The organism is Ichthyobacterium seriolicida (genome assembly GCF_002369955.1).
Classification (GTDB): domain Bacteria; phylum Bacteroidota; class Bacteroidia; order Flavobacteriales; family Ichthyobacteriaceae; genus Ichthyobacterium; species Ichthyobacterium seriolicida.
The window spans coordinates 896,484-1,127,169 of sequence record NZ_AP014564.1 but is presented as its reverse complement, the minus strand read 5'-3'; the positions used below and the strand labels follow the sequence as shown (position 1 = coordinate 1,127,169).

Below are 230,686 nucleotides of genomic sequence, written 5' to 3'. Positions count from 1 at the left end.
GGAACGATGGCCTGATAATCCGTAATGTGATATAGCTTTTATTATTACTTCTTCTAAAAATCTCAAATACTTGTGTAAATCTGTAAAGAAATAATCTAAGTTCAGTATGGGATATCCAACTATTTGACCAGGTCCGTGATAGGTAATATCTCCTCCTCTATCTGTCTTGTATAGAGTGATCCCCTCTCTCTCTAAAAGGTTTTCTCTTAAAAGGAGATTATCCATATTACCAGTTTTACCTATGGTGTATACATGGGGATGCTCCACAAAGAGCAAGTGATTTTGTGTTATTATCTGTTTGTCTTCAGGCAGTTTTCTATTTGATAATTTTTGATTTAATATTTCATCGAAAATATTTTTTTGAATCTCAAGGGCTTTTTGGTATTCTAAATAACCTAAGTCTTCTAGTATAACTTTTCTATTATTCACAATATCGTCTTATGCTTTTTCAACTAAAAAAATCTGAATAAAAACATGTATTAAATATTCTTATAAACTATTCAAATTGATTTTGAAAATCAAATTCAGGGTTTTAAAATAGTTCTTCAAAAGCAAAAGTCCCTTTTTTTTCTACTCCTTTCTCTCCTCTTTGTAGAGTGCAAAGTTCGTTTACTGCATCGTGTTGTAAAAACAATACATAGTCGTTTTCCACTGCTTTGTCTAAGAATATCTTTTTTTCCTCCATGCTCAAAAGAGGTCTTGTGTCGTAACTCATTACGTATGGTATACCTATGTGTCCCACTGTAGGAATTAAGTCTCCACAAAAGACTATTGTCTTGCCCTTGTAGTTTATCTGCGGTAATATCTGAGACTCTGTATGACCATTAACCACCCAAAGAGAAACGTTATCTATTGGAGTTTTTTCCACAAATATATCAGAGGTATCTGGAAAAAAATTGAGTTGTCCACTATCTTTTATAGGACTTATATTTTCTTTTAAAAAAGATGCTTTTTCTCTAGAATTAGGATTGGTAGCCCATTCCCAATGTCTGGCATTACTCCATATTTTAGCGTTTCTGAAAGCAGGCTCCAAAAATGTCTTATCTCTGTTCCACTTTATGACTCCTCCACAATGGTCAAAGTGTAAATGGGTCAATATCACGTCTGTGATATCATCTTTATCAAAACCTAGACTCTTTAATGATTCGTCTAAAACACTATTTCCATGAAAAAAGGAATAATGACCAAAAAATTTATCAGATTGCTTATCTCCCATTCCCGTATCTACGAGAATCAACCTATTTCCATCTTCTATAAGCATACATCTCATAGAGAGATCTATCATATTATTTTTGTCAGAGGAGAATATATTTCTCCATATCACTTTTGGCACGACTCCAAACATAGCGCCTCCATCTAGTTTGAATATCCCAGCATTTACAGAATAAACCCTCATTATTTATTTATTGACAGATAAACTTTTGGGACAAACTTAAATAAAAATACTAGTCTGAGTTAAATTAGTATTTATATAAAACTCATATAAGTCCTTAAATGAGAAAATTATAAACCTGAGTTTGACAAATATTTATCCTAAAAAAAGAGACTGCTTTTATTTTAACCCAGATTATTCATGGCTATATTCCAATATTTGATATGAGGTGTTAATTTTAAAGGGGTTTAACTAAATCTAGACCACTTTAGATATTCCCCAAAAATGAGGAATAAAAATACATTATTTATAACCTGAGTTAGATTGATAATTACTCAGAAATACTGGATAAAAATAATAGATTTAACCTGAAAAAGTCATATGACTATGAATAATCCAGATTAAGACGAAGGGTTCTAGATAAAGCTAAGAGACACTTAAACGCTTCAAATATAACAGATTTAGTTTTTGATTATATACTATCAAATGTGGAAGAGAAGAAAGGTAACTGGATTCGATATTGATATTCATAAAACTGAAAACAGCTAGGAAGAAAAAAAAATATTCTGAAAGAGACATCTTTAAGATGTATACTTCCTGCAAGTATCATTATTACTCTCAAAGAGAAATATGGGTTTACTGATAAATAATTAAAATCACATAAAGAATTACTCAAAAAAGTTCACAAACTATACGATGTAATACACTACCTAAAAGTGCTAGATGATAAAATTATAACAACTAATAACCCAAAAGGTTACATTATTGGTATACTAAAAAAACTTGCAGAAAATTGAAAAAAAATATAATTATACAACTTTTGTATTAGAGTATTTATCGCAATAAAAAAAACCTTTAGTGCCTAAGAAAAATATCGATAATATCCTTCCTAATTGTCTCTTACAAGACTCTTTAAAAGTTATCTCTTTGTTTTGGGAATTTACTGTCTTTAGACCAGTTATATATTTGCCTATGGTTTTACCAAAAATATATTCCGAAAATGTGTAGTATAAGCAAAAAAGTGTTATTCCAGTTAAAAAAGATTTAGATATTTCTAATTCACTTACTCCTATAAATAATATCTGTGATATTAGTAGATTATCTATAGCTATAGATATGTAACGCTTTTTATTTAGTTCCCTTTTAATAAGAATTTGATTTGATAATTTCATATTATAAATATTTTGATTACAGTTGGTTGCAATATATAAATTTAACTTGATAAAAAAAATAGTGCATCTAGAAATTATATACGTTCTAATCATACCTTTAACTATAATAGTAACCTGAGTTAGATTTATAATTTGTTTAATTAAAACAATCAAAAGCCTTGAGTTAACTGGGATTAAAGAGACTCGCATTTGTGATAAATCGAGTGTTTTTTTTCGCAAAAATTGTTAAATTTCCATAAATCGTCTCATAAACACACAAAAGAGCCAAAAACTAAAGAGGCATTTCCTTAAATCCTAGTAAAATCAAAGGGTTCGAGTGATTTATTAATCAAACTCAGGTTAATAAGTAGTCTTGTCTATGAAGTGTTTTTGTTACTCAAACAGAAGATAGAGAAAACAAGTTTTGAATTAGATAAAAATGAACAACCTTGGGATATTTACGTTCTGTCGTTAAAAAAAACATGCAAAAACACCAAAAAAGAGCATTTACACGCTAAAAAATGATGCAAAAAAAATGACAAAGAAGAAGGATTATTTTCGATTAACAAAAAAAATTAAGGAAAAATATCACGTCTAATCTATTTTAATATGACTATGAATAATCTGGGTTAAATGAAGAAATTATAAACCTGAATTTGGCAAATATTTATCCTAAAAAAAGAGACTGCTTTTATTTTAACCCAGATTATTCATGGTTATATTCCAATATTTGATATGAGGTGTTAATTTTAAAGGGGTTTAACTAAATCTAGACCACTTTAGATATTCCCCAAAAATGAGAAATAAAAATACATTATTTATAACCTGAGTTAGATTGATAATTACTCAGAAATACTGGATAAAACAATATTTTTAACTAAAATAATATTTTTAACTTGAGAAATTCATATCACTATGAATAATCCAGATTAAAAGAAGTGATTTAAGTGAAAATAGAATTAAAGAAGTTAAAAATATGTGTTTCTCTGACCATTTGTCAAATCATAGTTTTTTTGCTAATTTTTTTTGGACTTATAATAATAAGTAGTCTTATCTATGAAGTGTTTTTGTTACTCAAACAGAAGATAGAGAAAACAAGTTTTGAATTAGATAAAAATGAACAACCTTGGGATATTTACGTTCTGTCGTTAAAAAAACATGTAAAAACACCAAAAAAGAGCATTTACATGCTAAAAAATGATGCAAAAAAAAATGACAAAGAAGAAGGATTATTTTCGATTAACAAAAAAAATTAAGGAAAAATATCACGTCTAATCTATTTTAATATGACTATGAATAATCTAGGTTTGACGTGAAAATTTTGAGTTTTGCGAAAAAAAATGTCATGAAGGGAGTGAATATTATACTTTAATTATAACCTAAAACGCATTTTAAGGGATAATTCTTAACACTTTAGAATAAAATAATAATAGCCGCTACTTTTGAGAAAAAATAGTTTAAATAAACCATAGATCATTATAACCTATGTAGATATATCAAAGATCTAGTTTGAACGTCATCAATTCTAAAAATCTTACCTATATCTTCTGGATTTTCGTTAAAGTAATCCCTTAAATTTTTACCTGAATTTCTCCATACTTTACCATCAAGATAAATCTTATTACTCATTCCTTCCATTTCAAATATTTCTGTTTCTAAATACTCTATTTTCTTTTCTAAGTTTTTTTCTGTTTTTACTGTAAAGTTTTTATCGAAAATAACAAAAGAATCATTTTTAAATACTTTTAGATTAAAGGTTCTTTTAACACCCCTTAATTTTCGGTTCTCCTTTCCTTTATATCCATCATAAAAATCCCAATTTGGATCGTCATATTTACTATTATAGCTGTTATTATTATTCGTAAACACCCCCCATAAAAGACGGCCAATTTCATTATTTACCTCAATAAATTTACCTTTTACTATAGTGTTTGTATTTTCTATAAAATTATCGTTATCTTTTTTTGATGAAAAATTATTATGAGGTAGAAACATTATGTGTAGTCTATTTTTGTAACATGTGCCCACATTATTACTTAAATAAAGAAAAGATCCAATTGTTTTTATTTCATCCACAGCTTTTATCTCTACTCTCAAAATATCGTCTTTATTGAAATCCAGGTTTAGTAGTATAAAATCTAAATCATAAAAATATTGTGGCTGCCTTACACCTTCTCCTATTGGCCTTTCATCATTACTATTCGCGCAACTTTTTATAAAAATGATAATCATAAAAATTGTGAATAAAATACATGTAAATTTTGTAAAGTCTTTCATTTTATATACATTTGGGAAACGCTAATATCTACTATCTTCGTTTAATGTATTAAAAACATAATCATGTGGAACTACAAAAATAACTTAATTTTTTATTTTGTCCTTTTTATTTTCTTCAGTTGTAATAAAGACCATTTAGACACTCCTGACTTATCGAATAAAAATATTCAGGATATAAACAAAGTATCCGATGCTTTAAAATATTTAAATAATACTACTTTCTTACAATATAGTTCTGAGAATTCAAATACTGCAACCTATTCCCGTAATTCTAATGTGTTAAGTAATACTCTTAGGATGTCTGATATTGATACTATTTACGACTTTAGATTAACTGAACACGAACCGTTATTAAAGCTAGTTTGTCTCAAAAAAAATGGTTATTTCCTAACTAGTTATTTGGATTTGAATATAAATAAAGTACCTCCTGTTTTATTTTATTCTGAAAATAAATTTAACCCCAATAACGTAAACCCTGGTCTTATTAATTACATAAACTCTTTTGCAGAAGGCAAAATAGCTCAGGATAAGTATTTAAAATCCAATCCTTACAAACAAAAAAAAATGCTTGATATACACTCTGCTAAAGATCCTGTAAACAGAGGCAGAGTAAATCCTTTACTAAAAACTTATTGGAGTCAAAATAAATTTCTAGATTTTTACGTTATGATAAATAATCGAGAAATGACAGTTGGGTGTGTTCCCATAGCTATAGGACAAGTAATTTTCTATTATTATCATAATAATCCTAATGCTCCTAAAACAATTTACACAAAGAGAAATCATTTGGCTCATTACCCTAATTTCAGTGCAATGAAACTTGGACGAGGAACTGAAGCTACTCGTAAGTTTCTACATATGATAGGTTACTATATAGGTGCTAACTATGGTTTTAACGAAACTGGAGGTCATCCAGAAAAATCCGTAGAACTATTTGGAGATATGGAAATTGATGTTGAATCTTACGACTATAATAGTAATAACTATGCTAGACATACTGACAATATTATAACTTCTCTTGACAGAAGACGTCCTGTCATTGTATATGCATATGGTACAAGGAAAATTAAGCGTTCTTCTTGGCAGAATCCTGCTAGTTGGTTTACTCGTTATACCTATGGAGATGGACACGCTTGGGTTTGTGACGGTTACTCTCATAATAATGGCGGAGAACTTTTTTTTCACATGAATTGGGGATGGGGATATAGATCAAGAAGTTGGACTCATTTTACTGATTGGAAAATAGGTAATGCAAGGTTTAATTATTTAAGAAAAACATTAATAACAAAACCTAGATTCCCTTTTTAAAAAGGGAATTAAAAACACCACTAATTTTGCTTTTCTATACATCTCCCCAATCTACAGTGAAGTCATATTTTCCTCCATCATAAATATGTAATACTATTGGTTTATCTGCACTTAAATTCCATTTGGAGATAAACTTTTTTAGATTGTAACTAGGTGTTTCATAACGTAACTTCTTGATCTTTATCACAAGAAGTAAATAAAGGAGAGATACTCACAAAGAGTAACAATACTCTTTGTTATAAAAGATTTGTATTTCATAATTTTATTTTTTTTAAAATTTCACTTAAACCAAATCGAATAAAAACCTGCTGAAATAGCAAATCTTTATTTTGGGATTTAGAAGGTAATAAAAATTACTAATTAAAATCGTTCAAATACTCTTGATTTAAACAATTTGCCCAAATTATTAATCCAACACAGGTTATCACTTATTATCATAATTTTGTGCTTTCATTACTTTTTAATTGAGCGATATTTTCACACAAAACAATGAGATATTCGCAGTAATGATTTTTTATTCTATATGCCAAAACAAGAGTTACAACAAAAGCAAGGCCTGACACAAAAGATCTCCAAGAAACAGATTCAACTCATGAATATGTTAGAAATGGACAGCCTATCTTTTATGCATTCTCTTGAAAAAGAAATAGAGGAAAATCCTGTTTTAGAGTTAAATGATAGGGAAGATGATCTAGAAATAGATAAATATTTAGAAGATGATACTCCCAGATATAAATACAAGATTAACAACAACCGTGATTCTGACAATAAACAATTGCCTTATATATCCAAAGAGAGCTTTATAGAAGGTTTAAAAAAACAGATACACACCTTTAAAATAGATGATCAAACCAGGTTAATTGCAGATTTCTTAATAGGAAACATAGGAAGTAACGGATATATACGCAGAGACTTATTAGACATAATAGACGATATAGAGTTTTCAGAAAATATTGTCTTAACTGAAAAAAAAATAAGAGAAGTATTGAAATTGGTTCAACAATTGGACCCTCCAGGTGTAGGAGCCACTTCTCTCAGAGAGTGCCTTTTAATTCAATTAAAAAGGAAAAATAGAAATGACAGTATAGATCTAGCTATAGCATTATTAGAGAAACACTATGACGCATTTGTAAAGAAACACTACGATAAGATTTTAGACAGAGAAAATATCTCCAAAGAAGATCTTAAAAACTCCATATCGGAAATAGAAAAACTAAATCCCAAACCCAGTGGAGAGTACGCCTCAGATATGGATTTTAACGAAGATATAACCCCTGATTTTATCATAGATATAGAAGATAACAACATAGAGGTAAAATTAAATATGAAATATCCAGAATTGATAATATCTCCATCTTATATAGATGTATTACAGACTTACAAAGAAACTGGATCGAAGAAATATACCAAAGCAGCACAGTTTATCAAGCACAAGCTAAATACTGCCAAGCACTTTATAGATAATATAAAACAACGTCAGCAAACACTCATGAAGGTAATGAATACAATAGTAGAATACCAAAAAGACTATTTGCTCACAGGGGATTATTCACATCTAAAACCCATGAGACAAAAGGATATAGCAGATGAGATAGGAATGAATATATCTACTGTCTCTCGTGTTGTTCGCAGCAAATACGCCATGACTCCATATGGAATTATTCTATTGAGTAGATTTTTCACCGATGGGATTAAAAATACCGAAGGCAAAGACATTTCTGTCAAACAAGTAAAAGACATACTCTCAAACATAATAGACCAGGAAGATAAAAAAAAGCCTATCACAGATGACAAATTAGCCTTACTCCTAAAAGAAAAAGGTATAAATATCGCTAGAAGAACCATCGCAAAATACAGAGAACAATTAGAAATTCCCATAGCTCGTCTGAGAAAAACTATTTAAAACGATGGAATATTTTGTGCTGTTTTTAAGTTGCTTGCTGGCGGGGTCGGTATTTCCATTTTCCTCTGAAATTATATTAAGTGCCTTTTTAATTAAAAATCCAGATGATTTTTTTATCCCTTTGATAATATCATCTATAGCAAATACCATGGGAGGAATGACAGGTTATACACTTGGCTATTTTGCAAAGTGGGAATGGATAAATAAATGGTTTAGAATATCTGAAAATAGAATAATTTCGTTCGTCAATAAATACAGAGGAATATTGACTCTGATGGCATTTATATCTTGGCTGCCAATTATAGGAAGTATTATATGTGTAAGTTTGGGATTTCTAAAAATTTCTGTTAAAAAAACTGCTTTATATATGTTTATAGGTAAATTTTTACGTTATCTGCTATGGGCATTTTTAACTGTAAAAGTCGAGCAGATGTATACATCTGATATTATAGGTTAATGTCATAATCTCTTAGATATCTAATAATTATTAAATGAGTAGGGTCTTAGCTATCGATTACGGAAAAAAAAGAGTAGGAATAGCAATTACAGATAATCTTCAAATGATTGCATCGGCGTTGACAACAGTCGATACAAATCAAGTGTTTAGCTTCATAAAAAAGTACTTGACACATGAAAAGGTCTGTCTGTTTGTGGTCGGCAATCCAGTTCATTTAGATTATTCTAATTCTATTATGAGTAAATCAGTAGATGAGTTTTGCCTTAAATTAAAATCTTATTTCCCCGACATCCCCATAGAGAAGATAGATGAGAGATTTACCTCTAAAATGGCCTTTGACACCATCATAGAATGCGGAGTAAAGAAAATGAAAAGAAGAAACAAATCTTTAATAGATAAAATCAGTGCTACTTTGATATTACAATCATATTTAAATAGAAAGAACAGCTTATGATACTCCCTATTGTCGCATATGGAAATTCTGTTTTAAGAGAAAAAGCCAAGGAGGTAGAACTGGATTTAGTATATATAAAAAAGCTAGTTGAAGATATGTTCGACACTTTGTCTTGCGCACAAGGTGTAGGATTGGCTGCCCCACAAATAGGCAAATCAGAAAGAGTGTTTATAGTGGATTCATCCCTCTTTGCTCAAGAGGGAGATAAAGATTACGATTTACTAAAAAACTTCAAAGAAATATTTATAAATCCAGTTATTACAAAGGAGTACGGAGATGAATGGGCCTTTGATGAAGGGTGTTTAAGCATTCCCGATATAGTTGAAAAAGTATACAGAAAAGACAGTCTAGAAATAGAGTATTACAATTTAAATTTAGAAAAACAAAAAAAAGTATATACTGGATTATTAGCTAGGATTATCCAACACGAATACGATCATATAGAAGGAATATTATTTATAGATAAATTATCTCCGTTGAAGAGACGACTGCTAAAAGGCAGTCTAAATAGAATAATGAATGGAAAAATAAGCCCTCCCTATAAGATGACCTTTCATAAAAAGTAAAAAGGACTCCTTAAATTTGGTGCCATCAAATTTGATGGCAGAGATCTTTTCTTATTTTTAGCTTCCATCTCTAAATTGACTTTCAGTACTTTTAAACTGTCTAATACCTTTTTGTAAATATTTTTGTACAGTTCTAAGTCTTTGCTGTAAAAAGATATAGTTTCCTTTATGATACTATCTGTAACCTTGTGTTTTTTATAAACCAGATCCATATATTCATAATCTTTTATAAATAACTTAGAAAGTTCCTCAGTATCATTATTCTGTGGTTTATTTGCTAAGTTCAGCCCTGTGACACCTTCTAATAGAGACATGTCTAATAAAAATGACACAAATTGATCTTCTGATAAGATATTATTAGAAACAGGTGTATTTTCATCTTCACAAGAGATGAAACAACTCATCAAAAGCAGGATAATTATATTTTTCATCTGTTAAAAATTAACCGCATAGGAGACTTGTTCTCTTCGTGAAAAACCCCATTGGCATAAACAATTTTTCCATTGACTATAGTGCTATAAATACTAGATCTAAAAGTATCTCCTTCAAGGGGAGACCAACCGCACTTATATAGAATATTACTCTTATCCACTGTATACAAAGAGTCTAAATCTACTAACACCAAATCCGCAAAATAACCCTCCCTTATAAAACCTCTTTTTTCTATTTTATAAAGTATAGCGGGATTATGGCACATTTTTTCTACGACCTTCTCCAAAGTTATTTCCTTTTTTAAACAAGCCTCTAACATTATTTGTAATGCATGTTGAATTAAAGGGCCTCCTGAAGGAGCTTTCAAATAACTATTATTTTTTTCTTCTAGAGTATGTGGAGCGTGATCAGTGGCTATAATATCTATTTTATCCTCTAAGAGAGCTCTCCACAATGCCTCTTGATCTCTTTTAGTTTTTATGGCAGGATTCCACTTTATGTGTGTTCCTCTTTTTTCATAGTCATTTTCATTGAAATACAAATGATGCACACATACTTCAGAGGTTATATTTTTGTCCTTTAGAGGAATATCGTTTCTAAATAAATCTGTTTCTCTTGCAGTAGAGATATGGAAAATGTGTAATCTAGCCCCAGTTTCTTTTGCTATCTCTATGGCTTTTGATGAAGATATATAGCAAGATTCTTCGCTCCTTATATGCGGATGAAAACTTATAGGGATGTCCTCTCCATATTTTTCTACATATTTTTTGGTATTCTCTTTTATGGTTTGTTCGTCTTCACAGTGTACGACTATAAGACATTTTGCCTTTGAGAAAATGTTTTTTAGAATGGAGTAATCATCAACTAACATATTACCAGTTGAGGAACCCATGAATATCTTTAGCCCAGGTATTTTATTCGGATCTATTTTTTCTATTTCCTCTATATTGAAATTGGTAGCTCCCAACATAAAAGAATAATTACTCCAAGAATTCCTCTGTGCGATACCGACTTTTTCCTCTATGAGATCTATAGTGGTAGTCTGAGGGATAGTGTTTGGCATTTCTATAAAAGAGGTGACACCTCCAGCTATTCCCGCCTTAGATTCGGTATATATATCTGCTTTGTGAGTCAATCCAGGATCTCTAAAATGTACCTGATCATCTATGACTCCAGGCAATAAATACTTGCCCTTGGCGTCTAATATATCAGTGTCGTCACCAACGACAATATCTCTTCCAATTTTTTCTATATGAGATCCCTCTATTAATATTTCTTTTATAGATATGGTACCTTCATTTACTACATAGGCGTTTTTAATTAATAATCTCATTTTCTTCTAAATAGACTTTTTATCTTCAATAAGACGATTCCAAAAATAGCCTCATTTATTATTGAAGTGCTCATTTTAGAGCTTCCTCTTTCTCTGTCTGTAAATATTATAGATTTCTCCTCTATTTTAAATTTCTCTAACCACACCTTGAATTTCATCTCTATTTGAAAGGCATAACCTATGAACTTTACTCTATCTAAATCTATTTTTTCTAAAGCCGCCCTTCTATAACAGACAAAACCAGATGTGGGATCTTTTATTGGCATTCTCATAATGAACTGTACATACATAGAAGCAAAATAAGATAATAGTACCCTTCTAAGAGGCCAATTAACTACGTTTATACCTCTAACATACCTAGACCCTATGGCTAAATCTGCTCCACATAGACAAGCATTATATAATTTATCTAAGTCTTTAGGATTGTGAGAAAAATCTGCATCCATCTCGAAAATATAATCATATTCTCTGTTGAGAGCCCATTTAAATCCTTCTATATAGGCTGTGCCAAGTCCCATTTTTTCTCTGCGAATTTTTAGAAACAGTCTCTCATGATGTGTGTGTTGGATATCTCTTACAATATCTATAGTTCCATCTTTTGAATTATCATCTACCACTAGTATGTGATAACTCTTATCCAAAGAGAACACAGCCTCGATTATATAAGCTATATTTTCTCTTTCATTATAGGTGGGTATGATTACAAGCGCTAGGCTCATCTAATTTTCAATTCTATTCTTCTGTTTTGTTTTCTACCTCTTTCTGTTTGATTGTCAGAGATAGGCTTTTGGGCACCAAAGCCTTTATGAGTTAATCTAACTTTATCTATGCCTTTTTTTATCAGTTCTAGATAAACGCTTTCTGCTCTTCTCTCTGACAGTAATAAGTTATCTCGATCATTACCTACACTATCTGTATGCCCTATTATCTCTACTTTTATCTCAGGATTTATATTCAAAAAATGTGTTGCCTTGTTTAGTTCTGTAATAGAACTCTCTTTCAAATCCCATTTATTAGTGTCGAAATAAATATTATTCAACAAAATGCTATTGCCCTTCTCTAATAATTTTAATTCGATATTTTTCTCTACCTCTACAATTGTGTCAAGCATAAAATCAAAGGTCTCAGAATGTATTAGATGATCTTTAGCCATAACCTGTAATCCGTATCTTTTATCAGAAGGCAGAATTGCTAGATAGTTTCCATCATCCTCAGCAAATGAAATATTATTTACAGGATTATTATCATCTAGATTAGAGATAGATATCTGCACATCCTCTAATGTATGCATATTTTCACTTGATATAGTACCTTTTAGGTATCCCATTTTTTTGGCTGTATACTCTTGTGGAAGAGTAAATTCATATATATCCATCTCTCCTTTATTGTTTGATAAAAAATCAGAGGAGAGATAACCAGTGACTCCATCATTTCCTATTACCAGGCTGTACTCGTCATAAGGGGAATTTATAGAAAAACCTAAATTTTTGGGTGTTTTAAACACATTATCATCGTCTTTTTTAGACATAAAAAAATCACTTCTTCCCATGCCTACCCAACCGTCTGAAGAAAAATATAAAGTCTGATCATCTATGTGAATAAATGGAGCCGTCTCATCTCCAGAAGAATTCAATTCCTTTATATTCTTAGGTTCTGCCCAACTATTTCCATCAAAGACACTTGACCAAATATCTCTTTGCCCTTGTCCACCAGGTCTGCTCGATGAGAAATAAAGAGTCTTTCCATCGGAAGAAATACTAGGATGTCCTTCCCAATACTTAGTATTTATGACCATTCCCAAATTACTGGGTTTAGACCATCCGCCTTTAGTTTTAACACTGAGGTATAAATCACAGCTTCCATATCCATCTATTTTATTGCATCCAGTAAAAAATAGATACTTCCCATCTGCTGAAATACAATGAGCCCCTTCATTATTTAAAGTGTTTAAATTTTTTGATAGAGGAACACCCACCTGCCATTTATCATCTATCTTTTTACTCATATAGAAATCTTCTTGAAAAATTCCATTTTTCTTTTTGGCTATGGTATATATGAGTTGTTTATTATCTATTGAAATAACTGGATGATATTCAGAGTGTTGAGTATTAATATCTTCTAAATTTCTAAGCTTAAAATCCTTTTGATTATTTTTTTCTTCTATAGCAAAATCACAGGATTTCAAATAGTTATCTACCTTATTTCTGATCTTTACATTGTTGGGAGCTACACTCAAATATTTTTCAAAAGTATCCTTAGCTTGGATGTATTGGGAAGAGTCAAAAAATGCCAGTGCTAATTTGTAATATACATCATGAGAATCTTTGATTTTTAAGGCATCTTGATAATCTTCTATAGCCTTTTGTGATTGTTTTACACCTCTGAATATATCACCTCTTAATATATAAGCCCCTCTGTCATTTTTATCTGCTTTTATAACTTTAGTCACATAGTAAATAGCTGCTTTATCATTCTTTGATTTAAAACTACTCAACGCTTTTGATTTGAGTTCATTTGCAGTTTGAGCAAGACAAATAGTAATACAAGAAAACAATACAAATACACGAGCCAGTACTCTTGGCATTTTCAAACTAATATTTAGAGAGAAGAAAATAACTAAAATATTGTGGAGTCGGGGAGATTCGAACTCCCGTGCGAATAAGTGTTCATACTGCTTTCTACACGCTTATTTTGTTTTAAATTTTCGATTGTAAAAAGAGATACAAACATCTAAAATTACAACTTAGCTTTTAAAATTCGGACTAAACACCAAAGCAATTATTTATTCCTAGTTCAAACTATATGGTGCCTCTATATGAAATACTGTCGAACAAAGTTTTTCAGAGACATCTCGCCTTTTACAACTTGTAAAATGAGCTTTACCGTACTATAATTCAGGTATTAAGCAGCAAGAGCGTAATTAGTTTCGCCATTTAAAAAATATGAAACATAGTATTAACGAGCCACATTACAAAGCTCGACGTGCTTACAATATCAATCATCCTACCGTCAAATCCAGTCGACCCCAAAATAAAAGTCATACCTATTCAAGTAAGTCAGACAAAGTTAATCGTTTTTTATTAAATTCGTCGAATTTCTCTTACTAGAAATATTAAAATTTAATAACCCTGAATTCAAAATATGTATAAAAAAATAATACTGCCCATTTTTTTTATCTTTTCACCAGAATCTATACATCGCATTGTCTTTTTTATCATCAAAGTATCTTTTAAATTCTCATTTATTAGGTATATCTTCAAAAAGAGGTATTTGTCGGAAAACTATAATTCCGAATCTGAGGTTTTTGGGTTGAAATTCAAAAATAAGGTCGGACTCGCTGCGGGATTCGATAAAGATGCTGAACTCTTTGAAGAACTATCTCTTTTAGGATTTGGATTTATAGAAGTGGGAACTATCACCCCTAGACCGCAAAAAGGCAATGATAAACCTAGGATCTTTCGTCTGAAAAAAGACAAGGGAATAATAAATAGAATGGGCTTTAACAACAAAGGAATTGAAAATGCCATAAAAAGATTAAAAAAAAGAAATAATAACATTATAATAGGCGGAAACATAGGCAAGAATAAAGACACCCCAAATGAAGAAGCTGTAAATGATTATATCTTAGCTTTTAAGAGTTTGGAAGATGTAGTAGATTACTTCACCATAAATATAAGTTCGCCTAATACTCCTAATCTGAGATTATTACAAGACAAGGAACCGTTAAAAAAAATACTTACATCCCTTCAAGAGATAAACATTAAAAAGAGGCCTATACTTTTAAAAATATCACCAGATTTGACAAAAGAGCAATTAGACGATATTGTAGAGATAGTTACAGACACAAAAATTTCTGGCATTATAGCTACCAATACTACCATTTCTAGGGATTCTTTAAAAGAAGATAAAGACGTTATAGATGAAATAGGCCCAGGCGGCTTGAGCGGTATACCACTGAGAGATAGATCTACGGAAGTTATAAAATATCTACATTCTAAATCTGATAATAGATTCTACATTATAGGCGTTGGAGGAATTCACTCTCCCAAAGATGCTCTTGAAAAGATAAAAGCTGGAGCCAGCCTCGTCCAGATATATACTGGACTTATATACAATGGCATTTCTCTTGTAAAAGAAATAAAAAAAGAGATACATAAAAATAGACTCTAAAAGGTTTTAAAAAAAGTATTAATTTGTCTTAGATTGATTTATAAGCAAAATATTATGAATAGGTTTTTATTTCTGGTATTTCTTTCATTATCGGTAACTATTAATGTTTTTTCTCAAAAATTAACCCAAAGTATTCGAGGTAAAGTAGTAGACAACGATGTTAAAATCCCATTACAAGGGGTGAATATACTCATAGAAAGTGACGGCGAAAGATATGGAGGTATAACTGATGAAAACGGATATTTTGCAGTTGATAATGTTTTAATAGGCAGGGTAGATATTAGTTTTAGTTATTTGGGATATAAATCATACGTGTTGAATAATCTGTACTTATATTCAGCTAAAGAATTGGTTTTGGATGTAGAGATGAAAGAAGATCTCACAATTTTAGATGAGATAGTCTTAGAGACAAAAAGAGGTGAAGAGATGGAAGTAGACAAGTTAAAGGCTGTTAATCCTAAAGAGATATCATACAAAAAAAGCAATCTATTCGCAGGTTCTGTAGGCGATCCAGCCAGGATGGTTTCTAATTACGCAGGCGTTAATCAAAGTAGTGATGAAAGGAATGATATAATAGTTAGAGGCAATTCTCCTTTGGGAATAGCGTGGAGGGTAGAAGATATAGAAATACACAGTCCTAATCACTTTTCTTCGATGGGGACTACAGGAGGAGCTGTCCCCATGTTGAATAACAATATGTTAGACAAATCTAATTTTTACTCTAGCGCTTTTCCCTCTAATTACGGCAACGCTTTTGCGGGATTATTCGACATACAATTACGTCATGGAAATAACACTAAAAGAGAATGGACTGGTCAAATATCTATGTCTGGGCTAGAACTAGGAGCAGAAGGTCCGTATCACGAAGATTATAATGGTTCTTATATAGCTAGTGCTCGCTATGCAGATTTTTCTGGCATTGAATACATAGTCGATTTTGGATATTCTGGCACTCCCAGGTATACTGACGCTATGTTTAAAACAGATCTCCCTATAGGAGAAAACTCCAAGATAGAGACATGGGGACTTTATGGATATTCAAAAATGAAAACTAAAGGAGACCCAAACAATAGAGAAATATCAAAAAAATACGATATAGATTTTAATTCAGAATTAGGAGTAGGAGCTATAACATACAAATACTTCTTCAACGATGCCATAAGACATAAACTATCATATGCTCTATCCTACAAAAAAGTTGGTGAAAACAAAGAAAAACAAAAAGTTAAAATAAAAACTAGTAACTCTAAAGAATATCTAAATATCATTAACTATCAGCTAATATATAAGTATTCTAAATGGCATTTGTTAAAACTAGGTTCAGGAGTTAACTTTATAAATGTAAACTATCACAGTAAAAGTTTAGAGGAAGCAATAGGCAAAAAACACCTAAAAAATGATGAACTCCATATAAAAAAAATAGATGATTTTAGAAAAATCAGCTCATATGTAGAATATAAAAATAGAAGTATTCCAAATACGGTAGTAAATTCTGGTATACATTTTCAGTATTTTGAATTAAATGATAGTTATAGCTTAGAACCTCGTGTTAATGTAGTTTTTGAAATCGTAAACGATCAAACCTTAAATATCGGATATGGTAAACACAGTCAATTGGTAGCTCTCAACTTTTTATATGAAACAAATAATGAGGAAAATAAATCATTGGATTTAGTTAAAGCCAATCACTTTATTGTAGGCTATTCAAATAAATTCTATGAAAATTGGATTTTTTCTTCTGAAATATACTTTCAAGATTTATACAATATTCCTGTTACTAAATTTCCCTCCTCTTATTCTTACTTGAATTCAGGCAGTGATTTTTCATCCTTTGTACCCAGTGAAAAATTAAAAAATTTGGGCACTGGAACTAATTATGGCCTAGAGGTTACAATTGAGAAAACTCTTACAGGTGAAGCCTTAGATTATTATATGCTGTTTACAGGAAGTTTATATGATTCTAAATATGCAGGATCAGACAAAGTGTATAGGCGCACCAAATGGGCTGGCGTATTCATGCTAAATACTATATCTGGAATAGAGTGGACCTTTGGAGATAATAATCAACATGTATTGGGGTTTAATATGAAAGTGAAATACGCAGGTGGCAATAGACACAATGTATTAGAAAAAAGAGATAAAGAAGTGATACTGCATCCACTTTTTGACAAAAATCCAGATTACAAAAGATTAGACCTCAAATTTTTGTACAAACTAAATACTCAAAATACTTCTCATGAACTTGGCATAGATATTCAAAATGTGTTTAACATAAGAAATGTCCGAGAAGTCCATTACTACATAGACGAACTAAATAATATAAATAAAACAAATTTCTTACAGTTAGGACTTATCCCTATTCTGAGTTACAAAATCTATTTTTAATATTTAATACAAAGGCACTGCAGAACAAATCTCTCCGTACATTATTTTAGTTGTAACAGTTCTCAACTTTTGTACGAGATGTAAATATGCATTCTCTGGAATCATTACCTTACTACATCGATTTATAATTACCCTTTTATTCTTAAAGGGATTTAAATCTATATTATCTATAATATTTTGATATATGACATTTTCTAAATCGACCAAATCCCCTTTAACCACTTTTAAGGCCATAGGAGAGAGCTTAGCACATATCAACATCATAGTCCAAGAAGGCAGTATAGTATCTGAAGAACAATGAATAGCTACATATTTATTTTTGAATATTTCCCAATTATATTTTTCTAATTCTATTCTGAATAATTTTTCTTTCAATAGAATTTCCTCCTGCAAAAAACACTTGATATCCAAAGTAACCCTTTCACCTTTAGGATAGAAATCACCTAAATCTATAGTTAGAGTTTTGATATTGCTCACCTTGTTTATCATCTATTTTTAACCTCTGATGAAATTATAAATTATTTGAAAATAGACTAATTATTTAAATAAAAATCTATAAGTCCCCCTGGACATTTGACCATTATTTGTCTTTTTACATAATCCACATCTTTTACTATATCCTCATGAACTGGGATCAATATGTCTTTTCCATTAAAATCTACATCTAAAAACATTTGTGGACTAGAATCATTTACCTCTTTTAAAACACCTATATCACCAAAAACCTCATCTATAACTCTAAATTCTATAAGGTCTTTATAACTAACTGTTTCTTCTCTTAAAGATGGCAACAGACTCAAGGGCAAGTACACATCTGATTTTAGTATTTCCAACACACTTACATCATCGTTTATATCTGTGAATTTTACACGTATTAGAGAATCAGATATAATGCGATAATACTCAATAAAAAAAGGAATCAGCATTCGGGACTTAGAAACGAATACTGATTCTATATCTTTTAATTTTTTGGGATTTACACTATTTAAAGAAATGATGACCTCGCCTTTGAAGCTATACTTTTTTATTATACAGCCCAAGACGAAGCATTCTTCAGGTCGAAAAGAATTATTTATAAAGTTTCTTTGCACTAGCAAATATTACTTATAATCTTACCCTTCTTTATTTTCTTCTTCTTTTGAGTCTTCAGAAGTCTCTTGTGAGTTTTGAGAGTCTTGTTCAGAATTAGGCTCTTGTGACTCTGCTGTCTCCTCTTGAGGAGCAGCATTTCTCTTAGCCTTTTGTTCCTCTGCTTTTTCTTTCTCTTTGGCTATCCTATCTTCTCTTTCTTTATCTCTTGCCTTTAGTAATTCATCCTTTTTATTAGAACTCTTTAGCTCTTTTTCATCCACCCACGCTTGGAATTTGACTTCTGCTTGCTCTTGTGTTAGAGCCCCTTTTAGTACCCCTCCATTTAGATGCTTCTTTAAAAGAACACCTTTGCGTGAAAGTATGGACCTTGCAGTATCTGTAGGTTGAGCGCCATTTTCTAACCATTTAACAGAATTTTCAACACTCAAAGTGATGCTGGCTGGATTAGTGTTTGGATCATAAGTCCCTAACTTTTCTATAAAACGACCATCTCTCTTTGATCTAGAATCCATAGCGACTATGTAATAGAACGGCTTCCCTTTTTTACCGTGTCTCTGCAATCTTATTTTTACTGGCATAAACAATATTTATTAGGATTCTCGATCCCGTATCAATATAAAACAACTCCCCAGATTTTCATCATTGAAAATCTCATTGGGGAGCCCAAAATTAGTGCTTTTTTTAAAATATACAATTGAAACTTTATCAACTACAAAAAATATTTATACTGTATTTGCAAGGACTTTACTTTTGTGCTGTGATTAATTGATTATAAGTTATAATTCATACCAAATATGAAGTTAATAGCAATGATTCCAGCTCGTTATGAATCAAGTCGTTTTCCTGGAAAATTAATGGAAGACCTCCAAGGCAAAACAGTTATAACTAGAACCTGTGAGGCTGTACACAAAGCCAATATATTCGATGAAGTAATAGTAGTCACAGATAGTGAAATAATATTTGATGAAATAAAAAAAAATGGCTGGAGTGCTCATATCAGCAATAACATACATAAATGTGGAACAGATAGAATAGCAGAAGCCGCAAAAGATATAGATGCAGACATAATAGTAAATGTGCAAGGAGATGAGCCCTTTATAGATAGAGAGTCACTCAAAAAAGTGGTAAGTGTTTTAAAAAAAGATATTACAGAGGAAATAGACTTATCATCTCTTATGAAAAAAATGTCTTGCACAGAGGATATAAATAATCCTAATAATGTTAAAGTGATTACAGATAAAGATGATTTTGCAATATATTTTTCAAGACATCCCATCCCTTATGCTAAGGGAGATTACAATGCTAATTATTACAAACACATAGGTGTATATGCTTTTAGAAAAAAAGCTCTCCTAGATTTTGCCAAACTACCTATTAGAGATAATGAGGCGTCCGAAGAAATAGAAGCTATTCGTTATATAGAACACAAAAGAAAAATAAAGATGATAGAAGTCTCAAATATAGGATTAGGAATAGATACTCCCGAACAATTACAAAGAGCTAGAGAATTTCTAAAAAAGAAATAACAGATGTTATTCGAATACTAAAATTACCTTCCAAGCTCTAGTGTGAAGAGACTCTATAGGGTCTGTCCAAGGGCTTCTTCCCTTCTGAGGATTGTCTTTAACTAAACTGTCAAAAATTCCAAAAATTCCCTTTGTAATAAGGGAAAATTTAAAATATGGCATATAAAAATCTACTCCAAAACCAAATTCGTACTTGAGGTCTTTAGCTTTCACTCTAAATACATTGTCAAAATTATCGTGTAGTGAATTTTCACCAGATATAAAATTATGAGTATATGAAATTCCACAAGTGATATAAGGTCTAAAATTATTTATTCTAAAACTGCTAAATTTTAATATTAATGGAATATTTAAAAAAACTAAACCTACTTGTCTAGAAGTGTCATCTGTACTTTTCACATTAGTATTTAACTTTGCGTATTTTATCAATATCTCTTTATCGTATTTAAATCCTTTTTGCGTGTAAGAGACCCCAGGCTCCAACCTCAGGTTTAAAAATTCATGTAGACGATAATCTATAAGTAGCCCTATATCAAACCCTATAGTCGGATCTGTTTCTATCTGTATACGTCCACTTTCACTTAGATCATCTTCACTTGGAACTATCTTAAAATCGTAATAATTTAATCCTAAATAATACCCAAAATGATATGTTTGAAAATCAAAATAAGGCATATTCTGAGGAGTCTTTCTCTGTGCCACAGATGTGAAAAATCCACTCAGTATTAATAGGACTAAATACAGATATTTTTTCACGATTAAATTATCTAACAGCCGTGTATATAGAGGCTATCCCAAGACTTAAGGGTTTGATTTTTATATTTTGGAATAAACATTCCGATAAGATATTAACATATTTATTTCCATGGGAAAAAGCTTCTACCGATTCTGGCAAATACTGATATGCCGAATTGTCCTTTGAAACAATTTTTCCTATGAAAGGCAAAATATATTTAAAATAAAAATTATATATCTGCCTTACAGGAAATCTACTAGGTTGAGATAACTCTAATACTACTAGTAATCCCTTTGGTTTTAATACTCTGTATATCTCTTGCATTCCCTTTTGGATATTCTCAAAATTACGAACTCCAAAAGCCACTGTTATAACGTCGAAAGTATTATCACCAAAAGGCAATTGCTCAGAATCGCCTTGTATAAAACTTATTTTTTTTTCAAGTTTTTTTTTAGAGACTTTGTCTCTTGCTATTTTCAGCATTCCCTTAGATATGTCTAATCCTATGATTTCTTGGGCACTTGTAGATGAAAGAGATATCGCTAAATCACCCGTTCCAGTGGCTATATCTAAAATATTTTTAGGGTTATGAGTTTTTACTATGTCCACTACTTTATCTCTCCATCTCCTATCTATTCCAGCTGAAAGAAAATGATTCAAAAAATCATATCGATGAGATATGTTGTCAAACATAATCTCTATCTGTTTTTTCTTGGAAGAAGTATTATCGTAAGGTTTTATCTCTTTACACACTTTACTATTTGTTTAATATTGTTTTTAGCCCACAGAATACCAAGAGGGCACCAAAAATAATTTTTACAGTTCTCTGATTTAAAGACAAAGCTATTTTAGACCCTAAAAAAGCTCCTATTACAAATGCAATAGATATTACTACGGCAAATTTTACCTCTACCATCCCTTGTTTGTAATAATTTATAACTGCCATAATACCTATGGGAGGTAACATGGCTGCAAGAGAAATTCCCTGTGCCTTAAACTGAGAAACACCGAAAAACAAAATTAGTAACGGTATCATTATGATTCCTCCACCTACTCCTGTCAAACCACTTAATACTCCGGCACAAATACCTACAAATACTAATAACAAAACAGTGATCATATCCATTGCTCAAAACATAAAATAGTAATCATATTATTTTTTTTAAAAGTCAAAGTTTAAAGAAAAATGAAGTCGTCTGTTTTCTTCATATGTATCTACTCCGATAGCATAGTCTATTCTTAAAAAATATCCAAATATTTGTGTTCGTATACCTATGCCGTATGCGTACACTATAGGTGACAATAGTCTGTTCATTTTTATTGTTGTTAATTTACGTTTAACCGTCTCGTATTTAAGTTCTTCATCCTGAAGAGGTAATAGTCCATTCCAAGCACTACCAATATCAAAAAAAGGTACTATTTGAAAGTGTTTTACAATCTGCCAAGAGATAGGTGATTTATAGAAATATTGAAAGATAGGCCATCTAAATTCAGTGTTAAATAACATCACGTTATTACCGTTTCTGACATTTTGTTTAAAGCCTCTCATGTTAGTCATCAGAGTTTGAAAGGCGTAATTCTCTTTTTTAGATACAGGAATATTGCGATTGTAATCAGGACTAAATTCATTGTCAGTACCTCCCAAATAATGTATGAGCCTCAATTTGGTCAAAGAAGATCCAAAAGCTAATCTATTTGCCCATATTAGATTTCTGTGTATTTTATGATAATATCTAGCATCTAGACCTACATTGACCATAAAACCGCCAGATTCATCCATATTAAAATTAGCAGTTATAAATACCTTATACTTTAAGCCGTCCTCTAAGTTCAATCCTATTTTTCTAGAATTATCATAAACATACGACACGGTCGAAGAAATGTAATTTTTGTATTTTATTTTTTCCTTTAAAGTCCTTCTTTCAGTTGATAATAGAACCAGTTTATCATTCCTATAACCTAACTCCATACTAATTTTCCTAATAGGATCAAAAGGGTATGTCAATCCATATTTTACTCCTTTAGTAATTATATTCGTATGAATCACATCATTGACATTGTATGCTCCTGTCCTGTATATTGTGTAACTTTTATTCCATCTTCCATTTCTATCATCTAATTGCAATTTAACTTGATTGTTAGGCAATATTGAAAAACCTGGGACCCAAGAGGGTTGTACTTTAAATCTTCCCGAAAGTATATAGTCTTCAAAAATATCTTTTAATTCTATATTGAACAATACATTTGATCCAGATCTCAATGTGACTGGCCCTCCTGTATAAATCTGATAATCTATATTCTCAAAGGGATCTAACTTTAATTTTATGCCTGTAGGGAAAAATAAGATGTCATAAAACCTTCTGTTTATCATATGTCGTTCACTCCTTAATATAATATCATTTCCACTCTTCTCTTCTACCATTATTTTATGATCGTAATTTTTAATTCCAAAACTCTCCAAGACATCATTTTCAAAGGTGTAATTGTATATATCTACAGGATATTTTTTTGTTTCTACATTGGGAGATAGGTCCTCATTTGAAGTGTCAACTTCCTCATCGGTTTGTTCTATTATATCTAAATCATTATTTTTATTTATTACATAATCCTTTGTTATTTGTACTTTATATTCGTTATCATCTATAATAACCTGAGATAGAGTATTGTTTTTTGCATCTATCTGCAGTGTGCTGTTAGTATTGTCGTTATCTATATGGTCAACATTCTGTTGCTTGAATTGAAGTTTATAGTGTATAACTGTATCTATATGACTTATTACATTGTCTATTTCAACTCGTTTTCTGATTATACTATCTGATTCTACACGACTATATATGAAGTCTTTCCCTATACTCTGCAAAGTTTTATCTTCAGTATCTCGATCATGAGTTATCTTTTTTAATACTGGAGACTTGTTCTCATAATCGTATAAAAATAATTTATACTTATCTCCTCCTAGTCTGTATTCATTGGAAAATTTTATAGTATCTGTGAGTCTGTTAGATGAAAACACAATGTATTTATCTCCATTAACAAAAATGGGATTATGATCTTCATAGCTGTCTTTTGTTATTTTTTCGACTACGTTAAGGCTAGGAGTATATACGTATATATCTGAATACCCTTCTACCGTAGCTGACAATACAATCTTATCGCCTTTACCATTATAAGAGATGTCATTTATTTTTTCGAATTGCGCTATATTCTTTTGGAATATCTCATCTGACTCTATATCGTATATGTTTATGTATAACATATTTTCCCTCTCGGTATAAAAACAAAGTTGAGTTCCTTGTGGATTCAATGAGATAATAGGAAAACTAGTGTCTTCGTTTCGAGATATCTTATATCCCCCTTCAAATGTTTTTATTTTTTTCTTGGTTTCTAAATCTAATATATTTATGCTGTATTCACCCCTATCATGAGTGGTGTATGCTATTGTATTGGAAATACTAGAATAACTAATATTAAATATCTTATCTTCTACACCGCTGTCTACAATTATATCTCGTAGTTTCTCTTTTTCTTCTTCTATGCTCTTTATGTCAAATTTTTCTAAATAGAAATTTCTCCATTCTTTTAAGAAGTTTTCATAGGTAATTCCCAAAGCTATCTCAAATCCTTTTCTTGTGTCTTTTGAAATAGTACATAGATATATTAAATCAGATATTATTTCATGGCCATATTTTTCACTTACGTATTTCCAAATTGAATAACCAAAAGAAATATTTACATCATCATTGTGATAACTCAAACTTTGTAGATAATCGTATTTAATCCCATCTCTTATTTTATCGTTAAAATCTGGAGAATCTCGATTAGCTATAAATGCACTTAATCCATCAATAAACCAAGGAGTGATCTTACCGAATGCATCATCAGTATTTTTAATGTTTGTCATCAGCTTATTGCCGTTGAGAAGATAGGTTATATACATCCTGGCCATGATTTGCCTAAACTGTATATCTAAACCTTTTTTATCACCGACTCCATAAACAAAAAGTTTATCGTAATCTACACTCAATGTGCCTGATGTATCAAAACTGTCTTGAGCATTATCATTTAGATTGCTCTGCTTTAAATCTTCCATAGATTTAAAGCATATAATTTTTATTCGTTGGTCAAATTCTATATCGAAGATACTGTCTAACCTCTTCATCTCTCTTGGAAGAGAATGTAGTATATATTCAGCAATCTTTTTAGATTTGATATAGTAATACACATCATATGGATCATATCTATAAAAATTCCATTCGAAACCCTTGTAGACTACTACACTTTTGCCATATTGCTGCTGATTGCCGTAATAAAACTGAGCTCTTACACTTAAATTGCTAAGTATTAAAAAAAATGTAAAATAAAATAGGTATTTTTTTTGTTTCATTCTTTCCTAAATTCCTAAACATAGCATAAAGAACGATTATTTCCTCATATAAAAAGAACTGGACCAAAAAAAAGATATTCTATAGGTTTATAGCAAATAGAAATGAAAATTAATTAACTAATCTCTATACTAAAATGAGATATTGAAAATCAATCATAAATTTATTTTTTCTAACTTGACACTTCTACCTAATATAACTTGGGATGTTTTATAAAAATACTGTGTGTAATCAGATACAAATACCTCTATCTCACACTCTGCCAAAGATGAATTGATAATACCCTTAGCTATTAAATCAGACTTTAGATCACGTGATAAATATTCAGCTGAATCTATAGTAGCAACACTGAAATTATAATACTTATTTATTTGATCACGTATGAGTGGGTAATGAGTACAGCCTAAGATTAGGCTATCTATACCTTGTAATTTATAGTTAGATAAATATTCCGATATAATAGAATAACTAACAGAATTTTTATAAAACCCCTCCTCTATCATAGGAGCTAAAAGAGGCGTAGCTAATTCTCTTACTTCTATCCCCTTGCTATTAAGACTAGAATAGTATATGTGAGAATCTACAGTTGCCCTGGTGGCTATAACCCCTACTCTTTTAAATTTGCTTTCAAGAACCTGTTTAACAGCTGGAATTATCACATTAAAAACCAATACATTATCTCCCTTAACCAAAGAAGATATATGGCTATAGGCTATGGAAGAAGCTGAATTACAAGCAATGACAATAGCCTTACAATTCTTTTCAATTAAAAAATTAACTATCCTGTCTGAGTATTCTATTATAGACTCAGGAGACTTCTCTCCATAAGGAAGGTTTTTTGTATCACCAAAATATATGAACCTCTCATTGGGGAGCAGGTCTAACATCACCTTAGCTACAGTTAGACCGCCTATACCAGAGTCAAATATGCCTATTGGTCGATTCCCCACACTTGAATAAAAATAAAAAAAGACAAAAAAATAACAACTCAGACAAAGCACCTGCTTTTAAAGCACTTACCCTCGCTCGAAATATTAGATCTCTTTTATTTACTTTTTCTAAACTTTTAACTTGTTTTTAACTTACTTTTTACATCAGAGGTCACATCCTTTGAAGGGTCAAAAGCTACTATTCCTCCTGATATTACATCGAGTATATAATCTAATTTCTTAGCCTTTCTTACAGCCTCTATGGCAACTCTAATCCTATCTCTGATAGGCTCCATTAACTTGATCTGTTTTTGTTGTAACTCTGTAGCAGCAGTTTCTCTAAATTTTTCAATTCTAATTTGCATCTCTTGCAAACTTTTCATCCTCTGTTCATTTATAGCATCTCCCTTACCTGTAGCCTCCTTTTGATATTTTTTATTTTTTTCCTCTAACTCCTTTACCATTACCATGAGCTCGTCTTCATAAGTCTTTCTTATAGATTCTAATTCAGTCTCTATCTTTTTGGTCTCTGGCATAACAGTTAATATTTCGGCACTATTTACATGCCCAATCTGAGCATGAGACGCCTGGACAAAAAACAAACTAAACACCAAAACAGAAATACTCTTGACACAATTCGTTAAAGTCATTTTTATTTTAAAAGTTCCACTCATAATTTTTATTGTTATTTATTTATTATTTTCAATACATCCTCGCTATAATCAAGCTTTTTGTTAGCATACAATACCGACAAACCACTCGACGATATATCCAACACAAAATCTAATCTCCTCTTTTTAGCTATCTCCTGAACTGCATTCCACACCTCATCTTGTATAGGTCTTACAAATAATTGTCTCTTTATAATAAGATCTCCATCGGGCCCAAATCTCTTATACCTCAACCCTTCTAGATCTTTCTCTAATAAACCTATCTCACTTTCCTTTTCTCTAATCATATCCTCGGTAAACAATGCCTTGTTAGCAAGAAATTCATTCTGAACCTTTTTGATTTCCTTGTTCTTAAGATCTATTTCCGATTGCCACTCCTTAGACAATTGATCTATCTGCCCCTGTGCCTCCTTATAAGAAGGAAAGTTTTCTAAGATGTACTTCACATCTACATATCCAATCCTCTGAGCCGCTGAAAACAAAGATGAAAAAGAAAATACAGTTAGAAATATTGTACTTTTAACACTCATAAAGAGACAAATTGCGCGCTAATTTAATTATTTTTTGTAATTAAACTGCGCTAATCTTAAAATTGTTGACCAATTACAAAATGTGTCTGCCATCCAGATTTATTATTATTTCCTAAGGTTCCATCAAAACCATACCCCAAATCAATTCCTAACATTCCAAACATCGGCATAAATATTCTAGCTCCAAAACCAGCTGATCTCTTTAACAAAAAGGGATCGTAGTCTTTAAAATTTAAAAAAGAATTACCAGCTTCTACAAAGCTGAGTAAGTAAATACTAGCAGTAGGACTTAAAACTACTGGATATCTCAATTCAATGTTGTATTTATTATAAATAGTCGCCCCCTCCTGTGTGGATAAACTATTATTGGCATATCCCCTCAAACCTATGTTTTCTCTACCGTCGGGATATTGATTCAACCCATCTCCTCCCAAATAAAAACGTTCGAAAGGAGATAAAATCTCGTTGTCATATGCATTTATAAAACCCATCTCCGAACCTACTCTAAAAACTAAATCCTCTAAGAATACTTGAGAATACCAAATGTTTTTAATCTTCACCTTGTAGTACTCCACCCACTTGTGTATTTTCCTATCGTAGTCTTCTAATTCCTCTGTAGTAGCATCGTCTCCTGGACGCACATTCTCATTTTTCATAAACAAAGAATACGGAGGAGTCAGCTCTATAGAAACACTTACATCTGAACCTGTTCTAGGATAAATAGGACTAGGCCCTGATGAATTTCTACCTAAAGAGACAGAATATGTAATTCCATTTGAATTTCCATTTGAGAAACTCAATAGATTTAACCTGTAGTTCTCAAGAGAATATCTCTTAAAATTTAAACTTTGATACAAAACAAAATAGTCATCTGGAAATTCTAACCTCTTTCCTAAACCTACAGTCACACCAGTGATTCCCATACTACTATTGCTATCCCTTCCACGTCTCCTGCTATCAAAGGGAACTTGAACTGTATGATGAGCAGAAAATGATAAATTAGTAGGAGTTTCTCCTCCCAACCAAGGTTCAGTAAATGAAAAACTATATGTCTGATGAGAAACACTAGCCTGCACTCTCAAAGATATTTTTTGACCGTCACCCATAGGGATAGGATTCCACTCATCGGGATCAAATAAACTGCCAGCTGATAAATTATTAAGAGAGAGTCCTAGACTACCTATAAATTGATTCCTGCCCCAACCTCCTTGTAATTCTATTTGACTGCTGGACTTTTCGACCAAAGAATACTCTATGTCAACAGTATTAGTCAAAGGATCTGGTTTGGGAACTATACCTATTTTTTCTGGATCGAAAAAAGACAATTGGCTTATCTCCCTAAATGAACGCTGTAAATCTGTTTTGCTAAACAACTGACCTGGCCTAGTTCTTATCTCACGCAAGATAACGTGATCCTTGGTTCTAGTATTTCCCTTGACTATAACTCTGTTTATAGTAACTGGCTCTCCTTCGAAAATTCTTATTTCGACATCAACAGAATCTTTTTTCACACTAACCTCCACAGGAGTAACCCTCGCAAATAAATGTCCCTGATCTAAATATAAGGTCTTAATATCATCGCCATCTGGAGACCCAGAAGTCATTTTATTCAACAGTGATGTATCGTAAACATCATCTTTCTCTATTTTTAGAATACTCTGTAATTGCTCATCGGTGTATTTTGAGTTTCCAACAAATTTTATGTCTCTATAAAAATATTTTTTTCCTTCGTCTACCTCTATCTCTATATTGATATTGTAATCGTCAAACTTATAAACTCTTTCACTTGATATGCGAGCATCCCTATAACCATTTTTCTTATAATAGTCTATTACCTTGTTTAAATCTTCACGATAATCCTTGTCTACAAACTTAGATGTCTTAAACCAATTCCAAAAACTCTTTTCAAATGTCTTTTCCATCTCCCCCTTTAAATGACGAGAATGTATGGAATTATTACCCTTAAAAGTTATGTCATTTATCTTTATAGCATTCTGTAAATTCACATCTACTTTTAAAATCGACCCCTTCTTATCAGATAAATCCTCCTCTTTGAATACTCTCACCTCAGTGTTTAAATATCCATCGTTTATGTATTTATTCCTGATATAGTTTTCTGTCTCAGTTATCAAATTTTTGGTGATCATCCTGCCCTTATTCAGTTTTAGCTCTTTAACTATATCATCTGCTTCGGATTCGCTTATTCCCGATATCTCATACTCTGATAATTGCGTCAACTCTTTTAGTGATATTTCTATATCCACACTGTCCTTTGTGACTTTCGAAGCGTATACTGAAATATCCTCAAACTGCGATTGCTTCCAAAGTTTTTTTATAATATTAGATATATCATCGCCTGGAATACTTATTTCCTGTCCTTTTTTTAAACCCAAAAAAACTATTATAGGATCAGAATCAAAACGATTATTGCCTACAATTTTTATGTCTCTTATGATGTAACTTACTGGATTTCTAAAAGATGAAGTACTTATGTATTCTTGAGCTTTTATATTTGTACTAACAGATATAAATAATACAAAACCTGCTAATAGTACCTTTGATAGTTTTTTTGTCATTTTTAAATTTATTCTTCTGAAAGTTTACCAAACCTCCTATTTCTATTGCTATAAACTTGCAAAGCTTTTAAAAGATGTGTCTTTTTAAAATCAGGCCATAAAACACTAGTGAAATACAATTCTGCATAGGATATCTGCCATAATAAAAAATTGCTAACGCGTTGTTCTCCACTAGTTCTTATTAAAAGATCAACATCTGGCAAATCTTTGGTGTATAATCTCTTGCCAAAAAGCACATCATCTATATCTTCAACTTTTATCTTACCAGAACTGACATCCGAAGCAATAGTCTTTGCAGCATCGACGATCTCCATTCTAGAACTATAACTGACAGCTATGGTCAAAATCATCCTATCATAGGAAGATGTCTTTTCGACAACCATTTTCAAATCCTCTGATACATCGGCTGGTAACCTATCTAAATTTCCTATTACATTTAGTTTGACATTATTCTCTTGGAATGTTTGTAATTCTTTTTTAGTCCAAGATCTCAACATATCCATCAATTTAGACACTTCACTTTTAGGTCTATTCCAATTTTCTAAAGAAAAAGCATACAAACTAACGTATTTTATTCCTAATTCACAACAGACTTCTACAATATGTCTTACAGTTTTTACTCCATTTTTATGACCCAATACTCTGAACAAACCCCTCTTTTCTGCCCAACGTCCATTACCATCCATAATAATAGCCAAATGCCTAGGCATATTATCATTAGATATAGTGTCGTTTTTTTCCATCAATACTTAAAATAATTCAATATTTCTATGCCTAACCCTTAACAATCACACTTCAATTCAAAAGTGTAAACCAACGACAAACTTATAATATTAAACCAATCAAAATTACTTGTATCACCAAATACATTTTTATTATACAACTTGATAGATTCACCCTTAGCATAATCTTCTGTAACAGAGTTGTCTATTATGATCTGTTTGTCTATATATCTAGATTTATTAGGATTACTAGAATCTATATTATCCGAAAAAATACAGTTAAACATAATCCTGCCTTTCAAGGCCCAATCTCTAGAAAACAAATACTTATAGCCTATGCCAAAAGGAATAAAAGCCACAGGCTCAATAACTTTTTTTTTCTGCTGTACAAACTTATCCACACCACTAAAAATCAAATAACTATACTCTGACATATACATCTTAATACCTACACCTACAAAGACAAAAGGGGTATGAAAAAGATTTTTTCCTCCATCTAAAGGAAAAAAATTAAACTCTAATACTTCATACAACATAATTGTATTAAGATCTATATTTTTATTCCTATTTTTTCTGTAAGCTTCAGTAGCTCTAGTGTCTGTCTCATTTATCCAATTGTACTTTAAATTTGTTAATAAGTTAAATCTATCATTTATCACCCAGCCAAATCCAAAACCAAATCCAAATCCCGATGGATTTATAAAATGTGTATTTCCTACATCACTAACTAAATTATTAGTACTAAATACAGTTGTGATCTCACACTTTTGCTTTTCACCGTATTGAGCGAATAAAACCGTACTCCAAAAGAAAAAAAAAATAGTATAATTGTTCATGTCCTAGAACTCCTTACATCTATGCCCCAAAATAATTTTTCGTGTAAAGCTGATGAAAAACTCTGATCTTTAAAAATTAGAGTCTTAACACTAAAATCCGATTTCTTAATAATTATTTCTTCCTTATCTATATCAACCTTAATCCTAGAATCTAAAGACATGTAACACTTAGAAGTACTCCTGACTACATTTACTTTTATAACATCATCCCCGGAAACTATAATCGGTCTCAAATTCAAATTATGAGGAGCTACTGGAGTAATGATAAAATTATTTGTATCGGGCATTATAATGGCTCCTCCACAACTCAAAGAATATCCAGTAGATCCAGTTGGAGTAGCTACTATAAGACCATCTGACCAATAAGAATTCAAGTATATATCATTGACCGATACCACCGTGTTGATAATAGAAGTGTTGTTTTCACCATAAATATAAACCTCGTTGAGAGCTACATTGGCACACCTATGACTTTTATCGAAACTAGTAGATAGTAATATTCTATCTAAAACATTGTAATCTCCCTTTATTATTTGTCTTATTCTATGAGATATCTCCTCCTGTTTTATACTTGCCAAAAACCCTAATCTTCCCATATTTATTCCAACTATTGGAATACCTGAATCTCTTATATAATCTACGGTTTTTAGAATAGTTCCATCTCCTCCTACTGTGATGAGTAAATCTATTTGTGATTTTAAATCTTCAAAAGAAGAAAAACTAGCTGTGTTTTGAGAAAATATTTTTTTGCCTTTTAGATTGTCTAATACGACATATTCAACATTGAGCTCATCCAAGGCAATTTTTAATTTTAAAATACAGCCATACACCTGATCTGTTTCTATTATACTAAAAATCCCTACTTTCATATGATTCTATATTCTTAGAAAAAGATATTAACTACAATACTCCAGTACTTCCAAAGCCTCCTCCTCCCCTTTGCGTTTCACTAATTACTTCTACCTTATCCCAAGATACTTTTTCATATTTTGCAATGACCATTTGTGCTATCCTATCTCCGTTTTTTATCTCAAAAACATCTGAAGATAGATTGATCAGCACAACACATATCTCACCTCTATAATCAGAATCGATAGTTCCTGGAGAATTGAGTACTGTGATTCCACTTTTTATAGCCAGACCACTACGAGGCCTAATCTGAGCCTCTAAACCCTGAGGCAATTCTATAGATAATCCCGTCTTAACTATAAGCCTCTCTAAAGGCCTTAAAGTTAAATTAGTATCTATATTAGCCCTCAAATCCATACCTGCAGAACCCTCTGTCTGATAACTGGGCATGCCATGGGTAGACCTATCAATTATTTTTACTCTCATAAAGATAATAACATGTTTAATAAATAAACTTATAATCAAAAAAAAACCCTATAGTAAATCCATAGGGCGAGCATGCAGGAGACAGTAAAAAAATACCTCACCTGCTTTTTTCATAATAATAAAAAGAATAAATCAACCTCTATTTATCATCCTCTTTATTATTCTCAATATTATTTTTATCATCTACCACGGATTTATCACTAGCCTCAACTTCCATAGTATTAACAATATCTACATCTTTCTTATTAGCTTCCTGTTTTGGCTCTTTGTCAGACTTACTCTTTCCTCTACTCCTTCTAGTAGTCTTGGTTTTAACATCTTTAGCCGTGTATATATCATTGTAGTCTACTAACTCCATCATACACATTTGAGCATTATCTCCCAAACGAGTTCCTGTCTTTATAATTCTAGTATAACCACCTGGCCTACTAGCTATCTTGACAGATATATTTCTAAATAACTCATTAATAGCTTCCTTACTCTTAAGATAACTAAAAACCACTCTTCTAGAATTAGTAGTATCATTCTTAGACTTAGTCATAAGAGGTTCTAAATACTTACGCAACTCCCTAGCCTTAGCAACAGTAGTGTTTATTCTCTTATGTTCAATGAGTGAACAAGCCATGTTAGCTAACATTGCTTTTCTATGTGATGCCGTCCTACTTAAATGATTAAATCTCTTTGCGTGTCTCATATTTTTTTACTAAATGAAGTAATAAACTTTTTATTTTAAACCGTATATGCTCAAATCCATTCCAAAACTCAAGCCCTTAACATCCAAAATAGACTGTAATTCAACTAATGTTTTTCTACCAAAATTTCTGAATTTCATAAGGTCGTCCTCTCTAAAACCTACTAGCTGTTCAAGTGTATCTATTTCAGCGGTTCTAAGACAGTTCAATGCTCTTACCGACAAATCTAAATCTGTTAGATTAGTCTTGAGTAATTTACGCATACGAAGTACAGTATCATCATATACATCTGATTCTCTTTTGCCGTCTGCCTCAGTAGATATTTTTTCATCCGAAAACAAAGCAAAATGATGAATGAGTATCTTAGATGCCTCTTTTAAAGCATCCTTTGGAGTAATAGAACCATCTGTCTTGATATCCATAAGTAATTTTTCATAGTCAGTCTTTTGCTCTACCCTAAAGTTCTCTATACTGTATTTTACATTTTTTATAGGAGTAAAAACTGAATCCATGACTATTACACCTTCAGATACAGGTACCCTCTTATTCTCTTCCGAAGACACGAAGCCTCTACCTTTCTCTATGGTTATCTGAAATTCTAACTTTACACTTGGATCTAGATTACATATCAATAGATCTTTGTTTATAACTTCAAAATTAGATAAAAATGAACCTATATCTTCAGATAAAATCTTTTCCTTTCCAGAGATAGATATATTTACTTGTTCAGTATCTATATCAACTATTTGCTTTAATCTAATCTGTTTGAGATTTAAAACTATCTCGGTCACATCCTCCATAACACCTTTTATAGAAGAAAACTCATGAGCTATTCCAGACATCTTCAAAGAAGTGATAGCATATCCTTCCAACGAAGACAACAATACCCTTCTAATAGCATTACCTACGGTTAAACCATAACCAGGCTCCAAAGGTTTAAACTCAAAACGACCCTGAAACTCATCAGAATCAATCATTAAAACCTCATCTGGTTTTTGAAAATTTAAAATTCCCATCTTTTATTTCTTATCTATTTAAAGTAACACTATTATTTAGAATACAACTCTACTACTAACTGCTCCTTGATATTCTCTGGAATTTGTGACCTTTCAGGAACAGAAACAAAAGACCCTACTCTACTTTCTTCATCCCAAGTAAGCCAATCATAACTCACTCTACTAGATAAAGAATCCTCTATAACTTGCATGTACTTAGATTTTTCTCTGATCCCAATCTTATCTCCAGGCTTTAAAGTGTACGAAGGTATGCTAACTGTATTACCATTTACTGTGATATGCCTATGAGAAACTAATTGACGAGAAGAAGCCCTAGTAGGTGATATACCCAACCTGTATACTACGTTGTCTAACCTAGACTCACATAGCTGAAGCAATACTTCACCAGTAATACCCTTTATTCTAGAAGCTTTCCTAAACATATTAGAGAACTGTTTTTCCAATATACCATAGGTGTACTTGGCTTTCTGCTTCTGTTCTAACTGAACAGAATATTCAGACTTTTTTCCTCTCCGCTTAGAAAAACCGTGCTCTCCAGAAGGATATTTCCTCTTCTCAAAATACTTATCTTCACCCAGAATTGGATCGCCGAATTTACGAGCTATTTTTGTTTTAGGACCTATATATCTAGCCATACTCTAATATCTTTATTTTTCTTACACATAATTTAAATATTATACACGTCTGCGCTTTGGAGGTCTACAACCATTATGAGGTATAGGAGTTATATCCATTATTTCTATAACCTCTATTCCAGAATTATGTATAGATCTGATAGCAGATTCTCTACCATTACCAGGCCCTTTGACAAAAACTTTAACTTTCTTCATCCCAGCTTCTAAAGCCACCTTCACACAATCATCAGCTGCCAGCTGAGCAGCATAAGGAGTATTCTTCTTAGATCCTCTAAAGCCCATTTTACCTGCAGAAGACCAAGATACAACCTCTCCTAATTTGTTTGTCAGAGATATTATAATATTATTAAAAGAAGCATTTATATGTGCCTCACCTACTGCATCTACCTTTACTTTCCTATTTTTATTTGTGGTTTTCTTAGCCATAATAATCAACAATCATATAATTACTTAGTCGCCTTCTTTTTGTTTGCAACAGTCTTTTTCTTACCCTTTCTAGTTCTAGAGTTATTCTTAGTTCTCTGACCTCTCAAAGGTAAGCCCATCCTATGTCTGATACCCCTATAACAACCTATATCCATTAATCTCTTGATGTCTAACTGAGTACGAGAACGTAACTCTCCCTCTATAGTATAAGAAGAAACGACCTTTCTAATGGAAGTGACATCTTGATCAGACCAATCCGATACTCTAATATCCTCACTAATCTTAGCTTCACTTAATATCTTAGCAGCAGTACTACGACCTATTCCATAAATATAGGTCAACCCTACTACGCCTCTTTTATTTTTGGGTAAATCTACCCCTGAAATTCTAGCCATAAAATAATAGAATATTAATTATCCTTGTCTCTGTTTAAATCTAGGATTCTTTTTATTGATAACATATAATCTCCCTTTTCTCTTAACAATTTTACACTCTTCGCTTCTTTTCTTTATCGATGCTCTAGTCTTCATATATCATTTTTTTTAATATCTATAAGTAATTCTACCCTTGGTCAAATCATAAGGAGTCATATCTAACTTTACTCTATCCCCAGGCAAAATACGTATATAATGCATACGCATCTTTCCTGAAATATGTGCGGTAACCACATGACCATTCTCCAACTCTACCCTAAACATAGCATTAGACAAAGCCTCAATTATCGTCCCATCTTGTTCTATTGCTGATTGTTTGGCCATAAAATTATAAATTAATGTCTGTTATACGTCCTTTGAGTCTACCACTTCTCATTAAACCATCGTAATGATGATTTAGCAAATATGAATTTACTTGCTGCAAAGTATCTAACACAACACCAACCATAATAAGTAATGAAGTACCTCCATAAAACATGGCAAAACTCTGAGTTATGCCAATATTAACTACTATAGAAGGCAATATAGCTATAAAAGCCAAAAATAAAGCTCCAGGCAAAGTAATTCTAGACATAACCTTATCTAAAAATTGAGAAGTATCCATTCCTGGTTTTATCCCAGGAATAAAACCACCATTTCTCTTCATATCATCACTCATTTGAGTGGCAGGAACCGTTATGGCCGTATAAAAGTAGGTAAACATAATTATCAAAAAAGCAAATAATAAACTATACCACAGACCGTGTATATCTCTAAAAACAATAGACAATTTTTGCATTATATCATTAGAAGACAATGAAAACAACTGCATAGGTAGAAACATAATAGCTTGAGCAAATATAATAGGCATAACCCCAGAAGAATTAACTTTTAACGGTATATACTGCCTAACACCTCCAGTTGCCACAGCTCCAGAAACACTCCTTTTAGCATATTGCACTGGAACCCTTCTAACTGCCTGAACAAGCATAATAGAAAACGCTATAACTACAAGCCAAATAGCAAGCTCTAATAGCAATATGACCAAACCTCCATTAGAATGTTCCATCTTAGATACAAACTCTTGCATAAAAGCCTGGGGCAGATGAGCTATAATCCCAACTGTAATCAATAAAGATATACCATTACCTATACCCTTATCAGTGATCTTCTCCCCTAACCACATAGCAAATACTGTTCCAGTTACCAATATTACTATAGATAGAACCCAAAACATTGTGTCAGACAATAAAATAGCTTCCTCGGGAAGCATAATTTTTATAGTTGTTATATAAGTAGGGCCTTGTATAAGACATATGAGTATAGTTAAAAATCTCGTTATCTGATTAATTCTTTTTCTACCGCTCTCTCCCTCTCTTTGCATTTTTTGAAAAGAAGGGATAATTATACCAGATAACTGCACCACAATAGATGCAGATATGTAAGGCATAATACCCAAAGCTAAGATAGATGCTTTAGCAAAAGCCCCTCCAGTAAAGGCATTCAACAAACCTAATAAACCAGATGCTGCTCTATCCTCTAGAGCAGATAACTGCGAAATATCAATTCCAGGCAAAGGAATATAAGACCCAAATCTGTATATCAATAAGAATGATAGAGTAACTAAAATCCTATTCTTAAGATCCTCTATTTTAGAAATATTTTTTATGGTAGTTATAAAATTCCCCATTACATAAAATTATAATTCTTTTGCTTGCCCTCCACTACTTATGATAGCTTGCTTAGCTTTAGCAGAAAACTTGTGAACTGACACCTTCAAAGGAGACTTCAACTCTCCCCTAGCTAAAATTTTAATTAATTCTCTATTACTAGCTATACCATTGCTCACCAATATGTCTGGAGTAACCTCATCTTTTATTTTTTTAGAATCTACTAAAGATTGCAAAACATCCAAGTTAACCCCTCTATACTCCTTTCTGTTTATGTTAGAAAAACCAAATTTAGGAACCCTTCTCTGAAGTGGCATCTGACCTCCCTCAAAACCTATCTTTTTAGAAAAACCAGACCTAGATTTTGCTCCTTTATGTCCTCTAGTAGATGTTCCTCCCCTACCTGAACCTTCGCCTCTAGCTATTCTCTTATTATTCTTGACAGATCCCTCAGCAGGTTTTAAAGTACTTAAATCCATATCGTATTATTTATATATTACTTAACTTCCTCTAAGGAAACCAAATGCTTTACTTTTCTCACCATACCTAGTATCTGAGGTGTATCATTGTGTTGCACAGTACTATTCATCTTTTTAAGTCCCAAAGCTATTAAAGTTCTCTTCTGATTACTAGGACGGTTTATAGAACTTTTAACCTTAGTTATTTTAATCTTTGCCATAACTTTTTAACCGTTAAATACCTTTTTTAATGGAATCCCTCGCTCTATAGCCACTTGATTAGCACTCTTCAACGATAAAAGACCATTTATTGTAGCTTTTACAACATTATGTGGGTTAGAAGAACCTTTTGACTTTGACAATATATCCTTTACCCCTACCGTTTCCAAAACAGCTCTAACCGCACCACCTGCTATAAGTCCAGTACCATGAGAGGCTGGACGCATAAATATCTTAGCCCCAGAAAACTTAGATTCTTGTTCATGCGGCAATGTGCCATTTACCAGTGGTATTTTCACTAAATTCTTCTTGCCGTACTCAATAGCCTTTGCTATAGCATCAGACACATCTTTAGACTTACCAAGACCATAACCAACAACACCATTTTCATTTCCAACAACCACTATAGCAGAAAACCTGAAAGCTCTACCTCCCTTAGTTACCTTAGTAACACGCTGAACACTAACTAGACGATCTACTAATTCTAAGCCCTTAGGTTTTACCCTATTAGCATTTTTAATTTTCAACATAAATTTAAAATTTTAAACCTTGTTCTCTAGCTCCATCTGCTAAAGCTTTAACTCTACCGTGATACAAATATCCATTTCTGTCAAAATAACAAGTTCCAATACCAATCTCTACAGCTTTTTCAGCTATACTTTTACCCACTAAGGTAGCTATCTCAGTTTTAGTGCCAGTATTTTTAGCAAAATCCTTCTCTCTAGAAGAACTAGAAACCAAGGTCTTACCAGATACATCATCTATAATCTGAGCGTAAATACTCTTATTACTTCTAAAAACAGAAAGCCTAGGCCTCTGGGGTGTCCCAGAAATTATCTTTCTAATCCTAAGCTTTATTCTATTCCTTCTAGCCCTTTTAGTCAATACTGCCATAATGTCTTACTACTAAGCTGTTTTACCTTGTTTTGTTCTAATTTTCTCACCCAAATATCTTATTCCCTTGCCTTTGTAAGGCTCAACTTTCTTCAAACTCTTTATTTTATTCGCTACTAATCCTAATAACTGTTTATCATAAGATGTAAGCTTTACTATAGGATTTTTACCTTTCTCAGTAATAGTTTCAACTTGTACATTAGGCACAATTTCCAATGATATAGAATGAGAAAAACCTAATGTTAAATCCAATACCTGACCTTCACTAGAAGCTCTATACCCTACTCCAACTAACTCTAGTTGTTTAACAAATCCATTTGAAACCCCCTCGACCATATTATTTATAAGCGCACGATACAAACCGTGAAAAGCTTTGTGCTCCTTCTTATTAGAAGACAACTCTACATGTAGAATATCTTCCTCCCTCCTCAAAGTCACTTCCTTTATCTCTTGGGTAAGTTCACCTAACTTCCCCTTGACTGTCACGATATTCCCTTCAAGTTCAACAGTGACATCTTTTGGGATCTTAATGGGGCTCTTTCCTATTCTTGACATTATAAATTTATTTTACGAAATGTAACACAAAACTTCACCTCCCACATTTTCTTTCTTTGCTTGTTTGCCAGTCATCACACCATTAGAGGTCGAAACAATAGCCAAACCTAAACCGTTTAAAACTCTAGGTATCTCTTTAGAAGAACAGTACTTTCTCAATCCAGGTTTACTCACACGCACGAGTTTTTTCAAAACACTTTCATTAGTAGTTTTATCGTATTTAAGAGCTATTTTTATCACACTCTTAGCAGGACCTAAATCATCAAATTTATAACTCAATATAAACCCTTGATCATACAAAATTTTCGTCAACTCTCTTTTTATCTTAGTCGAAGGAATTTCAACAACCTTATTTCTAGCAAGGGCTGAATTCCTTATTCTAGTCAGATAATCTGCTATAGGATCTGTTAACATATATTACTTTTTATTTTCTATTACAAACCAAACACCCAAAGATCTACGCTTTTTAGATAAAAAAAAACATAAACACCACAAAAACTACCAGCTAGCTTTCTTTACACCAGGAATAAGTCCAAAACTAGCCATTTCTCTAAATGTTACACGAGAAATACCAAACTGACGCATATAACCCCTAGGTCTACCAGTTATTTTACATCTATTGTGAACCCTTGTAGGACAAGAATTCTTAGGCAATTTCTGCAATCCAACATAATCACCAGCCTCTTTCAACATTCTTCTCTTCTCAGCATATTTGAGGACTAACTTAGCTCTTTTAACCTCACGAGCTTTCATAGATTCTTTAGCCATTTATCTTCTTTTTAAAAGGAAAGCCAATAGCTTTCAACAATTCATACCCTTCCTCATCAGTATTAGCCGAAGTTACAAAGGTAATATCCATACCGCTAATTCTAGTAACTTTATCAATATTTATTTCAGGAAAAATAATCTGTTCTATAATTCCAAAGTTATAATTACCCCTGCCATCAAAACTGTTGTAATTCAGACCTCTAAAATCCCTGACTCTAGGAAGAGCTACAGATAATAATCTGTCTAAAAACTCATACATTTTATCCCTGCGCAAAGTGACCTTCGCCCCTATATTCATACCCTTACGAAGCTTGAATGAAGACACATCTTTCTTAGAAGCCACAGCAACTGCCTTTTGTCCAGATATCAAAGCCAACTCATCTAAAGCAGATTCCAAAATCTTTTTATTTGAAATAGCTAAACCCAAACCCTGACTTATAACAATCTTCTGCAATTTAGGCACTTGCATAACATTTTTATAGCTAAATCGCTCAACTAACGAAGTTATTACCTCGCTTTTATATTTCTCTTTTAACCTAGGTGTATATTTCATTATATTGCTTCTCCTGATTTTTTAGAATATCTAATCTTATTTTCTCCATCAAACCTATACCCAACTCTAGTTGGTTTGTCGCTTTTAGGGTCGAGCAAAGATACGTTAGAAATATGAATAGGAGACTCTAATTTATCTATCTTACCCTGAGGGTTATTTGAAGTAGGTTTCAAATGTTTAGAAACTAAATTCACATTATCAACCACAACCCTATCCTTACCGTACAAAACAGATTTTACCACCCCCCTTTTCCCTTTTGAGGATCCAGAAATAACCTCTACAGTATCTCCTTTCTTTATCTTTATTTTTTTCATATGAAATGCTTTATAATACTTCAGGTGCTAATGATATAACTTTCATAAATTTCTTATCCCTTAGCTCTCTAGCAACAGGTCCAAAAACACGAGTCCCCATCATCTCTCCACTAGCATTTAACAAAACACAAGCATTATCGTCAAACCTTATGTAAGAACCATCCTTTCTTCTAATCTCCTTTTTAGTTCTAACTACAACAGCCGTAGCTACATCACCTTTTTTAATACTCCCATTAGGGGAAGATGCCTTAACAGTTATAACTATCTTGTCGCCTATGGAAGCATACCTTCTCTTAGTCCCTCCCAAGACACGAATTACCAAAACCTCTTTAGCTCCTGTATTATCAGCTACTTTTAATCTAGATTCTTGTTGCAACATAATTCAATTACTTTGCTCTTTCAATTATTTCAACCAACCTCCATCTCTTCCTTTTACTCAAAGGACGAGTCTCCATTATACGAACCTTATCCCCCTCTCTACATGAATTATCTTCATCATGAGCCGTGTATTTTTTAGTCTTCAATACGAATTTACCATACATACTATGTTTAATTCTCTTAACCTCAGATACAACTATAGACTTATCCATTTTCTGACTACTAACTACTCCTATCCTCTCTTTTCTCAAATTTCTTTCTAACATAACATCTATAATAAAATTACTCTTGTATCTTTTTAGTCAACTCAGTATTAATTCTAGAAATATCCCTTCTAGTAGACCTTAACTCCATAGGATTAGGCAAAGGAGTTACCGCATGCTCCATCTTCAATTTGAGATATAGAGCCTTTTTCTCTGATATCTTCTCTTTTAACTGATCAACAGAAAGACCATTAACTTCTGATTGCTTCATAATTCTAGTTATATTATCCTACAAAATCCCTCGCTACAACAAACTTAGTCACAACAGGCATCTTTTGAGCAGCTAATCTCAAAGCCTCCTTAGCTACAGCTAAAGGAACTCCACTAACTTCAAACATTATTCTGCCAGATTTAACTACAGACACAAAATACTCTGGAGAACCTTTTCCCTTACCCATCCTAACCTCAGCTGGTTTTTTGGTAACTGGCTTATCTGGAAAAATATTTATCCATAACTGCCCCTCCCTCTTCATATAACGCGTAGCAGCTATACGAGCAGCCTCTATCTGCCTGGAAGTTATCCAGCAAGATTCCAAACTTTTCATTCCGAAAAGCCCATTGGAAAGAGAACACCCCCTTGCGGCATTACCCTTCATCCTGCCTTTTTGCATCTTACGAAATTTCGTTCTCTTAGGCTGTAACATTATCTTCTATTATTTTCTATTGTTAAATCTATTATCACTTGCTCCTCCTTTTAATCTAGACTTTTTAGAATCTAAGCCAACTAAAGGAGATAACTCTCTCTTACCGTAAACTTCATTTTTCATAATCCAAACCTTAACACCTATTCTACCATAAGTAGTATGCGCTTCGGCCAAGGCGTAATCTATATCGGCTCTGAAAGTAGAAAGAGGTATTCTTCCATCCTTATAAGTCTCTACCCTAGCCATCTCAACACCATTTAATCGGCCTGCAACCTGAACTTTTATACCCTCTGCATTTATCCTCATAGTAGCTTGAATAGCCATTTTTATAGCTCTCTTGTAAGATATCCTATTTTCTATTTGACGAGCAATACTATCGGCTACTAATAAAGCGTCTAACTCAGGTTTTCTTATCTCTACAATATTAATCTGAACCTCTTTACCAGTGAGAATTTTCAATTTGTCTTTTAACCTATCTACATCCTGCCCTCCTTTACCTATCACATAGCCAGGACGAGAAGTAGTTATAGTAACGGTGATAAACTTTAAAGTTCTCTCTATAATAATACGAGAAACATTAGCTCTAGAAAGAGAAGCCTTGATGAATTTTCTTATCTTATTATCTTCTACTATCTTATTCCCGTAATCATTGCCCCCGTACCAATTAGATTCCCAACCTCTAATAATACCTAATCTATTACTTATTGGATTTGTTTTTTGGCCCATCTATTTAACAGTATTTTTCGTGTTTTTTTCCTCCTTATTTCCAATCGTTATAATAACGTGATTAGAACGCTTTCTTATTCTATGTCCTCTACCCTGTGGAGCAGGCCTCATCCTTTTAATAGAAGAAGCACTATTAACCTGCACTTCTTTAACTATCAAATTTTGATCCTCAATCTTATCATTTTCATTTTTAGATTGCCAGTTAACAACAGCTGAATACAATAACTTCTCCAAAGTTATAGATGAAGCCTTGGGACAGTACTTAAGTACACTTATAGCTTTATTTATCTCAACTCCCCTTATCAGATCCGCTACAAGACGCATCTTCCTGGGAGAAGTAGGACAACTATTTAGCTTAGCATAAGCTAAGGACCTCCTAACATCTGCTAATTTCTCAGCTGAATTTCTTTTTCTAACGCCCATAATAAAAACTATAACTCATTATTTTTTCTTCTTACCGCCATGACCTCTAAAATTCCTAGTAGGGGAAAACTCTCCAAGCTTATGACCTACCATATTTTCCGTAACGTAAACAGGTATAAACTGCTTTCCATTGTGAACCGCAATAGTATGCCCTACAAAATCAGGAGATATCATAGATGCCCTAGACCAAGTCTTAATTACATTTTTACCCTCGGAAGCTCCAGCAGCAGCTAAAACCTTTTTTTCTAACTTGAAATTTATAAAGGGACCTTTTTTTAAAGAACGAGCCATAATACTTTACTTAAACTTACCTTTTCTTTTTACTTTGCTCAATTATATATCTATTACTAGACTTAGTCTTAGATCTAGTCTTGTATCCTTTTGCAGGAATACCATTCTTAGACCTAGGATGACCACCAGAGGCCTTACCTTCACCACCCCCCATAGGATGATCCACAGGGTTCATAACAACAGGACGTGTTCTAGGTCTCTTCCCTAACCATCTATTCTTTCCAGCCTTACCCTTTACAACTAGTTGATGATCTGAATTAGAAACTACACCTACAGTTGCAAAACAAGTTTTCAATATCATCCTAACTTGTCCTGAAGGAAGTTTTATAATAGCATACTTACCATCTCTAGCCACCAATTGAGCAGAGGCACCTGCACCTCTAGCTATGGAAGCTCCCTGACCTGGATTTAACTCTATACAAGAAATCACAGTACCCAAAGGGATTTTAAATAACGGCAAACAATTACCTACATCAGGAGCTACAGTTTCTCCAGATAAGAGAGTCTGACCTACCTTTAAACCATTCTGAGCTATGACATACCTCTTTTCTCCATCTGCATAGAATAACAGAGCTATAAAAGCTGTTCTGTTAGGATCGTACTCTATAGATTTCACTACAGACGGGATGTTCTGCTTATCTCTCTTAAAGTCTATTATACGATATCTCTTCTTATGTCCGCCCCCTCTGTGAGGAACAGTTATTCTACCACTATTATTACGACCTCCGCTACGATTTTTTGTAGACAATAAACTCTTCTCGGGTGAACTACTACCCGAAAGAGCTGAAAACATATTATCTATCTTGAATCTCTGTCCAGGAGTAGTTGGTTTTAATTTTCTTGTCGCCATACAACTTTACTATATACTACTATAAAAATCTATACTTTTTCCTTCGGAAACCTCAACTATAGCTTTTTTAAAAACTTTGGACTTACTTCTTATTACTCCAGACTTGGTATTCTTTACCTTAGCTTTGGTTGAACAGTTCATCAACCTAACCTTTTTAACAGGAACATTGTAAAAATTTTCCACAGATAATTTTACCTGAATCTTATTAGCATTAGGATCAACTAAAAAAGTATACTTATTTTCCCTTTCAGAAAGAGAATTTGCCTTTTCAGTAACGACAGCTCTTTGTATAATCCTGTTCATAATTTAAGCTAAAATATTTTCTATCTTACTAATAGCTCCCTCAATAAGTATAATTTCAGAAGCCTTTAAAAGAGAATAAGTGTTTATATCAGAGGCAGTTATAACATTAGCCTCCTTAAAATTTCGAGACGACAAATATATATTTTTATTTTCTGTTGGCAATATAAATAAAGACTTTTTTTTGTTGATATCTAAAGCCTTCAATATAGATCTAAAATCTTTTGTCTTAGGAACGTCAAAAGAAAAATCTTCTAAAACTTTTATTCTATTTTCTCTAGCTTTGATGGTAAATACCGATTTTCTCGCTATCTTTTTTGTGTTCTTATTTACCTTTAAAGAATAATCCCTAGGAGTAGGACCAAAAATACGCCCCCCTCCCCTGAATATAGGGGATTTTATACTTCCAACACGAGCTAGACCAGACCCCTTTTGTTTTCTAAGCTTTCTAGTACTACCCTTTACAAAAGATCTCTCTTTTGACTTATGAGTACCTTGTCTATTATTTGCTAAATATCTCTTTACATCTAAATAAACGACGTGTTGGTTTGGCTCTATACCATACACAGAATCTTTTAAATCTATTTTCCTGCCCGTGTCGCGACCCTCGATGTTTAATACTGATAATTCCATTACTATTTTTCTATAATTACATATGAGTTATTAGCCCCAGGAATAGCCCCTTTTACAACTAAAATATTTTTCTCTGCATCTACCTTTAATACCAGCAAATTTTGAACCTTCACCTTATTTCCTCCCATTCTTCCAGCCATTCTCATGCCTTTAAATACCCTAGCAGGATATGACGCCCCTCCTATAGAACCAGGAGCCCTCATACGATTGTGCTGACCATGAGTAGCATCTCCAACACCAGCAAAACCATGACGTTTTACAACACCTTGAAAACCTTTTCCCTTGGAAATACCCGTCACGTCGACAAAAATACCTTCGGTGAAATAATCAGCTTTTAGAACAGATCCTAACTTAATATCTGAATATTCATCACTAGGAAATTCTACTAACTTTCTCTTTGGACTCACATTCGCCTTAGCAAAATGACCCTTTAAAGCATTTGTAGTATTCTTATCTTTTTTATCATCAAAACCTAATTGAACAGACGAATAACCATCTTTTTCTTCAGTCTTAATCTGCGTAACTACACAGGGACCACACTCTATTACAGTACAAGGAACACTGTTATCTCTATCATCATAAAGACTAGTCATTCCTATTTTTTTACCTATTAATCCAGACATTTGTCTAATAATTTTTTATTTTCAGAATTCTAAAACAATTAAACTTTCAATTCTACCTCCACCCCACTAGGCAATTCCAACTTCATCAAAGCATCTATAGTTCTAGAAGAAGAACTATAAATATCTAACAACCTCTTGGAAGATACTAATTGAAACTGTTCTCTAGATTTTTTATTGACATGTGGAGAACGCAAAACTGTAAAAAACCTCTTATGGGTCGGAAGTGGAATAGGACCACTTACAATAGCTCCCGTAGACTTAACAGTTTTTATAATCTTCTCTGCAGATTTATCTACCAAATTATAATCGTACGACTTTAACTTTATCCTAATTTTATGACTCATGATATACCCCTGTGTGTGTTTTTTTTATTCATTAAAAATTATTATCCCTCACCTTTTGCCCCTGATATTATATCGTCAGATATATTTTTAGGCGTTTCTTCATAATGTGAGAACTCCATAGAAGAAGCTGCTCTCCCAGAGGAAATAGTTCTCAAAACCGTTACATATCCAAACATTTCAGACAGAGGAACATAAGCCCTAATAATTTGAGAATTACCCTTGCTATCCATTCCTTTTATAGACCCTCTTCTCTTATTCAAATCTCCCACTACATCACCCATATTTTCCTCAGGAGTGACAACTTCCAAATTCATAATAGGCTCTAATATAACTGGCTTAGCATTTTTAGCAGCTGACCTATATCCTAACTTAGCAGCTAGTTCAAAAGATAACTGATCAGAATCCACAGGGTGGAAAGAACCATCCTTAAGTGTAATCTTCATACCTTCTAACTCATATCCAGCCAAAGGACCGTTTTTCATAGATTCTTTGAAACCTTTCTCTACAGATGGGATGTACTCTTTAGGAATATTACCTCCCTTTATAGCATTTACAAATTGTAAGCCTTTCTCTCCCTCATCTAAAGGAGACATCTCGAAAACTATATCTGCGAACTTACCTCTACCTCCAGTCTGCTTTTTATATACTTCTCTGTGCTCTACCTGACCCTTAATTGCTTCTTTATACTCTACCCTAGGAGCCCCTTGATTTATTTCGACCTTAAATTCTCTTTTCAAACGGTCTACCAATACATCTAAATGCAATTCTCCCATACCCGAAATTATAGTCTGACCAGATGCCTCATCGGTCTTAACTTGGAAAGTAGGATCCTCTTCAGCCAATTTACCCAAAGCTATAGCCATCTTCTCTACATCTGCCTGAGTCTTAGCCTCCACAGCTATCCCTATTACTGGCTCTGGGAAAGACATCGACTCTAAAACTATAGGAGAATTCTCAGCACAAAGAGTATCACCAGTACGTATATCCTTAAACCCTACACCTGCACCAATATCACCAGCAGATATAACATCCAAAGCATTTTGCTTATTAGAATGCATTTGGAAAATCCTAGATATACGCTCCTTTTTACCAGTTCTAGTATTTAAAATATACGAACCAGAATTTAATGAGCCCGAATAAACCCTAAAAAAACACAGACGCCCCACAAAAGGATCTGTAGCAATCTTAAAGGCCAATGCCGAAAAAGGCTCAGAGTCATTAGATTTTCTAATCTCTTTTTGTTCATTATTAGGATTAATACCTTCTATGGAATCCACATCCATAGGAGAAGGCAAAAACGCCATTACAGCATCTAAAAGAGTTTGAACACCTTTATTCTTAAAAGAAGAACCACACATGACAGGAGTAATAGACATACTTAAAGTAGACTTCCTTATGGCAGATAACATCTCTTGTTCTGTTATAGAATCTGGATCCTCGAAAAACTTTTCCATCAAAGCTTCATCAGACTCCGCAACCGACTCTACAAGTTTAGATCTCCAAGTATAAACATCCTCTTTCATATCTTCAGGGATATCTATAACCTTATACGTTTTACCTAAATCTTCTTCATTCCAAACTATAGCTCGATTATTTACCAAGTCTACAACTCCTTTGAATTCTGTTTCCGAACCAATAGGCAACTGAAGCGGAATTGGAACCCCTCCAAGTCTTTCCTTTATCTCAGATACCACTTTTAAAAAATCAGCACCAGTACGATCCATTTTATTTACAAAAGCAATACGAGGAACCCCGTATTTATCGGCCTGCCTCCAAACAGTCTCAGACTGAGGCTCTACACCTGAAGAAGCACAAAAAAGAGCAATAGCTCCATCTAAAACCCTCAAAGAACGCTCCACTTCCACAGTAAAATCTACGTGACCTGGAGTGTCTATAATATTTATCTTGTAATTTTTAGTCTCAGCTGTTTTTTTACCATTATCGGTAGGATACTCCCAATGTACGGTGGTAGCTGCAGAGGTGATAGTAATACCTCTCTCTTGTTCTTGAGCCATCCAATCCATAGTAGCAGCTCCATCGTGAACCTCCCCTATTTTATGACTTATACCTGTATAATACAGAATTCGCTCTGTGGTAGTGGTCTTCCCAGCATCCACATGAGCCATAATACCTATATTCCTTGTATACAACAAATCCCTCTTTGACATATCCGTACTGTATATTAAAATCTAAAATGTGAAAATGCCTTATTGGACTCTGCCATCTTATGAACATCAGTCTTCTTCTTGAAAGAAGAACCCTCTTGTTTGTAAGCAGCTAAAATCTCAGACGCTAACTTGTCGCTCATAGACTTTTCATTTCTCTTTCTAGAAAAAGAAATCATCCACTTAATAGCCATAGAAATCCTCCTGCCTGAACTTATCTGAACAGGAACCTGATAAACAGCACCACCAACTCTCTTGCTCTTAACCTCCACGTAAGGAGTTACGTTATCCAAAGCAGATTTCCATATCTCTAGAGATGTCTTTTCATCATCTGTAGTTTTTTCCTCCACAATGCTCAACGCATCGTAAAATATACGATAAGCCAAACTCTTCTTACCTGAATACATCAAATTGTTCACAAACTTAGTAACTAATTCATCTCCGTATTTGGGATCTGGAAACAGCTCCCTACGCTTAACTCTTCCTTTTCTCATTTCAGTAGTTCAAAATAAAATTTATATAATACTATTTGCCCTTAGGCCTCTTAGCTCCGTATTTAGACCTTCTCTGCGACCTACCTTCAACACCCATAGTATCTAAAGCTCCACGAACAATATGATACCTTACACCTGGCAAATCCTTAACCCTGCCACCTCTAACTAAAACTATTGAATGCTCTTGCAAATTATGACCTTCACCTGGTATATAAGCATTTACCTCATTACCATTAGTAAGCCTAACCCTAGCCACCTTTCTCATAGCTGAATTAGGTTTTTTAGGAGTAGTAGTGTAAACCCTAGTACAAACCCCCCTCCTCTGAGGACAAGAATGTAAAGCCACAGACTTACTTTTTTTAACAGAGGAACTTCTTCCCTTACGAACTAACTGTTGTATAGTTGGCATATTTTACCACATTTTAAAATTTAAGTTCAAATACACTAGGACACATAAAAAAGGCTAGATAAAACCAAAAGGGAAAATCATAGCCCCTAAACAACGCTCCAGGAGGACAGCAAAGGTAGTTTTTTTTGTTATAACTATAAAAGTTTTTAAATGTGAAAATTAATATTAGTAATATTCCACTCAAATGTATCTACAAGGGTGGAAAAACTAGTTTTTCCAAAAAAAAATATCACTTAAAAATAAAAACATTAATACTGGATATGCCACTAATTACATTAACCAAAAAGCCTAGACTTTCATAAAGCGAACAAAAAAAACTTTTATAAGTGACTTAATCCTTACAAAAGTGCCACTTAATATCATTTTAATTTTGTGAAATAGACCTATGTATTTATAATTATCAATATAGAATTTATGCTTTTTCTCCGCTTTAGAATCCATCCTTACCTCTATCTCGTAAAACGAATACTCATCTTGTAACTTACTGTTATACATACTAGGAACATCTATAAAAGAATTAGTATGAGTGGCATCCTTTCCAAAGCCAATGTTATTCACATAAGTTTTTCCTGGATACAATATCAACTTATCATTACAAAAAAGGCTAAAATGCCATTTTATATCCCAACAACTAACTACCCCTCTTATTTCCATCTTTAAAAGACGTTTATAATAACTTGAAATTTCATCACTATATTTTTCACCTATAAATCTCAAAAGAAGTAGTTGACTATCTCTTTCAAATAAATCCCAAGACCTCTTCCAAGTAGCCCAGCCCCATGGACTAAAACTTCTAATAAAAAAATAATCAGATAATCCAGATATTGGATAAACATATCCACATATAGAACCTACCTCATCATTACTTTGGTAAGTAGTTAATGCCTCATTCATATATCTTAAAAAATATCTGGAAGTAATTAAATCATCTTCTACAACTATAACTCTGCCAAATTTATTTATAACCTCTGTTACTCCACCGATAACAGAATCCCTTGCCCCCATGTTTTTACCTCTTTCTATAACAGTGACTTTTTTAAATCCTGTTATACAACTTATATAAGATCTAACATCTTTTACCTTTTGAATAGAAATACTATCCTTGGGACCATCTGAATAAATAAACAACTCACTATCATAGGCTAATTCATTCTTTTGTAAATGGTCAATGGTCTTTTTAAGACAATCTAAACGATTGTAAACAAAAAGAACTATAGGAGCTAGATTCATATTCTCTTATGTTGAAAAAAAGAGCAAAACTAAAATATAAAACCATAAATTCTCGAATTTTCCTATAAACCTTAGTTCGATTAATAAACTGAATTAAGACGGGCATTACCGACATCTTGATAGTTGATAGAAGGTTTTTTTAGACGAAAAACTGTAAGTAAATAAATCCAGAAACGACATTGGTCAGAAGATTAGCAGAACTTCTATGTCTAGAATACTCTATCTGACAAATGTTTTTAAGCTGATCATTGATGGTTTCTACGATAGATCTTTTTCTGAATAATAGTTTATCAATCATTGGCATGAGGGTATTTTTCATGTTATTTTTAACTGAAGCAATCAATTCTACACCTCTTTCAAAGAGATTATTTCTTAAATCTTCACTTATATATCCCTTATCTCCAAAGAGTTTTCCGAATACTTTAGTCAAAAAAACGCTCATTTTTTAATGGCACTCTATCATCTTCATTTGCCCTTGTGATACAGAAATTTAGTATTTCTCCTCGATTATTCGTGACGATATGAAGTTTAAATCCATAAAACCAGCCCATCGTTGATTTTCCTACATTAGCAATGCCTTTAAATACCTTATTTCTTCTTATTCTTTTGTTTTTACAAACGCTAATGGGCATGAAATCTACAAAGGTCCAGTACATTCTCCTAAACAACAGGTCAAAACAAGGCAAGAGACAATAAATTTTGCTGCATCAATTACACAAATCTATTGTATGATCTGGTTTTAGGATATTCTTTAATCATGTGTTTTTATAAATAGTTCAAATAAAAATGTTTGAGATTTCCCATGCTACTGTGTTGAAAAATAATCATTATGATTTGACTAGAGCTCATCCCGCATGAGGGTTTTGATTTATTGCCCAAAAGGGCTTTATCAATAACTTGAGAATATTTTTTACAGAATTCATCAACCAAACAAAATATTTCTGTTATTTTGGAGCAAGTTATCACACCCGTTTTTTTTAGAATTAAAACATTGAATTTTAGAGCATTAAATTACTCTAAATCTATTATAGTTATTGACTATTTTACACCTAATTATTAATCGAACTCAGGTTATTACTAATGATGAGCAGTTTAATACAAAAACCTTTCCTTCTGATCCCCATCCTCTTTTTCCCCTAACTCGTTTAGAGACAAAATAACTCTCATTTAATTCTATTTCCCATTGATTAAAGAGACTTTATTCTTCGCATTTTTGAGCAAAAAAAAACAAATGTAATTTGTCAAAAAATTTGTTGATAGTATAACGACTTACATTAGTCAATTTACCTTAAGTTACCTTGAAACTTATTTTTTTTTAATCTAAATAAAAATAAACTTATTAAGTTTGCAACTCATGGTCACTACTTGTGTAGTGCTATTTATAATTTTTAATAATAACCAATAATGATTAAACTAATAACCAATTCCCTATTACTAATAGTGATTAGCTGTAATTTTTTATTCGCTAAAAATACTGCCAAGATAATAGGCAATATAAAAGACTCAGAAAATAAACCCGTTGAATTCGCTTATATTTCTTTAGAGGATATGTCTATAGGTTCAGAATCTGACCAACATGGTAATTATGAATTAGACATTCCATTGGGAACTCACAAATTAGTGTTGAGAATGCCAGGGTATAAAACTATAAAACAAATAATAGAGGTAAAAGACAATAAAGATATAGTACTAAATTTCACACTAAAAGTAGATTTACTAGAACTAGACAAAGTGGTAGTTACTGCTACTAGGAATTACCTAGATAGAAAAGAAGCCCCTATTGTAGTTTCTGTAACCACTGCTCGTATGTTGGAGACTACAAACTCCGTATCTCTTGTAGAAGGACTAAATTATCAACCAGGATTAATGACGGAGAGTAATTGTCAGAACTGTGGTTTTTCTCAAGTTAGAATAAATGGTCTTGAAGGAGCTTACTCTCAAATATTAATAGATAGCAAGCCAGTATTCAGTACCTTAAATAGTATATACGGACTAGATCAAATGCCTATGAATCTGATAAAAGAAATAGAAATTGTAAGAGGTGGAGGATCTTCTCTATATGGAGCAAATGCCATTGCAGGAACTATAAATATCATCACCAAAGACCCTGAAGTAAACTCTTTTCAGATTAATCAAAAACTATCTCTTATAAATTTAGAAGCCCCAGAATCTACAACTATGATGAATGGATCTGTAGTAGGTGATAGCAATAATGCAGGGTTCTCATATTTTGGTTCATTCAAGAAGAAAAACTCTATGGACTACAACGGTGACGGGTTCTCAGAATTCCCTACCTTGGAAAATAAGTCATTTGGATTTAAATCATTTCTAAAACCAGTAGAAAATTCCAAATTAGCAGTGGAGTTCAGCACCCTTGGTGAATTTAGACGAGGAGGTAATAACCTTCACTTAGAGCCATTTGAAGCCGATGCAGCAGAACAAATTATATCTGATGTTTATTCTGGTAATGTGTCATTCGACATTATGGATGAGAATGGAATAATGCATTCAAATAGCTACGCTTCTTTTTCTTCTTCTAAGAATAGAAATTATTACGGTGGAGGTGAGGATCTTGTAAAACAAAAAGGCAAAGTATTAGGTTTTGGTAAAACTATGAATGAGATATTTTTAGTAGGAACCAAATATTCTCATAGAATTCCGAATTTGCTGTTTGGAAAAGGAAATATTACCAGTGGGGTTGAATTTAAACACGAAATGGTTGAAGACCAAAAGAAAAACTTCAATGCTCAAATACTTCAAACCTTAAAAAACTACGGTACATATATACAACAAGAATGGGAAAAAGACGATTTAAAAATATTACTCGGATTGAGAGGTGATATAGATAACTTCGCAGGAGAAAAAATAATCTTGAGCCCGAGATTAAACATTATGTATTCTATACACGAAGATTCTAGACTAAGACTTTCTTATTCTACAGGGTTTTTATCTCCTAAAATGTTTACAGAAGACATACACCAAACTCTAGCTGGAGGAGAGCTAACTAGAGTTGAATTAGCTCCAAATTTAAAACCTGAAAAATCTGCCAGCTATTTGGCATCTATAGATTGGGGGAATAATTATGGAGTAGATGAGTTTTATGTGTTGTTAGAGGGATTTTACACACAATTATACAATTCTTTTGTTTTGGAAGATGTTGGAGATGAAGAAAGTAGAATTTTTCAAAAGAAAAATGGAGGCACTTCACATATAAAAGGATTAAACCTAGAGTTGAAATACGCTCCTAATATAGAATGGCAAATACAATTGGGCGGAACCTTGCAAGAGGGATTACGTTCAGAACCTGTAAAATGGAGCGACGATTTAGATATTACAGAAAATGATAATAAGTTTTTCAGATCTCCTAATCTATACGGAAACTTTGGTATTACTTATGCTCCTACCAAAGATTTTCAAAATAATATTACTGGAAATTATTTAGGAAGCATGTATGTCCCTCATGTGAGTGGATTTATAGAAAAAGATAAATTAGAAAAAACCCCAGATTTCTGGGTAATAAACCTAAGATCTTCTTACAACATACATTATAAAGAGATATTAGACATAGAATTTAGTGGAGGTATCTCAAACATTTTAGACAGTTTTCAACAAGACTCTGATAAAGGCCCAGATAAAGATGCTTCGTATACCTATGGCCCTTCTAAACCTAGAACAATATTCGTAGGAATTAAAATTGGCACTCATTAGAAAACAGAAATCTTTTTAAATGTTGATAATCTCAAAGGAAGCTGTCTCAAAACCGAGGCAGCTTTTTTTTGTTTAAAAGATATAACAATATAAATGGCATCAATATCAAATATCTCAAGAGGGCTTATGAATTCTATGCTTTTTTTCAATGAGTATTAACTGATATAAAAGCCTTGTGATTTTGAAACTTTACGTAGTTCATTTTCTCAATTCTCAACCTCAAATGAGCATTCTACTAAACTAGAAATTTTAACAAACACAGAGTTTGACTATGAATAAAAACAAAAAAAATACGTAATTTTTTACTTACACACTTTAAGGGATAGTGTCATTCTTTTATCAAAACTTTGATATCTCCCCTATCAAGGACATTTGATTTACTTAATACTTTGATTAAAGTATCTAATTTCTTTTCAGTACCAGAAAGCTTTTCCTTAAGAATATAATTCTCTTTTTCTAGTTCTAACATACGATCGTAAATAGCTTGAGTAGCTGAAATATTCAAAGTAGTAAGACCATCGTAATCTACTGATCGTAAATCTTCTACCTCCTTACCATATACAAATACTTTATTTGGAGATACCTCATATCCTAATTCTACCACAAAAGCATTAGCACTTTTTACCTCTTTTACTTTAACTAAACTCTCTTTGTTATCATCCAAAATTAATCTTACCATATCTCCCTTAGAAAAACCGTGAGATTTCTTTGTAGTAATTGATGTCATATTATCAATAGTTTCTACCGATTTAGAAAATTCATAGACGCTAGGAATAACACCACTATTCTTTTCTACAATATTTGGAACTATACCTTCTATTTGCTGAGCTATTACTTTTTTAAAATACTGATTACCCAGTTTATTAGTATCTCTCATACTGTAATCCGTGATTTCTATATCTAAAAGTTTTTCAAGGTCTGATTCTTTATCTGAAATACCTATTATGCTCTTGATACGTTTATCAGAAGAGAGTTTTACCCCATTTGCATAAACATTTTCTAATTGAGCATCTCCTAGTAAGAAAGTATCAGTAGTGTTAGCATTACCTATGACTACAGTATTATTTCCTTTTCCTTCAGCGTTATTACCTATAACTATCTCATTAGAGCTACCCTCTGCTAGCGCTTTAGCATTATGTCCTATGAAAATAGAATTATTTGACGTCTGTAGAAGTCTTGATCTGTCAGTAACAGAACAACCAGCGTCACTTCCTATAGCTATATTACTACTACCTGTAGCTATATACCGTAAAGCATCTGTCCCTATAGCTGTATTTTTACTCCCTGTAGTTATCTTATTTAAAGAAGCGTATCCAATTGAAGTATTCATATAACCTGTAGTATTATATTCCAAACTTTTAAAGCCAAAAGCCGTATTCTGATAGCCAGTGGTTATGACATTACCAGAGTTTATACCTAAAAAACTATTTTCTACACCAGTACCTGTACCTCCACTAGTTCCATTACTGCCATTTCCTGACCATTTAGTTATGAGATTATTAGTCCCTACTTTTCGCAGGTTATCAAAACCAATATCTTCCCAATTAGGATCAAAAGGCGGGGTAGGGTTAGGGCCTGTGACAGGGATAGTGATAGAAGATCCAGTTCTCTTATAAAAAACCCAATCGTAAAAAACTACATCGCCTACATTATAAGTAAACCCACTCATTTTACTTCTTTTGTTAAAACCTGCATTGTGCAATATGCCTCCTAAATGAGTAGATGTAATACTACCTTCCTTACCTATTACTACTGTATTATTCCCTTTTCCTGTAGCCTCATTACCTATAACTATCTCATTTTCGCTGTTATTTGCTAGCGCTTTAACATTATCTCCTATAAAAATAGAATTATCTGATTCAGTGAGACGTGTTGATCCGTTAGCAATATAATAACCAGCGTCACATCCTATAGCTGTATTTTTACTCCCTGTAGTTACACCATATAAAGCATTTGTCCCTATAGCTGTGTTATTATCCCCTGTAGTCATCTTAAGTAAAGCATGTGAGCCCATTCCTACATTTTTTATTCCAGATACTGATCGATATAAAGAAGCGTATCCAATAGAAGTATTCCTAGTACCTGTAGTGTTATAAGCGAGAGAATATGTGCCAATAGAAGTATTCCTATAACCTGTAGTATTCTCTTTCAAACTTTCAAAGCCAAAAGCCGTATTCTGATAACCAGTGGTTATGGCATTACCAGAGTTTATACCTAAAAAACTATTTTCCTTACCAGTGCCAGCACTAGTTCCATTACTGCCATTTCCTGACCATTTAGTTATGATATTATTAGCCCCTACTTTTGGCAGTTCATCAGAACTAATATCTTTCCAATCAGGATCAGAAGGCGGGATAGGGTTAGGGCCAGTGTCAGGGATAGTGATAGAACCTCTAGCTCTCTTATAAAAAATTCCATCGTAAATAACTATATCGCCAACTCTATAAGTATTTCGTTTCATTTTACTTCTTTTGTTAAAACCTCCACTGTGCAATAAACCTCCTAAATGAGTAGATCTAATACTACCTTCCTTACCTATGACTACCGTATTATTTCCTTTTCCTATAGCGTCATTACCTATAACTATCTCATTAATGCTGTTATCTGCTTTCGCTTTAACATTATCTCCTATGAAAATAGAATTAGTTGATTCAGTGAAGACTGTTGATCCGTCAGCAATATAATAACCAGCGTCACTTCCTATAGCTATACTACTATTACTTGTAGTCACATTACGTAAAGCATTTGTCCCTATAGCTGTATTATTATTCCCTATACCCATACTAAATAAAGCATGTGAGCCTATTCCTACATTTTTTGCTCCATTTACTGATCGGTATAAAGAAGAGTATCCAACAGAAGTATTCCTAGAACCTATAGTGTTATCAGTGAGAGAATATGCGCCAACAGAAGTATTCTTATAAGCTGTATCGTTATCAGTGAGAGAATATGCGCCAATAGAAGTATTCCCATAACCTGTAGTATTCTCTCTCAAACTTTCAAAACCAAAAACCGTATTCCGATAGCCAGTGGTTATGGTATTAGCAGACCTTATACCTAAAAAAATGTTTTCTTTACCAGTGCCAGCACTAGTTCCATTACTGCCATTTCCTGACCATTTAGTTATCAGATTATTAGTCCCCTTTTTTATAAGAGTCTTGTTTTCATTTATCTTTTCATTTAATTCCTTCCCCTGAGCCGCTGATAAGACCTCTGTAGCATTAGTGCTATTTAAATTATCTATTATTTTACTCGCATCAATCTTTCTTCCCAATCCTTCATTTAATATTCTACCCTGATTCGCTGATAAGGCTTTACTCGCATCAGTAGATGTCAACACATCTAACACATCCACCCTTAAACTGGAATCTAACTTATTATCTATTTGATCCTTAAGAGCCTTTCCTTGTGCTGCTGATAATACCTCTGTAGAATCTAACTTATTGTCTATTTGATCCTTAAGAGCTTTGCCTTGTGCTGCTGATAAGGCCTTAGCGGCATCATTAGTGGTTAAATTATTTACTATATCAGATATATTTAATTTAGTATCTATTTCTATCTTGAGAGCTTTGCCTTGTGCTGCTGATAATACTTCTGTAGCATCAGTGCTATTTAAATTATCTATTATTTTACTCGAATCAATCTTTCTTCCCAATCCTTCATTTAATATTCTACCCTGATTCGCTGATAAGGCTTTACTCGCATCAGTAGACGTTAATTCATCTAACACATACACCCTTAAACTGGAATCTAACTTGTTGTCTATTTGATCCTTAAGAGCTTTGCCTTGTGCTGCTGACAATACCTCTGTAGCATTAGTGCTATTTAAATTATCTATTATTTTACTCGAATCAATCTTTCTTCCCAATCCTTCATTTAATATTCTACCCTGATTCGCTGATAAGGCTTTACTCGCATCAGTAGATGTCAACACATCTAACACATCCACCCCAGAACCAGAACCAGAATCTAAATTGTCTATTTGATCCTTAAGAACTTTACCTTGTGCTGCTGATAAGGCCTTAGTGGCATCATTAGTAGTTAAATTATTTATTATCTGATTCTTGTGGATCTTAGTTTGTAACCTTTCAGACAATATTCTGCCCTGATTCGCTGATAGAGGAACCTCACTATTATGAGAACTTAGATTATCTACAACATCAACTTCATGAGCACTATACGAATGTATAGCATACGGAACACTAAGCAACTTACTCTCTTTGTATATATCGTATTCTCCATCATTATCTAAATCTACCTTTATTTTTATCTTGTGAGGAATATCCCAATTTAAATCTATTAAATTAACATCCCTAAAAGAGAGAGGCTTAACCCCATTGCCTATAATTAAAGAAGCAACCCCTACGCCGTTAGTTTTAACTCTATGCGTTTCGTTATATACTGCCCTCATATCACCTAAAGCATCTCTAATAACTAGCGATATTTGTATAGTAACCGAAGTATTAGCCAATATATTTTCTTCATTATCTGTTATCAAAGTCTGATAACTTAATTTATCAGGGAAAGTTTGAGAGAATAAGGAGATACTGGCAATTATGGATAAGAAAAAAATAATACTCTTCATGACGATCATATTTTATAAATAGAGAAATTATTTATATGGGTACTTAAAGGTAATAAAAATAGTTTACAAAACCTAGTTAATTAGCATATAACCTTTTCATTATCCTGAATTTTATTAAAAGAAGGAAGCTATCTCAAAACCGAGGCAGCTTTTTTTTGTTTAAAAGTGTAGTTTTTTACCTGTTAGTTTATCTTGTTAACTGACTGATAATCAAATAGTATGAATACAAATTTCCGCAATGGCTATTCTACAAAGAATGTTAGAACATGATTAGGAGAGAGCAAGATTAAAGTTCCTTAGAGATAGAGATTCTTCTTCTAATCCTATGTTAATCCCTAAAAGCAAGAATATGGCAGATGGAGTAGAAAATGTGATTATCAGCCTTTATTTCAAGGGGATGAGTAATTCAGACATAGAGGATCAAATACAAGAGTTATACGATTTTTATATTTCTACATATCACGCATCACAGATAGAGTGACAAATGATACTACAAAAAATGTATTTCCTGAATCAACAACACAAATATGTGTAGTCCATCAAATAAGATGTTTTCTAATGACATGAAATCAATATACAATTCATCTACTAAACAATCAGCTGAAGCCAGCCCTAAATGATTTTGCAAAGACATGGGAATCTAAGTATTCCTAATGCTGTTAAAAGCTGGCGAGATAAGCAGGAGGAATTATCTACTCTTCATAAATTCCCCGTAAAAATTAGGAAATTTATATTACACCATCAACTTGATTGAAAAACTTGATTGAAAACCTCAATGGAAAAATCAGAAAGTATACCAAAAACAAATTGTCATTCCCAACAGATGATGCATGTTATGAAATCTACTTTTTTGGCTTTGAGGGAGGCTACAAAAAAATGGTCCAAACCCATACCAAATTGGGGAATAATCTTGAATCAATTTTTAACTATTTTTGACGAAAGAGTTCGACTATGAATAAAAACAAAAAATATGTCATTTTTTATTTACACACTTTAAGGGATAGTGTCCATACCAAATGGGAAACAATCCTGAATCAATTTTTAAGCATTTTTGACGAAAGAATTCGGCTGTGAATAAAAACAAAAAAAATATGTCATTTTTTATTTACACACTTTAAGGGATAGTGTCTGTTAACATATTTGAGGTATTATTTTTCTGTTAAATTTTTAAGATCTTTAACATCTAGAATCTTAGCTTTATTTAAGATATTAATTAATTTCTTAATCTCTTTTCTAGAATTAGAAAGTCCTTCCTTAAGGATCTTAACCTCTTGTTTAATAATGCTATTCTCATTTTTAATAATGCTATTCTCATTTTTAATAATGCTATTCTCACTTTTAATAATACTATTCTCACTTTTAAGAATGCTACTTTCTTTTTCTAGTTCTAACATACGATAGTAAATAGCTTGAGTAGCTGAGATATTCAAAGTGGTAAGGCCATCATAGTCTACTGATCGCAAATCGTCTACCTCCTTACCATATACAAATACTTTATTTGGAGATACCTCATATCCTAAATCTACAACAAAAGCATTAGCACTTTTTATCCCTTTTACTTTAACTAAAATCTCTCGCTTATCATCCAAAATTAATCTTACCATGTCTCCCTTAGAAAAACCGTGAGATTTATTTGTAGTAATTGATGTCATATTATCAATAGTTTCTACCGATTTAGAAAATTCATAGACGCTAGGAATCACACCACTGTTCTTTCCTACAATATTTGGAACTATACCTTCTATCTGCTGAGCTATTACTTTTTTAAAATGCTGATTCCTCATTTTATTAGTATCTCTCATAGTGTAATCCGTGATTTCTATATCTAAAAGTTTTTTAAGGTCTGATTCTTTATCTGAAATGCCTATTATGCTCTTGATACGTTTATCAGAAACTATTAGTACATTATTTGCATAAAAATTTCCTTTTGCATGAACATGTCCTTTTAAGTAAACATAAATATTACCCAAACCACCGATGGTTACAGTATTATCCCCACTTCCTATCAGATTAGTCCCTATGACTATCTCATTAAGACTGTTATTTGCTTTCGCTTTAGCATTATCTCCTATGAAAATAGAATTATTTGATAAAGTGAGAAATGATCTGCTAGTAATAAAACGACCAGCTTCATTTCCTATAGCTATATTACTATCACCTGTAGTCACATTATATAAAGCATTTGTCCCTATAGCTATATTTTTATTCCCTGTAGTTATCTTATATAAAGAATGTGAACCTACTCCTACATTTTTTTCTCCATTTGATAATTTGTATAAAGAACCGTATCCAATTGAAGTATTCTGAATATCTGTGGTGTTATTAGCAAGAGAATATGCGCCAATAGAAGTATTCATATAACCTGTCATATTATCTTCCAAACTTTTAAAGCCAAAAGCCGTATTCCGATAGCCAGTGGTTACGACATTACCAGAGTTTATAACTAAAAAACTATTTTCCATACCAGTACCTGCACTAGTTCCATTACTGCCATTTCCTGACCATTTAGTTATCAGATTATTAGTCCCTACTTTTAGCAGGTTATCAGAACTAATATCTTCCCAATTAGGATCAGAAGATGGGTTAGAGGTGGGGCCAGTGATGGGGATAGTGACAGAAGATCCAGTTCTCTTATAAAAAACCCCATCGTAAAGAACTACATCACTAACGTTATAAGTAACCCCTATCATTTTACTTCTTTTGTTAAAACCTCCACTGTGCAATAAACCTCCTAAATGAGTAGATGTAATACTACCTTCCTTACCTATGACTACCGTATTATTTCCTTTTCCTGTAGCCTCATTACCTATAACTATCTCATTTTCGCTGTTATTTGCTAGCGCTTTAACATTATCTCCTATAAAAATAGAATTATCTGATTCAGTGAGACGTGTTGATCCGTTAGCAATATAATAACCAGCGTCACATCCTATAGCTGTATTTTTACTCCCTGTAGTTACACCATATAAAGCATTTGTCCCTATAGCTGTGTTATTATCCCCTGTAGTCATCTTAAGTAAAGCATGTGAGCCCATTCCTACATTTTTTATTCCAGATGCTGATCGATATAAAGAAGCGTATCCAATAGAAGTATTCCTAGTACCTGTAGTGTTATAAGCGAGAGAATATGTGCCAATAGAAGTATTCCTATAACCTGTAGTATTCTCTTTCAAACTTTCAAAGCCAAAAGCCGTATTCTGATAACCAGTGGTTATGGCATTAGCAGACCTTATACCTAAAAAAATATTTTCTTTACCAGTGCCTGCACTAGTTCCATTACTGCCATTTCCTGACCATTTAGTTATCAGATTATTAGTCCCCTTTTTTATAAGAGTCTTGTTTTCATTTATCTTTTCGTTTAATGCCCTCCCCTGAGCCGCTGACAATACCTCTGTAGCATTAGTGCTATTTAAATTATCTATTATTTTACTCGAATCAATCTTTCTTCCCAATCCTTCATTTAATATTCTACCCTGATTCGCTGATAAGGCTTTACTCGCATCAGTAGATGTCAACACATCTAACACATCCACCCTTAAACTGGAATCTAACTTATTGTCTATTTGATCCTTAAGAATTTTTCCTTGTGCTGCTGATAATACTTCTGTAGCATCAGTGCTATTTAAATTATCTATTATTTTACTCGCATCTATCTTTCTTCCCAATCCTTCATTTAATATTCTACCCTGATTCGCTGATAAGGCTTTACTCGCATCAGTAGATGTTAATTCATCTAACACATCCACCCTGGAACCAGAACCTAAATTGTCTATTTGATCCTTAAGGGCTTTGCCTTGTGCTGCTGATAATACCTCTGTAGCATCAGTGCTATTTAAATTATTTATTATTTTACTCACATCAATCTTTCTTCCCAATCCTTCATTTAATATTCTACCCTGATTCGCTGATAAGGCTTTACTCGCATCAGTAGATGTCAACACATCTAACACATCCACCCTTAAACTGGAATCTAACTTATTGTCTATTTGATCCTTAAGAATTTTTCCTTGTGCTGCTGATAATACTTCTGTAGCATCAGTGCTATTTAAATTATCTATTATTTTACTCGTATCAATCTTTCTTCCCAATCCTTCATTTAATATTCTACCCTGATTCGCTGATAAGGCTTTACTCGCATCAGTAGATGTCAACACATCTAACACATCCACCCTTAAACTGGAATCTAACTTATTGTCTATTTGATCCTTAAGAATTTTCCCTTGTGCTGCTGATAATACCTCTGTAGCATCAGTGCTATTTAAATTATCTATTATTTTACTCGTATCAATCTTTCTTCCCAATCCTTCATTTAATATTCTACCCTGATTCGCTGATAAGGCTTTACTCGCATCAGTAGATGTCAACACATCTAACACATCCACCCTTAAACTGGAATCTAACTTATTGTCTATTTGATCCTTAAGAACTTTGCCTTGTGCCGCTGATAATACCTCTGTAGCATTAGTGCTATTTAAATTATCTATTATTTTACTCGAATCAATCTTTCTTCCCAATCCTTCATTTAATATTCTACCCTGATTCGCTGACAAGGCTTTACTCGCATCAGTAGATGTCAACACATCTAACACATCCACCCTTAAACGTGGAATCTAACTTATTGTCTATTTGATCCTTAAGAGCCTTTCCTTGTGCTGCTGATAAAGCCTTAGTAGGAATATCAGTAACTAAATCATCTACTATATCAGATGTATTTAATTTAGTATCTATTTCTACCTTAAGAACTTTGCCTTGTGCCGCTGACAATACCTCTGTAGCATCAGTGCTATTTAAATTATCTATTATTTTACTCACATCAATCTTTCTTCCCAATCCTTCATTTAATATTCTACCCTGATTCGCTGATAAGGCTTTACTCGCATCAGTAGATGTCAACACATCTAACACATCCACCCTTAAACTGGAATCTAACTTATTGTCTATTTGATCCTTAAGAATTTTTCCTTGTGCTGCTGATAATACCTCTGTAGCATCAGTGCTATTTAAATTATCTATTATTTTACTCACATCAATCTTTCTTCCCAATCCTTCATTTAACCCGCATTATTCATAGTCATACTAAAATAGATTAGACGTGATATTTTTTCCTTAACTTTTTTACTAATCGAAGAGAACTCATCTTCTTTGTCGTTTTTTTGCACCTTTTTTTAGGATGACAATGCTCTTTTTTAGTGTTTTTACATGGTTTTTTAACGACAAGGCGTAACTATCCCAAGGTTGTTCATTTCACAAATAAACAACCGTTACTGGGTAATAATTTCCCGAAATAAACCCTTGTAAACAAAAGATTTAGATAGCTGATAATAGATTCGCCTTTTGGTAATTTTAATCGTTGCTCCTACCTTGAGAAGATAGGTTCTAATCGAACTGATTAACCATTTTTTTGCTACTTCAAATCTTGTTTTCTTTATCTTCTGTTTCAGTAATAAAAACATTTCATAGGCAAGACTACTCATCATAAGTCGAAAAAAATTAGCAAGAAAACTATGATTTGACAAACGATCAGAAAAACACATATTTTTAACTTCTTTTATTCTATTTTCACTTGAATCACCTCTTTTCACATAAAAGTCAAAGTAAATTTCTCTAGCATCCTTTTGGGGAAGATTACTAGAAAAATGCCTTATGTTCATCCCTAATCCTGTACTCTCAACTTTAGAATAGCACTGTTGAGGCTTGTGCCAACTCTTGGCTTTGTACGTAAAACTCATAAAATGTTGGTGCTTCTCTCCCTGATCTAAATACATTTTTTTTACAGCATTTTTTGACCAAGATACCTTTCTTTTTAAAACTTCATTGCTCGCTATGCCTGTCACATATAGTAAATCAAAATCATCTACTAATTGGTAAAAAGGAGCGCAACTAAAGCCGCTATCACTTCTAATAATTATTTCCATCTCTGGGTGACTCTCACGTATTTTGATAATTATTCGCTTTAAAATACTCACATACCATTTATTAGAATGACTATTTCCTGGGCGGAGTACAGGAAGGATAATCTGTCCTGTTTTTCCATCATGAAAAAATAGTTCATTGTACATGAATTGACTATAATAACCGTTAAACATTGACAATTGTTGACTGCCATGAGTTGGATCATCAGTTGAATCTACGTCAATAACTATTCTCTTACGATCAGATAAACTTGAAACATATTTGTATAACCACGCATCACAAAACTTAAAAACAGCTTGTTTGTCAAAGCTATTCTCAAATCTTGATATAGTAGGTTGAGAAGCCAAATCACCTTGAAGAACATCTTTGAATAAAGGATCGTTATGTAAATGATTAACATCATTGGCGTCTTCATAGCCTAACATGATCATATAAACCCTTTGTTTTAACTGTTGCTTTCTGGTATAAGTAATAAATCTAGAGTCTCGAGTATCAGGCAAAAGTTTACTGTAATAATGAATCAATCTATGATCTCTTTCTAGTTTTTCAAGCATGATTAAAGATCCATCAGAGCTAATTTCTGATGATGAAAAAGTTAACTCAACAGAAGTTTTCCCTCTATAAAATAATGTGTTTTTATTCCTCATTTTTGGGCTATATTAAAGTATGTTTCTTTGGACTTTAATGCCTTAAAATTAACACTTTATGCGCAATATTTAAAGGGTAACTATGAATAATCTGGGTTAATATTCTGCCCTGATTCGCTGATAAGGCTTTACTCGCATCAGTAGACGTTAATTCATCTAACACATCCACCCTTAAACTGGAATCTAACTTATTGTCTATTTGATCCTTAAGGACTTTGCCTTGTGCTGCTGATAAGACCGCTGTAGCATTAGTGCTATTTAAATTATCTATTATTTTACTCGCATCAATCTTTCTTCCCAATCCTTCATTTAATATTCTACCCTGATTCGCTGATAAGGCTTTACTCGCATCAGTAGACGTTAATTCATCTAATACATCCACCCTTAAACTGGAATCTAACTTATTGTCTATTTGATCCTTAAGAACTTTGCCTTGTGCTGCTGATAATACCGCTGTAGCATTAGTGCTATTTAAATTATCTATTATTTTACTCGCATCAATCTTTCTTCCCAATCCTTCATTTAATATTCTACCTTGATTCGCTGATAAGGCTTTACTCGCATCAGTAGACGTTAATTCATCTAAAACATCCACCCTTAAACTGGAATCTAACTTATTGTCTATTTGATCCTTAAGAACTTTGCCTTGTGCTGCTGATAAGACCGCTGTAGCATTAGTGCTATTTAAATTATCTATTATTTTACTCGCATCTATCTTTCTTCCCAATCCTTCATTTAATATTCTGCCCTGATTCGCTGATAAGGCTTTACTCGCATCAGTAGACGTTAATTCATCTAACACATCCACCCTTAAACTGGAATCTAACTTTTTGTCTATTTGATCCTTAAGAGCTTTGCCTTGTGCTGCTGATAATACCTCTGTAGCATCAGTGCTATTTAAATTATCTATTATTTTACTCTCATTAATCTTTCTTCCCAATCCTTCATTTAATATTCTACCCTGATTCGCTGATAAGGCTTTACTCGCATCAGTAGACGTTAATTCATCTAAAACATCCACCCCTAAACTGGAACCAGAACTTAAATGTAAATGGTCTATTTCATCCTTAAGTGCTTTGCCTTGTGCTGCCGATAACACCTTTGTAGCATCATTGCTATTTAAATTATCTACTATCTTATTCTTATGGATCTTAGTTTGTAGCCTTTCAGATAGTATTCTGCCCTGGTTAGCTGATAGAGGAACTTCACTATTATGAGAACTTAGATTATCTACAACATCAATTTCACTAGTACTATACGAACGTATAGCATACGGAACACTAAGCAACTTACTCTCTTTGTATATATCGTATTCTCCATCATTATCTAAATCTACCCTTACTTCAATCTTGTGAGGAATATCCCAATTTAAATCTATTAAACTAACATCCCTAAAAGAAGGAGGCTTAATCCCATTGCCTATCATCAAAGAGGTAACTCCTATATTATTAGTTTTAACTCTATGGGTTTCGTTATACACTGCCCTCATATCACCTAAAGCATCTCTAATAACTAGCGATATTTGTATAGTAACCGAAGTATTAGCCAATATATTTTCTTCATCATCTGTTATCAAAGTTTGATAGCTTAATTTATCAGGGAAAGTTTGAGAGAATAGGGAAATACTGGCAATTATAGATAAGAAAAAAGTAATATTCTTCATAATGATCATATTATATAAATAGAAAAATTATTTATCTGTGCACATAAAAGTAAATAAAATAGCCTACAAAGTCTAGTTTAATTAACATATAACCTTTTTATTATCCTGAATCTTATTAAAAGAAGGGAGCTATCCCAAAACCGAGGTAGATTTTTTTTGTTTAAAAGTGTAGCCTTTTACCTGTTAGTTTATCTTGCTAACTGTTTACCTGTTAGTTTATCTCACTAACTGATTGATAATCAAATAGTATGAATACAAATTTCAGGGACTACAACCAATGACAAAGTTGGCTTTTTCCACCTAATATCGAAGAATTGATTCCTGCAGATCATCCTGTACGAGTTATCAATGGCGTGATTGAACAACTAAACCTCAATTTGTTGATTTCTTCAATACAGTAAAAAAGAAGGGAAGCCAAGCTACCACCATAAGATGATACTCAAAGTGATGGTATATGCCTACATGGATAACACCTATTCTTGACACTATCTATTCTTTTATCAAAACTTTGATATCTTTCTTATCAAGGACATTTGATTTACTTAATACTTTGATTAAAGTATTTAATTTCTTTTCAGTACCAGAAAGCTTTTCCTCAGCACCAGAAAGCTTTTCCTTAAGAATATAATTCTCTTTTTCTAGTTCTAGCATGTGATCGTAAATAGCTTGAGTAGCTGAGATATTCAAAGTGGTAAGGCCATCGTAATCTACTGATCGCAAATCGTCTACCTCCTTACCATATACAAATACTTTATTTGGAGATACCTCATCTCCTAAATCTACAACAAAAGCATTAGCACTTTTTATCTCTTTTACTTTAACGAAACTCTCTCGGTCATCATCCAAAATTAATCTTACCATGTCTCCCCTAGAAAAACCATGTGCTTTTTTTGTAGTAATTGATGTAGTATTGTTTGTAGTCTCTATTGATTCGGTTGATTCGTAGACGCTAGGTATCACACCACTATTCTTTCCTACAATATTTGGAACTATACCTTCTATCTGCTGAGCTATTACCTTTTTAAAATGCTGATTACCCAATTTATTAGTATCTCTCATACTGTAATCCGTGATTTCTATATCTAAAAGTTTTTTAAGGTCTGATTCTTTATCTGAAATGCCTATTATGCTCTTGAGACGTTTATCAGAAGAGATTAGTGTAGTATTTGCATAAACTTTTCCTTTTAAGTGAGTTTCAATAACCTTAGAATTACCAATAGTTACAGTATTATCCCCTTTTCCTTTAGCATCATTACCTATAACTATCTCATTTCTGCTGTCATTCACTTTCGATCTAGTGCCATGTCCTATGAAAATAGATCCACGTGACAGCGAGAGATTTGATCCGCTAGCAACTTGTCTACCAGCTTTCACTCCTATAGCTATATTAAAATTACCTGATACTTTCTTTGAAAGAGCATTTGAGCCAATAGCAATATTCGAACTGCCAAGGACGTTCTGTCTTAAGCTTGAAATACCAATGGCTAAATTCAATATACCAGTTGTTGTACTTTTACCAGATTCAAAACCTATAAAAACATTATCGCCTGGTCCACTTCCACTTGCACTAGAGTCTCTAACAGAGGGGTCAGTTCTAATATTGCCTCTTTTGTCTTTTACAAGAACCCTCTCATTATTTATCTTTTCGTCTAATACCTTCCCCTGGTTAGCTGATAAGGCCTTTGTAGGAATATCAGTAACTAAATCATCTACTATATCAGATATATTTAATTTAGTTCCTATTTCTGCCTTAACCCAGATTATTCATAGTTACCCTTTAAATATTGCGCATAAAGTGTTAATTTTAAGGCATTAAAGTCCAAAGAAACATACTTTAATATAGCCCAAAAATGAGGAATAAAAACACATTATTTTATAGAGGGAAAACTTCTGTTGAGTTAACTTTTTCATCATCAGAAATTAGCTCTGATGGATCTTTAATCATGCTTGAAAAACTAGAAAGAGATCATAGATTGATTCATTATTACAGTAAACTTTTGCCTGATACTCGAGACTCTAGATTTATTACTTATACCAGAAAGCAACAGTTAAAACAAAGGGTTTATATGATCATGTTAGGCTATGAAGACGCCAATGATGTTAATCATTTACATAACGATCCTTTATTCAAAGATGTTCTTCAAGGTGATTTGGCTTCTCAACCTACTATATCAAGATTTGAGAATAGCTTTGACAAACAAGCTGTTTTTAAGTTTTGTGATGCGTGGTTATACAAATATGTTTCAAGTTTATCTGATCGTAAGAGAATAGTTATTGACGTAGATTCAACTGATGATCCAACTCATGGCAGTCAACAATTGTCAATGTTTAACGGTTATTATAGTCAATTCATGTACAATGAACTATTTTTTCATGATGGAAAAACAGGACAGATTATCCTTCCTGTACTCCGCCCAGGAAATAGTCATTCTAATAAATGGTATGTGAGTATTTTAAAGCGAATAATTATCAAAATACGTGAGAGTCACCCAGAGATGGAAATAATTATTAGAAGTGATAGCGGCTTTAGTTGCGCTCCTTTTTACCAATTAGTAGATGATTTTGATTTACTATATGTGACAGGCATAGCGAGCAATGAAGTTTTAAAAAGAAAGGTATCTTGGTCAAAAAATGCTGTAAAAAAAATGTATTTAGATCAGGGAGAGAAGCACCAACATTTTATGAGTTTTACGTACAAAGCCAAGAGTTGGCACAAGCCTCAACAGTGCTATTCTAAAGTTGAGAGTACAGGATTAGGGATGAACATAAGGCATTTTTCTAGTAATCTTCCCCAAAAGGATGCTAGAGAAATTTACTTTGACTTTTATGTGAAAAGAGGTGATTCAAGTGAAAATAGAATAAAAGAAGTTAAAAATATGTGTTTTTCTGATCGTTTGTCAAATCATAGTTTTCTTGCTAATTTTTTTCGACTTATGATGAGTAGTCTTGCCTATGAAATGTTTTTATTACTGAAACAGAAGATAAAGAAAACAAGATTTGAAGTAGCAAAAAAATGGTTAATCAGTTCGATTAGAACCTATCTTCTCAAGGTAGGAGCAACGATTAAAATTACCAAAAGGCGAATCTATTATCAGCTATCTAAATCTTTTGTTTACAAGGGTTTATTTCGGGAAATTATTACCCAGTAACGGTTGTTTATTTGTGAAATGAACAACCTTGGGATAGTTACGCCTTGTCGTTAAAAAACCATGTAAAAACACTAAAAAAGAGCATTGTCATCCTAAAAAAAGGTGCAAAAAAACGACAAAGAAGATGAGTTCTCTTCGATTAGTAAAAAAGTTAAGGAAAAAATATCACGTCTAATCTATTTTAGTATGACTATGAATAATGCGGGTTAAGAACTTTGCCTTGTGCTGCCGATAATACCTCTGTAACATTAGTGCTATTTAAATTATTTATTATCTTACTCTTATCTATCTTAGTTTGTATCATTCCTAACAATATTCTGCCCTGTTTAGCTGATAAGGCCTTAGCGGCATCATTAGTGGTTAAATTATTTACTATATCGGATATATCTAATTTAGTGCCTATTTCTGCCTTAAGAACTTTTCCTTGTGCTGCTGATAATGCCTTAGTGGCATCATTAGTGGTTAAATTATTTACTATATCAGATATATTTAATTTTGTACCTATTTCTGTCTTAAGAGCTTTGCCCTGTGCTGCTGATAATACCTCTGTAGCATCAGTGCTATTTAAATTATCTATTATCTTACTCTTATCTATCTTAGTTTGTATCATTCCTAACAATATTCTGCCCTGATTCGCTGATAAGGCTTTACTCGCATCAGTAGAGGTTAATTCATCTAACACATCCACCCTTAAACTGGAACCTAAATTGTTTATTTCTGCCTTAAGAGCTTTGCCTTGTGCTGCCGATAAGACCTCTGTAGCATCAGTGCTATTTAAATTATCTATTATCTTACTCTTATCTATCTTTCTTCCCAATCCTTCATTTAATACTCTGCCCTGGTTAGCTGATAGAGGAACTTCACTATTATGAGAACTTAAATTATCTACAACATCAATTTCACTAGTACTATACGAACGTATAGCATACGGAACACTAAGCAATTTACTCTCCTTGTGTATATCGTATTCTCCATCATTATCTAAATCTACCCTTACTTCAATCTTGTGAGGAATATCCCAATTTAAATCTATTAAACTAACATCCCTAAAAGAGGTAGGCTTAATCCCATTGCCTATCATCAAAGAGGCAACCCCTACGCTGTTAGTTTTAACTCTATGGATTTCGTTATATACTGCCCTCATATCACCTAAAGCATCTCTAGTAATCAGGGATATTTGTATAGTAACCGAAGTATCAGACAATATATTTTCTTTATCATCTATTATCAAAGTTTGATAGCTTAATTTATCAGGGAAAGTTTGAGAGAATAGGGAAATACTGGCAATTATGGATAAGAAAAAAGTAATATTCTTCATAATAATCATGTTTTAGGAATAGAAAAATTATTTATCTGCGCACATAAAAGTAAACAAAATAGCTTACAAAGCTTAGTTTAAACATATAACCTTTTCATTATCCTGAATTTTATTAAAAAAAGATTCTTTATTTAATTTTTGGATAAATTTTTAGTAGATGCAGTAAACTATAGAAACCACTAGAGCATTGCATTTTTTTAGATTTTAATAACATTAATGTGAATAAATGCTGAGATAAAAAATCCATTTATTTAAAAACAAATAAACCAATTTATTTAAGTGCTACTTTTGCACTGGATTATTGGTATTGAAGTGTATATATATGATATAATATTCATAATTTATCAGATTTAAATAACGATTATTCCACTTATTTAGGATTTAGTTCATTACAAATGAAAACAAGTGCCCCGCCACCCATAATGAAAGTATCGATAATAACAGTAGTAAAAAATAGATCAAATACCATAGAGGATACAATATCTTCGGTCTTAAGCCAAGACTATAAGGATATAGAATACATAATAATAGATGGAAATAGCACAGACGGAACTATGGATATAATAAATAAATATAGGTCTGTGATATCTAAAGTTGTAAGTGAATCCGATGATGGTATATATCACGCTATGAATAAGGGAATAGATCTTTGTACTGGAGATATTATAGGTATTTTAAATAGTGATGATATGCTCAGCTCAAAGCATGTAATTTCTAACGTAGTAAATGAGTTTCACATTCAAAAAGTAGATATAGTATACGGCGATCTACTCTGTGTGAAAAGGCACAATACTAACAAAGCCGTTAGGTTATGGAGATCTAAACCTTATAATGAAAGATTATTTAGAATGGGCTGGAGATGTCCAGCTCATCCAGCTTTTTTTGTTAAAAAGTATATGTACTCCACATATGGAAAATTCAACACTAAATACCGAATAGCTGCCGACTACGACCTCATGGTAAGGTTTTTTGTAAAACACAGAGCCACTTCGTATCATCTGCCTAAAGTATTGACATATATGAGAATAGGAGGAGAAAGTGGTAAAAACATAAAAAATAAATTTACAAGTACTATAGAGTCTTATAAAGCGTGGCGGGATAATAATCTATGGGGAAACCCCCTATTACTGTTTTTAAAGCCTTTATCTAAACTAGTTCAAAAAATCAAGTTTTTCTTTTTTAGGGATAGAGGAGAATATTGAAAGTATTAATTAGAATCTAAGATAGTTGGATTGTCCTCTTCCACTATTTTTGTCAATGTTATAAAATCCTCTACAGAGAGTTGTTCACATCTCTTGTCTGCAAAAATGCAAGTTTGTAAGGCATCAGATAGGAATAGTGGTTTTAAATTGTTCTTGAGTTTTTTTCTTCTGTGATTAAAACTCATTTTAACTACTTTGAACAATAGTTTTTCATTGCAGTTTATTTTATTATTCTCTTTTCTTTTTAATCTAATCACCGCTGACCTAACCTTTGGAATAGGATAAAAGGAATCGGGCTCCACAGTAAATAAATACTCTACATGATAAAAAGCCTGTATCAGAACAGACAATATGCCATAGGTTTTGTTCCCGTGTTTTGACACAACTCTATCTGCGACTTCTTTTTGAAACATTCCACACATCTCTGGGATTTGAGACTTATACTCTAATAATTTAAATAGTATTTGCGAGGATATATTGTATGGATAATTACCGATTAGACCAAAATCTTCTCCTTTGGAAATATCGTTTAGATTGAACTTTAGAAAGTCTTCATTAAAAATATTAGCAACTAAAGATTCATATTTTTCTGTTAAATATTCAACCGACTCTACATCTAATTCAATAACGTATAGATTCACATCTCTTTGCAAGAGATATTTTGTCATAACACCCATGCCTGCTCCTACCTCTATAACTTTTTTGTAATTGCAGAAAGACATAGAGTTTACTATTTTTTCAGCGATAGTATCGTCTTTTAAAAAATGTTGCCCTAAGTATTTTTTCGCTTTAATATACTTCATAGTAGAGTTGAAAAATACCTTTTATCACAGAGATAAAATTGTTATAGAGATCAATTAAGAATTGATATAAGATCTAATGATTTATAACAAGTCTGAGAATAGACATTTTAAAGAAGAGAATCTATAAATTCTTTTTTATCGAATAATTGCAAATCTTCAATCCCTTCACCCACACCTATGTATTTTATAGGTATTTTGAATTCATCAGATATTCCTATTAAAACTCCGCCTTTGACCGTGCCATCTAACTTTGTTATAGCGATAGAGTTTATATCTATGACTTTGGTAAATTCTCTGGCTTGTTCCACTGCATTTTGGCCTGTAGAACCATCTAAAACTAACAATATTTCATGAGGAGCATTGGGAATGACTTTTTTTATTACGCTTTTTATCTTAGCGAGTTCATTCATCAAATTAACTTTATTGTGAAGTCTACCAGCAGTATCAATAATAACTACATCGGCCTTTTTAGAAACAACAGATTGCAAAGTATCATAAGCCACAGCAGCAGGATCCGAACCCATTTTTTGTTTTACAATATCGCTGCCAGTCCTTTCACTCCATATAGTAAGCTGCTCTATGGCAGCAGCCCTGAAAGTATCTACAGCTCCTAAGATTACTCTTTTATCATTCTTTTTAAATTTGTGAGCAATCTTACCTATGGTGGTGGTCTTCCCTACTCCATTAACACCGACTACCATAATCACATGCGGAGATTCTATATTTTCACTTAAGGAATCTTCTACTAAGAATTTACCTATCTCATCTTTCAAGATAGCATTCAGCTCATCTGTGCCTGAGTACTTATCTACAGACACCCTTTTCTCTATATTATCTATTATTTTTAGAGTGGTCTCCACTCCCACATCTGAAGATATAAGGGCCTCTTCTAGGTTGTCTAAAACATCGGAGTCTATCGTGCTTTTACCCAAAACAGCCCTGGCTAGCTGTTTTAGTATATGAGTCTTAGATTTCTGTAAGCCTTTGTCTAAGGTTTGTTTCTTATCCTTTGTAAAGACATTTTTTAAAAAACTCATTTTTTTGAGGTATTTCTCATAAAAAAAATACCATAGCAGATAGCTTAAGGCATTTTTGAAAAGGGGAAAGATTTAATTATTAAATCAATAAAGTATTTTACTTAGAAGAGCTAGTATTATCGAAGAAATCTTTAACTTCTTCCACATTTAGAATCTTGTGCTTAAAGGTATAAGAACCAGTTTTCTCAGACTTCAACATTTTTATGGCTTTCACCATCTTTTTCGCCCCTGTTTGTAGACTTGCTACAGCTTTTTTTGCCATTTTATTTAGACTATTTTATTTCTTTGTGTATAGTGACTTTCTTCAAAACAGGATTGTATTTTCTACGTTCCATCCTGTCGGGATTGTTTTTCTTATTCTTAGTGGTAATATACCTAGAAGCTCCAGGCATCCCGCTATTTCTATGTTCTGTACACTCTAGTACTACTTGAACATTATTTATTTTTTTCTTAGCCATTAGTATAAATATATATTCACTCAGACGATCACTTTAGAAAACCATTCTCCTTAGCCTCCTTAAGAGCCAAAGAAATACCTTTCTTATTTATAACCTTTATACCGTAAGCAGAAACTTTCAGAGTTATCCACCTATCTTCTTCTAGGATATAGAATCTCTTTTTATGAAGGTTTATATCAAATCTTCTCTTTGTTCTGTTATTAGCATGAGAAACATTGTTTCCCACCATAGCCTTCTTGCCCGTAATCTCACAAATTCTCGACATGAAATTAATCGAATTTAATTTTTTATTAAAAAAACCACTCTTTAACACACCAAATTTATGGCTTATATCAGAGAGAGCCGACAAAGTAACAACTTTTTTTTCTTTTTAGGAAGCTCTTGATTGAAAATATTTTTATTAATCACACAAAATATATTTTTTTGTACGTTTGATCAATAGTAAACAGCCATACTGTAACCATGTCTTATTTTGTTCCTACATATTAAGGGAAGGCTTTAAAAAAATGCACTTGATATCTTGAATATTTAGGATTAATGAAATTACTTACTACCACTCATAGTGAAATTGAATCCATATTTAATGTTTTATGATAAGATCAATATAGGGAAGAATATTTTGTTTTGCCTGTATTTTTCACTTTTTATCTCTTGTTCTTCAGATAATTTTCTCAATGTTAAATACAAAGAGATGGTCACGTATTTCAATATATTATTCAACGCTGAAAAGAGATATAATAAAGCTATAAATCTTTTGAAAGAAAAAGAAGAAAAAAGCAAAGAAAACATCTATGGCATCTTTCCTCTAGAAGAAGTCGGCCAGTACGACTCTGTATTCTTTTCTAAAAATACAGATATCAAAATAGAATTAGATTCTGTTATTAATAAAACCACAAAAGCCATACAGGAATACTCTGTAATGGTAAATGGAGCAGAATTAAATACTCAAATACCTAGTTCTTATTTACTCCTTGCAAAAGTAAACTATCTTAAATCTGAGTATCTATCTGCCTTGGAAGCCTTTAACTACATAATACACAATATCCGAGATAGCAACACTTATACAGAGACCAAGATATGGACCTTTAAATGTCAAAATCATTTAGGAAATGAATCTATAATAGAGGAAGATCTTAAACATATGTATCTCAACAGTAATAAAATTAATAATGTAGATATCAAGTTAGATCTGTATATAACTTATGCTCAAACTCTGATAAAAATTTCTAAGTATAGACAAGCCATAAGTGTATTAGAAAAGGCTATAAATCTCATAAGTGATCAAAACTATAAGATTAAATGTATTTTGATATTGTCTCAGTTGTATGCAAAATTAGATGAGGGAAAAAAAATCTCGCATTATGCAGATCAGGTTATAAAAGCTGATATATCTCCAAAAATGAATATTCTAGCTCTTATTAGCAAATTAAACGGGCTCGATCATGAACATAGAGATAATATCAAATCCATCATATACGAAATGCGAAAAATAATGGAAAACGATGAGAGCAGCATTTATGAAGGGTTGATATATTACAATATAGGCTATGCTTATCTTAAAATTAGAGATACCATATCTGCTATAAAGTTTTTTGAAAAAACTGTCAATTCCGATACTGCTGATAAAAACACTAAGGTGTTATCTAATGCTAAACTAGGAGATATATATTTCGATAATGCCGAATATATTTTGGCAAAACAGAGATACCGAGAATGCCTAGATCAAGCAGAGAAAGATTGGATTGAAACAGCAAATATTTCTAGAAAAAAGAGTAATCTAAAAAATATAGTTTCCTATATGTTAGAGATAAAACGCAGTGATAGCATATTGCTTTTATCCTCTATGCCAATAGATAAGTTAAAATCTGTAATAAAAAAGCAAGTAGAAGATAATAGGATTAGTAAAAATAAGCTAATCCTCCAAAAAGAAAAAGTTGAGAAAGAAACTAAAACAGGTGATTTTTATTTTTACAACAGTATACAAATAGATGAAGGCAAAGAGTATTTTGTCGAAGTATGGGATAATAGACGACTACAAGATAACTGGAGAACTATTAATGACAGAAAAAATAAAGTAAAAAATGATTTAGAGAGTATAGAAAAAAAGACAGAGGAAGAAAAAAAAAGAATTTCAGATATAGAAGATTCTAAGACTATAGACAGTTTATTAAATGATTATCCAAAGGCAAGAGAAGATATAGAAAGGATAGAACAATCTAGAAATACATCGCTTTACAAATTAGGGGTTGTCTACAAAGAGGTCTTTAAAAGAGATGTTTTAGCAAAAAACACCTTTATAAAATTGATGAATTACAAGCCTGCAAAAAATTTCGAAATACCTATTAATTACAATCTATATAAGATTTATAAGGATTTAGGAGTCTCCGATTCAGTTTCTTTTTACAGGGATAAAGTTTTAAAATTAGGTCCTAATTCTAGATATGCTCATTTAATATCCAATCCTCTTGAAAAATATGAGGGGAAAGACACCAAGATGGAGATTTATTCTATTTATAGAGACGCCTACAAAAAATACACTTCAAAAGACTACACTTCAACAATAGCAATTTGCAAAAACGCTGTTAAAGACTATCCTTTTAGTGACATAAGTCCAAAATTTGAATTGTTAAAATCATACGCATTTGCTAAAGTGAGTGAAATCTCTAGTTATAAAGATAATTTAGAATTCATATTATTTCATCATTCTAAATCGGAAGAGGCTAAAAAAGCTAAAGAATTATTAGATAATTTATCTAAATATCTAAAAGACAAGGAGGATAAAAAAGATTCTTTAAACCTTGGAGATTTGAAAAAATAAAATGAATTAATTTCAATCCTAAACCCTAATTATATTATAAATTGCGCTGTTTATCCTTTATTGGGTGAGGGCAAAATATCAATGAGTTATTTAGACTTTGAAATATTTTTCATGAAATTTTATTAATAGTTTTCAACAGCCTTATTAAAAATAATATGAAAAAAGTAGTTATAGCTTCGGCCGTTAGGACACCTATAGGCAGTTTTATGGGCTCTTTATCTGGACTATCTGCGCCAAAATTAGGTTCTATAGCAATATCGGGGGCCTTAGAAAAGATCGATCTAAATCCTTCACTCATAGATGAAGTCTATATGGGCAATGTCTATCAGGCTGGATTAGGTCAAGCTCCTGCTAGGCAAGCTTCTATTTTAGCTGGAATAGATTATACAGTTCCTTGTACTACGATTAATAGAGTTTGTTCATCGGGCATGAAGTCTATTATTATAGCTGCTCAAGCTATAAAATCTGGTGATGCCCATGTAGTAGTAGCTGGCGGGATGGAAAGCATGTCTAATGTTCCGTACTATCTATCTAGATCCAATATGAAATCAAAATTAGGCAATATGCCTTTGGAAGATGGATTGATCAAAGATGGTCTCACAGATGTATATAACCATGTGCATATGGGATATTGTGCGGAACAGTGTGCAGAGAGATACTCTGTAAGTAGAGAAAAACAAGATTCGTTTGCTATTAGTTCTTATAATCGTTCGGCCGAGGCTTGGAAGGCAGGGAGATTCAAACAAGAGATAGTACCCGTTAAGATAAGTGACAAAAAGGGCAATACTATTATTATTGATGAAGATCAAGAGTATAAAAATGTGATTTTAGACAAAATACCTCTCTTAAAACCTGTCTTTAAGAAAGAGGGAACCGTAACTGCGGCTAATTCGTCTACTATCAGCGATGGAGCTTGCGTCTTAATTTTGATGAGTGAAGAAAAAGCTGCGACTTTAAACATAAAGCCTATAGCAGAAATAATTACTTATGCCGATGCTGCTAATGAACCAGAATGGTTTACAATAACTCCTACTAAAGCTATTGAAAATGCTTTGAATAAAGGGAATATCTCTGTATCAGAAATAGATTATTTCGAATTAAATGAAGCTTTTTCTGTAGTGGGAATAGTTAATGCTGAACTGTTAAAAATATCGCCTCAAAAGTTAAATGTAAATGGAGGGGCTGTATCTCTTGGTCACCCTTTGGGCTGTTCAGGAGCCAGAATAGTAGTTTCTCTTATAAATATTTTAAAACAAAAAAAAGCCACTTTAGGTGTTGCAGGAGTCTGTAACGGAGGAGGTGGAGCCTCTGCTATGGTTATAAAAAACGTATAATCTATGAAAAAACAGATATTCATAGGATCCTTATTAGGATTTATTTTCCCAGCCTTATTTTTCTATATGTACTTCATATCTACAGGTAAAGATTTTGATATATTTATAGACACTATAGTAAAAACTAACATTTACTATAAGTTAATATCTCTTTTAACATTACCGAATCTAATTATATTCATCATCCTTAGCAAGATGCAAAAAGATTACTATTTGAGAGGCATTTTGATCTCTACAATGCTTATAGCCCTTGTGGTTCTATTTTCTCAGCTATTAAAATAACTCTATTACTTTTCCTCTTAGGAGAAGCGTTGAAAAAAAACAGATTTTCATTTAAAAGAAAGCATTCTGGTAAGCATACCAACTAAGTGATTAAAATATCTCGTTTTAGTAGTTTTATTTTTGATCTATTAGAATAGGATTTATGATCTCTTTAGAGAATATTTAACTAGACACAGCTATTTTCTTCTTAGCAGATTCAACAGCATCAAAGGCAGTTCTAATACCATTAAAAGCTTCCTGAGATTTCTTAACTCGGATTATTCACGGTTATATTTCAATATTGGGTATAAGTGTTAATTTTAAAGGGCTTTAACCAAAAACAACCATTTTACATAAAGCCCAAAAGTGAGGAATTAACGTACATTATTTATAATCTGAATTAGATTGATAATTACTCAGAAATACTGAGTAAAACAATATTTTTAACTTGAAAAATTCATATGACTATGAATAATCTGGGTTAATTTTTTAAAGCTTTCTTTGAAGGGAAAAAATATTTGATGGATGTGAAGAAAATATTTCATGACAGAACTCACTACGCGGCAATGGAAGAACTTAATTTGGAAAAACACTGGCGAACGTCTAGCCAAAACAATTTCTTATATATCTGAGTTCGATTAATAATTTGCTTAGGTTAAAACATTCAAAAGCCTTGAATTAACTAGGATTAAAGCGTTTTTGTCAAACAAATTATTAATCGAACTCAGGTTGAAATTATTGCAAATAGGGGTGATTTTACACTCCTATTTTAATACCTATAAATTCACATTTTCCTAAAAAAAACTTTTAATAAAAAAAGAAAATACTTAGGTGATGGATTTTTCGGTAGAAAAATAACAACCAGAATCCTTATTTACATACTTTATGAGACAGTATCTTTTTTTATAGAGGGAGCGCTAGATAAAATTTCTTTATTTGCACAATTAGCAAACTTCTCAAAGTTTTTATTAAAAGAAACGGCTAATTCATATAATTTTTTATCATACTCACTTTTGTCTTTCCAAGTATTCCTAGGATCTAATAAATCTGAAGGGATATTAGGACATTCAGTCGGTATGGATAATCCAAATATTGGCATAGTATTATATGGAACACTATCTAATTTATCTTCTAATGCAGCAGTAATCATAGATCTAGTATACTTTATACTAATTCTCTCTCCTACTCCATAAGGGCCTCCCGACCAACCTGTATTTATCAGCCATACCTTAGCTTTTGAGCTCTGTATTTTATCGCTTAACATCTCAGCGTATTTAGTCGGATGCAAAGGCATAAATGGTTCTCCAAAACAAGCCGAGAATGAAGGAATAGGCTCTACAACTCCATCTTCTGTACCAGCCACCTTAGCAGTGTATCCAGATATAAAATAAAAAGCAGCTTGATTAGGTGTCAATTTAGATAAGGGAGGCAGAACTCCAAAAGCGTCACAGGTGAGGAAAAATATATTTTTAAGATTTTCTCCTATGGAAGGGACTTTTATATTTTCTATATGTTCTATAGGATAACTGACTCTAGTATTTTCAGTTATGCTGCTGTCGTAATAATCAACTTCGTTAGTTCCTTCTTTGAATATTATATTTTCTAAAATAGCTCCTTGTTTTACAGCTCTGAATATATCAGGTTCGTTTTCTTCACACAGACCTATGGCTTTTGCATAGCATCCTCCTTCAAAATTGAATATTTTATTTTCACTAGACCATCCGTGTTCGTCATCTCCTATTAGTTTTCTATTTGGATCTGCAGATAATGTAGTTTTTCCAGTTCCAGATAACCCAAAAAATATAGCAGTATCTCCGCTATTGCCCACATTGGCCGAACAGTGCATAGGCAAGACATTTTTTTCTGTAGGCAGCACAAAGTTCATAGTTGAAAAGATTCCTTTTTTGATTTCTCCAGTATACGCGCTTCCCCCTATTATAGCTATCTTTTTGCTGAAATTCAGAATAGAAAAATTTTCCTGTCTAGTTTGGTGAATTTCTTTTTTTGCTGAAAATCCTGGAGCGTTCAAAACAATCCATTCTGGATCAAAATTACTTTTTAGATATTCCTCAGTTGGTCTTATAAACATGTTATAAGCAAAAATATTAGACCATGGAAGCTCTGTAATTATCCTAATATCAGTCTTATACAATGGATCGGAGCACACTTGGGCGTCCCTTATGTAAATCTCTCTATTAGATAAGTAATCGACTAAATCTTGGTATAATATGTCGAAATTTTTAGAGCTAAAAGGAATATTTGTAGATCCCCACCATATGGTGTCTTTAGTTATATCATCTTCTACTATAAATCTATCTTTAGGCGAACGACCAGTAAATTTTCCTGTATTTATAGATAAGGCTCCTGTGCTTGAAATCTTTCCAAGACCTTTTTCTATTGTGATTTTTTGTAACTCCATAGGTTCTAAATTCCAAAGAGGAATGGAGTTTTTTATTCCATATTTTTCTAGTTCTCTATTTTGATCTTCTAAATTATTTGCAGTCATTTTATACCATTTTAGAAATTGACGTCCTGCAAATGTATGGAGTATTTTAATTATTACGAACCTGAGTTTGATTAATATTTGATTAAATATAAATGGTCTGCAAGTAATATAAACTGCTAAAAAAGAATCAATCTTTTAGACTAGGCTTTAAAGTGTTTTGATAGATAATATTGCTAGAATATTTCAATTTACTCAGTGAGATTTATAAAAATCTCTCCCAATTTAAAATAATGCTACTCTCATTTTAGCTAATGATTTATTTCTCTATTGAAAAGTAGAGGGAATTAACCCCGATTATTCATGGTTATATTTCAATATTTGATATGAGATGTTAATTTTAAAGGGGGGTTAAGCAAATCTAGATCACTTTAGATATTCCCCAAAAATGAGGAATAAAAATAAATTGTTTATAAACTGAGTTAGATGCATAATTCCTTAGAAATAATCAATAAAACAATATTTTTAACCTGAAAAATTCATATGACTATGAATAATCCAGGTTAAGTTGTCTTGAACCTAAAACTTTTGCTTTCATTAAAACATATCTTAGAAATTAAAACATAAATTCTTAATTCATCCTAGTTCTTAGTTCTAGTTGCCCCAGTAGTAGGAACTTTAGACTTACTGAAGTCAGGAGCTTTAAAATTACCCATTGATTTATTTGCTTCTGTAGAAGAAGAAAAAACTCCGTTAGGAGAATGCTTTAAATAAAACCCACGATGATTTGCTACATTACTCACATTCCATCGGCTTAAATCTTCACCCATTGCCCAAACCATGCTGAACATTGTTGTCATATTATTTACATTAGATACATCCCAATTTTTTAAACCTCTGCCTACAAAACTTTCGCAACCTTCAAACATACTCTCCATGTTAGTGACCTTAGATACGTCCCAATTACCTAGATCAGCATCAAGTTTAGTACACAAAAAAAACATCTCCTTCATATTGGTAAGCTCAATCAAATTAGGAGCAGAAGATGGAAGAGTTGTTAAATTTGAACAATACTTAAAATGAGATCCTAAATTATTGCCATAACCTAACTCCAAATCGCCCCAATCTAAAATTTCTATTATTTTGGATGTACTAGTCCCTTCATCCAAACTTTCGGCTAAAGTAAAATTAAAACCGATAATTTTACCTGTAATGGTTATACAGTATTCCCCAACAACTTTGTATTCGTGGGACCTGTATTTAAGATTATCTGAAGTAATACGTTGCTTTTCTGTTCCATCTCCCCAGTCTACATGAAAATCGTAATCACCGCCAGGATATAAGGGCAGTATAACAGTATTACTTTCATTTTTCCCTTCACTTATTTTCCATTTTGATATGAAACTATTAGGCTTAATATTACTAGTATCTCTAGAGCAAGAACAGAATATTTCTGTAATTAGAAATATTAATACCAAATACCTATTCTCCATTTTTCAACTGTTTTGGTAGCAGTAACGAAGGATCTAAATATGGTAACTCTGTACACCTAGGAAATCTTTGGGGAATTTTAATTTTTGTTGTAACGAAATCACCGCAAGCGTTAACTTTATTTACATTCCATCCGCTCAGATCTTCAGTTACACTTATTGCTAAACTGAACATAGATCGTACGTTAGTAACATTAGATACGTCCCAAGTTTTTAGTCCTTTTCCAGTAAAACTATTGCACCCGAAAAACATACTGGACATATCAGTAACCTTAGACACGTCCCAGTTACTCACATCTCCATTAAGTTTAAAACATAAATTAAACATGTCTTTCATATTGGTGATACCTTCCAAATCAGGGGGAAGGGACGGTATAGTTGTCAGATTCCTACAATTTTTAAAATATGCTCCATTTTCATTATGCCCAAAGTTTAAATTTCCCCAATCTAAAATTTCAATTATTTTAGATCTACTTTTATCAACCAATCCGAAATTAAACCCTTTAATTTTTCCTGTAATGGTTATAGAGTATTCCCCAGGAGCTTTATATGTGTGTGATTTACTATTCAGATTATCTGAATTAATGTGTTGTTTTTCTGTTCCATCTCCCCAGTCTACATGAAAATCATAATCACCGCCATTGTATATAGGCAATACAATTGTTTTGTCTTCATCTATTTCTTCGCCTATTTTCCATTTTGATATAAAATTAATTGGCTTGGTCTTTTTCACATCATTATCTACACTACTAGTATCTGTACTACTCTTATTATGTTTAATGCAAGAATTAAACGACAAAACTGCACATAGTAAAAACAATGATAATCTTTTGAGTTTCATAATTTCTATCATAAACTTTTTTTTAAAACTACTTCTGACGACACATGCTATTCGGAAACAAATATATATATATTTATTTATTCTAAATAAATAATCAATAAAAACACCTTATGTCATATAAGTCCATTAAAATTTCTATGTTATTCTGTGCTAGGTTAATAGATATCATTGAATAATTTATTTTTTAAAAAAAAGGTTCAAAACAACTTAGGGTAAATTTACATGCGTGTAAAACCTTATGTTATCTATGAAAAATGAGTATATAATTCGCTTGAGAATTTCTGAGGCAGAATTCAGGTGTATTTTACGATTATTTTGCCTACGTATTGAAGCTAAAAAACTAGTAAATTGACGTATTTAACCCAGATTATTCATGGTTATATTTCAATATTTGATATTAGGTGTTAATTTTAAAGGGGGTTAACCAAATCTAGATCATTTTAGATATTCCTCAAAAATGAGGAATAAAAATAAATTGTTTATAAACTGAGTTAGATGTATAATTCCTTAGAAATAATCAATAAAACAATACTTTTAACCTAAAACTTTTGCTTTCATTAGAATATATCTTAAAAATTAAAACATAAATTCTTAATTCATCCTAGTTCTAGTTCTAGTTGCCCCAGCAGTAGGAACTTTAGACTTGCTGAAGTCAGGAGCCTTAAAATTACCCATTGATTTATTTGCTTCTGTAGAAGAAGAAAAAACTCCGTTAGGAGAATGCTTTAAATAAAACCCACGATGATTTGCTACATTACTCACATTCCATCGGCTTAAATCTTCACCCATTGCCCAAACCATGCTGAACATTGTTGTCATATTATTTACATTAGATACATCCCAATTTTTTAAACCTCTGCCTACAAAACTTTCGCAACCTTCAAACATACTCTCCATGTTAGTGACCTTAGATACGTCCCAGTTACCTAGATCAGCATCAAGTTTAGTACATAAAAAAAACATCTCCTTCATATTGGTAAGCTCAATCAAATTAGGAGCAGAAGATGGAAGAGTTGTTAAATTTGAACAATACTTAAAATGAGATCCTAAATTATTGCCATAACCTAACTCCAAATCGCCCCAATCTAAAATTTCTATTATTTTGGATGTACTAGTCCCTTCATCCAAACTTTCGGCTAAAGTAAAATTAAAACCGATAATTTTACCTGTAATGATTATACAGTATTCTCCAATAACTTTGTATTCGTGAGATCTGTGTTTAAGATTATCTGATGTAATACATTGCTTTTCTGTTCCATCTCCCCAATCTACATAAAAATCGTAATCACTGCCAGGATATAAGGGCAATATAACAGTATTATTTTCATTTTTTCCCTCACTTATTTTCCATTTTGATATGAAATTATTATGCTTAATACTACTAGTATCCTAATATTTCTGTAATTAGAAATATTAATATCAAATACCTATTTTTCACTGTGCTCTACTGTTTTTGGTGACAGGGATGAAAAATCTAAATATGGCACCTCTGTACACCTAGGAAATATTTTGGGAATTCTAGTTTTTGCTGTATCAATGAAATTACCACAAGTATTAACTTTATTTACATTCCATCCGCTCAGATCTTCAGTTAAATTCGTTGCTAAACTGAACATAAATTGCATATTAGTAACATTAGACACGTCCCAAGTTTTTAGTCCTTTACCAGTAAAGCTACGGCACCCTGAAAACATATAGGACATATCAGTAACTTTAGACACATCCCAGTTACTCACATCTCCATTAAATTTAGAACATAACTTAAACATTTCTTTCATATTGGTGATTCCTTCCAAATCAGGGGGAAAGGACGGTATAGTTGTCAGATTCATACAATATTTAAAATATGCTCCATTTTCATTACGCCCAAAGTTTAAATTTCCCCAATCTAAAATTTCAATTACTTTAGATTTACTTTCGTCAACCAATCCGAAATTAAACCCTTTAATTTTTCCTGTAATGGTTATATAGTATTCACCAGGAGCTTTATATGCGTGTGATTTACTATTTAGATTATCTGAATTGATGTGTTGTTTTTCTGTTCCATCTCCCCAGTCTACATAAAAATCGTAATCACCGCCATTGTATATAGGCAATACTATTGTTTTCTTTTCATCTATTTCTTCGCCTATTTTCCATTTTGATATAAAATTAATTGGCTTGGTCTTTTTCACATCATTATCTACACTACTAGTATTTTTAATGCAAGAATTAAACAATACAACCGAGCACAAAAAAGCAAATGACAACGTTTCATTATATTTCATTTTTTTAAAGTTGAGTTAGTAAAATTACAGAGATCAGCACCCTTTACTAAAAGAAGGCTTTTTAAACCCTGTTGATCTAGTAAAATTATAGCAATTGGTAACTTTTTCTACACTCCAGCCACTAATGTCTTGATTAAAAGGAATAGAGCCAGAATAACCAGCGTCAAACATCCTTGACATATCAGTAACTTTAGATACGTCCCAGTTACTAATATTACGATTAAAACTTGAAGCCCTACTAAACATATAAGACATATCAGTAACTTTTGACACATTCCATTCACCAATATCCCCATTAAAAGCGACAGTGATACCGTAACCACCAGAAAACATACTCGACATATTAGTGACATTCCCTACGTTCCATTTATTGAGATCCTTATTAAAAGATTCAGCTGTTTCAAACATACTTGACATATTGGTAACACTAGATACATTCCAATCATTTAAATCCTGATTAAAAACTTTAGTACCTCCAAACATACTCTCCATATTAGTGACACTACTTACATCCCAATCCCCTATATTTTGATTAAAAGCATCAGCACCTTTAAACATCTCTGACATATTAGTAACACTAGAAACATCCCAAGCATTTAATTCTTTATCAAAAGCTAAAGCGTTACGAAACATACCAGACATATTTTCTACCTTAGAAACGTTCCAATTACTTATATCACCATTGAAGACTCTAGCTCCATAAAACATCTCAGATAGATCAGTTACTCCCTCTAAATCTGGACCTTCCAAAGGTAATGAACTTAATTTTTCACAATCTTTTAAATAACCTCCCGCATTACCAAATCTTAAATCTCCCCAAGATGAAATTTCTATTATTTGTTCTTTACTATCAGTAACCTTTCCGAAGTTAAATCCCTCTATTTTTCCAGTAATAGTTACTGTTTTTTCTCCTTCTGTTACATATTTATGTGCAGCACCAGGACTATCATGAGAAGTAACTATTTGTTTTTCTGTGCCATCTCCCCAATCTACGACGAAATCATAATCACCCCCTTCGTATATAGGTAACTTTACATCTTTATTTTCGCTATTCCCACCTATGTATGTGATTATTGGATTCCATTTCGATACAAACTCTTTTAACTTATAATCACCTATTAATGTATATGTTCTAGGTTCTCCACTTTCAGATGTCACTACATACTCTGTAGGTTCTGCAGAAATACTCAAAAGATCTATCCTTTCAGGATTTTCGGATATAGAAGCAAATTTTGAAATTCCTATTTGCGGCACTATGTTTTTTATTTTTTCTAATTCATAGTAAGAAAATACCTTTTCTGTTGAAGACGATATAACTATTTGTGAATTATCATGGTTAATACTAGTTGATAAACCTAAACTGGCAAGTATGTCAAGACTAAAAGACAATATTTTATTTTCAGAACTCGCTTCTAATGTAGAGACCCTTACTGTATAGGTTTTAGAGTCTCCCTTTTCAGAAGTGATTTTAAAAGATACAGGGGACGAAAAATCATTAATCGTGCTAGGGTCTGGATCTATCGTCTTTCCTGAAAATTCTATTTTAGGAACTAATTTTGTTATTAATTCTCTCTTCTTATAGGGTAAAATGACAGATATTTTAGTAGAGTCATTAGGATCAAAACTAATACTTACATCTTCTTCTGTCAAGCCTTCATTCTCGGCAGAGTCAAATTTTAAAGAAGAAATAGATATAATATTTGACAATACGTCTTCTACTTTTTCATTTTTTACACAACGAGTAAATAACGCTGCTTGAAAAGAAAATAAACAGAACAATAAAATCTTTGTTTTCATGATATGAAAATTAAAAAATACATAAGTTAAAAGTCATCATTAAGATCTTCGATAAGAATAAGATCGTTCAATTGTACAACTAAAAGGAGGTTTATTTGTACTCTTAAAATTTGATGTTCTTTTAGAAAAATCAGTACAATTAGTAACTTTTGACACATTCCAGCCACTAATGTTTTGATTAAAAGGAATAGAATTTCCAGTCGAGCCAGAAGAAAACATCTTTGACATACTAGTAACACTAGAAACATTCCAGCTACTAATATCACGATTAAAACTTGAAGCCCATTCAAACATATTAGACATATCAGTAACCTTAGAGACATCCCAATTGCTAATATCACCATTAAAAGCGACAGTGATACCGTAACCACCAGAAAACATACTCGACATATTAGTGACATTCCCTACCTTCCAACCATTTAAATCCTGATTAAAAGATTTAGCTCTATCAAACATACTTGACATATCGGTAACACTAGATACGTTCCATCCATTTATGTTTTTATTGAAAGCGTCAGCATCTTTAAACATACCTGACATATTAATAACATTAGAAACATCCCAGTTATTTAATTCTTGATTGAAAACCTTAGCATACCTAAACATCTCTGACATATTAGTAACACTAGAAACGTTCCAACTACTTATAACACAATCAAAGACTCTAGCTCCATAAAACATCTGTGACATATTAGTAACACTAGAAACATTCCAATTACTTATATCACCGTTGAAAACTGTAGCGCCATTAAACATCTCAGATAGATTAGTCACTCCCTCTAAATCTGGACCTTCCGAAGGTAATAAACTCAATTTTTGACAATCTTTAAAATAGCCCCCCTCATTACCAAATCTCAAATCTCCCCAAGATGAAATTTCTATTATTTGTTCTTTGCTATCAGTAACCTTACTGAAGTTAAAGCCCTCTACTTTTCCAGTAATAGTTACTGTTTTTTCTCCTTCTGTTGAATATTTATGTGTAGCACCAGCACTATCATGAGAAGTAACTCTTTCTTTTTCTGTGCCATCTCCCCAATCTACCGTAAAATCATAATCACCCCCCTCGTATATAGGTAATTTTACATCTTTATTTTCACTTCTTCCACCTATATATGTGATTATTGGATTCCATTTCGATACAAACTCTTTTAACTTATAATCACCTATTAATGTATATGTTCTAGATTATCCACTTTCAGATGTCACTACATACTCTGTAGGTTCTGCAGAAATACTCAAAAGGTCTATCCTTTCAGGATTTTCGGATATAGAAGCCAATTCTGAAATTTCTATTGACGGTACTATGTTTTCTATTTTTTCTAATTCATAGTAAGAAAATACCTTTTCTGTTGAAGACGATATAACTATTTGTGAATTATCATGGTTAATACTAGTTGATAAACCTAAACTGGCAAGTATGTCAAGACTAAAAGACAATATTTTATTTTCAGAACTCGCTTCTAATGTAGAGACCGTTACTGTATAGGTTTTAGAGTCTCCCTTTTCAGAAGTGATTTTAAAAGATACAGGGGACGAAAAATCATTAATCGTGCTAGGGTCTGGATCTATCGTCTTTCCTGAAAATTCTATTTTAGGAACTAATTTTGTTATTAATTCTCTCTTCTTATAGGGTAAAATAACAGATATTTTAGTAGAGTCGTTAGGATCAAAACTAATACTTACATCTTCTTCTGTCAAGCCTTCATTCTCGGCAGAGTCAAATTTTAAAGAAGAAATAGATATAATATTTGACAATACCTCTTCTACTTTTTCATTTTTTACACAACGAGTAAATAAAGCTGCTTGAAAAGAAAATAAACAGAACAATAAAATCTTTGTTTTCATGATATGAAAATTAAAAAATACATAAGTTAAAAGTCATCATTAAGATCTTCGATAAGAATAAGATCGTCCAATTGTACAACTAAAAGAAGGTTTATTTGTATCTTCAAAATTTGATGTTCTTTTAGAAAAATCAGTACAATCAGTAACTTTTGACACATTCCAGCCACTAACGTTTTGATTAAAAGGAATAGGATTTCCAGTCCAGCCAGAAGAAAACATCTTTGACATGTCTTCAACATTAGAAACATTCCAGTTACTAATATTACGATTAAAACTTGAAGCCCTTTCAAACATATTAGACATATCAGTAACTTTTGACACATTCCATTCACCAATATTACCGTTAAAAGCGACAGTGATATTGTAACCACCAGAAAACATACTCGACATATTAGTGACATTCCCTACGTTCCATTTATTGAGATCCTTATTAAAAGATTCAGCTGTTTCAAACATACTTGACATATTGGTAACACTAGATACATTCCAATCATTTAAATCCTGATTAAAAACTTTAGTGCCTCCAAACATACTCTCCATATTAGTGACACTACTTACATCCCAATCCCCTATATTTTGATTAAAAGCATCAGCACCTTTAAACATCTCTGACATATTAGTAACACTAGAAACATCCCAAGCATTTAATTCTTTATCAAAAGCTAAAGCGTTACGAAACATACCAGACATATTTTCTACCTTAGAAACGTTCCAATTACTTATATCACCATTGAAGACTATAGCTCCATAAAACATCTCAGATAGATCAGTCACTCCCTCTAAATATGGAGCTTCCGAAGGTAATGAACTCAATTTTTCACAATCTTTAAAATAGCCCCCCTCATTACCAAATCTCAAATCTCCCCAAGATGAAATTTCTATTATTTGTTCTTTGCTATCAGTAACCTTACTGAAGTTAAAGCCCTCTACTTTTCCAGTAATAATTACTGTTTTTTCTCCTCCTGTTGAATATCTATGTGTAGCACTAGGACTATCATGAGAAGTAACTATTTGTTTTTCTGTGCCATCTCCCCAATCTACGACGAAATCATAATCACCCCCTTCGTATATAGGTAACTTTACATCTTTATTTTGGCCATTTCCATATATAGGTGTGATTATTGGATTCCATTTTGATACAAACTCTTTTAACTTATAATCACGTATTAATGTATATGTTCTAAGTTCTCCACTTTCAGATGTCACTACATACTCTGTAGGTTCTGCAGAAATACTCAAAAGGTCTATAACTTCAGAATCATCAGATATAGAAGCCAATTCTGAAATTTCTATTGACGGTACTATGTTTTCTATTTTTTCTAATTCATAGTAAGAAAATACCTTTTCTGTTGAAGACGATATAACTATTTGTGAATTATCATGGTTAATACTAGTTGATAAACCTAAACTGGCAAGTATGTCAAGACTAAAAGACAATATTTTATTTTCAGAACTCGCTTCTAATGTAGAGACCGTTACTGTATAGGTTTTAGAGTCTCCCTTTTCAGAAGTGATTTTAAAAGATACAGGGGACGAAAAATCATTAATCGTGCTAGGGTCTGGATCTATTGCCTTTCCTGAAAATTCTATTTTAGGAACTAATTTTGTTATTAATTCTCTCTTCTTATAGGGTAAAATGACAGATATTTTAGTAGAGTCGTTGGGATCAAAATTAACACTTACATCTTCTTCTACCGAGCCTTCATTCTCGGCAGAGTCAAATTTTAAAGAAGAAATAGATATAATATTTGACAATACGTCTTCTACTTTTTCATTTTTTATACAACCAGTAAATAAAGCAGCTTGAAAGGAAAATAAACAGAACAATAAAATCTTTTTTTTCATGATATGAAAATTAAAAAATACATAAGTTGAAAGTCATCATTAAAATCTTTCTAATATTTTAATTAGAGTTACAATTAGAGAAAGAAGGTTTATTATTTGTAAAATTTGATGTGTTTTTAGAAAAACCATTGCAATTAGTAACTTTTCTCACATCCCAGCCACTAATGTCTTGATTAAAAGGAATAGAAGCTCCAGTCCAGCCAGAAGAAAACATTCTATACATATTAGTTACACTACTTACATCCCAGTTACTAATATCACGATTAAAACTTGAAGCCCTTTCAAACATATTAGACATATTTTCTACCTTAGAAACGTTCCAATTACTTATATCACCATTAAAAGCGACAGTGATATTGTAACCACCAGAAAACATACTCGACATATTAGTGACATTCTCTACCTTCCAATCATTTAAATCCTGATTGAAAGATTTAGCGCTACTAAACATAGATTCCATATTAGTGACATTATCTACTTTCCATTTATTTAAACCCTGATTAAAAACTTTAGTACCTCCAAACATACTCTCCATATTAGTGACACTACTTACATCCCAATCCCCTATATTTTGATTAAAAGCATCAGCACCTTTAAACATCTCTGACATATTAGTAACACTAGAAACATCCCAAGCATTTAATTCTTTATCAAAAGCTAAAGCGTTACGAAACATACCAGACATATTTTCTACCTTAGAAACGTTCCAATTACTTATATCATCATTGAAGACTCTAGCTCCATAAAACGTCTCAGATAGATCAGTCACTCCCTCTAAATCTGGACATTCCGAAGGTAATGAACTCAATTTTTCACAATCTTTTAAATAACCTCCCGCATTACCAAATTTCAAATCTCCCCAAGATGAAATTTCTATTATTTGTTCTTTACTATCAGTAACCTTTTTGAAGTTAAAGCCCTCTATTTTTCCAGTAATGGTTACTGTTTTTTCTCCTCCTGTTGCATATCTATGTGTAGCACCAGGACTATCATGAGAAGTAACTATTTGTTTTTCTGTGCCATCTCCCCAATCTACCGTAAAATCATAATCACCCCCTTCGTATATAGGTAACTTTACATCTTTATTTTCGCTATAACTTATATATGTGGTTATTGGATTCCATTTCGACACAAACTCTTTTAACTTATAATCACCTATTAATCTATATGTTCTAAGTTCTCTACTTTCAGACGTCACCACATACTCTGTAGGTTCTGCAGAAATACTCAAAAGGTCTATAACTTTAGAATTATCGGATATAGAAGCCAATTCTGAAATTTCTATTGACGGTACTATGTTTTTTATTTTTTCTAATTCATAGTAAGAAAATACCTTTTCTGTTGAAGATGATATAACTATTTGTGAATTATCATGGTCAATACTAGTTGATAAACCTAAACTGGCAAGTATATCAAGACTAAAAGACAATATTTTATTTTCAGAACTAGCTTCTAATGTAGAGACCGTTACTGTATAGGTTTTAGAGTCTCCCTTTTCAGAAGTGATTTTAAAAGATACAGGGGACGAAAAATCATTAATCGTGCTAGGGTCTGGATCTATCCTCTTCCCTGAAAATTCTATTTTAGGAACTAACTTTGTTATTAATTCTCTTTTTTTATAGGGTAAAATGACAGATATTTTAGTAGAGTCGTTGGGATCAAAATTAACACTTACATCTTCTTCTACCAAGCCTTCATTCTCGGCAGAGTCAAATTTTAAAGAAGAAATAGATATAATATTTGACAATACGTCTTCTACTTTTTCATTTTTTACACAACGAGTAAATAAAGCTGCTTGAAAAGAAAATAAACAGAATAATAAAATCTTTTTTTTCATGATATGAAAATTAAAAAATACATAAGTTGAAAGTCATCATTAAAATCTTTCTAGGAAGATTTATATTCTTTTATATACTAATTCAGAGTTACAATTAGAGAAGGAAGGTTTATTATTATTTTCAAAATTTGATGTGTTTGTAGAAAAACCAATACAATCAGTAACTTTTGACACATCCCAGCCACTAATATCTCTATTAAAAGGAATAGGATCTTCAGTCCAACTAGAAAAAAACATTCTACTCATATTAGTTACACTCCTTACATCCCAGTTACTAATATCACGATTAAAACTTGAAGCCCTTTCAAACATATAAGACATATCAGTAACTTTTAACACATCCCAGCCACTAATATCCCCATTAAAAGCAACAGTCATACCGTAACCACCAGAAAACATACTCGACATATTAGTGACATTCCCTACGTTCCAACCATTTAAATCCTGATTAAAAGCTATAGCGCTACTAAACATAGATTTCATATTAGTGACGTTATCTACTTTCCATTTATTTAAACTCTGATTAAAAACTTTAGTATACCCAAACATACCCTCCATATTAGTGACACTACTTACATCCCAATCCCCTATATTTTGATTAAAAGCACGAGCGTTGCTAAACATCTTTGACATATTAGTAACATTTTTTACATTCCACTTACTGATATTCCCATTAAAAGATACAGCTGACGTGAATACAGACGTCATATTAGTGACTTTTGATACATCCCAGTTATTAAGATCCTGATTAAAAGAATATGTATCTTTAAACATATTGGTCATATCAGTAACTTTTTCCAAATCAGGAGGGGTTGAAGGTAGACTTATTAATTTTCCACATCCTTGGAAAACTCCACCCTTTCCTCCAAGAAAAGGATTATTTCCTGGGTTTTCACGCTCTATACTATTTAATAATTTCAAATCTCCCCAATCATCTATACTTATTATGTGATTTTCACTAGTTTCGATATGTTGGCTGATTTTAACTTTACCAAAATTGAACCCTTCTATTTTTCCTGTGATAGTAATAGTCTTTTCTTTAGAATCCTTATATCTGTGCTTCACCTCTTTATAAGAAGTGATTTTTTGTTTTTTTGAACCATCTCCCCAATCTACGACGAAATCATAATCACCCCCCTTGTATATAGGCAATTTTATAGTATTACTACCTTCCCATCTTGAAATAAATTTCTTTAACTCATAAGTGAATTTTACTTTATAATTCCTCGATTCGCCACTCTCAGATATCACAGTGTATGTTATGGGGTTATCAGTATCTGTAAAATCCTTCAATTTATCATAACTTATCTTAGCCCCTTTAGAAACACTTATAGAAGGTGATATGCTTTTTAAATCATAGTAGGATATTAAACCATTCATAGATATTGAAATAGAAGGATCCGCGTGATTAATGTCTGTAGATACATCTACATTACTAGGAACATTTCTTAATTCGAATGACAATATTTTATTTCCACTTTTCCCCTCTTCCTCATTCTTCACACCAACGACCTCCTCTTTAATGCAAGAATTAAACGACAAAACTGCACATAGTAAAAACAACGATATTCTTTTGAATTTCATAATTTCTATTATAAACTTTTTTAAAAAAACTATTTCTGATAGCACATGCTATTCGAAAACAAATATATGTATATTTATTTATTCTAAATAAACAATCAGTAAAAACACCTTATGTCATATAAGTCCATTAAAATTTCTATGTTATTCTGTATTAGGTTAACCCGCATTATTCATAGTCATATTAAAATAGATTAGACGTGATATTTTTTCCTTAACTTTTTTACTAATCGAAGAGAACTCATCTTCTTTGTCGTTTTTTTTGCACCTTTTTTTAGGATGACAATGCTCTTTTTTAGTGTTTTTACATGGTTTTTTAACGACAAGGCGTAACTATCCCAAGCTTGTTCATTTCACAAATAAACAACCGTTACTGGGTAATAATTTCCCGAAATAAACCCTTGTAAACAAAAGATTTAGATAGCTGGTAATAGATTCGCCTTTTGGTAATTTTAACCCAGATTATTCATAGTCGTATGAATTTTTCGAATAGAATTTATCGCTTTATCCAGTATTTATAAGTAGTCATTGATGAACTCAGAGTTATAAATGGTATATTTTTATTCCTAATTTTTGGGCTATATCTAAAGTGGTTATTTTTGGTTGAAACCCTTTAAAAATAACACTTTATATTCAAATTGAAATACAAACCATGAATAATACGGGTTAATTCTATTTTCACTTGAATCACCTCTTTTAACATAAAAGTTAAAGTAAATTTCTCTAGCGTCCTTTTGGGGAAGGTTACTAGAAAAATGCCTTATGTTCATCCCTAATCCTGTACTCTCAACTTTAGAATAGCACTGTTGAGGCTTGTGCCAACTCTTGGCTTTGTAAGTGAAGCTCATAAAATGTTGGTGCTTCTCTCCATGATCTAAATACATTTTTTTACAGCATTTTTTGAACGGGATACCTTTCTTTTTAAAACTTCATTGCTCGCTATGCCTGTCACATATAGTAAATCAAAATCATCTACTAATTGGTAAAAAGCAACGCAACTAAAGCTGCTATCACTTCTAATAATTATTTCCATCTCTAGGCAACTCTCACGTATTTTGATAATTATTCGCTTTAAAATACTAACATACCATTTATTAGAATGACTGTTTCCTCGACGGAGTACGGGAAGAATAATCTGTTTTGGTGTCTCCATCATGAAAAAATAGTTCATTGTACATGAATTTATCATAATAACCGTTAAACATTGACAATTGTTGACTGCCATGAGTTGGATCATCGGTTGAATCTACATCAATAACTATTCTCTTGCGACCAGATAAATTTGAAACATATTTGTATAACCATGCATTACAAAACTTAAAAACAGCCTGTTTATCCAAGCTATTCTCAAATCTTGATATAGTGGGTTGAGAGGCCAAATCACCTTGAAGAACATCTTTTAATAAAGGCTCATGCCGTAAATGACTAACATCATTGGCGTCTTCATAGCCTAACATGATCATATAAACCCTTTGCTTTAACTGTTACTTTCTGCTATAAGTAATAAATCTAGTGTCTCGAGTATCAGGCAAAAACTTACTGTAATAATGAATCAATTTATGATCTCGTTCTAATTTTTCAAGCATGATTAAAGATCCATCAGAGCTAATTTCTGATGATGAAAAAAGTTAACTCAACAAAAGTTTTCCCTCTATAAAATAATGTGTTTTTATTCCTCATTTTTGAGCTATATCTAAAGTGGTGAATTTTTGATTAAAACCTTTTAAAATTAACACTTTATGCCTAATATTAACAATATATCTATGAATAATCTGGGTTAAACCAAAGCTAAATAGAGCTATACCTGTAAATTGAAGTATTCAAACGATATTTCTTTAACTAAAATATTAATCGAACTCAGGTTTTAAGGTATAGTGTTGTTAAACAAAAGCCTAGACGGAAGACGGAATCTTAATATTAAGACTAATCGTCGTCATAGCCTTTCATCCAATAATACAATGAGTTAGTATTGCAGTTACTGACAAAATTAGGTTTCTTATCCTCGGTGATTTTTGGCGCTTTCCTAGAAAAACTAGAACACTCAGTAACATTTGAAACATCCCAACCACTTAAATCTTGTTCAAAAGAGCTTGTTTTATCACAAACCCTAGGCCAACAACCAGAAAACATAATTCTCATATTAGTAACTCTTGATACATCCCAGCCACTAATATCTTGATTAAAAGTTATAGCTCCACAAAACATAGCAAACATATTAGTAACACTACCTACATTCCACCCACCAATATTTTGATTAAAATTTTCGGCTCCCTCAAACATATTTGACATATCAGTAACGTTTGAAACATCCCACTCTGTAATATCTCCATTAAAAGGTATAGTACCAAAACTTCCGCCAGAAAACATCTTAGACATATTAGTAACATTGCCCACTTTCCAATTGCTAATATCTCCACTAAAACTCGTAGCTTCTTTAAACATACTACCCATACTAGTAACATTACCTACATTCCACTTATTAAGATTCTGATTAAAATGCGAAGCCCTTTCAAACATACTACTCATATTAGTAACATTACTTACATCCCAACCACTAATATCTTGATTAAAGATCATGGCTATTTTAGCTTTATAACCACCATAAAACATACTCGACATATCAGTGACATTCCCTACGTTCCATCCGCCAATATTTTGATTGAAGGATACAGCATCTTCAAACATACCACTCATATTAGTAACATTACTAACGTCCCATTTACTAATATCTCCATTAAATGATTTAGCATTCTTAAACATACCAATCATATTAGTAACTTTTGATACATCCCATTTACTAATATCCCCATTAAAAGATGTAGTGCCCTCAAACATATTAGTCACATCAGTAACTCCTTCTAAATTAGGAGAATCTAATGGCAGACTTACTAATTTGGTGCAGTCTTCAAAAACCCCAACATACCCAGCATAAAATTCGCTCCTGCGTAGATATGCACTATTTAGGAGCTTTAAATCACCCCAATCTTCTATGTTTATTATATTTTCGCTACTAGTTTCAACTTTACCGAAGCTGAAACCTTCGATTTTCCCAGTGATGGTTATAGTGTAACTGCCATCTGTTTCATATTCATGTAAAGAAGCTAAATCATCGAAAGAAGTAACTCTTTCTTTTTCTGAACCATCTCCCCAATCTACGACGAAATCATAATCACCCCCCTTGTATATAGGTAATTTTATCATATTGCTACCTTCCCATTTTGATATAAATTTCTTTAATTCATAAGTGATTTTTACTTTATACTCCCTCGACTTACCACTCTCAGATATTACAGTATACGTTATAGGGTTATTTTCGATATTTATAAAATCTTTCAATTCGTCAGAACGTATCTCAGCCCCTTTAGAAACACTTATAGAAGGTGATATGCCCTTTAAATCATAGTAGGATATTAAACCATTCATAGATATTGAAATAGAAGAATCCTCGTGATTAATATCTGTAGATACATCTACACTACTAGGAATATTTCTTAATTCGAATGACAATATTTTATTTCCACTTTTTCCCTCTTCCTCATTCTTCACACCAACGATCTCCTCTTTAATGCAAGAATTAAAAGATAAAACTGCACATAGTAAAAACAATGATAACCTTTTGAATTTCATAAAACTTTAATTTAAATTATTACTATTGATGACAGTCATTACTATTGAAATGCAAATTTACAATTTTTATTAATTCTAAATAAACTTACTGAGTTCTATGGTCACTGAAATATTTTATCTAGTTGATGGGATCTGTAAGTAATCAATACGTCAAATTTTCAAGAAATTTATTTTTACTCTAATCTAGATTCTTTTTCAAATCAACTTCTATTATGATATCTACCTTATCCCATAATTTACTTATACCATCTGTACCTTTATGTAAATCCAAACATTCTGTATTTAAAGACTCTATAGAAGACGATAAATTCCATCTTAAAAGATCTACCTCAGCTGAGATAACTAATACACTATCTTCTGTCATGGTATAGGTAGCAGAAATGTCCCCTTCTATATCGTTGAGAGTTACAAGAAATAATATATTATTTTCTGTTACTTCTTTTACACGCCCCTCTATATTCGATGTATTAGCCATAGAATTAAAGAAAAATCTAACTATTCGTAAATCTCTAACTTCATAACCACTATTTAAAGACTTTATAGGTATTTTAAATTTCATATTTCTAATGCTCTCCTCCAAGACATCAGATTTTTTACTTTCTGAGATATATATCTCTTTAAATGAACCATATAATGGAATTTTATCAGTTGTCTTATATGCTGCCCACTTCAACTTTACATTTTCAGAAGTCAAAAGGTATTGCTCTTTTAAAGAATCATAACTACCATCCGAAAAACACGATACAAAAAGACTTATAATAGCCACTTGTATAGCTTTTGAAGACATTTTTTTCATTAAAGTAATTTGTATTTCAACGTTATATTGTAAATTATTCCAGGAATATAAGTCATGGTATAACTATCTGTATATTGAGTGTAATCGAATACATTATCTATATCTAACAGAAGTTTTAATTTACCTTCTAGAAATGTTTTAGAAATACCTGCGTTTACTAAAGTAAACGGTTTTGAATACTCTTTTTCATCATCTATTATATTATTGAAATTAGTACGTGGGGTCATTCCTATTTTTCCAGTATATTGCGCTACTATATTAGCAGATACCCCATACATGATGTCTCTTATAAAAATCTTAGCATTTCCACTGTGTTTAGCTCTTCCTTTTAATCCTCCGTATTTTTCTTCTTTTACTACGGTTCCTTCTTCAGAAGGTGTTTTTTTCGACAAAATTTCTTTTTTTCTTAACCTTTCCAAATCTTTCTTACTCTTGGCGGTCAAGTATTGATAACCTCCCGATATTGTTATATTATCGTTTAAATCATAATTTGAGTTAAATATAATCCCCTCAGTAAATATTTCACCTGTATTTGTATAGCTTATTATATTCGGACTTGGGTTTAAAGAACCAATTCTAGTAGCATCTATCATATTAGATAGATCTGTTCTAAACAATTCTAATTGTAGAGATATTGAATTTGTAGGTCTATAGCTCAATTCAGCGTTTATTCCTATTGAATGTTCCGGTTTTAATTTCCCTTTATACTTTATTATCTCATCATATTCTTTGTCAAGAGCAGATCTGTTTATTCTACCTTGGGAAATAAACCCTTCTATCACTCTTTCTAATTTTGCAACTCCTACGAATGCATGCCAAGGAGCCATTGAATTTTCGTATAATTGTTTTATGCTTGGACTTCTAAAGCCCCTACCTATGGAGGCTTTTAAACTAATCTGTTCTGTGATGTCCAATTTAAAAGAAGCTTTTGGATTAAACTGCATACCATAACTTTTATGATTATTAAATCTAGCGCCTAATACCAGATTTAATCTTTCAAATAGATTTGTGCTGTATTGTCCATATACGAAACTATTGCTAAAATCAGGGATATCTTTCAATTCTTCATCTGATTCTATGATTCTTTGATTGTTGGATCCTATTCCATAAATAATATGATCAGTATTATTTAGTTTATAACTGAATGAAATCTCTCGTTCAAAAGATCCGTGCGTAAATTTTTCTGTATGCCCTTTAGGAGATTTAACTGATGGACCTTGCTTGTCGTTATAGCTATAAATATTTGAATTTATACTTAATTTAACAGATAATTCTTCAGTAATATCATAAGTTATTGTAGGCGTTATGCTCCAATCTAATAGGTTGTAGTATATAGGCTGGATATGCCTTTTATATCTTGATATATAATCTTGATGTTTAATATTTAATCTAGAATTTATATTAGCCTTTAATTTTGGTATAACCTCGTATGAAAGCTTATTCAGAAGTCCATAATTATCAAATGGAGATTCTTTTCCGTTCATTTCAGGGTTCGCTACATAATTAGCTGTTTTGAAAAAATTAATATCTGTGTATATTCCGTATTTATTCTCCCTGTAATAGTGACCTTGTACATTTACATTGATTGTGTTAAATCTACCATATCTCAAAGATGTAGATAGCTGCTTATTTTTTGATATAGATTTTGTGATTATATTTATCACCCCCGCCATAGCTTCTGATCCGTATATGCTAGATGTAGGACCTTTTATTATTTCTATTTGTTTTATGTTATCTGTACCTATAAGGCTAGATAGATCTGGACTGTAAGCAATACTACTACCTAAAATAGGGGCTCCATCTACTAGTATTAATGTATACTTGGGAGATAGCCCTTGCAATTGAATTCCATTGCCTTCTACGTGACCAGATGAAATATTTATCCCTGTGGTAGCTCTTAATACATTTATGAGTTGCACCTCTCCTGACCTCTCTATTTGATCACTAGTTATCAATGTAACAGGCACAGTAACATTACTTAATTGTTCATCTTTTTTATTTGCAGAAATAATTACACTTTCCAAATTTACAACGCCTCGGGAGGAATCTTCGTCAGTATTGTCGTTTTGAGCAAAGGTTTTAAAACTTATAAGTAAGAGTAATATCAGTTTAAATTTTTTCATTTTTGTGGTTAATTACTTGTTATTTTTATTTTAAGATTGAGGGAAATTTGCTTATGGTAAATGTTCGCTTAGTTTAGCCAACAAAAAAATCAATCGGAGTAAAGTATTCTCCGACTTTTAAGATTTTAGTTATTAGTTTTTTGTTCAAAAGAATATACCTATTTAGTATATTTTATTAATAGTTCTTTCCAAGATTGTAATTCTGGACTTCCTTCTTTTTGCTTACCAAATAATTGAACTATTAGATTTTCATCTTCATCAAAAACTTCTAAAGCTGATACTTCTCCATCTTTTCCAGATGGCCTCCTAACTACCCAGGCTTGAGATATTTTATCTGCATTTAGATGTAAATTAAAATCAGAATCAAGTACATTAAACCAGATTATTCATGGTTATATTTCAATATTTGATATGAGGTGTTAATTTTAAAGGGGGGTAACCAAATCTAGATCACTTTAGATATTCCCTAAAAATGAAGAATAAAAATAAATTGTTTATAAACTGAGCTAGATACATATTTCCTTAGAAATAATCAATAAAACAATACTTTTAACCTAAAACTTTTGCTTTCATTAGAATATATCTTAAAAATTAAAACATAAACTCTTAATTCATCCTAGTTCTTAGTTCTAGTTGCCCCAGTAGTAGGAACTTTAGACTTACTGAAGTCAGGAGCTTTAAAATTACCCATTGATTTATTTGCTTCTGTAGAAGAAGAAAAAACTCCGTTAGGAGAATGCTTTAAATAAAACCCACGATGATTTGCTACATTACTCACATTCCATCGGCTTAAATCTTCACCCATTGCCCAAACCATGCTGAACATTGTTGTCATATTATTTACATTAGATACATCCCAATTTTTTAAACCTCTGCCTACAAAACTTTCGCAACCTTCAAACATACTCTCCATGTTAGTGACCTTAGATACGTCCCAATTACCTAGATCAGCATCAAGTTTAGTACATAAAAAAAACATCTCCTTCATATTGGTAAGCTCAATCAAATTAGGAGCAGAAGATGGAAGAGTTGTTAAATTTGAACAATACTTAAAATGAGATCCTAAATTATTGCCATAACCTAACTCCAAATCGCCCCAATCTAAAATTTCTATTATTTTGGATGTACTAGTCCCTTCATCCAAACTTTCGGCTAAAGTAAAATTAAAACCGATAATTTTGCCTGTAATGGTTATACAGTATTCTCCAACAACTTTGTATTCGTGGGACCTGTGTTTAAGATTATCTGAAGTAATACGTTGCTTTTCTGTTCCATCTCCCCAGTCTACATGAAAATCGTAATCACCGCCAGCATATAAGGGCAGTATAACAGTATTACTTTCATTTTTCCCTTCACTTATTTTCCATTTTGATATGAAACTATTAGGCTTAATATTACTAGTATCTCTAGAGCAAGAACAGAATATTTCTGTAATTAGAAATATTAATACCAAATACCTATTCTCCATTTTTCGACTGTTTTGGTAGCAGTATTAAAGGGTCTAAATACGGTAACTCTCTACACCTAGGAAATATTTGGGGTATTTTAGTTTTTGCTGTAACGAAATCAGCACAAGCACTAACCTTATTTACATTCCAGCCGCTCAGATCTTCAGTTACACGTACTAATAAACTGAACATAGATCGCATACTAGTAACATTAGACACATCCCAAGTTTTTAGTCCTTTACCAGTAAAGCTACGGCACCCTGAAAACATATAGGACATATCTGTAACTTTAGACACGTCCCAGTTACTCACATCTCCATTAAATTTAGAACATAAACTAAACATTTCTTTCATATTGGTGATACCTTCCAAATCAGGGGGAAGGGACGGTATAGTTGTCAGATTCATACAATATTTAAAATATGCTCCATTTTTATTATACCCAAAGTTTAAATTTCCCCAATCTAAAATTTCAATTATTTTATATCTACTTTCATCAACCAATCCGAAGTTAAATCCTTTAATTTTTCCTGTAATGGTTATATAGTATTCCCCAGGAACTTTATATACGTGTGATTTACTATTCAGATTATCTGAATTAATGTGTTGTTTTTCTGTTCCATCTCCCCAGTCTACATGAAAATCGTAATCACCGCCATTGTATATAGGCAATACAATTGTTTTGTTTTCATCTATTTCTTCGCCTATTTTCCATTTTGATATAAAATTAATTGGCTTGGTCTTTTTCACATCATTATCTACACTACTAGTATCTGTACTACTCTTATTATGCTTAATGCAAGAATTAAACAATATAACCAGGCACAAAAAAGCAAATGACAACGTTTTATTATATTTCATTTTTTTAAAGTTGAGTTAGTAAAATTACAGAGATCAGCACCCTCTACTAAAAGAAGGCTTTTTAAATCCTGTTGAGCTAATAAAGTCACGGCAATTAGTAACTTTTCTCACATCCCAGCCACTAATGTCTTGATTAAAAGAAATAGAGCCACTATAACCAGCATAAAACATTCTATACATAGTAGTAACACTAGAAACATTCCAGTTACTAATATTACGATTAAAACTTGAAGCCCTTTCAAACATATTAGACATATCAGTAACTTTTGATACATTCCATTCACCAATATCCCCATTAAAAGCGACAGTGATATTGTAACCACCAGAAAACATACTGGACATATTAGTGACATTCCCTACATTCCATTTATTGAGATCCTGATTAAAAGATTTAGCTGTTTCAAACATACTTGACATATCGGTAACACTAGATACATTCCATACATTTATATTTTTATCGAAAGCTTCAGTATCTTTAAACATACCTGACATATTAGTAACCTTAGAAACATCCCAATTATTTAATTCTTGATTGAAAACCTTAGCATAACAAAACATCTTTGACATATTGGTAACACTAGAAACATCCCAGTTATTTAATTCTTGATTGAAAACATCAGCATAATAAAACATCTTTGACATATTTTCTACCTTAGAAACGTTCCAATTACTTATATCACTATTGAAGACTCTAGCTCCATAAAACGTCTCAGATAGATCAGTCACTCCCTCTAAATCTGGACCTTCCGAAGGTAATGAACTTAACTTTTCACAATCTTTAAAATAACCTCCCGCATTACCAAATCTCAAATCTCCCCAAGATGAAATTTCTATTATTTGTTCTTTGCTATCAGTAACCTTACTGAAGTTAAAGCCCTCTACTTTTCCAGTAATAGTTACTGTTTTTTCTCCTTCTGTTGAATATTTATGTGTAGCACCAGCACTATCATGAGAAGTAACTCTTTCTTTTTCTGTGCCATCTCCCCAATCTACCGTAAAATCATAATCACCCCCCTCGTATATAGGTAATTTTACATCTTTATTTTCACTTCTTCCACCTATATATGTGATTATTGGATTCCATTTCGATACAAACTCTTTTAACTTATAATCACCTATTAATGTATATGTTCTAGATTCTCCACTTTCAGATGTCACTACATACTCTGTAGGTTCTGCAGAAATACTCAAAAGATCTATCCTTTCAGGATTTTCGGATATAGAAGCAAATTTTGAAATTCCTATTTGCGGTACTATGTTTTTTATTTTTTCTAATTCATAGTAAGAAAATACCTTTTCTGTTGAAGACGATATAACTATTTGTGAATTATCATGGTTAATACTAGTTGATAAGCCTAAACTGGCAAGTATGTCAAGACTAAAAGACAATATCTTATTTTCAGAACTCGCTTCTAATGTAGAGACCGTTACTGTATAGGTTTTAGAGTCTCCCTTTTCAGAAGTTATTTTAAAAGATACAGGGGACGAAAAATCATTAATCGTGCTAGGGTCTGGATCTATCGTCTTTCCTGAAAATTCTATTTTAGGAACTAATTTTGTTATTAATTCTCTCTTCTTATAGGATAAAATGACAGATATTTTAGTAGAGTCATTAGGACCAAAATTAATACTTACATCTTCTTCTGTTAAGCCTTCATTCTCGGCAGAGTCAAATTTTAAAGAAGAAATAAATATAATATTTGACAATACCTCTTCTGCTTTTTCATTTTTTACACAACGAGTAAATAAAGCTGCTTGAAAAGAAAATAAACAGAATAATAAAATCTTTTTTTTCATGATATGAAAATTAAAAAATAAATAAGTTAAAAGTCATCATTAAAATTTTTCTAATATTTTAATTTAGGGTTACAACTAGAGAAAGAAGGTTTTTTTTATCTTCAAAATTTGATGCGTTTGTAGAAAGACCATTGCAATTAGTAACTTTTCTCACATCCCAGCCACTAATGTCTTGATTAAAAGGAATAGAAGCTCCAGTCCAGCCAGGAGAAAACATTCTATACATATTAGTAACACTAGAAACATCCCAAGTATTTAATTTTTTATTAAAAGCTTCAGCGTTACAAAACATACCAGACATATTTTCTACCTTAGAAACGACGTTCCAATTACTTATATCACCATTGAAGTCTCTAGCCTTATAAAACATCTCAGATAGATCAGTCACTCCCTCTAATATTTGACCTTTTATTTTTCCAGTAAAAGTCACTGTTTTTTATCCAACTGTAATCTAATTCGGTGTTACAACTAGAGAAAGAAGGTTTATTTTTATCTTCAAAATTTGATGTATTTTTAGAAAAACCAATACAATCAGCAACTTTTGACACATCCCAGCCACTAATATCTTGATTAAAAGGAATAGAACCTTCACTCCAGCTAGAAAAAAACATTCTATGCATATCAGTTACACTAGAAACATCCCATTTTTTAAGATCCTGATTAAAACTTGAAGCCCTACTAAACATATTAGACATATCAGTAACTTTTGACACATCCCAGCCACTAATATCCCTATTAAAAGCGACAGTGATACCATAATTACCAGAAAACATACTCGACATATTAGTGACATTCCCTACGTTCCAACCATTTAAATCCTGATTAAAAGCTATAGCGCTACTAAACATAGATTTCATATTAGTGACGTTATCTACTTTCCATTTATTTAAACTCTGATTAAAAACCTTAGTCTCTTCAAACACACTCTCCATATTAGTGACACTACTTACATCCCAATCCCCTATATTTTGATTAAAAGCACGAGCGTTGCTAAACATCTTTGACATATTAGTAACATTTTTTACATCCCACTTACTGATATTCCCATTAAAAGATACAGCTGACATAAATACAGACGTCATATTAGTGACTTTTGATACATCCCAGTTATTAAGATCCTGATTAAAAGAATATGTATCTTTAAACATATTGGTCATATCAGTAACTTTTTCCAAATCAGGAGGGGTTGAAGGTAGACTTATTAATTTTCCACATCCTTGGAAAACTCCACCCTTTCCTCCAAGGAAAGGATTATTTCCTGGGTTTTCACGCTCTATACTATTTAATAGTTTCAAATCTCCCCAATCATCTATACTTATTATGTGATTTTCACTAGTTTCGATATATTGGCTGATTTTAACTTTACCAAAATTGAACCCTTCTATTTTTCCTGTGATAGTAATAGTCTTTTCTTTAGAATCCTTATATCTGTGCTTCAACTCTTTATAAGAAGTAACTTTTTGTTTTTTTGAACCATCTCCCCAATCTACGACGAAATCATAATCACCCCCCTTGTATATAGGTAATTTTATAGTATTACTACCTTCCCATTTTGAAATAAATTTCTTTAACTCATAAGTGAATTTTACTTTATAATTCCTCGATTCGCCACTCTCAGATATCACAGTGTATGTTATGGGGTTATCAGTATCTGTAAAATCCTTCAATTTATCATAACTTATCTTAGCCCCTTTAGAAACACTTATAGAAGGTGATATGCTTTTTAAATCATAGTAGGATATTAAACCATTCATAGATATTGAAATAGAAGGATCCGCGTGATTAATGTCTGTAGATACATCTACATTACTAGGAACATTTCTTAATTCGAATGACAATATTTTATTTCCACTTTTCCCCTCTTCCTCATTCTTCACACCAACGATCTCCTCTTTAATGCAAGAATTAAACGACAAAACTGCACATAGTAAAAACAACGATATTCTTTTGAATTTCATAATTTCTATTATAAACTTTTTTAAAAAAACTATTTCTGATAGCACATGCTATTCGGAAACAAATATATGTATATTTATTTATTCTAAATAAACAATCAGTAAAAACACCTTATGTCATATAAGTCCATTAAAATTTCTATGTTATTCTGTGTTAGATTAATAAATATCATTGAATAATTTATTTTGGTTCAAGACAGATTAAGGTAAATTTATATTGTTATAAACCCTTATGTTATCTATAAAAAAACAAGTATATAATTCGTTTGAGAATTTCTGAGGCAGAATTCAGGTGTATTTTACGATTATTTTGCCTAGATATTGAAGCTAAAAAGCTAGTAACTAGACATATTTAACCCGTATTATTCATGGTTTGTATTTCAATTTGAATATAAAGTGTTATTTTTAAAGGGTTTCAACCAAAAATAACCACTTTAGATATAGCCCAAAAATGAGGAATAAAAATATACCATTTATAACTCTGAGTTCATCAATGACTACTTATAAATACTGGATAAAGCGATAAATTCTATTCGAAAAATTCATACGACTATGAATAATCTGGGTTAACCCAGATTATTCATAGATATACTTCAATATTTGATATGGGGTGTTAATTTTAAACCCTAAGTTCGATTAATAATTTGTTTGGTAAAAATACTTGTTAATTGCTCAAAAATGCGAAGAAGAAAGTCCCTTTAATCAAAGGGAAATAAATTAGATGAGAGTTATTTTGGAGAAAAAAGAGGACGAAGATCAGGAGGAAAATTCCTGTATTTGGTATGTTGAAGAAGAGGAAAGAGTTTTTACACAATTTGTAAAAACTGCTCATCATCAGTAATAATACCTATTGTAGAGAGTATAGCAAGTAGAGAATGTACAATTTATACCGATGAATTTAAATCTTATAACGGTTTGGTAAACTATGGCTATAAGGTCAGATTTTCTAGGTATAGAGCGATATAAACACAAGTTTTTTTATCACCTAAAAGAGTGTGAATGGAGGTTTAATCATCGTAATTATAATTTTCGTTTACCATCCAAGGAAATGATGAGTTAGTATTGCAGTCACTGACAAAATTAGGTTTCTTGGTGAATTGTCGCGCTTTCCTAGAAAAACTAGAACACTCAGTAACGTTTGAAACATCCCAACCACTTAAATCTTGTTCAAAAGAGCTTGTTTTATCACAAACCTTAGGCCAACAAGCAGAAAACATATTTCTCATATTAGTAACTCTTGATACATTCCAGCCACTAATATCTTGATTAAAAGTTATAGCTCCCAAAAACATCCCATACATATTAGTAACACTGCTTACATTCCACTTACCAATATTTTGATTAAAATTTTCGGCTCCCTCAAACATACTTATCATATTAGTAACGTTTGAAACGTCCCACTCTGTAATATCTCCATTAAAAGGTATAGTACCAAAACTTCCGCCAGAAAACATCTTAGACATATTAGTAACATTACCTACTTTCCAATTGCTAATATCTCCACTGAAACTCGTAGCTTCTTTAAACATACTACTCATATTGGTAACATTACTTACATTCCACTTATTAAGATTCTGATTAAAATGTGAAGCTCCTTCAAACATACTACTCATATTAGTAACATTACTTACATCCCAACCACTAATATCTTGATTAAAGATCAAGGTTTCTCTATAACCAGCATAAAACATATTGTACATATTAGTGACATTACCTACTTTCCACTGGCCAATATTTTGATTGAAGGATAGAGCCCCTTCAAACATACCACTCATATTAGTAACATTACTAACGTCCCATTTACTAATATCTCCATTAAATGATTTAGCATTCTTAAACATACCAGCCATATTAGTAACTTTTGATACATCCCATTTACTAATATCCCCATTAAAAGATGTAGTGCCCTCAAACATATTAGTCACATCAGTAACTCCCTCTAAATTAGGAGAATCTAATGGCAGACTTACTAATTTGGTGCAGTCTTCAAAAACCCCAACATTACTCCCAGTATAAAAACCAGGCCTGAGTAGATATACACTATTTAGGAGCTTTAAATCACCCCAATCTTCTATGCTTATTATATTTTCGCTACTAGTTTGGACTTTACCGAAGTTGAACCCTTCGATTTTCCCAGTGATGGTTATAGTGTAATTGCCATCTGTTTCATATTCATGTAAAGAAGCTAAATCATCGAAAAAAGTAACTCTTTCTTTTTCTGAACCATCTCCCCAATCTACGACGAAATCATAATCACCCCCCTTGTATATAGGCAATTTTATCATATTGCTACCTTCCCATTTTGATATAAATTTCTTTAATTCATAAGTGATTTTTACTTTATACTCCCTCGACTTACCACTCTCAGATATTACAGTATACGTTATAGGGTTATTTTCGATATTTATAAAATCTTTCAATTCGTCAGAACGTATCTCAGCCCCTTTAGAAACACTTATAGAAGGTGATATGCCCTTTAAATCATAGTAGGACATTAAACCATTCATAGATATTGAAATAGAAGAATCCTCGTGATTAATATCTGTAGATACATCTACACTACTAGGAATATTTCTTAATTCGAATGACAATATTTTATTTCCACTTTTTCCCTCTTCCTCATTCTTCACACCAACGATCTCCTCTTTAATGCAAGAATTAAAAGATAAAACTGCACATAGTAAAAACAATGATAACCTTTTGAATTTCATAAAACTTTAATTTAAATTATTACTATTGATGACAGTCATTACTATTGAAATGCAAATTTACAATTTTTATTAATTCTAAATAAACTTACTGAGCTCTATGGTCACTGAAATATTTTGTCTAGTTGATGGGATCTGTAAGTAATCAATACGTCAAATTTTCAAGAAATTTATTTTTACTCTAATCTAGATTCTTTTTCAAATCAACTTCTATTATGATATCTACCTTATCCCATAATTTACTTATACCATCTGTACCTTTATGTAAATCCAAACATTCTGTATTTAAAGATTCTATAGAAGACGATAAATTCCATCTTAAAAGATCTACCTCGGCTGAGATAACTAATACACTATCTTCTGTCATGGTATAGGTAGCAGAAATGTCCCTTTCTATATCGTTGAGAGTTACAAGAAATAATATATTATTTTCTGTTACTTCTTTTACACGCCCCTCTATATTCGATGTATTAGCCATAGAATTAAAGAAAAATCTAACTATTCGTAAATCTCTAACTTCATAACCACTATTTAAAGACTTTATAGGTATTTTAAATTTCATATTTCTAATGCTCTCCTCCAAGACATCAGATTTTTTACTTTCTGAGATATATATCTCTTTAAATGAACCATATAATGGAATTTTATCAGTTGTCTTATATGCTGCCCACTTCAACTTTACATTTTCAGAAGTCAAAAGGTATTGCTCTTTTAAAGAATCATAACTACCATCCGAAAAACACGATACAAAAAGACTCATAATAGCTATTTGTATAGCTTTTGAAGACATTTTTTTCATAGATTTTTTATAAACTGTTTTCAAAGTGAAATGCTATTTGTTAAACTAGACTAAATTTTAATTTAAAGTAATTCGTATTTCAACGTTACATTGTAAATTATTCCAGGAATATAAGTCATAGTATAACTATCTGTATATTGCGTGTAATCGAATACATTATCTACATCTAACAGAAGTTTTAATTTACCTTCTAGAAATGTTTTAGAAATTCCTGCGTTTACCAAAGTAAACGGTTTTGAATACTCTTTTTCATCATCTATTATATTATTGAAATTAGTACGTGGAGTCATTCCCATTTTTCCAGTATATAGCATTACTATATTAGCAGATATTCCATACATGATGTCTCTTATAAAAATCTTAGCATTTCCACTGTGTTTAGCTCTTCCTTTTAATCCTCCGTATTTTTCTTCTTTTACTACGGTTCCTTCTTCAGAAGGTGTTTTTTTCGACAAGATTTCTTTTTTTCTTAACCTTTCCAAATCTTTCTTACTCTTGGCTGTCAAGTATTGATAACCACCCGATATTGTTATATTATCGTTTAAATTATAATTTGAGTTAAATATAACTCCCTCAGTAAATATTTCACCTGTATTTGTATAGCTTATTATATTCGGACTTGGGTTTAAAGAACCAATTCTAGTAGCATCTATCATATTAGATAGATCTGTTCTAAATACTTCTAATTGTAGAGATATTGAATTTGTAGGTCTATAACTCAATTCAGCGTTTATTCCTATTGAATGTTCCGGTTTTAATTTCCCTTTGTACTTTATTATCTCACCATATTCTTTGTCAAGAGCAGATCTGTATATTCTACCTTGGGAAATAAACCCTTCTATCACTCTTTCTAATTTTGCAACTCCTATGAATGCATGCCAAGGAGCCATTGAATTTTCGTATAATTGTTTTATGTTTGGGCTTCTAAAGCCCCTACCTATGGAGGCTTTTACACTAATCTGATCTGTGATGTCCAATTTAAACGAAGCTTTTGGATTAAACTGCATACCATAACTTTTATGATTATTCAGTCTAGCGCCTAATACCAGATTTAATCTTTCAAATAGATTTGTGCTGTATTGTCCGTATACAAAACCATTGCTAAAATCAGGGATATCTTTCAATTCTTCATCTGATTCTATAATTTTTTGATTGTTATATCCTATTCCAGAAATAATATGATCAGTATTATTTAGTTCATAACTGAATGAAAGCTCTCCTTCAAAAGATCCGTGCATAAATTTTTCTGCATGTCCTTTAGGTGATTTAACCGATGGACCTTGCTTGTCGTTATAACCATAAATATTTGAATTTATATTTAATTTGGCAGATAATCCTTCTGTAATATCATAGGTTATTGTAGGAGTTATGCTCCAATCTAATAGGTTGTAGTATATAGGCTGGATATGCCTTTTATATCTTGATATATAATCTTGATGTTTAATATATAATCTTGATGTTTAATATTTAATCTAGAATTTATATTAGCCTTTAATTTTGGTGTAATCTCGTATGAAAACTTATTCAAAAGTCCATAATTATCAAATGGAGATTCTTTTCCATTCATTTCAGGGTTCGCTACATAATTAGCTGTTTTGAAAAAATTAATATCTGTGAATATTCCCCATTTATTATCGCTGTGGTAGTGACCTTGTACATTTACATTGATTGTGTTGAATCTACCATATCTCAAAGATGCAGATAGTTTATTTTTTGATATAGATTTTGTGATTATATTTATCACCCCAGCCATAGCTTCTGATCCGTATATGCTAGATGTAGGACCTTTTATTATTTCTATTTGTTTTATGTTGTCTGTACCTATAAGGCTAGATAGATCTGGACTGAAAGAAATACTATTACCTAAAATAGGCGCTCCATCTACTAGTATTAACGTATACTTAGGAGATAGCCCTTGTAATTGAACTCCATTGCCTTCTACGTGACCAGATGAAATATTTATCCCTGTGGTAGCTCTTAATACATTTATGAGTTGCACCTCTCCTGACCTCTCTATTTCATCACTAGTTATCAATGTAACAGGCACAGTAACATTACTTAATTGTTCATCTTTTTTATTTGCAGAAATAATTACACTTTCCAAATTTACAACGCCTTGGGAGGAATCCCCGTCAGTATTGTCGTTTTGAGCAAAGGTTTTAAAACTTATAAGTAAGAGTAATATCAGTTTAAATTTTTTCATTTTTGCGGTTAACTACTTGTTATTTTTATTTTAAGATTGAGGGGAATTTGCTTATGGTAAATGTTCGCTTAGTTTAGCCAACAGAAAAATCAGTCGGAGTAAAGTATTCTCCGACTTTTAAGATTTTAGTTATTAGTTTTTGGTTCAAAAGAATATACCTATTTAGTATATTTCATTAATAGTTCTTTCCAAGATTGTAATTCTGGACTTCCTTCTTTTCGCTTACCAAATAATTGAACTATTAGATTTTCGTCTTCATCAAAAACTTCTAAAGCTGATACTTCTCCATCTTTTCCAGATGGCCTCCTAACTACCCAAGCTTGAGATATTTTATCTGCATTTAGATGTAAATTGAAATCAGAATCAAGTACATTAAACCACTCATTATGAAAAGAAGTCTTTTCTATTTCTCCAGTATAGATTTGTATATTCCCTGGGTTGGTTACAAAAATCATAACAGGTATACTTTTAGAAGCGACTTCTTGTATTACTTCAACAACTGCAGAATTAGGAATTTTTTTGGCATAATGTTCACTCGGCGCCAAATTGAAAGCTTGTATTTTATTTAATTTATGCTTTCTACAAATAGACATGAATTCATGTGTGTCTTGCATCTCTTTCCATTCTCTATGGAATTGTTCTAGGTCTATTTTAGGATCATCTAAATCATTTTTAGGATTTTTCTCGACCTTAGTGACTATTTCATAATCCTCTTGATTTTCATCTTTAAATTTATTCACCAAATTGTGATAGTTATCAATATTACTCTCTGGCATCAAGTATATTTTGTGGAGGGCTTTGCCAGTACTAGAAAAAAATTGAAAACTATATAAATCCTTCCCTTTCATATTATCATGCACAGAAAAAACACTATGCCAATGATTCAAAAAAAATCTAAGATCTATTTCACCTAAAAATAAACCCAAGTTATCATCTTTGAATATAGGATTTTTGTATTCCCCTTTTACCTCATGTACACAATACTCATTACGAGTTAATGCCATTACCTTTCCTAAGGATTTAATTTCCATTAATATTTCCTTGAATTTAGGCTGTAATCTAATTACAGAGTTTCCACACTCAGTAACTAATAGTTCTAATTCGCTAACTCCTAGCTCTTGGGCAGCATCTTTAATTCTCTTATTTGGATTAAGATTTCTAAATGTCTCCCATCTTTCTTTTAAATTGGGCTTTATAGTGATATCGTCCATTTTCAAGTTATTTTATTATATATTAAGGTAATGTATTTTCCAATTAATAGTACAAGCGTTTGTCAGTAAATAAAAATCAAATATAGTATTTCATAACCAGCTCCTATTACTTTTATAGCTCTCAAAAGTAATATAGTATTTTCAAATTTAAGAGACATTATATCGATTTAATCTGGATTATTCACGGTTATATTTCAATGTTGGGTGTAAGTGTTAATTTTAAAGGGCTTTAACCAAAAATAACCATTTTACATAAAGCCCAAAAGTGGGAAATTAAAGTACATTATTTATAATCTGAATTAGATTGATAATTACTCCGAAATACTGAGTAAAACAATATTTTTAACTGAACAATTCATATGACTATGAATAATCTGGGTTAAAAAAAGAAAAAAGCTGCCTCGGTTTTGAGACAGCTTCATTGTAGATAATACTTAGGAAAATTGATAGATATGATATCTGTTCTTAGATTAAACTGAAATAATTATCTAACTAGCTTTAGTTACAGTTACAGTATATGTTTTAGTAAAAGTTGTATCAGTAGAATTTTTTACTGTATAAGTAACAGCAGTACTCCCGTTAGGAGTAAAAGCCTGAGCAGTTAAGCTAGCAGGATCAACAGCAGCAGTATCTCCTCCAACCTCAATTGTAGGAGTTAGGGTTACTGTATTAGCACTACCACTCGAATCCATAGTCACATCCTTAGGTACTTCTAATTTTATAGTACCAGCAGCATGATCAATTGCCCCATCAACATCAGTAGAACCTAGATTTTTATCACTATTACCACTAGTATCTTTTACAAACTTAAACGACTTAATAAACGGACCTTTAACTACTGTTACAGTATATTCTGAGGTAGAACCTAGAGTAGTTGTTAGAGTAATTTTTTTACCTTCAATACTTTCAGATACTGCTGTCCCACTAGTTGGACTTACAGTATATCCATCAGCATTAGGCTCGATAGTAGGTGTTAATCCTGTTAAAGTAATTTCATGTTCATTATTCTTAGGTAAGCTCAACTTTATTGTGCCATTACTACTGCCGCTAGGCTGAGTTATTTCACCACTTACCTCAGCTGCAATACCATTATCAGCCTTAGCCCCTATTTTAAAGCTTGTCAACTGTGGCGCATCTTCTTTAGTTACAGTTACAGTGTAATCGCTTGTAGTTCCATCTTGAGCAGTAACAGTGTAAGTTTTATCACTACTAAAATCTTGCGCTGTATTAGCAAGTTCTCCTCCTGTTTTAAGTGTAACTGTAGAGCCATTGTTTCCTAATACTTCAGGAGTTAAATTAGTAAGAACCGCATTATTTGGAACCTTAACAGTTACAGTATTACTATTTATAGCACCCTCTACTTCTTTAACAATTTTCCCAGTACTCTGATTAGTTCCATCACTAGATTTAAACTTAAAAGATTTCATCTTAGAATTCGAAGACTTTACAGTTACACTATATTGTTTGGTATTACCATTTTCAGCGGTTACAGTATAAGTTTGAGCTGTGCCATATGTAAATGTAGTAAGCGCTTTAGATGCTGGCTCTACTTTAGAACCAGTAAATACTATTTCAGGACTAAGATTTACAGTAGTCTGATCATCTCCATCTAATATTATATCTATTGTATGAGCGCCTGCACTGGATGTAGGAGTTATAGTCATATCTGCTGTAATACTTGGACTAATAGAAGTATGATCTGCCTGTTTAATTATAAAAGAAGTTATCTGCGCTGTTGCATCCAATGCAGGAATAGTCACTTTATATTTTCTAGCAGTACCATCTTGAGCCGTCACAGTGTAAATTTTCTCTGTACCTCTAGTGAAATTCTGTGCCTCTCCATCTGCTGGATTTACTGTAGCATTAGGACTAGCTGCTATAGTAGGTTTAAGGCCTGTTACTGCAATACTAGCTGGGATTTTTGCGATATTCACAGTTACATCATCATCTCCAGTAGCGGCAGGTATACTGGCTGCTGAATAATCCGTGTTACTAAAATTCTTATCAGAATTTACAGAATGTTTAAATGTAAAAGAGGTTATTTCTTTTGCATTAGACAAACTTTTATCAACAGAAACGGTATACTCTCTTGTTTGACCATCTTCAGCTGTAATAGCATAAACTTGGTTATTGTTAGTGCTATAATCATGAGCTGCAATAGCTGGACTTATAGTAGCACTAGCATGCTTGATTATAGTAGGAGTTAAAGCTGTTATGGTTGCTGCAGTAGACGCTTTTACCTTTATAGTTCCATTAGTGTTATCAATTACAACATCACCAGATCTAGCAATATCAGCAGAAGACCTAGTTAATTTTAAGCCAGTATTAACATTACCGTTGGCATCTTTTATAAAAGAAAATGCAGAAATTTTATTATCGGAAGATAAGTCTTTGATATATTTTACCGCATAAACCTTTGTTGTCTTTCCATCTGCGGCAGTTACTGTATAATTTACTGTAATTGTAGTAATATTAGCGCCAGCAGAATCGGCAGTTTCAGTAGTAGTAGGATCTCCTGGACTAATACTTCCTGTATGAACTATTGTAGGATTTAGCTCAGTTAAAGTGGCAGATTCAGAAACGTGTAATGTTATAGTATTAGCTCCATCAGTTTCAGTAATTTTACCTTCTCTATCTGCAAAAATCTTATTTTCATTTTTAGACTTCTCTAATTTAAAAGAACTAATAGAACAATCACTAGCTAAAGCTTTAGTTATATAGACAGTGTACTCTTGAGCCTTACCACCTTTTGTTAAGGTAAATACCTTTTTATAACGTTTAGGAGAAGGCTTTTTAGTAGATTCCTCAGCTATCCCTTCAGTAGTAGCTTCTTTCTCAATAGATTCTTCTACAACTTCAAAATTAACTTCTTCACCACTAGCAGGAGATATGGTAGTCCCCTCACAGAGTGTTATATTAAACTTTAAGCCATCTAAAACAGCTGTATGAGGAACTGTTAATGATATAGTATAATTCTCAGCATTTATCTGACAGTCTATATCAGACTCTAAATTTTTTTCCTGATTCTCAGAATGCAATAAGGAAAATGATTCTATACATACATTTAAATCATCTTCTATAATGTTCTTTTTATCACAAGAGAAAATAATTGCCGATAACAATACAAAAGAGAAAATAAAACTCTTTACAAAAGAAAATGTCTTCATATTTTTTAAAAAATTAATTATAACCCGCCAATCACTTTTAATATCAAAGTATCAGCCAAAATTTCACTCCAATTCTTCTCCTAAGTGGAGAGAATTAAACATCAGCTAAGATAGTAGTAATTATTTAGTTGTGCTTCTTTTGAAATCAGATTAGTATTTATATTTTTTCCATCTATTTTTTAACACTTCTCTAGTTTGGTTTTCTCTTTGATTATCGCCAGGGTTGTACAATTGCGTTTTAGAGATTTCTTCTGGAAAAAATTCCTGATTTATAAAATTGTTCTCGTAGTCATGGGAATATTTATACCCTTTTCCATATTTCAAGTTTTTCATAATCTCAGTGGGACTATTTCTCAAATGTAATGGAACGGGAAGATTCCCAGTTTCCCTGACTAATCTTTGAGCCTTTTCAATAGCTGTATATGATGAATTACTCTTTACAGAATTCGATAAATAAATAACACATTGACTCAATATTATCCTAGATTCTGGCAAGCCAACAACAGACACAGATTGAAAAGTATTATTGGCTAATATGAGAGCTGTAGGATTAGAATTTCCTATATCTTCTGAGGCTAAAATTATCAACCTTCTAGCTATAAATTTTACGTCTTCTCCTCCTTCGATCATTCTAGCTAGCCAATATACAGCAGCATTAGGATCGCCTCCACGAATAGATTTTATAAATGCTGAAATTATATCGTAATGATTTGCGCCATTTTTATCATAAGTAATATTGCTCTGAACTTTATTTAAAACTAATTCATCTGTAATGGTTATCTCATTTTGGTTATCGACAATTAATTCAAAAGTGTTTAGAAGCCTTCGGGCATCTCCTCCAGATATTCTCAAAAGAGCGTTTATCTCTTTTAGGTGAATTTTCTTTTTAGAAATTATTGCATCTTTTTCTATAGCCCTATTTAATACAGCTATTAATTCATTGTCATCAAGAGGATTAAGGGTGTATACATGACAGCGAGATAGTAAAGGTGGGATAACTTCAAAACTAGGATTCTCTGTAGTAGCTCCAATTAATATTATATATCCTTTTTCTATGGCGTTCAAGAGAGAGTCTTGTTGAGATTTGCTAAATCTGTGGATTTCATCTATAAAAAGGATACTGTTCTTTGAGGATGCGAAATCTCTTTTTTTTGATTTATCAATAATATCTCTAATATCTTTAACTCCAGAATTGATAGCACTTATTGTATAAAAGGGATTCCCAGATGAGTTTGCAATTATTTTAGCTAATGTAGTTTTTCCAGTTCCAGAGTTCCCCCATAATATTAGCGAAGGTATAATACCTCTTTCTATGTTAAAAGTCAGCATTCCTTTTTTTCCAACTAGGTGTTGTTGACCTATGTAATCTTCTATGTTTTTTGGACGAACTCTTTCGTATAAGGGACTATTCATAATCGGTAAAATTACAAATAAGGAATTATTTTTTTAAGAAATATAGCGGAATCATTGATCTTGCGCTGTTTTGCGATTTAAATAGATATTAGTTTTGCTGTTTTAAAAATATATATATCTTTGCACGAGATTAATTTTAAAATTAAAAAATTATGAAAAAAAAACTTTTATTATTTGTGTTAGCCTTTACAGTTGTTAACTTATCTGTGAACGCACAATCAACCGACGAGGACAGAAAAACAGATGCCAAGAATGTTATTAAATTAGGTTTTGGCAAATCAGCATTGTTAATGTCTAGGACTGTTATGGATTACGAGCATGCTGCTGGAATTTTGCCTATTAGTTTCGAGAGAGTTATAACTGGCAATTTATCTGTTGAGCTAGGAGGTAATATTGGAATGAAATTTTTAACTCAGAAGGAAAATGAAACGTTAGAAAAAAGTAAAGCGAAAATCGATGCTAATTTAATTTTTGGAGCAGGCATCGCTTTGAAATACTATTTTTATGGTGATGCTCCTACAGGAGTTTATTTATCTCCTTTCTTCGATTTTTCCAACGTTGATTTTAAAACAAAAATTCAAAATATTGCAGCTTCAAAAACTCAAGCAACTATTTATGATGCTGGTTTGAATATAGGTTATCAATTTATTATAGCTGGTAACATTTCTTTGGATATCACAGCTGGAATCATGCATAAACATAGCACCACTGAATCAGAGCTTACGCCTCCTGCAGCGTTAGCGGCAGCGATAGCAGCCAATGAGACAACAGCTACTGTTACCAAAACAACCAAAACTGCTAAACAAATTGAACCATCTGTTTCATTATCCTTGGGTTATTCTTTTTAAACTCATTTGAGAATAAAAAAAACATCTAGTTATAAGAGAGCCATTCCTTTATTTTAGGGGAATGGCTCTTTTTATAAAAACCTGACTAAGATCAATTTTTCTTTTTTAAAGAAAATCTTAGTTTAGAAATGAAAAATTATACAAACAAAAACAGACAGCCATAATAAGTGACTGCCTGTTTTTTTAGAGTTGAATAAGTATGGAATTATTTATCTAATTGGTTCCTTTAACCACCTTAACCCAATAATGCCCCTTTACATCACTACTCTCCTTAAGAATATATTTTACTTCTTTTTCACCAGAAAAATCTTGAGGATCAGTAGGCTCTATGCTAAGCCCAGAAGAAGCACCAGTCAAAGTAAGTGTTAAATTATTAAGATTGGTAGTGCTAGCAGGCACAGTAATAGTTATAACCCTGGTAGTTTCATTAATATCCTTAGAAGTTGGAGTAATCTCGGCACTACTGCTATTTGCAAGTTTTAAACTATCACTACTAGCTATAGTTTTAGTAGAATCATGTATATAAACTTCATATATTTTTTGTGTACTAGTATCCTCAGCTGTTAGAGTATATGTAACAGGATTTTCATAAGTAAAATTTTGAGCTGTACTTGGACTTACAGTAGCATAATCTGATTTTTCTATAGTAGGAGTTTTTGTTCCTGTTGGAGGGTTAGCTACAGGCACAACTATTCTACCTTTATCACCATTACCAGTATCAGGGTGTGTAATATCACCATTCGTGCTATCAATTGTAAATTTTGTAATCTGCGCTAGATTTGATTTTGTTCTAGTTACTGTAACTTGATAAGTTTTTGTCATTCCATCTGCACCTGTTACTGTATACGAAACAGCGGTGCCGCTAGTAAACTCCGTAGAAACTCCAGTATTAGGAGAAACAATAGTAGGAGTATCTCCTCCCAACTCAATTGTAGGGGTTAGACTTACCTTATTATCAGTACCAGATGATAAATCCTTATTAACCGTAGCAGGAACTGTTATAGTTATGGCTCCAGTATTATGATCAATACTTGCTGCACTTATATCAGAACTTATGCCAGTATTGCCAGTACCAAATTTAAAAGACTTAATAAACGGTCCTTTAACTGCTGTTACAGCATAAACTCTTTTGGACCCCGTAGCATCTTTAGTTAAAATAAATGTTTGACCAGCAATACTGTTACTAGCTAAAGGAGTACCAGGAGTTAAAGTGCATCCTGCAATAGGTTCATTAGTATACGTTAATCCTGTCAAATCAATATCAGTATTACGATTAGAAACTTTATGATCAAACTTCAATTTTATTGTTCCAGTAGAAGCAGAATTAGAATCATCATCAGTTATATCACCAGTTACTTCACTTTGAATACCCTTAGTAGTATCAGCTGATATTTTAAACTCTGTCAATTTTGGAGCTGCTTCTTTAGTTAGAGTTACAGTGTATGTTTTAGTATAAGATGATAAATGTTCATTCTGAACTTCAATAGTTGCAGAATAAGGAGAAGTATCACTAGTAGAGGTAAAAGTTATATTTATAGGATTAGTAGTATTAATATTATCCCCAGTAATAGAAGCTTTTAAATTTGTTACCTTAACTGTATTAGCAACTAAAATAGTTATATCGTCGCCTGAAATTGAGCCATCATATTCAGTTGGACTAGTAGGAAACCCAGCTGATGAATTAACACTACTAGTAAACTTAAACGTATTTATTTTTGGCTCTTTATAAACTTTTACAGAATATACCTTTCTTCCTCCAGCAGGACCCACTGCACTGTATTTCACAGCTGCTGCATGAGAATTACTAAAGTCAGTAGCAGCAATAGCGGCTTGTCCAGCATCTCCACTGTATACTTGAGTGTCAGCCAAAGCAGAAGAAGCTGTAATAGTTGGAGTTAATCCATTTAACTCTGCGTTATAAGGAACTTTAACAATTATATCGCTGCCATTAATCTCACCTGTAATATCACCTACAAGATTTTTACTACCATTATTGCTATTCAAAAACTTAAACTCAGATATAGCAGGTTCAGCGTTTTGAGTTACAGAAACTGTATATACTTTAGTAAAATCAGCAGCTGAAGGATTAGAAGATGTTACTGTATATTCAACATTAGAACTAAAATTTGTCTGAGCAGAAGGGATATATTCAGCTTTAGTGTTCTCCCCCACTGTAATTGTAGGAGTTAAACTAGATAAAGTGACACCATTAGGAACTATTACAGATATAGTGCCAACAATGTGATCGATTACCCCTGTTACTTCAGTACTTATACCTGCATTAGTAGAACTTCCGCTGGAAGAAGTAGCAGCAAACTTAAATGACTCAATATAAGGCCCTTTAACTACCTCTACAGTGTAAACCCTTTGAGAACCCGTATCAGTTTTTGTTAAAGTGAACTCTTTAACATTAATATCTTCAGATATTTCTGATCCGTCAGCTGGATCTATAGTACAACCTTCAGGAACATTGATAACAGGTGTTAATCCTGTTAGAGTAATAGCTCCTTTGTAAGGAATTTTTAATAATATTTTGCCTGTTGCAGTATCAGTGTCATCAGTTATGACAGCAGATATCTCTGTTTTTATTCCTTTAGCAGCATCAGCTGATATTTTAAACTCAGTCAACTTTGGCGCCGCTTCTTTAGTTATATATACAGTATATTCTTGAGTCTTTCCATCTTTAGCTGTAACAATAAATGTTTTTTTATAACGTTGAGTAGATGGCTTTTTGGCAGATTCCTCAGAAACCTCATCAGTAGCAGATTCTTCTACAACTTCAAAATTAACTTCTTGTCCACTAGCAGGAGATATGCTAGACCCTTCACAAGTTTTTATACTGAACTTTAGCCCTTCTAAAATAGCTCCATTAGGAACTTTCAATGATATAGTATGATTGTCAATATCTATATCACAGGTTATATCAGAACCTAATTTTTTATCAGTATTTTCAGAATTAAGTAGAGAAAAAGATTCTATACATATATTTAAATCGTCTTGTATAATTTTCTTTTTATCACAGGAGAAAATAATAGCCGACAACAATACAAAAGAGAAAATAATACTCTTTACAAGATATTTTTTTTTAAACATAATTTTAATAATTTAATAAAACAATAATCTACTAAATCCCATAGGATTAAAAGGATTAGCCATAAATTTTAATCCAATTCTTTGCCTAAAGACGAAGAATTAAATGTCTTAGCTAAGATAGTAGTAATATTTGTTTTGGCTGATATTTATTTAAAATAAATACTTGTAATTGAGCTTGAAGATTTGGGAATTAGGATTTTATTTAGTCAAAATCAATTTATCTAAGAACTGTTATATAGCCATTTATATCTGTGATCTTGCCATCCTTTGTTATTCTAAGAATGTAATAATAGGTACCTCCGTTTTTCCCTTCAAAAGACCAACTATTGTCGTAGTTCCTTTTTTCGTAAATCAAGCGACCTATCCTATCGTAGATGTAAATAGTTATATTATCTTTTCTGTATTCCTCAGGAATGCTCCAACTATCTTGATTGGTTAGTATATTAGTTAATCCGTTGTCTACTATTACCTTACACACAACTCTCTTTTTACAGCCATATTCAGAAGTGATATCTACTATGTATTCTCCGTCCTCATATACAGGATCGGTTTTGATACTATATGATCTTGCACCTGTATTCCAAACGTGCTCTTTCCCCCCATAAGCCACAAAAGATGTGTATTCTCCTCTCTTTAAATATCTCACTGGATCATATACTCCCATATCCGATTCTTGTACTTCTAGATATTTACTCTTTATCTTACATTTGGCTGTTTTGTGATCAAATACATAATGGTATTTTCCGAGTTCACCCGTTTTATATGTACTACTAGTCGCTCCAGGAATAAGCTCATTGTCTTTATACCATTGATATGTTCCATCTCCTTCTCCTATCATTGGATTTCCCGTTATGGTAACTTGTTTTTCCGCCTCACACAAGAAACCAGAATAGGTGGCTGAGATAAGAGCTTCTAAACTTTTAGGCCTAACCTCAACACGATTAGACAGATCCGAACTACAGGTTCCATCTACATATGACACTTCATATTCTCCAGAGCGGAATTCTTCTAATTCAAGTCTTTCTGTGTTCTCATTAGGTATCTCAACTTTATTTCTATACCATCTGTATTCTCCTCCTCCAAGATGACTATCAGCAGTAGCCCTCAGAGTTGTAGCATAAGTTATTTTAGAATACAATATATCTGACTCTGCACATGTTGCTATTCTTGATGACGTTAATGTTATTGCTGGAAATGTTCTTCTTCCACTAGTGACTCTTACTTCGGCCTCTTTACTACAGCCGTCTTTAGTAACTATACTTACCATATAGGTTCCAGAGCCTAAACCTGTATCCCCTCCTACTACTAAGGAGCTAGTAGAGCTTAAAATTTCTCTATTAACAGCATTAGAAGAACTATCAGGACCTATTTTTTCCCATACATAATCTACTTCTTCTGTTACTGTAGCCTTTGCTTCTAATCTAAGAGGCTTGCCACATATTATCTCAGGATTAGCTGGTTCTATAGCAGGATTTGGCATTTCTACTATATCTATAGGGTCACTATATGTTACACAGCCATCAGGGCCTAGCAATTCGGTTGTAACGTAATATCTGCCTATTTCTGTAGGTGTAAAAGTCTTGCCTGCATGCACAAGAGCTCCGCCAGGATCAGCGGCAGGAACGGCAGGAGCAGGCGCATCCATTTTATACCATGAAAAAGCACTTTCCTCAGCTGAAGCAAAAGCCTCTCCATCAAAGCTCACACTTAGAGCATTACTTCCTCCGCATAAATAGTTGTTTTTTAACTTTGAACTAACCTTTAAATCTAAAGGCTCTAATATCTCTATCTCTTGGCTTTTTAGACCTATACAATGTTGATCCCCTATATCTAATTCTAGCCTATATTTTCCAGGTTCAGTCACTTCTAGTGGGACTACTGTTTTGCCAGCAATTTGGGTGTCATCTTTAAACCATTTTACATTTTCAATTTGTGATGCTGCCCCTGTTTGTAATTCATTTTTAGCTTCTGTTAAGTCGGTAGCAGAAATTGTAATACTAGGTGTATCTTCAATAAAAGGATTAGGTTTACACAACCTGTTTTCTTTAGAACTGGTCTTTATCTCAATAGTTGGCTTTGAAAAATCAAAAGGTTCTTTAGGTTCTACTTTTTCACAAACTACAGTGCCATCAGAAGTTTTAGTTATTCTTACCTTTACAGAAAATTGAGCTGTATCATTTTTATCAGTACCAGTTATTGTATATTCTTGATTAGTTTGGCCACTGACATCTGTGCCATTTTTTGTCCACTGATATGTAGCTGTATATCCTCTTAGGATCTTATCAACATTAGCAGTTAATTTTATCCCAGTATTACAATCTCCAATATCTACTCCAATCTCTACAGAGTACTCTTTTACTGTTACTGGATAAGATTTTGAAGAGTCACAATCAATATCTGAGGTTTCAGATCTAACTGTCTTATGGAGCACTTGATACTTTCCTGCTCCTACCGAAATAGATCTATTGTCGCTATTTTCTATCTTTTGCCCGTCTTTATACCATTCGTATGCTATAGTCCGTTCATGTCTTTGCTCTTTTTCTGAGGATGTCAAAGTGGCCTTCTCATTAGGAGCAACATAAAGCTCCTTTTCATTTGCTCTTGTTCCTGCTACTGCTGTTCCTTCTGCTATAGAAGGCTGGTCTAGATTTTTGATAATTTCAAATACATCTTTGTATTCCTTTGTTACACCACCAGGTTTAAAGCCTGACCCATGTGGCTCTCCAATTTTCATCTTGTGCTTGCCTACAACTAATCTTGGAAAATTTATAGGCTGTTTGTAAACAGTACTTCCCTCAAATCCTATATTGGCATTTGATATGGTAACTATTTTTTTGACATCTATACTACCTGTTGTATCGAAATTCGGTACTACACTTGTATCAGTAACCCTAGCACTTTTAACAATTAATTCTTCAATGCCTGAAAAGTCTCCTGTATATGTTATTTGAATAGAATAATTATTAAGTCTTCCTTGATCTATATCACATATTTTAGTTATAACCTTTCCATTAGCATCTATTATTTCAAATTTTATGATTTGAGGTTCATTAATAGCAATAACGCTAGAACTATTTCGAGAAAAATAGAAAGAAGTGCTAATTATAAAGCAAAGACTACTAAGAAATAATAAGCGCAGCACTCTATAAATCTGTTTCATAACTTAGGATTTTGATAAAAAGTTAGTGTAAACATACTATTATTTTACTATATAAAAATACTTTTAACTGACTTGAATTAATGTTTTAGTTGGAAATTTAACTAAATTTAAGCAGATATTTTTAGTTAAAGCCAAGTATGTGTTATCTCCCATGGAGAAACAGACAAGGGCATTTCAAGCCAAATGAAAAATAGCTACTTTTGCATTCGCAAAAATTAAATAGTTGTTTTGAACAATGGAGTTGTACCCCCTAAAATTTAAGCCCATATTAAAGCATCGTATTTGGGGAGGTAATAAACTAAAAACTCTCTTTGGTAAAGAAACATTTAGAAATCATAACATAGGAGAGAGTTGGGAATTATCAGGTTTGGAAGATAGTCCCTCCGAAGTTATAAATGGTCCTTTGAAGGGTAATACCATAACTCAAATCACAACTAAATACAAGGATAAGCTACTTGGCAAAAGGGTATATGAGAAAATTGGGAATAAATTTCCTCTGTTGGTAAAGCTTATAGATGCTGAGAAAGATCTGTCTATACAGGTTCACCCCGACAATGCATTAGCCCAAGAATTACACAATTCTTTTGGAAAAAATGAGATGTGGTATGTCATGCAAGCAGATGACGACTCGGAAATAGTAGTAGGTTTTAACAAGAGTTATTCCAAAAAAGAATATGTAAATCATCTAAAAGAAAACACTTTACTACAGATGCTAAATAGGCAAAAAATAGAGGAAGGAGAAGTGTATTTTATTCCCCCAGGGACAGTGCACGCCATAGGCAAGGGCATTCTCATAGCTGAAATACAGCAATCTTCAGATATAACATATAGGATATTTGACTTTGACAGATTAGATGAAAATGGACATACTAGAGAACTTCATACCCAATTGGCGCTCAGAGCAATAGATTTTAATTCGCAAGACACATATAAAAGGTTATACAATAGGGATACAGAAAACGCTTTGGTTTGTTGTGATTACTTCACAAGTAGATTGCTAATTATAAAGGGGAGTTTAAAGAGAGATTACACTGATTTAGATTCTTTTGTAATTTTTTTATGTGTTCGGGGGAGTGTAACTATCAGCACTTATAATTCTGTAAATAAAATATCTATGGGTGAGACTATATTAATCCCTTCATCTCTAAAAAAGGTTGAGTTAAATGCACAATACGCAGAATTGTTAGAAATATTCGTATAAAACAAAAGACACTATCTCAATATTTGTAAACTAAAAAAAATAACATGTATTTATTACATTTGTGCATTCATATTATGAATACGCCTGAGTAGCTCAGCTGGATAGAGCAACAGATTCCTAATTTGTAGGTCATAGGTTCAAATCCTATCTCGGGCACTATTTAACTAGTTAATCTACTGATAGTCGGCTAGTTATGAAAGTAGAAGGAAAGGGAAAGAAAAAAGAATATCTTTTTTTTCAAAAAAAGTTTTTTTCATAGGGTTGAAAAAAGTAGATACACAGTAACGAGATAATTAACCACATAGCGGGTTGCCTTTGTCTACTCTTTTGTTAAATACAATATTTATATGTTTAGGCCTTGTCTACTTTTGTAATAGTTTCGAAACATTGACTTTACGCTACACCTTCTCACAAAGGAGCTGATAATATTATAGCCCCCTCTAGTGCATATGGAGCGTCATCATGCGCCATTGCGCCTTGTCCAAAAGACAACAGCTGTTCAATAAAAATATTCATATCGCCGTAGTGTTCTTTATCTTTATCTATAAGGACCTGCCCTTTGCTCAAACAAAGGACTAATAGCTTCAATACGAGCGAATTTATTCGACTTCTTTCTAGTGTCTTTGCTCAGGGGGATATAATGACCTCTAGTATCTCCCTCTTTAGTGAATTCATCAAAGGTCAGACTTTGTATAAAGTTAGCTTCTATATAATACCAGCCTTTATTGTTTTCATAGTAATTATACAAATAGTTTATCAATATGTTTATGCTACACTTTCTCACAAAGACATAGAGAATATAATATTTTTTTTGCTTGAAGAAATATACTAAGATTATACTGGCTTATAGTCTGATATTTTGGTGTCCATAAATCTAGGGTCTGTGCAGTTTATGATTTTACAGTCTTCCATTTTAGGCATGGAAAAAAGTTTATGTTCTACTTTTTAAATATCCGTTCCTCTATCATATTATAGGATTATTAAAATATTCCCTTTGACTTGTTCTATGCCCTATTGTCTTGATTAATTTTTCTATCCTTTATTTTTTGTAGCTCTCTCCCCATAATGGATTGCCGTTTTCATACAGAGCATTAACCTGTGATGTCTCAAACTCTGTGTTTTTGCTTAGGCTGTATATGATACTGTTTTTACTTATCAGATTACCTACATCTACCTCACCCTGCAGCAATCCATAGAGGGCAATAGAGCTCCAAGTATCCAATCTAAAAGTTTTTTTACTTATTTCGTCAAAAGGAGAGGCTTACTTTCTCCACGCTCATCTGCCTCACACTCCCTAACCTTCTTTTTAAGTCTCTCAATGAACGCTCTTTGTTCTTCTGGCAAACTTTAATATATCAACTTAAGTTTAGTTTGACGACACTATACCATAAAGTGTGTAAACAAGGATTCTAGTCGTTATTTTTCTATCGAAAAGTCCACCGCCTAAATATTTCTTTTTCTAAACGGTTTCTTTAGGAAAATATGAATTTATAAACAACCATTTAGATTTTTTACCATCTATCTTTTTCGTTTATAGACAAAATAAATATATATATTTGCCTTACGCTTGAGGTCTCCTTGTTAAAAAAAAGGAGACTTATGTTGGCGTGGTACTATAAAGTTTTTAGGGCTTATTTAATCTACGCATTTCGAGCACAAACTTTAATTGACTTGTTTAGTGGTTTAATAGCTTAATAGTTTAATAGTTTAATAGTTTAATAGTTTAATAGTTTAATAGTTTAATAGTTTAATAGTTTAATAGTTTAATAGTTTAATAGTTTAATAGTTTAATAGTTTAATAGTTTAATAGTTTAATAGTTTAATAGTTTAATAGTTTAATAGTTTAATAGTTTAATAGTTTAATAGTTTAACAAATAATATCAATATCATGGAAAAAATAATAAAATACTCATTTAAAAAGACATTTATTTTGTTAGCAGCGGTTATTTTTGTGTTTTCTTGTGACAAAGAGCCAGACAAGCCTAATCCTAATCCCAAGCCTAATAAAGGAGGTGAGGTAACCAAGAGCGAGTCAGCTCTTATTAAGTCTTTTGAATTTAAATCTGCTGATAATCTAAACAAGAATTTAGGGGATGGAGATGTGCGCCCAACAAATCTTGGCTTGGGAACTATAGTCTTTGACGGTCTTCCAGCTAATGAAGACCTTACAGGTCTAAAGCCTACTATAGTGCTTTCTAATAAAGACGCCACTGTGTCTCCTGCGACTGGAGTAGCTCGAGATTTTACTGGTGCAGTAAAGTATACAGTAACAGCTGCTGACAAAACTACAACACAGGATGTTTATGTAACTCTTAACAAAGAGGGGGCAGTCAGACAAAGTCTTTTAGATATTGAGGCGGTTAAGTTTGTTAAAACGGATAATAAAAGTGGCGATAATGTAAGTAATTTTTACAAAGCTCTGTTTATCTTAAAAACCCCTGCTAGAGATGCTACTGCAGCTACTGAACCTACCGCAAATGGTTATCCAGCAGATTTCACCGCCAGGGTTAATGATAATGATATCTATGTAGATGTCCCTTTTAATACAGCTTTAACCTTAGTTGCTAACCCGGCATTTACGGCAACTGTCACTCTTAAGTCTCTTGCGGAAGGGGTTACTTTGTTAAACGGCCCTGCTGGAGTGGACTTTGGTCAAAAAGCTACTGGCGATGGCGTTGGTGATACTGATGTAAAGTTTAGTTCTGCAGCACCAATAACTCATGCGTTACTTGACGCTGAGACTGGTACAGGTAGTTACACTAAAACTTTAACCTTTGTTAAAGGTAGCGGCGAAACAGTGGAATACGAACAGTATAGAATGCATTTTAGATATGCGCAAGTGCCTTCAACTGATTGTAGTATAACTAGGTTTGCTCTTAAAAAAGCTGCTGATGGTGCTGGTGGCGCTAGTGGTAATGCTAAAATATCTGTTGATGGCATAAATGATAACGATTTCTTAGTTTTAACTCCTGAAGAAAATGCTGACAATGACGGAAGTGAAGCGGCTAAAGCTATAGAATATAAGATCGTGAAAGCTACTCACGCAACTACCATTGCAGATAATGATAATTTTAAAGTTACTGGCATGCAACTTCCAGATGGAGCTACTATATCTACAGCAAATGCTGGAGGAACTGCTCAAGCCGATCCGATAACCACTGGCATTTCTGTTACAAGTAAAGATGGTGATAATAGTATAAATTTTAAGGTAGTAGCCCAAGATGGGAAAACACACAAGTTCTACAAATTTACTTTTAAAGGCGCTGCTGCTTAGTAAGAAAAGAACAAAAAAATAATAATCATTTTAATGGTTTGCCTTTTAATCCCCTGGCTTTAAGCTGGGGATTTTTTTTATGCTTTGTTTCTAAGGCTCTCGGAAAAATAAAAAACTTATCAATTAAAAAAAGCTACTACCTTAGTGTTTTTTAAGGAATGGCTTAATTATTCATTTAAGTCGTTGACATTTATTTTTTTTAACCTTTTTTTTGAATTAAAATGAAAATATTTAAAAACCTTTTATCACTACTAACCCTTGGATTAGTCGTATTTTCTTGTAATAAACCATCTGAAGACCCTAAGGCAGATCAAAACTCAAAAGCTTTAGAATTAGTAGTAACTTCTGTGAAATTTGAGAAAGCTAAAAATCTAAAAGAAAATAATGTCTCTGAGTTCTACGAAAAGCTTTTTATCACTAAAACTCCTGCTAGAAATAAATTAGCTTCTGTTGATTCAACCGCTACTACTAACGGTTATCCAACTGAGTTTACAACTGTTCCTGCAGATATAGTAGGAGATAGTATCATTAATATCAAACTCCCGTATAACTCGCAATTTATAGACTTAACAGATAAGGCTACAGCTACGGCTACTATTACTTTTAAATCTGCTGTTGAGGGTATTAAATTAGGGGAGACTACTATCAAAGGCACTACTACGGATATTACTTTTGAAATACCTACAACAGAGCTTACTAAAGCTAAATTAACAAATGCTCCTTTCAAAAAAGAAATGATATTCTCTAAAGCTAGGAGCTAATGCTACTAGAGCTAATGCTACTGACACCCCTAGAGTAAAAAAATATACTATAGTTGTTAAATTCTCAGATAATAAATCTAGAGAGTCAGCTTTAACTGTCGCTAATAATAAAGTTACTGCGCTTGGGTTTACTAAAGGGCAATCTAGTCAACCTAATGAAAAACTTAAAGATGGAACCGCAGGAACTACAGTAACAAATCCTACTAAAACTGGCAGTAATAATGGAAAAACTAACGCTACTCCAATTGAACTTACGATGACTAAAAATACAGAGGTGGATAGTCTAACTACTTGGGGAAGTAGCATTAAATTCAAAGCAGATGCTTTAACACTTCCAGATGGAGCTTATATAGATGTGACTGCTAGTGCATTCACTGGTACTGGCGCTACTGACACAAGCACTCACCCTGTAACAGACCCTTCAACTGCTGAAGGCTTTGCTATTTCAACAGCTAATAATGGCATACAATTTAGGGTAGTAGCTCAGGATGGAGAAACAGCTACTTACTATAAGTTGACATTTAAGGATAGTGCATCTGGATAAGATTTAAGAACCTAATATTTACAATAAGAAGCTGTCTCGAAACCGAGGCAGCTTTTTTTTGTTTAAAAGTGTAGTTTTTTACCTGTTAGTTTATCTTGCTAACTAATTGATAATCAAAATAGTATGAATGCAACTTTCAGGGACTACAACCAACAACAAAAGTTTTTTTACGCTTTATTTCTAAGGCTCTCGGAAAATAAAAAACTTCTGAATTAAAATAAAGCTACTATCTTAGCATTTTGGTCAATGGCTTAGTTATTCATTTAGGTCGTTGACATTTATTTTTTAACAATATTAGGTATGAAAACAAACAAAATATTTAAAAACCTTTTATCACTACTAACTATAGGTCTAGTAGTTTTCTCATGTAATAAACCAGCTGAAACTCCTAAAACAGGGGAAGACAAAACAGATGTAAGCCCAAAAGCTTTAGAATTAGTAGTAACTTCTCTGAAATTTGAGAAAGCTAAAAATCTAAAAGACAATAATGTCTCTGAGTTCTACGAAAAGCTTTTTATCACTAAAACTCCTGCTAGAGCTAAAGGAAAAGATGTTGCTGCAGATGCAAGTAATAACGGTTATCCAACTGAGTTTACAACTGTTCCTGCAGATATAGTAGGAGATAGTATCATTAATATCAAACTCCCGTATAACTCGCAATTTATAGACTTAACAGATAAGGCTACAGCTACGGCTACTATTACTTTTAAATCTGCTGTTGATAGTATTAATTTAGAAGTGCCTAAGATCACCAATATTAAAGGAAATTCTGTAGAGATTTCATTTGAAATAAATAAAGATCATTTTACTCTGGAGAAATTAAAATCTGCTAATCCTGTTATCAAACAAGTTCTTAAATTTTCTAAAACTGGATTTACAGATAAAGTATACACTGTGAATTTTAAATTCTCTCAAACTAAATCTACAGATTCAGCTTTAACTGTTAGTGACGCTAATAAAGTTACTGGACTTGGGTTTACTAAAAAAAGTTCAGGTTTTAATGATAAGATTGAGGGAACTGCAGATACTACAGTACATAATCCTACAAAAACTAGTACTGGCAATGGAACTAAAGAGTCTCCATATGCACTTACAATGACTAAAGGCACAGAGTTGGATAATAGTTATGTTATTAATTCTACCGCGGCTAGTTTCAAAGCAGATGCTTTAACACTTCCAGATGGAGCTTATATAGATGTGACTGATTTAAAATCAGGTATAACTCACCACGTTGCAAAAAAACCTACAGAACAGTTTGAAATAAAAGATAATAATAGCTCAGGCATACAGTTTAGGGTAGTAGCTCAGGATGGAAAAACAGCTACTCACTATAAGTTGACATTTACTGCATCTTAATAAAATTTAAGAATCTAATATTTACAATAAGAAGCTGTCTTGAAACCGAGGCAGCTTTTTTTTGTTTAAAAGTGTAGTTTTTTACCTGTTAGTTTATCTTGCTAACTGATTGATAATCAAAATATTATGAATACAAATTTCAGGGACTACAACCAACAACAAAAGTTTTTTTACGCTTTATTTCTAAGGCTCTGCGAAAAATAAAAAACTCTCAATTAAAAAAAGCTACTACCTTAGTGTCCATTTTAAGGAATGGCTTAATTATTCATTTAGGTCGTTGACATTTATTTTTTTAACCTTTTTTTTGAATTAAAATGAAAATATTTAAAAACCTTTTATCACTACTAACCCTTGGATTAGTCGTATTTTCTTGTAATAAACCATCTGAAGACCCTAAGGCAGATCAAAACTCAAAAGCTTTAGAATTAGTAGTAACTTCTGTGAAATTTGAGAAAGCTAAAAATCTAAAAGAAAATAATGTCTCTGAGTTCTACGAAAAGCTTTTTATCACTAAAACTCCTGCTAGAAATAAATTAGCTTCTGTTGATTCAACCGCTACTACTAACGGTTATCCAACTGAGTTTACAACTGTTCCTGCAGATATAGTAGGAGATAGTATCATTAATATCAAACTCCCGTATAACTCGCAATTTATAGACTTAACAGATAAGGCTACAGCTACGGCTACTATTACTTTTAAATCTGCTGTTGAGGGTATTAAATTAGGGGAGACTACTATCAAAGGCACTACTACGGATATTACTTTTGAAATACCTACAACAGAGCTTACTAAAGCTAAATTAACAAATGCTCCTTTCAAAAAAGAAATGATATTCTCTAAAGCTGGAACTAATGCTACTGACACCCCTAGAGTAAAAAAATATACTATAGTTGTTAAATTCTCAGATAATAAATCTAGAGAGTCAGCTTTAACTGTCGCTAATAATAAAGTTACTGCGCTTGGGTTTACTCATAATGCAACGACAGATACAATTAATAATAAAATAAAAACTGGTGGCGGAACTGCAAGTCCAATGTATCCTAAAAAGGGAAGTGGTGGTAGTGGAACTAAAGCTTCTCCATATGCACTTACAATGACTAAAAATGAGGAGTTGGCTAATGAAGATATATCCTCATCAAGTAACTGGAAATTCAAAGTAGATGTTTTAACACTTCCAGATGGAGCTTTTATAGATGTGACTAATACCAGTGAATTCACTGATGATGTAAGTAATCACCCTGTAACAGATCCTTCAACCTCTGCTGGGTTTACTCCAACAGATGTTGATAAAGGAATACAGTTTAGGGTAGTAGCTCAGGATGGAGAAACAGCTACTTACTATAAGTTGACATTTAAGAATGCATCATCTTAATAAGATTTAAGAATCTAATATTTACAATAAGAAGAAGCCGTCTCATTAATGAAATGAGGCGGTTTTTTAATTTTTGGTATGTAGCGCTATATTTTACTTTCCTTTTAAAAGGAAGTTCCTTTTTATGATACCTTTTTTCGAAGATTGTGTGCTAAAGCATGTAATCCAAACTCTAATTCTGCTTTTTTCATCCCTTTATGTGTAAATCTCTTGAAATTTCGGTTTGATTTGATATGTCCGAAGACAGGTTCTACATCTACTGTTCTTTTTTTACGTCTATTTTGACCTTCATTACTCTTGAGCCTATTACGCATTATATTCTTATGCCTTTCAAGATGATGATTACGTTCTATCTTCCTATTGTACTTTGATTTATGGCAAAGCCCTCGTAGTGAACAACCCTGACAATTTTGTGCTTGATATACGCTGGAAGTTTGGTTGTAACCTGACTTTGTTGTATTCTTTCGGTCATAGATTTTCCCCATTCTTTGGCCCATAGGACACACATAGTAATCCTCTTGTTCATTATAATGAAGATTATCTCTATGAAAGTCAACATTAGGGCTTTTCTTTCGATTATACTTATAAGTCTGTTGCTCTTTATCAAAAGTGTTATACTTAACATATCCACTTATTTCAACATCTTCTAGGTATTGGTAATTTTCTTCACTCCCATAACCAGCATCAGCACTAAGGTATTTGGGAAGTGATTGATATAGTTTCTCGTAAGACTGTAAATGAGGTTTTAATGTATGGATGTCATTTGTATTTTGATGTAGACTGTAGTGTATGATAAACTGTGATTCTGTACTAATTTGAACATTATACCCTGGCTTTAATTGACCATTGAGCATATGATCTTCTTTCATGCGCATAAAGGTAGCGTCAGGATCTGTTTTACTATAACTGTTACGACCTGATAGTATTTGTTCTTGTTGTTGATACTTTTCAAGATTGATTGGGAAATTCTTTTCCATATAGCGTGCCTTAGCTTTGGCTTTACTGCTTGCTTTGGTATTACCTTTGAGTATCTTATTGATTTTAGTAGCCGTTTTTTCTACCTTCTCTTTATCGATCTTGCTAAAATCTTGAGGGGTAGGATCTAGATCTTCTTCATCTGCGATACTCTGAGCATACTGCCACATATTTTCCAGTTGCTCGGACATTTTCTCTTTACGAGTCTTAATCGCATTACCCCAAACAAAAGTATAACGTCCAGCCATGGATTCAATTTTAGTCCCATCTGTAAAGACTTCTTTGAGGGTTAACAAACCTTCATCTGCCAATAACAAGACCACTTGTTTGAAAATATCTTTAAAAATGGTCTTGAGTTTTTTACTACGGAATCGAGCAATGGTATTGTGATCTACTACCTGTTGAGCTGAAAGCCACATGTAAATGATGTTTTCACGCATTGCTTTCTCAATTTTTCTTGAAGAATAGGTGTTATCCATGTAGGCATATACCATTACTTTGAGCATCATCTTAGGATGGTAGCTTGGTTTCCCTTCTTTACTGTACTCAGAAATCAATAAATTGAGGTTTAGTTGTTCAATCACACCATTGACAACTCGCACAGGATGATCTGCAGGAATCAATTCTTCGATACTAGGTGGATAAAGCCAATTTTGTCCTTGGTTGTAGTCCCTGAAATTTGTATTCATACTATTTGATTATCAATCAGTTAGCAAGATACAAATTAACCTAGATTATTCATGGTTATATTTCAATATTTGATATGAGGTATTAATTTTAAAGGGTTTTAACCAAATCTAGACCACTTTAGATGGTCTCCAAAAATGGGGAACAAAAATACATTGTTTATAAACTTGAGTTAGATGGATATTTCCTTAGAAATACTGAATAAAACAATACTTTTAACCTGAAAAATTCATATGACTATGAATAATCTGGGTTAACGGGTAAAAACTACACTTTTAAACAAAAAAAACTACCTCGGTTTTGAGACGGCTTCTTTTTTTATGTCTATTTTAGTTCAAGGGATAAAAAAAACTTCTGAATTAAAATAAAGCTACTATCTTAGCGTTTTGGTCAATGGCTTAATTATTCATTTAGGTCGTTGACATTTATTTTTTAACAATATTAGCCATGAAAACAAACAAAATATTTAAAAACCTTTTATCACTACTAACCCTTGGATTAGTCGTATTTTCTTGTAATAAACCATCTGAAGACCCTAAGGCAGATCAAAACTCAAAAGCTTTAGACCTAGTAGTAACTTCTGTGAAATTTGAGAAAGCTAAAAATCTAAAAGAAAATAATGTCTCTGAGTTCTACGAAAAGCTTTTTATCACTAAAACTCCTGCTAGAAATAAATTAGCTTCTGTTGATTCAACCGCTACTACTAACGGTTATCCAACTGAGTTTACAACTGTTCCTGCAGATATAGTAGGAGATAGTATCATTAATATCAAACTCCCGTATAACTCGCAATTTATAGACTTAACAGATAAGGCTACAGCTACGGCTACTATTACTTTTAAATCTGCTGTTGAGGGTATTAAATTAGGGGAGACTCTACTATCAGGTACTACTACGGATATTACTTTTGAAATACCTACAACGGAGCTTACTAAAGCTAAATTAACAGATGCTCCTTTCAAAAAAGAAATGATATTCTCTAAAGCTGGAACTAATGCTACTGACACCCCTAAAGTAAAAAAATATACTATAGTTGTTAAATTCTCAGATAATAAATCTAGAGAGTCAGCTTTAACTGTCGCTAATAATAAAGTTACTGCGCTTGGGTTTACTAGAACTACTACATCTGGTCAACCTAATGAAAAAATTAAAAATGATTCTACAAATAATCCAATGAATCCTAAGAAAGAGAGCGCTGGTAATGGATCTAAAGCATCTCCAATTGAACTTACGATGACTAAGAATGTTGAATTAGTTGATGAGAGTAGTATTTCAAGTTGGAAATTCAAAGCTGATGTTTTAACACTTCCAAATGGAGCTTTTATAGATGCAACTGATGCGGATTTTACTAATGTTACTAATCACCCTGCAACAGATCCTACAGCTGAGTTTACTATAACAACTGCTAGTCATGGCATACAGTTTAGAGTAGTAGCTCAGGATGGAAAAACAACTACTTACTATAAGATGACATTTAAAACTTCTTAAGATTTAAGAATCTAATATTTACAATAAGAAGCTGTCTCGAAACCGAGGCAGCTTTTTTTATATCCATTTTCCATTTTAGTTCAAGGGATAAATAAAAAAACTCAATTAAAATAAAGCTACTATCTTAGCGTTTAGTATTGAAGTCAATGGCTTAGTTATTTATTTAGGTCGTTGACGTTTATTTTTTAACATTATTAGATATGAAAACAAACAAAATATTTAAAAACCTTTTATCACTACTAACCCTTGGATTAGTAGTATTTTCTTGTAATAAACCATCTGAAGACCCTAAGGCAGATCAAAACTCAAAAGCTTTAGAATTAGTAGTAGCTTCTGTGAAATTTGAGAAAGCTAAAAATCTAAATAATGGAAAGACTGAAGTTTCTGAGTTCTACGAGAAGCTTTTTATCACTAAAACTCCTGCTAGAACTAAAGGAAAAGATGTTGCTGCAGATGCAACTAATAACGGTTATCCAACTGAGTTTACAACTGTTGCTGCAGATATAGTAGGAGATAGTATTATAAATGTAAATCTTCCGTTTAACTCAAAGTTTAGTTCTTTAACGGCAGAAGCTACTGTTACAGCTAAAATTACTTTTAAGTCTGCTGTTGATGGTGTTAGCTTAGAAGGGTTTAATACTCCTATTAAAGGTGATTCTGCAGAGATTACATTTAAAGTAGCTGTAAAAGATCTTACTAAAAAGGCCTTAGAAGATGCATCTACTAAACAAGTTCTTAAATTCTCAAAAGAGGGATTCGCTGATAAAATATATACCGTGAATTTTAAATTCTCTCAAACTAAATCTACAAAATCAGTTTTAGCTACTAATACTGATGGGACTAAACTCGCTGCTCTTGCGTTTAATCATAATGCAACCTCTGGTCAGCCTAATGAAAAAATAAAAAATGGAACCACAACAAGTCCTGTGAACCCAGCAAAGGCTAGTAGTGCAGGAGCGGGAACTAAAGAATCTCCATATGCGTTTACAATGACTAAAAATGCAGAGTTGGCTAATGAAACTATTTCATCCTGGAAATTCAAAGTAGATGTCTTAACACTTCCAGAGGGTGCTTTTATAGATGTGACTGCTGCTAATTTTTCTACTTCTAGCCATACTAACCATACTGTAAAAGATCCTACAACTGAGTTTGCTATATCAGCTGCTGATCATGGCATACAGTTTAGGGTAGTAGCTCAGGATGGAACAACAGCTACTTACTATAAGTTGACATTTAAGGAATCTTAACAAGATTTAAGCTTCTAATATTTAAAATAAAAAGCTGCCTCGGTTTTGAGGCAGCTTTTTTTATTTTTAATAATTTCAAAATTTCTTTGAACAGATCTAATTCAAAAATTATTACTGTCTTAGATGCATAATTAATTCTAAGTGAACATATAAATCTATCATTTTGTCCAACCAGTTGTCCAATCGTTTTTCCCATTAGTACCACGCTCTGCCTCAGAGAAAGCGCCTATATAATTTACATTATCAAACCATGCATCCTCCTGGCTGATACTCTTAGCTTTTGTGGTAATATCATATGTTTTTGAATTATTATTACTATAGGTATTATTGTTATCATCATGATTTATAGCCTTGCCATCACTTGGATTGGCTGGTGTTCTATCATTATTTAAATAAGCAAATGTGTTTGTAGTATTATTCCTAAATATTGAATTTTGTATTAATAAACTGCCATCATTTAAATTTGCTATAGTTTGATCATGTTGTATGTCTCCCAACTTTGAAAAACCTTCTACTACAGCATTGTATATTTTAACTTTAGTCCCTGCTCTCAACTTCAATCCCATACTTCCGCTATCACCAGATTTCTTACTTCCATGTAGTGATATGTTTGACAACACGGGCGCAGAATACGGTGTAGAATCGTTATTCCTTGAATCATTATCTCCTTCTATACCCCTATCACCATTATTACTTCCTTGTTTTGCAAGCCAAAACTGTCCCTTTCCTACCCATCCATAAGTCCAATCAAAAGAGTCATCCTTACAATCTGTTGAAACTAGATGTGAAGCATTCACAGTGCCTCCAAAAAACTCGAAGCCATCATCTTTACCCTTATAAACTTGAACGTAATCAATAGTCGTTCCACTGCCTACCCCATTTAAAGTAAGACCATTGTGCTCTTTAGACTCATTTATTATATTCCCAGTATACTCTATTCTAACATATTCCATAATACCAGAGTTATCATCATTCACATTGCCTCCATATGTGACATTGGCAACCTCTGAAGTAGCCTCTTTCCCCATATTTATAGGAGCTTTGCCACAAAGTATGACCCCTCCCCAATCACCTGCCTTTTTATCAGTCTTTCCCGAAGTGAATACTATAGGTTTTTCTTTAGTGCCCTTGGCCTTTATCTTACTACCTCTCTCAAATAATAAAAAAGCGACTGAAGGTTCAGTAGGATGAGACTTTATAATAGTCCCAGGCTCTATAGTTACAGTCACACCGTCTTTGACTTTAACCCCTCCAATCAATGTGTATGTAATGCCCCCTTTTAGAGTCGTATTTTTCGTTATGTCCCCCTTGAGATCGTATTTTTTAGATTCATTATTGGGTTGATCATTATTTCCTGGAATATCCTCTTTACAAGAAATTACTGTAAAAAGAATTGATAATAGTAATATCTTAATTTTTAATGTTTTCATAATTTTTTAGTTTGGTTTATATAAAAATTTTAATTCCTTAAGTTTCACCGTTAGGCCATAACCTAGCCCGCAGACTAGAACCTTTTTTAGTCTGTTTTACCTAAAAATTGTAATTGAGACTCATACCGACTGTGACTCCCTTTTTATAACTATCTATAAGCGTGTCTTCATCTTTAAATCTCTGATATTTTTCTATGCTTTGATTTAATATATTTTTAACTGAAAGACCTAAGTTCCACTGTTTTAATAGCGTTATCTTAATTTTTAAATTTAAATTATAAAAGCCTTTTTCATATATATCTCCTGCTCCTTGGGAGCCTATGGCGTATATTCTATCAGAAAAAGTATTTAAAACAATAGAAGAGGATAAATCCATATTGCCATAAGATTTTTTATAACTGATATCCATATTGGCCAAATAAGGCGAAGCCCCCTGTAATGGTCTTTCGAGATTAGTAACTATAATACTTCCCTTTCCTGTTTTCTTCTCTCTATCTACACTTATTTGAGAATACATTAGCGATAAGTTTAACCCTAAATAAAAATCATTTAGAGCTTTAATATTAAAAATACTAGACAACCTTCTATCAAACTCTAATTCTGTTCCAAAGAGATAAGCTTTACCTGTGTTGAAATAAGAAAAAAGTCTCTCAGAAGAAGCTATAGTGACTCTTTCTATAGGATTTATAAAATACTTTCCAAATACACCCAATGTCATTATCTCTGCACTTTTAGGGAAAAACTCTAATTTCAAATCTAGATTGTAATTTTCACTGTTTTTTAAGTCTTTATTACCCTCCACGGAAAAGCCACCGAATATCTCTCTAAACTGAAAAGGCACTACCTCTTTGAAATTGGGTCTAGATATAGTCTTGCTAAAAGAAAATTTCAATTGCATATCTTTTATTAAACTATATTTTAGTGATAACTGTGGTAAAAAACTCATCTCGCTGAGATTTGTATTTCTGTATTTAACAAAAGAAGGGTCTTCGAGTAACTTATAATAAATATTGCTATTGTTGTATTCTGTTCTAAGGCCTAGGTTGGCAGTCAGAGAGGGAGTAAGATTGTATATAAAGGATGTGTAAATAGATTGATTGTCGAGATCTACTCTGTATCTATTACTAGGATTTCTGTCTTCTTGATAACTAAACAGTCCCTTTTTGAAATTGTTGTTATTTATATCTCTATCTGGATCGTTTGTGTCTAAATTCTCAATATTGAAATTATCAAAATCGTAATTGAACTGCCTAGCTTTAAAATTTCGTCTTTTCCCTCTATAGTTATATCCAAAAGACAAATATTGATCATGCGAAAAGAAATATTTAACCTCTAATTTTGCAAAATACTCATCATCTGTTAACTCACTGTAAAAACGATTATTAGACCCTTGATCTAAATTATTTATACTGGTCTTGTCTCCTTCAGTGTCAAACACTAACTGCTGACGATCTGGACGATAATTATATCCAAAACTATAGCTTCCACCCCAATTTAATTTCCAGTTTTCATCTATATCGTTATTCACTATAAGCTGTTGTAGGAATATCGAATTTCTTTTAAAATCATTGATCCTAAAAAAAGTAAGCCCTTTGTCATCCAACTCACCGTAGTACTCTTTTAGTTCTAGATCGCCTTTGTTTATAAAGAGAGTGTTTAAATTTATGAGATGACTCTTGTCGTAATTGTAATGTAGATTACTCAAAGTAGATATGGTAGCGTCATAAGAATATTTGTCATAATCGTAATCTACCAGTTTATTTTTATCAGCGTTGTACTCGTTATACTCACCGTGCCTATATTTATACTTGTTTTTGAAAGTTGAAGATATCAAAAAAGCAAATTCCTCTCTTTCACCTATTTTATAGATATCTCCTCCAGATATCCCCACTTTAATGTTAACGGGTTTAATGCCATTTGCAGAGCCAAACTTAGTCTTGAAAACATCAAAATCTTCTATATCGCTTTCATACATCTCAGTATTAGATATCTTCTCATTTAACATTCTATTAGAATCGGAAAATCCAAAATAGTTTGGAGTGGCAAAAGACGGAGTTTTAAAGTTTTTAACAAAGGTGCTAACCGTATTGATACTACTTCCAAAACTCACTTTTAAAAAACCCTCTGTGGGATAATCCTTAGTATTTATATCTATGTTAGATCCAGAAAAATCGCCGTAGAATTCAGGAGAAAAGCTCTTAAATAAAGTTATATTCTCAACTATGGAAGTCGGAAATATATCCAGGGGAATAACCTTAGCATCTGGATCTAGAGAAGGTATAGGATAAGTATTCAAAGTAACATTGTTGTATCTATCTCCCAATCCCCTCACAAAGACTTTGCTGCCACCCATGAGACTAACCCCAGACATTTTATTCAATCCCTCTACAACATTAGAGATGCCCTTCTCTGATAATTCCTTAGACCCTATATTTTCGAATAAGCTAATAGCTTTTTTCTGTTCTAAGGCGAGGATAGCTCTACTGTCTCTGTCGATTTTCTCTACTAATACTACATCGTCTAATAACTTCTTATCCTCCTCTAATACTACATTTAAAATGATATCTTTTGAAGATTCTACCCTAACTTTTTTGGAAATAGTAGAAAATCCTATATAGATAAATTCCAAGGTATGATCTCCAGGCTCTAGATAAAGATTGTATTTTCCATCAATATCTGAACTCGCTCCTATGGAAGAGCCTTTAACTAAAATGTTTACAAATGGAATGGGGTTATTATCGGTATCTGAGATGACTCCTGATATCTTCCCTTTGTTATTTTCCTTATAAATAAAGGAAAAGGATAAGAAGGCTAAAAACACACCTAATGAGATCTTCATTATATGGTTCATGGTTAACAGTAATTTTGGATTCAGCTAACGCCGCAAATAAACAAATTAAAAATGGGAAAAGTCAAGTTTAATATTATCTTTTTTTTGAAAAAATATTGTTCAAAATGATTTGAGAACCTATAAAATACCTGAAAGCCTTTAGATAACTAGCTTTAAAGATTAGTTGCCGATAGTTGAACTAGAACAGACTATTGCCTAAGCCTGAAACGAAGTTGATATAATTCCTAACAAAACACAAAATGCGACTTCTATGCTTTATCATATTCGTTTACAAGATTTATCTTCTATGAAAATAAAAGATGATTTTTTATCTTTTTCATCTTATTGAAAAATAAGGTTAAAAAATAAATGTCAACGGTCTAAATATAACTAAGCCATCGACTCCAAAAAAACGCTAGGATAGTAACTTTTATTAATTGATAAGCTTTTTATTTTTCGTAGAGCCTTAGAAACAAAGCATAAAAAAATCCCCCAACTCCGAGCCAAGGGATTGAAAAACAAACCGTTAAAATGATTTCATTTTATCTTATTTCTTACTAAGATGCAGCCTCCTTAAATGTTAACTTATAGTAAGTAGCTGTTTTTCCATCCTGAGCCACTACCCTAAACTGTATGCCTTCATCCTTTTTTGCTTTAAATTTAGTCATAGGATCTGTTGCAGGATGTTTATCAGTACTACCATCACTATCATTAAAATTAGCCTGAGTTACATCTATAACAGCTCCATCTGGAAGTTTTAAAATATCTGCTTTGATATTCAAGGCCATCTGATCCCCAACCAGGGGAATTAACCACAATCATCGTAAGATTAATTGGAGTAGTTTTAGTTTTTCCATTATTATTGCCAGTTTTAATAGGATTTATTACTAATAAAGTAGTTGCTACGGTTCCGCCTTTAAGTTTTCCATTAGGTTGATTAGATTCCTCTCTAGTAAACCCAATCCCAGTAACTTCATTTCTATTATTAACAGTTAAATCTGACTCAGCTGAAGGCACTTTCGCATATATAAAACGTATTCTATATTGTTCGTATTCTGTAGTTTCGTTTTCGCCGCTACCTTCTTTTTTAACAAAGGTTAAAGTTTTAGTGTAACCACCACCTGTACCAGTCTCAGCGTTAAATAACGCATGAGTTATTGGCGCTGTAGAACTAAACTTTACATCAGTAGAGCCAGCAGTAGCAGGCGTTCCAAAATTAACCGCAACAGAGCCATTTACCAAGGTAACTCCTTGCGCAAGAGACTTAAGGGTAACGGTTGCCGTAAATGCTGGGTTAGCAACTAAGGTTAAAGCTGTATTAAAAGGGACATCTACATAGATATCATTACCACTAACCCTGGCGGTGAAATCTGCTGGATAACCATTTGCAGTAAGTTCATCTTCACTATTAGCCCTATCATCTCTAGCAGGAGTTTCTAGGATAAACAAAGCTTTATAAAAATCACTTACTTTATCATTACCAGTAATTTTATTATCCGCCTCAACAAACTTAACCGCCTCAATATCTAAAAGGCTTTGTCTAACTTCTCCCTTTTTGTTGAGGGTCACCCAAACATCTTGTGTTGTTTTTCCATCAGCCGCTGTCACTGTATACTTCACTGCACCAGTAAAATCTTGAACCTTTCCACTTTCAGGACTTACCTTAGCGCCCTTAGAAGGAACTATAGTAGGTTTTAGATTTTCAAGGTTTGCATTAGCTGGAAGACCGTCAAAGACTATAGTTCCCAAACCAAGATTTGTTGGACGCACATCTCCATCACCTAAATTCTTGTTTGGATTATCGGTAGCTTTAAATTCAAAAGACTTAATAAGAGCTGACTCGCTCTTGGCTACCTCACCTCCTTTCTTAGGATCGTCATTTGGGTTTGGGTTTGGAACTGGAGCCTTGTCACAAGAAAAGACAAAAATAGCAGCGGCTAACAAAATAAAGCCCTTTCTAAATGAGTGTTTTATTATTTTTTTCATGATATTATTTATTAAATCAAAATGTCAAACAAGCTAATAAAAGTTTATGAGCGAACCTAGTAGACTAAACAGACCCTAAAAAATTCATAGCACTACGCTACTAATATAACCTTCCTTTTTTAACGAGGAAACCCCAAATGTATATGGTAAATATAGATACATTTTTTCGTAAAAACCTGAGTTCGATTAATAAACCGAATTAATACTGGCGTTACCGACGATTGGGTATTTGATAGAGGGCTTTTTAGGCGAAAAGCTGTAAGCGATAAGTCCAGAAATAATATTTGTTAGAAAATTAGCAAAACTTCTATGTCTAGAATGTTCTATCTGACAAATATTTTTAAGCTGATCATTGATAGTTTCTATGATTGATCTCTTTCTGAGTAATAGTTTATCAATCATTGGCATGAGGGCATTTTTCATGTTATTTTTAACTGAGGTAATCAATTCTACGCCTTTTTCAAATAGATTTTTTCTTAAATCTTTGCTTATGTACCCTTTGTCACCAAAGAGTTTTCCAAATATTTTAGTCAAAAAACGCTCGTCTTTTAATGGCGTTCTATCATCTTCATTAGCTCTTGTGATGCAAAAATTTAGTATTTCTCCTCGGTCGTTTGTGACTATATGAAGTTTAAATCCATAAAACCAGCACATCGTTGATTTTCCTACATTAGCAATGCCTTTGAATACCTTATTTCTACTTATTCTTTTATGTTTACAAACACGAATCGGAGTGGAATCTACAAATGAAATTCCAGTACATTTTCCTAAACAGAATGTCTTTAAAAACAAGGTAAGAGGTAATAAATTTTGTTGCATTAATTCCACAAATCTGTTGTATGATACGGTTTTAGGGAATTCTTTAGTCATGTGTTTTTGTAAATAATTCAAATAAAAATGCTTGAAATTTCTCATGCTACTGTGTTGAAAAATAATCATTATGGTTATTATTTCGCTAGAGCTCATTCTGCATGGGCGTTTTGATTTATTACCCAAAAGGGCTTTATCAATAACTTGAGAATATTTTTTACAGAATTCATCAACTAAACAAAATATTTCTGTGATTTTGGAGCAAATTATCATGTATGTTTTTTTTTATAATTAAACCGTTGAATTTTAGAGCGTTAAATTAATCTAATTCCATTGTTTTTATTGACTATTTTACACCTAATTATTAATCGAACTCAGGTTTTTAATATCTAGATTTTTTTTTATCCTAAATATAAACTTTACACACTTTTCAGGATAGTGTCGCCCTAAATGACTTTACAAAGACGTGGGAATCTAAGTATTCTTATGCTGTTAAAAGCTGGCGAGATAACTGGGAAGAGCTATCTGCTTTTTATGAGTTTCCCGTAGAAATCAGGAAAATTATTTACACGACCAACTTGATTGAAAACCTCAATGGAAAAATCAGGAAATACACCAAAAACAAATTGTCATTCCCAACTGATGATGCTGTTATGAAATCTGCTTTTTTAGCTCTGAGGGAGGCTACAAAAAAATGGTCTAAACCCATACCAAATTGGGGAATAATTTTGAATCAATTTTTAACTATTTTTTGACAAAAGAGTTCGGCTATGAATAAAAACAAAAAAATATGTCATTTTTTATTTACACACTTTACGCGATAGTGTCTATGAATAAAAACAAAAAAATATGTCATTTTTTATTTACACACTTTACGCGATAGTGTCGTCCGTTACTACTTAAATTTTTTTCTAATTTCCTTAAAGTCTTCAAAATCCTTTTTTAATTGAGTTAAAGTGGGGGCTTGGTCAATAATTGCTGGATTACTATGTCCATCAATATATTTGCAACAAGTTTTAAAAATTTTAATTAACTCTCTTTTGTTATTATTAATCAAATCCCCGTCTATCCTCAAAAATTTACCTAGCGATATATTCCTTTTATATCGTTCAACTGTTCCTTTAAGTACTTCGTGTTCAATACATAATTCAACTGCTGACCTTAGATGTCCATATCCTTCTGCTGACACCTGTTCCTCTCGCCTGTCTTTTTCACTACCGTCAATTAATAGTTTAACCTTTTTGATATAACTACCTACACTGTTTAACTCTTCACCTTCGGATAACACACCTGTCTTACCATATTGTTGCGTTACATTGTATAGTTGAATTGCAGTAGTTGCCTCTAGCTTAATATCTAAGAATTTGTTATACAGTAAAATAGAATGCGTAAAGACAACAATTTGTCTATCTGACGACAACTCAACCAGTCTTTCTGCAAAGTCGTCTATTATTATATGGTCAAAACTGTTTACAGGGTCATCAAAAACAACAGGAGCATTAGTAGGGTCTAATTGAAGTTCGGTTAAGAACTCAGCTAATGCTATTGCTTTCTGTTCTCCCTCGCTCAATACATCAAGCAAAGAGAAGTTATTATGCATACTTTGCTTGATCTTTGTTTTCCCTTTTTCGGTACCAAAATTTAACTCAATGGGAAGGTGAGATTTTTTAAGCTTTTTGAGTTCTCCCTGAAAGATACCCTCAAAATTTTTAGCTAACAAGGCTCTTCTGGCCTTGGTTGCTTTCTTACTTATTTTTGTTGTAAAGAAACTAGATCTATTTGAATATAACAGGTCCCTCATTTTATGACTATCTAAAGCCCGAACTACCTCTTCTTTCTTTTCACTTAAAAGTTTGCGGTCCTTTAACTCCTTAATTAACTTCTTTATTTTGTTCTCTTCCTCTTGAGGATTTAATGCCTTCTTATCAATATCTTCCTTTTCCTCTGAGAGATCACGAATTCTATCTAAGAGCAATTGTAATATCGAGTTATAGTCAATCTCGAAATCCAAATCCTTGGATGGGGTATTCCCTAACATCCTAGATTTAATTAATTCCAGATTTTTGCTGTATAAAATTATTTCCTCTGGTTGGACTGGTGTACCCTTATCAGTTTCACCAAAACTTTTTTGATGAAACACATAGTCAGTTTGAATGTTACTTACTTCCTTTTTCAGTAAGTCAAGGCTTTCCTTAGCTTTTAATAGTTTCGATTCAGTGTCCGAATTTAATAACCTTCTGTAGTTATTAAGTAATTCAATAGATTTTTCTGTTTGCAATGGTTGTTTGCAATAAACACATTCATCACCTTCTTTTGGATAGCTTTCCTTATCTAGTAGTTTGATGTATTCCTCCGCTACCTTTATGAATGAATTAAATTGTTCTGATTTGTAAAACTTCACTTCATTTTCTTTAGCTACATCTTCAATTTTAGATTTGCTAGTAGCTCTAAGCCCTTGGATGCACTCTTCCTGTTTTAAGAAAGATTCCCAAAGTTCTTTAGTTAATAAAGACGATATTGCTTCAACTCTAGATTTTATCTCGTTTAGTTCGGTAATTTGGTCGTCTAAAAGTTTAGACTTATGTAATAACAATTCTTTATTAAGTCCTTTTAATTCTTCCTCTTGCTGGTCAAGTTTTGCTTGATCCTCAAGAGAATCCCATTTAGACAATTCTTTAAGGGTTTTTATTTTAGACTCATAAAATAGCTTTTTATCGATATTATGAGATAGTATTTTATTGATAAAGGAATGTTGTTCAGTCCCTTCGTTAAGTTTTTCTGCCCATTCCAAGCTTACAGTACAGTTTTCAATTTCCGTATCCAACATTTTAAGCAGAACATCCAATTCCTTAGTAACTATGTTAAAAAGATGGAAGCCAATTGGTGTGACAATTAATTCCCTAACGCTTGTAAGAGTAATGTTAACACAGTTATTATTGAATACAGATATACCCTCTAATTCTGAATTTGAATCGATACCATTCCATTTAGTTGTTTTATCTTCTTCACCTAACTTATAACTTATCTTGCCACTTTGAGGGATTTGCTCTTCGGAGATATCAGAGAAAATTTTAGATCTACTTTCATAGCTAAATCCAAGTGACTTTAGAATTCTCACATATCCAGTTTTCCCCGTACCATTTTGTCCGTAGACTATCGTTATGTTAGGGCTAAATTTTAAAGTTTGATTTTCAGCTAAGCGATTAACACCTCTAATGCTTGATAATGATTCAAGAGTAATTCTATGATTGGTTGGTGAGTAGGAAGGTTTGGTTATTGAATTGGTAGCAGTAGTTTCCTTGACACCAATAGAACCAAGATACTTATCAAAGACTGATTTCCTATCTGATTCTGTAAGGTTGGATTCGGTTGATACAACCATCTTAACTAAAGATTTGCTCCAATATCCATTTTCGTTTGCCCATTCCCAAAGATAATCGATAGGTCCTTTCTCAATTTTTGATGTTGAAGCCATGTGAATTTGGTTTGTACAAAATTATACATTAACACGCCGATTATCCTGTAATGTTAAAAACTATTGAATAGATATTGTGGAGTTTAGCAAATATATCCCAACCCTATTGCCGACCCTGTACATAACAAAAAAAAACCTCAAGTATTCAATACTCAAGGCTTTCATTTTTAATGTTTAGCGGTCTGGACGGGACTCGAACCCGTGACCCCATGCGTGACAGGCATGTATTCTAACCAACTGAACTACCAGACCATTTTGACAAATCACCACTTTTGTGTGACTTGGAACGGATGCAAAATTATACTTTTTATTTTATCGGAAATGTTTTTTTTAAAAAATATTTTTTTTTGATTAAAATATTAGTCGACATAAAATGTAATTAACTGAGCTATATGTTTTTTTGATACATTTGCCCCTAGTAAATCCCAAAGGGAATTCATGATAAACAGCAATTCTATCTATCGTATTTTGATGCTAAATTGTAATTGATAACATAAATCTACTAAAACGGTATCCCAAGGATGAAATATATGTTCAAAGACCCATCAGTATTGTTATTAGAAGATGGAACTATTTTTTACGGTAGCGCTGTGGGAAAGAAAGGCACATCCTATGGGGAGCTGTGTTTTAATACGGGCATGACTGGTTATCAAGAGATTTTTACAGATCCTTCTTATTTTGGTCAACTAGTAGTGACCACAAATGCTCATATAGGCAATTATGGCACATGCAAAAGCGATATAGAATCAGATAGCATAAAAATAGCTGGATTAATCTGCAAGAATTTCAGTCTGTCTTATTCCAGATCACTAGCCAATGAAGATTTGTTATCATACTTCTCAAGACAAAATAAAATTGTCATTTCCGATGTAGATACTAGGGCTGTAGTTAGACATATAAGGGATAAAGGAGCTATGAATTCTATCATCTCTTCTGAAATTTTGGAAATAGATAAATTGAGAGAAATATTATCGGAGGTTCCCAGTATGGAAAATCTAGAATTGGTCTCTAAAGTATCTACTAAAAGTCCTTATTTCTTTGGTGAAGACACCAATAGTAATATGAAAATAGCTGTATTAGATTTGGGATTAAAAAAGAGTATACTCAAGAATCTATCTAATAGAGGGTGTTATATAAAGGTGTTTCCATATGATTGTTCATTTGAAGAGATCAGCTCTTGGAATCCAGATGGCTATGTTCTCAGCAATGGCCCTGGAGATCCAACTCCATTAAGAAGTGTACAAAAACTAGCAAAAACAATTATAGATAGAAAACTGCCTCTTTTCGGCATTTGCTTAGGACACCAAATAATAGCTCTAGCAAATGACATACCGACTTATAAAATGCACAAAGGACATAGAGGCATAAATCACCCTGTGAAAAATCTCTTAACACAAAGAGGAGAGATAACTTCTCAAAATCACGGCTTTGTCGTAGATAAAGAAGCAGTAAAAAAACACCAAGAAATAGATGTGACCCATATACATCTCAATGATCAGACTATAGCTGGCATGTGTATAAAAGATAAAAATTGTTTTTCTGTGCAATATCATCCAGAATCAGGACCAGGTCCTCATGATTCGTATTATTTATTTGATCAATTTATAGAGAGTGTAAAACAGTATAAAAAAACTAAGTAAATATGAGTGTTATATCAAAGGTTCACGCCAGACAGATCTTAGATTCTAGAGGGAACCCTACAATAGAGGTAGATGTAGTTACAGACAATGGAACTATTGGAAGATATTCAGTTCCTTCGGGGGCTTCCACAGGTCAGCATGAAGCTGTTGAGTTGAGAGATGGAGGAAGTTTATATTTTGGAAAAGGGGTCAAGAGAGCCATTGAGAATGTAAATGGTAAAATATCACAAAAGCTAATTGGCGTTTCCGTTTTTGATCAGTCTCATATAGATAATTTGATGATAGAAATGGATGGGACTAAGAATAAATCTAAGTTAGGAGCTAATGCTATTTTAGGAGTTTCTTTAGCTGTGGCTAAAGCAGCGGCGGCTTCGCTCAATATACCTCTTTATCGTTATATAGGAGGAATAAATGCCAATACTCTTCCCGTGCCTATGATGAATATAATAAATGGAGGTTCTCATTCTGATTCGCCCATAGCTTTTCAAGAGTTTATGATAATACCTGTAAAATCGACTAATTTTAGTGACTCATTACGTATGGGTACCGATGTTTTTCATCATTTAAAAATGGTATTGAAAAAACGAGGATTAACTACTTCTGTTGGTGATGAAGGTGGATTTGCTCCAAAATTGAAAGGGACTGAAGATGCTTTAGATACTATTTTGCAAGCTATAGAAAATGCTGCTTATGTAGCTGGAGAAGATATCATGATAGCATTAGATGTAGCCTCTTCAGAATTCTATAAAGAAGGGAAATACGATTACACTATTTTCGAAGGGCAAGGAGCTAGAGTTTTAACCTCTGAAGAACAAGCCAATTATCTGTGTGATTTATCTTTGAAATATCCTATCATATCAATAGAAGATGGCATGGATGAGAATGATTGGCATGGATGGAAAACACTTACCGACAAAATAGGAGATAGGGTTCAGTTAGTTGGAGATGATCTCTTTGTCACTAATGTCGAAAAGTTAAGTGAAGGGATAAATAGCAATGTAGCTAACTCTATACTTATAAAGGTCAATCAGATAGGAACCTTGTCTGAAACTATCAAAGCTGTAAATATGGCTAAAAATGCAGGATATACTTCTGTCATTAGTCATCGTTCTGGCGAAACAGAGGATGCTACCATAGCTGATTTATCTGTGGCTTTAAATGCAGGTCAGATAAAAACTGGCTCTTTATCCCGTTCAGATAGAATGGCAAAGTACAATCAACTATTAAGAATAGAAGAGGAGTTAGGTGACAACTCATATTTCCCTGGAATAAAAACTTTTAAAGTAAGTGAAAGAAAATAGCATGATCAATAGATTGAAAGAGAGATGGAAAGTTAACAGCAATTGGGAATTATTTAAAATACTCTTGGTGTTTTCCGTCACTGGCTCTTCTTCAGTTTATGTAAAGAAACTGGCATTTGAGTTATTAGGCATAAGTTCAGATGCCTCCTTGTATATCAGGTTTTTGATGTGGATTTTAATAGTATTTCCAGCTTATCAAGTGCTTTTGATTTTCTATGGTTTTATCTTTGGAATGTTCGATTTTTTCCTAGAGTTTGAAAAAAAAATGTTCAGCAAATTAGGATTTAAATTTTCTAAAAAGAAGGGCTAAAAGCCCTCTTTTTTTTCAGCAAAGTATCTATTCGTGTTTTTTAGTGTTCATGCGCTAGACTTCCTTTTTTAGATTCAGAAAAAACGTAATAAGCTCCTTTTGTTACTATCTTCATGTCTTTTGGGATTTCTTCTAAAAATTTCACAGCTGTAAATCCATTTTCGGTAGCTCCAGCTATTACATTTATCCTTTTAAATTCTACTTCATCTGATTTAGAATCATCTTGGGCGACGTAGATAAAGTATTGATTATCTTCTTTTAAGATAGACTCATTTGGAAGAGCCTCTGTAGTATTATCGCTCAGCCATATCTTAGCATTTATAAATAAATCTTTTAGAAATACTGGCTGTGCGCCCTCTAAATGTCCATGCACGCGAACCGTCCTAGATTCGTTATCAAATTTTTTACCAATGACACTGACCTCTCCAAGGTATTTTATATTTCCCATGGCAGGCATGTTATAACTTATCTTTTGACCAACTTTTACGAATTGTATGTCTTTTTCAAAAACGTTTAATTCTAAATGTAGATGTTCACTAGATATTATCTCCATCAGATAATTATTTGATTCTGTATACATCCCATTGCGCATATTTATTCCAGTTATATATCCATTAGTAGGTGATGTTATCTCAATTCGTTCAGTTATATTTTTAGAGGTTAAATCACGTGTGGAAATACCTAAATATTCCAATTGTTTTGATAGGCTTATGTATTGTGTTTCTAAAATATCATATTCGGACTGCACCTTTTGAAGCTCCTTGATTATTCCAGCATTAGCAGATACTAATTCTCTTTGTCTATTCAAATTCATTTTTTTTAGTTCTAATTTAGATTTCACCTCTAGATATTCTTGTTGTTTAGTTATGAGACTAGAATTTTCTAAATATGAAATTATCGCTCCTTTTTTTATGTATTCTCCCTCTACGTATTTGCTTTCTATTCTTAAAAAACCAGGAGCTTTTGAAGTTATGTGATAATCGTATTTTGGAGGAGCTCCAAGGGTCCCCGTCGCTTTTATAAAATCATTGACTTTCACAGTTGAGACATAACCGAATTCTAATTCAATCGTGTTTATTTGTTTTCTACTTAAAGACACATGTGAATCGTGATCATCTTTATCTCCATGATCATGTGAATCATGTGAATGACTTTTTTCAGAATGACCATGTGAGTGTTTTTTATTAGACTCTTTTTCACCACAAGAAAAAAATAGTACTATTAGTGTATATCTGATAATTGTATTAGTGTATTTCATTATACCAAAATTGTTCTTTATTGATTAGTTATAAATTGATAGTCAGCCACAGCATTATTGTATTCGAGAATTTGTTTGAGATACTTACAGTTATTACTAATTGCTAGATCTATAGAGTTTAGGAGTTCTATATAGGATATATTTCCTGTCTCATAGTTTAGATTGCTCATTTTGATTATTTCAGAGTTTATGGTCTTCATTTGTTTTTCGTAAAATTCTATTCCTTTTTTATAGATCATAATATCTCTTTGAGCTTTTAGTATATCCTCTTTTACACATGTTTCATTTAAATTGTGTAATTCACTAGCTATGGCTATATCTGTGATTTTGGCATCTATATTTCTCCTTTCAATATTGTTGAATATTGGAATATTAATTCCCAATCTGATTCCATTAGACCACTCTACACCATTAGAATTTATAGCCGAGTACCCTATACTTAAATTCGGCAATAGTTTATTTTTTAGCAAGTCTGCCCTTGCAGTTTCAACAGCAATATTTTGTTTACTACGTTTTAGTAAGGCACTCGATTCAGTATCTTTAATATTGTATTCTAAGACATCTAGTTCTCCTTTAGTGCTTATTGGATCTTCTGTATTTAACAGAAATCTAAATTCTTCTTCTAGACTAGAAATTTCTATATCTATTTGATTTGTCATCAATAGATATTCTTTAAATTTTGATTCTATAATTAGTTTTTCTATGGCATTTATATTCCCAGCACTTAGTTTTGACTTTGATTTATTAAAATAATCTTCATACACCTTAGATAAATCTGTATATATTTTTTTCAATCCTTTTTTATATTGAATACTCATATATAACTTTTTTACCATTCGCTTTAACTCATTTTCAGTTATTTCTTTTTCGTATAAACTCTTAGCTGCGATTTCCCTCTGTAAAGTATTATGAGCTGTAGTTATCCCCAAATTTGGAAAATTCTGTGTTATGCTAATTTGATGTGCTCGTCGGTCATTTTCATTAAAAACATTATCTCCTTCATATGATATATCAGTAGTTCCCAGATTGTAATTCAGATTACTTAGGGATTCTGTCTTAGTTATTTCTAAGTTGATAATTTCTATACTCGGATGATTCTTCACGGCCATGTCTACAGCATCATCTAGACTAATTTCCACAGTTTGTGATTTGACTTGAAAACCACACATTAAAAACAGAAATAAGATCAATAGAGGATTTTTAAAAAAAGTGACATTATTTTTTGATTTTTTTCTATTCTCTAACCAGAAATACAATATTGGAAGAACAACTAGAGTTAAGAATGTAGCAGATATCAATCCCCCTATGACAACAGTGGCTAAGGGACGTTGTACTTCTGCACCTCCAGAAGTGGATATAGCCATGGGAAGAAAACCTAAAGAGGCTACAATAGCTGTCATAAGTACAGGCCTTAAACGTGTCTTTGTACCTATTGATATTCTTTGATTTATATCTGTTACACCTTCCCTTTTTAGTTGATTGAAATAACCTATTAGCACTATTCCATTTAATACAGAAACCCCAAATAAAGCTATAAAGCCAATTCCTGCCGATACGCTAAAAGGTAAATCCCTTATCAACAAGGCATATATCCCGCCGATAGCAGATAACGGAATAGAAGTAAATATCAAAAAGGCCTGAGAGATAGAATTGAATGTGAGATATAACAGAATCAATATCAACCCTAAAGCTATAGGCAGAGTTATAGCTAGACGTTCGTTGGCTTCTCTTAGATTTTCAAATTGCCCTCCGTATCTAAAATAATAACCAACTGGCAAAGAGATATTTTTATCTAATTCACTCTTTATTTTGTTTACTAGAGTTTGGATATCTGTATTCCCAACATTAACTCCAATAACAATACGTCTGTTGGTATTTTCCCTTGAGATTTGCATTGGAGCATCTATTAAGTCCACAGAAGCTATATTGCCCAGAGACACTTGTCTGCCATTTTTTAGAGGTATGAATAAATTATCTATATCCTCTAGATTAGCTCTGTAGTTTTTATCCAACCTTACGACCATATCGAATTTCTTTTCCCCTTCATATACTACTCCAGCTTTTTCTCCAGCAAAAGAAGATCTGATAATCTTATTCACATCTTTTACATGAAGGCCATACTGAGCCATTTTTTCGTAGTCGAAAGAGATTATAATCTGAGGCATTCCTATAGTTTGCTCTACATTTACGGTTCCTACACCTTCAATAGCACTTATGATTTGTTCGGCCTCTGAAGCTTTTTTGTGAAGTATCTCTAAATCATCGCCAAATAGTTTTATGGCAATATCAGCTTTTGTCCCTGTCATTAACTCATTAAAACGCAATTGTATGGGTTGTGAAAATTCATAATCCACACCTGGAAAATCTTTTATAGACATTTCAATTTTTTCGAACATCTCTTTTCTAGAAATATTGCTAAGCCAATCTTCTTGCATTATTATGATATAGTCTGCAATCTCCACTGGCATAGGATCTGTTGGTATTTCTGCCGATCCTATATTTGAAACTATCTCTTTTATCTCTGGAATATCTTCTAATAGTTTTTTTTGTATTCTTTTAGTGATATCTATACTCTGAGACAGCGAACTCCCAGGAGGTATAATCTGTTGCAAGGCTAAATCTCCTTCTTCTAGGGTCGGTATAAATTCGCTGCCCATTCGACTAAAAACAAATAGACTGATAAAAAATAAGAACACTACCCCTCCAATAAATAGAGATTTAAACTCCATGGCTTTATCCAGTACAGGTGTGTACATCCTATAGCAAAAGTTCATTATTTTGTCGGCTATAGTTTTTTTGTCTTTTATATCCTTACTTAAAAATACAGAGGCCATCATCGGAACATATGTCAGAGATAAGATTAAGGCACCAGATATGGCCAGCATAACAGTTTGAGCCATAGGTTTGAACATCTTTCCCTCTATACCTACTAGGGCGAGTATGGGTATATAAACTATTAATATTATGATTTCTCCGAATGTAGCAGATGTCCTAATCTTTTGTGATGACTTTATAACTTCATCATCCATTTGGGATTGTGTCAGTCTTTTGCCTATGTGTTTTACATTCATCCTGTGGATTATGCTCTCTACTATTATTACACTTCCATCTACTACTAATCCAAAGTCTATAGCTCCTAAACTCATCAAATTAGCTGAAATGCCTAAGAGGTTCATCATAGCTATAGCAAATAACATAGATAAAGGGATTATAGAGGCCACTATTAATCCTGCTTTCCAATTTCCCAATAGTAGAACTAGTATAAAAATCACTATTAAGCTCCCTTCAATTAGATTTTTTTTAACTGTGCCAATAGCAGTTTTCACCAGTGTATCTCTTACTAGATAAGGTTCGATTACCACCCCTTTAGGTAATGACTTTTGAATTTCTTCTACTCTTTCTTTTATGGAACTCGTAACTTTAGAAGCGTTTGCACCTTTAAACATCATGACTTTACCTCCTACAACTTCTTGTCCATCCCTTACTAGGGCTCCATATCTAGGAGCTTCACCATAATTTACAGTGGCGATATTTTTTATTAGTATGGGGATATCATTTCTAACTGTAATAACAGTATTTTCAATATCTCTTATAGATTTTAAAACCCCTTGGGAACGTATATAATACGCATTGGATGTTTTCTCTATATAAGCTCCACCAGTGTTTTCATTACTGTCTTCTAGAGCTTCTAATATATCTATGATACTGATATTTGCGGATTGCAATATATGTGGATTGATAGATATCTCGTATTGCTTTACGAATCCACCCATTGAATTGACTTCTGCTACACCTTCAATACCTAATAATTGTCTTTTTACAATCCAATCTTGTATGGATCTCAATTCTGTAGATGAATATCTCTTTTCAGATGTAGAGTCGGTACTCTGCCTTAATACGTATTGATATATCTCTCCCAATCCCGTTGAGATAGGAGCTATTTCGGGAGCGCCTAATCCCTTTGGAAGTTCTTCTTCAGATTTTTTTAAACACTCTCCTACTAACTGTCTGGCTAGATATACGTCATATTTTTCATCGAAGACCACAGTTATAACAGATAGACCAAAACGAGAAATAGATCTTATTTCTGTGACCTTTTGAAGAGCTTGGAGGGATAGCTCTATGGGCGTAGTTATAAATTGTTCTACCTCTTGTGTGGCTAATGTTGGAGTCACAGTGATTATCTGAACCTGATTATTCGTTATATCGGGAACAGCATCAATAGGTAATTGTTTTAGAGAAAATACACCCCAAATCACCAGTCCTAGTACTAGAACTGATATTATAAACTTATTCTTAACCGAATAAGCTATTATATTATTAAACATATAAGGAAAATTGATATTTGAAAAAAAATCTTAGCTAATTATAAAATGAATTTAAAATTAACAGATAGGGGGATTCCAAATATCGTTTATGTAGTTGTTTGTCTTAATTGAGGAATAGTAGTGGAAATCGTAGTAATCACATAGATCTATCTTTTCAAAGATTTCCGGTAAAGAGGAGTATAGAGGTATTACAGAGTAGCAACACGAATAAATGCAAACGGCATTACACTTATTTGTATCGCTATCTCTTGTGTTAGAATCATTATTTTGATTATGTATATCTACACTATGTTGATCAGTATTTTTGCTACAGCAAAAATCAGACATATAAGGAAATGTCACTTGTGAAATCAACAACAGTAACACAAAAACACTTTTAAATACAGACATGTGTTTGTAATAACTAAATAGATCCTTTGTCACTTTTTTATTTTAGTGTAAAAGGCTTTTTCACTCATTTCAGACCACTCATCAGTCATATTCTGGAATTCAGAATAACTTTTGTACACTTTCTTAGATACCTCATCATCGGAAATCATCTTATTTAGTACAGTTTTGGTCTTTTCTCTCAATTCATCTAAAACCTCTTTTGGAAATTCCCTTATGGTAACTCCTTCATCTTTCATTTTCTTTATAAACACGGAGTTTTGTTTTTCAAATTCAGCTATAACCCAAATAGCTACTTTACTAGAAGCTACTTCTAGAATAGCTTGTAAATGCTTAGGCAAAGCTTCGTATTTCTGTTTGTTTACTATAAATTCAAATGCAGTATTAGGCTCATGCCACCCTGGGAAATAGTAGTACTTAGCGATCTTGTTAAAACCTACTTTATAATCGTGATAAGGTCCTATCCATTCTGTGGCATCTATCACATTTCTCTCTAAATTAGTATATATTTCACCTACAGCGGTTAACATTGCTGCGCCTCCCACCTCATTTAAAACCTTCCCTCCTATTCCAGGGATTCTCATTTTTAACCCATTTAGGTCCTTTACGGATTTTATCTCTTTGTTAAACCAACCACCCATTTGAGTTCCAGAATGTCCAGCCATAAAAGGGATCAGATTATATTTTGAATAAGCTTCTTTCCATAGTTCATATCCTCCTCCAGAAACTAGCCAAGAGGTCATTTGTTGTGCATTCATACCAAAGGGAACAGAAGAGAAAAACGAACCACAAGGAACTTTACCACTCCAATAATAGGGCGCAGAACTAGCCATTTCTATACTGCCATTAGATACAGCATCAAAGGCTCCAAGCGATGGAGTTAATTCTCCCCCTCCATATACTTTTATCTTCATTTGTCCGTTGGACAGCTCTTCGACTATTTCTGAATATTTATTCGCAGACTCGCCTAGGATTGGAAAATTTGGTAGCCAGGTGGTAGTCATTTTCCAATTATACTTTTTCTGGTATTCGCTCGTTTGGGAATTAGACTTAGAGTCACCAGAGTTAGTAGAACAAGAATTAATAAATAACAGTACAGAAATAAGGAAAAGAATATTTTTCATAATAGTATGGCTTTAGGTAAGTTATACTTTTTATTTGCGCTAGGACTATTTGTTTAAGTCAAAACAGCCCAAAGGTATTTTTTATAATTAAATTGTCAAAATTTTCTACGAGTTAAATATTCTTTTTTTCTCTCATAAACAAAAAAAGCTGCCTCGGTTTTGAGACAGCTTCTTAGAGTTGAATAAGTATAATTGGAATTTATTTACTAACTACCCGTTTGAACCTTAACCCAATAATGACCCTTTACAGTTCCACCCTCTTTAAGAGTATACTTTACTTCTTTTCCACCAGAAAAATCTTGAGCTTCAGTAGGCTCTATGCTAAGCCCAGAAGTATTTTCTAAAACAAGCTTTAAGCTACTAAGATCAGTGCCAGAAGGCGCAGTAATATTTATAACTCTGCTATTCTCAGTAATAACTTTAGAATTTGGAGTAATCTCAGTACTATCAGATTTTTCTACTTTCAAAGTATCACTATCAGTTATAGTTTTAGTAGAATCATATATATAAACATCATAAACCTTTGTTGTAGAGCCATCCTCAGCTGTTACGGTATATTCTTTTGAATTATCATACGAATTAAATGTTTGAACATCTACTGGAGTTACAGTAGCATAATCTGATTGTGTTATAGTAGGAGTTACTGAGCTTGCCGGAACACTAGTAACAGGCACAATTATTCTTCCTTTATCACCAGTGCCAGTCTCCGAAATACTACCTGATTGTCCTGATTCTATTGCAAATGATTTAATTGTAGCTTCAGTTGATTTTGTCCTAGTTACTGTAACCACATAAGTTTTTTCCATTCCATCTTGACCTGTTACTTTATAATTAACTGGGGTGCCAGATGTAAACTCCTGAGAATTTCCACTAACGGGATCAACAGTAGGAGATCCATCTCCTCCTAACTCAATTGTCGGAGTTAGAGTTATTTTATTCTCACCATCCTTCTTCACTGAAGCAGGAACCGTTAATGATACAGTACCAGCAGCATGATCAATTGTCCCGTCAATATCAGCAGTTACACCTACATTAGTACTTCCATTAGCTTGTCCAAACTTAAAACTACTAATATATGGACCTTTAACTGCCTGTACAGTATAAATTCTTGTAGAACCTGTATCCGTTTTTGTTAGAGTAAATGTTTTCCCACTAATGTCTTCAGACACCTCTGTGTTACTGGTTGGACTTACAGCACAACCTTCAGGAGAAGTTATGGTAGGTGTTAATCCTGTTAAAGTAATTTCAGTAGCAGTGTCTCTAGGAAATTTTAATTTTATTATTCCAGTAGCATTATCATCAGTGCCAGCATGAGTTAATTCAGCACTTACATCATCTTTAATCCCTTTACTGGAATTAGCGTTTATTTTAAAGCTTGTAAGTTGCGGCGCTGCTTCTTTAGTTATAGTTACAGTATATTCTTTTGTATAAGACTCTAAATGTTCATTTGGAACATCAATAGTTAACGTACCGCTACTGGTTGTGAAATTCAATCCAGAAGTAACATAATTTGCAGCAATATTATCCCCAGTAATAGAAGCTTTTAAATTCGTTATATCAACCGTATTAGCTACTGTAATAGCTATAGTGTTGTTTGTAACTGTGCCAGTATATTCAATTATGCTAGAAGGGAAACTAGCTGATGAATTAACACTACTAGTAAACTTAAACGCACTTATTTTTGGTTCTTTATAAGCTTTTACAGAATATACCTTTCTCCCTCCAGCAGGACCTACTGCGCTGTATTCTTTAGGATTACTGTGAGAATCTGTAAAATTATTGCTAGAATTAGCATCATCAGTACCAGTTGACCCTTTATATACTTGAGTGCCAGCTAAAGCAGAGGTGTTAGCTGTAACAGTTGGAGTTAATCCATTTAAATCTGCATTATGAGGAACTTTAACAGTTATAGTTCCAGAATTATGATCAATAGTTCCTGATATATCATTTCCAAGATTTTTACTACTATTATTGCTTTGAGTAAATGTAAAACTTCCTATCTGAGGTTCAGCATTTCGAGTTATAGTAACTGTATATACCTTAGTAAAATCAGTCGCTGAAGGATTAGAAGATGTTACTGTATACTCAACAGGAGTAGTGGCAGATTGAGAAAAATCTGTCTGAGCAGAAGGAGTAAAATCAGGTTTAGTGTTATCTCCAACTTCGATTGTAGGAGTTAAACTAGATAAAGTAACACCACTAGGAACTGTTATAGTTATTTTTCCAGTATCATGATTAATATTTGTTGCACTTATATCAGCATTTATACCAGAATTTGATGCTGGAAATTTAAAAGCACTAATATAAGGCCCTTTAACTACCTCAACAGTGTAAACTCTTTTAGAACCTAAAGCAGTTGTTAGAGAAAATTCTTTACCCTCAATACTTTCAGATATTGCTGATCCACTAGCTGGATCTATAGTATAACCTTCAGGAACATTGATAACAGATGTCAATCCTACTAAATTAATAGCAGTGCCTGTATAAGGAATCTTCAATAAAATCTTGCCTGTAGCAGTGTCAGTGTCATCAGTTATAACAGCAGTCACCTCACCTTTAATGCCTTTACTTTCATTAGCTGATATTTTAAACTCTGTCAACTTAGGCGCTGATTCTTTAGCTATATATACAGTATACTCTTGAGACTTATCACCCTTTGTTACAGTAAACACCTTTTTGTAACGTTGAAGAGAAGGCTTTTTAATAGTTCCCTCAGAAAACGCATCAGTAGCAGTTTCTTCCCCAGTAGATTCTTCAACGATAGGTTCAAAATCAGTTTCTTCTCCACTAGCAGGAGATATGCTAACCCCTTCACATGGGGTTATATTAAACTTTAAGCCTCTTAATTCAGCCGAACTAGGAACTGTTAGCGATATAGTATAATTCTCATGATCTATATCACATTTTATATCAGAACCTAATTTTTTTTGGTCATTTTCAGAATCTAGCAAGGCAAATGAATCTATACATACACCTAAATCATCTTGGTAAACATTATTTTTCTCACAGGAGAAAATAATTACAGATAACAACACAAAAGAGAAAATAATACTCTTTACAAAATAATTTTTCTTAAACATAATTTCAATAATATAATAGGTAAAAAAAACAATGATCCTCTAAATGCCACAGCATTCAAAGTATTAGCTATAAGACTTATCCTACTCTCACCCTAAAAGACAGAGAACGAACACCTTAGCTAAGATAGTAGTAATTATTTGAACCGCCGCTTTTTTATATAAACAAAAACAGACAGCCGTAAAACTAACTGTCTGTTTAGACTTGAATAAGTGTGGTTTTAAATTAACTTAGCTTGATTTAACCACCTTAACCCAATAATGTCCCTTTACAACACTACTCTCCTTAAGAGTATACTTTACTTCTTTCTCATTAGAGAAATCTTGAGCACTAGTAGGCTCTATGCTAAGGTTAGAAGATGGAGTAGTATCAGTCAAAGTAAGCGTTAAACTATCTAAACCTGTAGTGCCAGAAGGTACAGTAATGGTTATAGTTCTGGTGGATGCATCAATATTCTTGGAATCTGTAGTGATATCGGCACTACTACTATCTGTAAGTTTTAAACTATCAATACTAGCTATAGTTTTAGTAGAATCATATATATAAACTTCATAAGTCTTTGTTGTAGAGCCATCCTCAGCTGTTACAGTATATTCTTTTGAATCATCATACGAATTAAATGTTTGAGCATCTACTGGAGTTACAGTAGCATAATCTGATTGTGTTATAGTAGGAGTTGAACTTGTTGGAAGAGTAGTCACAGGCACAACTATTCTTCCTTTATCACCAGTGCCAGTCTCCGAAATACTACCTGACTGCCCTGATTCTATTGCAAATGATTTAATTTTAGCTTCAGTTGATTTTGTCCTAGTTACTGTAACCGCATAAGTTTTTTCCATTCCATCTTGACCTGTTACTTTATAATTAACTGGGGTGCCAGATGTAAACTCCTGAGAATTCCCACTAGCGGGATCAGCAGTAGGAGAGCCATCTCCTCTCAACTCAATTGTCGGAGTTAGACTTACTTTATTATCAGTACCTGAATCCTTAGCCACTGTACTAGGAATAGTTATAGCTATGGTATTGTTAGCATGATTAATTACACCTGTTATAGGAGTACTAGAATCTATACCTTTCCCACTATTTTTAGAATCTTCAAATTTAAAAGATTCAATATAAGGCCCTTTAACTGTTTCGACAGTGTAAACTCTTTTAGACCCTAAGGAAGTTGTTAGAGTAACTATGTTATGACCATTAGCACTAATATCCCCAGATACTACTTGACCACTAGTTGGACTTACAGTATATCCACCAGTATTAGGCTCGATAGTAGGTGTTAATCCTGTTAAAGTAATTTCATTATCATTATTCTTAGGAAACTTCAACTTTACTGTCCCAGTAGCAGCGTTGTCGGCACCACCATGAGTTAATTCAGCAATTACCTCACCTGCAATGCCATTCTCAGCCTTAGTGCTTATTTTAAAGCTTGTAAGTTGCGGCGCTGCTTCTTTAGTTACAGTTACAGTGTACTCTTTGGTATATTCTGGCAAATACTGATTTGGAACTGTAACCGTTGCATTACTACTAAAATCCAATGCAGTAGGAGTAACATAATTTGCAGCAATATTATCCCCAGTGATGGTAGCTTTTAAAGATGCCAAATCAACAGTATTAGCAACTGTGACATTTATGGTGTTATTTGTAATTGTGCCAACATATTCAGTTGGACTAGTAGAAAACCCAGCTGCTGAATTCTGACTCTTCTCAAACTTAAACGTATTTATTTTTGGTTCTTTATAAACTTTTACAGAATACACTTTTTCACCACCTGCTACACACGCAGCACGATATTTAACAGCTGTTGAATGAGAAGAACTGAAATCAGTGGAAGTAGTAGATGGAGTAGTAGAACCTGTATCTCCTTTGTATACTGTAACATCAGAAGCGGGTGTAACAGTTGGCACTAACGCAGTTAAAGTAGCATCATGAGGAACTTTAACAATTATATCACTGCCTTTAATCTCACCTGTAATATCATTCCCAAGATTTTTACCACTATTATTGCTATTCAAAAACTTAAACTCAGATATAGTAGGCTCCACTTCTTTAGTTACATTTACAGTGTAAATACTAGTCGATCCATCTTGAGCAGTAACTGTATAAGTTTTTTGACTACTAAAATTTTGCGCTGTAGTAGTTTCTGGACTAACACTAGCTCCGTTATATAATTCTATATTAGGAGTTAAAGCATCAAGTACTGCATCATGTGGAACATTTATTATAACTGTTTTTTGTTCATGATTTATAACGCCTGATATATCTTTGACAATTTTCCCAGTACTCTGATTAGCTCCCTCTGCTTTAAACTTAAAAGACTTCATCTTAGAATTCGAAGACTTTACAGTTACACTGTATTGTTTGGTAGTACCATTTTCAGCTGTTACAGTATATACTACAGCGGTACCATAAGTAAAGGTAGTTTCTTGCTTGGATTCCGGACTTACTGAAGCACCAGCAGATAATTCTATTTCAGGTTTTAAAGTTATAGTAGTACCATCTTCTTCATCTAATACTATTGTATAATCACTTCCACTATTTGTCGGACTTATTGTAATATCTGTTGAAATCTTTGAACTAGACTGATGATCTGTTTTTAATATTTTAAAAGAAGTTATCTCCGATGTTGCATCCAATACAGGAATAGTTACATTATATCTTCTAGAAGTTCCATCTTGTGCTGTTACAGTATATACTACAGCTGTACCACGAGTGAAACTTTGAGAGTCTAAACTAGCTGGACTTACTGTGGCACTAGCACCGATAACTATAGTAGGCTTTAGGTCTGTTAAATCTGTGACAGTATGAGGGATTTTTGCAATACTAACATTTACATCATCATCTCCAGTAGCGCTAGGCATATTCTCTGCTGAATAATCAACATTATTAAAGCTCTTATCAGAATTTTGAGTGTGCTCAAATTTAAAAGAAGTCATAATCTTATCATTAGACAAATCCTTAGCAACAGATACTGTATACTCTTTTGTTTGACCATCTTGAGCTGTAATGGTATAAGTCTTAGAAGTTGCATAATCATGAACACCTTCAGCCGGACTTATAGTAGCACTAGCATGCTTAGTTATAGTAGGAGTTAAAGCTGTTACATCTGCTGCAGTAGACACTTTTACTTTTATAGTTCCATCTTCATGATTAATTATAATATCGCTTGTTCTACTTTCATCAGCAGAAGACCTAGTCAATTTTAAACCAGTGTTATTGGTGTTATCTTTTGTAAATGCAAATGCAGAAATTCTATTATTAGAAGATAAGTCTTTGATATATTTTACTGCATAAACCTTTGTTTTTCCATCTGCAGCAGTTACTGTGTAATTAACTGCAGTTGTGGTAATACTGTTTTCAGTGGTAGAAATAGGACTTTCTGAAGCAATACTAGCCCCTGCATGAACTATTGTAGGAGTTAAACCATCTAAAGTAGCAGCATCAGATACATGTAATGTTATTGTATTAACTTCAGTAATAACACCCACTCTATCTGCGAAAATCTTACCAACATTCTCAATCTTCTTTAATTCAAAAGAACTAATAGAACAGTCACTAGCTAAAGCTTTAGTTATGATTACTGTATACTCTTTAGTAAAATCTGTAGCTGAAGAATTAGAAGATGTTACTATATACTTAACATTAGAACTAAAATCTGTCTGAGTAGAAGGAGTAAAATCAGTTTTAGTGTTCTCTCCAACTTCGATTGTAGGAGTTAAATTAGATAAAGTGACACCACTAGGAACTGTTACAGATATAGTGCCAGCAATGTGATCGATTGTCCCTGTTACTTCAGTAGTTATACCGACATTAGTACTCCCACTGGTAGCAGCAAATTTAAAAGTGCCAATAAAAGGACCTTTAACTGCTTCAACAGTGTAAACTCTTTTAGAACCTAAAGCAGTTGTTAGAGAAAATTCTTTACCCTCAATACTTTCAGATATTGCTGATCCACTAGCTGGATCTATAGTATAACCTTCAGGAACATTGATAACAGATGTCAATCCTACTAAATTAATAGCAGTGCCTGTATAAGGAATCTTCAATAAAATCTTGCCTGTAGCAGTGTCAGTGTCATCAGTTATAACAGCAGTCACCTCACCTTTAATGCCTTTACTTTCATTAGCTGATATTTTAAACTCTGTCAACTTAGGCGCTGATTCTTTAGCTATATATACAGTATACTCTTGAGACTTATCACCCTTTGTTACAGTAAACACCTTTTTGTAACGTTGAAGAGAAGGCTTTTTAATAGTTCCCTCAGAAAACGCATCAGTAGCAGTTTCTTCCCCAGTAGATTCTTCAACGATAGGTTCAAAATCAGTTTCTTCTCCACTAGCAGGAGATATGCTAACCCCTTAACATGGGGTTATATTAAACTTTAAGTCTCTTAATTCAGCCGAACTAGGAACTGTTAGCGATATAGTATAATTCTCATGATCTATATCACATTTTATATCAGAACCTAATTTTTTTTGGTCATTTTCAGAATCTAGCAAGGCAAATGAATCTATACATACACCTAAATCATCTTGGTAAACATTATTTTTCTCACAGGAGAAAATAATTACAGATAACAACACAAAAGAGAAAATAATACTCTTTACAAAATAATTTTTCTTAAACATAATTTTAATAATTAAAAAAACAATAATCCTCTAAATGTCGTAGTATTAAAAGGGTTAGCAACAAGACTTACCGTACTCTCTACCACAAAGCTAGAGAGCTGAATATTTCCGCTAAGGTAGTAGTAATTATTAAACTGCTGGTCAATAAAAAACAAAAAAAACAGACAGCCATAATAATAGCTGTCTGCCTATTCTTTTAAAACGGAATTAAATATATTCGAAATTATTTACTAACCACCCGTTTGAACCTTAACCCAATAATGACCTACAACTGTACTGCCGCTAGCAGTATCAGTAAGAGTATACTTTACTTCTTTTCCACCAGAAAAATCTTGTCCACTAGCAGGGTCTGCTGTTAGAGTATAGCTAGGAGTGCCACTGTCAGTTAAAGCAAGTGTTAATGTCTTTAATTGTTCATCAGTAGTACTAGAAGGAACAGTAACAGTTATAACTCTAGTAGTTTGATCAATAGTCTTAGAAGTTGGACTAATAGCGGCACTACTGCTATCTGTTATTTCCAAATTACTATCACTTATAACCTTAGTAGAATCATGTATATACACCTCATATGCCTTGTTAACATTAGTATCTTCAGCTGTTACTGTATATTCTTTTGAATCATCATACGAATTAAATGTTTGAGCATCTACTGGAGTTACAGTAGCATAATCTGATTGTGTTATACTAGGAGTTACTGAACTTGATGGAACACTAGTAACAGGCACAGCTATTCTTCCTTTATCACCATTGCCACTACCAGGGTGTGTAATATTACCGCTATTAGAGCCAATAGCAAATGTTTTAATCTGAGCTATTGTTGATTTTGTCCTAGTTACAGTAACCGCATAAGTTTTTTCCATTCCGTCTTGACCTGTTACTTTATAATTAACAGGGATGCCAGATGTAAACTCCTGAGAAGCTCCAGTATTAGGAGAAATACTAGGAGTACCATCTCCTCCCAACTCAATTGTAGGAGTTAGAGTTACTTTATTTTCACTTGATTCCCTTGCTACCGTACTAGGAACTGTTATAGCTATGGTATTGTTAGCATGATTAATTGTCCCGTTAACATCAGTAGCACCTAAATTTTTACCACTATTAGAACTATTTGTGAACTTAAATGACTTAATAAATGGCCCTTTAACTGCTTGTACAGTATAAATACTTTTAGAACCTGTAGCATCTTTAGTTAAAGTAAATGTTTGACCATGAATACTTTGTCCAGTTAATGGAGAAGCAGGAGTCAAAGTATACCCAGTACTAGGCACACTAGTATAACTTAATCCTGTCAAATCAATATCAGCGCTATGGTTAGCAACATTATAAGAAAACTTTAATTTTATTGTCCCAGTATTACTACTATCACTAGGATGCGTAAGTTCAGCACTTACCTCGTCTTTAATCCCTTTACTTTCATCAGCTGTTATTTTAAGCTCTGTCAATTGCGGCGCTGCTTCTTTAGTTAGATTTACAGTATACTGTTTGGTATATGTTTGTAAATGCTCATTCTTAACCGTGATAGTTGCAGAATAAGAAGAACCACTAGTAGTAAAATTTAAAGCAGTAGGAGTAAATATAGAACCAAGATTACTGCCAGTAATAGTAGGAGTTAAGGACGCCACATTAACCGTATTAGCAACTGTGATATTAATTATGGCGTTATTTGCAACTGTGCCAGTATACGTCTTCCCATCAGGGAAACCAGTATCTGTATTAGCACTTTTCTCAAACTTAAAGCCTGTTAAAGCAGGCTCTTTATAAACTTTTACAAAATATACCTTTCTTCCTCCAACAGGACCTACTGCACTATATTTTACAGGAGTTGTATGAGAATTTGTAAAATCAGTAGAAGAAGTATTAGCATCTTGAGTGCCAGTATCCCCACTGTATATTTTAGTTCCAGAAGGAACGGCGCCAGCTGTAACAGTTGGAGTTAATCCAGTTAAATCTGTATTATGAGAAACTTTAAGAATTATCTCATTATTATTAATATCACCTGTAATAGTACTTACAATGTTTTTACCGCTATTACTGCTTTGAGTAAATGTAAAACTTCCTATCTGAGGCTCTGCTTCTTTAGTTAAATTAACTGTATAGGTTTTATTAAATCCAGACAAATCCTTATTTGTAACTGTAACTGTTGTATTGCCACTACTGAAATTCAAATCAGAAATAACAAGATTTTCAGCAATATTATCACCAGTAACAGATGCTTTTAAAGATGCTACATTAACTGTGTTAGCAACTGTAATTGTTATAGTTCCACTTTCTGATATAGCACCTTGAGTAATAGAAGAGGAAGTATATTCATTCTTCGTATCTGGAAAACCAGCTGATCCATTAGCGCTCTTCTCAAACTTAAAACCTGTTATAGCAGGCTCTTTATAAACTTTTACAGAATAAACTTTCTCACCACCTGCTGCACACACAGCACGATATTTAACAGCTGTTGAATGAGAAGAACTGAAATCAGTGGAAGTAGTAGATGGAGTAGTAGAACCTGTATCTCCTTTGTATACTGTAACATCAGAAGCGGGTGTAACAGTTGGCACTAACGCAGTTAAAGTAGCATCATGAGGAACTTTAACAATTATATCACTGCCTTTAATCTTACCTGTAATATCATTCCCAAGATTTTTACCAGCATTAGAGGTATCACTAAATGTAAAACTCTGTATCTGAGGTTCAGCATTTTGAGTTACAGTAACTGTATATACTTTAGTAAAATCTGTAGCTGAAGGATTAGAAGACGTTACTCTATACTCAACATTAGAACCGAAATCTGCCTGAGCAGAAGGAGTATATTCAGATTTAGTGTTCTCTCCCACCTCAACTGTAGGAATTAAATTAGATAAAGTGACACCACTAGGAACTGTTATAGTTATTTCTCCAGTATCATGATTAATATTTGTTGCACTTATATCAGCATTTATACCAGAATTTGATGCTGGAAATTTAAAAGCACTAATGTAAGGCCCTTTAACTGCTTCTACAGTGTAAACTCTTTGAGAGCCTGTGTCTGTTTTTGTTAAAGTAAATTCTTTATTTTCAATGCTTTCAGTTATTGTGCCAGCAGTTGGATCTATAGAGCACCCTTCAGGAACATCGATAATAGATGTCAATCCTGTTAAAGTAATAGCTCCTTTGTAAGGAATCCTTAATAAGATTTTGCCTGTAGCAGAACCTTCCTCATGCTCAAATGTAGCTTGAACGTTATCTGCAATACCCTTTGAAGAGTCAGCATTTATTGAAAAACTTGATAAAACTGGTGCTGATTCTTTAGTTACAGTTACATTATAGGTTTTAGTATAAGTTTGTAAATGTTCATTTGGAACATCAATAGTTAAAGTACTGCTACTAGTTGTGAAATTCAATCCAGAAGTAACATAATTTGCAGCAATATTATCCCCAGCAATAGAAGCTTTTAAATTTGCTACATTAACTGTATTAGCAACCGTGATAGTTATATTATTGCCTGAAATATTACCATTATATGTTTGGTCAGTAGGAAAACCACTATTATCTGTATTTTGAGCTTTAGTAAAGCTAAATCCTGTTATAGCTGGCTCCTTATAAACTTTCACAGAATACACTTTCCTTCCACCAGCAGGGCATACTGCACTATATTTTACAGAACCATCATGAGAATTGGCAAAATCATTACTTATATCAGAATCTTCAGTGGTACAAGTCTCTCCTTTACATACTTTAACACCAGAAACAGCTGTAATAGTTGGAGTTAATCCAGTTAAATCTGCATTATGAGGAACTTTAACAATTATAGTGCCTTCAGTATGCTTAACTTCAACACCTATATTATTTCCAAGGTTTTTACCGTTATTAGAACTATCACTAAATGTAAAACTCTGTATCTGAGGTTCAACATTTTGAGTTACAGAAACTGTATATACTTTAGTAAAATCTGCAGCTGAAGGATTAGAAGACGTTACTCTATACTCAACATTAGAACCAAAATTTGCCTGAGCAGAAGGAGTGAAATCAGTTTTAGTGTTCTCTCCCACTTCGATTGTAGGAGTTAAATTAGATAAAGTAACACCACTAGGAACTGTTACAGATATAGTACCAGCAATGTGATCGATTGTCCCTGTTACACCTTCACCAATTATACCTGCATTAGTAGAACTTCTGCCAGAAGTAGCAGCAGCAAATTTAAAAGCACTAATATAAGGCCCTTTAACTGCTTCAGCAGTATAAACTCTTTTAGAACCTAAAGCAGTTGTTAGAGAAAATTCTTTATTATCAATGCTTTCAGATATTGCTGATCCATTAGCTGGATCTATAGTACAACCTTCAGGAACATTGATAACAGATGTCAATCCTACTAAATTAATAGTAGTGCCTGTATAAGGAATCTTCAATAAAATCTTGCCTGTAGCAGTGTCAGTGTCATCAGTTATAACCGCAGTCACCTCACCTTTAATGCCTTTACTTTCATTAGCTGATATTTTAAACCCTGTCAACTTAGGCGCTGATTCTTTTGTTATATATACAGTATAGTCTTGACTTTTTTCTCCTTTTGTTAAAGTAAATATCTTTTTATAGCGTTTAGAAGAGGATCCCTCAGAAGACGCTTCAGAAGCTTCCTCAGTATACTCTCCAGAAGGTTTTTCAACAAGTTCAAAATCAGTTTCTTCTCCACTAGCAGGAGATATGCTAACCCCTTCACATGGGGTTATATTAAACTTTAAGCCTCTTAATTCAGCCGAACTAGGAACTATTAGCGATATAGTATAATTCTCAGCATCTATATCACATTTTATATCAGAACCTAAATTTTTTTGGTCATTTTCAGAATCCAGCAAGGCAAATGACTCTATACATATATTTAAATCGTCTTCTATAATGTTCTTTTTATCACAGGAGAAAATAATTACCGATAACAACACAAAAGAGAAAATAATACTCTTTATAAAATAATTTTTCTTAAACATAATTTTAATAATTAAAAAAACAATAATCCTTAAAATATCATAGTATTAAAAGAGTTAGCAACAAGACTTATCATACTCTCTACCCATAAAGACAGAGAATTAAATGTCTCGGCTAAGGTAGTAGTAATTATTTGAACAGTGTTTTTTTATATAAAAAAACAGACAGCCATAATAACAGCTGTCTGTTTTTAGATTTTAAAAATTAAATACTTATTACCTCGAATGTAATCTAACTAGTAGCCACCTTAACCCAATAATGCCCCTTTACATCACTACTGCTATCTTTAAGAGTATATTTTACTTCTACTCCATTAGAAAAATTTTGAGCTTCAGTAGGCTCTATGCTAAGCCCAGAAGTATCTTCTAAAACAAGTTTCAAACTATTGAGATCAGTACTTGTAGGTACAGTAATATTTATAACTCTAGTGCTTGCATCAATAGATGCAGAATCTTTATTAATATCAGTACTGCCATTTTTTACCTTCAAACTATCAGCAACTACAACCTTAGTGGAATCATATATATAAACATCATAACTCTTTGTTATACTATTATCCTCAGCTGTTACAGTATATGTAACTAGATTTTCATACGAAGCAAAAGTTTGAGCTGCACTTGGACTTACAGTAGCATATTCTGATTGTGTTATAGCAGGAATTACTGAGCTTGCTGGAACACTAGTAACAGGCACAACTATTCTTCCTCTATCACCAGTGCCACTACCAGGGTGTGTAATATTACCACTATTAGAATCAATTGCAAATGATTTAATTGTAGCTTCAATTGAAGGTGTTCTAGTCACTGTAACTTGATAAATTTTTGTCATCCCATCTTCACCTGTTACTGCATAATCAACAGCGGTGCCGCTAGTAAACTCCTGAGGACTATTCCTAGCAGGATTAGCAGTAGGAGAGCCATCTCCTCCCAATTCAATTGTAGGAGTTAGAGTTATTTTATTCTCAGCCCCTTCCGAATCCTTCTTAACTGTAGCAGGAAGCGTTACTTTTATGGTATTATTTTCGTGATCAATTGCACCTGTTATAGGGCTACTAGAACCTATACCTTTCCCACTATTTTGAGAATCTTCAAATTTAAAAGAGTTAATAAACGGCCCTTTAACTGCTATTACAGTATAAACACTTTTAGAACCTGTATCTGTTTTTGTTAGAGTAAATGTATTATTGCCTTCACTACTAATATCTCCAGATATCTCTTGACCACTAGGTGGACTTACAGTATACGCACTCCTAGTAGGAACACTTATAGTAGGTGTTAATCCTGTTAAACTAATATCACCACTATATGTAGCAACATTATAAGGGATCTTTAATTTTATCTTTCCATTAGTACCATCACTACTGGTAGGGTCAGTTATTTCACCACTTACCACAGCAGCAATGCCCTGGTTAGTTTTAGCTGCTATTGAAAAACTTGATAAAACTGGAGCTGCTTCTTTAGTTAGAGTTACATTATAGGTTTTAGTAAAACCAGATAAATGTTCATTTGCAACTGTAATAGTTGCAGAATAAGGAGAAGTATCACCAGTAGAGGTAAAAGTTATACTTATAGGGTTAGTAGCAGTAAAATTATCTCCAGAAATAGTAGCTTTTAAATTTGCTATGTTAACTGTATTAGCAACTGTGATAGTTATATTATTATCTGTAACTGTGCCGCTATATTCAGTTGGATTATCTGGAAACCCACTATTATCTGCATTTTGAGATTTAATAAACTTAAACGTACTTATTTTTGGTTCTTTATAAACTTTCACAGAATACACTTTCCTTCCACCAGCAGGCCCCACTGCACTGTATTTTACAGAACCATCATGAGAACTAGAAAAATCATTAGAAGTATTAGCATCAGCAGTACCAGTATCTCCTTTATATATTTGAGTATTAGCCAAAGTAGAAGCAGGTGTAATAATTGGAGTTAATGCATCTAAACTTGCATTATGAGGAACTTTAACGATTATTTCTCCTTCACTATGCTTAACTTCAACACCTATATTATTTCCAAGGTTTTTACCGTTATTAGAACTATCACTAAATGTAAAACTCTGTATCTGAGGTTCAGTATTTTGAGTTACAGTAACTGTATATACTTTAGTAAAATCCGTCGCCGAAGGATTAGAAGACGTTACTGTATACTGAATATTAGAACTAAAATCTATCTGAGCAGAAGGAGTAAAATCAGCTTTAGTATTCTCTCCCACTGTAATTGTAGGAGTTAAATTAGATAAAGTGACACCACTAGGAACAATTAGTTTTATGGTGTTTTCTTCGTTATTAATCGTAGCTTCTACTTCCTTAGTTATACCTGTATTAGTAGAACTTACTCCAGAAGAAGTAGCAGCAAATTTAAAAGAACTGATATAAGGCCCTTTAACTGCTTCAACAGTATAAACTCTTTGAGAACCTGTATCAGTTTTTGTTAAAGTAAATTCTTTTCCATTAATATCTTCAGCTATTGTACCAGCAACTGGATCTAAAGTGTGATTATCTAGAGTTATAGCAGTAAAACTTAGACTAGTAAGATCAATATTCTCATTATAAGGAATTTTTAATAAAATCTTACCTGTAGCAGTGTCAGTGTCATCAGTTATAGCAGCAGTCACCTCACCTTTAATGCCTTTACTTTCATTAGCTGATATTTTAAACTCTGTCAACTTAGGCGCTGATTCTTTTGTTATATACACAGTATAGTCTTGACTTTTTTCTCCTTTTGTTAAAGTAAATATCTTTTTATAACGTTTAGAAGAGGATCCCTCAGAAGACGCTTCAGAAGCCTCCTCAGTAGACTCTCCAGAAGGTTTTTCAACAAGTTCAAAATCAGTTTCTTCTCCACTACCAGGAGATATGCTAACCCCTTCACATGGGGTTATATTAAACTTTAAGCCTCTTAATTCAGCCGAACTAGGAACTGTTAGCGATATAGTATAATTCTCAGCATCTATCTCACATTTTATATCAGAACCTAAATTTTTTTCCTCATTTTCAGAATTCAGTAATTCAAATGATTTTATACATACATTTAAATCATCTTGGTAAACCTTATTTTTCTCACAGGAGAAAATAATTGCTGACAACAAAACAAAAGAGAAAGTAATTCTCTTTAAAAAATAATTTTTCTTAAACATAATTTTATTAATTTAATTAAACAATAATCCTCTAAATCCCATAGGATTAAAAGGATTTGCCATAAGATTCATCCTACTCCCTACCCCAAAAGACAGAAAACTCAATATCTTAGCTAAGATAGTAGTAATTATTTAACTATTTATTAATCAATAAAAAAACAGACAGCCCTAAAACTGACTGTCTGTTTAGAATTGAATAAGTGTGGTTTAAAATTAATTTAGCTTGATTTAACCACCTTAACCCAATAATGACCCTTTACAGCTCCACTCTCTTTAAGAATATACTTTACTTCTTTTTCATCAGAAAAATCTTGAGCTTCAGTAGGCTCTATGCTAAGCCTAGAAGAAGTATCAGTCAAAGTAAGTGTTAAGCTATCCAACCCGGTAGTGCCAGAAGGCACAGTAACAGTTATAACTCTTGTAGTTGTATCAATATTCGTAGAATCTGGTGTGATATCAGTATTATCCGATTTTGTTACTTTCAAAGTATCACTATCAGTTATAGTTTTAGCATTATCATATATATAAACATCATAACTCTTTGTTATACTAGTATCTTCAGCTGTTACAGTATATGTAATTGGATTTTCATAAGAAAAAGTTTGAGCTGCACTTGGACTTACATTAGAATAATCTGATTTTTCTATAGTAGGAGTTACTGAGTTTGCTGGAACACTAGTAACAGGAACAACTATTCTACCTTTATTATTTGCAGTTCCAGAAATAGTCTCTGTAATATTACCTTGATCAGAATTAATTGTAAATTTTGTAATTTGCGCTATAGTTGAAGGTGTTCTAGTCACAGTAACTTTATAAATCTTTTCCATTCCATCTGCACCTTTTACTGTATACGGAACAGCGGTGTCACTAGTAAACTGAATAGAAGATTCAGTATTAGGAGAAACAATAGTAGGAGCATCTCCTCCCAACTCAATTGTAGGAGTTAGAGTTATTGTATTAGCACTACCTGAATCCTTCTTAACCGTAGCAGGAAGCGTTACTTTTATGGTATTATTTTCGTGATCAATTGCACCTGTTATAGGGCTACTAGCTATATTCTTTTCATTATTTTTAGTGCTTTCAAATTTAAAAGATTCAATATAAGGTCCCTTAACTGCTGTTACAGTATATTCCGAGGTAGAACCTAGAGTAGTTGTTAGAGTAAATGTTTTCCCATGAATACTTTCAGTTACTGGAGTGACAGGAGTTAAAGCGCATCCTGCAATAGGCTCATTAGTATAACTTAAATTTGTTAAAACAATTTCATCGCTACGGCTAGCAACATTATAAGGAAACTTTAATTTTATTGCTCCATTAGTGCTACCGTTAGGATGAGTTATAGTAGTAGCTTGAACATCAGCTGCAATGCCATTTGTTGGATTAGCTGTTATAGTCAAACTTGTCAACTTCGGCGCCGCTTCTTTAGTTACAGTTACAGTATATTCTTTTGTATAAGACTCTAAATGTTCATTCTGAACTATAATAGTTTTAGAATAAGTAGACCCACCAGTGGGAGAATCAAAAGCTATATCTATAGTGGCAGTTGAAGTACTAATATTATCCCCAGTAATAGAAGCTTTTAAATTTGCTATGTTAACTGTATTAGCAACTGTGATAGTTATATTATTATTATCTGTAACTGTGCCGCTATATTCAGTTATGCTAGAAGGGAAACCAGTAACATCTGAATTCTGATTCCTCTCAAACTTAAACGTACTTATTTTTGGCTCTTTATAAACTTTTACAGAATACACTTTTCTTCCTCCAGCAGGACCTACTGCACTATATTTTACAGAACCATCATGAGAATCTTCAAAACTAGTAGCAGCAATAGCGCCTTGTCCAGTATCTCCACTATATACTTGAGTATTAGCCAAAGTAGAAGCAGCTGTAATAGTTGGAGTTAACGCACTAATATTTGCATTATGAGGAACTTTAACAGTTATAGTTCCAGAATTATGATCGATAGTTCCTGATATATCATTTCCAAGATTTTTACTACTATTATTGCTTTGAGTAAATGTAAAACTTCCTATCTGAGGTTCAGCATTTCGAGTTATAGTAACTGTATATGCCTTAGTAAAATCAGTCGCTGAAGGATTAGAAGATGTTACTGTATACTCAACAGGAGTAGTAGCAGATTGAGAAAAATCTGTCTGAGCAGAAGGAGTAAAATCAGGTTTAGTGTTATCTCCAACTTCGATTGTAGGAGTTAAACTAGATAAAGTAACACCACTAGGAACTGTTATAGTTATTTTTCCAGTATCATGATTAATATTTGTTGCACTTATATCAGCATTTATACCAGAATTTGATGCTGGAAATTTAAAAGCACTAATATAAGGCCCTTTAACTACCTCAACAGTGTAAACTCTTTTAGAACCTAAAGCAGTTGTTAGAGAAAATTCTTTACCCTCAATACTTTCAGATATTGCTGATCCACTAGCTGGATCTATAGTATAACCTTCAGGAACATTGATAACAGATGTCAATCCTACTAAATTAATAGCAGTGCCTGTATAAGGAATCTTCAATAAAATCTTGCCTGTAGCAGTGTCAGTGTCATCAGTTATAACAGCAGTCACCTCACCTTTAATGCCTTTACTTTCATTAGCTGATATTTTAAACTCTGTCAACTTAGGCGCTGATTCTTTAGCTATATATACAGTATACTCTTGAGACTTATCACCCTTTGTTACAGTAAACACCTTTTTGTAACGTTGAAGAGAAGGCTTTTTAATAGTTCCCTCAGAAAACGCATCAGTAGCAGTTTCTTCCCCAGTAGATTCTTCAACGATAGGTTCAAAATCAGTTTCTTCTCCACTAGCAGGAGATATGCTAACCCCTTCACATGGGGTTATATTAAACTTTAAGCCTCTTAATTCAGCCGAAATAGGAACTATTAGCGATATAGTATAATTCTCATGATCTATATCACATTTTATATCAGAACCTAATTTTTTTTGGTCATTTTCAGAATCTAGCAAGGCAAATGAATCTATACATACACCTAAATCATCTTGGTAAACATTATTTTTCTCACAGGAAAAAATAATTACAGATAACAACACAAAAGAGAAAATAACCCTCTTTGCAAGAGAAAATGTCTTCATATTTTTTTAAAAAAATAATTAATTATAATCTGCCAATCGCTTTGAATATCAAAGTATCAGCCACAAACTTCATTCTAATTCTTAGCCCAAAGTTAAAGAATTGAATATGCTAGCTAAGATAGTAGTAATTATTTGACTATTTATTAATCAATAAAAAAACAGACAGCCGTAAAACTGACTGTCTGTTTAGAATTGAATAAGTGTGGTTTAAAATTAATTTAGCTTGATTTAACCACCTTAACCCAATAATGACCTACAACTTTACTACTAGTATCAGTAAGAGTATACTTTACTTCTTTTCCATCAGAAAAATCTTGTCCACTAGCAGGTTCTGCTGTTAGAGTATAGCTAGGAGTGCCACTGTCAGTCAAAGTAAGTGTTAAGCTACTAAGATCAGTACTCTGAGGCACAGTGACAGTTATAACTCTGGTAGACTCATCAACAGAAGTTACATTGGCTCCAGCGGGAGGAGTATTAATAGTTATATTACTTGTAGTTACAGTCTTACTAGAATCATATACATACACATCATAACTCTTTGATGTATTATTATCCTCAGATGTTACTGTATATGTAACTGGATTTTCATAAGAAAAAGTTTCAGCTCCATTTGGCCTTACAGTAGCATAATCTGATTGTTTTATAGTAGGAGTCTTAGAGCCTTCAGTAGACACAGGCACAACTATTCTGCCTTTATCATTAGCGCCAGTCTCTGAAATGTTACCTGTATTACTAGAATCAATTGTAAATTCTGTAATCTGCGCTTCAGCTGAAGGCGTCCTAGTCACTGTAACTTGATAAGTTTTTTCCATTTCATCTGCACCTGTTACTTTATACGGAGTTTCGCTATCCAAAGTAAAAGTTTTCTCAGTTGCACTAGTAGGATTAACAGTAGGAGTGTCATCTCCTCCCAACTCAATTGTAGGAGTTAGGGTTACTGTATTAGTACCATTTGATGAGGTCTTCTTCACCGTAGCAGGAACTGTTAATGATATAGTGCCAGCAGCATGATCTATATTCCCTGTTACTTCAGTAGTTATACCTGTATTACCACTATTAGCAAACTTAAATGACTTAATAAACGGCCCTTTAACTGTTTGGACAGTGTAAACTCTTTTAGAACCTGTATCCGTTTTTGTTAGAGTGAATGTTTGATCATGAATACTTTGTCCAGTTAATGGAGTACCAGGAGTTAAAGTGCATCCTGAAATAGATCCATTAGTATACGTTAATCCTGTCAAATCAATATCAGTGTGATGAGCAGCAACTTTATGATCAAACTTTAATTTTATTGTTCCAGTAGCAGCAGCAGAATTAGAATCATCATCAGTTATATCACCAGTTACTTCACTTTGAATACCCTTATTAGTATCAGCTGATATTTTAAACTCTGTCAATTTTGGAGCTGCTTCTTTAGTTACAGTTACATTGTATGTTTTAATAAAACTAGATAAATGTTCATTTGCAACTGTAATAGTTGCAGAATAAGGAGAATTAGAACCTGTAAAACTTATACTTACAGGATTAGTAGTATTAATATTATCCCCAGTAATAGTAGCTTTCTTTAATTCTGTTACATTAACCGTATTAGCAACTGTGATGGTTATAGTTCCGTTTGCTGAAAAATCACCCTGAGTAATATTCCCGCTATATTCAGCTGGACTAACAGGAAAACTAGCTGATCCATTGGCACTACTAGTAAACTTAAAACTTATTATAGAAGGCTCTTTATAAACTTTTACAGAATATACCTTTCTTCCCCCAGCAGGACCCACTGCACTATATTTTACAGGAGTTGTATGAGAATCTTCAAAACTAGTAGCAGCAATAGCGCCTTGTCCAGTATCTCCACTATATACTTGAGTATTAGCCAAAGTAGAAGCAGCTGTAATAGTTGGAGTTAACGCACTAATATTTGCATTATGAGGAACTTTAACAGTTATAGTTCCAGAATTATGATCGATAGTTCCTGATATATCATTTCCAAGATTTTTACCACTATTATTGCTATTCAAAAACTTAAACTCAGATATAGCAGGTTCAGCGCTTTGAGTTACTGTAACTGTATACACCTTAGTAAAATCTGTAGCTGAAGGATTAGAAGATGTTACTGTATACTCAACATTAGAACTAAAATCTGTCTGAGCAGAAGGAGTAAAATCAGTTTTAGTGTTCTCTCCAACTGCGATTGTAGGAGTTAAATTTGATAAAGTGACACCATCAGGAACTGTTATAGATATAGCGCCAGCAATGTGATCGATTGTCCCTGTTACACCTTCACCAGTTATGCCTGTATTAGTAGAACTTCCGTCAGAAGAAATAGCAGCAAATTTAAAAGCATTAATATAAGGCCCTTTAACTGCTTCAACAGTATAAACTCTTTTAGAACCTAAAGCAGTTGTTAGAGAAAATTCTTTATTTTCAATACTTTCACTTATCACACCAATAGCCGGATTTAAAACATGATCGTCTGGAATAATAGTAGTAAAACTTAGACCAGTAAGATCAATACTCACATTGTAAGGGATCTTCAATAAAAGCTTACCTGCAACAGTGTCAGTGTCATCAGTTATAACAGCAGATATCTCTGTTTTTATTCCTTTAGCAGTATCAGCTCCTATTTTAAACTCAGTCAACTTCGGTGCTGATTCTTTAGCTATATATACAGTGTAGTCTTGAGTAGTATTGTCAGGAGAAGTCAACTTAAATACTTTTTTATAACGTTTAGGAAAAGGTGTTTCAGTAAACTGCTCAGAAGTCTCTTCAAGTTCCAAATCAACTGGATCGCCGCTAGCAGGTGATATGCTAAATTTATCCGAGAGCTTTATATTAAATTTTAATCCTTCTAAAATAGCCGTATTAGGAACTGTTAGTAATATAATATACCGAGCAGTATCTATCTTACATGTTATATCAGAGCCTAATTTTTTTTCATTGTTTTCAGAATCAAATAGAGAAAATGACTCTATACCTACACCAAAATCATTATTGTAAATGTTCTTTTTCTCACAGGAAAAAATAAATACAGATAACAACACAAAAGAGAAAATAACCCTCTTTGCAAGAGAAAATGTCTTCATATTTTTTTTAAAAAAATAATTAATTATAATCTGCCAATCGCTTTGAATATCAAAGTATCAGCCACAAACTTCATTCTAATTCTTAGCCCAAAGTTAAAGAATTGAATATGTTAGCTAAGATAGTAGTAATTATTTGACTATTTATTAATCAATAAAAAAACAGACAGCTGTTATAACAGCTGTCTGCCCTTACATTAAAGCTCAAATACCCCTATCTATCCACTAGAACTAGCTTTACTCACTGTTATCTTATAAGTTTTAGTCATCCCATCTGCACCTGTTACTGTATACTCAACAGCAGTACTCCCGTCAATAGTAAACTGCGTAGAAGTTTCAGTGTTAGGAGAAACAGTAGTGGTGTCATCTCCTCCCAACACAATTGTTGGCTTTAAAGTTACTGTATTAGCAATAGCACCTGTATCCATCGTAACCCCACTAGGCAATTCTAATGTTATAGTATTATTAGCATGATCAATTGTCCCGTCAACATCAGTACCGCCTAGATTTTTATCATTATTAGAGCTATCTGTAAACTTAAATGACTTAACCCGCATTATTCATAGTCATACTAAAATAGATTAGACGTGATATTTTTTCCTTAACTTTTTTACTAATCGAAGAGAACTCATCTTCTTTGTCGTTTTTTTGCACCTTTTTTTAGGATGACAATGCTCTTTTTTAGTGTTTTTACATGGTTTTTTAACGACAAGGCGTAACTATCCCAAGGTTGTTCATTTCACAAATAAACAACCGTTACTGGGTAATAATTTCCCGAAATAAACCCTTGTAAACAAAAGATTTAGATAGCTGATAATAGATTCGCCTTTTGGTAATTTTAATCGTTGCTCCTACCTTGAGAAGATAGGTTCTAATCGAACTGATTAACCATTTTTTTGCTACTTCAAATCTTGTTTTCTTTATCTTCTGTTTCAGTAATAAAAACATTTCATAGGCAAGACTACTCATCATAAGTCGAAAAAAATTAGCAAGAAAACTATGATTTGACAAACGATCAGAAAAACACATATTTTTAACTTCTTTTATTCTATTTTCACTTGAATCACCTCTTTTCACATAAAAGTCAAAGTAAATTTCTCTAGCATCCTTTTGGGGAAGATTACTAGAAAAATGCCTTATGTTCATCCCTAATCCTGTACTCTCAACTTTAGAATAGCACTGTTGAGGCTTGTGCCAACTCTTGGCTTTGTACGTAAAACTCATAAAATGTTGGTGCTTCTCTCCCTGATCTAAATACATTTTTTTTACAGCATTTTTTGACCAAGATACCTTTCTTTTTAAAACTTCATTGCTCGCTATGCCTGTCACATATAGTAAATCAAAATCATCTACTAATTGGTAAAAAGGAGCGCAACTAAAGCCGCTATCACTTCTAATAATTATTTCCATCTCTGGGTATCTCTTACGTATTTTGATAATTATTCGCTTTAAAATACTCACATGCCATTTATTAGAATGACTGTTTCCTGGGCGGAGTACAGGAAGAATAATCTGCTCTGTATCTCCATCATGAAAAAATAGTTCATTGTACATGAATTGACCATAATAACCGTTAAACATTGACAATTGTTGACTGCCATGAGTTGGATCATCGGTTGAATCTACGTCAATAACTATTCTCTTGCGACCAGATAAACTTAAAACATATTTGTATAACCACGCATAACAAAACTTAAAGACAGCCTGTTTATCCAAGCTATTCTCAAATCTTGATATAGTGGGTTGAGAGGCCAAATTACCTTGAAGAACATCTTTGAATAAAGGATCATTCTGTAAATGATTAACATCATTGGCGTCTTGATAGCCTAACATGATCATATAAACCCTTTGCTTTAACTGATACCTTCTGCTATAAGTAATAAATCTAGAGTCTCGAGTATCAAGTAAAAACTTACTGTAATAATGAATCAATCTATGATCTGGTTCTAGTTTTTCAAGCATGATTAAAGATCCGTCAGAACTAATTTCTGATGATGAAAAAGTTAATTCAACGGAAGTCTTCCCTCTATAAAATAATGTGTTTTTATTCCTCGTTTTTGGGCCTTATATAAAGTCGTTGTTTTTTAGTTAACCCTACTAAAATTAACACTTTATACCCGATATTGAAATATAACCATGAATAATCCAGGTTAATAAACGGCCCTTTAACTGTTTGGACAGTGTAAACTCTTTTAGAACCTAAGGAAGTTGTTAGAGTAAATGTATTATGACCATTAACACTAATATCTCCAGTTACTTCTATACCACTAGCTGGACTTACATTACAACCATTAGGATAAGTTATGGTAGGCGTTAATCCTGTTAAAGTAATTTCACTATCATTATTCTTAGGAAACTTCAATTTTATTGTCCCAGTATTATCACTGCTAGGATGAATAAATGTAGCTTGAACCTCACTTGCAATACCCTGGTTAGTTTTAGCTGCTATTGAAAAACTTGTTAATTCTGGCGCCGCTTCTTTAGTTACAGTTACAGTATACTGTTTCTTAAAATCAGATAAATCATTATGTGCAACTTCAATAGTTGCAGAATAAGGAGAAGATCCCGAAAAACTTATATTGTGATTACTTAGAGCAGTAAAATTATCTCCAGAAATAGTAGCTTTTAAATTTACTACATCAACCGTATTAGCAACTGTAATTGCTATTGTCCCATTTGCTGATATCCCATTTTGAGTAATAGACGAAGCACTATATTCAATTGGAGTATCTGGAAACCACTATTATCTGTATTTTTACTCTTCTCAAACTTAAACGTATTTATTTTTGGTTCTTTATAAACCTTTACATTATAAACCTTTCTTCCCCCAGTAGAATCATCTACTGCGCTATATTGTAGAGGAGTAGTATTGGAAGAGCTGAAATCAGTGGAAGTAGTAGATGTAATAGTAGAACCTGTATCTCCTTTGTATACTGTAACGTCAGAAGCAGGTGTAATAGTTGGAGTTAACCCATTTAAATTTGCGTTATGAGGAACTTTAAGAACTATATCGTTATCTGTAATAATACCTGTAATATCATTTACAAGATTTTTATTATTGTTAGAGGCAGTCGTAAACTTAAATGTTTCTATCTGAGGAACAGCGTTTTTTTCAACAGTTACAGTATACTCAGAAGTACTGTTCCCATCCTGAGCTGTTACAATATATGTTGCAGAACCGCTACTAAAATTTTGTTCTGTATTAGCATCTGTATCTTGCCCTTTTATGGTAACCTTAGATCCGTTATTTCCTAATACTTCAGGAGTTAAAGCATTAAGAACTGCATCATGTGGAACCTTTACAGTTACAGTATTACCACTTATAGCACCTTCTACCTCTTGAACAATTTTTCCAGTACTATTATTATTTCCAGTTGCACTTTTAAACTTAAAAGACTTCATCTTAGAATTCGAAGACTTTACAGTAACATTATATGTTTTTTTAGAACCATTCTCGGCTGTTACAGTATACGTTACAGGTGTACCGTAAGCAAAGGCAGTTTCTACTCCAGAAGCCGGGTTTACTGAAGCCCCTGCAGATAATGCTATTTCAGGCTTTAGATTTACAGTAGTATCATCTTCTCCATCTAATGCTATATCTATTGTATTACTACCTACTACATTGCTTGATATATTTCCTGAAACCTCAGTTCCTGTCATTCTAACTTTATTAGGAGCACTAGTATGATCTGAAGCTTTAATTTTAAAAGCACTTATCTCTGCTCTTGCATCCAATGTAGGAATGGTTACATTATAATTTCTAATAGTACCATCTTGAGCTGTTACAGTATATACTACAGCTGTACCACGAGTGAAGTCTTGTGCTACTTCAGTTGCTGGACTTACTGTAGTATTATCACTAGTTACTATAGTAGGCTTTAGACCATTTAAATCTGTAATACTAGCTGGGATTTTTGCGATAGTTATAGTTACTTCCCCATCTCCATTAGAAGGATTATTTATGGTGCCTTCATAATTCTGACCAAGAGATTTCTCAGTATTTTGAGAACTCTCAAATTTAAAACTGCTTATCTCTTTAGCATTAGACAAATCCTTAGCAACAGACACTGTATACTCTCTTGTTTGACCATCCTCAGCTGTTACAGTATAAACCTTAGAATTGCTATAATCATGATTTGCAACATCTGGACTTATAGTAGCACTAGCATGCTTAGTTATAGTAGGGATTAAAGACGTTATAGTTGCTGCAGTAGATGCTTTTACTACTATAATTCCAGTTTTACCATCGCTATTGTCAGTAATTGTAACATCGCCTGTTCTATCTCCAATAGAAGATCTAGTTAATAATAGCCCTGTATTGGTATTAGTCTCTTTTGTAAACTTAAACTCAGAAATTCTATTATTAGAAGATAAGTCTTTGATATATTTTACTACATAAACCTTTGTCTTTCCATCTGAATTGGTAACTGTATAATTCACTATAGTCGTATTATTACTTGTGTCAGTAGTAAGCTCTCCTGAAACAATACTAGCCCCTGTATGAACTATTGTAGGAGTTAAACCATCTAAAGTAGCAGCATCAGATACGTGTAATGTTATAGTAGAAAGCTCAGTATTAGTAGTTTCAACAATATCCCCATCTCTATTTCCAAAAATCTTACTATCATTTTTAGACTTCTCTAATTTAAAACTACTAATAGAACAATCACTAGCCAAAGCTTTTGTTATATATACAGTATACTCTTGAGACTTATCACCCTTTATTAAAGTAAATGCCTTTTTATAACGTTTAGGAGTGGAACTTTCTGCAGAAGCTCCCTCAGTAGATTCTTCTATAACAACTTCAAAATCAACCTCTTCACCACTAGCAGGGGATATGCTAACCCCTTCACATGGGGTTATATTAAACTTTAAACCAGTTAATTCAGCAGTATGAGGGACTGTTAATGATATAGTATGCTCTTCAGCATTTATCTGACAGTCTATATTAGACTCTAATTTTTTCCCCTGATTCTCAGAATCCAATAAGGAAAATGAATCTATACATACATTTAAATCGTCTTCTATAACTTTCTTTTTATCACAAGAGAAAATAATTACCGACAACAATATAAAAAGAGAAAATAATACTCTTTACAAAATAATTTTTCTTAAACATAATTTTAATAATTAAAAAAACAACAATCCTNTAGATGTCATAGTATTAAAAGGATTAACAATAAGACTTATCATACTCTCTACCACAAAGCTAGAGGGTTGAATATCCTAGCTAAGATAGTAGTAATTATTTAACTATTTATTAATCAATAAAAAAACAGACAGCCATAATAATAGCTGTCTGCCTATTCTTTTAAAACGGAATTAAATATATTCGAAATTATTTACTAACCACTCGTTTGAACCTTAACCCAATAATGACCCTTTACATCACTACTCTCCTTAAGAGTATACTTTACTTCTTTTCTATTAGAGAAATCTTGAGCTTCAGTAGGCTCTATGCTAAGATTAGAAGATGTAGCATCAGTCAAAGTAAGCGTTAAACTACTAAGATCAGTACTCTCAGGCACAGTAATAGTTATAACTCTGGTATTTGCATTAATAGATGCAGAAGCTCCACTAATATCACTAGTGCCATTTGTTACTTTCAGTTTACTACTATCGCTTATAGTCTTAGTAGAATCATATATATAAACTTCATATGTTTTTGTTGTAGTCGCATCTTCAGCTGTTACTATATATTCTTTTGAATCATCATACGAAGAAAAAGTTTGAGCTCCATTTGGACTTACAGTAGCATAATCTGATTTTTCTATAGCAGGAGTCTTACTACCTGTAGCAGACACAGGCACAACTATCCTGCCTTTATCATCAGTGCCATTGCCAGGGTGTGTAATATTACCTGGATTACTAGACTCTATTTCAAATTTTGTAATCTGTGCTACAGTTGAAGGTGCTCTAGTTACGGTAACTGCATAAGTTTTTTCCATTCCATCTGCACCTGTTACTTTATAATTAACTGAGGCACTGGATGTAAACGCCTGAGAATTTCCACTAGCGGAATCAATAGTAGCACTATCCCCTCCCAACTCAATTGTCGGAGTTAGAGTTACTACATTGTCAGTATCTGAATCCTTCTTCACCGTACTAGAAAGCGCTACTGTTATGGAATTATTTTCGTGATCAATTGTCCCCTCAATATCAGTACTGCCTAGATTTTTACCATTATTACCACTAGTATCTTTTCCAAACTTAAACGACTTAATAAACGGCCCCTTAACTGCTTCTACGGTATATTCTGAGGTAGAACCTAGAGTAGTTGTTAGAGTGAATGTTTGACCATGAATACTTTGTCCACTTAATGGAGAAGTAGGAGTTAAAGTATGACCTACACCAGGCTCACTGGTATAACTTAAATTTGTTAAATCAATATCAGTGTGACGGCTAGCAACTTTATGATCAAACTTCAATTTTATTGTTCCAGTATTACTGCCGCTAGACTGAGTTATTTCAGTAGTTACAGAACCAGCCTTAATACCCTTTCCATCATCAGCATTTATTGAAAAATTTGATAATTCTGGCACTGCTTCTTTAGTTAAAGTTACATTATAGGTTTTAGTAAAACTAGATAAATGTTCATTCTGAACTGTAATAGTTGTAGAATAAGAGGAAGATCCCGAAAAACTTATATTATGATTACTTAGAGTAGTAAAATTATCTCCAGAAATAGTAGCTTTTAAATTTGCTACATCAACCGTATTAGCAACTGTAACTGCTATAGTGTTATCTGTAACTGTGCCAATATACGTTTTTCCAGAAGGAAAATCAGCCCCTGAATTATTACTACTTTCAAACTTAAACTCAGATATAGTTGGCTCTTTATAAACTTTTACAGAATACACTTTCCTTCCACCAGCAGGACCTACTGCACTATATTTTACAGCACTTGTATGAGAACCTTCAAAACTGGCAGCAGTACTATTAGCATCATCAGTATTACAATCTTCTCCTTTACACACCTTAACATTAGAAGGGGCTATGCTCGCTGCAACAGTCGGAGTTAAATCGGTTAAGGTGGCATTGTAAGGAACTTTAACGATTATTTCTCCTTCACTATGCTTAACTTCAACCCCTATATTATTTCCAAGGTTTTTACCAGTATTAGAAGTATCACTAAATGTAAAACTCTCTATCTTAGGTTCCACTTCTTTAGTTACAGTTACATTGTAATCGCTTGTAGTTCCATCTTGAGCAGTAACTGTATAAGTTTTTTGACTACTAAAATCTTGTGCTGTAGTAGCTCCTCCTGAAGGAGTAGTAATAGTAGCCCCTTTATACAATTCTATGTAAGGAGTTAAATTAGTAAGTACTGCATCATGTGGAACTTTTACTGTTACAGTATTACCACTTATAGTACCTGTTACATCTTGAACAATTTTTTTACCAGTATCAGTTTTAAACTTAAAAGACTTCATCTTAGAATTCGAAGACTTTACAGTTACACTATATATTTTCTGAGTAGAGTTATCTTCAGCTGTTACAGTATAAGTTTGAGCTGTACCATAAGTAAAGGTAGTTTCTACTCCAGAAGCTGGGCTTACTGAAGCCCCTGCAGATAATGCTATTTCAGGCTTTAGATTTACAGTAGTATCATCTTCTCCATCTAATACTATATCTATTGTATTACTACCTACATTGCTTGATATATTTCCTGAAACCTCAGTTCCCGAAGAAAACCTTACCTTGGAACTATCCGTATTGTCTTCCCTTTTAATTTTAAAAGAAGTAATATTTGCCGTTGCACTTAACTCACCTATGGTTACATTATAATTTCTAGTAGTACCATCTTGAGCTGTTACAATATATACTACAGGTGTACCACGAGTGAAATCTTGTGCTACTTCAGTTGCTGGACTTACTGTAGCATTATCACTAGTTACTATAGTAGGCTTTAGACTTGTTAAATCTGTAACAGTATGTGGCATTTTTGCAATACTAACATTTACATCATCATCTCCAGTAGTAGCAGGCATATTCTCTGCTGAATAATCCGTACCACTAAAACTATTTTTAGAATGTTCAAACATAAAAGAAGTTATGCCTTTATCATTAGATAATATCTTAGAAACAGACACCGTATACTCTTTTGTTTGACCATCCTCAGCTGTTACAGTATAAACCTTAGAATTGCTATAATCATGATCTGCAACATCTGGACTTATAGTAGCACTAGCATGCTTAGTTATAGTAGGAGTTAAAGCTGTTATGGTTGCTGTACTTGATGCTTTGACTGCTATAGTTCCAGTTCTACCATCATTATTGTCAGTAATTATAACATCGCCTGCTCTACTTTCATTATCAGAAGACCTAGTCAATTTTAGACCAGTATTACTATTAATATCTTTTGTGAAAGAGAATACAGAGATTCTATTATTAGAAGATAAGTCTTTGATATATTTTACTACATAAACCTTTGTCTTTCCACCTGAATCGGTAACTGTATAATTCACTGTAGTCGTATTATTACTTGTGTCAGTAGTAAGCTCTCCTGGAGCAATACTAGCCCCTGTATGAACTATTGTAGGAGTTAAACCATCTAAAGTAGCAGCATCAGATACATGTAATGTTATAGTAGAAAGCTCAGTATTAGTAGTTTCAACAATATCTCCATCTCTATTTCCAAAAATCTTACCATCATTTTTAGACTTCTCTAATTTAAAACTAGTAATAGAACAATCACTAGCCAAAGCTTTTGTTATATATACAGTATACTCTTGAGACTTATCACCCTTTGTTAAAGTAAATGCCTTTTTATAACGTTTAGGAGTGGAACTTTCTGCAGAAGCTCCCTCAGTAGATTCTTCTATAACAACTTCAAAATCAACCTCTTCACCACTAGCAGGGGATATGCTAACCCCTTCACATGGGGTTATATTAAACTTTAAACCAGTTAATTCAGCAGTATGAGGGACTGTTAATGATATAGTATGCTCTTCAGCATTTATCTGACAGTCTATATTAGACTCTAATTTTTTCCCCTGATTCTCAGAATCCAATAAGGAAAANGAATCTATACATACATTTAAATCGTCTTCTATAACTTTCTTTTTATCACAAGAGAAAATAATTACCGACAACAATATAAAAAGAGAAAATAATACTCTTTACAAAATAATTTTTCTTAAACATAATTTTAATAATTAAAAAAACAACAATCCTCTAGATGTCATAGTATTAAAAGGATTAACAATAAGACTTATCATACTCTCTACCACAAAGCTAGAGGGTTGAATACCCTAGCTAAGATAGTAGTAATTATTTAACTATTTATTAATCAATAAAAAAAAACAGACAGCCGTAATAACAGCTGTCTGTTTAGACTTGAATAAGTACAAAAATTATTTTATTTAGCTTCCTGTGGCAGCCACCTTAACCCAATAATGACCCTTTACATCATTACCCTCCTTAAGAGTATACTTTACTTCTTTTCCATCAGAAAAATCTTGTCCACTAGCAGCAGGGTCTGCTGTTAAAGTAAGACTAGAAGAAGAAGAAGAAGTAGTAGTATCAAAAGTAAGCGTTAAAGCCTTTAATTGCTCATTAGTAGTGCTAGAAGGCACAGTAACAGTTATAACTCTGCTATTCTCAGTAATAACTTTAGAACTTGGAGTAATCTCAGTACCATCTTTTTCTACTTTCAAAGTATCACTATCAGTTATAGTTTTAGCATTATCATATATATAAACATCATATGTTTTTGTTGTAGTCGCATCTTCAGCTGTTACTGTATATTCTTTTGAATCATCATACGAAGAAAAAGTTTGAGCTCCATTTGGACTTACAGTAGAATAATCTGATTTTTCTATAGTAGGAGTTGTGTTTGTTGGAACCGTAGCTACAGGCACAACTATTCTGCCTTTAGCACCAGTGCCAGTCTCCGAAATACTACCTAGATTATTAGTCTCTATTTCAAATTTTGTGATCTTCACTTCGACTGAAGGTGTCCTAGTTACAGTAACTTGATAAGTTTTTGTCATCCCATTAGCTGTTGTTGTATAATCAACTGGGGTGCCGCTAGTAAACTGCGTAGAAGTTTCAGTATTAGGGGAAACAGTAGTAGCAGAATCTCCTCCAAACTCAATTGTAGGAGTTAGGGTTACTTTATTATTACCATCTGAATCCTTCTTAACTGTAGCAGGAAGCGTTACTGTTATAGTATTGGCTTCATGGTTAATTACACCTTCTATAGGGCTACTAGAATTTATACCTTTCTTACTATTTTGAGAATCTTCAAATTTAAAAGACTTAATAAACGGCCCTTTAACTGCTGTTACAGTATAAACACTTTTAGACCCTAAAGTAGTTGTCAGGGTAAATTGTTGATTGTGAATGCTTCGAGTTACTGGAGTACCAGGAGTTAAAGTGCATCCTGCAATAGGCTCATTAGTATAACTTAACCCATCTAGGTTAATTTCAGTAGAACTATCCTTAGGAAATTTTAATTCTATTGTTCCAGTATTACTATCATCACTAGGATGCGTAAATGTAGCTTTAACCTCACTTACAATACCCTTAGTAGCATCAGCTGTTATTTTAAACTCTGTCAACTTCGGTGCTGCTTCTTTTGTTACAGTTACAGTATATTCTTTTGTATACGATGGTAAGTGTTCGTTTGCAACTGTAACTGTTGCAGAACCACTACTGAAATTTAAGTTAGAAATAACAAGATTTGCAGCAATATTACTTCCAGTAATAGTAGCTTTTAAATTTGCTACATCAACCGTATTAGCAACTGTAACTGCTATAGTGTTATCTGTAACTGTGCCAGTATACGTTTTTCCAGAAGGAAAATCAGCCCCTGAATTATTACTACTTTCAAACTTAAACTCAGATATAGCTGGCTCTTTATAAACTTTCACAGAATACACTTTCCTTCCACCAGCAGAACCTACTGCACTATATTTTACAGAACCATCATGAGAATTTGTAAAATCAGCAGCTTCAGTATAAGGAGCAGTTCCAGTATCTCCTTTATATACTTGAATGCCAGAAGGAGTACTCTTAGCTGTAACAGTTGGAGTTAAATCATTTAATTCTGTATTATGAGGAACTTTAACAATTATATCGCTGCCATTAATGTCACCTATAATATCACCTACAAGATTTTTACTACTATTATTGCTATTCAAAAACTTAAACTCAGATATAGCAGGTTCAGCGTTTTGAGTTACTGTAACTGTATACACCTTAGTAAAATCTGTAGCTGAAGGATTAGAAGATGTTACTGTATACTCAACATTAGAACTAAAATCTGTCTGAGCAGAAGGAGTAAAATCGGTTTTAGTGTTCTCTCCAACTGCGATTGTAGGAGTTAAATTTGATAAAGTGACACCATTAGGAACTATTATAGTTATTTTTCCAGTATCATGATTAATATTTGTTGCACTTATATCAGTATTTATACCAGAATTTGATGCTGGAAATTTAAAAGCACTAATGTAAGGCCCTTTAACAACTTCAACAGTGTAACCTCTTTGAGAACCTGTGTCAGTTTTTATCAGAGCAAATTGTTTTGTAGTAATATCTTCAGCTATTGCACCAGCAACTGGATCTAAAGTGTGATTATCTGGAATTATAGCAGTAAAACTTAGACCAGTCAAATCAATACTCTCATTATAAGGAATCTTCAATAAAATCTTACCTGTAGCAGTATCAGTGTCATCAGTTATAACAGCAGATACATCAGTTTTAATACCTTTACCAGTATTAGCAGTTATTGTAAACCCTGTCAACTTCGACGCTGCTTCTTTTGTTAGAGTTACAATGTATGTTTTTGTATATCCTGGTAAATCCTGATTTGGAACTTCAATAGTTAACGTACCGCCACTAGTTGTAAAATTCAACCCAGAAGTAACATAATTTGCAGCAATATTACTTCCAATAATAGAAGCTTTTAAATTTGCTACATCAACTGTATTAGCAACTGTAACTGTTATAGTATTGCCTGAAACATTACCATTATATGTTTGGCCAGTAGGAAAACCAATATTATCTGTATTTTGAGCTTTAGTAAAGCTAAATCCTGTTATAACTGGCTCCTTATAAACTTTTACAGAATATACTTTTCTCCCTCCAGCAGGACCTGCTACACTATATTTCACAGAACTATCATGAGAATTACTGAAATCAGTAGGGGTAGTATAGGAAGTAATGCCCGATTCTCCTTTATATATTTTAGTTCCAGAAGGAACGGTGCCAGCTGTAATAGTTGGAACTAATCCATTTAAATCTGCATTATGAGGAACTTTAACAATTATTTCTCCTTCACTATGCTTAATTTCAACACCTATATTATTTCCAAGGTTTTTATCAGTGTTAGTAAATGCGAAACTTTGTATTTGAGGAGCAGTGTTTTGAGTTACAATAACTGTATATACCTTAGTAAAATCTGTAGCTGAAGGATTAGAAGACGTTACTGTATACTCAACATTAGAACTAAAATCTGCCTGAGCAAAAGGAGTAAACTCAGATTTAGTGTTATCTCCAACTGTAATTGTAGGAGTTAAACCAGATAAAATGACACCACTAGGAACTGTTACAGATATAGTGCCAGCAATGTGATCGATTGTCCCTGTTACTTCAGTAGTTACCCCAGTATTTGATACTGGAAATTTAAAAGCACTAATGTAAGGCCCTTTAACAACTTCAACAGTGTAACCTCTTTGAGAACCTGTGTCAGTTTTTATCAGAGCAAATTGTTTTGTAGTAATATCTTCAGCTATTGTACCAGCAACTGGATCTAAAGTGTGATTATCTGGAATTATAGCAGTAAAACTTAGACCAGTCAAATCAATACTCTCATTATAAGGAATCTTCAATAAAATCTTACCTGTAGCAGTATCAGTGTCATCAGTTATAACAGCAGATACATCAGTTTTAATACCTTTACCAGTATTAGCAGTTATTGTAAACCCTGTCAACTTCGGCGCTGCTTCTTTTGTTATATATACAGTATAGTCTTGACTTTTTTCTCCTTTTGTTAAAGTAAATATCTTTTTATAACGTTTAGAAGAGGATCCCTCAGAAGACGCTTCAGAAGCTTCCTCAGTAGACTCTCCAGAAGGTTTTTCAATAAGTTCAAAATCAGTTTCTTCTCCACTAGCAGGAGATATGCTAACCCCTTCACATGGGGCTATATTAAACTTTAAGCCTCTTAATTCAGCCGAACTAGGAACTATTAGCGATATAGTATAATTCTCATGATCTATATCACATTTTATATCAGAACCTAATTTTTTTGGTCATTTTCAGAATCTAGCAAGGCAAATGAATCTATACATACACCTAAATCATCTTGGTAAACATTATTTTTCTCACAGGAGAAAATAATTACAGATAACAACACAAAAGAGAAAATAATACTCTTTATAAAATAATTTTTCTTAAACATAATTTTAATAATTAAAAAAACAATAATCCTTAAAATATCATAGTATTAAAAGAGTTAGCAACAAGACTTATCATACTCTCTACCCATAAAGACAGAGAATTAAATGTCTCGGCTAAGGTAGTAGTAATTATTTGAACAGTGTTTTTTTATATAAAAAAAACAGACAGCCATAATAACAGCTGTCTGTTTCTAGATTTCAAAAATTGAATACTTATTATCTCAAATGTAATCTAACTCGTAGAGGCCTTAACCCAATAATGACCTACTACATTACTGCCACTACTAGTATCAGTAAGAGTATACTTTATTTCTGCTCCATTAGAAAAATCATTTGATCCCGCAGGATCTACTGTTAAAGTAAGACTAGAAGGAGACGAAGTAATATCAAAAGTAAGTGTTAAAGTACTAAGATCAGTACCCTTAGGCACAGTGACAGTTATAACTCTAGTAGGCTCGTCAACAGAAGTTACATTGGATCCAGCGGAAGGAGAAGTAATAGCTATATTTCCTATAGTAACAGCCTTAGTAGAATCATGTATATACACCTCATATACCTTGTTAACACTAGTATCTTCAGCTGTTACTGTATATGTATTTGGATTTTCATATGAATCAAAATTTTGAGCTGCACTTGGACTTACAGTAGCATACTCTGATTGCACTATAGTAGGAGTCTTAATCCCTGTAGTAGATACAGGAACAACTATTCTTCCTTTATCACCATTGCCACTACCAGGGGGTGTAATATTACCACTATTAGAATCAATTGTAAATGATGTAATCTGAGCTTCAGTTGATTTTTCTCTAGTTACTGTAACTGCATAAGTTTTTGTCATCCCATTAGCTGTTACTGTATAATTAACAGCAGTGCCAGATGTAAACTCCTGAGAATTTCCACTAGCACCCTGAACATTCGGAGTACCATATCCTCCTAACTCAATTGTAGGATTTAGAGTTACTGTATTAGTACTCCCGCTTGATGAATCCTTCTTAACCGTACTAGGAAGCGTTACTTCTATTGTATTGTTTTGGTGATTAATTGTTCCTGTAGGACTACTAGAATCTATACCTTTCCCACTATTTTGAGATTCTTCAAATTTAAAAGACTTAATAAACGGCCCTTCAACTGCTTGTACAGTATAAATACTTTTAGAGCCAGTATCGGTTTTTGTTAAAATAAACGTCTGTCCATCAATACTGCTACCAGCTAAAGGAGCACTAGGAGCCAAAGTATGTCTATTGATGGGAGCACTAGTATAACTTAATCCCGTTAAATCAAAAGCATGTTCATTATTCTTTGGAAATTTTAACACTATCTTACCTGTAGCAGTACCAGTACTAGATACCGTGCCAGTAACAGGATTTTGGATGCCTTTGCTAGGATCCGCATTTATTGAAAAACCTGACAAAACTGGATCAGCTTCTTTATTTACAGTGACTGTATAAGTTTTCTCAAATCCTGATAAATGCTTATTTACAACCGTAATAGCTTGAGAATTACCACTGTTACTGAAATCTATAGAAGTAACTATAGGGTCAGTAGTTTCATTAGAAACAATAATACTAGGAGTTAAATTTGCTACATCAACCGTATTAGCTACTGTAATTTCTATTGTTCCATTTGCTGATATCCCATTTTGAGTAACAGGCGAAGCAATATATTCCGTTATGCCAGTAGGGAAACTAGCTGATGAATTCTGACTCTGTTCAAACTTAAAGCTTGTTATAGCTGGAGCTTTATAAACTTTTACATTATAAATTTTTCTTCCTCCAGAAGAATTTACTGCGCTGTATTCTTTAGGAGTAATGTGAGAATCTGTAAAATTATTACTAGAATTAGCGCTATCAGTACCAGTCCCCTTATGCGCTGTAGCGCCAGAAGAAGTTGTAACAGTTGGAGTCAACGCACTAATGTCTGCATCATATGGAACTTTAAGAACTATATCATTACCTGTAATAGTACCTGTAATATCATTTACAAGATTTTTACTCCCGTTGGAAGCAGTAGTAAATTTAAACTCAGATATGGTAGGCTCAGCGTTTTTATTTACAGTTATAGTATAAGTAGCAATAGTTCCATCTTCGGCTGTTATAGCATAACTTATAGGAGAACCACTAACACCAAAGTTTTTAGCAACTCCACTTTGAGGACTAATCCTAGCCCCTCTGTATAACAACACCTCAGGAATTAAACCATTAAGCTCTGTATCATATGGAACATTAACTGTTATAGAAGTGCCATTTATAATACCATTTATATCTTTTACAATTCCTTTACTAATATTATCCCCCTCTGTTTTAAATTTAAATGATTTTAATTTAGAACTAGATCTTAAAGCTACTTGATATGTTTTTGAAAAATTAGTATCCTCAGCCCTTACAGCATAAGGCACAGCTGTACCATAAGTAAATTCAGTTTGAACTTTAGAATTTGGACTTACTGTAGCACCTGGAGACACTACTATTTCAGGCATTAGATTTACACTATTATCATCTTGACCATCTAAAGAAATAGTTACTGTATTGGCACTCTCGCTACTCAATACAGTTCCTGAAACCTCAGTTCCTGAAGACAACCTCACTTTAGAATCACTACTATGATCTGACTTTTTAATTTTAAAAGAAGTTATATCTACTCCTCTTCTTGATACTATAGTTATACCATAGTTTCTTTCAGTTCCATCTTGAGCTGTTACAACATATGGTTTCACAGTATTTCGAGTGAAATCCTGCGCTATTTCACTTGCTGGACTAACCTGAGTGTGATCACTGGACGTTATAGTAGGTATTAAACCAGTCAGAGTAGCAGTATTTGGAATCACAACTTCTACAGCAACATCAGCACTTCCAGTAGAATTTATAGCACCTGCTGAGCAATCCCCCCCAAGGTTTTTTCCAACATTTTCAGAATCTTTAAATAAAAAAGATTTCATTCCCTTTTCATTAGATAATTCCTTAGAAACAGAAACAGTATACTCTCTTGTTTGACCATCCTGAGCTGTTACAGTATAAACCTTAGAATTGCTATTACTATAATCATAAGCTGAAATAGCTGGACTTATAGTGACATTTTCATGGGTAGTTATAGTAGGAATTAAAGCTGCTACATCTGCTGCAGTAGATGCTTTTACTGATATAGTTCCAGTTCTATCATCACTATTGTCAGTAATTATAACGTCACTAGCCCTAGTCCCAGTTGAAGATCTACTTAATTTTAACCCAGTATTATTGGCGTTGTCTTTTGTAAATGCAAAAGCGGAAATTTTATTATCAGAAGATAAATTTTTAGCAACTGTGACTTTATATATTTTTTCTTGACCATCCCCAGAAGTCACTTTGTAATCTGTAGCAGAATTATTAGTAAAAGAAACAGCTGCTTCATTATCTGGACTAATACTGTTACCTGATTTAATTATTGTAGGTTTTAACTGATCTAAAGTAGCGGCATCAGATACGTTTAAGGTTATAGTTGGAGGAGTAGCATCTTCATCTATAAATCCTATTCTATCTGCAAAAATTTTACCTTCATTCTTAGATTTTTCTAATACAAAACTTGTAATTGAACGATCACTAGATAAGGATTTTGTTATATTAACTGTATAATCTTGAACACTGCCATCTTGAGCTGTTACCTTAAATGTTTTTCTATAAACTTCAGGATTAGAACCGTTTACTAGATAAAAAGTAACCTCTGACCCACTTTTCGGAGAAACACTGGCATTCTCTGAAATGACTACCTTGACTTTTAACCCTTCAAAAATTGCATCTGAGGGAACTTTTAACGATACTGTAAAATCACTATCTACAACGATACCAGGAATATCTCCTCTAAGGTTTTTATCTCCATTATCAGAATTAATCAATTCGAATGATATAATCTTATTCTCTGAACTCAGATTTGAGCTAAGATCGGGATCTGCCTTTTTTTCCTTGATACAAGAAGAAAAAAATGCAAATAACAACACAAAAGAGAAAATAATACTCTTCACAAGAGAAAATGTCTTCATTTTTTTTAAAAAAATAATTAATTTACAATCTGCCAATCGCTTTGAATATCAAAGTATTAGCCATAAGATTCATGCTACTCCCTACCCCAAAAGACAGAGAATTAAATATCTTAGCTAAGATAATAGTAATTATTTGAACCGCCGCTTTTTTTATATAAACAAAAACAGACAGCCGTAAAACTAACTGTCTGTTTAGACTTGAATAAGTGTGGTTTTAAATTAACTTAGCTTGATTTAACCACCTTAACCCAATAATGTCCCTTTACAACACTACTCTCCTTAAGAGTATACTTTACTTCTTTCTCATTAGAGAAATCTTGAGCACTAGTAGGCTCTATGCTAAGGTTAGAAGATGGAGTAGTATCAGTCAAAGTAAGCATTAAACTATCTAAACCTGTAGTGCTAGAAGGTACAGTAATGGTTATAGTTCTAGTGGATGCACCAATATTCTTAGAATCTGGAGTGATCTCGGTACTACTACTATCTGTAAGTTTTAAACTATCAATACTAGCTATAGTTTTAGTAGAATCATATATATGAACTTCATAAGTCTTTGTTGTAGAGCCATCCTCAGCTGTTACAGTATATTCTTTTGACTCACCGTACGAAGTAAAAGTTTGATCTCCAGTTGGACTTACAGTAGCATAATCTGATTTTTCTATAGTAGGAATTGTGTTTGCTGGAACACTAGTAACAGGCACAACTATTCTTCCTCTATCACTAATAAGGTGTGCAATATCACCATTGTGGCTATCAATTGTAAATTTTGTAATCTTAGCTTCAATCGAAGCTGTTCTGGTTACGGTAACTGCATAAGTTTTTTCCATTCCATCTGCACCTGTTACTGTATAATTAACAGGGACACCACTAGTAAACTGCTGAGGGCCATCCTTAGCAGGATTAACAGTAGGAGAACCATCTCCTCCTAACTCAATTGTCGGAGTTAGAGTTACTACATTGCCAGAATCTGAATCCTTCTTAACTGTACTAGGAAGCGTTACTGTTATGGTATTATTTTCGTGATCAATTGCACCTGTTATAGGGGCGCTATCTATATTTTTACCATTATTAGAGCTATTTGTAAACTTAAACGACTTAATAAACGGGCCTTTAACTGCTGTTACAGTATATTCTGAGGTAGAACCTAGAGTAGTTGTTAGAATAAATTTTTTACCCTCAATACTTTCAGATAGTGCTGTCCCACTAGTATGATCTATACTATAACCATCAGGATAAGTTATGGTAGGTGTTAATCCTGTTAAAACAATATCAGTATTATGGTTAGAAACTTTATGTTCAAACTTCAATTTTATTGTTCCAGTATTACTGCCGCTAGGCTGAGTTATTTCAATAGTTACAGAACCAGCCTTAATACCCTTTCCATCATTAGCATTTATTAAAAAACTTGATAATTCTGGCGCCGCTTCTTTAGTTAAATTAACAGTATAGGTTTTGGTAAAATCAGATAAATATTGATTTGCAACTGTAATAGTTGTAGAATAAGGAGAATTAGAACCTTTAAAACTTATATCTACAGGATTAGTGGCATTAATATTATCCCCAATAATAGAAGCTTTTAAATTTGCTACATTAACCGTATTAGCGACTGTAACTGCTATAGTGTTATCTGTAACTGTGCCAGTATACGTTTTTCCAGAAGGAAAATCAGCCCCTGAATTATTACTACTTTCAAACTTAAACTCCGTTATAGCTGGCTCTTTATAAACTTTTACAGAATATACTTTCCTTCCACCAGCAGGACCCACTGCACTGTATTGTACAGGACTCGTATGAGAATCAGTAAAATCATTAGAAGTGTTAGCTTCAGTAGTGCCAGTTGCCCCTTTATATACTTGAGTGCCAGCTAAAGCAGAAGTGTTAGCTGTAATGGTTGGAGTTAATCCTTCTAATGTAGCATCATGAGGAACTTTAACAATTATCTCTCCTGCGTTATTTCCAGCGTTTTGTGTAATAGTACCTGTAATATCATTTACAAGATTTTTACTACTATTATTGCTATTCAAAAACTTAAACTCAGATATAGTAGGTTCAGCATTTTGAGTTACAGTAACTGCATACACCTTAGTAAAATCTGTAGCTGAAGGATTAGAAGATGTTACTGTATACTGAATATTAGAACCGAAATCTGCCTGAGCAGAAGGAGTATATTCAGATTTAGTGTTCTCACCCACCTCAATTGTAGGAGTTAAACCAGATAAAGTGACACCACTAGGAACTGTTACAGATATAGTGCCAGCAATGTGATCGATTGTCCCTATTACTTCAGTAGTTACCCCAGTATTTGATACTGGAAATTTAAAGGCACTAATATAAGGTCCTTTAACTACCCCAACAGTGTAAACTCTTTTAGAGCCTGTGTCAGTTTTTGTTAAAGTAAATTCTTTACTTTCAATACCTTCACTTATCACGCCAATAACTGGATTTAAAACATGATCGTCTGGAATAATAGCAGTAAAACTTAGACCAGTAAGATCAATACTCCCATTGTAAGGGATATTTAATAAAATCTTACCTGTAGCAGTGTCAGTGTCATCAGTTATAACAGCAGATATCTCTGTTTTTATTCCTTTACTTTCATTAGCTGATATTTTAAACTCTGTCAACTTCGGCGCTGATTCTTTAGTTACATATACAGTATAGTCTTGACTTTTTTCTCCTTTTGTTAAAGTAAATATCTTTTTATAACGTTTAGAAGAAGATCCCTCAGAAGACGCTTCAGAAGCTTCCTCAGTAGACTCTCCAGAAGGTTTTTCAACAAGTTCAAAATCAGTTTCTTCTCCACTAGCAGGAGATATGCTAACCCCTTCACATGGGGTTATATTAAACTTTAAGCCTCTTAATTCAGCCGAACTAGGAACTGTTAACGATATAGTATAATTCTCATGATCTATATCACATTTTATATCAGAACCTAATTTTTTTTGGTCATTTTCAGAATCTAGCAAGGCAAATGAATCTATACATACACCTAAATCATCTTGGTAAACATTATTTTTCTCACAGGAGAAAATAATTACAGATAACAACACAAAAGAGAAAATAATACTCTTTACAAAATAATTTTTCTTAAACATAATTTTAATAATTAAAAAAACAATAATCCTTAAAATATCATAGTATTAAAAGAGTTAGCAACAAGACTTATCATACTCTCTACCCATAAAGACAGAGAATTGACAGAGAATTAAATATCTTAGCTAAGATAGTAGTAATTATTTGACCCGCCGCTTTTTTATATAAACAAAAACAGACAGCCATAATAATAGCTGCCTGTTTAAACTTGAATAAGTATAATCGAAAGTTACTTATTAACTAGCTACTTGAACCTTAACCCAATAATGACCTACAACTGTACTACCACTACTAGTATCTTTAAGAGTATACTTTACTTCTTTTCCATTCGAAAAATCCTCTGGTCCAACAGGATCTACTGTTAAAGTAAGACTAGAAGGAGACGAAGTAATACCAAAAGTAAGTGTTAAAGTATCTAAACCTGTAGTGCCAAAAGGCACAGTGACAGTTATAACTCTGGTAGTTTCATTAATAACCTTAGAAGTTGGAGTAATCCCGCCGCTACCTGTTACTTCCAAAGTACTATCAGTTAATTTCTTAGTAGAATCATGTATATAAACGTCATAAGTCTTTGTTGTAGTGCCATTTTCAGCTGTTACAATATACTCCTTTGGAGCATCATAAGTAAATGTTTGTTCTCCAATTGGAGAAGTTATAGTAGCATAATCTGATTTTGTTATAGTAGGAGTTGAACTTCCTGGAACACTATTAACAGGCACAACTATTCTTCCATTTGTGCTATCGCTAGTAGTATGTGTAATATCACCATCGTGGCCATCAATTGCAAATGATTTAATTTGCGCTACAGTTGAAAGTGTTCTAGTTACTGTAACTTGATAACTCTTTTCCATTCTATCTTTACCTGTTACTTTATAATTAACAGGGGCGTCGCTAGTAAACTGCGTAGAAGTTTTAGTATTAGGAGAAACAATAATAGGAGTATCCCCTCCTAACTCAATTGTAGGAGTTAGAGTTACTTTGTTATTAACATCTGAATCCTTCTTGACCGTACTAGGAAGTGTTACTGTTATGGTATTATCAGCATGATTAATTACCCCCGTTACATCAGCACTGCCTAGATTTTTATCATTATTAGAGCTATTTGTAAACTTAAAACTCTTAATAAACGGCCCTTTAACTGCTTCTACGGTATATTCTGAGGTAGAACCTAGAGTAGTTGTTAGAGTAATTTTTTTACCTTCAATACTTTCAGATACTTCTGTTCCACTAGTATGATCTATACGATATCCACTACTAGGATAAGTTATGTTAGGCGTTAATCCTGTTAAAACAATATCAGTGTGGTAGTTATCAACTTTATGTTCAAACTTCAACTTTATCTCCCCCCCCTTCCATCACTATCACTAGCAGGATGAGTTAACGTAGCAGTTACCTCATCTTTAATCCCTTTACTATCATTAGCCTGTATTTTAAACTCTGTTAATTGCGGCGCTGCTTCTTTAGTTACAGTTACATTATAGGTTTTGGTAAAATCTGTAGCTGAAGAATTAGAAGACGTTACTATATACTCAACAGGAGTAGTAGCAGATTGAGAAAAATCTGTCTGAGCAGAAGGAGTAGATTTAGTGTTCTCTCCCACTGTAATTGTAGGAGTTAAATTAGATAAAGTGACACCATTAGGAACTGTTATAGTTATTTTTCCAGTATTATGATTAATATTTGTTGCGCTTATATCAGAACTTATACCTGTATTGCTAGTGCCAAATTTAAAAGATTCAATATAAGGCCCCTTAACTGCTTGCACGGTGTATTCTGTTTTAGAACCTGTATCGGTTTTTGTTAAAATAAATGTCTGTCCATCAATACTTCTACCAGCTAAAGGAGCACTAGGAGCCAAAGTATGCCCATCTATAGGAGCGATAGTGTAAGTCAAATCATTTAAATCAATAGCCGTATCATTATCTTTTGGAAACTTTAGCAATATTGTCCCAGTATTACTGCCACTACCAGGCTGAGTTATTTCACCAATTACATTACTTGAAATACCTTTACTAGTATCAGCAGTTATTGTAAACCCTGTTAACTGTGGCGCAGACTCTTTAGTCACATTCACAGTGTACTCTTTTTCAAATGAAGTTAAATCCTTATTCACAACTTTAATAGTTTTAGAATAAGTAGAACCACTAGTCGAAGAATCAAAAGCTATATCTATAGCGGTAATTGAAGTGCTAATATTCTTCCCAGTAATAGTAGCTTTTAATAAAGCTGTTACATCAACTGTATTAGCAACTGTAATTGCTATAGTTCCATTCGCTGATAAACTACCATGATTAATAGACGAAGCAGTATATTCAGTTGGACTAGTAGGCAAACCAGCTGATCCATTAGCACTACTAGTAAACTTAAAACTTGCTATAGCAGGAGCCTTATAAACCTTAACATTATAAACCTTTCTTCCTCCAGCAAGCCCTACTACACTATATTGTACAGGAGTTGTATGAGAACCTTCAAAACTAGTAGCAGTACTATTAGCATCATCAGTACCAGTCCCCTTATGCGCTGTAGCGCCAGAAGAAGGTGTAACAGTTGGAGTCAACGCACTAATATTTGCATCATAAGGAACTTTAAGAACTATATCACTGCCTTTAATCTCACCCGTAATATCATTCCCAAGATTTTTACCCACGTTTGAAGTAGTAGTAAATTTAAACTCAGATATAGTAGGTTCCACTTCTTTAGTTAGAGTTATAGTATACTGTTTCTTAAAATCTGGTAAATCATTATGTGCAACTTCAATAGTTGCAGAATAAGGAGAAGTATCACTAGTAGAGGTAAAAGTTATACTTACAGGATTAGTAGCAGTAAAATTATCTCCAGAAATAGTAGCTTTTAAATTTGTTACATTAACCGTATTAGCAACTGTAATTGCTATAGTTCCATTTGCTGATATCCCATTTTGAGTAATAGGCGAAGCAGTATATTCCGTTATGCTAGCAGGGAAACTAGCCCCTGTATTATCAGTATTAGTAAACTTAAAGCTTCTTATAGTTGGCTCTTTATAAACTCTCACGTTATAGACTTTTGTTCCTCCAGTAGGCCCCACTGCACTGTATTGTATAGGACTCGTATGAGAATTACTGAAATCAGTGGAAGTAGTAGCTGCTTCAGTACCAGTTGCCCCTTTATATACATTAGTATCAGCCAAAGTAGAAGAAGCTCTAACAGTTGGAATTAATCCTTTTAAATCTGCATCACGTGGAACTTTAACAATTATATCACTGCCTTTAATCTCACCTGTAATATCATTTACAAGATTTTTACCACCATTATTGCTATTCAAAAACTTAAACTCAGATATAGTAGGTTCAGTTTCTCTATTTAGAGTTACAGTGTAAATACTAGTCGATCCATCTTGAGCAGTAATTGTATAAGTTTTTTGACTGCTAAAATCTTGCGCTGTAGTAGCTCCTCCTGAAGGAGTGGTAATAGTAGCCTCCTTATATAATTCTATATCAGGAGTTAAACCATTAAGCTGTGTATTGTATGGGATATCAACTGTTATAGAAGTGCCTTTTATAATACCATTTATATCTTTTATAATCCCTTTACTAATATTATTCCCCTCTGCTTTAAATTTAAATGATTTTAGTTTGGAACTAGATTTTAAAGTTACTTCATATGTTTTTAAAAAATTAGTATCCTCAGCCGTTACAGTATAAGTTTGAGCTGTACCATAAGTAAAGGCAGTTTCTGCTTTAGATGCTGGATTTACGGCAGCACCTGGAGACACTATTATTTCAGGCTTTAGATTTACACTAGTGTCATCTTGACCATCTAAAGAAATAGTTACGGCATTAACACTTTCGCTACTCGATACAGTTCCTGAAATCTCAGCTCCTGTCATTCTAACATTACTAGGAGGAGGTGTATGATCTGATTGTTTAATTTTAAAAGAAATTATATCTACTCCTCTTCTTGATACTATGGTTATATCATAGTTTCTTTCAGTTCCATCTTGAGCTGTTACAACATATCGTTTCGCAGTATCTCTAGCAAAATCTTGTTCTATTTCATTTGCTGGACTAACCTGAGCGTGATCACTAAACGTTATAGTAGGTTTTAAATCAGTCAGAGTAGCAGTTTTTGGAATTACAACTTCTACAGCAACATCAGCATTTCCAGTAGAATTTATAGTCCCTGCTGAGCAATTCCCTCCAAGGGATTTTGTAGTATTTTTAGACTGTTCAAATAAAAAAGATTTCATATCCTTTTCATTGGATAATTCCTTAAAGACAGAAACGGTGTACTCTCTTATTTGACCATCCTGAGCTGTTACAGTATAAACCTTAGAATTGCTATAATCATAAGCTGAAATAGCTGGACTTATAGTGGCATTAGCGTGTGTAGTTATTAGTAGGAATTAAAGCTGCTACATCTGCTGCGGTAGATGCTTTTACTGATACTGTTTGAGTATTAGTATTTTCATTATCACTAATTATAACATCGCCTGTTCTACCTTCACCAGTATCAGTAGAAGATCTAGTTAATAATAGTCCTGTATTACTATTAGTGTCTTTTGTAAACTTAAACTCAGAAATTTTATTATCAGAAGATAAAGACTGAATTACTGTAACCTTATATGTTTTCTCTTGACCATCCCCAGAAGTCACTTTGTAATCTGTAGCAGAATTATTAGTAAAAGAAACAGCTGCTTCATTATCTGGACTAATACTGTTCCCTGATTTAATTATTGTAGGTTTTAACTGATCTAAAGTAGCGGCATCAGAAACTTGCAACGTTACAGTTGGAGGAGTAGCATTTTCATCTATAAATCCTATTCTATCTGCAAAAATTTTACCTTCATTCTTAGATTTTTCTAATACAAAACTTGTAATCGAACGGTCACTAGATAAGGATTTAGTTATATTAACTGTATAATTTTGAACGCTGCCATCTTGGGCTGTTACCTTAAATACTTTTATATAAACTTCAGGAGTAGAACCACTAACTAAATCAAAAGTAACCTCTGACCCACTTTTCGGAGAAACACTGGCATTCTCTGAAATAACTACCTTGACTTTTAACCCTTCAAAAATTGCATCTGAGGGAACTTTTAACGATACTGTAAAATCACTATCTACAACGATACCAGGAATATCTCCTCTAAGGTTTTTATCTCCATTATCAGAATTAATCAATTCGAATGATATAATCTTATTCTCTGAACTCAGATTTGAGCTAAGATCGGGATCTATCTTTTTTTCCTTGATACAAGAAGAAAAAAATGCAAATAACAACACAAAAGAGAAAATAATACTCTTCACAAGAGAAAATGTCTTCATTTTTTTTTAAAAAAATAATTAATTTACAATCTACCAATCGCTTTGAATATCAAAGTATTAGCCATAAGATTCATGCTACTCTCTACCCAAAAAGACAGAGAATTAAATATCTTAGCTAAGATAGTAGTAATTATTTGACCCGCCGCTTTTTTATATAAACAAAAACAGACAGCCATAATAATAGCTGCCTGCTCTTAGATTAAAATTGAAATAATAATTCTATCCATTAATTCTAACTACTTTTTACTCACAGTAACTTGATAAACCTTAGTAAAGGTTTTATCAGTAGAATTAGTTACCGTGTACTGAACAGCAGTACTCCCGTCAGGAGTAAAAGCCTGAGTAGTCGCGCTAGCTGGATCAATAGTAACACTATCCCCTCCCAACTCAATTGCAGGAGTTAAAGTTACTGTATTAGCACTAGCACCTGCATCCATCGTAACCCCACTAGGAACTTCTAATGTTATAGTATTGTTTTCGTGATCAATTGTCCCGTCAACATCAGTACCGCCTAGATTTTTACCATTATTAGAGCTATCTGTAAACTTAAACGTCTTGATAAATGGCCCTTTAACTGCTGTTACAGTGTATTCTGTTTTAGAACCTGTATCAGTTTTTGTTAGAGTGAATGTTTGATCATGAATACTTTGTCCACTTAATGGAGAAGCAGGAGTTAAAGTATAACCCGTATCAGGAGCGCTAGTGTAAGTCAAGTCATTTAAATTAATATCCGTATCATTATCTTTTGGAAACTTTAGCAATATGGCACCAGTAGTACCAGCACTAGATATATCAGCATTTACAGCTTTTATAATACCCTTTCCAGAGTCAGCATTTATTGAAAAACTAGATAAAACTGGATCAGATTCTTTATTTACAGTTATAGTATACTGTTTCTTAAAACCAGGTAAATCATTATGCGCAACTTCAATAGTTTGAGAATTAGTACTGAAATTCAAAGCAGTAGGAGTAAATGAAGTACTAATATTAGTACCAGAAATAGAAGGCGTTAAATTTGTTACATCAACTGTATTAGCAACTGTAATTCTTATAGTTCCAACTGCTGATAAACTATCATGATTAATAGGCGAGGCAGTATATTCAGTTATGCCAGTAGGGAAACTAGTCCCTGTATTATCAGTATTAGTAAACTTAAAGCTTGTTATAGCTGGCTCTTTATAAACTTTTACATTATAAATTTTTCTTCCTCCAGCAGCATCCACTGCACTGTATTCTTTGGGAGCATCATGAGAATTACTAAAATCATCGCTAGAGTTAGCAGCAGTACTACCAGCTCCTCCTTTACACACTGTAACGTTAGAAGCACCTGTAACAGTTGGAGTTAATCCAGTTAAATCTGCATTATGAGGAACTTTAACAATTATCTCTCCCGCGATATTTCCAGAGTTCTGCGTAATAGTACCTGTAATATCATTTACAAGATTTTTACTCCCGTTGGAAGCAATAGTAAATTTAAACTCAGATATAGTAGGTTCCACTTCTTTGGTTACAATTACAGTGTAAATACTAGTCGATCCATCTTGAGCAATAACTGTATAAGTTTTTTTACTACTAAAATCTTGCGCTGTAGTAACTCCTCCTGAAGGGGCTGTAATAGTAGCTCCTTTATATAATTCTATATCAGGAGTTAAACCATTAAGATCTGTATTATATGGAACCTTCACAATTACAGTATTACCACTTATAGTACCTTCTACCTCTTTAACAATTTTTTTACTAGTATTACCCCCCTCTGCTTTAAACTTAAATGATTTTAGTTTGGAACTAGATCTTACAGTTACTTGATATGTTTTGGTAGTAGTACCATCCTCAGCCGTTACAGTATACGCTACAGGTTGACCATAAGTAAAGGTAGTTTCTACTTTAGATGCTGGATTTACCGTAGCACCTGGAGACACTACTATTTCAGGCTTTAATTTTACATCAGTATCATCTCGACCATCTAAAGAAATAGTTACTGTATTAGCACTTTCGCTACTCGATACAGTTCCTGAAACCTCATCTCCTGTCATTCTAACATCGCTAGGAGGAGGTGTGTGATCTAACTTTTTAATTTTAAAAGAAGTTATATCTACCCCTCTTCTTGATACTATAGCTATATTATAGTTTCTTTCAGTTCCATCTTGAGCTGTTACAACATATGGTTTCACAGTATTTCGAGTGAAATCCTGCGCTATTTCACTTGCTGGACTAACCTGAGCGTGATCACTGGACGTTATAGTAGGTATTAAACTAGTCAGAGTAGCAGAATTTGGAATCACAACTTCTACAGCAACATCAGCACTTCCAGTAGAATTTATAGCACCTGCTGAGCAATCCCCTCCAAGGTTTTTTCCAGTATTTTTAGAATTTTCAAATAAAAAAGATTTCATATCCTTTTCATTAGATAATTCCTTAGAAACAGAAACGGTATACTCTCTTGTTTGACCATCCTGAGCTGTTACAGTATAAACCTTAGAATTGCTATTACTATAATCATAAGCTGAAATAGCTGGACTTATAGTGGCATTTTCATGGGTAGTTATAGTAGTAGGAAGTAAATTTGTTATAGATGACAATTTAGATGCTTTTACTGCTATAGTTCCAGTTCTACCATCACTATTGTCAGTAATTATAACGTCACTAGCCCTAGTCCCGGTTGAAGATCTACTTAATTTTAACCCAGTATTATTGCTATTGTCTTTTGTAAACTTAAACTCAGAAATTTTATTATCAGAAGATAAAGACTGAATTACTGTAACCTTATATGTTTTCTCTTGACCATCCCCAGAAGTCACTTTGTAGTCTGTTGGAGAATTCTCAAAAGAAACAGCAGCTTCATTATCTGGACTAATACTGTTACCTGATTTAATTATTGTAGGTTTTAACTGATCTAAAGTAGCGGCATCAGATACGTTTAAGGTTATAGTTGGAGGAGTAGCATCTTCATCTATAAGTCCTATTCTATCCGCAAAAATCTTGCCCACATTCTTAGATTTTTCTAATACAAAACTTGTAATCGAACGATCACTAGATAAGGATTTTGTTATATTAACTGTATAATCTTGAACGCTGCCATCTTGAGCTGTTACTTTAAATACTTTTGTATAAACTTCAGGATTAGAACCGCTTACTAGATCAAAAGTAACCTCTGACCCACTTTTCGGAGAAACACTGGCATTCTCTGAAATGACTACCTTGACTTTTAACCCTTCAAAAATTGCATCTGAGGGAACTTTTAACGATACTGTAAAATCACTATCTACAACGATACCAGGAATATCTCCTCTAAGGTTTTTATCTCCATTATCAGAATTAATCAATTCGAATGATATAATCTTATTCTCTGAACTCAGATTTGAGCTAAGATCAGGATCTACCTTTTTTTCCTTGATACAAGAAGAAAAAAATGCAAATAACAACACAAAAGAGAAAATAATACTCTTCACAAGAGAAAATGTCTTCATTTTTTTTTAAAAAAATAATTAATTATAATCTGCCAATCGCTTTGAATATCAAAGTATTAGCCATAAGATTCATGCTACTCCCTACCCCAAAAGACAGAGAATTAAATATCTTAGCTAAGATAGTAGTAATTATTTAACTGTTGATCAATAAAAAAACAGACAGCCATAATAATAGCTGCCTGCTCTTAGACTTAAAGTTGAAATAATAATTCTATCCATTAATTCTAACTACTTTTTACTCACAGTAACTTGATAAACCTTAGTAAAGGTTGTATCACTAGAATTAGTTACCGTGTACTGAATAGCAGTACTCCCGTCAGGAGTAAAAGCCTGAGCAGTCGCGCTAGCTGGATCAATAGTAACACTATCCCCTCCCAACTCAATTGTAGGAGTTAAAGTTACTGTATTAGCACTGGCACCTGCATCCATCGTAACCCCACTAGGAACTTCTAATGTTATAGTGCCAGCAGCATGATCAATTTTCCCATCAACATTAGCACCTAGATTTTTACCATTATTAGAGCTATCTGTAAACGTAAAAGACTTAATAAATGGCCCTTTAACTGCTGTTACAGTATAAACCCTTTTAGACCCTAAAGTAGTTGTCAGGGTAAATTGTTGATTGTGAATACTTCCATTTACTGGAGAAGCAGGAGTTAAAGCATGACCAGTACCAGGCTGACTAGTATAAGTTAATCCATCTAGGTTAATTTCAGTATTACGATTAGAAACTTTATGATCAAATTTTAATTTTATTGTTCCAGTAGCAGCGGCAGAATTAGAATCATCATCAGTTATATCACCAGTTATTTCACTTTGAATACCCTTATTAGTATCAGCTGATATTTTAAACTCTGTCAATTTTGGAGCTGCTTCTTTAGTTAAATTAACTGTATAGGTTTTAGTAAAACTAGATAAATGTTCATTCTGAACTGTAATAGTTGTAGAATAAGAGGAAGATCCCGAAAAACTTATATTATGATTACTTAGAGTAGTAAAATTATCTCCAGAAATAGTAGCTTTTAAATTTGCTACATCAACCGTATTAGCAACTGTAACTGCTATAGTTCCATTTGCTGAGAAGCTACTGCCTTGATTAGGGGTGCCAGTATACGTTTGTCCAGTAGGGAACCCAGCGTCTGAATTAGCACTCTTCTCAAACTTAAACTCCGTTATAGCAGGAGCTTTATAAACCTTTACATTATAAACCTTTCTTCCTCCAGCAGGCCCCACTGCACTGTATTTTACAGCAGTTGTATGAGAATTGCTAAAATCAGCAGAAGAAGTGTTAGCTTCAGTAGTGCCAGACTCCCCTTTATATACTTGAGTGCCAGCTAAAGCAGAACTGTTAGCTGTAACAGTTGGAGTTAATACAGTTAAATCTGTATTATAAGGAACTTTAACAATTATTTCTCCTTCACTATGCTTAACTTCAACACCTATATTATTTCCAATATTTTTACCAGCATTATTAGAGTCAGTAAACGTGAAACTTTGTATCTCAGGCTCAGTGTTTTTCTGAATAGTTACAGTGTAAATACTAGTTGATCCATCTTGAGCAGTAACTGTATAAGTTTTTTGACTACTGAAATCTTGCGCTGTAGTAGCTTCCGGACTAACATTAGCTCCGTTATATAATTCTATATCAGGAGTTAATCCATTGAGCTCTGCATCATGTGGAACATTAACTGTTATTGTATTACCACTTATAGTACCTGATACATCTTTAACAATTTTTCCAGCACTACTATTATTTCCAGTTGCACTTTTAAACTTAAAAGATTTCATCTTAGAATTCGAAGACTTTACAGTTACACTATATGATTTGGCAGTACCGTTTTCAGCTGTTACAGTATAAGTTACAGGTGTACCATAAGTAAACTCCTTCTGTTCTTTAGAACCAGGATTTACCGTAGCACCTCGAGACACTACTATTTCAGGACTAAGACTTACAGTATTCTGATCTTCTCCATCTAATACTATTGTATAATCACTTCCACTATTTGTGGGACTTATCGTCATATCTGTTGAAATCTTTGAATTAGACTGATGATCTGTTTTTAATATCTTAAAAGAAGTAATCTCTGTTACTGCTTGCAGGGTAGGAATGGTTACATTATAATTTCTAGTGGTACCATCTTGTGCAGTTACTGTGTATACAGCGGGGGTGCCACGAGTGAAACCATTAGGAGCTTGGTTTTCTGGATTAACCGAAGCATTAGCACTGATTACTATAGTAGGCTTTAGACCCGTTAAACTTAGAACAGTATTTGGAATTTTTGTAATAGTTACAGCTCCATCTCCATTTCCAGAACTATCTATGCTAGCTGCTGAATAATCAACATTATTAAAGCTCTTATCAGGATTTTGAGTGTGCTCAAATTTAAAAGAAGTTATAATCTTATCATTAGACAAATCCTTAGCAACAGACACTGTATACTCTTTTGTTTGACCATCTTGAGCTGTAATGGTATAAATCTTAGGAGTTGCATAATTATGAACGCCTTCAGCCGGACTTATAGTAGCACTAGCATGCTTAGTTATAGTAGGAGTTAAAGCTGTTACATCTGCTGCAGTAGACACTTTTACTTTTATAGTTCCATCTTCATGATTAATTATAACATCGCTTGTTCTACTTTCATCAGCAGAAGACCTAGTTAATTTTAGGCCATCATTTACACCTGTTTCTTTCTTAAACTCAAATGCAGAAATTCTATTATCAGCACTAGCTAGAGGTCTTATTATATATACAGTATAATCTTGAGACTTATCACCTTTTGTTAAAGCAAATACCTTTTTATAGCGTTGTTGAGGAGAATGCTCTTTGGCAGATTCCTCAGAAACATCATAAGTAGCAGTTTCTCGCTCAATAGGTTCTCCTACAACTTCTTCAAAATCAACCTCTTCTCCACTAGCGGGGGATATAGTAGTCCCTTCACATGGGGTTATATTAAACTTTAAGCCAGTTAATTCAGCTGAACTAGGAACTGTTAACGATATAGTATAATTCTCAGTATCTATATCACATTTTATATCAGACCCTAAATTTTTTTGGTCATTTTCAGAATTCAGTAATTCAAATGATTTTATACATACATCTAAATCATCTTCTATAATGCTCTTTTTATCACAGGAGAAAATAATTACCGATAACAATACAAAAGAGAAAATAATACTCTTCACAAAAGAAAATGCCTTCATTTTTTTTTAAAAAATAATTAATTAAAATCTACCAATCACTTTGAATATCAAAGTATCAGCCACAAATTTCATCCCAATTCTTAGCCCAAAGTTAAAGAACCGAATACATCAGCTAAGATAGTAGTAATTATTTGATTAACATGTTTTTAACGTAGGAAGTAGGATGTGTTTATTTAAAAACATCAACACTTTGAATACTTGAATTGAAATAGTTTTCTCCATTTTTCAATATCAAATTAATATCAAAGCCATTCATTTATCCATTTGGCTAAAACTTCAGCCCATTGAGTGTCGTCATTTAAACATGGGATCATCTTAAATTCTTGCCCTCCTCTCTCTAAAAAATCTTTTTTTCCTTCCATGCCTATCTCCTCTATGGTTTCGAGACAATCAGACACAAAAGCAGGAGTTACAACAGCGAGATTTTTAATACCTTCTAAAGGAAATTTCTCAAGCTGTTCAGCCGTATAAGGTTGTAACCAAGGATCGCTCCCAAGCCTAGATTGAAAAGAATTAGAATAGCTATTTTCCTTTAGATTTAACTCTTTTGCTATCAATTTTGTGGTTTCAAAGCACTGATGACGATAACAGTTTTCATGAGCCTTAGAATCTATAACACAACAGGCTTTATCAATCTTACAATGCGATTTTGTCGGATCCGTTTTATAGATATGTCTCTCTGGTATTCCATGATATGAAAATAGAAGGTGATCGTATTTAAAATCTTCCAAATTTTTGGAAATGGAATTAGATAAAACACTTATATAATCTGGCTTATTATAGAATGGAGGCACTATGGTGAATGTCATATCTCTGTAATAAGCGTTTTTAACTTCTTGGGATTTCACTATAACTGACTCGGTCGTAGCCATGGAGTATTGAGGGTATAATGGAATGATTAACACATCTCGAATTCCTCGTTTATACAGATCACCCAGCCCTTTTTGAATAGAAGGATTTGCATATCTCATTGCTATCTCCACGGGAATACTGACTAGATTTTGAATTTTTTTTTGAAGTTTTTCTGTATAAACGATTAAAGGAGATCCTTCACAAGTCCATACTTTTTTATAAGCTTCCGCCGATTTTTTTGGCCGTGTGTTCAAGATAATGCCTTTAACTAAAAACAAACGCAATAGATAAGGCACGTCAATAACGTGTTGGTCCATCAAAAACTCATCTAAATATTTTTTTACATCTTTTTGATCTGGACTGTCTGGAGATCCAAGGTTTATAAGCAATACCCCTTTCATTTTTTTTAGTAGAGTTAAAAATTATCTCACAAAATTACTAAAGGTGCTTAAGTGCTTGGCTAAAATTTTGATATTTAAAATTATATCCAGCCTCTATTAATCTCTTAGGTGTGGTCTTAATACTATCTGTGAGCAATTGACTTTTTGCCCCTAGAATTAGTTTTATTATTTGTTTTGGAATCGACCAAGCGAATTGATTCTTCCCTATGTGATCTCCTATAATTTTATTCATCTCTCTTTGTTGAATGGGATTAGGGCTACAGACATTATATGTAGAATTACAACTGGGAATCGTCATAAGAAAGTGTATGATATTTAGTAAATCTGTGTAATGTACCCAAGGAACGTATTGAGTTCCTAAACCCAAGGGCGCTAAAAGCCTCAATCTGGCAGCCATAAATTGAGTTTTGATAAACGGATTGTCATAATGTACAACTGGACTGATTCTCAAGATATTTGTACGAACTCCTAGTTTTCTTATTTCTCTAGCTTCTGATTCCCAATTAACACATAGTTTTTCTAAAAATCCAGTGCCAGGTTTATCATTTTCTGTAAGTAAAGTATTAGGCCTATCGCCGTAAATACTTATTCCGCTAGCGTTTATAACAGATTTTATTTCGTGTCTGTTTTGCTCTATGAGTTCTCTGATAAAACGCGTTGAAATGACACGACTTTCAACTAATTGTCTTTTGTAATTTTCGGTCCATCTCTTCATGAGATTGGCTCCAGAGAGATTTATAATATGATCTGTTTTAGCTAATATCTCTACTGGAAATTTTTTGAGATAAGGATCCCATTCAAAGTCAGAATTATTTTGTTTATCACGACTAATAGTCCAAACGGTATACCCCTTGTATTTGAGGAAACGATTTAAAAGCTGCCCCAAAAAGCCAGTCCCTCCAAAAATTATAACGACCTCATTTTCTTTTACTGTATCGAATTTCATATTTTTAAGCGATATGTTTTATGACATAACTTTTAACACAAAGGTGGCATAAAAATTAGAACAGAATATTTTATACTATATAATCTGCCTTATCCTACTATTCTAGAATATAAAATTAGTATATTTGTAAGGCTTATTTGAACCTCCTTAATCTGATTAGAGTTAAATTTATGTATCATGAATGGTAGGCATACCCTAACTACAATCTTTATATTATTTTTTTTCTTGTCCGACATGAACTCTGTTGGTCAACATTTACCCAACAAACTTAATTATCAATTAATAGCTAGAAAGGGACAAGAATTGCTAAGAGAACACACAATAAGTATCCGTATATCTATATATTCATTTGATGGATCTAAAGAGGAAGTTTTGTATTTGGAAAGTCACCCTAATGTAAAGACAAACGAATATGGATTAGCATCTATAAAGATCGGCGATGGATTCAAAGCAAGAGAATTTACAGATTTAAATATATCCTCCTTACAATGGGAGAACAGTGCCTATTACATAAAATCTGAAGTTGATTTTAATGGCCAAAACAATTACAAAAACGCTATTGTAAATAAATCAGAAATATTGAGCGTTCCCTACGCCATGTATGCAGCCAATAGCCCAAGAACAAAAGTTATGGATAATTTATATTCCAATAGCCCTACAAAGGCTTTATCAGCTAATCAAGGGGCTAAACTCAAAACAAAAGCGGATGAGAAATTAGATAAAACCTACGTAGTTGATAATTTAATTACTGAAGATAGTAAAAAAGCTTTGTCAGCTGCACAGGGCAAAAAATTAGTTGATATCTATGGAGTTGCCAGAAGATTTAAAAATGATTATACTTACTCGGTATCAGATATTGCTCTTAGTAATGGTAAGCTTTTCTCCTTAAAATCTCAGTTAAGTGAGTCTGAAAAAAACACTCTTCCAGAATCGCTACAATCTAAATGGCTAAATATTTCTCCTTTTGAGAAGATTAACTCTAATATTATTATGAATTGGGATCGCAGTTCTTCTACTAGTATTACAGGGAATAACAATTTAGTTTTAGGGCTAAACTCTGCTAATTCATTATCTACAGGGTCAAATAATATAGTTATTGGAAAGGAATCAGCGAATGCTATAACTACCGCATCTAGTAATATATCCATAGGCAATAAGGCTTTGAGTTCAAATATTAGTGGAGGGGATAATATTTCTATAGGAGATAATTCTCTCAAACTTACTAATGCGAGCAAAAATATTGCTATTGGGGTCTTGGCTCTATCTGAGAATATTACTGGAAATGGAAATGTTTCCATAGGATATAATGCAGGTTCATATCGTGGAAATTTTGGTTCTAAAAACACTAATTCAGGATCTAACAGATCTATATATATAGGGCAAGAGGTTTTATCTGGCTCAGCTACCGCAGAAAATGAAATAGTTATAGGTTATAGAGCAGAAGGAAAAGGGAACAACACAGCAGTAATTGGCGGTATAGGTATAATCAAGACATATGTGCCTAAAACTCTAGAATTAGTTAATGGTAATCTAGATATCAAAAATGCAAACATTAATTTAAATGGTAATGCTAATATATCTGGCAATTTATCCGCTTCTAATTTTCACACAATATGGGATGCAAACAAGGCTTATTCAAAAAACGATATAGTCATTAGCGAAGGTATTTTTTACAAAAAAAAGACTTCATCAGGCATTTCTTCTTCAAATCCTTCTTTAGACACTGCTAATTGGGATCTTATTAGCGGAACCTCTACCTCAGTTAATACTCTTATGAATATATCTTCGAATATAATTACCTCTTGGTCGGGTAAAGACGGAAATGGACAATCAGGGGGTGATGGAACTAAAAATATGTTCTTAGGTATTGATTCTGGTAATGATATTAGTAATGGTTCCAATAATATAGCTGTTGGTCATCATTCTTTAAAGTCAAATACTGTGGGGAATAGTAATGTTTCAATAGGCAATAACTCTCTATATAACTTGTTGTCATCTACTCCATTAGACGTCAGCGGCAATGTAGCCATAGGTGATAATGCAGGGCGTTATAGAGGGCCTAGCTCCTCTAGCTCTAATAATTCTGGATCTAAAAACTCTATTTACATAGGAGCGGATACTAGATCTGCAGATACATCTTCAACTGAAAATGAAATAGTTATAGGTTCTGGCGCTATAGGAAAAGGGAACAATACAATAGTTTTAGGTAATGATAAAACTGGAAATACATATGTGTCAAATGGCAACTTTAACATAACCAAAGGAAATTTAACCATGACAAAAGGTAATTTAAACCTTACTAAAGGAAACCTTACTTTATCTAATGGCAATGTGATTGTAAAAGGAGAGCTAGCAACTAGTCTATTTAATACCAACTGGGATAATACCACAAAGTATCCAAAAGATTTCGTATCTACAAAAGATGGAACGTTGTATAAAAATTTTGAAAATAATAATACAAATTATGATCCTTCAATAGATCCAACTAAATGGCAGGCTATAAATGCTGGACTTCTGAATATTAATGACAATATAATTACACGTTGGTCTGGCAAGGGGAGTAATGGAACAGAAGCACCTGGTAGAGAAAATTTTTTTTTAGGGATTAATTCAGGTGAAATTACTACTGGTTCAAATAATTTGGCTATTGGCCATGAGGTTTTAAAAAAAAACACTTCTGGAAAGGATAATATAGTTATAGGAAATAATTCTTCAAATTCTAACACCACAGGATCGGATAATATAGCCATAGGAAGTAGTCACAATGATAATACAAGAGGAGAAGAAAATATTGCTATAGGCTACGAATCTCTAGATAAAAACAAGACTGGCTCAAGAAATATAGCTATAGGACTAGAATCTCTTAATCTTAATACTAAAGGAAGCTTTAATATAGCTATTGGCTATTCAGCTTTAAATGACTCAAAACAGGGAAGTGAAAATATAGCTATTGGAGATTTTGCAGGCTCAAATTCGGGATCTGGCGCAAAAATTATTGGATCTATTTACTTAGGAAATAATACTCGTCCATCATATGGAAGTAATATCTCAAATGAAATAGTTATAGCTAATGATGCAACTGGTAAAGGCTCCAATACAATAGTTTTAGGCAATTTTAATACTGAAGAAAATTATCTAAAAGGAAGGGTGTTTTTAAATAGAACAAATTCGACAAATAGATTTGTAGATAGAGATTATGGATTATTAAATATATATGGGTATTCTGGTAATTATACTAAGAGAGATAGAAGCTCTTACTTTAAAAACAATATACTTCCAGTAAAAAGAGGTACAAATATTTCTAGTGGAGAAGTGTCTATATATGCCAGTAATAGTATTTTAACAAATACTTACTTTCAAGCCATATCTGACAGACGCATTAAGAATATAATAAACATATCAGATAAAAAAGAAGATCTTAAAAAGCTTTTGGATATAGAAATCACAGATTATACTATGATAGACAATATTAAAAAGGGGAATAAGTCATTTAAAAAAGTAATAGCTCAGCAGATAGAAAGTATAGTCCCAGAAGTTGTAACCATAGGCAGAGGGATTATTCCAAATGTGTATGAAGTAGCTAAATCTGTAAAAGTTTCTAATTTAGGAAGTGTCATAACGACTGATAAAAAACATAATTTTTCTACTGGGGATAGAGTTAAGCTTATAATAGAAAATAAGGGAAATAAAGGAGTGATAGTAAAAGAAATTATAAATTATAATACATTTTTAATAGGAGAGACTTTAGACCTCAACGAGAAGATATTTGTGTATGGCAAAGAGGTAGACGATTTTCGTTCTGTGGACTACGATGGCCTTACAACACTTAATATATCAGCTACACAGGCCATATATCAAGAAATAAAAAATGAAAATGATCTCTTTATAAGAAGTATCGATAGGGTTAAAAAAGACAATACAATTCTAAAAGAAGAAATAGAACTTTTAAATAGAGAAAACATCTCTTTTATTGAGAATGTAAAAATCCTACAAAAGGATCTTAAAAACAGAAATGATAAATTGAAACTTCTTCTAGAAAGAATAGAAATATTGAAGAAAAAATAATTTTCTTAAAAAGAGGTCTATCTATGTTTTTTTTATTTGTTAATTATTTAGATAATGAGGTTTAGGCTTGTATTAACTTTTTACTTTGTACACTCGCTCTTGCTGAGTGACTTAGAGGCTATTTCTCAGACTTTTCCCGATAAACTAAATTATCAGTTGACTGTTAGAAAAGGACAAAAGCTCATAAAGGAACATTCTGTAAGCGTGCGTATATCAATATATTCTTCTAAAGAAAAAGTCTTGTATTCGGAGACTTATTCGAGTATTAAAACAAATAAGGATGGATTATTGAACCTAAGCGTAGGTGATGGTCTTAGAGGCGAAGCCTTTTCAACATTAAAATTATCTTCTTTGCAATGGGGAGATACAACTTATTACATAAAGTCAGAAATTGATTTGAATGCTAATAACAATTACGATAATGCTATTGTAAATAAATCTGAGATATTAAGCGTTCCATATGCTTTGTACGCAAAAAACAGCCCAAAGGTAGAGGTCATAGATAATTTAGATTCCAACAGTACTACAAAAGCTTTATCAGCCAATCAAGGCTCTGTGTTAAAAGCAGAAATAGATAAAAAATTAGATAAAAGAGACATAATAGATGATTTAAATACTGAAAATGATAAAAAAGCTCTGTCAGCTTCCCAAGGGAAAAAGATAGTTGATGTTTATGGTGTTATGAAAAAATGGAGAAATAATCAAATCCATTCAGTTTCAGATATTGTTCTTAGAAAGGGCAAGTTTTTTTCTCTGATATCGCCTTTGGATAAATCAGAAAAAAATACTCCTCCAGAGCATCTAAAATCTAAATGGTTAAATCTATCTATTTTTGACAAGATCAGTTCCAATGTTATTATGAACTGGAGTAATAGTTCTGCTACAGCGAGAGATATTAATAATATTAAGGGTGATAATAATCTCGTTTTAGGCTTAAACTCTGCTAATTCTTTATCTACAGGTTCAGATAATATAATTCTTGGGAAGGGGTCTGGAAATGCTATAACTACGGCATATAAAAATATTTCTGTAGGCAATAAGGCCTTGAATTCAAATAGTATTGGTAATAATAATATTGCCGTAGGAAATAATTCTCTTAAACTTACTAATGCGAACAAAAATATTGCTATTGGAATTTCGGCCTTATCTAAAAATATTACTGGAGTAGAAAATATTTCTATAGGATATAATGCTGGTTCATATCATGGAAATTTTGATTCTAAAAATGCTAATACAGGATCTAAAAAATCTATATATATAGGTCAAGAGGTTACCTCTAGTTCGGCTACTGCTGATAATGAAATAGTTATAGGTTATAGAGCAGAAGGCAAAGGACATAATACTGTTGTTATCGGCCATAAAGATTCTAAAACATATATCCCAAACGGTGCTTTAGAGCTAACTAATGGAGATCTAGATATTAAAAGTGGAAATATTAATTTAAGCAGTGGCAATGCTAATATTTCAGGTCAATTATCTACTAGTAATTTTCACACACAATGGGATGCTTCTAAGACTTATTCACAAAATGATATAATTATTTATCAAGGTGATCTCTACAAAAAAAACACTTCGTCACCTAAGTCTACTATATCACCGTCTATAGATAATATTAATTGGGAACTTATCAGCGGCTCTTCTGTATCTGAGGAAAATCTAAAGAAAATATCTGAAAATATAATTACAGCTTGGTCTGGCAAGGATGGTAAAGGTAAATCAGGGGGAAGTGGCACTAAAAATATGTTCTTTGGTATTGGTTCTGGTAATAGCATTGGTTCTGGCTCAGATAATATAGCCGTGGGGACGAACTCTTTAAGCTTAAATACTATAGGAAGCCGCAATATTTCATTAGGTAATAATTCTTTGGCTAAACTAAACTCAACTAATGAAAATGATATTAGTAAAAATGTAGCTATAGGTAATAATGCAGGATGCTATAAAGGAGATTATAGCACTAGTCCTCCTAGCGACAATAATTCAAAATCTAAAAATTCTATTTATCTAGGAGCAGATACTAGATCTGCGAATGAAGCTTCAACTGAGAATGAAATAGTTATAGGTTATGGCGCTATAGGTAAAGGGAGCAATACAATAGTTTTAGGTAATAGTGAGACTACAGACACGTATATAACAAATGGAGACCTCGAGTTGACAGAAGGTAATATAGAATTGACAAAAGGCAACTTTTATATTACTAAAGGGAATCTCCGTTTGTCTAATGGCAATGTAACTATAAAAGGAGAATTAATGACTAATTCTTTCAATACTAGTTGGGATGATAAAAAAAATTATTTGAGAAATCACATAGTTATAAAGGATGGAATATTATATAAAAGTCTTGAAAATAATATCAATGCTGATCCTTTGATATCTTATATTAAGTGGCAAGCTATAAATGCGGGTCTTATAAAAATTAATGATAATCTAATTACTCGTTGGTCTGGTCTAAATAGTAATGAGACCTCGGCAGGCACTGGCAGCAAAAATATGTTTTTAGGTATTGGATCAGGCAATTCAAATACTAGCGGTTCAAATAATTTAGCTATTGGATATAACTCTTTAAATACTAATACGACTGGGGAAAAAAATATAGCCATAGGAATGGAATCCTTAATGCAGAATACAGGCTCTGGAAACATAGCTATTGGAGCTAAATCTCTCATTAAGAATCAAGACGATGATAACATTGCTATAGGTTATGAATCCCTTAATGAAAATACATCTGGTTCAGGTAATATTGCCATAGGATATAGGTCTTTACACCTAAATACTAAAAAATATAATATTGCTATTGGACACGAAGCGTTAAAAGATTTAAATAATGGATATTATAATATAGCCATTGGATCTTTTTCAGGATCAGGTATTACAAAATGTGAAAAATCTATCTACTTAGGAGCAAATACATCTTCAAAGGATGTAACAGCGCCTATTGATAACGAAATAGTGATAGGGTATGAAGCAAAGGGTAAAGGCACGAATACATTGGTTTTAGGCAATGACGATATTTTGGAAACTCATTTGAGTGGGAAGGTATTTTTAAGTAATAATTGTGGATCACCTTTTTTTAGTGAAGACTATGGACTATTAAATGTAAATGGATGTTACGACATCAAAGGAGAAAAAAGTGGCTATTTTTTTGATGGAGGAGGTGGTAATTCTCTAGCTGGTCTCGTTACTGCATTAATAGGAGATAGAACATCAATATCGGCTAGTAATAGTATTGTAACACTATCTTATTTTCATGCGGTGTCCGATAGACGCATTAAGGATATAATAGGCATATCAGACAAAAACGAAGATCTAAAAAAGCTCCTGAATATAGAAATCCTAGATTACACTATGATAGACAGTATTGAAAAAGGGAATAAATCATTTAAAAAGGTAATAGCTCAACAAATAGAAAATATAGTTCCAGAAGTTGTAAGTATAGGTAAAGGGGTTATTCCAAATGTATATGAAGTAGCTAAATCTGTAAGCAAATCATCTAGTTTGGGAAGTATTATTACTACTTATAAAAAACATGGTTTTTCTAATGGAGATAAGGTCAAACTTATCATAGAGGATGGTGGAGATAAAGGGGTAATCGTAAAAGAAGTCATAGACTCTAATACATTTTTAATAGAAGATATTCTAGATCTAAATCTTAGAGTATTCGTATATGGCAAGGAGATTAATGATTTGCGCTCTGTTGATTACAATGGTCTCACGACACTGAATATATCAGCTACACAGGCTATATATCAAGAGATGAAAGATGAAAATAGTTCGTTTAGAAAAATGATTAACAAAATAAAAAATAAAAACGTAGCCTTAAAAGAAGACATAGAAGTTTTAAATAAAGAAAGTGCTTCTCTCAAAGAGAGTATAACGACTTTACAAAACGATTTTAAAGATAAAAATGATAAATTAAGGCTTATGTTTGAAAGAATAAAAATATTGGAAAACAAATGATTTTTAGTTATCTCTTATCAAGTATAGTCTTGCAAAGACTTAACCTTGATTATTCATAATCGTATGAATTTTCAGGTTAAATCTATCGTTTTTATTAAGTATTTATAAGTAATTGCTAATCTAACTCGGATTATAAATAATGTGTTTTTATTCCTCATTTTTAGGTTTTATCTAAAGTAGTTGATTTTTAGGGTAAAGCCCTTCAAAATTAACACTTTATACCTAAATTGAAGTATAACTATGAATAATACGGGTTAATTAAGTCTATATAGGTTGTTATTTACCATCATGGAAAGTAGAGTCATAATTGTTTTTAAATTTATATTGCTCTTTTTACTGTATAGTTTAGAGTCTATTTCTCAAAATGTTCCTCATAATTTAAGCTATCAATTTGTGGCTATGAAGGATAAGGTCTTATTAAAAGAGAAAAAAATAAGTGTTAGAATATCTATATGTCATCTCATCAAAGGTGTAGAACAGACAGTTTATTTAGAAGATCACCCTAGTGTAGAAACTGATAAAAATGCTATGGTACACCTAAAGATAGGTGATGGGGTTAAAGGAAGTGGTTTTTCAAATTTAAAATTATTTAATTTAAACTGGGCTAATACCGTTTATTATATCAAATCATATATTGATTGGAGTGGCAAAAATTTTTATGATGACAAATCTTTTTTAATAAAATATGAACTAATGTCTATTCCATATGCCTTATACGCTGCAAATAGCCCTAAGATTAATGTTATAGATAATTTAAATACTAGAAATATATCTTCTGCTTTATCTGCTAATCAGGGTAAGGTTCTTAAGAGTTATATAGATACAAAGCTAAGTGTAGTTGATATAGCTGATAATTTAACCACTGATAATAATAAAATGGTTTTATCGCCTACCCAAGGTAAAAAGTTTGTTGAAACTTACGGCATTACTAAAAGATGGAAGAACGGCGAAAACTATTCTATAGCAGATGTTGTTCTTCATAACGGCAATTTATTTTCACTTAAAACGGCATTAAATAATTACGAAAAAGCTACTTCTCCTGAGTCATTACCTACTAAATGGTCGAATATCTTCACATTTTACAAAACTAATCCCAATATTATTATGAATTGGGATAATAGCCTTAACAAAGGATTGACAAACATTACAAAAACTGCTATTGATAATATCATCTTTGGATTGAATTCTGCTAAGAAAATAACTACAGGTTCAGAAAATATCGTTATTGGAAATGAATCTATTAGCCAAGTGACTACTGCCTCTAGGAATATTTCTATAGGCAATAAGGCTTTGAATTCAAATAGTACTGGCAATGATAATATCTCCATGGGTGATAATTCTCTTAAAAGTAGTAATAACTCAAAAAATATTGCTATTGGAATTTCGGCCTTATCCGAAAATATTACTGGAGTAGAAAATATTTCTATAGGTTATAATGCTGGCTCGTATCATGGTAATTTTGCTAGTGCTAGTGCTAATACTGGATCTAAAAAATCTATATATATAGGTCAAGAGGTTACCTCTAGTTCAGCTACTGCTGATAATGAAATAGTTATAGGTTATAGAGCAGAGGGCAAAGGAAATAATACAGTGGTTATTGGCAATAGTAGTATTACTAATACATATATCCCAAACGGTGCTTTAGAGCTAACTAATGGAGATTTAGATATTAAAAGTGGAAATATTAATTTAGCTCGCAATGCTAATATTTCAGGCCAATTATCTACTAGTAATTTTTATACACAGTGGGATAATTCTAGAACTTATTCCAAAAACAGTATAGTTATAAAGGAAGGGATATTATACAAGAGTCTTAAAAATGCTAATACAAATAAATCTCCTATATCAGAGAAAGCATATTGGGAAGCTATCAGTGGCAATAGATTAGTCAATCTTATAAAAACTAAAACTCTAGACAATATTATAACTCTCTGGTCTGGTAAAAATAGTAATGGTAAATCTGGAGGCAGCGGTATTGGCAATACCTTTTTGGGTATAGGATCTGGCAATTCTATTGAGAGTGGAGAAAATAATTTAGCTATAGGGTATGATGCTTTAAACAGTAATAATATAGGCTCTAATAATGTTGCTATAGGTAATAATTCTTTAGGTGGTATAACCTCATCTTCTTTATCAGAAGAGATTAGTAATAATGTGGCTATAGGTGATAATTCTGGATATTATAGTTCTGATCCTGGTATAAAAAACACTAAGGCTAGTAAGTCAATTTACTTAGGAGCAGATACCAAGTCGAAAGGGGAAAAAAATGAAATAGTAGTAGGTTATGGAGCGATAGGCAAAGGAGATAATACTATAGTTTTAGGAAATAGTCATATTAAAAATACATATGCAAAAGGTAGTTTTTCATTAGAAAATGGCGATTTTAATATGCACGATGGTGATTCTAATATAAGTATTGGTAATGTCGAGCTATTTGATGGTAATGCCAATATATCAGGAGAGCTATCTACTAATAAATTTTACACCAAATTTAATAATATGAGATATCATGAAAATGATATAGTTATAGGAAATGGTATTTTATACAAGAGTCTTAAAAATTCAAATTCAGATAATATATCTAATACAACTTCATGGCAATGTATAAATGCTGGTCTTATAAAAATAGATGATAATTTAATTACTCGTTGGTCTGGAGTAAATAGTAATGGAACCTCTGCAGGCACTGGCAATAAAAATATATTTTTAGGCATTAAATCAGGTAATTTAAATACTACTGGTTCGGGAAATATTGCATTTGGGTATGAATCTTTAATAAACAATACGCAAGGGTCTAATAACATAGCTATTGGAAATAATGTTTTAACGTACAGTGAGAGTGGATCTAATAATATAGGTATAGGGAATATGAGTCTTCATAATAATGTTAGTGGACATTATAACATTGCTATAGGAAGGATTCCTATTTTCCATAATGAAGAAGGGCTTGGTAATATAGGCATAGGGGATGAGGCTTTTATGGGTAGTCTAAAAGGTAATTACAATGTAGCCATAGGTTATAGATCCATTAATTATGATAGTATTAATGGAGTTTATAATACTGTAGCTATTGGAAAAAATGCAGGTAATCTTAGAGGAGGTGGTACTTGGTTATTAGATATAAAAAAATCTATATATCTAGGAGTAAATACTGCTTCAAGTACAGACGTTGAAAATGAAATAGTTATAGGCTATGACGCAAAAGGCAAGGGCAGTAATACAGTAGTTTTAGGGAATTCTACTATTAAGGAAACATTTTTAAATGGTAGGGTGTTTTTAAATAAAAATGCTTCAAATACTTTTAATGAAGGCTATGGTTTATTAAATATAAACGGTTACTATGGTAAATATAGTATAAATATTAGCAGTTATTTTGGTAAAGGGTCAAAAGGCTTAAATTCTACATTTAGTGAAAATAAGATATCAATATATGCGAATAAAAGTATTCTAACGGATGAACGTTTTATAGCTATATCAGATAGGCGTATGAAGAATATAATAGGCGTATCAGACAAAAATAGAGATCTCAAAAATCTTTTAGAAATAGAAATAACAGATTATACCTTGGTAGATAGTATTGAAAAAGGCAATAAATTTTTTAAAAAAGTGATAGCTCAGCAGATAGAAAATACTATCCCGGAAATTATTGATATAAGTAGAGGGATCGTTCCCGATGTATACGAATTAGCCAAATCTGTAAGAGCTTCTTCTTTAGGAAGCATTATTACCACTGAAAAAAAACACAGTTTTTCTAATGGAGATAGAGTTAAAGTTATCATAGAAAACACAGGAGATAAGATAATAATTGTAAAAGAAGTTATAGATTCTAATACATTTTTAACAGAAGACGTGATAGATTCTAAGAATATGGTTTTTATTTATGGTAAGGAGGTAGAAGATTTACGTTCGGTAGATTACGATGGTCTTACTACTTTAAACATATCAGCTACACAGGCTGTGTACCAGAATATGAAAGACAATAAAAATCTTTTAAAACAAGAGCTATATGATGTTGAAAAAGAAAATGCCATTCTCAAAAAAAGTTTAAAGAGTTTATATAATCGTAATGATTTGCTAAAACAAAATTTAGAAACTTTAAAGAAAGACATTCACAATAGCAATATGCAATTAGAACTCTTATTAGAGGAAATAAAATTTATAGAAAATAGATAATCTAAGTTCTATTAATATTCAGTTAACTCGAACAACTTTCGATAAAACTAAAGTGCTGAAAATCACGATTCTATACTGAGATTTATTGCATTATGACAGTATAATATTCCTGTTAATAAAAAGAATATATAGAGTCAATATTATTTGATTTGTACATCCCATTAGGGTTTAACCCCAATTTACCCTCTGGAATATCTACGTTTAAACTGTCGTAATATTTAACCCAAAAAGGCAAATAATCACCAGTATCATCATCTTTAAATGTCATAGGATTCAATTTGAATATATCCTTATGTTCACCTGTGTTATGTAACATCTCATATACATATTCAGAACAGTAATACATAGAATCACCTATTGTGTACACATTATCATATGGATAACCTATCAATTTAGAACCGTACTCAAGAGCTACATTTATCTCATCTCTATATTTCTCTTTTAATCTGCAAACCACTACCTTAGGC

At 32.7% G+C, this 230,686-nt stretch carries 164 protein-coding genes, 2 tRNA genes, 1 other RNA gene and 7 pseudogenes (2 of these 174 only partly in view); 35 read left to right on the top strand and 139 right to left on the bottom strand.

The window, feature by feature from the left end; genetic code table 11:
* The 3 genes from lipB to JBKA6_RS04305 all read right to left on the bottom strand — a co-directional run.
* Positions 1–429, bottom strand: the 5' portion of a protein-coding gene (lipB, locus tag JBKA6_RS04315; protein WP_096686206.1) for a lipoyl(octanoyl) transferase LipB. The gene continues 285 nt to the left of window position 1, outside the view; 429 of the gene's 714 nt are visible here — the first part of the coding sequence; its start codon is at positions 427–429; the stop codon falls past the left edge of the window.
* 103 nt (positions 430–532) lie between these two features.
* Complete coding sequence (locus JBKA6_RS04310; RefSeq protein ID WP_096686204.1) at positions 533–1,396, bottom strand: MBL fold metallo-hydrolase; 864 nt, start codon at positions 1,394–1,396, stop codon at positions 533–535.
* 785 nt (positions 1,397–2,181) lie between these two features.
* A complete protein-coding gene (locus tag JBKA6_RS04305) occupies positions 2,182–2,544 on the bottom strand; it encodes an RDD family protein (RefSeq protein ID WP_157776941.1) in 363 nt (120 codons plus the stop codon).
* Positions 2,545–3,470: 926 nt separating this feature from the next.
* Here JBKA6_RS04305 and JBKA6_RS04300 point away from each other — a divergent pair.
* Positions 3,471–3,779: a hypothetical protein gene (locus JBKA6_RS04300; protein WP_096686200.1), complete on the top strand. Its 309-nt coding sequence runs from the start codon at positions 3,471–3,473 to the stop codon at positions 3,777–3,779.
* Positions 3,780–3,999: 220 nt separating this feature from the next.
* Here the strand turns inward: JBKA6_RS04300 and JBKA6_RS04295 are convergent, their stop codons facing one another.
* Positions 4,000–4,755, bottom strand: a complete 756-nt coding sequence (locus JBKA6_RS04295) for a hypothetical protein (protein ID WP_096686198.1) — start codon at positions 4,753–4,755, stop codon at positions 4,000–4,002.
* A gap of 108 nt (positions 4,756–4,863) precedes the next feature.
* Between JBKA6_RS04295 and JBKA6_RS04290 the strand changes: the two genes are divergently transcribed.
* The gene (locus JBKA6_RS04290; protein WP_096686196.1) at positions 4,864–6,108 is read left to right on the top strand and encodes a C10 family peptidase; all 1,245 of its coding nucleotides are present in this window, start codon (positions 4,864–4,866) and stop codon (positions 6,106–6,108) included.
* A 34-nt stretch (positions 6,109–6,142) separates the two neighbouring features.
* On the opposite strand, the gene JBKA6_RS07530 is transcribed toward JBKA6_RS04290, so the two are convergent.
* Positions 6,143–6,295 carry a hypothetical protein gene (locus JBKA6_RS07530; RefSeq protein WP_157776940.1) on the bottom strand — a complete coding sequence of 51 codons (153 nt, stop codon included), beginning with the start codon at positions 6,293–6,295 and terminating at the stop codon, positions 6,143–6,145.
* A gap of 336 nt (positions 6,296–6,631) precedes the next feature.
* Between JBKA6_RS07530 and rpoN the strand changes: the two genes are divergently transcribed.
* The 4 genes from rpoN to def are packed head-to-tail and all read left to right on the top strand — an operon-like array spanning position 6,632 to position 9,488.
* Positions 6,632–8,011 carry an RNA polymerase factor sigma-54 gene (gene rpoN / locus JBKA6_RS04285; RefSeq protein WP_096686194.1) on the top strand — a complete coding sequence of 460 codons (1,380 nt, stop codon included), beginning with the start codon at positions 6,632–6,634 and terminating at the stop codon, positions 8,009–8,011.
* A 4-nt stretch (positions 8,012–8,015) separates the two neighbouring features.
* Positions 8,016–8,468 (top strand): YqaA family protein, encoded by a 453-nt coding sequence (locus JBKA6_RS04275; RefSeq protein WP_157776939.1) that lies wholly within the window; start codon positions 8,016–8,018, stop codon positions 8,466–8,468.
* Positions 8,469–8,502: 34 nt separating this feature from the next.
* Complete coding sequence (gene ruvX, locus JBKA6_RS04270; RefSeq protein WP_096686187.1) at positions 8,503–8,922, top strand: Holliday junction resolvase RuvX; 420 nt, start codon at positions 8,503–8,505, stop codon at positions 8,920–8,922.
* Complete coding sequence (def, locus tag JBKA6_RS04265) at positions 8,919–9,488, top strand: peptide deformylase (protein ID WP_096686185.1); 570 nt, start codon at positions 8,919–8,921, stop codon at positions 9,486–9,488. Before ruvX ends, def begins: the two co-directional genes overlap by 4 nt.
* Here def and JBKA6_RS04260 read toward each other — a convergent pair.
* The 5 genes from JBKA6_RS04260 to ssrA all read right to left on the bottom strand — a co-directional run bounded on the left by JBKA6_RS04260 (position 9,476) and on the right by ssrA (position 14,280).
* Positions 9,476–9,919, bottom strand: coding sequence for a DUF4296 domain-containing protein (locus tag JBKA6_RS04260; protein ID WP_096686183.1), 444 nt, complete (start codon positions 9,917–9,919; stop codon positions 9,476–9,478). The genes def and JBKA6_RS04260 overlap by 13 nt on opposite strands.
* Positions 9,916–11,253 carry a dihydroorotase gene (locus tag JBKA6_RS04255; RefSeq protein WP_096686181.1) on the bottom strand — a complete coding sequence of 446 codons (1,338 nt, stop codon included), beginning with the start codon at positions 11,251–11,253 and terminating at the stop codon, positions 9,916–9,918. The genes JBKA6_RS04260 and JBKA6_RS04255 overlap by 4 nt, the downstream gene beginning before the upstream one ends.
* Positions 11,250–11,972 (bottom strand): polyprenol monophosphomannose synthase, encoded by a 723-nt coding sequence (locus JBKA6_RS04250; protein ID WP_096686179.1) that lies wholly within the window; start codon positions 11,970–11,972, stop codon positions 11,250–11,252. The genes JBKA6_RS04255 and JBKA6_RS04250 overlap by 4 nt, the downstream gene beginning before the upstream one ends.
* Entirely contained in the window at positions 11,969–13,837 is a 1,869-nt protein-coding gene (locus tag JBKA6_RS04245; RefSeq protein WP_096686177.1) for an OmpA family protein, read from the bottom strand. The genes JBKA6_RS04250 and JBKA6_RS04245 overlap by 4 nt, the downstream gene beginning before the upstream one ends.
* A gap of 40 nt (positions 13,838–13,877) precedes the next feature.
* Positions 13,878–14,280: a transfer-messenger RNA gene (gene ssrA / locus JBKA6_RS04240) on the bottom strand.
* A 114-nt stretch (positions 14,281–14,394) separates the two neighbouring features.
* Between ssrA and JBKA6_RS04235 the strand changes: the two genes are divergently transcribed.
* A complete protein-coding gene (locus JBKA6_RS04235; RefSeq protein ID WP_096686175.1) occupies positions 14,395–15,423 on the top strand; it encodes a quinone-dependent dihydroorotate dehydrogenase in 1,029 nt (342 codons plus the stop codon).
* Positions 15,424–15,477: 54 nt separating this feature from the next.
* The gene (locus tag JBKA6_RS04230) at positions 15,478–17,808 is read left to right on the top strand and encodes a TonB-dependent receptor (RefSeq protein WP_096686173.1); all 2,331 of its coding nucleotides are present in this window, start codon (positions 15,478–15,480) and stop codon (positions 17,806–17,808) included.
* Between the two features lie 3 nt (positions 17,809–17,811).
* Here the strand turns inward: JBKA6_RS04230 and JBKA6_RS04225 are convergent, their stop codons facing one another.
* From JBKA6_RS04225 to JBKA6_RS04215, 3 genes are read right to left on the bottom strand one after another with little or no spacing between them, the layout of a single operon-like run.
* Positions 17,812–18,297: a DUF2480 family protein gene (locus tag JBKA6_RS04225; protein WP_096686171.1), complete on the bottom strand. Its 486-nt coding sequence runs from the start codon at positions 18,295–18,297 to the stop codon at positions 17,812–17,814.
* A gap of 44 nt (positions 18,298–18,341) precedes the next feature.
* Positions 18,342–18,899 (bottom strand): ribosome maturation factor RimM, encoded by a 558-nt coding sequence (rimM, locus tag JBKA6_RS04220; protein ID WP_157776938.1) that lies wholly within the window; start codon positions 18,897–18,899, stop codon positions 18,342–18,344.
* A 21-nt stretch (positions 18,900–18,920) separates the two neighbouring features.
* Positions 18,921–19,478 carry a 30S ribosomal protein S16 gene (locus JBKA6_RS04215; RefSeq protein ID WP_096686167.1) on the bottom strand — a complete coding sequence of 186 codons (558 nt, stop codon included), beginning with the start codon at positions 19,476–19,478 and terminating at the stop codon, positions 18,921–18,923.
* Positions 19,479–19,694: 216 nt separating this feature from the next.
* Between JBKA6_RS04215 and kdsB the strand changes: the two genes are divergently transcribed.
* A complete protein-coding gene (gene kdsB, locus JBKA6_RS04210) occupies positions 19,695–20,426 on the top strand; it encodes a 3-deoxy-manno-octulosonate cytidylyltransferase (protein WP_096686165.1) in 732 nt (243 codons plus the stop codon).
* A 6-nt stretch (positions 20,427–20,432) separates the two neighbouring features.
* Here kdsB and porT read toward each other — a convergent pair whose 3' ends face one another.
* The 47 genes and pseudogenes from porT to JBKA6_RS07525 form a co-directional block, all read right to left on the bottom strand.
* A complete protein-coding gene (gene porT / locus JBKA6_RS04205) occupies positions 20,433–21,182 on the bottom strand; it encodes a type IX secretion/gliding motility protein PorT/SprT (RefSeq protein ID WP_231952035.1) in 750 nt (249 codons plus the stop codon).
* 7 nt (positions 21,183–21,189) lie between these two features.
* Positions 21,190–21,915 carry a bifunctional demethylmenaquinone methyltransferase/2-methoxy-6-polyprenyl-1,4-benzoquinol methylase UbiE gene (gene ubiE / locus JBKA6_RS04200; protein ID WP_096686161.1) on the bottom strand — a complete coding sequence of 242 codons (726 nt, stop codon included), beginning with the start codon at positions 21,913–21,915 and terminating at the stop codon, positions 21,190–21,192.
* 4 nt (positions 21,916–21,919) lie between these two features.
* The gene (locus tag JBKA6_RS04195; protein ID WP_096686159.1) at positions 21,920–22,288 is read right to left on the bottom strand and encodes a sulfite exporter TauE/SafE family protein; all 369 of its coding nucleotides are present in this window, start codon (positions 22,286–22,288) and stop codon (positions 21,920–21,922) included.
* A gap of 36 nt (positions 22,289–22,324) precedes the next feature.
* Positions 22,325–25,546 (bottom strand): BamA/TamA family outer membrane protein, encoded by a 3,222-nt coding sequence (locus JBKA6_RS04190; RefSeq protein WP_096686157.1) that lies wholly within the window; start codon positions 25,544–25,546, stop codon positions 22,325–22,327.
* A 153-nt stretch (positions 25,547–25,699) separates the two neighbouring features.
* The gene (murI, locus tag JBKA6_RS04185; protein WP_231952034.1) at positions 25,700–26,494 is read right to left on the bottom strand and encodes a glutamate racemase; all 795 of its coding nucleotides are present in this window, start codon (positions 26,492–26,494) and stop codon (positions 25,700–25,702) included.
* Between the two features lie 116 nt (positions 26,495–26,610).
* A complete protein-coding gene (locus tag JBKA6_RS04180) occupies positions 26,611–27,147 on the bottom strand; it encodes an OmpH family outer membrane protein (RefSeq protein WP_096686155.1) in 537 nt (178 codons plus the stop codon).
* 11 nt (positions 27,148–27,158) lie between these two features.
* Positions 27,159–27,674 (bottom strand): OmpH family outer membrane protein, encoded by a 516-nt coding sequence (locus JBKA6_RS04175; RefSeq protein ID WP_096686153.1) that lies wholly within the window; start codon positions 27,672–27,674, stop codon positions 27,159–27,161.
* Positions 27,675–27,730: 56 nt separating this feature from the next.
* Positions 27,731–30,250: an outer membrane protein assembly factor BamA gene (gene bamA, locus JBKA6_RS04170; RefSeq protein ID WP_096686151.1), complete on the bottom strand. Its 2,520-nt coding sequence runs from the start codon at positions 30,248–30,250 to the stop codon at positions 27,731–27,733.
* Between the two features lie 8 nt (positions 30,251–30,258).
* Positions 30,259–30,993 carry an isoprenyl transferase gene (locus JBKA6_RS04165; protein WP_096686149.1) on the bottom strand — a complete coding sequence of 245 codons (735 nt, stop codon included), beginning with the start codon at positions 30,991–30,993 and terminating at the stop codon, positions 30,259–30,261.
* A gap of 38 nt (positions 30,994–31,031) precedes the next feature.
* A complete protein-coding gene (locus JBKA6_RS04160; RefSeq protein ID WP_096686147.1) occupies positions 31,032–31,808 on the bottom strand; it encodes a DUF6089 family protein in 777 nt (258 codons plus the stop codon).
* Complete coding sequence (locus JBKA6_RS04155; protein WP_096686145.1) at positions 31,805–32,677, bottom strand: NAD(+)/NADH kinase; 873 nt, start codon at positions 32,675–32,677, stop codon at positions 31,805–31,807. The genes JBKA6_RS04160 and JBKA6_RS04155 overlap by 4 nt, the downstream gene beginning before the upstream one ends.
* A gap of 31 nt (positions 32,678–32,708) precedes the next feature.
* Positions 32,709–33,143: a dUTP diphosphatase gene (dut, locus tag JBKA6_RS04150; RefSeq protein ID WP_096686142.1), complete on the bottom strand. Its 435-nt coding sequence runs from the start codon at positions 33,141–33,143 to the stop codon at positions 32,709–32,711.
* Positions 33,144–33,282: 139 nt separating this feature from the next.
* Positions 33,283–33,837 (bottom strand): 50S ribosomal protein L17, encoded by a 555-nt coding sequence (gene rplQ, locus JBKA6_RS04145; protein WP_096686140.1) that lies wholly within the window; start codon positions 33,835–33,837, stop codon positions 33,283–33,285.
* 30 nt (positions 33,838–33,867) lie between these two features.
* Positions 33,868–34,851: a DNA-directed RNA polymerase subunit alpha gene (locus JBKA6_RS04140; RefSeq protein ID WP_096686138.1), complete on the bottom strand. Its 984-nt coding sequence runs from the start codon at positions 34,849–34,851 to the stop codon at positions 33,868–33,870.
* A gap of 32 nt (positions 34,852–34,883) precedes the next feature.
* Positions 34,884–35,486: a 30S ribosomal protein S4 gene (gene rpsD, locus JBKA6_RS04135; protein WP_096686136.1), complete on the bottom strand. Its 603-nt coding sequence runs from the start codon at positions 35,484–35,486 to the stop codon at positions 34,884–34,886.
* A gap of 39 nt (positions 35,487–35,525) precedes the next feature.
* Positions 35,526–35,912 (bottom strand): 30S ribosomal protein S11, encoded by a 387-nt coding sequence (gene rpsK, locus JBKA6_RS04130; RefSeq protein ID WP_096686134.1) that lies wholly within the window; start codon positions 35,910–35,912, stop codon positions 35,526–35,528.
* A gap of 20 nt (positions 35,913–35,932) precedes the next feature.
* Entirely contained in the window at positions 35,933–36,307 is a 375-nt protein-coding gene (rpsM, locus tag JBKA6_RS04125) for a 30S ribosomal protein S13 (protein ID WP_096686132.1), read from the bottom strand.
* Between the two features lie 18 nt (positions 36,308–36,325).
* Positions 36,326–36,442 carry a type B 50S ribosomal protein L36 gene (ykgO, locus tag JBKA6_RS04120; RefSeq protein WP_096686130.1) on the bottom strand — a complete coding sequence of 39 codons (117 nt, stop codon included), beginning with the start codon at positions 36,440–36,442 and terminating at the stop codon, positions 36,326–36,328.
* A gap of 12 nt (positions 36,443–36,454) precedes the next feature.
* A complete protein-coding gene (gene infA / locus JBKA6_RS04115; RefSeq protein WP_096686128.1) occupies positions 36,455–36,670 on the bottom strand; it encodes a translation initiation factor IF-1 in 216 nt (71 codons plus the stop codon).
* 4 nt (positions 36,671–36,674) lie between these two features.
* The gene (secY, locus tag JBKA6_RS04110) at positions 36,675–38,015 is read right to left on the bottom strand and encodes a preprotein translocase subunit SecY (protein ID WP_096686126.1); all 1,341 of its coding nucleotides are present in this window, start codon (positions 38,013–38,015) and stop codon (positions 36,675–36,677) included.
* Positions 38,016–38,024: 9 nt separating this feature from the next.
* Positions 38,025–38,474: a 50S ribosomal protein L15 gene (gene rplO / locus JBKA6_RS04105; protein WP_096686124.1), complete on the bottom strand. Its 450-nt coding sequence runs from the start codon at positions 38,472–38,474 to the stop codon at positions 38,025–38,027.
* A 17-nt stretch (positions 38,475–38,491) separates the two neighbouring features.
* Positions 38,492–38,674 carry a 50S ribosomal protein L30 gene (gene rpmD, locus JBKA6_RS04100; RefSeq protein ID WP_096686122.1) on the bottom strand — a complete coding sequence of 61 codons (183 nt, stop codon included), beginning with the start codon at positions 38,672–38,674 and terminating at the stop codon, positions 38,492–38,494.
* Between the two features lie 6 nt (positions 38,675–38,680).
* The gene (gene rpsE, locus JBKA6_RS04095) at positions 38,681–39,202 is read right to left on the bottom strand and encodes a 30S ribosomal protein S5 (protein ID WP_096686120.1); all 522 of its coding nucleotides are present in this window, start codon (positions 39,200–39,202) and stop codon (positions 38,681–38,683) included.
* A gap of 4 nt (positions 39,203–39,206) precedes the next feature.
* Complete coding sequence (gene rplR / locus JBKA6_RS04090) at positions 39,207–39,566, bottom strand: 50S ribosomal protein L18 (protein WP_096686118.1); 360 nt, start codon at positions 39,564–39,566, stop codon at positions 39,207–39,209.
* A 12-nt stretch (positions 39,567–39,578) separates the two neighbouring features.
* The gene (gene rplF, locus JBKA6_RS04085; RefSeq protein ID WP_096686116.1) at positions 39,579–40,121 is read right to left on the bottom strand and encodes a 50S ribosomal protein L6; all 543 of its coding nucleotides are present in this window, start codon (positions 40,119–40,121) and stop codon (positions 39,579–39,581) included.
* A gap of 12 nt (positions 40,122–40,133) precedes the next feature.
* The gene (rpsH, locus tag JBKA6_RS04080) at positions 40,134–40,535 is read right to left on the bottom strand and encodes a 30S ribosomal protein S8 (RefSeq protein WP_096686114.1); all 402 of its coding nucleotides are present in this window, start codon (positions 40,533–40,535) and stop codon (positions 40,134–40,136) included.
* A gap of 84 nt (positions 40,536–40,619) precedes the next feature.
* Positions 40,620–40,889 carry a 30S ribosomal protein S14 gene (gene rpsN, locus JBKA6_RS04075; RefSeq protein WP_096686112.1) on the bottom strand — a complete coding sequence of 90 codons (270 nt, stop codon included), beginning with the start codon at positions 40,887–40,889 and terminating at the stop codon, positions 40,620–40,622.
* On the bottom strand, positions 40,882–41,442 hold the full coding sequence (gene rplE / locus JBKA6_RS04070; RefSeq protein ID WP_096686110.1) for a 50S ribosomal protein L5: 561 nt from the start codon (positions 41,440–41,442) through the stop codon (positions 40,882–40,884). The genes rpsN and rplE overlap by 8 nt, the downstream gene beginning before the upstream one ends.
* The gene (gene rplX, locus JBKA6_RS04065) at positions 41,442–41,756 is read right to left on the bottom strand and encodes a 50S ribosomal protein L24 (protein ID WP_096686108.1); all 315 of its coding nucleotides are present in this window, start codon (positions 41,754–41,756) and stop codon (positions 41,442–41,444) included. The genes rplE and rplX overlap by 1 nt, the downstream gene beginning before the upstream one ends.
* Before the next feature lie 10 nt (positions 41,757–41,766).
* Positions 41,767–42,135: a 50S ribosomal protein L14 gene (gene rplN, locus JBKA6_RS04060; protein WP_096686106.1), complete on the bottom strand. Its 369-nt coding sequence runs from the start codon at positions 42,133–42,135 to the stop codon at positions 41,767–41,769.
* A 7-nt stretch (positions 42,136–42,142) separates the two neighbouring features.
* The gene (gene rpsQ, locus JBKA6_RS04055; RefSeq protein ID WP_096686104.1) at positions 42,143–42,400 is read right to left on the bottom strand and encodes a 30S ribosomal protein S17; all 258 of its coding nucleotides are present in this window, start codon (positions 42,398–42,400) and stop codon (positions 42,143–42,145) included.
* Positions 42,401–42,416: 16 nt separating this feature from the next.
* Complete coding sequence (gene rpmC, locus JBKA6_RS04050; RefSeq protein WP_096686102.1) at positions 42,417–42,608, bottom strand: 50S ribosomal protein L29; 192 nt, start codon at positions 42,606–42,608, stop codon at positions 42,417–42,419.
* Positions 42,609–42,621: 13 nt separating this feature from the next.
* The gene (gene rplP / locus JBKA6_RS04045; protein WP_096686100.1) at positions 42,622–43,041 is read right to left on the bottom strand and encodes a 50S ribosomal protein L16; all 420 of its coding nucleotides are present in this window, start codon (positions 43,039–43,041) and stop codon (positions 42,622–42,624) included.
* Positions 43,042–43,050: 9 nt separating this feature from the next.
* Complete coding sequence (gene rpsC / locus JBKA6_RS04040) at positions 43,051–43,767, bottom strand: 30S ribosomal protein S3 (RefSeq protein ID WP_096686098.1); 717 nt, start codon at positions 43,765–43,767, stop codon at positions 43,051–43,053.
* Positions 43,768–44,190 (bottom strand): 50S ribosomal protein L22, encoded by a 423-nt coding sequence (rplV, locus tag JBKA6_RS04035; protein ID WP_096686095.1) that lies wholly within the window; start codon positions 44,188–44,190, stop codon positions 43,768–43,770.
* An 18-nt stretch (positions 44,191–44,208) separates the two neighbouring features.
* Complete coding sequence (gene rpsS / locus JBKA6_RS04030; RefSeq protein ID WP_096686093.1) at positions 44,209–44,481, bottom strand: 30S ribosomal protein S19; 273 nt, start codon at positions 44,479–44,481, stop codon at positions 44,209–44,211.
* Between the two features lie 16 nt (positions 44,482–44,497).
* On the bottom strand, positions 44,498–45,331 hold the full coding sequence (rplB, locus tag JBKA6_RS04025; protein WP_096686091.1) for a 50S ribosomal protein L2: 834 nt from the start codon (positions 45,329–45,331) through the stop codon (positions 44,498–44,500).
* Positions 45,332–45,340: 9 nt separating this feature from the next.
* Positions 45,341–45,634, bottom strand: a complete 294-nt coding sequence (rplW, locus tag JBKA6_RS04020; RefSeq protein WP_096686089.1) for a 50S ribosomal protein L23 — start codon at positions 45,632–45,634, stop codon at positions 45,341–45,343.
* A gap of 3 nt (positions 45,635–45,637) precedes the next feature.
* Positions 45,638–46,264, bottom strand: coding sequence for a 50S ribosomal protein L4 (gene rplD, locus JBKA6_RS04015; protein ID WP_096686087.1), 627 nt, complete (start codon positions 46,262–46,264; stop codon positions 45,638–45,640).
* Positions 46,265–46,266: 2 nt separating this feature from the next.
* Entirely contained in the window at positions 46,267–46,887 is a 621-nt protein-coding gene (gene rplC, locus JBKA6_RS04010; RefSeq protein WP_096686085.1) for a 50S ribosomal protein L3, read from the bottom strand.
* Positions 46,888–46,925: 38 nt separating this feature from the next.
* A complete protein-coding gene (rpsJ, locus tag JBKA6_RS04005; RefSeq protein WP_096686083.1) occupies positions 46,926–47,231 on the bottom strand; it encodes a 30S ribosomal protein S10 in 306 nt (101 codons plus the stop codon).
* A gap of 41 nt (positions 47,232–47,272) precedes the next feature.
* A complete protein-coding gene (fusA, locus tag JBKA6_RS04000; protein WP_096686081.1) occupies positions 47,273–49,399 on the bottom strand; it encodes an elongation factor G in 2,127 nt (708 codons plus the stop codon).
* 14 nt (positions 49,400–49,413) lie between these two features.
* Positions 49,414–49,890 (bottom strand): 30S ribosomal protein S7, encoded by a 477-nt coding sequence (gene rpsG, locus JBKA6_RS03995; RefSeq protein ID WP_096686079.1) that lies wholly within the window; start codon positions 49,888–49,890, stop codon positions 49,414–49,416.
* Positions 49,891–49,921: 31 nt separating this feature from the next.
* On the bottom strand, positions 49,922–50,299 hold the full coding sequence (rpsL, locus tag JBKA6_RS03990) for a 30S ribosomal protein S12 (RefSeq protein ID WP_096686077.1): 378 nt from the start codon (positions 50,297–50,299) through the stop codon (positions 49,922–49,924).
* A gap of 288 nt (positions 50,300–50,587) precedes the next feature.
* Positions 50,588–51,529, bottom strand: a complete 942-nt coding sequence (locus tag JBKA6_RS03985; protein WP_096686075.1) for a glycosyltransferase — start codon at positions 51,527–51,529, stop codon at positions 50,588–50,590.
* A gap of 80 nt (positions 51,530–51,609) precedes the next feature.
* Positions 51,610–52,495, bottom strand: a pseudogene (locus JBKA6_RS08165) (IS982 family transposase).
* A gap of 106 nt (positions 52,496–52,601) precedes the next feature.
* Positions 52,602–52,814: pseudogene (locus JBKA6_RS07525) on the bottom strand (IS1595-like element ISIse1 family transposase); the annotation flags it as partial.
* 119 nt (positions 52,815–52,933) lie between these two features.
* Between JBKA6_RS07525 and JBKA6_RS03975 the strand changes: the two are divergent.
* Positions 52,934–55,237, top strand: coding sequence for a TonB-dependent receptor (locus JBKA6_RS03975; RefSeq protein ID WP_096686073.1), 2,304 nt, complete (start codon positions 52,934–52,936; stop codon positions 55,235–55,237).
* A 328-nt stretch (positions 55,238–55,565) separates the two neighbouring features.
* On the opposite strand, the gene JBKA6_RS03970 is transcribed toward JBKA6_RS03975, so the two are convergent.
* The gene (locus tag JBKA6_RS03970) at positions 55,566–59,822 is read right to left on the bottom strand and encodes a hypothetical protein (protein WP_096686071.1); all 4,257 of its coding nucleotides are present in this window, start codon (positions 59,820–59,822) and stop codon (positions 55,566–55,568) included.
* 216 nt (positions 59,823–60,038) lie between these two features.
* Here JBKA6_RS03970 and JBKA6_RS08100 point away from each other — a divergent pair.
* Positions 60,039–60,777: pseudogene (locus JBKA6_RS08100) on the top strand (transposase); the annotation flags it as partial.
* A 193-nt stretch (positions 60,778–60,970) separates the two neighbouring features.
* Here JBKA6_RS08100 and JBKA6_RS03960 read toward each other — a convergent pair.
* The 5 genes from JBKA6_RS03960 to JBKA6_RS03940 form a co-directional block, all read right to left on the bottom strand.
* Entirely contained in the window at positions 60,971–64,417 is a 3,447-nt protein-coding gene (locus JBKA6_RS03960; protein WP_157776936.1) for a tail fiber domain-containing protein, read from the bottom strand.
* Positions 64,386–64,865 (bottom strand): hypothetical protein, encoded by a 480-nt coding sequence (locus tag JBKA6_RS03955; protein WP_096686067.1) that lies wholly within the window; start codon positions 64,863–64,865, stop codon positions 64,386–64,388. The genes JBKA6_RS03960 and JBKA6_RS03955 overlap by 32 nt, the downstream gene beginning before the upstream one ends.
* Before the next feature lie 218 nt (positions 64,866–65,083).
* Complete coding sequence (locus tag JBKA6_RS03950) at positions 65,084–66,382, bottom strand: IS1380 family transposase (RefSeq protein WP_096686059.1); 1,299 nt, start codon at positions 66,380–66,382, stop codon at positions 65,084–65,086.
* A 34-nt stretch (positions 66,383–66,416) separates the two neighbouring features.
* Complete coding sequence (locus JBKA6_RS03945; protein WP_096686065.1) at positions 66,417–68,045, bottom strand: hypothetical protein; 1,629 nt, start codon at positions 68,043–68,045, stop codon at positions 66,417–66,419.
* A gap of 489 nt (positions 68,046–68,534) precedes the next feature.
* Positions 68,535–69,539, bottom strand: coding sequence for a tail fiber domain-containing protein (locus tag JBKA6_RS03940; protein WP_096686063.1), 1,005 nt, complete (start codon positions 69,537–69,539; stop codon positions 68,535–68,537).
* A gap of 356 nt (positions 69,540–69,895) precedes the next feature.
* Between JBKA6_RS03940 and JBKA6_RS03930 the strand changes: the two genes are divergently transcribed.
* A complete protein-coding gene (locus JBKA6_RS03930) occupies positions 69,896–71,194 on the top strand; it encodes an IS1380 family transposase (protein ID WP_096686059.1) in 1,299 nt (432 codons plus the stop codon).
* A 190-nt stretch (positions 71,195–71,384) separates the two neighbouring features.
* Here the strand turns inward: JBKA6_RS03930 and JBKA6_RS03925 are convergent, their stop codons facing one another.
* Positions 71,385–72,512, bottom strand: coding sequence for a hypothetical protein (locus JBKA6_RS03925; RefSeq protein WP_096686058.1), 1,128 nt, complete (start codon positions 72,510–72,512; stop codon positions 71,385–71,387).
* A gap of 422 nt (positions 72,513–72,934) precedes the next feature.
* Between JBKA6_RS03925 and JBKA6_RS03920 the strand changes: the two genes are divergently transcribed.
* The gene (locus JBKA6_RS03920) at positions 72,935–73,714 is read left to right on the top strand and encodes a glycosyltransferase family 2 protein (RefSeq protein WP_096686056.1); all 780 of its coding nucleotides are present in this window, start codon (positions 72,935–72,937) and stop codon (positions 73,712–73,714) included.
* Between the two features lie 5 nt (positions 73,715–73,719).
* Here the strand turns inward: JBKA6_RS03920 and rsmA are convergent, their stop codons facing one another.
* The 5 genes from rsmA to rpmB form a co-directional block, all read right to left on the bottom strand.
* The gene (gene rsmA / locus JBKA6_RS03915) at positions 73,720–74,517 is read right to left on the bottom strand and encodes a 16S rRNA (adenine(1518)-N(6)/adenine(1519)-N(6))-dimethyltransferase RsmA (protein WP_096686054.1); all 798 of its coding nucleotides are present in this window, start codon (positions 74,515–74,517) and stop codon (positions 73,720–73,722) included.
* 107 nt (positions 74,518–74,624) lie between these two features.
* Positions 74,625–75,554: a signal recognition particle-docking protein FtsY gene (gene ftsY, locus JBKA6_RS03910; RefSeq protein WP_096686052.1), complete on the bottom strand. Its 930-nt coding sequence runs from the start codon at positions 75,552–75,554 to the stop codon at positions 74,625–74,627.
* Between the two features lie 97 nt (positions 75,555–75,651).
* Positions 75,652–75,816, bottom strand: coding sequence for a DUF4295 domain-containing protein (locus JBKA6_RS03905; protein ID WP_096686050.1), 165 nt, complete (start codon positions 75,814–75,816; stop codon positions 75,652–75,654).
* A gap of 10 nt (positions 75,817–75,826) precedes the next feature.
* The gene (gene rpmG / locus JBKA6_RS03900) at positions 75,827–76,012 is read right to left on the bottom strand and encodes a 50S ribosomal protein L33 (RefSeq protein ID WP_096686048.1); all 186 of its coding nucleotides are present in this window, start codon (positions 76,010–76,012) and stop codon (positions 75,827–75,829) included.
* 28 nt (positions 76,013–76,040) lie between these two features.
* The gene (rpmB, locus tag JBKA6_RS03895; protein ID WP_096686046.1) at positions 76,041–76,277 is read right to left on the bottom strand and encodes a 50S ribosomal protein L28; all 237 of its coding nucleotides are present in this window, start codon (positions 76,275–76,277) and stop codon (positions 76,041–76,043) included.
* A gap of 303 nt (positions 76,278–76,580) precedes the next feature.
* Here rpmB and porW point away from each other — a divergent pair, with 303 nt between their 5' ends.
* From porW to JBKA6_RS03880, 3 genes are all read left to right on the top strand, one after another.
* Positions 76,581–78,830 (top strand): type IX secretion system periplasmic lipoprotein PorW/SprE, encoded by a 2,250-nt coding sequence (gene porW / locus JBKA6_RS03890; protein WP_157776935.1) that lies wholly within the window; start codon positions 76,581–76,583, stop codon positions 78,828–78,830.
* Between the two features lie 155 nt (positions 78,831–78,985).
* Entirely contained in the window at positions 78,986–80,164 is a 1,179-nt protein-coding gene (locus JBKA6_RS03885; protein ID WP_096686042.1) for an acetyl-CoA C-acyltransferase, read from the top strand.
* A gap of 3 nt (positions 80,165–80,167) precedes the next feature.
* Complete coding sequence (locus JBKA6_RS03880) at positions 80,168–80,446, top strand: hypothetical protein (protein WP_096686040.1); 279 nt, start codon at positions 80,168–80,170, stop codon at positions 80,444–80,446.
* An 862-nt stretch (positions 80,447–81,308) separates the two neighbouring features.
* Here JBKA6_RS03880 and pckA read toward each other — a convergent pair.
* The 3 genes from pckA to JBKA6_RS03865 form a co-directional block, all read right to left on the bottom strand.
* Entirely contained in the window at positions 81,309–82,931 is a 1,623-nt protein-coding gene (gene pckA, locus JBKA6_RS03875) for a phosphoenolpyruvate carboxykinase (ATP) (RefSeq protein WP_096686038.1), read from the bottom strand.
* Between the two features lie 578 nt (positions 82,932–83,509).
* Entirely contained in the window at positions 83,510–84,361 is an 852-nt protein-coding gene (locus tag JBKA6_RS03870; RefSeq protein ID WP_096686036.1) for a BspA family leucine-rich repeat surface protein, read from the bottom strand.
* On the bottom strand, positions 84,351–85,199 hold the full coding sequence (locus JBKA6_RS03865; RefSeq protein ID WP_157776934.1) for a BspA family leucine-rich repeat surface protein: 849 nt from the start codon (positions 85,197–85,199) through the stop codon (positions 84,351–84,353). The genes JBKA6_RS03870 and JBKA6_RS03865 overlap by 11 nt, the downstream gene beginning before the upstream one ends.
* Before the next feature lie 238 nt (positions 85,200–85,437).
* Between JBKA6_RS03865 and JBKA6_RS07520 the strand changes: the two are divergent.
* Positions 85,438–85,542, top strand: a pseudogene (locus tag JBKA6_RS07520) (IS1595-like element ISIse1 family transposase); the annotation flags it as partial.
* A gap of 248 nt (positions 85,543–85,790) precedes the next feature.
* Here the strand turns inward: JBKA6_RS07520 and JBKA6_RS03860 are convergent.
* The 20 genes from JBKA6_RS03860 to JBKA6_RS03765 all read right to left on the bottom strand — a co-directional run bounded on the left by JBKA6_RS03860 (position 85,791) and on the right by JBKA6_RS03765 (position 108,981).
* Positions 85,791–86,507, bottom strand: a complete 717-nt coding sequence (locus tag JBKA6_RS03860) for a BspA family leucine-rich repeat surface protein (RefSeq protein WP_157776933.1) — start codon at positions 86,505–86,507, stop codon at positions 85,791–85,793.
* A 119-nt stretch (positions 86,508–86,626) separates the two neighbouring features.
* Positions 86,627–87,466, bottom strand: a complete 840-nt coding sequence (locus JBKA6_RS03855; protein ID WP_096686030.1) for a BspA family leucine-rich repeat surface protein — start codon at positions 87,464–87,466, stop codon at positions 86,627–86,629.
* 33 nt (positions 87,467–87,499) lie between these two features.
* Positions 87,500–89,263, bottom strand: a complete 1,764-nt coding sequence (locus JBKA6_RS03850; RefSeq protein WP_096686028.1) for a BspA family leucine-rich repeat surface protein — start codon at positions 89,261–89,263, stop codon at positions 87,500–87,502.
* A 39-nt stretch (positions 89,264–89,302) separates the two neighbouring features.
* On the bottom strand, positions 89,303–90,121 hold the full coding sequence (locus tag JBKA6_RS03845) for a BspA family leucine-rich repeat surface protein (protein ID WP_096686026.1): 819 nt from the start codon (positions 90,119–90,121) through the stop codon (positions 89,303–89,305).
* 327 nt (positions 90,122–90,448) lie between these two features.
* Positions 90,449–91,108 carry a DUF5018 domain-containing protein gene (locus tag JBKA6_RS03840; protein ID WP_096686025.1) on the bottom strand — a complete coding sequence of 220 codons (660 nt, stop codon included), beginning with the start codon at positions 91,106–91,108 and terminating at the stop codon, positions 90,449–90,451.
* A 39-nt stretch (positions 91,109–91,147) separates the two neighbouring features.
* Positions 91,148–92,953 (bottom strand): BspA family leucine-rich repeat surface protein, encoded by a 1,806-nt coding sequence (locus tag JBKA6_RS03835; RefSeq protein ID WP_096686023.1) that lies wholly within the window; start codon positions 92,951–92,953, stop codon positions 91,148–91,150.
* Between the two features lie 58 nt (positions 92,954–93,011).
* Entirely contained in the window at positions 93,012–94,790 is a 1,779-nt protein-coding gene (locus tag JBKA6_RS07720) for a BspA family leucine-rich repeat surface protein (protein ID WP_096686021.1), read from the bottom strand.
* A gap of 60 nt (positions 94,791–94,850) precedes the next feature.
* On the bottom strand, positions 94,851–96,374 hold the full coding sequence (locus JBKA6_RS03825; protein WP_157776932.1) for a BspA family leucine-rich repeat surface protein: 1,524 nt from the start codon (positions 96,372–96,374) through the stop codon (positions 94,851–94,853).
* A gap of 590 nt (positions 96,375–96,964) precedes the next feature.
* Positions 96,965–97,255, bottom strand: a complete 291-nt coding sequence (locus JBKA6_RS03820) for a transposase (protein WP_096686017.1) — start codon at positions 97,253–97,255, stop codon at positions 96,965–96,967.
* Positions 97,246–97,524 (bottom strand): transposase, encoded by a 279-nt coding sequence (locus tag JBKA6_RS03815; protein WP_157776931.1) that lies wholly within the window; start codon positions 97,522–97,524, stop codon positions 97,246–97,248. The genes JBKA6_RS03820 and JBKA6_RS03815 overlap by 10 nt, the downstream gene beginning before the upstream one ends.
* On the bottom strand, positions 97,466–97,828 hold the full coding sequence (locus tag JBKA6_RS03810) for a transposase (RefSeq protein WP_157776930.1): 363 nt from the start codon (positions 97,826–97,828) through the stop codon (positions 97,466–97,468). Before JBKA6_RS03810 ends, JBKA6_RS03815 begins: the two co-directional genes overlap by 59 nt.
* 466 nt (positions 97,829–98,294) lie before the next feature.
* On the bottom strand, positions 98,295–99,998 hold the full coding sequence (locus JBKA6_RS03805) for a BspA family leucine-rich repeat surface protein (protein WP_157776929.1): 1,704 nt from the start codon (positions 99,996–99,998) through the stop codon (positions 98,295–98,297).
* Positions 99,999–100,176: 178 nt separating this feature from the next.
* A complete protein-coding gene (locus tag JBKA6_RS03800; RefSeq protein ID WP_231952033.1) occupies positions 100,177–100,785 on the bottom strand; it encodes a hypothetical protein in 609 nt (202 codons plus the stop codon).
* Positions 100,786–100,793: 8 nt separating this feature from the next.
* Positions 100,794–102,917: a TonB-dependent receptor plug domain-containing protein gene (locus JBKA6_RS03795; RefSeq protein WP_096686008.1), complete on the bottom strand. Its 2,124-nt coding sequence runs from the start codon at positions 102,915–102,917 to the stop codon at positions 100,794–100,796.
* Between the two features lie 158 nt (positions 102,918–103,075).
* The gene (locus JBKA6_RS03790) at positions 103,076–103,300 is read right to left on the bottom strand and encodes a ChuX/HutX family heme-like substrate-binding protein (protein WP_262490698.1); all 225 of its coding nucleotides are present in this window, start codon (positions 103,298–103,300) and stop codon (positions 103,076–103,078) included.
* A 233-nt stretch (positions 103,301–103,533) separates the two neighbouring features.
* Positions 103,534–104,385: a BspA family leucine-rich repeat surface protein gene (locus tag JBKA6_RS03785; protein WP_096686006.1), complete on the bottom strand. Its 852-nt coding sequence runs from the start codon at positions 104,383–104,385 to the stop codon at positions 103,534–103,536.
* The gene (locus tag JBKA6_RS03780; RefSeq protein WP_096686004.1) at positions 104,375–105,226 is read right to left on the bottom strand and encodes a BspA family leucine-rich repeat surface protein; all 852 of its coding nucleotides are present in this window, start codon (positions 105,224–105,226) and stop codon (positions 104,375–104,377) included. The genes JBKA6_RS03785 and JBKA6_RS03780 overlap by 11 nt, the downstream gene beginning before the upstream one ends.
* Before the next feature lie 33 nt (positions 105,227–105,259).
* Positions 105,260–107,023: a BspA family leucine-rich repeat surface protein gene (locus tag JBKA6_RS03775; RefSeq protein WP_096686002.1), complete on the bottom strand. Its 1,764-nt coding sequence runs from the start codon at positions 107,021–107,023 to the stop codon at positions 105,260–105,262.
* A 58-nt stretch (positions 107,024–107,081) separates the two neighbouring features.
* Positions 107,082–107,411: a BspA family leucine-rich repeat surface protein gene (locus JBKA6_RS03770; RefSeq protein WP_157776928.1), complete on the bottom strand. Its 330-nt coding sequence runs from the start codon at positions 107,409–107,411 to the stop codon at positions 107,082–107,084.
* Positions 107,404–108,981, bottom strand: coding sequence for a BspA family leucine-rich repeat surface protein (locus JBKA6_RS03765; protein WP_157776927.1), 1,578 nt, complete (start codon positions 108,979–108,981; stop codon positions 107,404–107,406). Before JBKA6_RS03765 ends, JBKA6_RS03770 begins: the two co-directional genes overlap by 8 nt.
* Positions 108,982–109,639: 658 nt before the next feature.
* Here JBKA6_RS03765 and JBKA6_RS07690 point away from each other — a divergent pair.
* Positions 109,640–110,038 (top strand): annotated as a pseudogene (locus JBKA6_RS07690) (transposase); the annotation flags it as partial.
* Here the strand turns inward: JBKA6_RS07690 and JBKA6_RS03760 are convergent.
* From JBKA6_RS03760 to JBKA6_RS03730, 7 genes are all read right to left on the bottom strand, one after another.
* Positions 109,986–111,689 carry a BspA family leucine-rich repeat surface protein gene (locus tag JBKA6_RS03760; RefSeq protein WP_197703098.1) on the bottom strand — a complete coding sequence of 568 codons (1,704 nt, stop codon included), beginning with the start codon at positions 111,687–111,689 and terminating at the stop codon, positions 109,986–109,988. The pseudogene JBKA6_RS07690 and the gene JBKA6_RS03760 sit on opposite strands and share 53 nt — an antisense overlap.
* Before the next feature lie 178 nt (positions 111,690–111,867).
* The gene (locus JBKA6_RS03755) at positions 111,868–112,485 is read right to left on the bottom strand and encodes a YceI family protein (protein ID WP_096685996.1); all 618 of its coding nucleotides are present in this window, start codon (positions 112,483–112,485) and stop codon (positions 111,868–111,870) included.
* 62 nt (positions 112,486–112,547) lie between these two features.
* Positions 112,548–113,831, bottom strand: a complete 1,284-nt coding sequence (locus tag JBKA6_RS03750) for a TonB-dependent receptor plug domain-containing protein (RefSeq protein ID WP_231952091.1) — start codon at positions 113,829–113,831, stop codon at positions 112,548–112,550.
* A 32-nt stretch (positions 113,832–113,863) separates the two neighbouring features.
* Complete coding sequence (locus JBKA6_RS03745; protein ID WP_096685992.1) at positions 113,864–114,688, bottom strand: TonB-dependent receptor; 825 nt, start codon at positions 114,686–114,688, stop codon at positions 113,864–113,866.
* 158 nt (positions 114,689–114,846) lie between these two features.
* A complete protein-coding gene (locus tag JBKA6_RS03740) occupies positions 114,847–115,899 on the bottom strand; it encodes a hemin-degrading factor (RefSeq protein WP_096685990.1) in 1,053 nt (350 codons plus the stop codon).
* Between the two features lie 488 nt (positions 115,900–116,387).
* The gene (locus JBKA6_RS03735) at positions 116,388–119,066 is read right to left on the bottom strand and encodes a hypothetical protein (protein WP_096685988.1); all 2,679 of its coding nucleotides are present in this window, start codon (positions 119,064–119,066) and stop codon (positions 116,388–116,390) included.
* 150 nt (positions 119,067–119,216) lie between these two features.
* Entirely contained in the window at positions 119,217–120,479 is a 1,263-nt protein-coding gene (locus tag JBKA6_RS03730; RefSeq protein WP_096685986.1) for a replication-associated recombination protein A, read from the bottom strand.
* Positions 120,480–120,631: 152 nt separating this feature from the next.
* On the opposite strand from JBKA6_RS03730, the gene JBKA6_RS03725 reads away from it, so the two are divergent.
* A complete protein-coding gene (locus JBKA6_RS03725; RefSeq protein WP_096685984.1) occupies positions 120,632–121,327 on the top strand; it encodes a DUF3575 domain-containing protein in 696 nt (231 codons plus the stop codon).
* 213 nt (positions 121,328–121,540) lie between these two features.
* Here the strand turns inward: JBKA6_RS03725 and JBKA6_RS03720 are convergent, their stop codons facing one another.
* Positions 121,541–124,420, bottom strand: a complete 2,880-nt coding sequence (locus JBKA6_RS03720) for a DUF5018 domain-containing protein (protein WP_096685980.1) — start codon at positions 124,418–124,420, stop codon at positions 121,541–121,543.
* 217 nt (positions 124,421–124,637) lie between these two features.
* Positions 124,638–127,580: a T9SS type B sorting domain-containing protein gene (locus JBKA6_RS03715; protein ID WP_096685978.1), complete on the bottom strand. Its 2,943-nt coding sequence runs from the start codon at positions 127,578–127,580 to the stop codon at positions 124,638–124,640.
* Positions 127,581–127,815: 235 nt separating this feature from the next.
* On the opposite strand from JBKA6_RS03715, the gene JBKA6_RS03710 reads away from it, so the two are divergent.
* Positions 127,816–128,781, top strand: coding sequence for a type I phosphomannose isomerase catalytic subunit (locus JBKA6_RS03710; protein WP_317044146.1), 966 nt, complete (start codon positions 127,816–127,818; stop codon positions 128,779–128,781).
* Positions 128,782–128,863: 82 nt separating this feature from the next.
* Positions 128,864–128,937, top strand: a tRNA-Arg gene (locus JBKA6_RS03705).
* A 382-nt stretch (positions 128,938–129,319) separates the two neighbouring features.
* On the opposite strand, the gene JBKA6_RS03700 is transcribed toward JBKA6_RS03705, so the two are convergent.
* On the bottom strand, positions 129,320–129,541 hold the full coding sequence (locus tag JBKA6_RS03700; protein WP_157776926.1) for a hypothetical protein: 222 nt from the start codon (positions 129,539–129,541) through the stop codon (positions 129,320–129,322).
* 1,128 nt (positions 129,542–130,669) lie between these two features.
* Here JBKA6_RS03700 and JBKA6_RS03690 point away from each other — a divergent pair.
* The 5 genes from JBKA6_RS03690 (at position 130,670) to JBKA6_RS03670 (ending at position 136,089) form a co-directional block, all read left to right on the top strand.
* Positions 130,670–132,055 carry a hypothetical protein gene (locus JBKA6_RS03690; RefSeq protein WP_096685972.1) on the top strand — a complete coding sequence of 462 codons (1,386 nt, stop codon included), beginning with the start codon at positions 130,670–130,672 and terminating at the stop codon, positions 132,053–132,055.
* Positions 132,056–132,276: 221 nt separating this feature from the next.
* Positions 132,277–132,816 (top strand): hypothetical protein, encoded by a 540-nt coding sequence (locus JBKA6_RS03685; RefSeq protein WP_096685970.1) that lies wholly within the window; start codon positions 132,277–132,279, stop codon positions 132,814–132,816.
* Positions 132,817–133,072: 256 nt separating this feature from the next.
* A complete protein-coding gene (locus JBKA6_RS03680; protein ID WP_096685968.1) occupies positions 133,073–133,360 on the top strand; it encodes a hypothetical protein in 288 nt (95 codons plus the stop codon).
* Positions 133,361–133,660: 300 nt separating this feature from the next.
* Positions 133,661–134,716, top strand: a complete 1,056-nt coding sequence (locus JBKA6_RS03675; RefSeq protein WP_096685966.1) for a hypothetical protein — start codon at positions 133,661–133,663, stop codon at positions 134,714–134,716.
* Positions 134,717–135,030: 314 nt separating this feature from the next.
* Positions 135,031–136,089: a hypothetical protein gene (locus JBKA6_RS03670; protein WP_096685964.1), complete on the top strand. Its 1,059-nt coding sequence runs from the start codon at positions 135,031–135,033 to the stop codon at positions 136,087–136,089.
* Positions 136,090–136,211: 122 nt separating this feature from the next.
* Here JBKA6_RS03670 and JBKA6_RS03665 read toward each other — a convergent pair whose 3' ends face one another.
* Positions 136,212–137,753, bottom strand: coding sequence for an IS1182 family transposase (locus JBKA6_RS03665; protein WP_096685962.1), 1,542 nt, complete (start codon positions 137,751–137,753; stop codon positions 136,212–136,214).
* Between the two features lie 445 nt (positions 137,754–138,198).
* Between JBKA6_RS03665 and JBKA6_RS03660 the strand changes: the two genes are divergently transcribed.
* Both JBKA6_RS03660 and JBKA6_RS03655 read left to right on the top strand, forming a co-directional pair.
* Positions 138,199–139,239, top strand: a complete 1,041-nt coding sequence (locus JBKA6_RS03660) for a hypothetical protein (RefSeq protein WP_096685959.1) — start codon at positions 138,199–138,201, stop codon at positions 139,237–139,239.
* A gap of 200 nt (positions 139,240–139,439) precedes the next feature.
* Positions 139,440–140,486 (top strand): hypothetical protein, encoded by a 1,047-nt coding sequence (locus tag JBKA6_RS03655; protein ID WP_096685957.1) that lies wholly within the window; start codon positions 139,440–139,442, stop codon positions 140,484–140,486.
* Positions 140,487–140,644: 158 nt separating this feature from the next.
* On the opposite strand, the gene JBKA6_RS03645 is transcribed toward JBKA6_RS03655, so the two are convergent.
* The 5 genes from JBKA6_RS03645 to JBKA6_RS03625 all read right to left on the bottom strand — a co-directional run bounded on the left by JBKA6_RS03645 (position 140,645) and on the right by JBKA6_RS03625 (position 147,815).
* Positions 140,645–141,916: a hypothetical protein gene (locus JBKA6_RS03645; protein ID WP_096685953.1), complete on the bottom strand. Its 1,272-nt coding sequence runs from the start codon at positions 141,914–141,916 to the stop codon at positions 140,645–140,647.
* Positions 141,917–142,016: 100 nt separating this feature from the next.
* A complete protein-coding gene (locus JBKA6_RS03640) occupies positions 142,017–144,755 on the bottom strand; it encodes a TonB-dependent receptor domain-containing protein (protein ID WP_172843103.1) in 2,739 nt (912 codons plus the stop codon).
* Positions 144,756–145,303: 548 nt separating this feature from the next.
* The gene (locus JBKA6_RS03635; RefSeq protein ID WP_157776925.1) at positions 145,304–145,534 is read right to left on the bottom strand and encodes a hypothetical protein; all 231 of its coding nucleotides are present in this window, start codon (positions 145,532–145,534) and stop codon (positions 145,304–145,306) included.
* Positions 145,464–146,732 carry a hypothetical protein gene (locus JBKA6_RS03630; protein WP_096685947.1) on the bottom strand — a complete coding sequence of 423 codons (1,269 nt, stop codon included), beginning with the start codon at positions 146,730–146,732 and terminating at the stop codon, positions 145,464–145,466. The genes JBKA6_RS03635 and JBKA6_RS03630 overlap by 71 nt, the downstream gene beginning before the upstream one ends.
* Positions 146,733–146,918: 186 nt before the next feature.
* Positions 146,919–147,815 (bottom strand): IS982 family transposase, encoded by an 897-nt coding sequence (locus JBKA6_RS03625; protein ID WP_096685945.1) that lies wholly within the window; start codon positions 147,813–147,815, stop codon positions 146,919–146,921.
* A gap of 170 nt (positions 147,816–147,985) precedes the next feature.
* Between JBKA6_RS03625 and JBKA6_RS03620 the strand changes: the two are divergent.
* Positions 147,986–148,316, top strand: a pseudogene (locus JBKA6_RS03620) (transposase); the annotation flags it as partial.
* 121 nt (positions 148,317–148,437) lie between these two features.
* Here the strand turns inward: JBKA6_RS03620 and JBKA6_RS03615 are convergent.
* Both JBKA6_RS03615 and JBKA6_RS03610 read right to left on the bottom strand, forming a co-directional pair.
* Positions 148,438–151,017, bottom strand: a complete 2,580-nt coding sequence (locus JBKA6_RS03615) for an AAA family ATPase (RefSeq protein WP_096685943.1) — start codon at positions 151,015–151,017, stop codon at positions 148,438–148,440.
* 178 nt (positions 151,018–151,195) lie between these two features.
* Positions 151,196–151,269, bottom strand: a tRNA-Asp gene (locus JBKA6_RS03610).
* A gap of 269 nt (positions 151,270–151,538) precedes the next feature.
* On the opposite strand from JBKA6_RS03610, the gene carA reads away from it, so the two are divergent.
* Genes carA through JBKA6_RS03595 form a run of 3 tightly spaced genes read left to right on the top strand, consistent with a single transcriptional unit; the run spans position 151,539 to position 154,268 of the window.
* Entirely contained in the window at positions 151,539–152,657 is a 1,119-nt protein-coding gene (gene carA / locus JBKA6_RS03605) for a glutamine-hydrolyzing carbamoyl-phosphate synthase small subunit (RefSeq protein ID WP_096685941.1), read from the top strand.
* Between the two features lie 2 nt (positions 152,658–152,659).
* Positions 152,660–153,958, top strand: a complete 1,299-nt coding sequence (gene eno, locus JBKA6_RS03600) for a phosphopyruvate hydratase (RefSeq protein ID WP_096685939.1) — start codon at positions 152,660–152,662, stop codon at positions 153,956–153,958.
* Positions 153,945–154,268, top strand: coding sequence for a DUF6787 family protein (locus JBKA6_RS03595; protein WP_231952032.1), 324 nt, complete (start codon positions 153,945–153,947; stop codon positions 154,266–154,268). The genes eno and JBKA6_RS03595 overlap by 14 nt, the downstream gene beginning before the upstream one ends.
* Before the next feature lie 40 nt (positions 154,269–154,308).
* Here the strand turns inward: JBKA6_RS03595 and JBKA6_RS03590 are convergent, their stop codons facing one another.
* The 25 genes and pseudogenes from JBKA6_RS03590 to JBKA6_RS03470 form a co-directional block, all read right to left on the bottom strand.
* Positions 154,309–155,526, bottom strand: a complete 1,218-nt coding sequence (locus JBKA6_RS03590) for an efflux RND transporter periplasmic adaptor subunit (RefSeq protein WP_096685937.1) — start codon at positions 155,524–155,526, stop codon at positions 154,309–154,311.
* A gap of 17 nt (positions 155,527–155,543) precedes the next feature.
* Complete coding sequence (locus JBKA6_RS03585) at positions 155,544–159,854, bottom strand: CusA/CzcA family heavy metal efflux RND transporter (protein WP_096685935.1); 4,311 nt, start codon at positions 159,852–159,854, stop codon at positions 155,544–155,546.
* Between the two features lie 419 nt (positions 159,855–160,273).
* Complete coding sequence (locus JBKA6_RS03580) at positions 160,274–161,365, bottom strand: TRAP transporter substrate-binding protein (RefSeq protein ID WP_096685933.1); 1,092 nt, start codon at positions 161,363–161,365, stop codon at positions 160,274–160,276.
* A 206-nt stretch (positions 161,366–161,571) separates the two neighbouring features.
* The gene (locus JBKA6_RS03575) at positions 161,572–164,445 is read right to left on the bottom strand and encodes a DUF5018 domain-containing protein (RefSeq protein WP_096685931.1); all 2,874 of its coding nucleotides are present in this window, start codon (positions 164,443–164,445) and stop codon (positions 161,572–161,574) included.
* Positions 164,446–164,673: 228 nt separating this feature from the next.
* Positions 164,674–168,660, bottom strand: a complete 3,987-nt coding sequence (locus JBKA6_RS03570) for a DUF5018 domain-containing protein (RefSeq protein WP_096685929.1) — start codon at positions 168,658–168,660, stop codon at positions 164,674–164,676.
* A 138-nt stretch (positions 168,661–168,798) separates the two neighbouring features.
* The gene (locus JBKA6_RS03565; protein ID WP_096685927.1) at positions 168,799–169,068 is read right to left on the bottom strand and encodes a hypothetical protein; all 270 of its coding nucleotides are present in this window, start codon (positions 169,066–169,068) and stop codon (positions 168,799–168,801) included.
* Between the two features lie 230 nt (positions 169,069–169,298).
* The gene (locus JBKA6_RS03560) at positions 169,299–174,020 is read right to left on the bottom strand and encodes a DUF5018 domain-containing protein (RefSeq protein ID WP_096685925.1); all 4,722 of its coding nucleotides are present in this window, start codon (positions 174,018–174,020) and stop codon (positions 169,299–169,301) included.
* 229 nt (positions 174,021–174,249) lie between these two features.
* A complete protein-coding gene (locus JBKA6_RS03555) occupies positions 174,250–177,159 on the bottom strand; it encodes a DUF5018 domain-containing protein (RefSeq protein WP_096685923.1) in 2,910 nt (969 codons plus the stop codon).
* Positions 177,160–177,377: 218 nt separating this feature from the next.
* Positions 177,378–180,272, bottom strand: a complete 2,895-nt coding sequence (locus tag JBKA6_RS03550) for a DUF5018 domain-containing protein (RefSeq protein ID WP_096685921.1) — start codon at positions 180,270–180,272, stop codon at positions 177,378–177,380.
* A gap of 218 nt (positions 180,273–180,490) precedes the next feature.
* Positions 180,491–183,352 (bottom strand): RHS repeat domain-containing protein, encoded by a 2,862-nt coding sequence (locus JBKA6_RS03545; protein ID WP_096685919.1) that lies wholly within the window; start codon positions 183,350–183,352, stop codon positions 180,491–180,493.
* A gap of 215 nt (positions 183,353–183,567) precedes the next feature.
* Complete coding sequence (locus tag JBKA6_RS03540) at positions 183,568–183,906, bottom strand: hypothetical protein (RefSeq protein ID WP_096685917.1); 339 nt, start codon at positions 183,904–183,906, stop codon at positions 183,568–183,570.
* Between the two features lie 199 nt (positions 183,907–184,105).
* Positions 184,106–185,359: pseudogene (locus JBKA6_RS03535) on the bottom strand (IS1380 family transposase); the annotation flags it as partial.
* Between the two features lie 34 nt (positions 185,360–185,393).
* Positions 185,394–185,711, bottom strand: coding sequence for a hypothetical protein (locus JBKA6_RS03530; RefSeq protein WP_096685913.1), 318 nt, complete (start codon positions 185,709–185,711; stop codon positions 185,394–185,396).
* Between the two features lie 302 nt (positions 185,712–186,013).
* Positions 186,014–188,416, bottom strand: a complete 2,403-nt coding sequence (locus JBKA6_RS03525; RefSeq protein ID WP_096685911.1) for a DUF5018 domain-containing protein — start codon at positions 188,414–188,416, stop codon at positions 186,014–186,016.
* Positions 188,417–192,714: 4,298 nt separating this feature from the next.
* Positions 192,715–196,287, bottom strand: a complete 3,573-nt coding sequence (locus tag JBKA6_RS03515; protein ID WP_096685907.1) for a DUF5018 domain-containing protein — start codon at positions 196,285–196,287, stop codon at positions 192,715–192,717.
* A 308-nt stretch (positions 196,288–196,595) separates the two neighbouring features.
* Positions 196,596–196,757: a hypothetical protein gene (locus JBKA6_RS07510; protein WP_157776924.1), complete on the bottom strand. Its 162-nt coding sequence runs from the start codon at positions 196,755–196,757 to the stop codon at positions 196,596–196,598.
* A 230-nt stretch (positions 196,758–196,987) separates the two neighbouring features.
* A complete protein-coding gene (locus JBKA6_RS03510; protein WP_096685905.1) occupies positions 196,988–200,764 on the bottom strand; it encodes a DUF5018 domain-containing protein in 3,777 nt (1,258 codons plus the stop codon).
* Between the two features lie 224 nt (positions 200,765–200,988).
* Positions 200,989–203,859 carry a DUF5018 domain-containing protein gene (locus JBKA6_RS03505; RefSeq protein WP_096685903.1) on the bottom strand — a complete coding sequence of 957 codons (2,871 nt, stop codon included), beginning with the start codon at positions 203,857–203,859 and terminating at the stop codon, positions 200,989–200,991.
* A gap of 234 nt (positions 203,860–204,093) precedes the next feature.
* Complete coding sequence (locus JBKA6_RS03500; RefSeq protein WP_096685901.1) at positions 204,094–205,191, bottom strand: DUF5018 domain-containing protein; 1,098 nt, start codon at positions 205,189–205,191, stop codon at positions 204,094–204,096.
* A gap of 2 nt (positions 205,192–205,193) precedes the next feature.
* A complete protein-coding gene (locus JBKA6_RS03495; RefSeq protein WP_096685899.1) occupies positions 205,194–208,082 on the bottom strand; it encodes a DUF5018 domain-containing protein in 2,889 nt (962 codons plus the stop codon).
* Between the two features lie 130 nt (positions 208,083–208,212).
* Positions 208,213–209,160, bottom strand: a complete 948-nt coding sequence (locus tag JBKA6_RS03490) for a hypothetical protein (protein ID WP_096685897.1) — start codon at positions 209,158–209,160, stop codon at positions 208,213–208,215.
* A gap of 236 nt (positions 209,161–209,396) precedes the next feature.
* A complete protein-coding gene (locus JBKA6_RS03485) occupies positions 209,397–212,627 on the bottom strand; it encodes a DUF5018 domain-containing protein (protein WP_096685895.1) in 3,231 nt (1,076 codons plus the stop codon).
* Positions 212,628–212,855: 228 nt separating this feature from the next.
* Positions 212,856–215,828: a DUF5018 domain-containing protein gene (locus JBKA6_RS03480; protein WP_096685893.1), complete on the bottom strand. Its 2,973-nt coding sequence runs from the start codon at positions 215,826–215,828 to the stop codon at positions 212,856–212,858.
* 242 nt (positions 215,829–216,070) lie between these two features.
* Complete coding sequence (hemH, locus tag JBKA6_RS03475) at positions 216,071–217,081, bottom strand: ferrochelatase (protein ID WP_096685891.1); 1,011 nt, start codon at positions 217,079–217,081, stop codon at positions 216,071–216,073.
* Positions 217,082–217,118: 37 nt separating this feature from the next.
* Positions 217,119–218,027 (bottom strand): TIGR01777 family oxidoreductase, encoded by a 909-nt coding sequence (locus JBKA6_RS03470; RefSeq protein ID WP_096685889.1) that lies wholly within the window; start codon positions 218,025–218,027, stop codon positions 217,119–217,121.
* A 177-nt stretch (positions 218,028–218,204) separates the two neighbouring features.
* Here JBKA6_RS03470 and JBKA6_RS03465 point away from each other — a divergent pair, with 177 nt between their 5' ends.
* The 3 genes from JBKA6_RS03465 (at position 218,205) to JBKA6_RS03455 (ending at position 230,219) form a co-directional block, all read left to right on the top strand.
* The gene (locus JBKA6_RS03465) at positions 218,205–222,092 is read left to right on the top strand and encodes a tail fiber domain-containing protein (RefSeq protein WP_157776922.1); all 3,888 of its coding nucleotides are present in this window, start codon (positions 218,205–218,207) and stop codon (positions 222,090–222,092) included.
* Positions 222,093–222,146: 54 nt separating this feature from the next.
* The gene (locus JBKA6_RS03460; RefSeq protein WP_157776921.1) at positions 222,147–226,046 is read left to right on the top strand and encodes a tail fiber domain-containing protein; all 3,900 of its coding nucleotides are present in this window, start codon (positions 222,147–222,149) and stop codon (positions 226,044–226,046) included.
* A gap of 288 nt (positions 226,047–226,334) precedes the next feature.
* Positions 226,335–230,219 (top strand): hypothetical protein, encoded by a 3,885-nt coding sequence (locus tag JBKA6_RS03455; protein WP_096685883.1) that lies wholly within the window; start codon positions 226,335–226,337, stop codon positions 230,217–230,219.
* A 112-nt stretch (positions 230,220–230,331) separates the two neighbouring features.
* Here JBKA6_RS03455 and JBKA6_RS03450 read toward each other — a convergent pair whose 3' ends face one another.
* Positions 230,332–230,686 carry the 3' portion of a YiiX/YebB-like N1pC/P60 family cysteine hydrolase gene (locus JBKA6_RS03450; protein ID WP_096685881.1) on the bottom strand. It continues 314 nt past the right edge of the window, so the window shows 355 of its 669 coding nt (coding positions 315–669); its start codon lies beyond the right edge, outside the window — the gene reads right to left on this strand; its stop codon occupies positions 230,332–230,334.

Coding starts and splice junctions, on each gene's coding strand:
- JBKA6_RS04310 (WP_096686204.1), bottom strand. CDS start 1,396: ATGAGGGTTTATTCTGTAAATGCTGGGATATTCAAACTAGATGGAGGC.
- JBKA6_RS04305 (WP_157776941.1), bottom strand. CDS start 2,544: ATGAAATTATCAAATCAAATTCTTATTAAAAGGGAACTAAATAAAAAG.
- JBKA6_RS04295 (WP_096686198.1), bottom strand. CDS start 4,755: ATGATTATCATTTTTATAAAAAGTTGCGCGAATAGTAATGATGAAAGG.
- JBKA6_RS04290 (WP_096686196.1), top strand. CDS start 4,864: ATGTGGAACTACAAAAATAACTTAATTTTTTATTTTGTCCTTTTTATT.
- rpoN (WP_096686194.1), top strand. CDS start 6,632: ATGCCAAAACAAGAGTTACAACAAAAGCAAGGCCTGACACAAAAGATC.
- JBKA6_RS04275 (WP_157776939.1), top strand. CDS start 8,016: ATGGAATATTTTGTGCTGTTTTTAAGTTGCTTGCTGGCGGGGTCGGTA.
- ruvX (WP_096686187.1), top strand. CDS start 8,503: ATGAGTAGGGTCTTAGCTATCGATTACGGAAAAAAAAGAGTAGGAATA.
- def (WP_096686185.1), top strand. CDS start 8,919: ATGATACTCCCTATTGTCGCATATGGAAATTCTGTTTTAAGAGAAAAA.
- JBKA6_RS04260 (WP_096686183.1), bottom strand. CDS start 9,919: ATGAAAAATATAATTATCCTGCTTTTGATGAGTTGTTTCATCTCTTGT.
- JBKA6_RS04255 (WP_096686181.1), bottom strand. CDS start 11,253: ATGAGATTATTAATTAAAAACGCCTATGTAGTAAATGAAGGTACCATA.
- JBKA6_RS04250 (WP_096686179.1), bottom strand. CDS start 11,972: ATGAGCCTAGCGCTTGTAATCATACCCACCTATAATGAAAGAGAAAAT.
- JBKA6_RS04245 (WP_096686177.1), bottom strand. CDS start 13,837: ATGCCAAGAGTACTGGCTCGTGTATTTGTATTGTTTTCTTGTATTACT.
- JBKA6_RS04235 (WP_096686175.1), top strand. CDS start 14,395: ATGTATAAAAAAATAATACTGCCCATTTTTTTTATCTTTTCACCAGAA.
- JBKA6_RS04230 (WP_096686173.1), top strand. CDS start 15,478: ATGAATAGGTTTTTATTTCTGGTATTTCTTTCATTATCGGTAACTATT.
- JBKA6_RS04225 (WP_096686171.1), bottom strand. CDS start 18,297: ATGATAAACAAGGTGAGCAATATCAAAACTCTAACTATAGATTTAGGT.
- JBKA6_RS04215 (WP_096686167.1), bottom strand. CDS start 19,478: ATGCCAGTAAAAATAAGATTGCAGAGACACGGTAAAAAAGGGAAGCCG.
- kdsB (WP_096686165.1), top strand. CDS start 19,695: ATGAAGTTAATAGCAATGATTCCAGCTCGTTATGAATCAAGTCGTTTT.
- JBKA6_RS04195 (WP_096686159.1), bottom strand. CDS start 22,288: ATGGATATGATCACTGTTTTGTTATTAGTATTTGTAGGTATTTGTGCC.
- JBKA6_RS04190 (WP_096686157.1), bottom strand. CDS start 25,546: ATGAAACAAAAAAAATACCTATTTTATTTTACATTTTTTTTAATACTT.
- JBKA6_RS04180 (WP_096686155.1), bottom strand. CDS start 27,147: ATGAGTGGAACTTTTAAAATAAAAATGACTTTAACGAATTGTGTCAAG.
- JBKA6_RS04175 (WP_096686153.1), bottom strand. CDS start 27,674: ATGAGTGTTAAAAGTACAATATTTCTAACTGTATTTTCTTTTTCATCT.
- bamA (WP_096686151.1), bottom strand. CDS start 30,250: ATGACAAAAAAACTATCAAAGGTACTATTAGCAGGTTTTGTATTATTT.
- JBKA6_RS04165 (WP_096686149.1), bottom strand. CDS start 30,993: ATGGAAAAAAACGACACTATATCTAATGATAATATGCCTAGGCATTTG.
- JBKA6_RS04160 (WP_096686147.1), bottom strand. CDS start 31,808: ATGAACAATTATACTATTTTTTTTTTCTTTTGGAGTACGGTTTTATTC.
- JBKA6_RS04155 (WP_096686145.1), bottom strand. CDS start 32,677: ATGAAAGTAGGGATTTTTAGTATAATAGAAACAGATCAGGTGTATGGC.
- dut (WP_096686142.1), bottom strand. CDS start 33,143: ATGAGAGTAAAAATAATTGATAGGTCTACCCATGGCATGCCCAGTTAT.
- rplQ (WP_096686140.1), bottom strand. CDS start 33,837: ATGAGACACGCAAAGAGATTTAATCATTTAAGTAGGACGGCATCACAT.
- JBKA6_RS04140 (WP_096686138.1), bottom strand. CDS start 34,851: ATGGGAATTTTAAATTTTCAAAAACCAGATGAGGTTTTAATGATTGAT.
- rpsD (WP_096686136.1), bottom strand. CDS start 35,486: ATGGCTAGATATATAGGTCCTAAAACAAAAATAGCTCGTAAATTCGGC.
- rpsK (WP_096686134.1), bottom strand. CDS start 35,912: ATGGCTAAGAAAACCACAAATAAAAATAGGAAAGTAAAGGTAGATGCA.
- rpsM (WP_096686132.1), bottom strand. CDS start 36,307: ATGGCTAGAATTTCAGGGGTAGATTTACCCAAAAATAAAAGAGGCGTA.
- ykgO (WP_096686130.1), bottom strand. CDS start 36,442: ATGAAGACTAGAGCATCGATAAAGAAAAGAAGCGAAGAGTGTAAAATT.
- infA (WP_096686128.1), bottom strand. CDS start 36,670: ATGGCCAAACAATCAGCAATAGAACAAGATGGGACGATAATTGAGGCT.
- secY (WP_096686126.1), bottom strand. CDS start 38,015: ATGGGGAATTTTATAACTACCATAAAAAATATTTCTAAAATAGAGGAT.
- rplO (WP_096686124.1), bottom strand. CDS start 38,474: ATGGATTTAAGTACTTTAAAACCTGCTGAGGGATCTGTCAAGAATAAT.
- rpmD (WP_096686122.1), bottom strand. CDS start 38,674: ATGGCAAAGATTAAAATAACTAAGGTTAAAAGTTCTATAAACCGTCCT.
- rpsE (WP_096686120.1), bottom strand. CDS start 39,202: ATGTTGAAAATTAAAAATGCTAATAGGGTAAAACCTAAGGGCTTAGAA.
- rplR (WP_096686118.1), bottom strand. CDS start 39,566: ATGGCAGTATTGACTAAAAGGGCTAGAAGGAATAGAATAAAGCTTAGG.
- rplF (WP_096686116.1), bottom strand. CDS start 40,121: ATGTCAAGAATAGGAAAGAGCCCCATTAAGATCCCAAAAGATGTCACT.
- rpsH (WP_096686114.1), bottom strand. CDS start 40,535: ATGTTAACAGATCCTATAGCAGATTATCTGACTAGAATAAGGAATTCA.
- rpsN (WP_096686112.1), bottom strand. CDS start 40,889: ATGGCTAAAGAATCTATGAAAGCTCGTGAGGTTAAAAGAGCTAAGTTA.
- rplE (WP_096686110.1), bottom strand. CDS start 41,442: ATGAAATATACACCTAGGTTAAAAGAGAAATATAAAAGCGAGGTAATA.
- rplX (WP_096686108.1), bottom strand. CDS start 41,756: ATGAAAAAAATAAAGATAAAGAAAGGAGATACTGTAGAGGTTATTTCT.
- rplN (WP_096686106.1), bottom strand. CDS start 42,135: ATGTTGCAACAAGAATCTAGATTAAAAGTAGCTGATAATACAGGAGCT.
- rpsQ (WP_096686104.1), bottom strand. CDS start 42,400: ATGTTAGAAAGAAATTTGAGAAAAGAGAGGATAGGAGTAGTTAGTAGT.
- rpmC (WP_096686102.1), bottom strand. CDS start 42,608: ATGAAGCAATCAGAAGTTAATGGTCTTTCTGTTGATCAGTTAAAAGAG.
- rplP (WP_096686100.1), bottom strand. CDS start 43,041: ATGTTACAGCCTAAGAGAACGAAATTTCGTAAGATGCAAAAAGGCAGG.
- rpsC (WP_096686098.1), bottom strand. CDS start 43,767: ATGGGCCAAAAAACAAATCCAATAAGTAATAGATTAGGTATTATTAGA.
- rplV (WP_096686095.1), bottom strand. CDS start 44,190: ATGGGCGTTAGAAAAAGAAATTCAGCTGAGAAATTAGCAGATGTTAGG.
- rpsS (WP_096686093.1), bottom strand. CDS start 44,481: ATGGCTCGTTCTTTAAAAAAAGGTCCCTTTATAAATTTCAAGTTAGAA.
- rplB (WP_096686091.1), bottom strand. CDS start 45,331: ATGGCGACAAGAAAATTAAAACCAACTACTCCTGGACAGAGATTCAAG.
- rplW (WP_096686089.1), bottom strand. CDS start 45,634: ATGAACAGGATTATACAAAGAGCTGTCGTTACTGAAAAGGCAAATTCT.
- rplD (WP_096686087.1), bottom strand. CDS start 46,264: ATGGAATTATCAGTATTAAACATCGAGGGTCGCGACACGGGCAGGAAA.
- rplC (WP_096686085.1), bottom strand. CDS start 46,887: ATGTCTGGATTAATAGGTAAAAAAATAGGAATGACTAGTCTTTATGAT.
- rpsJ (WP_096686083.1), bottom strand. CDS start 47,231: ATGAGTCATAAAATTAGGATAAAGTTAAAGTCGTACGATTATAATTTG.
- fusA (WP_096686081.1), bottom strand. CDS start 49,399: ATGTCAAAGAGGGATTTGTTGTATACAAGGAATATAGGTATTATGGCT.
- rpsG (WP_096686079.1), bottom strand. CDS start 49,890: ATGAGAAAAGGAAGAGTTAAGCGTAGGGAGCTGTTTCCAGATCCCAAA.
- rpsL (WP_096686077.1), bottom strand. CDS start 50,299: ATGCCAACTATACAACAGTTAGTTCGTAAGGGAAGAAGTTCCTCTGTT.
- JBKA6_RS03985 (WP_096686075.1), bottom strand. CDS start 51,529: ATGAATCTAGCTCCTATAGTTCTTTTTGTTTACAATCGTTTAGATTGT.
- JBKA6_RS03975 (WP_096686073.1), top strand. CDS start 52,934: ATGATTAAACTAATAACCAATTCCCTATTACTAATAGTGATTAGCTGT.
- JBKA6_RS03970 (WP_096686071.1), bottom strand. CDS start 59,822: ATGAAGAGTATTATTTTTTTCTTATCCATAATTGCCAGTATCTCCTTA.
- JBKA6_RS03950 (WP_096686059.1), bottom strand. CDS start 66,382: ATGAGGAATAAAAACACATTATTTTATAGAGGGAAAACTTCTGTTGAG.
- JBKA6_RS03945 (WP_096686065.1), bottom strand. CDS start 68,045: ATGAAGAATATTACTTTTTTCTTATCTATAATTGCCAGTATTTCCCTA.
- JBKA6_RS03930 (WP_096686059.1), top strand. CDS start 69,896: ATGAGGAATAAAAACACATTATTTTATAGAGGGAAAACTTCTGTTGAG.
- JBKA6_RS03925 (WP_096686058.1), bottom strand. CDS start 72,512: ATGAAGAATATTACTTTTTTCTTATCCATAATTGCCAGTATTTCCCTA.
- JBKA6_RS03920 (WP_096686056.1), top strand. CDS start 72,935: ATGAAAGTATCGATAATAACAGTAGTAAAAAATAGATCAAATACCATA.
- rsmA (WP_096686054.1), bottom strand. CDS start 74,517: ATGAAGTATATTAAAGCGAAAAAATACTTAGGGCAACATTTTTTAAAA.
- ftsY (WP_096686052.1), bottom strand. CDS start 75,554: ATGAGTTTTTTAAAAAATGTCTTTACAAAGGATAAGAAACAAACCTTA.
- JBKA6_RS03905 (WP_096686050.1), bottom strand. CDS start 75,816: ATGGCAAAAAAAGCTGTAGCAAGTCTACAAACAGGGGCGAAAAAGATG.
- rpmG (WP_096686048.1), bottom strand. CDS start 76,012: ATGGCTAAGAAAAAAATAAATAATGTTCAAGTAGTACTAGAGTGTACA.
- rpmB (WP_096686046.1), bottom strand. CDS start 76,277: ATGTCGAGAATTTGTGAGATTACGGGCAAGAAGGCTATGGTGGGAAAC.
- JBKA6_RS03885 (WP_096686042.1), top strand. CDS start 78,986: ATGAAAAAAGTAGTTATAGCTTCGGCCGTTAGGACACCTATAGGCAGT.
- JBKA6_RS03880 (WP_096686040.1), top strand. CDS start 80,168: ATGAAAAAACAGATATTCATAGGATCCTTATTAGGATTTATTTTCCCA.
- pckA (WP_096686038.1), bottom strand. CDS start 82,931: ATGACTGCAAATAATTTAGAAGATCAAAATAGAGAACTAGAAAAATAT.
- JBKA6_RS03870 (WP_096686036.1), bottom strand. CDS start 84,361: ATGGAGAATAGGTATTTGGTATTAATATTTCTAATTACAGAAATATTC.
- JBKA6_RS03865 (WP_157776934.1), bottom strand. CDS start 85,199: ATGAAACTCAAAAGATTATCATTGTTTTTACTATGTGCAGTTTTGTCG.
- JBKA6_RS03855 (WP_096686030.1), bottom strand. CDS start 87,466: ATGAAATATAATGAAACGTTGTCATTTGCTTTTTTGTGCTCGGTTGTA.
- JBKA6_RS03850 (WP_096686028.1), bottom strand. CDS start 89,263: ATGAAAACAAAGATTTTATTGTTCTGTTTATTTTCTTTTCAAGCAGCG.
- JBKA6_RS03840 (WP_096686025.1), bottom strand. CDS start 91,108: ATGAAAACAAAGATTTTATTGTTCTGTTTATTTTCTTTTCAAGCAGCT.
- JBKA6_RS03835 (WP_096686023.1), bottom strand. CDS start 92,953: ATGAAAAAAAAGATTTTATTGTTCTGTTTATTTTCCTTTCAAGCTGCT.
- JBKA6_RS07720 (WP_096686021.1), bottom strand. CDS start 94,790: ATGAAAAAAAAGATTTTATTATTCTGTTTATTTTCTTTTCAAGCAGCT.
- JBKA6_RS03825 (WP_157776932.1), bottom strand. CDS start 96,374: ATGAAATTCAAAAGAATATCGTTGTTTTTACTATGTGCAGTTTTGTCG.
- JBKA6_RS03820 (WP_096686017.1), bottom strand. CDS start 97,255: ATGTATTTAGATCATGGAGAGAAGCACCAACATTTTATGAGCTTCACT.
- JBKA6_RS03815 (WP_157776931.1), bottom strand. CDS start 97,524: ATGGAGACACCAAAACAGATTATTCTTCCCGTACTCCGTCGAGGAAAC.
- JBKA6_RS03810 (WP_157776930.1), bottom strand. CDS start 97,828: ATGTTAGGCTATGAAGACGCCAATGATGTTAGTCATTTACGGCATGAG.
- JBKA6_RS03805 (WP_157776929.1), bottom strand. CDS start 99,998: ATGAAATTCAAAAGGTTATCATTGTTTTTACTATGTGCAGTTTTATCT.
- JBKA6_RS03800 (WP_231952033.1), bottom strand. CDS start 100,785: ATGTCTTCAAAAGCTATACAAGTGGCTATTATAAGTCTTTTTGTATCG.
- JBKA6_RS03795 (WP_096686008.1), bottom strand. CDS start 102,917: ATGAAAAAATTTAAACTGATATTACTCTTACTTATAAGTTTTAAAACC.
- JBKA6_RS03785 (WP_096686006.1), bottom strand. CDS start 104,385: ATGGAGAATAGGTATTTGGTATTAATATTTCTAATTACAGAAATATTC.
- JBKA6_RS03780 (WP_096686004.1), bottom strand. CDS start 105,226: ATGAAATATAATAAAACGTTGTCATTTGCTTTTTTGTGCCTGGTTATA.
- JBKA6_RS03775 (WP_096686002.1), bottom strand. CDS start 107,023: ATGAAAAAAAAGATTTTATTATTCTGTTTATTTTCTTTTCAAGCAGCT.
- JBKA6_RS03765 (WP_157776927.1), bottom strand. CDS start 108,981: ATGAAATTCAAAAGAATATCGTTGTTTTTACTATGTGCAGTTTTGTCG.
- JBKA6_RS03760 (WP_197703098.1), bottom strand. CDS start 111,689: ATGAAATTCAAAAGGTTATCATTGTTTTTACTATGTGCAGTTTTATCT.
- JBKA6_RS03755 (WP_096685996.1), bottom strand. CDS start 112,485: ATGAAAAAAATGTCTTCAAAAGCTATACAAATAGCTATTATGAGTCTT.
- JBKA6_RS03745 (WP_096685992.1), bottom strand. CDS start 114,688: ATGAAAAAATTTAAACTGATATTACTCTTACTTATAAGTTTTAAAACC.
- JBKA6_RS03740 (WP_096685990.1), bottom strand. CDS start 115,899: ATGGACGATATCACTATAAAGCCCAATTTAAAAGAAAGATGGGAGACA.
- JBKA6_RS03735 (WP_096685988.1), bottom strand. CDS start 119,066: ATGAAGACATTTTCTTTTGTAAAGAGTTTTATTTTCTCTTTTGTATTG.
- JBKA6_RS03730 (WP_096685986.1), bottom strand. CDS start 120,479: ATGAATAGTCCCTTATACGAAAGAGTTCGTCCAAAAAACATAGAAGAT.
- JBKA6_RS03725 (WP_096685984.1), top strand. CDS start 120,632: ATGAAAAAAAAACTTTTATTATTTGTGTTAGCCTTTACAGTTGTTAAC.
- JBKA6_RS03720 (WP_096685980.1), bottom strand. CDS start 124,420: ATGTTTAAAAAAAAATATCTTGTAAAGAGTATTATTTTCTCTTTTGTA.
- JBKA6_RS03715 (WP_096685978.1), bottom strand. CDS start 127,580: ATGAAACAGATTTATAGAGTGCTGCGCTTATTATTTCTTAGTAGTCTT.
- JBKA6_RS03710 (WP_317044146.1), top strand. CDS start 127,816: ATGGAGTTGTACCCCCTAAAATTTAAGCCCATATTAAAGCATCGTATT.
- JBKA6_RS03690 (WP_096685972.1), top strand. CDS start 130,670: ATGGAAAAAATAATAAAATACTCATTTAAAAAGACATTTATTTTGTTA.
- JBKA6_RS03685 (WP_096685970.1), top strand. CDS start 132,277: ATGAAAATATTTAAAAACCTTTTATCACTACTAACCCTTGGATTAGTC.
- JBKA6_RS03680 (WP_096685968.1), top strand. CDS start 133,073: ATGACTAAAAATACAGAGGTGGATAGTCTAACTACTTGGGGAAGTAGC.
- JBKA6_RS03675 (WP_096685966.1), top strand. CDS start 133,661: ATGAAAACAAACAAAATATTTAAAAACCTTTTATCACTACTAACTATA.
- JBKA6_RS03670 (WP_096685964.1), top strand. CDS start 135,031: ATGAAAATATTTAAAAACCTTTTATCACTACTAACCCTTGGATTAGTC.
- JBKA6_RS03665 (WP_096685962.1), bottom strand. CDS start 137,753: ATGAATACAAATTTCAGGGACTACAACCAAGGACAAAATTGGCTTTAT.
- JBKA6_RS03660 (WP_096685959.1), top strand. CDS start 138,199: ATGAAAACAAACAAAATATTTAAAAACCTTTTATCACTACTAACCCTT.
- JBKA6_RS03655 (WP_096685957.1), top strand. CDS start 139,440: ATGAAAACAAACAAAATATTTAAAAACCTTTTATCACTACTAACCCTT.
- JBKA6_RS03645 (WP_096685953.1), bottom strand. CDS start 141,916: ATGAAAACATTAAAAATTAAGATATTACTATTATCAATTCTTTTTACA.
- JBKA6_RS03640 (WP_172843103.1), bottom strand. CDS start 144,755: ATGAAGATCTCATTAGGTGTGTTTTTAGCCTTCTTATCCTTTTCCTTT.
- JBKA6_RS03635 (WP_157776925.1), bottom strand. CDS start 145,534: ATGGCCTTGAATATCAAAGCAGATATTTTAAAACTTCCAGATGGAGCT.
- JBKA6_RS03630 (WP_096685947.1), bottom strand. CDS start 146,732: ATGAAAAAAATAATAAAACACTCATTTAGAAAGGGCTTTATTTTGTTA.
- JBKA6_RS03625 (WP_096685945.1), bottom strand. CDS start 147,815: ATGATAATTTGCTCCAAAATCACAGAAATATTTTGTTTAGTTGATGAA.
- JBKA6_RS03615 (WP_096685943.1), bottom strand. CDS start 151,017: ATGGCTTCAACATCAAAAATTGAGAAAGGACCTATCGATTATCTTTGG.
- carA (WP_096685941.1), top strand. CDS start 151,539: ATGAAATATATGTTCAAAGACCCATCAGTATTGTTATTAGAAGATGGA.
- eno (WP_096685939.1), top strand. CDS start 152,660: ATGAGTGTTATATCAAAGGTTCACGCCAGACAGATCTTAGATTCTAGA.
- JBKA6_RS03590 (WP_096685937.1), bottom strand. CDS start 155,526: ATGAAATACACTAATACAATTATCAGATATACACTAATAGTACTATTT.
- JBKA6_RS03585 (WP_096685935.1), bottom strand. CDS start 159,854: ATGTTTAATAATATAATAGCTTATTCGGTTAAGAATAAGTTTATAATA.
- JBKA6_RS03580 (WP_096685933.1), bottom strand. CDS start 161,365: ATGAAAAATATTCTTTTCCTTATTTCTGTACTGTTATTTATTAATTCT.
- JBKA6_RS03575 (WP_096685931.1), bottom strand. CDS start 164,445: ATGTTTAAGAAAAATTATTTTGTAAAGAGTATTATTTTCTCTTTTGTG.
- JBKA6_RS03565 (WP_096685927.1), bottom strand. CDS start 169,068: ATGTTTAAGAAAAATTATTTTGTAAAGAGTATTATTTTCTCTTTTGTG.
- JBKA6_RS03560 (WP_096685925.1), bottom strand. CDS start 174,020: ATGTTTAAGAAAAATTATTTTATAAAGAGTATTATTTTCTCTTTTGTG.
- JBKA6_RS03555 (WP_096685923.1), bottom strand. CDS start 177,159: ATGTTTAAGAAAAATTATTTTTTAAAGAGAATTACTTTCTCTTTTGTT.
- JBKA6_RS03550 (WP_096685921.1), bottom strand. CDS start 180,272: ATGAAGACATTTTCTCTTGCAAAGAGGGTTATTTTCTCTTTTGTGTTG.
- JBKA6_RS03545 (WP_096685919.1), bottom strand. CDS start 183,352: ATGAAGACATTTTCTCTTGCAAAGAGGGTTATTTTCTCTTTTGTGTTG.
- JBKA6_RS03540 (WP_096685917.1), bottom strand. CDS start 183,906: ATGCGGGTTAAGTCATTTAAGTTTACAGATAGCTCTAATAATGATAAA.
- JBKA6_RS07510 (WP_157776924.1), bottom strand. CDS start 196,757: ATGTTTAAGAAAAATTATTTTATAAAGAGTATTATTTTCTCTTTTGTG.
- JBKA6_RS03510 (WP_096685905.1), bottom strand. CDS start 200,764: ATGAAGACATTTTCTCTTGTGAAGAGTATTATTTTCTCTTTTGTGTTG.
- JBKA6_RS03505 (WP_096685903.1), bottom strand. CDS start 203,859: ATGTTTAAGAAAAATTATTTTGTAAAGAGTATTATTTTCTCTTTTGTG.
- JBKA6_RS03495 (WP_096685899.1), bottom strand. CDS start 208,082: ATGAAATCTTTTTTATTTGAACAGTCTAAAAATACTACAAAATCCCTT.
- JBKA6_RS03490 (WP_096685897.1), bottom strand. CDS start 209,160: ATGAAGACATTTTCTCTTGTGAAGAGTATTATTTTCTCTTTTGTGTTG.
- JBKA6_RS03485 (WP_096685895.1), bottom strand. CDS start 212,627: ATGAAGACATTTTCTCTTGTGAAGAGTATTATTTTCTCTTTTGTGTTG.
- JBKA6_RS03480 (WP_096685893.1), bottom strand. CDS start 215,828: ATGAAGGCATTTTCTTTTGTGAAGAGTATTATTTTCTCTTTTGTATTG.
- hemH (WP_096685891.1), bottom strand. CDS start 217,081: ATGAAAGGGGTATTGCTTATAAACCTTGGATCTCCAGACAGTCCAGAT.
- JBKA6_RS03470 (WP_096685889.1), bottom strand. CDS start 218,027: ATGAAATTCGATACAGTAAAAGAAAATGAGGTCGTTATAATTTTTGGA.
- JBKA6_RS03465 (WP_157776922.1), top strand. CDS start 218,205: ATGAATGGTAGGCATACCCTAACTACAATCTTTATATTATTTTTTTTC.
- JBKA6_RS03460 (WP_157776921.1), top strand. CDS start 222,147: ATGAGGTTTAGGCTTGTATTAACTTTTTACTTTGTACACTCGCTCTTG.
- JBKA6_RS03455 (WP_096685883.1), top strand. CDS start 226,335: ATGGAAAGTAGAGTCATAATTGTTTTTAAATTTATATTGCTCTTTTTA.